This window comes from Pseudomonas sp. Irchel 3F3, from assembly GCF_900187545.1.
Lineage (GTDB): Bacteria > Pseudomonadota > Gammaproteobacteria > Pseudomonadales > Pseudomonadaceae > Aquipseudomonas > Aquipseudomonas fortuita.
On record NZ_FYDS01000007.1, the window covers coordinates 57,672 to 286,583 of the forward strand.

The following is a 228,912-nucleotide window of genomic DNA, read 5'->3' on the forward strand; positions in this document are numbered from 1 at the left end:
GCGCCTGCGTACCACTCTCTACCAGCCCCTGGCCCTTGAGGCTGGCCAACAGCGCCGCCAACGTGCGCTTGAGGGCATTAATCAGGCTGCGCATGCCGCGTGCCAGCTTTGGTAGGCGGCCAGTGAGGTTGGAGAGGTCCTGAAACAGGAAGCGGTACTGCGACATGTGCTCGACAATCAGGTGCAGGAACAGCCAGTAGTCCTCGGCGTCCAGGCGCACTTCCAGGGGTGGGTCAAGCAAGGGCATCAGCGCGTCCTCGAAGCGCTCGAACAGGCCCAGCACCAAGGGTTCCTTGCCGTGGAAGTGGTAATACAGGTTGCCCGGGCTGATGCCCAGTTCGTTGGCAATCTCCAAGGTGGATACGTTCGGTTCGCCCTGCTGGTTGAACAGCTGCAGGGCGCATTCCAGGATACGGTCGCGGGTCTTCATCCGGTCGTCGGGCTCATCGGGTCAGGACATAGGTGCCTGGCGCCGGGCCGAGCGGTGGGTAGGTGCTGTTGCCCAGCTCGGTACGGGGAGCCTTGAGCGGACCAGAGCGCGGAGTGATCCATTCCAGCCACAACGGCCACCAACTGCCGTCGCTGCGTTTGGCCTCGTAGAACCAGGCGCGCGGATCGCTCGCAAGCTTGGGGTTTTCCAGGTAGTAGGCCTTGGGGTTGCCCGGTGGGTTGATGATGCTTTGAATGTGCCCGCTGTTGGCCAGCACGAAACGCCGGTCGCCACCGAGCAGCAGGGCAGAGCGATACACGGCGTCCCACGGGGTGATGTGATCGTTGCTGCCGGCCACGGTAAAACTGTCCAGGTCGACCTGCTTGAGGTCGATGGGCGTGCCGCATACTTCAAGGCCGGCCGGGTGGGTGAGCGGGTTGTGCTTGAAAAAGTCCAGCAAGTCGCCGTGCAGTGCCGCCGGCAGCCGTGTGTTGTCGGCGTTCCAGTAGAGGATGTCGAACGCGGGTGGGGCTTTGCCAAGCAGGTAGTTGTTGACCCAGTAGTTCCAGATCAGGTCGTTGGGGCGCATCCAGGCGAAAATCCTCGCCACCTCGCCGCCGTCCAGTACACCCCGTTGATAGGAACGGCGCTTGGCCGCCTCGACGGTCTGCTCGTCGGCGAACAGGCTGGCCGGGCTGTCGAACTTGCTGTCGAGCAGGCTGACCAGGTAAGTGGCGCTGCGGATCTTGCGCAGCTGATGTCTGGCCTGCAGGTGGCCCTGCAGTGCAGCCATGGTCAGGCCGCCGGCACAGGCACCCATCAGGTTGGGGTCGCGGTTGCCGCTGATGCTGCGGCAGGCGTTCAGTGCTTCTTCCAACGCCTGAACGTACGAGGACAAGCCCCATTCGCGGTGGCGCGGGTCGGGGTTGCGCCAGCTGATCATGAACACCTGCAGGCCGTTCTTGAGCATGTACTGGACGAAGCTATTGTGCGCCTGCATGTCGAAGATATAGAACTTGTTGATTTGCGGTGGTACCACCAGCAGGGGCCTGGCGTGCTGTTTTTCACTCATCGGCTTGTACTGGATCAGCTCCAGCAGCTCGTTGCGAAACACCACCGCACCGGGTGTCGCCGCCAGGCTGCCACCCACCTCGAAAGCGCGTTCGTCCACTTGGCGCGGCAGGCCGTCATTGTGACGCAGGTCGTCCAGCAAGTGGGCCAGGCCACGCACCAGGCTTTGCCCGCCGGTGTTCAGCAGCTCTTTGACGGCCAGCGGGTTGAGCAGCGAATTGCTCGGCGCCAGGGCGTCGTTGATCATGCCGAACAGGAAGTGGGCGCGTGCCCGATCATCGTCATCCAGGTGGCTTTCGTCGATCCACTGGCGCGTCTGCTTCTGCCAGGCCAGATAGGCCTGCAGGCCCCGGCGGTAAAACGGGTTCTGGCTCCAGGTAGGGTCGTTGAAGCGGCTGTCGCGAGGGTTGGGCTGATAGGGCGTGTCGCCCAGCATCACGCGGCCCAGTTGGCCGCCGAGCGCCAACAGGTGCCGCGCAGTGTGCAGCGGGTTGGTCAAGCCGTGGCGGCCAACCCTGCGCAGGGTCGACACCAGGTCGCGCCCACGCAGGCCAAGCATGGCGTTATGCACGTTCATGCTGGTGGCGGGCAGCGGTTTCGTTCCTTTGGCCGGTTTGTCTGTCATGGCAACACTCCCTCGTCTTCCCGATGCTTGGGCAGCGACAATCAACCGCCAGAGGCGGGGCGCGGGTGCATGACCGCGCGCTGACGTTCTTCCTGGAGAAACTTCATGATGATCGGTGCGACGGCCTCGGCCCGGGTAATCAGGAACAGGTGGCCATCGTCGATTATGTGTAGCTGGGCATTGGGAATCCGCCAGGCCAGCAGGCGCATGTTGACCAGCGGGATCAGCGGGTCGTCGTCACCGGCCAGTACCAGCGTCGGCTGATGGATCTTGTGCAGCCAGTGGATGCTGGTCCAGCCCAGGCCGGCGAATAATTGCCAGTAGTAGCCCAGCTTGCCGCCCGAGCGCACCTTGGATGCATGATGCATGGCCAGGTCCGGGTCGCGGCGGAAGGCACCGCCGTAGATCAGCGGTGCAATACGGATCACATGGGAGGGCTGCACGTAGCGCCGTGGACTGGCCATCATCCACAACACCTTGGGTTTGCCCGGCACCATTACCGCGCCGGCGGCAGTGGCGGCCAGCACCAGTTTTTTGCAGCGTTCCGGATAGTCGTGGGCGAACTGCTGGGCCAGGGCGCCGCCCCAGGACACACCGATGGCGTTGACTTGGCCGTAGTCCAGGTAATCGAGCATGCGCGCTGTGAGCTTGGCCAGGCCAGGAAAACGATAAGGGTGGCGCGGTGTGGATGATCCACCCACGCCGGGTACATCGAAGGCAATGACCTCCAGGTCCGGGTCCAGCGCCTCGATGAAGGGGAACACCAGCTCCAGGTTGGCGCCGATGCCGTTGAAGATCAGCAACGGGGTCAGGTGCGGCTTGCCTGGGCGGACGGCGGTGCGAATGGACTGGTCGTCCAGCTCGACGGTCCTGAAGATATAGGGTTCCGGCATGCGTTCGACTCTTTCGTGAAAAAAGTGCCGTGGCGCGCTCATGGCTGCCACGGCAATGCAACTCAACGCTCGTGAACGTAGGTGCCTGGGGCGGCTTCGCCAGCTGCATAGGCACGGTTGCCCAGGCGGGTTGGCGCTTTTTTCAGCTCCCCGGCCCGCTCGCTCAGCCAGCTTTGCCAGTGCAGCCACCAGGAGTCGGCGTGCTTGGTGGCGTTTTCCTGCCAGGCCACCGGGTCACCCGGGCGATCAGCCCCGGTCATGAAGCGTGCCTTGGGGTTGCCCGGCGGGTTGAGGATGCTCTGTATGTGGCCGCTGTTGGACAGCACGAACTCGATCTTGCCGCCGAACAAGTGCGCCGAGCGGTAGCACGATTGCCACGGGGTGATGTGGTCGGCGGTGCCGGCAACGCTGAAGATGTCGCAGTGCACATTCTTCAGGTCGATCGGGGTGCCGCACACTTCCAGTGCGTTCGGGCGGATCAAAGGGTTGCTTTTGAACATCTCGATCAAATCGCCGTGGAAGGCGGCCGGCAGACGCGTGGTGTCGTTGTTCCAGAACAGGATGTCGAACACCGGCGGCTCGTTGCCGAGCAGGTAGTTGTTGACCCAGTAGTTCCAGATCAGGTCGTTGGGGCGCATCCAGGCGAACACCTTGGCCATTTCGCTGCCTTCCAGCACGCCAGCCTGGTACGAGTGGCGCTTGGCGGCTTCCAGGGTTTGTTCGTCGACGAACAATGCGACCTGGTTGTCCATGGTGGTGTCCAGCACGCTGACCAGCAGGGTCAGGGCATTGACCTTGTTTTCGCCAATGGCGGCGTAGTGGCCCACCAGCGCAGTACAGGTGATGCCGCCAGAGCAGGCGCCGAGCATGTTCAAGTCTTTGCTGCCGGTAATCGCCAGTACGGCGTCGACGGCTTCCTTGAGTGCATCAATGTAGGTGGACAGGCCCCATTCCCGCTGGGCCTTGGTCGGGTTGCGCCAGCTGATGATGAAGGTTTGCTGCTGCGAGCGCAGGCAGTAGCGGGCCAGGCTCTTTTCCGGGCTCAGGTCGAACACGTAGAACTTGTTGATCTGCGGTGGCACCACCAGCAGCGGGCGAGCATGCACCTGTTCGGTGATGGGGCTGTACTGGATCAGCTCCAGCACATCGTTGCGGTACACCACCGCGCCTTCACTGGTGCCCAGGTTCTTGCCCACTTCAAAGGCGTCCATGTTCACCTGGCTGGGCATGCCGCCATTGTTGACCATGTCCTTGGCCAGGTTGGACAGGCCATCGAGCAGGCTCTTGCCGCCGGTTTCGAAGAAGCGCTTGACCGCTGCCGGGTTGGACAAGGTATTGGTCGGCGCCATGGCTTCGGTCATCAGGTTGATGACGAACTGGCCGCGGCTGATGTCCTGGGGTGGCAGGTCGCTGTTGCCGATCCAGTCCTGCAACTCGTTGCGCCAGGCCAGATAGGTTTGCAGGTAGCGGCGGTACAGCGGGTTGTTGCTCCAGGCCGGGTCGTTGAAACGGCGGTCGTCGCTTTCCGGGGCCAGGCTGGACTTGCCCAGCAGCACGTTTTTCAGTTCCAGGCCAAAGTGGGCCACATGCTTGGCGCTGTGCAGCGGTTGGCGCACGGCCTGGCGCAGCACGGTGCGTGCCGAGCTCAACAGGTCCTTGCGGCGAATGCCGATGACCGGGTTCAGCCCCAAGGTGTTTTCCGAGGCCTGCCGCTGCAGCTCATCGTTGTTCTTGTTACTCATCTACGACGCTCCGTTGTCCTGAGACGAGTACCGGTTGCTGTGGCGGGGGCACAGCCCTGAGCCCGGTACTGCTACTCGGGTGACCAGTGATAAGGAACAGCGGTGCTGCGGGGGTTCTGACTGCCTGCAAAGTGATGCAGGGAACTTGCCACACCCATTGGTTACCCGACTTTCATGTAATGCGCAAGACAGCCCTTCACTGGCCTGTCTGTAAGTCATTCAAACAGATGAATTTAGAAAATGCGCTCTAAACCCTGAAGACCTTGCGCTAGAGCATGAGTTTGACCACCGATTCGGCCGGGTCGCGGGATTTTCCGGCCTTGTGCAGCTCGTCGAGGTATTCGGCCCACAGCTGTTCCTGGCGCAGACACAGCTGTTCCAGGTATTCCCAGGTGAACAGGCCGCTGTCATGGCCGTCGTCGAAGGTCAGTTTCAGTGCATATTGGCCGGCAGGCTCCAGGCCGACCAAGCCGACGTTGATCTTGCCGAACTGCAGGATGGGGTTGCCGTGGCCCTGGACCTCGGCGGAGGGGGAGTGCACGCGCAGGAGTTCGGCGGGCAGGTGGTAGACCTCGCCGGGGGCGTAGGTGAGGGTGAGGGTTTTCGAGGCTTTGTGCAGGTTGATGGCAGTGGGCAGGCGGGCCATGGGCAGAATCTCTCGGGAGCTGATGATGCACAGCTTCGGGACATTCTGGGGATTGTGCAAGGGGGCTGCTTTGCAGCCCAGTCGCCGGCAAGCCAGCGCCCACAGGTACTCCACAGCATTCAGGATTGTGATAATCCTGTGGGGGCTGGCTTGCTGGCGATTGGGCCGCACAGCGGCCCCCTGCGGTCTTACAGAATGTAACGCGACAGGTCTTCGTTCTGCGCCAGTTCACCCAGGTGGCTGTTCACATACGCAGCGTCGATCTGGATCGGCGTTTCGTCATGTGCGCTGGCCAGGTCGCCGGCGCTGAACGACACTTCTTCGAGCAAACGCTCAAGCAGTGTGTGCAGGCGACGGGCACCGATGTTTTCGGTCTTTTCGTTGACCTGGTAGGCAATCTCGGCCAGGCGCTTGATGCCGTCGGCGATGAACTCGATGTTCAGGCCTTCGGTTTTCAACAGGGCCTGGTACTGCTCGGTCAGCGAAGCGTGCGGCTCTTGCAGGATGCGCTCGAAGTCTTCCGGGGTCAGTGCCTTGAGTTCGACACGGATCGGCAGGCGGCCTTGCAGCTCGGGCACCAGGTCGCTCGGCTTGCTCAGGTGGAACGCACCCGAGGCAATGAACAGGATATGGTCGGTCTTGACCATGCCCAGCTTGGTGTTGACGGTGCAGCCTTCGATCAGCGGCAGCAGGTCGCGCTGTACGCCTTCACGGGACACATCGGCGCCGCCAACATTGCCGCGTTTGGCAACCTTGTCGATTTCGTCGATGAACACGATACCGTGCTGCTCGACTGCTTCCAGGGCCTTGGCCTTGAGCTCTTCCTCATTGACCAGGCGGCTCGCTTCTTCATCGCGAACCATCTTCAGCGCCTCTTTCACCTTCAGCTTGCGCGCCTTGCGCTTGCCTTTGCCCATGTTGGCAAACAGGCTCTGCAGCTGATTGGTCATTTCTTCCATGCCGGGCGGCGCGGCAATTTCGACGCCCACGGCATCGGCCACTTCGATTTCGATTTCCTTGTCGTCCAGCTGGCCTTCACGCAGGCGTTTGCGGAACAGCTGGCGGGTGTTGGAATCGCTGCTGGTCTGCGCGGCTTCCTCGCTGAAGCTGGTCACCCGCGCCTGCGGCAGCAGGGCATCGAGGATACGGTCTTCGGCGGCGTCTTCGGCGCGGTGGCGCACGCGGATGATTTCCTGCTCGCGCAGCATCTTCAGCGCGGCGTCGGCCAAGTCACGGATGATCGACTCGACGTCGCGGCCCACGTAGCCCACTTCAGTGAACTTGGTGGCTTCGACCTTGAGGAATGGTGCGTTGGCCAGCTTGGCCAGACGACGGGCGATTTCGGTCTTGCCGACACCGGTAGGGCCGATCATCAGGATGTTCTTGGGGGTCACTTCGGCACGCAGCTCGACAGGCAGCTGCATTCGGCGCCAGCGGTTGCGCAGGGCAATGGCCACGGCGCGCTTGGCGTCGTCCTGGCCGATGATGTGGCGGTTGAGTTCGTGGACGATCTCGCGGGGGGTCATGGACATGATCAATAGGGTCCTTGGGCAGATGAGTCAGCGTGGAAAAGCCCCTTCACCGGGAAGAGGCGCCAGAGCAGCTGAATCAGTCGGCCAGGTCCTGCTCCTCGATGGTCAGGTTGTGGTTGGTGAACACGCAGATGTCGCCGGCGATGTTCAGGGCGGTTTCAGCGATTTCACGGGCCGAGAGGTCGGTCTTGTTCAGCAGGGCGCGGGCTGCGGCCTGGGCATAGGCGCCGCCGGAACCCATGGCGATCAGGCCATCTTCGGGTTCGACCACGTCACCGTTACCGGTGATGATCAGGGAGGCATCCTTGTTGGCCACGGCCAGCATGGCTTCCAGGCGGCTCAGGGAGCGGTCGGTACGCCATTCCTTGGCCAGTTCGACGGCAGCGCGGACCAGGTGGCCCTGGTGTTTCTCCAGCTGGCCTTCGAAGCGCTCGAACAGGGTGAACGCATCGGCAGTGGCACCGGCGAAGCCGGCGATGACCTGGCCGTGGTACAGGCGGCGCACTTTCTTGGCGTTGCCTTTCATCACGGTATTGCCGAGGGAAACCTGGCCGTCGCCGCCCATGACGACTTTGCCGTTACGGCGGACAGAAACGATGGTGGTCAAGGGGAGAGTCTCCACGCAGCGGGGCGAAAGTGCCTGATGCAGACTCATATGGGGGTGGGGTGAAAGATTTCAACCGGGGGGGATGAATGGTTAATGCTCTCCAGCACAGGCCTCATCGCCGGCAAGCCAGCTCCCACAGGTCATCACAGGGCTTGAGGGCAGTGATTTCCTTTGGGAGCTGGCTTGCCGGCGATGGGGCCTGTGAGGGTTACTCAGGCCTCGTGGCAGATGTGGCCATCGACCAAGGTATAACGCACCGCACCCGGCAGGCAGTGGCCGATGAACGGGCAGTTCTCGCCCCGCGACAACCACTGCTCGCCAGCCACTGTCGAGGCTTGTGGGTCGAACAGCACCAGGTCAGCTGCGCCACCCACCTTCAGCTCGCCCGCCGGCAGGCGCAGGGCGGCTGCCGGGCCGCTGCTTAGGCGGGCCAGCAAAGTTGGCAGGTCGAGCAGGCCGTCCTGCACCAGGGTCATGGCCAGTGGCAGCAACAGCTCGACGCTGCTGATACCCGGCTCGGTGGCACCGAACGGTGCCAGCTTGGCGTCGCGCTCGTGCGGCTGGTGATGGCTGGAAATCGCCTGGATCACGCCCGATTTGACTGCGGCGCGCAGGCCATCCCGGTCTTTGGCAGTGCGCAGCGGTGGCTGCACGTGGTACAGGCTGGAAAACTCGCGCAGCGACTCATCGGTGAGTATCAGCTGGTACAGCGCCACATCGGCGGTCACCGGCAGGCCGAGCTCCTGCGCCTGGGCAATCAGCTGTGCACCACGGGCGCTGGTGATCTGGCTGAAGTGCGCACGCACACCGGTCTGTTCCACCAGCAGCAGGTTGCGCGCCAGGGCCACGGTTTCTGCGGTTTCCGGGATGCCCGGCAGGCCGAGGAAACTGGCCATGGCACCTTCATGGGCCAGGCCGCCTTGGGCCAGGTCACGGTCCTGGGAGTGGAACACCACGGTCAGGTCGAAGGTGGCGGCGTACTCCAGGGCGCGGGCCAGGGTCCGGTTGTTGGGGATTTGTTTCAGGCCGTTGCCGAAGGCCACGCAACCGGTATCGCGCAGGGCCACCAGCTCGGCCAGTTGCTCGCCTTCAAGACCTTTGGTCAGGGCGCCAATCGGGTACACCTTGCTGTTGGCGGCCTCACGGGCACGGTCCAGGATCAGTTCGGCCACCGCCGAGGTGTCCAGCACCGGCTTGGTCTGCGGCGGGCAGCACAGGCTGGTGACACCGCCGGCAACGGCGGCGCGGGTTTCGCTGGCGATGTTGCCTTTGCGGCTGTAACCCGGCTCACGCAGGGACACGCCCAGGTCAACCAGGCCCGGTGCGGCGACCAGGCCATCGGCCTGTATCGTACGGCTGGCGCTGAAACCGGCCGGTGCGGCGCCAATGGCGGCAATGCGGCCACCGTCCAGGTGCAGGTCGGTCACCTGATCCAGGCCGGTCGTGGGATCGATGACCCGGGCGCCAAGAATGCTGATGGTCACTGGGCGTTCTCCTGGTCGAATTGACGTTGTGCGTTCTGCCCGCTCATGGCCATGGACAGCACGGCCATGCGCACGGCGATGCCGTAGGTGACCTGGTTGAGGATCACCGAGTGTTTGCCGTCGGCCACCGCTGATTCGATTTCCACGCCCCGGTTGATCGGGCCCGGGTGCATGACGATGGCATCAGGCTTGGCCCCGGCCAGGCGCGCGGTGGTCAGGCCGAACAGGCGGTAGAACTCGCCTTCGCTGGGCAGCAGGCCGCCGGCCATGCGCTCACGCTGCAGGCGCAGCATGATCACCACGTCGACATCCTTCAGGCCTTCGGCCAAGTCGGTGTAGACCTTCACGCCGTACTGTTCGATGCCGATCGGGATCAGGGTTTTCGGGCCGATCACGCGGATGTCCGGGCAACCCAGCGCTTTGAGCGCCAGCATGTCGGAGCGCGCCACGCGCGAGTGCAGAATGTCGCCGACGATGGCCACCGAGAGGTTCTCGAAGCTGCCCTTGTGGCGGCGAATGGTCAGCATGTCGAGCATGCCCTGGGTCGGGTGCGCGTGGCGGCCATCACCGCCATTGATCACGGCGACATCCGGGCACACGTGCTCGGCGATGAAGTGCGCGGCGCCGGAGTCGGAATGGCGCACCACGAACATGTCGGCCGCCATGGCCTCGAGGTTGCGCAGGGTGTCGAACAGTGTCTCGCCCTTGCTGGTCGAGGAGGTCGACACGTTCAGGCTGATCACGTCGGCCGACAGGCGCTGGGCTGCCAGTTCGAAGGTGGTGCGGGTGCGGGTCGAGTTCTCGAAGAACACGTTGCAAACGGTCTTGCCGCGCAGCAACGGGACTTTCTTCACGGCCCGGGCACCGACTTCCAGGAAGGAGTCGGCGGTGTCGAGGATCTCGGTGAGCAGTTCGCGGGGCAAACCGTCAAGCGAGAGGAAGTGGCGCAGCTGGCCCTGATCATTGAGCTGCAGCGGGCGCTTGGCGTCGATTGGCGTCATCGCGGGGGACTCTTAAAGGGCGGAAGCGGAGGCGAGGTCCTGGCGCTCGAGGGCGAGCGGTGCGGGTCCGGTCAATTTTACCCGTTCATGGGCGGCCAGCGACAGGGTGGCACCGAGCACATTCGGACGGATCGGCAATTCGCCGGCGTCCAGGTCCAGCAGGCAGACCAGGGTGACGCTGGCCGGGCGGCCGTAATCGAACAGTTCGTTGAGCGCCGCGCGGATGGTGCGACCGCTCATCAGTACATCATCCACCAGCACCAGGTGCTGGCCCTCGACCTCGAACGGCAGCTCGGACGGGCGCACTTGTGGGTGCAGGCCGTTCTGGCTGAAGTCGTCGCGGTAGAACGAGACGTCCAGGGTGCCCATGGGGCTGCTGTCGCCCATGGCTTCCTGCAGGGCCTGGGCAACCCAGACACCGCCGGTGCGGATACCGATATAACGGGGCTCGGTGATTGCCCGGCGCGCCAGGTGGGCACGAAGGTCGACAGCCATCTGCCGAATCAGGTCGGCGGGATTGGGTAGGCTCATTGCGGGCTCCTCGGAAGGGTGCGCCGGGCGGGCCCGGCGGCAAAGATGATCAGGTATTGGCCTCCAGCCAGCCTTGCAGCAACAGGGCGGCGGCGATTGCATCGACCGGGTTGTCGCGGTAGCTGCCGCGCTGGCCGCCACGGGCCATGCGTTCGCCTTTGGCTTCGAAGGTGGTCAGGCGTTCGTCGTGGGTATGAACAGGCAGGTTGAAACGGCCGTTAAGGCGGCGGGCGAACTTCTCGGCGCGGGCGCTCATTTCGCTGGGTGTGCCGTCCATGTTCAACGGCAGGCCGACGACAATGGCATCGGGTTTCCACTCATTGATGAGCTTTTCCACCTGAGCCCAGTCCGGCACGCCGTTCTGCGCCTTCAGGGTGCACAGCTCGCGTGCCTGCCCGGTGATCACCTGGCCGACGGCCACGCCAATCTGTTTGCTGCCGTAGTCGAAACCCAGCAAGAGGCGTAGTTCGGCCATCAGGCGTGGCCCGCCTGGCTGGTCAGCAAGTGCAGGTTGATCCCCAGGCTGGCGGCCGCTGCTTCAAGGCGCAGGTCGCTGGCCCGGTCAAAGATGATTTGCGCGTCGAACGGGCAGTTGAGCCAGGCGTTATCGGCCAGTTCCGCTTCCAGCTGGCCCGCCTCCCAGCCGGCATAACCCAGTGTGATCAGGCTCTGTTTCGGGCCTACCCCTGCGGCAATCGCAAGCAACACATCCTGCGATGTGCTCAGTGACAGCCCTTCCAGGGCCACGGTGGCCTGGAAGCTGCATTCGCTGCTGTGCAGCACGAAGCCGCGATCGGTCTGCACCGGGCCGCCCTGGTAGATCGGCACCTGCAGGGTGCTGGCCGGCGGCGTTTCGTCCGGGCGCAGCTGCTCGAGGATGTCGGCCAGGCTCAGTTCCTGCGGCCGGTTGACCACCAGGCCCATGGCGCCATGTTCATTGTGCTCGACAATGTACGTGAGGGTCTGGGCGAAGTTCGGATCGGCCATGTGCGGCATGGCGATCAGGAACTGGTGCTTGAGATAGCTCGGGGCGAGGGTTTTCATGGGGATAGTGTGGCGCCAGGCGGCGAGGCTGACAAGGTGCGGATTTGTGTCGCTTGGTTGGCGGCTGTCTTGAGGTTTTTGGCGCTTATGAGATCGAGCGCCACCGCATATAGCAAGCCCTACACCGAGGCCCTGAGTCAGTTGCTGGACAAACGGTCCCCCCGGGCAAAGCGCCAGGTGCGGATGATCTCCAGCCGGTCAAACTCGGCCAAATCCCCGGTGAACGGTGCAAACGGCGCTGCCAGCCGCACGATGCGTTGCGCTGCCTGGTCCAGCACCTGCTGCCCGGACGATTCCAGTACCAGCACTTCGTACAGCGATCCATCGCGGTTGATCGACACCATCATGCGCAAGTTGCCGTAGATCTGTTGCCGACGTGCTTCGTCGGGGTAGTTCAGGTTGCCCACCCGTTCGACCTTCTTGCGCCACTCTTCCTTGTACCAGGCGCCCTTGTCGCGCATGGTCGAGGCGGCGTTCAGGCGGTGGATGCGCGGGCGCTTGGCGTACATCTGCTGTTCGTTGGACAGCTCCGCCTCCAGGCTGGCGATCTGGCTGGACAGCTGGGAGCTGTCGAAGTCTGGCGCGGGCGCCGCCGGCTTGGGCTGTGCCTTGCTTTCCTTGGGCTTGGGTTCGACCTTCTGCGGCTTGGGCGCAGTCGTTACTACCGCCGACTTTTGTGGGGTAGGGGGGGGTACCACCTCGGGCCTGGCGGCGGGTGGCGGGGTGATCTTGTTGATCTTGCTGTCCTGGAACGGCGCCAGTTCGGTGGTGGTGGGCACCGCTTTCTTGTCCAGCGTGCCGCTGCCCTGCTGGTTTTCCTGAGCCTGGAAATCGGCCTTCTCGGGCGCTTTCTCGCTCTTGAAGGTGGCCAGGGTGATGTCCATGGTGTGGCGGATTTCGGCAGGTTTGACCACGGTGAAGCCGACGCCAAGAATCAGCGCCAGGTGCACCAGGGCAGCCAGGAACAGGGTAAAGCCGAGCCGGTCCACCGGGCGAACACGGGGCGGCAGCAGGTCGGAGGGGATGTCAGCGGGCAGCGTCATCAGGTATCCAGCAACTGCAGGGCGGGGCAGCAGCTCAGTCGATTAGGACCGGCATCATACCCCACTCTGCGGTTTAGCTTCGCGTTGGCTGTCAGCGCGCCTTGAGCTTGCGATCAATGGCATCCATCAATTTGCCACCGATATCGGTGTTGTAGGCAGCATCGATCTCGCGGATGCAGGTGGGGCTGGTGACGTTGATTTCGGTGAGGTAGTCGCCGATCACGTCCAGGCCCACGAACAACAGGCCCTTCTCGCGCAGGGTCGGGCCGACCTGGGCGGCAATCCAGCGGTCGCGCTCGGTCAGCGGGCGCGCTTCGCCACGCCCGCCAGCGGCCAGGTTGCCACGGGTTTCGCCGCTGGCCGGAATACGCGCCAGGCAGTAGTCCACCGGCTCGCCATCAATCATCAGGATGCGTTTGTCGCCGTCCTTGATCGCCGGCAGGTAGGCCTGGGCCATGATCTGCTGGGTGCCCAGCGCGGTCAGGGTTTCCAGGATCACCGACAGGTTGGGGTCGCCAGCCCGGTGGCGGAAGATCGACGTGCCGCCCATGCCATCCAGTGGCTTGAGGATCACGTCAACATGCTTGGCCGCGAATTCGCGAATGATGTCCGGGCGGCGGCTGACCAGGGTTGGGGTGGTGCACTGCGGGAACAGCGTGGCGAACATTTTTTCGTTGCAGTCGCGCAGGCTCTGCGGGCGGTTGACCACCAGCACCCCTTCATTCTCGGCCTGCTCCAGCAGGTAGGTGCTGTAGACGAACTCCATGTCGAAGGGCGGGTCCTTGCGCATCAGGATCACGTCCAGCTCGGCCAGCGGGCTGTCCTGCTCCTCGCCCAGCTCGAACCAGTGCGCCGGGTCGGCAAACACCTTCAGCGGGCGCATGCGGGCGCGGGCCTTGCTTTCGCCCTGGTACAGGTCTTGCTGTTCCATGTAGAACAGGCTCCAGCCGCGTGCCTGGGCGGCCAGCAGCATGGCCAGCGAACTGTCCTTCTTGTAGGAGATGGACGCGATGGGGTCCATGACAATGCCGAGGCGAACGCTCATGGGGTGGTTCCTCTTGGCGGCAGGTGGCCGCGATGGCGAAAGAAAAGTGGCTCAGGGTGGCGCCGCGAACGCCGCCGGTCAAGGGGCGGCGCAGATGGAATGGCCACCCGGAGTATGCTAAAAGTGCAGCTAATTTCCATTGGTAGGCGTCTATGGAACAACCCCTGAAGGTGATGGTGATCGACGATTCGCGCACGATCCGCCGCACCGCCCAGATGTTGCTCGGTGAAGCGGGCTGCGAGGTGATCACCGCCAGCGATGGCTTCGATGCCCTGGCCAAGATCGTCGACCACCAGCCCAGCATCATCTTCGTTGATGTGCTGATGCCGCGCCTGGACGGCTACCAGACCTGCGCCGTGATCAAGCACAACAGTGCTTTCAAGGACACCCCGGTGATCCTGCTGTCGTCGCGCGATGGCCTGTTCGACAAGGCCCGCGGCCGGGTGGTCGGCTCTGATCAGTTCCTGACCAAACCGTTCAGCAAGGAAGAGCTGCTCGACGCGATCCGCGCCCACGTGCCCGGGTTTACCGCGCCTCCACAACACGCACCCTGACCGCGCCCCGCCATGGCACGGCCTTACTTTCCTGATGGGGAAACAGCATGGCCCGAGTTCTGATTGTCGACGACTCGCCGACAGAGATGTACAAATTGGCCGGATGGCTTGAAAAGCACGGTCATGAGGTGCTCAAAGCCAGCAACGGTGCCGATGGCGTGGCGCTGGCGCGTCAGGCAAAGCCCGATGCAGTGTTGATGGATATCGTCATGCCTGTTCTCAACGGCTTTCAGGCGACCCGGCAATTGAGCAAGGACCCCGAGACCAGCGCCATTCCAGTATTGGTCGTTACCACCAAAGACCAGGAAACCGATCGCATCTGGGCAAAACGCCAGGGTGCGAGGGGTTTCGTGACCAAGCCCGTGGAAGAAGACGACCTGATCGCCAAGCTCAAAGAAGTGCTGGGCGCTTGACCACCCGCCCGCAAGGCGCGTCGCTGACCGCCTTCGAGCTGTTGCTGGACATTGACCGGCGCTGCCGCCTGCTGGTTGCCGACCAACCGCCGCAAGACAACCGCCTGCAACAGTGGAGCGGTATCGGTTTTCGCATTGCCGGGCAGTGGTTTGTCGCGCCCATGGGCGAGGTGGCCGAGGTGCTGCGTGAACCGCGCAGCAGCCGCGTCCCCGGTGTGCAGCCATGGGTGTGCGGGGTAGCCAACCTGCGTGGCCGGTTGTTGCCGGTGATGGACCTGAGCAGCTTCTTCGGCCTGGGCCACGCCGCCCCGGGCAAGCAGCGGCGGGTACTGGTGCTGGACCACGAGGCCCTGTTCGTCGGCCTGCTGGTGGACGAGGTACTGGGCTTGCAGCACTTTGACCTGGACAGCCTGCAGCTGTCGCCGCCGCAGCCACTGCTGCGCGCCGCTGCTCGTTTTGTGCAGGGGCATTTCCCGCGTGAACGCAATTGGGCGATCTTCAGCCCCTTCGCCCTGGCCCAGGCGCCGGGCTTTCTCGATGTGGCGTTATAGGACCTGCGAACGTGAACAAGCCTGCCACCTCCGTTACCGCGACCACCGTGAGCCCGCGTACCCGCAGCATCGCGCAGATCACTGTGCTGTTTTTGATCCTGATCCTGTCGATCATCCTGTTGTTCGCCAACTTCGCGTACCTGAACACCCAATCCAATTACGACAAGCAGTACATCGGCCATGCCGGGGAACTGCGGGTGCTGTCGCAACGCATCGCCAAGAACGCCACTGAAGCCGCCACCGGCAAGGCCCTTGCATTCAAGCTGCTGTCGGATGCGCGCAACGATTTTGAGCGGCGCTGGGGCTACCTGCGCCAGGGTGACAAGTCCACCGGGCTGCCGCCCGCGCCGCCCACGGTGCGTGACGAGATGGAATCGGTACGCCGCGACTGGGAAAACCTGCGCAAGAACACCGACACCATCCTGGCCAGCGAGCAGACCGTGCTGTCGCTGCACCAGGTGGCGGCGACGCTGGCCGAAACCGTGCCGCAGTTGCAGGTGGAATACGAGAAGGTGGTTGAGATCCTGCTGCAAAGCGGCGCCCCGGCCAACCAGGTGGCGGTGGCCCAGCGCCAGTTGTTGCTGGCCGAGCGCATCCTCGGTTCGGTCAACACTGTGCTGGCCGGTGACGATGCCGCAGCCCAGGCGGCCGACGCTTTTGGCCGTGATGCCGGCCGCTTTGGCCAGGTGCTGGAGGGCATGCTCAGCGGCAACGCGGCAATCCAGATAACCCGCGTCGAAGACGCCGACGCCCGCGCGCGGCTGGCGGAAATCGCCGAGCTGTTCCAGTTCGTCGCCGGTTCTGTGGATGAAATCCTCGAAACCTCGCCCGAACTGTTCCGCGTGCGCGAAGCTGCCGGCAACATCTTCAGCCTGTCGCAAACCCTGCTCGACGAAGCGTCGCACCTGGCCAACGGTTTCGAGAACCTGGCCGGCGGGCGCACCCTCGATACTGTGGGCGGCTATGCCCTGGGCGTGCTGGCGCTGGCCTCGATCATTCTCATCGGCCTGGTCATGGTGCGCACCACCAACCGCCAGCTGCGCGAAACGGCGGAAAAGAACGAACGCAACCAGCAGGCGATCATGCGCCTGCTCGACGAAATTGAAGAGCTGGCCGATGGCGACCTGACCGTGACCGTATCGGTAACCGAAGACTTTACCGGCGCCATTGCCGACTCGATCAACTATTCCGTAGACCAGCTGCGCGACCTTGTGGCCACCATCAACCACAGCGCCGTGCAGGTGGCCGCAGCCGTGCAGGACACGCAAAACACCGCTCGCCAGCTGGCCAAGGCCTCCGAGCACCAGGCCGAGCAGATCAGCGAGGCCTCTGAAGCCGTCGGCGACATGGTCGAGTCGATCGACCGGGTATCCGCGCATGCCTACGAATCGGCCAAGGTGGCCGAACGCTCGGTGGCCATCGCCAACAAGGGTAACGAGGTGGTGCACAACACCATCAATGGCATGGACAACATTCGCGAGCAGATCCAGGACACCGCCAAGCGGATCAAGCGCCTGGGTGAGTCTTCTCAGGAAATCGGCGACATTGTCAGCCTGATCGACGATATTGCCGACCAGACCAACATCCTTGCCCTTAACGCGGCGATCCAGGCTTCGCTGGCCGGTGAGGCCGGCCGTGGGTTTGCCGTGGTCGCCGACGAGGTGCAGCGCCTGGCCGAACGCTCGTCATCGGCTACCCGCCAGATAGAGGCGCTGGTGCGCACCATCCAGGCCGACACCAACGAGGCCGTCATCTCCATGGAGCAGACCACCGCCGAAGTGGTGCGCGGCGCCCGCCTGGCCCAGGATGCCGGCGTGGCGCTGGCCGAAATCGAAGGCGTATCGCAGAACCTGGCCGACCTGATTCACAGCATCTCCGACGCTGCCCAGTTGCAGACCTCGTCGGCCGGGCAGATCTCACACACCATGGCGGTCATCCAGCAGATTACCGCGCAGACCTCCGCCGGCTCCGGGGCCACTGCCGACAGCATCCGCCACCTGGCCCGCATGGCCAGCGAGATGCGCCGTTCGGTGTCCGGCTTCACCCTGCCGCCACCTGCCGAGCCCAAGTGAAGCGCCGCGTTGAGGAAGTGACAATGGCATCTGTTGCTGTAAGCCCCGAGCGCCACGACACGGTGGCGCTGGCCTGGACCAAGGCTGCCATCCTCGACTGCCTGGGCCAGGCGCGTCAGGCGCTGGAGCGTTTCGCCGGCGAGCCAGGCGACCTGTCGATACTCGCCTTTGTGGTCGACAACCTGCACCAAGTGCATGGCTGCCTGCGCATGCTCGAGCTGCGAGGTGCGACGCGTCTGGCCGAAGAACTGGAGCTGTTCGCCAAGGCCATGGCCGACGGCCAGGTGAGCCCACGGGGTGATTGCCTGGGTGCGCTGTTCCGGGGCCTGGAGCAGTTGCCCTCATACCTTGAGCGCTTGCGCGGTGCCCGCCACGACCTGCCATTGGTGATGCTGCCGCTGCTCAACCAGTTGCGCGCCTGCCGTGGCATCGAGCCGCTGGCCCAGGCCAGCCTGATCAGCGGTGCTGCGCAGCGCTTTGCCGGCTCTGACGACCTGGCCAACCTTGACCTCTCGCTGGGCAACTGGCGCGAACAGTTGCAGGCCGGGCCGGGCCGCGATGCCCTGCGCTCGGTGGTGACCGCACTGTGCGACGACCTTATGCGCATCAAGGAGCGCCTGGACCAGTTCGTGCGCAGCGACCGCCAGCACAGCGAGCAGCTTGATGCCCTGCTGGCGCCGCTGCGCCATGTGGCTGATACGCTGGCTGTACTGGGCTTCCAGCAACCACGGCGGGTGATCATCGACCAGGTGTTGGCGCTGCAGGCCCTGGCTCAGGGCGAACGAGCCGTGGACGACGCGGTGTTGATGGATGTAGCGGGCGCCTTATTGTATGTGGAAGCCTCCCTGAATGGCATGGTCGGCCCACTGGAGGAAAACGGCCAGGCCGGCCTGCCAGGCTCGGACCTGGCCGAGATACGCCAGCTGGTGCTGAACGAATCGCTGAACGTGTTGCAGCAGGCCAAGGACCTGATCGGTGACTATGTGGAGTCCGACTGGCCCCGGCAGCGCCTGCAGCCCTTGCCAGGGCTGTTGCAGCAGGTTCGCGGGGCCTTGGCCATGTTGATGCTGCCCGCCGTGGCCGAGCTGCTTGCCGGCTGTGCAAGCTATGTGCAGCGTTGGTTGCAGCACCTGGAGGAGGAGCCGCCTGCCGACGAGCTGACCCACCTGGCCGAGGCCCTCAGCGCCGCTGAATGCTACCTGCAGTGGCGGGTGGCCGACCCGCTGGCGGATGGCCAGCCGTTCATCGACATGGCGTGTGCCAGCCTGGCGGCGTTGGGTGTGCACTGTGCGCAGGCGGATGCCCGAGCGGGCCTGGATGCCAATGGCGATGGCATCGATGACGAACTGCGCGAGGTGTTTCTCGAGGAAGCGGGCGAGTTGCTGCCGGAAATCGAGCGCCACTGGCTGCGCTGGCGTGCCGATAACCAGCAGCGCGGGGCGCTGGGGGAAGTGCGCCGTGCGCTGCATACCCTCAAAGGCAGTGGCCGCATGGTGCATGCCGAGGCGGTGGCCGAACTTGCCTGGGGCGCCGAGCACCTGCTGAACCGGGTGCTGGAGGGCCGCAGCGCGCTCAGCCCGGAAGGCGTGGTGGCCCTGCAACAGGTGTTCGTCCATTTGCCCGATCTGCTGGCGGACTTTGCCACCGGCCAGCTGCCGCAATTGACCGAAATCGAACAACTGGCCGGGCACCTGCATGCCCTGGCTGAAAACGATGCACCGGCGGCCAGTATCGATGGCCTTGAGCCGCAGTTGCTGGATATCTTCCGCAGTGAGGCGCAGGGCCACCTGGCCAGCCTTGATGATTTCCTGCAGGGCGCCGACGGCCACGACACGCCGGTCAGCGATGGCCTGCAACGTGCCCTGCACACGCTCAAGGGCAGTGCTGCCATGGCCGGGGTGATGCCGATCGCTGAGCTGGCCACCGCCTTCGACCGCCTGGCCCGTGAATACAAGGGCCATCAGTTGCCACTGCAAATGGCCGAGATCGAATGGCTGGAAGCCGCGCGCTCGCTGTTCCATCTGGGCCTGGCGCAACTCGACAGTACACCACTGGCCGCCATCCCTGGCGCCGCGGAGCTGATCGAAGCGGTTGGCCAGGCAGTCGATAGCCGCCTGGCCAGCGGGCATGACGACCCGCAGCATGCCCGGCGTAGCAAGCGCGACCCGCAGCTGGTTGCCAGTTTTCTGGCCCAGGCCATGGACATTCTGCTTGATGCCGAGTCGTTGTTGTCGCGCTGGCAGCAACAGCCCGGCCAGCGCGACGCGCTGGATACCCTGCTCGACCAGATGACCAGCCTGGGCCATGCCGCGCACCTGGCCGACTTGTGGCAGATGGATGACGTGTGCGAGGCCTTGCTCGATCTGTATGGCGCCGTGGAAGAGGGCAGCCTGCCAGCCGATGCACGTTTTTTCGCCCACACGCAGCGGGCCCATGAGGCACTGCTGGACATGCTCGACGAAGTAGCGGCGGGGCAGGACATCGTGTCACGCCCGGAACTGGTCGATGGCCTGCGCACGCTGCTGGACCAGGCATTGGCACCGGATGCCACCGGCCTGGTGGGCATCGACAAGGTGACACCGCTGCACCCGGACATGGACCTGAGCGGTACTTTGGGGCTGTCGCATGACCCTTCGCTGCCAGAGGTGGGTGAGCCACTGCCAGACGAGCCGGAAAGCCCAGGCGAAGAGTTGCTGGAAGTGTTCCTCGAAGAAAGCTCGGACATTGTCGAGAGCGCCGCTGCCGCCCTGGCGCGCTGGCAGGCCGACCCGCGTAGCAGCGTCGAGGTGGACAACCTGATGCGCGACCTGCACACCCTGAAGGGTGTGGCGCGCATGGTTGAAATTGCCCCCATCGGTGACCTGGCACACGAACTGGAATTTCTGTACGAGCTGCTGGCTGCCGGGCGTTTGCCGCCGAGCCCGCCACTGTTCGCGCTGTTGCAGAATTGCCATGATCGCCTGGCGCACATGCTGGATGCCGTACGCCTGGGGCAGCCGTTGCATGCGGCCACGGCACTGATCGACTATATCCGTAACTTCAGCAGCGCGGCCCTGACCGACAGTGCGGCCGGCCAAGGGCCTGTCGAGGCAGCCGCCAGCGAGTTGCCGGCGGCAGCGCCAGAGCGGGCCGCAGGCGACATGGTCAAGGTTGATGCCGAGTTGCTCGATGACCTGGGCAACCTGGCTGGCGAGCACTCGATCATTCGTGGGCGCATCGAGCAGCAGGTCAACGATGCGCAGTTCGCCCTCAACGAGATGGAAACCACCCTGGAGCGCATGCGCGACCAGTTGCTGCGCCTGGATAACGAGACCCAGGGGCGGATCTCCAGCCGGCAGCCGTTCGAAGGCGATGCCTACGACGACTTCGATCCCCTGGAAATGGACCGCCATTCGCAGTTGCAGCAATTGTCGCGGGCCTTGTTCGAGTCTGCCTCGGACTTGCTCGACCTGAAGGAAACCCTGGCCCAACGCGCCCAGGAGGCCTACAGCCTTCTGCAGCAGCAGGCCAGGGTGAACAGCCAGTTGCAGGAAGGCCTGACCGCCACTTTGATGGTGCCCTTCGAACGCTTGGTGCCACGCCTGCAGCGTGTGGTGCGGCAGGTGGCCAGCGAACTGGGCAAGCAGGTGGAACTGGTGGTCGGCAACGCCGAGGGCGAACTGGACCGCAGTGTGCTCGAGCGCATGGTCGCACCGCTGGAGCACATGCTGCGCAACGCTGTCGACCATGGCCTGGAAAGCCGCGAAGCACGGCTGGCCGCTGGCAAACCGGAGCAGGGCACCATCCACCTGAATTTGCTGCACGAAGGTGCCGATATCGTTATCGAAATGACTGACGACGGTGCCGGTGTGCCACTCGACGCGGTACGGCGCAAGGCCATCAAGCGCGGCCTGCTGGATCCGCACGCAGACTTGAGCGATCACGAGATCCTGCAGTTCATCCTGCGCCCGGGGTTTTCCACCGCCGAGAAGATCACCCAGATTTCCGGGCGCGGTCTGGGCATGGACGTGGTGCACGAGGAGGTCAAGCAGCTCGGTGGCTCGATGAGCATCGAGTCGGCCCAGGGCAAGGGTGCACGCTTCTTGATCCGGCTGCCGTTCACCGTATCGATCAACCGTGCGCTGATGGTGCACCTGGGCGAAGAGCAGTACGCCATCCCGCTCAATACCATCGAGGGCATTGTCCGCGTGCCGCCGGCAGAGCTCGCAGCGTGCTATCAGCTGGACACGCCGCGCTATGTCTACGGCGGCCACGAATACGAGCTGCGTTACCTGGGCGAGTTGCTGCAAGGTGTGCCGCGCCCCGCGCTGCTGGGGCAGAGCGTGCCGTTGCCAGTGCTGCTGGTGCATTCCAAGGAGCAGTCGTTCGCCATCCAGGCCGACAGCCTGTCGCCCAGCCGCGAGATCGTGGTGAAGAGCCTGGGGCCACAGTTCGCTGCGGTGGCCGGGTTATCGGGGGCGACATTGCTGGGTGACGGGCGGGTCGTGCTGATTCTCGACCTGCTCGGCCAGCTGCGCGGCCAGCAGCGGCGCCTGGCACGTTTGCCCGGCGGCGAAGCCCAGCGCCAACTGCTCGGCCCGGCGCCGCGGCGTGCGTTGCTGGTGATGGTGGTGGATGACTCGGTGACCGTGCGCAAAGTCACCAGCCGCCTGCTGGAACGCCACGGCATGAGCGTGCTGACGGCCAAGGACGGGGTTGATGCCATGGCCCTGCTGGAAGACCACCGCCCCGACGTGTTGCTGCTGGACATCGAAATGCCGCGCATGGACGGCTTCGAGGTGGCCACACGCATTCGCCGTGACGAGCGGCTGAAAGACCTGCCCATCATCATGATCACCTCGCGCACCGGGCAGAAGCACCGCGACCGTGCCATGGCCATCGGCGTCAACGAATACCTGGGCAAACCGTACCAGGAGTCGCTGCTGTTGCAGAGTATCGCCCATTGGAGCCAGCCCCATGCTTGAACTGATTTCCGGCCAGCGCAGCAGCCTGACCGGGCTGTTGCTGCCTTTGGGTGATCGCACCCTGGTGCTGCCCAACGTAGCGGTGGCTGAGTTGAGCGGGCAGCGCAACCTGGTGTGCCAGCCTGGCGACCCCGCCTGGCACCTGGGCTGGATCGACTGGCGGCAGCAGCGCCTGCCGCTGATCGGCTTCGAGGCGGCGTGTGGGGGTGAAACCCCGTGCGGTGAGCGGGCCCGGGTAGTCGTGCTCAACGCACTGGGTGATACCGGCCTGCGCTACCTGGCGCTGTTGCTGCAAGACATCCCGCGCTCGTGCAAGCTCGACAGCCAGCTGAACTACGTGGACGTGGCGCTGGGCAGGCTGGAGCTGGCGGCGGTGCAGGTGGGCGAGCAGGTGGCTCGGGTGCCGGACCTGGTTGCACTGGAAAGGCTGGTGCGTGACGCGGATCTGCAACCTGACCTTGGCTAGGATGATGCTTGTGCGGGCCTCTTCGCGGGCAAGCCCGCTCCCACAGGTACACCACTGACCTTGAGTCCTGTGCATTACCTGTGGGAGCGGGCATGCCCGCGAAGAGGCCATCAGCATCACATCAGGAACCCAGCCCACCTGAAGAGGTCTGTGTTTGCATGTATTACGGTGAACGCTTCAATGCCTGGACCCACCTGGTCGGTGCTGTCCTGGCCTGTATCGGTGCCATCTGGCTGATCGTGGTCGCGGGCCTGCAAGGGGACCCGTGGAAGATCGTCAGTTTCTCCATCTACGGCAGCACCCTGCTGTTGCTGTACAGCATTTCCACCCTGTACCACAGCACCCGCGGGCGGGCCAAGGTAATCATGCGCAAGCTCGATCACCTTTCTATCTACCTGCTGATCGCCGGCAGTTACACGCCATTCTGCCTGGTCAGCCTGCGCGGCCCCTGGGGCTGGAGCCTGTTCGGCGTGGTCTGGGGGCTGGCGGTGATCGGTATGCTGCAAGAGATCAAGCCGCGTTCCGAGGCGCGGATCCTGTCGATCATCATTTATGCCGTGATGGGCTGGATCGTGCTGGTGGCAGTGAAACCGTTGCTGCAATCGCTGGGCAGCGCCGGCTTTGCCTGGTTGGCCGCCGGCGGGGTGTTCTACACCGTGGGCATCATCTTCTTCGCGCTCGACAGCCGCTTGCGCCACGCTCACGGCATCTGGCACCTGTTCGTGATTACCGGCAGCCTGCTGCATTTCGTGGCGGTGTCGTTCTACGTGCTCTAGTCAAAAGTCGCCCCACAGTTGCTGTGCCACCGACAGCGCCACAACGGGCGCAGTTTCAGTGCGCAGCACGCGCGGGCCGAGGCGGGCGGCGTGGAAGCCGGACGCTTTGGCCTGCTCGACTTCGGCCTCGCTCAGGCCGCCTTCGGGGCCGATCAGAAACGCCAGGGTCGCAGGTTTTTCGTGGCTGGTAAGCGGCTCGGCCACCGGGTGCAGGACCAGTTTCAGGTCCGCCTTGGTGCTGCCCAGCCATTCGGCCAGGGTCACGGGTGGGTGGATGACCGGCAAGGTAGAACGACCGCATTGTTCACAGGCGCTGATTGCCACTTGCCGCCAATGGGCCAGGCGCTTGTCGGCGCGCTCGTCTTTCAGGCGCACTTCGCAGCGCTCGCTGACGATCGGGGTGATTGCATTGGCGCCCAGCTCGGTGGCCTTCTGGATCGCCCAATCCATACGCTCGCCGCGGGACAGGCCTTGGCCGAGGTGCACGTGCAGCGGTGAATCGGCCTGGCCGGCAATGGCCCGGTCAAGGTTGACGCGTACGGTTTTCTTGCCCACTTCAAGCAGCTGACCGAGGTATTCCTGGCCGCTGCCGTCGAATAGCTGCACGGCGTCGCCGGGGGCCATGCGCAGTACGCGGCCGATGTAGTGGGCCTGGGCTTCAGGCAGGTCGTGCTCGCCAAGGCTCAGGGGGGCGTCGATGAAGAAGCGGGACAGTCTCATGGGTTTGCTCGGTAAATAGAGAGACACAGATCCCCTGTGGGAGCGGGCGTGCCCGCGAATCAGGCGCTGCGGTGCCTGGCAAGGGCTTCGCCCTTGTTCGCGAGCACGCTCGCACCCACAGGAAAAGTGGTGTGGCGAATTGCCGGGCTAGCCCGGGTCGCGGAAATCGGGGTGGAAGTTGGCCGGCACGGCAACACTGACGCTGTCGCGGGTGGCGATGTCGATGCCTTCGCTGGCGACCTCGGCAAGGAAATCGATCTGCTCAGGGGTGATCACGTACGGTGGCAGGAAGTACACCACGCTGCCCAGCGGCCGCAGCAAGGCGCCGCGGGTCAGGGCATGCTCGAACACCTTCAGGCCGCGACGCTCCTGCCAGGGGTAGGCCACCTTGCCAGCCTTGTCCTGAACCATTTCGATAGCCAGGGCCATGCCGGTCTGGCGGATTTCGGCAACGTGAGCATGCTCGGCCAGGTGCGCAGTGGCGGTGGCCATGCGCGTGGCCAGGGCCTTGTTGGCTTCGATCACGTTGTCCTGCTCGAAGATATCCAGGGTCGCCAGCGCCGCAGCACAAGCCAGCGGGTTGCCGGTGTAGCTGTGCGAGTGCAGGAACGCGCGCAGGGTCGGGTAGTCGTCATAGAACGCCTGGTAGACCTTGTCGGTGGTCAGGCAGGCGGCCAGCGGCAGGTAGCCACCGGTCAGGGCCTTGGACAGGCACAGGAAGTCCGGGCGGATACCGGCCTGTTCGCAGGCGAACATCGTGCCGGTGCGGCCAAAGCCCACGGCGATTTCGTCGTGGATCAGGTGCACGTCATAGCGGTCGCAGGCCTCGCGCAGCAGCTTGAGGTACACCGGGTGGTACATGCGCATGCCGCCGGCACCCTGGATCAGCGGCTCGACGATCACGGCGCTGATCGAGGCGTGGTGTTCGGCCAGGGTCTGCTCCATGGCGGCGAACATGTTGCGCGAATGCTCCTCCCAGCTCATGCCCTCGGGGCGCAGGTAGCAGTCGGGGCTAGGCACCTTGATCGTGTCCAGCAGCAACGCCTTGTAGGTTTCGGTGAACAGCGGCACATCACCTACCGACATGGCGGCGATGGTTTCGCCGTGGTAGCTGTTGGTCAGAGTGACGAAGCGCTTCTTGCCCGGCTTGCCGACGTTCTGCCAGTAGTGGAAGCTCATCTTCAGCGCCACTTCGATACACGACGAGCCGTTGTCGGCGTAGAACACCCGGTCAAGGCCGGCCGGGGTCATGGCCACCAGGCGCTCGGACAGCTCGATTACCGGCTGATGGCTGAAACCGGCCAGGATCACGTGCTCCAGTTGGTCGACCTGGTCCTTGATGCGCTGGTTGATGCGCGGGTTGGCGTGGCCGAACACATTGACCCACCAGCTGCTCACCGCGTCCAGGTAGCGCTTGCCTTCGAAGTCCTCAAGCCACACGCCTTCGCCGCGCTTGATCGGGATCAGCGGCAGCTGCTCGTGGTCTTTCATCTGGGTACAGGGGTGCCACAAGACCTTGAGGTCACGTTGCATCCACTGATCGTTGAGGCCCATGGGCACTTCTCCTGGCTTTGCGGCGTGGTTCGACCGCGTAAGCCTAAGCAATGCCGCAGGGCAGGACAACCGCTGCCTTTCAATGACGTTGGGTGCCGGTCCATTCCAGCCGGCGGATGTGCACGGTTCCGGCCTGCGAAGTGGAGATGGTCAGGCGGCGGAAGGGGCCGTCGATCACCTGGTGGTAGGGGTACGTGGCAATGGGGCCGGGGCGCAGGTCGCTAAACCCGCTGCCTTCCACTGTGAGCCAGTAAAAGGTGCGCGGGACCGGGGCGACCAGGTCGTAATCAACCCTTTCAGCATCGAACAACATGTGCAGGTCGTCGCAGAGAAAGTCGCTGACTACGTAGTATTCCAGGCGCAGGCACTCGACTTCCTGGGCGAAGACGATTTCTACGTCGCTGTGTTCACCGATGACCAGTTCGGTACCGTCTTCACCCTTGAACGCTTCATGAAAGCCGGTCCAAGAGGTGCTGTTGGAGCGGATACTTAGGCCGGAGGCTGTATGAAGCGTTTTTTTGTGCCATAGAAACTGCCGTTCGACGTGTTGGAAGTGCTCCTCGAAGATCATGCGCATGCCCTCCTGGCGGGGCTTCTGGCCAGTTTCGCCAGCTTCGCCTGCCGCCGTGTGACATGGCTACTGGCAAAAATGTCAGTTGCCAAAAGGACTTGATGTCACTGCGCTGGCAGGGCCGGCGGAGCTGACGTATTCTTAACGCATCTCTCTCGGGGCATTCCTGCCTCTCCCTGTTTCTGTAACCTCTGACTCGGAGTTCGCCGACATGGCTGCTGCTTGGGTGCGCCTGTGCGCGTTGGTATTGATTGGTGTCACCAGCGGCGCCGCGCTGGCAAAGGACAAGACGCCCACGGCGATTGTCGTGGGTGGCGGCCTGGCTGGCCTGACGGCAGCCTATGAGCTGCAGGAAAAAGGCTGGCAGGTGACCCTGCTGGAGGCCAAATCGGGCATGGGTGGGCGTTCGGGCCTGGCCACCAGCGAGTGGATCGGCAATGCCAAGGCGCAGCCGGTGCTCAACCATTACCTGGACCGTTTCAAGCTTGAAACACTGGCGGCACCGGAGTTCGTGCGTACCCCTGGTTACCTCATCGACGGTGAGTACTTCAGCGCCACCGACCTGGCCACCAAGCAACCGGCTACCGCCGAAGCGCTCAAGCGCTACGAGAAAACCCTCGATGACTTGGCCCGTTCGATCGATGACCCGCTGAACCCGCAGGCAACCAGCACGCTGTTCGCACTCGACCAGATCAACGTCTCCACCTGGCTGGACAAACTGCAACTGCCGGCCACTGCCCGTCAGCTGATCAACCAGCAGATCCGTACCCGTTACGATGAGCCGTCGCGTCTGTCGCTGCTGTATTTCGCCCAGCAGAACCGAGTGTACCGTGGTGTCAGCGACCGCGACCTGCGTGCCGCGCGCCTGCCCGGTGGCAGCCCGGTGCTGGCCCAGGCCTTCGTCAAGCAGCTGAAGACCATCAAGACCAGCTCACCTGTCACTGCCATCGTCCAGGACAAGGATGGTGTGACGGTCAAAGTTGGCAGTGTCGGCTACCAGGCGGATTACCTGGTCATGGCCGTACCACTGCGCGCCCTGGCCAAGATCCAGATGACTCCAGGCCTGGACAACCAGCATCTGGCGGCGCTTAAAGGCACCAATTATGGCTGGCGCGACCAGCTGATGCTCAAGTTCAAGAAGCCCGTGTGGGAAAGCCGCGCGCGCATGTCGGGCGAAATCTTCAGTAATACCGGCCTCGGCATGCTGTGGATCGAGCCCGCGCTCAAGGGCGGCGCCAACGTGGTGATCAACCTTTCCGGCGACAATGCCCGCCTGCTGCAGGCGTTTGGCGACAAGCAGATGGTCGACCAGGTGCTGATCCGCCTGCATGCGTTCTACCCGCAAGCCCGCGGTGCCTTTACCGGTTACGAGGTGAAGCGCTACAGCACCGATGCTGGTACTGGCGGCGCGTACCTGGCCTATGGCCCAGGGCAGATCAGCAAGTACTGGCGCCTGTGGGAGCGCCCAGTGCAGCGCATCACCTTTGCCGGTGAGCACACCGACGCCCTGTACCCAGGCACCCTGGAAGGCGCCCTGCGCAGTGGCCAGCGTGCGGCCAGCCAGGCGCAGGACCTGCTGGCCGGCAAGTCGTTCGACCCCGCCAAGGCGGTGCCGGTTGCGGCGGCAGCGGCAGCCGGTGCAGCGGCCACCAAGGACAGCAAGGGCGGGTTCTTCTCCAATATGTTTGGTGGTTCGTCCGATAAGGGCGACAAGGCTGACAAGGCGCCGGTCAAAGCTGAGCCTAAGCAGCCCGAAGAGGCCAAGCAGGACAAGCCAGGCTTCTTCAAACGCCTGTTCGGTGGGGCGCAAGCGCCAGAGGTGAAGGCTGAGCCAATCGCCAAAGCTGAGGAAGTGGCGCCGGCACCTGCGCCTGCTCCACAGGCCGCGCCGGCCCCGGCAGCGCCTGCGCCTGTAGCCAAGGAACCGGCTGCCAAGCCTGCGGCAACCAAGGCCGCCCCGGCCAAGCATGCCCCGGCGCACAAGCCAGCTCCCAAGCCTGCCGAAACCAAGAAGGCGACAGCCAAATCCGAGCCGACCAAGAAACCTGTGGCCAATAACCAGGCCAAGGCTGGCTGATTGATCGAAGGTGCTGGCTGCTCCCTCAGAGTCACGCTAACTCCCTGAGTTAGCGGGGACTCTGTGGGAGCGGGCTTGCCCCGCGAACACCGGCAAAGCCGGTGCCAGACACCGCATGCCCTCCTTCGCGGAACAAGCCCGCTTCCACAGCAGCTTGCTTGTTGCCGGTGTTCTCCCCGACTATCGTTAATGTTTCCTTAATGGGAAGCTTACACAATACATATCTGATTTCTCGATAATCCGAAGCAATTTTTTCCGCTTTTATTCGATACGTTACGCGGTAGTCTGTGCACAGCTTCCACGGAGAAACACGCCAACATGCAACTGCGCAATTCACCTTCTCGCTACGGCGTGGTCAGCATCATCCTGCACTGGGGCGTGGCGCTGGCAGTTTTCGGCCTGTTCGGCCTCGGCCTGTGGATGGTCGGCCTCGACTACTACAGCCCTTGGCGCAAGGCCGGCCCGGACCTGCACAAGAGCATCGGCCTGGTGCTGCTGGCGGTGATGCTGTTGCGGGTAGTCTGGCGTTTCATCAGCCCGCCACCACCGGCACCTGCCAACCACGGCGCGGCCACACGGCTAGCGGCCAAGCTGGGCCATCTGGCGCTGTACCTTGGCCTGTTTGCGGTGATGGCTGCCGGTTACCTGATTTCTACCGCTGACGGCGTCGGCATATCGGTGTTTGGCCTGTTCGAAGTACCGGCACTGGTCAGCGACCTGCCTGATCAGGCAGATGTGGCTGGCGTGATTCATCTGTGGCTTGCCTGGGGCCTGGTGATTTTTGCCGTGCTGCATGGCCTGGCAGCGCTCAAGCACCATTTCATCGACCGTGACGCGACCCTGACCCGCATGTTGGGCCGCAAAGCTTGACTCTCAACCTCAATTGCATAGGAAGGAAATAAGGATGTTGAAAAAGACTTTTGCCGCTCTGGCGCTCGGTACCGCTCTGCTTTGCGCCGGCCAGGTCATGGCTGCCGAGTACAAGATCGACAAGGAAGGCCAGCACGCGTTTGTCGACTGGAAGATCAGCCACCTGGGTTACAGCTTTATTCACGGTACCTTCAAGGATTTCGACGGCAACTTCACCTGGGATAGCGCCAAGCCTGAAGCCAGCAAGATCAGCGTCGACCTGAAAACCGCCAGCCTGTGGTCGAACCATGCCGAGCGTGACAAGCACATCGCCAGCGCCGACTTCCTCGACGTGAAGAAGTATCCTGAAGCCAAGTTCGTCTCCACCGCCGTCAAGTCGACTGGCGACAAGACTGCTGACGTGACCGGCGACCTGACCCTGCACGGCGTGACCAAGCCGGTCACCTTCAAGGCCACCTTCAACGGTGAAGGCAAGGACCCATGGGGTGGTGAGCGTGCTGGTTTCAACGCCACCACCACCCTTAACCTGAACGACTTCGGTATCAAAGGCCCAGGCCCGACTTCGCAGACCCTCGACCTGGATATCAGTGTCGAAGGTGTGAAGCAGAAGTAAGCATTGCCTTGGCAATAGAAAACGCCGCCCATTGGGCGGCGTTTTCATTTCCCGTTCAGGGCCCTGACAGGGCCGCTACAGGCTGCCTCTGGCTTAACCTTTTCGGGTCAACAGGGCGGGACGCTCACCGCGCGGGCGGCTCGGCAGATCATCCAGTTGCTCAGGCGTCGGGAAACGGTCGAGCTTGGACTCCTTGCGGATGATCACCGGCTGTTTTTCCGGCTGGCGCGTGTTGCGCACGGCCGGCTCTTGCCGGGCAGCATCGTCACGGGCCGGGCGGCCACGGCCACCGCCATCACGGCGAGCACCACCGTTGTTATTGCGCGGCGGGCGCTTCTCACCGTTTGCAGTGCGTGGCTGGCCGCCATTGCGAGCCTGACCACCGCCACCGTTGCTACGCGGGGCAGCACCTCCTTGGCTCTGGCCTGCACCAGTACCGCCGCCAGGACGACGGTTACGTCCCTGGTTCTTGCCTTGGTACGGGCTGACGTAATCGGCGCGGTTACCGAAGTTGTCGACTTCGTCATCCAGGAACTCATCCGGGGCACGGTCGGCTGGCGGCTTGGGCACGCTGTTCTGGCTGGCCTGCTGCTGGCGCGGCTTGTTGTCACGCGGCTTGCGTTGCTGCGGCTTGTCGCCGGACTTTTCCTTGTCTGCAGGCTTGCCGGCCGCTGGCTGCTTGGCCTTGCCTTTATCCTTGCCTTTGTCCTTGCGGCCACCGTTGGCGTCTTTGCCACCTTCGCCGCGGGGCTGGTTGCGACCGCCACGGCCGTTGTTCTGCGGGCGTTCGCGTACTTCCGGTTTTTCGGCTTCTACCTGGCTGGCGTCGAAGCCCATCAGGTCGCCGTCCGCGATCTTCTGCCGGGTAACCCGCTCAATGCTCTTGAGCAACTTCTCTTCATCTGGCGCGACCAGCGAAATGGCCTCGCCCGAGCGACCGGCGCGGCCAGTACGGCCGATGCGGTGCACGTAATCTTCCTCAACATTCGGCAGCTCAAAGTTGACCACGTGGGGCAACTGGTCGATGTCCAGGCCGCGGGCAGCGATGTCGGTGGCGACCAGTACGCGGACGCTGTTGGCCTTGAAGTCGGCCAGGGCCTTGGTGCGGGCGTTCTGGCTCTTGTTACCGTGAATCGCGGCAGCGGTCAGGCCTTGCTTTTCCAGGTACTCGGCCAGACGGTTGGCGCCGTGCTTGGTACGGGTAAACACCAGTACCTGTTCCCAGGCACCCAGGGTGATCAGGTGTGCCAGCAGCGCACGCTTGTGGCTGGCAGGCAGGCGGTAGACACGCTGCTCGATACGTTCGACAGTGGTGTTCGGCGGCGTGACCTCGATACGCTCCGGGTTATGCAGGAGCTTGTCGGCGAGGTCGGTGATGTCCTTGGAGAAGGTGGCCGAAAACAGCAGGTTCTGGCGCTTGGATGGCAGGCGCGCCAGTACCTTCTTGACGTCGTGGATGAAGCCCATGTCGAGCATGCGGTCGGCTTCGTCGAGCACCAGGATTTCCACATGGGCCAGGTCGACCTTGCCTTGGCCGGCCAGGTCGAGCAGGCGGCCCGGGCAGGCAACCAGCACGTCAACGCCCTTGGCAATCGCCTGGACTTGCGGGTTCATGCCAACGCCGCCGAAGACGCAGGCGCTGACCAGTGGCAGGTCACGGGCATAGACCTTGAAGCTGTCGTGCACCTGGGCTGCCAGCTCCCGGGTTGGGGTCAGGACCAGCACGCGAGGCTGGCGAGGGCCGTGGCGCTGCGACTTGTCGGGGTGACCGGCGGGGAACAGGCGCTCGAGAATCGGCAGGGCGAAGCCGCCGGTTTTACCAGTACCTGTCTGAGCGGCAACCATCAGGTCGCGGCCTTGCAACACGGCGGGAATCGCCCGCTGTTGCACGGGGGTCGGCTGGGTATAGCCCGCAGCCTCGATAGCGCGGACAAGAGCCTCGGAGAGACCGAGGGAAGCAAAGGACATGGGCGATCCTGTTCTCGTGTGGGCTGGGCCCGTTGGGATGTTCTGCCTGGCGCGACGGGCATCGGTGGGATGCGATCGCGTCCGGTCCAGCTGGGCTTTCACTGCACATCCGGGAAACGGAGGGTGACGCGAAGGTGCGTCGGTGCCGATCGGGATGCCTGTTACGAGGCCGAGCGTCCGGGCGTGAGCCGGGCGGGAAGGCCCGAGTATAACAGAGCTATCGCGCTGTGCTGCTTTCCTGCTGCTCAACGGCGTTGAGAATGTTTCCGATGTCGCCTGTGTAACGGTGGCTGATGGCGGCAAAGGCCGGCTCGTGCTTGAACCGCTGCAGTTCTTCGGCAAAGGCCAGGGCCAGTGTTTCGCGCCCTGGCTTGCGCACCAAGCCCAGGTACTGGGCTTGGCGGCTGATTGCCAGCGGGAGTTCCTCGACTTGTTGTTCAAGGCCCAGACGGCGAATCAGGTAATGCCCGACCACGCGGTCGGTGATTGCCAGGTCGATACGGCCCAGCAGCAGTTTGCCGAAGTTGGCTTCCTGCGTTGGCGCGGCTTCACGCCGAAAATGGGTCGCCTGGTTGAACGCGTCGCCATAGGCGTAGCCGGGCGAGGTGCCGACGGTGAGGCCCGCCAGGTCCTTGAACCCGGCCACGGCATGGCGGCGTGCGCGGGCCTGAAACAGCACGAACTCGACCTCCGACATGGGCTCGGGGGCGTACACCAGATAGGGCCGCCGCGTCTCGCTCTGGAAGATGTCCAGAATACCGTCGGCCAAGCCTTTCTCGATCATTGCCAGGCAGCGCTTCCATGGCAGGAACTGCCATTCCACCTCAACCCCAAGGCGTTTGAATACCTCGGTGGTGACTTCGTAGTCGATACCGAGGGGCTGGCCCTCGTGCTGATAAATGTAGGGCGCCCAGTCATCGGATACCAGGCGCAGGCGCTCGCCCAGAGCCAACGGGCTCAGGCAGGCGAGCAGCAGGATCCAGAACAGGCGGGCGACGAGTGGCATGGCCGCAGATTACGCGCTCGGCCGATTCAAGGCCAGCACAGGGCTGCTCAAGCCTGGGAAGACCTCAGCAAATATGCCTCGACATCTTTGCGCCGTTCGCCCAGCGACAACCGCAGCCCCGGGTGACGCAGGTATTGACGTAGCCGCTCGGGTGCCATACGGCCATGGCGTGCATGGAGGTTTTCCAGGGCTTTGTCCCACCAGGCCGGCGCGCAGGCGCGGTCGAATTCATTGGGATAGGGGTAGCAGCCATAGAGCAATTCGCGCGCAAACTGGCGCTCGTGGCTGGGCAGGGTCAGGCTCAGTGCCTTGTAACCCAAGCGGTGCAGGGTAGGGGGGCGCGGCAGTTGGTCGTTGACCAACGCAACGTCAGCCAGCGCTTCGCCGCCCAATGGGTCGTGGCCGTGCTTGCGCAGCCAGGCTTGGATCTTGGCACGGAACTGGGCTTTGCGGCTCCAGTAGTGGTGGATGACGTCGGTACACTCGGCCACCTCCAGTTTGCGGTATGCCGCCACTGCCAGGCAGAACTCCTCAAGGGTATAGGCCTCGCGAGCCAAGGGGTAGAACTCGTCCATCATGTCGATGGAGCGGTCCAGGGTGCCGGCGTCCTCGGCTGTGAGGCCAATTACCCCAGAGTTGACCAGTGGCATCTGGCAGTCGGCCAGGCCCCGGGTTTGCAGGATGGACAGCAGGTTCCGGTACAGCAGGCACTTCTGGTTTGCGCCATAGCGCGGGCCGATGGCATTGCACAGCAGCTTGCCTGGGGCCACTCGGGCGAACAGGTGCAGCGGCGATGTGCGGAAGAAGGTATCGGTGTCGATCAGCACTGCCAGCGGGTGTTGTTGTAGCACCTGGCGAAGCAGCACATGCTTGCTGCGAAAATGATAACCGTGAGGAGCGTTCCATGCCTGGCGCGTGGCTTCGTCCAGCAAGTGGACAGTGACGGGCAGCTTGGCGTAGGGCTGTGGGTTGTCGGTGTACACCTGGATGCCAATGGCATCGGCTGCTGTCGTCCCCAAGTGGGCGAGGGCGCTGACAATGCTGAAGCAGGCTTCCTGATGATAGGTTGCCGGGCCAAAAGCCAGGTAGACAAGCTGTGGGCGCGATGGCTGGGGATGCTGCATGGCTGGCAAGACCTGTATACCCGAAAATGATTAAGGCTTTAGTCTATGACCAAAGCCTTAATCATTTCTTAAGCAGACTTTGCCAAAAAGTTTCAGCGCGGCAGCTTCAGGTTGTTCCAGATCGCCAGGCTTGGGTCGGCCTGGTTCAACGTGTAGAAGTGCAGGCCCGGTGCGCCGCCTTGCAGCAGCTGTTCGCACATGCGGGTAATCACTTCTTCGCCGAATGCCTGGATGCTGGCGGTGTCGTCGGCATAGGCTTCCAGCTGCTTGCGGATCCAGCGCGGGATTTCGGCGCCACAGGCGTCGGAGAAGCGCGCCAGCTTGCTGTAGTTGGTGATCGGCATGATGCCGGGTACCACCGGGATGTCCACGCCCAGCTTCTGTGCGCGCTCGACGAAGTAGAAGTAGCTGTCGGCGTTGAAGAAGTACTGGGTGATGGCGCTGTCGGCGCCCGCCTTGACCTTGTGCACGAAGTTGGCCAGGTCGGTTTCAAAATTACGAGCCTGCGGGTGCATTTCGGGGTAGGCGGCCACTTCCAGGTGAAAGTGGTCAGCGGTTTCCTGGCGAATGAACTCGACCAGGTCGCTGGCGTAGCGCAGTTCACCACTGGCCATGCCCATGCCGGAGGGCAGGTCGCCACGCAGGGCGACGATGCGCTTGATGCCGGCAGCCTTGTATTCCGCCAGCAAGGCGCGCAGGTCGTCCTTGGAGTCGCCCACGCACGACAGGTGCGGTGCGGCCGGTACCTTCACTTCGCTCTCCAGCTGCAGCACGGTGTTCAGCGTGCGGTCGCGGGTCGAGCCACCGGCACCGTAGGTGCAGGAGAAGAAGTCCGGGTTGTAGGTGGCCAGCTGGCGAGCGACGCCCATCAGCTTTTCGTGACCGGCGTCGGTCTTGGTCGGGAAGAACTCGAAACTGTAGCGGCGTTCTTGTGACATCACTCGTTCCTCAAGCAGCCTGCTTCAAGCGGCAGGCTGCAAGTAAAAGCCAGGGCGGTGTGGGCCGGCCTGGCTTGGGCATCGTTGCGAAGCGTTGCCTGCGACTACTTAGTAGCGGTAGGCGTGCGGCTTGAACGGGCCTTCGACGGTCACGCCGATGTAGTCGGCTTGCTGCTTGGTCAGCTTGGTGACCACGCCGCCGAAGCCGCGGACCATTTCCAGGGCCACTTCTTCGTCGAGTTTCTTCGGCAGTACTTCAACGGTCAGGCGCTCGGCTTTCTGCTCGGCCGACAGGTCGGCGTACTTCTGCTCGAACAGGAAGATTTGTGCCAGCACCTGGTTGGCGAACGAACCGTCCATGATGCGGCTTGGGTGGCCAGTGGCATTACCCAGGTTGACCAGGCGGCCTTCTGCCAGCAGGATCAGGTAGTCGTCGTTCTGCGGGTCGAAGCTGCCAGCGCCGGTGCGGTGGATCTTGTGCACCTGCGGCTTGACCTCTTCCCAGGCCCAGTTCTTGCGCATGAAGGCGGTATCGATCTCATTGTCGAAGTGGCCGATGTTGCAGACCACGGCACGCTTCTTCAGGGCCTTGAGCATGTTGGCATCGCAGACGTTGACGTTACCGGTGGTGGTGACGATCAGGTCGATCTTGCCCAGCAGGGCCTTGTCGATGCTGGCTTCGGTGCCGTCGTTGATACCGTCGATGAACGGCGAGACCAGCTCGAAGCCGTCCATGCAGGCCTGCATGGCGCAGATCGGGTCAACTTCGGTGACCTTGACGATCATGCCTTCCTGACGCAGGGACTGGGCCGAGCCCTTGCCCACGTCACCGTAGCCGATCACCAGCGCTTGCTTGCCCGACAGCAGGTGGTCGGTACCACGCTTGATGGCGTCGTTCAGGCTGTGACGGCAGCCATACTTGTTGTCGTTCTTGCTCTTGGTGACCGAGTCGTTGACGTTGATCGCCGGGACTTTCAGCTCGCCCTTGGCCAGCATGTCCAGCAGGCGATGCACGCCAGTGGTGGTCTCTTCGGTTACACCGTGCACGCGGTCCAGCACTTGCGGGTATTTCTTGTGCAGCAGCTCGGTCAGGTCACCACCGTCGTCGAGGATCATGTTGGCGTCCCATGGCTGGCCATCCTTGAGGATGGTCTGCTCCAGGCACCACTCGTACTCTTCTTCGGTTTCACCTTTCCAGGCGAATACCGGGATACCGGCGGCGGCGATCGAAGCGGCGGCCTGGTCTTGAGTAGAGAAGATGTTGCAGGACGACCAGCGCACTTCGGCACCCAGGGCAACCAGGGTTTCGATCAGCACGGCAGTCTGGATGGTCATGTGGATGCAGCCCAGGATCTTCGCACCCTTGAGCGGTTGCTCGGCCAGGTACTTGCGACGCAGGCCCATCAGCGCAGGCATTTCCGATTCGGCAATGATGGTTTCGCGACGGCCCCAGGCGGCCAGGGAGATGTCAGCGACTTTGTAATCGGTAAAACCAGCAGGCATGTTTGCAGCGCTCATGAGAGCCTCCATTCGTAGTGTGCGAATGGGCGCCGTTGTGCGTTAAGCGCCCGCGAGAGCGAGCAACGCCCCATCCGAGCCTGACAGGCCTAGCCTGCTGCAGCGCCCCTCGGACAGGTGGCGGGCATGGCACCGCTGTGGGCAACCATGTGAAGCGGCGCAGATTATAGCCGCCCCCGGCAGCTTGCCCAAGGTTTTCCGTCGATTAATCGCGACGATAGTCGATGTTCAATGGAGCGAAGGCAGCCGCTCTGCCATCATTGCTACACGTTAGCCAAGCAGGTCAGGAGCAAAGATGAACTTTCACACCCGTAAGTGGGTTAAACCCGAAGACCTCAACCCTAATGGCACCCTGTTCGGTGGCAGCCTGTTGCGCTGGATCGACGAAGAGGCGGCCATCTACGCCATCGTCCAGTTGGGCAACCAGCGTGTAGTGACCAAGTACATTTCCGAAATCAACTTCGTCAGTGCTTCGCGTCAGGGTGACATCATCGAACTGGGCATTACTGCCACCGAATTCGGCCGCACCTCGATCACCCTCAAGTGCGAAGTGCGCAACAAGATCACCCGCAAGAGCATTCTTACCGTCGACAAGATGGTGTTCGTCAACCTCGGTGACGACGGCTTGCCGGCAGCGCACGGGCGCACCGAGATCAAGTATGTCCAGGACCAGTTCCCGGATTCGGCAGTCGAGTGATTTTCTGGGGCTGCTCCGCAGCCCATCGCGACACAAGGCCGCGCCCACAGGAAGTCGCATTCTCGCTGTGGGAGCGGCCTTGTGCCGTGAGTGGCCGCAAAGCGGCCCCGGCAATCTCAAGGCTGGGCGCTGACCTTGCGCACCACTCGCCCGATGCTCAAGCCCTGCACCAGGATCGACGACAACACCACGATGTAGGTGATCGACAGCAGCAAGTCACGCTCCTCGCCCAGTGGCAGCGACAGCGCCAGGGCCACCGACACCCCGCCACGCAGGCCACCCCAGGTCAGCACCCGCACCGTGCCTTTGGGCACCGGGCGCCAGCGGCGCAGCAGGACGATGGCCGGGGCCACGGTCAGCAGCCTCGACAGCAGCACCGCCAGCGCCAGCACGCTGCCGGCCGCCAGGTGCATCCAGTTGAACGGCAGCAGCAACAGCTCCAGGCCGATCAGTGCGAACAGCAGGGCATTGAGCATGTCATCGATCAGCTCCCAGAAACCGTCCATGTAGCGACGGGTCATGTCGTTCATCGCCAGGTTGCGTCCCAGGTTGCCGATGATCAGGCCGGCCACCACCATGGCGATCGGCGCCGAAACGTGCAGCTCGTAGCACATGGCCGAGCCACCGATGACCAGCGCCAGGGTCAGCATGACTTCCACCTGGTACTGCTCGATGCTCTTGATCATGCGGTAGGTGGCGTAGCCGATCAGGCCACCAAACACCACGCCACCGATGGCCTCGCGGGCGAACAGGATCGCCGTGTCGGTCATGCTCGGCGTTTCACCCAGCTGGATGATGCCCAGCAACACGGTGAACACCACTACCGCAGTGCCGTCGTTGAACAGCGACTCGCCGACGATGGTGGTTTTGAGCGGTTTGGAGGCGTTGGCGGTACGCAGCGCGCCCAGCACGGCAATCGGGTCGGTGGGCGAGATGAGCGCACCGAACAGCAGGCAGTAGATCAGCGGCACTTGCCAGCCAAACATCGCGAATACCCAGTGCGACAGGTAGCCGATGACCACGGTGGCGATCAGCACCCCAATTGTTGCGAGCAACCCTATCGGCCAGCGGTAACTGCGCAAATCGCTAAGGTTCACGTGCAAGGCGCCGGCAAACAGCAGGAACGCCAGCATCCAGTGCATCAACAGGTCGTTGAAATCGATCTGGTTCATCAGCCCTTCGACGCGCTCTTCCAGGCCAGGGAAGCCGATCAGGCTAAGGCCCTGCAGTATCAGGGAGAACAGCAGTGCCGTGACCATCACACCGATGGCGGGCGGCAGGCCGATGAAACGGTAATTTACATAGGTGAGGAGGGTGGTGAGGCAGATAAACGCGGCAACTAATTCAAGCATCCCGAATCCTGTGACAGTGGCTTCCAAGTCGTTACCCGAATGGCTCGGGCAGTTCTTTGATGACCTGGCACGGGGTTCGGGACACAAGCTTTGACCGGATTCGTTCCAATCGTTCCCATGTAAGGGGGCCGCACAGCGGCCCCTGAACGCTATATATTCACAGCAATAAAAAAGCCATTAAGGATAAGAAGGCGTGTTGGCAACATCCCTGGTGCTGGTCGCCGCCCTGCTGCATGCGACCTGGAATACCCTGATCAAATTCAGCGGCGAGCGCTTGCTGGTGATCGCCAGCATGGACACGGTGGCCTTGGTGTTCGCGGTGCTGGCGGTCGCCTTCGTCGATGTGCCGCCGGCGGAAATATGGCCCTGGTTGGTTGCCTCGGCGCTGGCCGAGCAGCTGTACCGCTATCTGCTGATCAAGGCCTACCGCGTGGGCGACCTGGGGCTGGTCTATCCTCTGATGCGCGGGCTGTCGCCGCTGGTGGTGCTGGGGCTGACCCTGGCCTTTGCCGGGGAGTCGCTGAGCCAGCAGCAGATCATCGGCATCTTGCTGATCCCTTGTGGCATGGCTTGCCTGTTATGGCAGGGCGGTGGCGGTGACCGGCTGCCCTGGTCGATGCTGCCGGTGGTCGCCCTGATCGGTCTGTGCATCGGCTGTTACACCTGGTTCGACGGCCAGGCGGTGCGCTTATGGGGCAAACCGTGGGATTACCTGGTGTGGCTGACTCTGCTCAGTGCCTGGCAATTCCCGCTGCTGGCCGGGGTGGCGCGGCGGGCTCCGTTCGCCCTGTTCTGGCGAACGCAATGGCGCCTGGGCCTGGCGGTAGGGCTCTGCGTGTTGTTCAGTTATGCGCTGGTGTTGTGGGCCATGCACCTGGGGTCGGTGGCCGAGGCGGCTGCGTTGCGGGAGTTGAGCGTGATCCTGGTGGTGTTGCTGGGTATGCGTTACCTCAAAGAACCTTTTGGCGGGCCAAGACTCCTAGCTTGCGGGCTGGTCCTTGCAGGCATGCTGGTGATGAAGCTCTAACCTATTTTCGAACAAGGAGTCCTGAGCATGACCGTTGCCCTGTGGTGCATCCTGATCGCGCTGATGCTGAACCCGCTGTGTGCCTTGATCGCCAAAGTGGCCAGCGGCCGGTTTGGCCTCAAGGACAATCACGACCCGCGCGCTTTCCTTGATACCTTGTCGGGCTTGCCGCGGCGGGCCCATGCAGCGCAGCAGAATGGCTACGAGGCGTTCCCGGCGTTTGCTGCTGCGGTACTGGTGGCGGATATCGTCGGCAATGCCGAGCAGGTGACGCAGGATGTGCTGGGGGTGATGTACATCACCAGCCGCTTGCTTTACATCATCTGCTACCTGGCCGATTGGGCGGCCTTGCGCTCGCTGGTGTGGTTTGCCGGGTTGGCAATTATCGTGTCGTTCTTCGTGGTTTCCATCTGAAGCCGCGTTGCCTGCTTCGCGGGCGAGCCCGCGAAGAATTCACCGCCGATCAAAGTACCTTAGGTACCTCAGGTAGTGGCTGGCCTTTAGGCCAGAGCATCCAGATCTGCCCCTGCTGCTTCATGTTCCCCGCCAGCTCGCCGGCTTCCGGCCCGGTGCCCCAGAACAGGTCGGCGCGCACTTCACCCGCAATCGCCCCTCCCGTGTCCTGCGCACCCACCGGGCGCACCACTGGCGAGCCGTCCGGGCGCGTGGTGGAAAGCCACAACAGGCTGCCCAGCGGAATCACCTTGCGGTCGATGGCCACGCTGTAGCCCGCTGTCAGCGGTACGTTCAACGAACCGCGCGGGCCTTCGTTACTGTCCGGGCGGGTGCTGAAGAACACATAGCTGGGGTTGCTGGCCAGCAGTTCCGGTACCCGCTGCGGATTGGCCTGGGCCCAGGCATGAATGGCACCCATGCTCACGTCTTCTTTTTTCAACTGACCCTGCTCCACCAGCCAGCGGCCGATCGGCCGGTAGGGGTGGCCGTTCTGATCGGCGTAGCCCAGGCGCAGCTGACGGCCGTCTTCCAGTTGTACCCGCCCAGAACCCTGGATCTGCAGGAATTGCAGGTCCATCGGGTCGGTCAGCCAGGCCAGCACCGGTGCCTTGACGCCGTTACGGTTGATCACTTCGGCAGTGTCGTATGGCTTGAGCACCCGGCCATCAAGCCGGCCGCGCAGGCGTTTACCCTTGAGTTCGGGGTACACGCTGGCAAGGTCGACCACGATCATGTCATCAGGAATGCCGTAGACCGCCACATGGTTGGTCGCTGACTGGCTCAGGCTGCCGGGGTAGACCGGCTCGTAGTAGCCGGTAATCAGGCCGTTGGCCTTGTTCTCGGCAGAGCGCAGGCCGTATACCTGCAGGTTCTGTTCAAGGAATGTACGTACCTGGGCGGCGCTCGCCGTGGCGTTGCCGGCCGATTCGCAGGTGGCGGCCCACACTGGGTCGCGCTTGAGTTTCTCACAGCCGTTGCGCCAGGCGTAGAAACCGGCCAGCAGGTCTTCGTCGCTGACTGCAGGCAGGTCTTTGAATGTGGCCGGAGCATAAGTGGCGATGGCGTGGGGCTCGGGCTTGGCGGTCTCGCCGCCGTTGCAGCCGGCCAGCAACGCCAGCACCGGAAGTGTCCAGGCCAGGTGGCGCAAGGCAGATGTCATGTGTGCATTCCTGTCATGGGCGAACATGAAGATTCGCCCCTGTTTTTTATGTGGCTATTGGTGTTTGGCCCTTGGACGGCGATACTGGCCGCCCATTTGCGTAGGCCGAAGTGAGCGTGATGTTGAAGCGATTGACCGTTGTTCTGCTGGCAGCCCTGGCCCTGAGCGGTTGCGACCGGGTTGACCCGAACTCGCCGCTGGGCAAGCGCAAGGTAATCTTCAAGGACATGCTCAAGACCAGCGAAGACCTGGGCGGTATGCTGCGTGGCCGGCTGCCGTTCGACGGGCTGAAGTTTGCCGATGGCGCGCTGAAGCTGGACAGCCTTTCGCACCAGCCCTGGCAGCACTTCCCCGAGGTACGCGATGGCGGTGATAGCGCCGCGCGCGCAGCGGTATGGGAGCGCCAGGCGCGCTTTCATGAACTGGCCCGGCAGCTGGAAAGCGTTACGGGCGAGCTGGTCGATGTCAGCCGCAGCCAGCCGCTGGACGCTGCACAGCTGAAAGCGCCGATGGACAAGGTCGAAGCGGCGTGCAAGGCGTGCCATACCGAGTTTCGTAATCATTGATGACCTGCTGTGGCCTCATCGCCGGCAAGCCAGCCCCCACAGGTACTGCGCAGTAATTGAGGGCAGTGTGATACCTGTGGGAGCTGGCTTGCCGGCGATGAGGCCAGTAAGGGCAACGCAAATCGCTGTCAGTGATCCAGATCGTCTACCGCTTTCTGCAATTCTTTACGCGATTCGGCAAGCTTGTCCTTGCGCTTGTTGATCTTCTCCGCGTCGCCTTTTTTCTCGGCTTTCTTCAGGTCTTTTTCCCGCTGCACCACTTCGTGACGTGCATCCAGCACCTTCTGCTCACGCTCTTTGCGCAGGCTCGCGTCGGTGCAGTTGTCCACGCCACGCAGTGCTTCCTCCAGCCCTGCGACCTGGTCGCTGTTGCCGTGGTCGCGGGCGATTTTCAACTGGTTCTCGATGGCGCTGCGCTTGGCGGCGCAACCGGTCAGGCCTGGGTCCGGCTGGGCCGCTTGTACAGCTCCCGCAGCCAAACCCAGTGATGCGAGCAGGAAAAGAGTCGAAATGCGTTTCATGAAAAGCCTCCTGAACGGGGCGGGGCAGCAAAAGTTGGTGGAAATCCTGCCTTGGTTTTGCCCATTTAGGAACCCTTGGTGAGGTTTTCGGCTTGAATCTCGGGTTTTTCCTACGAGCTAAATGGTAAAAAATCATTGCTCAATGCGCTGGGGGCTAGCGGGGAACCCCTCTATGCCGGTTTTCGCCAACCGTGCAGCAATGGCCTGCACCTCAGGGGCCGCGAAGAAATCCACAAGTTGGCGCGAGCGTTTTGCGCCAATGCCGGGCACGGTTTGCCATTGCCCGGCACTGCGTGAAGCCAGCTCTGCCCAGTCGCCCGTCAGTTGCAGATGCTTGCTGACGGGCGCGCCAATGCCGCGCAGCCACAGATCGAATGGCCGTGAGCGTGCTTGGTCGAAACTGCCCAGCAGCTGTGCGGCCGTCAGGCTACTTATGCCGGGTACCTGCTGCAGGCGCTCGGCATCAAGATGCAGCCAATCGGTCATTGATGTTACCAAGCCCGCTTCGACCAGCCGGCGCCACGTGCCGGGCCCGGTACGCGGCAAGGCCAGGCCTTGTTTTCCGCCAAGCCAGGTAAGCCGGGCAATGAATTGCTCTTCACAGCCTTCGCTGGCCTGCCAGCAGCTGTGGGCATGATGCTGGTCGGGTGCAGGCGCGGCCAGTGGCTGGCGCTCGACAGCGCGGTGCACGACGTGGTCCAAGCGTGGAATGGTCAGCCCGGCAAGACTGATGGCCACCTGGTCGCCGGGGCGGATGTCCAAGGCTTGCCAGCGCGCCAGCGAGCCAAGGCTTACCTGGGAAATGCGCCGGTCATCGAGGGTTACCGGCTGTACCTGCACAATGGGCGTGACCCTGCCGGTGCGGCCAACCCGAAAGCGCACGTCGCGCACTTCGGCCAAGGCTTGTACATAGGGGTATTTCCAGGCCGCGATCCAGTACGGTGCCTTGGCCTGCCAGCGCTTGGCGGGCGGCCGGCGGCCCTGGCGCAGGATCACGCCGTCGGTGGCGAAGGGCAGGGGGGAGTTGTACCAGTGCCCACGCCAGTGCGTTGCATCTTCCAACGTGTCGATGGCGATGCTGTAACGCTGGCTATCCGGGAAACCCAGGTGTGCGAGTTGTGCGAGGCGTTCGGCTTGTTGGTCGGGGCCCTGCGGCCAGCCCCATACGAACAGGCCGATAGTGTCCCCTTGCTCGGCGGTCAGTTGCTTGCGTGCGAGCAGCCCGGCCACAGTGCCGCGGGCGTTGGTGCTGCCTGCCTTGGCTTGTATATGTTCGTTCAGGCGCAGATACAGCTCACCTTGCAAGTGCAGGTCAATCGGCATGGGCAACTGTCGGGTGACTGCGCCCAGTTGTGGAATGTGGTGGCTCCAGTCATGGCCATGTACACCGTCACCCCGGCTGGTGAGCTGCACCAATCGACCCTGCTGGTAAGTGAGGGAAACTGCAACACCGTCGACCTTGGGCTGTACCCACACGCCGGTCTTGCCGGCCATCCATCGCGCTACGGCCTGGCGGTCTGCCAGCTTGTCGACGCCGGTATGCGGCACGGGGTGGGTGACCGGGCCACGAGCGCTGGCCAAAGGGGAGGGGCTGCTGCCAACCGCGAAGCACTGCTGCAGGTGATTCAGGCGCTCGCGGCTTTGGTCGTACAGTTCATCGGCGACCAGGGCAACACCCTGGCGATGGTAGTGCTCGTCCCATCGGGTGAGCGTGGCGCGCAGCTGCGCAACTTCGGCCTCGGCCTGTTGCGGGTTCCAGTCAGGGCATGAGGTAGCCCTGGCCAATGGGGCGTTCAGCGTAAATAGCAGGGTGAACAACAGCAGATACGGCATGGCCAGCATCCTTGCATGGCGGGTGGGCCCTCCAGCCTAGGCAGGTTCGCGGGCGCTTGCCGCCGCGCGATTGTCAGCCGATATGTCACAAAAAAGCCCCTGCCGATTGCTCGGCAGGGGCTTTCGCCTGGTGCTGTAGGAAGCTTACAGGCCGGCAGCGTCACGCAACGACTGGGCGCGGTCGGTGCGCTCCCAGGTGAAGGTGGTGAAGGTGTCGTCGCCGACAGTCTTCTGCTGCGGCTCGCGGCCGAAGTGGCCGTAGGCAGCGGTTTCCTGGTACATCGGGTGCAGCAGGTCGAGCATGGTGGTGATGGCGTACGGACGCAGGTCGAAGCACTCGCGCACCAGCTGGATGATCTTGTCGTCGGAGACCTTGCCGGTACCGAAGGTGTTGATCGAGATGGAGGTCGGCTGGGCCACGCCAATGGCGTACGACACCTGGATCTCGCAACGCTCGGCCAGGCCGGCGGCAACGATGTTCTTGGCTACGTAGCGGCCGGCATAGGCGGCGGAACGGTCGACCTTGGACGGGTCCTTGCCGGAGAACGCACCACCACCATGGCGGGCCATGCCGCCGTAGGAGTCGACGATGATCTTGCGGCCGGTCAGGCCACAGTCACCCACCGGGCCACCGATGATGAAGTTGCCGGTCGGGTTGATGTGGTACTGGGTGCCCTTGTGCAGCAGCTCGGCAGGCAGGGTGTGCTTGACGATCAGCTCCATCACGGCTTCTTGCAGGTCTTTCTGCGAGACTTCAGGGTTGTGCTGGGTCGACAGCACCACGGCGTCGATACCGACCACCTTGCCGTTTTCGTAGCGGCAGGTGACCTGCGACTTCGCATCCGGGCGCAGCCACGGCAGCAGGCCGGACTTGCGCGCTTCGGCCTGGCGCTCAACCAGACGGTGCGAGAAGCAGATCGGTGCCGGCATCAGTACTTCGGTTTCGTTGCTGGCATAACCGAACATCAGGCCCTGGTCACCGGCGCCCTGGTCTTCAGGTTTGGAGCGGTCCACGCCCTGGGCGATGTCCACAGACTGCTTGCCGATGATGTTCATCACGGCGCAGGTGGCGCCGTCGAAGCCGACGTCGGAGCTGTTGTAGCCGATGTCGATGATGACCTTGCGCACCAGGTCTTCCAGGTCGACCCAGGCCGAGGTGGTGACTTCGCCGGCAATGATGGCGACACCGGTCTTGACCAGGGTTTCGCACGCTACGCGGGCATATTTGTCCTGGGCGATGATGGCATCAAGGACGGCGTCCGAAATCTGGTCGGCGATCTTGTCCGGATGCCCTTCGGACACGGACTCGGAGGTGAAAAGGGAGTATTCGCTCATCTCGAAGGTTCCTGAAATTTACCGATGGTGTATGTCGCCAGCCGTCCGCTGGAAATGGCGGACCTGGATCTGGAAACCGTTACGCAAGCCCACGTACAGGCTGTCCCCATGGGCCAGCCCGGCAGCGTTGGCCCAGCGGGCCAGGTCGTCCTGTTCAAAGCCAAGCCAAAGGTCGCCGCAGGCGTCCCGCGCCCACCCTTGGTCATGGCTGCACAACTCGGTGACCAGCAGGCTGCCGCCTGCCTTCACCCGCTTGGCCAGCTGGCGCAAGGCCAGGGCCGGATCGCTGAAATGGTGCAGCACCATGTTCAGCACAACGCAGTCGGCGGCCACATCCGTTGCACCCAGTGCATCGGCCAACTGCAGGTTCACGTTGTCGAGCCCCTCGCGCTGGCAGACCTGGCGCGCCAGTTCGAGCATGGTCGGGCTGTTGTCCAGCGCGGTGACCCGGGCGAAGCGCCGGGCCAGGTCGGGGAGGAAGCCACCGTCCCCGGGGCCGACCTCCAGGGCACTGGCGGCCGGGTCGAAATGCAGTTTGTCGAGCAGCGCCAGCAGGCTTTCGCGGTACTGCGGCAGCCCGGCGATCAAATCTTGCTGTGCGCGAAACTTCTCTTCCACGCGCAGGAAGAAATCCTGGCTGGTAACCGCGCGGCGTTGTTGCACCTGGGCTATTCGCGCCTGCACGGCCGGCGGCAGGGCCAGCTCGTCGACTTCTTCGAGCAGCGCCGCATGCAGCCGACCGCCCAGGCGCAGGCTGTCGGGCAGTGCGCGGCGATAGAAGATGGCGTTGCCTTCGCGGCGCGTTGCCACCAGCTCGGCCTGGGCCAGCACCTTCAGGTGGTGGCTCATGCCCGACTGGCCGATGTCGAAGATCTGCGCCAGCTCCAGCACGCCGAACGAGTCGTTGGCCAGGGCGCGCAATACATTCAGGCGCAGCGCGTCCCCACTGGCTTTGCACAAGGCGGCCAATGTTTCGTGTTGCTCGGGGTTTGATTGCGCACGCAGGTTCATGGGGCGGCAGTCTAGACAGGCATCGATGCCCTAGCAAGGCCAATATCAAAAAGTTTTGATATTGGGTGATGGGCGGGGCGGTTAACCCGGTTTTGCCCCGAATTGAATGCCAATCACAGGAAAATCCCCCGACTGCGACCATACGTCATTGCCCCAAGCCCCCCCAGTGGGCGAAAATGGCCGCCTTTTTCGTAACACTACCTATTCAAGCCCCCAGGAGATCAGCGATGCCCAGCCGTCGTGAACGTGCCAACGCCATTCGTGCCCTCAGCATGGATGCCGTGCAAAAGGCCAACAGCGGCCATCCAGGTGCCCCCATGGGCATGGCGGATATCGCCGAAGTGCTTTGGCGCGACTATCTGAAGCACAACCCGAGCAACCCGAGTTTCGCCGACCGTGACCGCTTTGTGCTGTCCAACGGCCACGGCTCGATGCTGATCTACTCGCTGCTGCACCTGACCGGCTACGACGTCACCCTCGATGACCTCAAGTCGTTCCGCCAGCTGCACAGCCGTACCCCGGGCCACCCGGAGTTCGGCTACACCCCGGGTGTCGAGACCACCACCGGCCCGCTGGGCCAGGGCCTGGCCAACGCCGTGGGCTTTGCCCTGGCCGAGAAAGTACTGGGCGCCCAGTTCAACCGTGAAGGCCACAACGTCGTCGACCACCACACCTATGTGTTCCTGGGCGATGGCTGCATGATGGAAGGTATTTCCCATGAAGTCGCCTCGCTGGCCGGCACCCTGGGCCTGAACAAGCTGGTCGCCTTCTACGACGACAACGGCATTTCCATCGACGGTGAAGTGGAAGGCTGGTTCACTGACGACACGCCGAAGCGTTTCGAGTCCTACAACTGGCTGGTGATCCGCAACGTCAACGGCCACGACGCCGACGAGATCCGTACCGCCATCGAGACCGCCCGCAAGAGCGACCGTCCGACCCTGATCTGCTGCAAGACCATCATCGGTTTCGGTTCGCCGAACAAGCAGGGCAAGGAAGACTGCCACGGTGCTCCGCTGGGCAACGACGAAATCGCCCTGGCGCGCAAGGAACTGAACTGGAACCACGGTCCGTTCGAAGTCCCTGCCGACATCTACGCCGAGTGGGACGCCAAGCAAGCCGGTGCCAAGGCCGAAGCCGAATGGAGCCAGCGTTTCGATGCCTATGCCGCTGCCTTCCCGGAACTGGCCAGCGAACTCAAGCGCCGCCTGAGCGGTGAGCTGCCGGCCGACTTCGCAGAAAAAGCCGCTGCCTATATTGCTGAAGTCGCGGCCAAGGGCGAGACCATTGCCAGCCGCAAGGCCAGCCAGAACACCCTGAACGCCTTTGGCCCGCTGCTGCCGGAATTGCTGGGCGGCTCGGCCGACCTGGCCGGCTCCAACCTGACCTTGTGGAAAGGTTGCAAGGGCGTCAGCCATGAAGATGCCAATGGCAACTACATGTACTACGGCGTGCGCGAGTTCGGCATGACCGCGATCATGAACGGCGTTGCCCTGCACGGTGGCCTGGTGCCTTACGGCGCGACCTTCCTGATGTTCATGGAATACGCCCGCAACGCCGTGCGCATGTCTGCCCTGATGAAGCAGCGCGTGATCCACGTCTACACCCACGATTCCATCGGCCTGGGCGAAGACGGCCCGACCCACCAGCCGATCGAGCAACTGGCCAGCCTGCGCAGCACGCCAAACCTGGACACCTGGCGCCCGGCCGATGCGGTGGAATCCGCCGTGTCCTGGAAGCACGCTCTGGAGCGCAAGGACGGCCCGTCGGCGCTGATCTTCTCGCGTCAGAACCTGCAGCATCAGGTGCGCAGCGATGCGCAGATCGCCGACATCGCCCGTGGCGGTTACGTGCTCAAGGATTGCGCTGGCGAGCCTGAGCTGATCCTGATCGCCACCGGTTCGGAAGTGGGCCTGGCTGTTCAGGCGTTCGACAAACTGACCGAGCAAGGCCGCAAGGTGCGTGTCGTGTCGATGCCGAGCACCAGCGTGTTCGACGCTCAGGATGCAGCCTACAAGCAGTCCGTGCTGCCGCTGGAAGTGGGTGCGCGCATCGCCATCGAAGCTGCCCACGCCGACTTCTGGTACAAGTACGTCGGCCTGGAAGGCCGTATCATTGGCATGACCACTTACGGTGAGTCGGCGCCAGCTTCGGCACTGTTCGAAGAGTTCGGCTTCACCCTGGAAAACATCCTCGGTACTGCCGAAGAGCTGCTGGAAGACTGATACAAGGAAGGCGAGGGCCGTTGGCCCTCGTTCGCGGCACAAGGCCGCTCCCACAGGGTATTGCGCATGCCGTTCTCTGTGGGAGCGGCCTTGTGTCGCGAATGGGCCGCATGGCGGCCCCGTTCAACTGCCGGAGTTCAAGAGCTACCTATGCCCCACCTGCGTCCCTACAAAGTTGCACTCAACGGTTATGGCCGCATCGGCCGCTGTGTCCTGCGCGCGCTGGTCGAGCGGGGGGCAAAGGCCGGGTTCGAGATCGTCGCGCTGAACGACCTGGCCGACCAGGCCAGCCTTGAGTACCTGACACGCTTCGACTCCACCCACGGGCGTTTCCCCGGCGAGGTGAAAGTCGACGGTGACTGTCTGCATATCAATGGCGACTGCGTGAAGGTTATGCGCAGTGCCACCCCCGAAGGCATCGACTGGGCTGCGCTGGACATCGACCTGGTGCTGGAGTGCACCGGTGCCTACAACACCCGTGCTGATGGCCAGCGCTTTCTCGACGCCGGCGCGCCGCGCGTGCTGTTCTCGCAACCGATGGCCAGTGAAGCCGACGTCGATGCCACGGTGGTCTACGGCATCAACCAGGCGTGCCTGACCGGCAGCGAGCGCCTTGTGTCCAATGCCTCGTGCACCACCAACTGCGGCGTGCCACTGCTGCGTGTGCTGGACCAGGCGTTCGGCATCGAATACGTGCAGATCACCACCATCCACTCGGCGATGAACGACCAGCCGGTGATCGACGCCTACCACCACGAAGACCTGCGCCGCACGCGTTCGGCCTTCCAGTCGGTGATCCCGGTGTCCACTGGTCTGGCCCGTGGCATCGAGCGCCTGCTCCCGGAACTTGCCGGGCGAATCCAGGCCAAAGCGGTACGTGTACCGACCGTCAACGTCTCGTGCCTGGACATCACCCTGCAGACCGCCCGGGACACCAGCGCGGCCGAGGTCAACCGGGTGTTGCGCGAGGCCGCGCTGGAAGGCCCGCTGAAAGGCTTGTTGGCCTACACCGAGTTGCCGCACGCCAGCTGTGATTTCAACCATGACCCGCATTCGGCGATTGTCGATGCCAGCCAGACCCGTGTTTCCGGCCCCCGCCTGGTGAACTTGCTGGCCTGGTTCGACAACGAATGGGGTTTTGCCAACCGTATGCTCGACGTTGCCGAACACTTTCTGCACGTCGTTCACCCAACCCGCAACAAACAGCCCTGAAGGACTGCATTCATGACCGTGTTGAAGATGACCGACCTCGACCTGCAAGGTAAGCGCGTACTGATCCGCGAAGACCTCAACGTGCCTGTGAAGGACGGTGTGGTAACCAGCGACGCGCGTATCCTGGCAGCGCTGCCGACCATCAAGCTGGCGCTGGAGAAGGGCGCGGCGGTAATGGTCTGCTCGCACCTGGGCCGCCCGACCGAAGGCGAATTCTCTGCCGAGAACAGCCTCAAGCCGGTTGCCGACTACCTGAGCAAGGCCCTGGGCCGTGATGTGCCGCTGGTGGCCGACTACCTGGACGGTGTCGCGGTACAAGCCGGTGAGCTGGTGCTGTTCGAGAACGTGCGCTTCAACAAGGGCGAGAAAAAGAACGCCGACGAGCTGGCGCAGAAGTACGCTGCCCTGTGCGATGTGTTCGTCATGGACGCTTTCGGCACCGCTCACCGCGCCGAAGGTTCGACCCACGGTGTGGCCAAGTTCGCCAAGGTTGCCGCTGCCGGTCCGCTGCTGGCGGCCGAGCTGGATGCCCTGGGCAAAGCTCTGAAAGCCCCGGCCAAGCCGATGGCGGCCATTGTTGCCGGCTCCAAGGTGTCTACCAAGCTGGACGTGCTGAACAGCCTGAGCAGTGTGTGCGACCAGCTGATCGTCGGTGGCGGTATTGCCAACACCTTCCTGGCTGCGGCCGGCCACCCGGTGGGCAAGTCGCTGTACGAGCCGGACCTGGTAGACACCGCCAAGGCCATCGCCGCCAAGGTCAGTGTACCGCTGCCAGTCGACGTGGTGGTTGCCAAGGCGTTTGCCGAGAGCGCCGAAGCTACCGTCAAGGCTATTGCCGACGTTGCTGCCGATGACATGATCCTGGATATCGGCCCGCAAACCGCGGCCAACTTCGCTGAGCTGCTGAAGTCGTCGAAGACCATCCTGTGGAACGGCCCGGTCGGCGTGTTCGAGTTCGACCAGTTCGGCAACGGCACCAAGGTGCTGGCCAAAGCCATTGCCGAGAGCGCAGCGTTTTCTATCGCCGGTGGCGGTGACACCCTGGCCGCCATCGACAAATATGGCGTTAGCGAGCAAATCTCCTACATTTCTACCGGTGGTGGTGCTTTCCTCGAGTTCGTCGAGGGCAAGGTCCTGCCAGCGGTAGCAATCCTGGAAGAGCGGGCCAAAGCCTGATGACGTCGGCGCTTGGCAAAGGGAGTGGCCTGATGGTCAAGCAATTGCCTGTGATGATGCTGGCTGGCCTGCTGAGCGCCTGCTCCGGCAGCCCGGCCTCGGATGGCGACCCGGCGCATCCGCCCAAGGGTGGTTGCTACCAGTCCGAGTGGCAGGCCGAAACCGTGCCGGTCATCAGCAAGCGCGTAGGCCCGGAAGGCCTGGAAAAGTACGACGAAGACCACCAGCGCAAGGCGCCGGGTTGCCCATGACCCCGCGTTTCGTCGGGCCAGGCAACCAAGCGGCTGCTCTGTGGTCATCTAGAGGAAATGTAATGAAAGCGCTTTTGGCCGTAACGGCCCTGGCGACACTGGCAGGATGCTCACTGCTGCAGCCGGCGCCACCCGCCCCGGCAGACAACTGGACCCGTTGGGTCTGTGACACTCAGGTCGAAGTGCTGTGGCGCTTCGCCGATGCACAACGCGACCAGGTCGACGTGCGCCTTGGCGGCGGTGACCAGGTCTACCGGCTCAAGTCCGAGCCGGGTGCTTCGGGTGCGTTGTACAGCGATGGCATGCTGGCCTTCCACACCAAGGGCGAAGAAGGCCTGGTGTACTGGGTGGCAACCAACGATCTGATTGGGCGGGGCTGCAAGGCACCGTGACTGGCCGGGCTGCGTGAATGGCCCACACTACTTGAACAGCAACCGCCCCTGCGGCAGGCTTGCACGAAACAAACGACGCTTGTCGGGAGAGAGATACACAATGGCACTCATTAGCATGCGCCAGATGCTGGACCACGCCGCCGAGTTCGGTTACGGCGTACCAGCTTTCAACGTCAACAACCTCGAGCAGATGCGCGCCATCATGGAAGCGGCTGACAAGACCGACTCCCCGGTGATCGTCCAGGCCTCGGCCGGCGCCCGCAAATACGCCGGTGCCCCGTTCCTGCGTCACCTGATCCTGGCCGCCATCGAAGAATTCCCGCACATCCCGGTGTGCATGCACCAGGACCACGGCACCAGCCCTGACGTTTGCCAGCGCTCCATCCAGCTGGGCTTCAGCTCGGTGATGATGGACGGCTCGCTGGGTGAAGACGGCAAGACCCCGACCGACTACGAGTACAACGTCCGCGTTACTCAGCAAACCGTTGCCATGGCGCACGCTTGCGGCGTTTCGGTTGAGGGCGAGCTGGGCTGCCTGGGTTCGCTGGAAACCGGCATGGCCGGTGAAGAAGACGGCATCGGTGCCGAAGGCGTGCTGGACCACAGCCAGATGCTGACCGACCCGGAAGAAGCGGCCGATTTCGTCAAGAAGACCCAGGTGGACGCCTTGGCGATCGCCATCGGTACCAGCCACGGTGCTTACAAGTTCACCAAGCCACCTACCGGTGACGTGCTGGCCATTGACCGCATCAAGGAAATCCACAAGCGCATCCCCAACACCCACCTGGTGATGCACGGTTCTTCCTCGGTCCCGCAAGAGTGGCTGGCGATCATCAACCAGTACGGCGGCGACATCAAGGAAACCTACGGCGTACCGGTCGAAGAGATCGTCGAAGGCATCAAGCACGGCGTGCGCAAGGTCAACATCGACACCGACCTGCGCCTGGCGTCCACCGGTGCAATGCGTCGCCTGATGGCGCAAAACCCGAGCGAATTCGACCCACGCAAGTTCTTCGGTGAAACCGTCAAGGCCATGCGTGACGTGTGCATCGCCCGTTACGAAGCCTTCGGCACTGCCGGTAATGCCTCGAAGATCAAGCCGATCTCCCTGGAAGGCATGTACCAGCGCTACCTGAAAGGTGAGCTGGCCGCCAAGGTCAACTGATCGACTGGCAGCAGTAAAAAAACCCGCAGCGATGCGGGTTTTTTTATGGGCAACAAAAAGGCGGAACATAATTCCGGCAAACCGACCGTTAGTCGGCTACCGTACAGTTGAACCACTGATAGCGTTCTGATTCCATTGCGTGTTGACACCTCAGGGCTAGAGTACTCATGGATCCAACCGTATTTTGAAGTCGGTCACATAACAGAGAAGCAGCATGGATGGCGCTCAAGCTCAAGTTCAACCACAGCCACTGGATGGCAGCTCGGTCCTTCTGGTGGTAGATGACTACCCCGAGAACCTCATCAGCATGCGGGCGTTGCTGGCCCGGCAGGATTGGCAGGTGTTGACGGCAAGCTCGGGGACGGAAGCCTTGAGTGCGTTGCTCGAACACGATGTCGACCTGGTGTTGCTGGATGTACAGATGCCGGAGATGGATGGTTTCGAAGTCGCCCGGCTTATGCGTGGCAGCCAGCGCACCCGGCTGACACCGATCATATTCCTCACCGCCAACGAACAGTCCGAAGCGGCCGTACTCAAAGGGTACGCCAGCGGCGCTGTGGACTACATGTTCAAACCGTTCGACCCGCAAATTCTCAAGCCCAAGGTCCAGGCCTTGCTCGACCAGCAGCGCAACCGGCGCATGCTGCAGCGCCTGACCCGCGAGCTGGAGGCAGCCAGGGCGTTCAATGCGTCGGTCCTGGAGAACGCTGCCGAGGGCATTCTGGTGGTGGATGCCCAGGGCGTGATCAGTTTTGCCAACCCGGCCATTTCGCGCTTGCTGGCGGCCCCGGTGCAGCATTTTCAGGGGGTACACCTGCTCGACCTCGTGCAACTGGCCAGTGCCAGCCTGTGGGCGGAGTCTGACTTCTACCAGGCCTACCTGGGGCGGCGTATTTTCCGCGTGCATGATGCTCAGTTGCGTACCCTCGATGGCGAACTGGTGCCGGTGGCGTTGTCCTGCGCACCGTTGCCGGCGGACCAGAAGGCCATGGTTGTCACCGTGCTAGACATGTCGGTGGTGCGCAACCTGCACCAGCAGCTGGAATATCAGGCCGTCACCGACCCGCTGACCGGCCTGCTCAACCGCCGTGGTTTCTACCAGGCTGCCGAAGGTGCGTTGCTGCGCAACGAGCGCTCGGACAAGGCGCAGGCATTGATGTACATGGACCTGGATGGCTTCAAGCGCATCAACGACTCGTTGGGCCACGACACCGGTGACCGTGTGCTGCGTTGGGTGGGCGAGCAACTGAAGGATTGCCTGGGCAGCCAGGCCCTGCTGGCACGAATGGGAGGGGATGAATTCACCGCGCTTTTCGACAGCCTGCCCTATCCCGAACAGGCCGGGCGCTATGCCGAGCAATTGCTTGAGCGTATTTCGATCAGCCACCAGATCGAAGGGCTTGATGTGTGCCTTGGGGTCAGCATCGGCATTGCCACCTACCCGGACTGCGGAGCCAATGTCGAAGGCCTGCTGCGCGCAGCCGATGCGGCGATGTACGCCGCCAAGCAGGCTGGGCGCCAGCAGTACCGTTTCTACGACCAGGAGCTCAACGGCCGGGCGCGCTCGCGGCTGATGCTGGAAGACGGTGTGCGCACCGCCATCGAACAGCAGGATTTCACCTTGGTGTATCAGCCGCAGGTGTCTTTCATTGATGGCCGTCTGCGTGGCTTCGAGGCCTTGTTGCGCTGGCAGCATCCCAGCGTGGGCGACGTACCGCCGGGGCTGTTCATTCCGTTGCTGGAAGAAGCACGCCTGATCAACCGCCTGGCCAGCTGGATCTACCGCCAGGGGGCGGCCCAGCGCCAGGCCTGGTACGAACGCTTCCCGGCAGACCTTGTGCTCGGCATCAGCCTGAGCCGCGCGCAGTTTGTCATGCCCGGCCTGGTCGAAGAGTTGCAGCGGGTGATCCAGCTTTACCAGCTTGACCCGGCGCAGCTGGAGGTGGAAGTCGCGGAAACCTCGCTGATGTACAACATTGATGCAGCTATCAAGCAGATACACCGCTTGCGTGAGCTGGGGGTACGTGTGGCCCTGGACGATTTTGGCGCAGGCGACTGTTCGTTGCGCATGCTGCGTGACTTGCCGATCGACACCTTGAAGCTCGACCGCCACCTGGTGGCGCGCTTGCCTGATTCGGCGGTGGATGCTGCCTTGGTCCGCAGTGTGATCGGCCTGTGCGCCGACTACGGCATCACGGTGATCGCCGAGGGTGTTGAAACCCTGGCCCAGGCGGCCTGGCTGAAGGCCAATGGTTGCGAGTATGTGCAGGGTTTTCTGGTGGCTCACCCGATGACCGCGGCGGATGCCAGCGGCTTTCCGGCAATTTTCTCCTGGCCTGGGCCATGATTGGCTAGAATCGGCATTCGTTACGCCGAATGCAGCGCCATGACCGTATTACGTTATCTGCAAGCCTACCCTCCGCACCTGCAAGAGCAGGTGCGGCAGATGATCGACAGCGACCGCCTGGGTGACTACCTGCAGCGCCGCTACCCCGACCGCCATGATGTGCAAAGCGACAAGGCGCTGTATGGCTATGCCCAGGATCTGCGCCAGCAGTACCTGCGCAGTGCGCCGAACCTCGACAAGGTGCTGTTCGACAACCGTCTCGACCTGACCCACCGGGCCTTGGGCCTGAACACGGCAGTGTCGCGGGTGCAGGGCGGCAAGCTCAAGGCGAAGAAGGAAATCCGCATTGCCTCGCTATTCAAGGAGGCTGCGCCGCAGTTCTTGCGCATGATCGTGGTGCACGAACTGGCGCACCTGCGCGAGCGCGATCACAACAAGGCGTTCTACCAGCTCTGCCAGCACATGGAGCCGGACTACCACCAACTGGAATTCGACCTGCGCGTCTACCTGACCTATCGGGAGCTGCCGGGCAACTGCTAAGGACCACGCAGCATGGAAGTGAGCAAGACCAAGAGCAGCTTCTACCGTCGCCTGTACGTCGCCTGGCTGATTGACAGCCAGACCGCGACCAGCGTGCCCGCCCTGATGGAGGCTACCGGCATGCCACGGCGCACGGCCCAGGACACCATCGCCGCGCTGGCCGACCTGGACATCGTCTGCGAGTTCGAACAGCTGGAAGGTGCACGCAACCACGCCGGGCATTACCGCATTCATGACTGGGGGGCGATCGACAAGCAGTGGATCATCCGCCACTTGCGCCAGATCCGCGAAGTGCTGGGTTACCCCTGAGATTTCTGGCGTCTGTACTGGCCTCATCGCCGGCAAGCCAGCTCCCAAAGATAAGGCGTGTCTCTGAGGCCTGCGCGGAACCTGTGGGAGCTGGCTTGCCGACGAAAGGGGTGCAAAGCACCCCTGGCAATGTCAGCCTTTGCGCATCCCGATGTGCGGGATGTCATCTTCAAGATGTTCCTCGCCCACCACCGCAAACCCATGGCTGGCATAAAACGCCTGCAAATGCGTCTGCGCCGACAGGTAGACCGGCACCCCCGGCCAGCAATGCTCCGCTGCCTCTAGCCCTTTGAGCAGCAGCTGTTCTTCAAGACCTGACTCGCGTGCCGCAGGTGAAGTCACCACTCGCCCGATCACCACATCCCCGCCTTGGGACTGCGGATCGAGCAGGCGCACGTACGCCACCAGCTTGTCATCCTGCCAGGCCATGAGGTGCAGGGTATCGTCCGTAAGGTCCTGGCCATCGACTTCCTGATAGGCGCAGCGCTGCTCCACCACGAGCACTTCCGTGCGCAATTGCAGAATGGCGTACAGCTGGTCTTTGCCGAGGTCGGTGTGGTGCTTGCAGAGCCAGTCGACGGACATTGGCGCGAACTCCTTGAGTGGGCCTTCGATCATCGCATGGTCTATGCCCTTCGGCCAAAATAGAGGCTAAATGACACTATTGGCGGCTGCCCTCGGCGGCAGCTTTGTGTAATCTCGTCGGCAGTGTGTGCCCTCCATAACGAAAGGACGTGAGCATGCGGCCACTGCTTTGTGTTCTGGGGTTACTGGCAATGATGCTGGCAACCCCCGCACCGGGTCACGGCAAGCTGCGCCTGGTGGCTGATAGCTGGCCACCGTTTACTGATGCCAATATGCCGGGCGGCGGCCTGGCGACCAGCATCGTCACCACGGCGCTGGCCCGTGCCGGCTACACCAGCGGCTATGAAGAGGCGCCCTGGGCGCGGGCGCTGCTGGGGGTAGGTGAGGGGCGCTACGACGTACTGATCAATGCCTGGTACAACGACTCACGCGCCAACATCGGGCAGTTTTCCAACGCTTACCTGACTAACCGTATTCATCTGTTGCAACGCAAGGGTGAGACATTCCACTACAAGCGCCAGTCGGATTTGTACGCCTACAGCATCGCCGTGGTGCGTGATTACGCCTACTCGCCGGAATTTGACGGCGATACCCGTCTGCACAAGGTGCCGGTGCGCAACTTTTCATCGGCGGTGCGAATGCTGGCGGCAGGGCGGGTGAACCTGGCGGTGGAAGACGAGTATGTGGCCCGCTACAACCTGCAGCGTGAGCCGCAGGAAGTGCGTGATGGGGTGATGCTGGTCGAGCCGCCGCTAGGGGAGAACACCCTGCATATTCTGGTGAGCCTGAAGCACCCGGAACATAAGCGCATCGTCGAGCGCTTCGAGCAGGCGATTGCGGCGATGAAGGCCGATGGCAGCTATGCCCGGCTAATGCGCCAGCATGGCTTCTGATCTGTATCGCCTGTGCCGGCCTCTTCGCGGGCACTCCATATGTCTCAAGCCCTGTGAAGTCCCTGTGGGAGCGGGTTTACCCGCGAAGAGGCAATCACAGGCACCCAAAAATCAGGCCGGAGCACCTTCCTTGATCAGGTGTGCCGCCAAGGTCCGCAACGGCCCCAACTGCCGGCAAATCAACGCCAACTGTGTTTGCACCAACCGCTGATGTTCATCCAGCTCTTCCGGCATCTGCTCCAGTGCATTGGCCAGCGCCTCTTCAGCATCGCTGTGAATGGCCACCGGTAACCGCGCGGCCAGGCCGTTGGCAATCTCGTCCAGGCTGCTGGCCAGGCTTTGCCCGGCGCCTTCGATCAACTGCTCCTGCACCTCTGCCGGCAAGGCCGTGTCGCGGTGCGCGCCCAACCCCGAGAGGTAGCTGAGCAAGGTGTGCGACAACACCAGGAAGCGGAAGCCAACGTCGGCCTCCTTTCGGAAATGCCCTGGCTCCATCAGCATGTTGGCCAGGGTAGTGGACAGCGCCGCGTCGGCGTTATGGGCATTGCGCCGGGCCAGGCGGTAGGCCAGGTCGTCCCGCTTGCCATGGGCATACTGCTGCATGATCTGGCGCAGGTACACGCTGGCGCAGGCCAGGGTATTGGCCAGTGCCTTGTTCAACCGTCGTCCTTGCCAGTCAGGCAGGAACAGGAACACCGCCAGAATGGCGATCAGGCTGCCCACCAGGGTATCGAACAAGCGTGGCAGGAACAGCCCATAGCCATCGCCGATCTGATTGAAGCAGAACAGCACCATCAAGGTGATCGCGGCCGTGGCCAAGGTGTAGCGGGTGGTGCGGTTGACGAAGAACACCACCCCGGCGACCACGGCGAACAAAGACTGGATGACCGGGTTGGGGAACAGGTCGAACAAGGCCCAGCCCACTGTCAGGCCGACGGCGGTGCCGAAAATTCGCTGCACCAGTTTGCGCCGGGTTGCCCCGTAGTTGGGCTGGCACACGAACAGCGTGGTCAGGATGATCCAGTAGCCCTGGGTCGGGTGAATCAGGTGCACCATGCCGTAGCCGATCGACAGCGCCAGCGGCAGGCGCAGGGCATGGCGGAACAACAGCGAGGTCGGCGTGAGCTGGGTGCGCAGGCGTGTCCATACGTCTTTCAGCGAGCGAGGCGAGCGGTCGAGCAGGCTGCTGTCGCTGGCATCGGCCAGGCTGTCCGGGTTGCTGGCGGCGCTCAGCAGGCGGTCCAGTGTTGCCAGGTTGGCGGCCAGCGCCCGCAGCGAGCGCAAAAGGCTGCGCCAGGCCGGGTTGTTCTGGAGGCGCAGGTGCTCCAGCGAAGCGTTGAGGTCTTCGAGGGCTTCTGGGTAACCACTGGCCAGCACAAACGGCTGGCGCAGGCGGATCGAGCGGGCCAGCTCCTGGCAGGACGAGCCTTGTTTACGCAGCAGGCGCTGGCAGCGGAACATCACGTCGCTGTGGAAAAACGCCTCGGTCAGGCCGTTGTAGGGGTAGTGCGAGGCACTGACCCGCTCGTGAATGTCCTGGGCCAGGAAGTACAGCTTCAGGTAGCGGCTGACCTTGGAGTTCGGCTGGCTGTTGCCCACCCGGTGCAGGATGATCTCCTTGGCTGCGTTGAGCGCTGCCACCACCTTGCCGTTCTGCTGGGCCAGCTCCAGGCGCCTGGCCTCGACGTCGAGGGTGCGGATGGGCTCGAACAGGCTGGCCTTGAGCTTGAGGTAACTGCCCAGTTCGAAGAACAGCTTGGCCAGGCTCTGCTGCACAGGCTGGTTGGAAAACAGTGCCTGCCACAGTACCGAAAGCAGCCCGTACCAGGCCGCCCCAGCCACCAGCAGCAGCGGTTCGTGCCAGAAGTCCGTGACTTGGCCACCGCGCTGGTCCACCCCGATCATGGTGTAAACCGCCGTGATCAGTGTCGCCGAGGCAATCGCACCATAGCGCTCGCCCAAGGCGCCGAGCATGGTCAGGCCAAACGCCGCCAAGGCCAGGGCGACGGCAAAGATCCAGGGGTAGGGGAACAGCAACTCGACCGCCAGTGCAGCGATGGCGAAACACACCAATGTAACGGCCAGGGCGCTGAGGCGGCCCTGCCAGCTATCGTCGGTTTCGGCCAGGGCGCTGGCGATAATGCCGAGGAACAGCGGAATCAGCAGGGCCATCTCGTTCTGGTACCAGCACAGGGCCAGGCTGCCGGTGAGGGCGATGGTGACCCGGATGCTGTAGCTGAACTTGTCTTGGCCCCACAGGCGACGCAGTGACTGACGGAACGAGCTCGATGACATGATGGCCTGCTAGGCAGTGATCAGAAGAATACCTTTCAGGGCCGGTTATTGGGGCGCGCGGCGGCCCCAGTAACGGCTCCAAGCACGGGCCAGCAAGAAGCGTTCCGTGCTGCTGAATGGATTCTACTCTACACGAACTGCGCTGCGGCGTTGGCCGACGCCCACGCCCACTGGAAGTTGAAGCCACCCAGGTGGCCAGTGACATCCAGCACTTCCCCGATGAAATACAGCCCGGGGCTTTTCAGCGATTCCATGGTCTTGGACGACACCTCGCGGGTATCCACGCCGCCCAGGGTCACTTCGGCGGTGCGGTAGCCTTCGGTGCCGGCCGGCACCACTTGCCAGTTCGCCAGTTTTTCGGCGATCTGTGCCAGTTCCGCAGGGGTGTACTGCTTCATCGGCCTGGACTCGAACCATTGCTCGGCCAGCAGGTTGGCCAGCTTGCGGGTGAATACCTCGCCCAGCACGGTCTTCAGCTCGGCATTGGCACGTTCGGCCTGCATTTGTTGCAGCCAGGTCAGCGCATCGCGGTCCGGCAGCAGGTTGATCTCGACCGTGTCACCGGCTTCCCAGAACGACGAAATCTGCAAGATCGCCGGGCCGCTCAGCCCGCGGTGGGTGAACAGCAGGTTCTCGCGGAAGCTGGTGCCGTTGCAGCTGGCGGTGCAGTCCAGCGAGGTGCCGGACAACTCGGTGCACAGTGCCTTGAGTTGGGGCTCGGTGATGGTGAACGGCACCAGCCCGGCGCGGGTTGGCAGCAGGGTGTGGCCAAACTGGCGCGCCACCTGGTAGCCGAAGCCGGTGGCGCCCAGGGTCGGGATCGACAGGCCGCCGGTGGCGATTACCAGTGACTGGCAGGCGAACTGGCCGCCGCTGGTCTGCAGCAGGTAGCCGCTTTCGGTCTTCTCGATGTGTTCGATGCTGGTGTGCATGCGGATCTCGGCGCCGGCCTCGTCGCATTCGGCCAGCAGCATGTCGAGGATGTCGCTGGCCTTGTTGTCGCAGAACAGCTGGCCGAGTTTCTTCTCGTGATACGCAACGCCATGCTTGCACACCAGTTCGATGAAGTCCCACTGGGTGTAGCGGGCCAGGGCCGACTTGCAGAAGTGCGCGTTGTGCGACAGAAAGTTGGCTGGCTCGGTGTACATGTTGGTGAAATTGCAGCGGCCGCCGCCGGACATGAGAATTTTTTTGCCGGGCTTGTTGGCGTGGTCGAGCAGCAGCACCCGGCGGCCACGGCGGGCGCTGAGCTGGGCGCACATCAGGCCTGCGGCGCCGGCGCCGAGGATGATCACGTCGGTGGAGTGCACGGTATGAACCTTCAGATTTGAAATGCTGAACCCTGTGGAAGCGGGTTAATCGGAGCGCCCACAGGGACCTTGCCGAATTTTAGAGAATACGGACTTTCAGGGCGCGGCCCTTGATCTTGCCGCTGTTCAGCCGCTGCATGGCCTGCTTGGCCAGGGCGCGCTCGACGGCAACAAACGCCTGGAAGTCGAAGATGGCAATCTTGCCCACCTGCTTGCCCGGGATGCCGGCATCACCGGTCAGCGCACCAAGAATATCCCCAGGGCGCAGTTTGTCCTTGCGGCCTGCGGCAATGCACAGCGTAGTCATCACGGGCAGCAGCGGTTCGCCGCCCTTGTTCTTCAAGCTGTCCAGCGAGTCCCAGCGCAGCGGGCTTTTCTGCAGGTCTTCGATGGCCTGGGCACGGTGGCCTTCGGCTGGCGCCACCAGGCTGACCGCAACACCTTTCTCGCCGGCACGGCCTGTACGGCCCACGCGGTGCACGTGGATTTCTGCATCACGCGCCAGTTCCACGTTAATGACCATGTCCAGGCCATCGATGTCCAGGCCGCGTGCGGCCACGTCGGTGGCCACCAGCACCGAGCTGCTGCGGTTGGCGAACATGGCCAGTACCTGGTCACGGTCGCGCTGCTCCAGGTCACCGTGCAAGGCTTGGGCGACGATGCCCTTGGCCGTCAGGTGGGCAACCACGTCCTCGCACTGCTGCTTGGTGAAGCAGAACGCCACGCAGGATTGCGGGCGGTAGTGGCCGAGCACACGGGTGACGGCTTCAAGGCGGTGCTGTGGGTCGATCTCGATGAAGCTCTGTTCGATCTGGTTGTCGGTGTGCAGGCTCTCGACCTTGACCTGTTGCGGGTTGCGCATGAAGTCGGCGGCCAGCTGCTTGATGCCGGACGGGTAGGTGGCCGAGAACAGCAGGGTCTGGCGGCGCGATGGGGTCTTGCCGATGATGCTGGCGATGGCGTCGAAGAAACCCATGTCGAGCATGCGGTCGGCTTCGTCCAGCACCAGCGTGTTCAGGCCGTCGAGCACCAGGGTGCCTTTGTCCAGGTGCTGCTGGATGCGCCCCGGGGTGCCGACGATGATGTGCGCACCGTGCTCCAGCGAAGCGATCTGCGGGCCCAGCGAAACGCCACCGCACAGGGTCAGGATCTTGATGTTGTCCTCGGCGCGGGCCAGGCGGCGCAGCTCTTTGGCCACCTGGTCGGCGAGCTCGCGGGTAGGGCACAGCACCAGCGCCTGGCAGCCGAAGTAGCGCGGGTTGATCGGGTTGAGCAGGCCGATGCCGAAGGCGGCGGTCTTGCCGCTGCCGGTCTTGGCCTGGGCGATCAGGTCCTGACCCTTGAGGATGACGGGCAGGCTTTGGGCCTGGATCGGCGTCATCGAGGCATAGCCGAGGGCGTCCAGGTTCGCCAGCATGGCGGCGGACAACGGCAAAGTGGCAAAGGCGGTGGATTCGGTGGTCACGAGGCGGGCCTGCGTTGCGAAGCGAAAAAATGCCGCACAGTCTACCAGCCTCGTGGCCATTCGCCCTACGGTTCCATGTGTTGTTCCGGACGACGGGCACGCCTTCCGTCCGTCGGCGCCAGTTGCAGGAAGATCGCTGCCGCCAGCATCGCCATTATGCCAATGGTGACAAACGTCAGCTGGAAGGCGCCGAGGGTGGTCTCCACGCCTTCGGCACTGCCCGCTGCGGTAAAGCCGCCCAGCAGGGCGCCGGCACAGGCTACGCCCAAGCTCAGCGCCAACTGTGCGACTACTGACAGCAGGCTGTTGCCACTGCTGGCGCTGGCGTCGTCGAGGTCGATCAGGGTAACCGTGTTCATCGCGGTGAACTGCATGGAGTTCACCGCGCCCAGAAGGCCAAGTTGGACCAGCAGCAGCCAATAGGGCGTCTGCTCGTCCACCAGCCCCAGGCTTGCCAGCAGCACCCCCAGCAGCAACGTGTTGCCAGTGAGAATGATGCGATAACCGAACCGTTCGATCAGCGGCCGGGCAATCGACTTGGCCAGCATGGCCGCCGCTGCCAGCGGGATCATGCTCATGCCGGCCTGCGCCGGCGAGTAGCCCAGCGCCACCTGCAGCAGCAACGGCACGAGGAACGGCAGGGCGCCGCTACCCAGGCGAGCGAACAGGTTGCCGAGGATCCCGATGGCGAAGGTGCGCACGCGGAACAGGCTGGGCGAGAACAGCGGCTCGGGGTCGCGCCCTGCACGCAGCCAGTAGGCGGCCAGGCAGGCCATGCCGGCGAACAGCAGCAACATCACCCGCAGGTGCGGCAGGTGCAATTCGCCCAGGCCTTCCATGGCGATGGTGATGAGTACCATGGCTGCGCCAAACAGCAGGAATCCAGGGCCGTCGAACGAGGTTCGTTCCGCGCCGCGCAGGTCCGGGATGAACTTCCACACGGCAATGCAGCCGATCAGCCCTACTGGCAGGTTGAGCAGGAAGATCCAGTGCCAGCTGAGGATTTCCACCAGCCAGCCGCCGACGGTTGGCCCTAGCAATGGCCCGAGCAGGCCTGGAATGGTGATGAAGCTCATGATCCGCACCAGCTCGCTGCGCGGGTAGGCGCGCAGCACCACCAGCCGCCCCACCGGCAGCATCAGCGCACCGCCCAGGCCCTGCACGACGCGGGCGAAGATCAGAAAACCGAGGCTGTTGGCGGCGGCGCACAGCAGCGAGCCGAAGCTGAACAGCAAGATGGCGCTGAAGAAGATGCGCTTGGTGCCAAAGCGGTCTGCAATCCAGCCCGAGGCGGGGATCAGCAGGGCCACCGTGAGCATGTAGGCGATGATCACACCCTGCATGCGCAGCGGGTCTTCAGCGAGTGAACGGGCCATGGCCGGCAGCGCAGTGTTGAGGATGGTGCCGTCCAGGGATTGCATGAAGAAAGCGATGGCTACCACCCAGGGGATCCAGCGGGCGGTGACGGGGTCCAGCGGGGTGCGCTCAGGCATGACGTCCTCTTTTGTCTGTGCCGGCCTCTTCGCGGGGCAAGCCCGCTCCCACAAGATCTCCACTGCCCTCTGATGTGGTGAGATCTCTGTGGAAGCGGGCTTGCCCCGCGAAAGGGTCGGTAATGCCAATCACAATGTCAGGGTCAGGCCTTTGACCAGTGCCCCGGGTAAATGACTCGACCCGGTGCTGCGCTGCCCATAGGTGCTGGTCGACAAGATCATCTCGCGCTCCCGGGTCAGGTCCTCCAGCTGGCTACCCAGCAGGCTGTACAGGCTGTCATCGAAGCGCATGGTGCTCACCGGCCCCTGGATCTGCCCGTTTTCCACCCAGAAGGTCGCGAAGCGGGTCAGCCCGGTCATCCGCGCTGCCGGCAGGTCAGAGTAGTTCAGGTACCACAGGTTGCTGATGTACAGCCCGGTGCCTAGCCGCTCAAGGATCTGTTCGCTGGCCAGGTTGCCAGGCGCCAGGCTGAGCGCGCAGGGCGACTCGTAGCTGTCGGCACCGTTGGCCTGCAGTTCGAACTCGGCCGCACTGCGCGCACTGACCAAGCGTTGCAGCGCTGCGCCTTGCTGGATCAACGGCACATCCAGGCGTGGCGCTCCTTCATCGGAAAACGCCGGGCTCAGCGAGCCGCTGACCTGTTCGGTGAAGCTCACCAGCGGGCTTAACCGTGCATCGCCGTTGTACAGGCGCTGCAAGGCGCTGTTGCCGGTGGCGAGGGCCTGGGCGGAAAACCCGCCCCAGCACAACATGCCGGCAATTTCGTCCATGGCCGCAGGCGCCAGGTAGGCGCGGTAGCTGCCGGGCTTGAGGGTGACCGCCGGGCGACCTAGGAAGCCCAGTTGTTCACGTGCCTGGCGCAAGCGTGCGATGAAGTCGTCGGCGCTCCACAGCTGGCCGGCACAGTTGGCCTTCACCGCCTGGCCGTTTTCGTGGAACAGGCTCCAGTCAAAGTTGAAGCTGTTGGCCTGGTGCCAGCCGAAGGCCCCGAAGGAACTGGCAAAGCCCCGGCAGATCGGGCCGGCGGCGTAGATGCCGACCAGGTCCAGGTCGCCAGCTTCACGGTCGAGCAGGGCCAGTACTTCGTCCAGTGCGGGCAGGGGGTGTTCCTGCTGGCTGTGGCTGTGCCAGGCGCTTTCGTCCAGGCGCAGGTAAGGGTCGAGGGCCAGCAGCGGCAAGGTCTGGCGCAGCTGCTCAAGCGCATCGCTCAGGCGCTGGCGATCCAGTTGCACGTCGCCACTCAAGGTCACCTGCTGTTCCGCCTGGCGCCCATCGCGCACCAGCCGCAGCTGCGCGCTGGCCTGGCTCACTTCACCGGCCTGGCGAACCTTGGCGTGATTGAAGCGCACGAATTGCGACTGCTCTGCGCTGTAGCCGAGGGTGAACTGCTCGCCTGCTTGCAGGGCGGCGCGCACATCCGCAACCAGGGTTTCGAAAGCGTGCTTCATCAGGCGTCTCCTCCGAATACATCGATCTGGCGGAACACACAGGCCGGCGATGCGTGGCCGACCCGCACCACCTGGTTGGGTTCGCCCTTGCCGCAGTTGGGCGTGCCCAGCACCTGGAAGGTACTGCGGTCGCCGACCGCCGACAGGTTGCGCCAGAACTGCGCGGAGATGCCACGGTAGTTGGGGTTTTTGACGATGCCTTTGAGCTCGCCGTTTTCAATCAACTGGCCCCATTCACAGCCAAACTGGAACTTGTTGCGCGCATCGTCGATGGACCAGGAGCGGTTGGTACGCATCAGGATGCCGTGCTCGATGCCCTGGATCAGCTGGTGCAGGCTCTGGTCACCCGGCTCGATGTTGAGGTTGGCCATACGGTCGATCGGCGCACGGTTCCAGCCACAGGCGCGGCTGTTGGCCACGCCGTCCAGGCCTGAGCGGAACTGCGACAGCGCGCCGCCCAGTGGGCGCAGCAGCAAGCCGTCGCGGATCAGGAACTGCTTGCTGGCCGGGGTGCCGTCATCATCAAAGCTGTAGCTGGCCAGTTCTTCGCCGATGGTCGGGTCGAAGGTCACGTTCAACAGACGGGAGCCGTACTGCAGGTGGCCGAAGTCGCTGGCTTTGACGAAGCTGGTGCCCGCGTAGTTGCGCTCGTCGCCAAGGATGCGGTCCATTTCCAGCGGGTGGCCGATGGACTCGTGGATCTGCAGCATCATCTGGTCGGGCATCAGCAGCAGGTCGCGCGGGCCGCTGGGGGTGTTGGGGGCCAGCAGCAGTTGCAGTGCCTCGTCGGCCACCCGCCGGGCGGCGCCGACCAGCCCGCAGCGCTCGATGATTTCGAAACCGCCCTGCTGGCCGAAGTTGTCGCGGCCCAGGCTGCGGCTCTGGCTGTCCTGGCCATCGCTGGCGGTTACGCCCAGCCCCGGGAACAGGAAACGCTGTGCGTGGCGCAGTTCGGCGCCCGCGGAGTTCAGGTAGGTTTGCTCCACCAGGCTCAGGCCCAGACTGGCCTGCCAGTCCACAAGACGGCTGTCTTTGGGCACGCTGGCCGATTCGGCGGCGAGCAGGCCAAGGCAGTCGGCGAGGGAGGGGACGGGCTGGTCGAAGTTGGGCGAGATATGGTCGTGGCGTGCGCTGGTCACCGGCTGGTTGCGCAGGTCCAGCAGGCTGTGTCGGGCAATCTGCCGGGCCAGCGCCTCGGCTTGTTCCAATGCGCGTTGCAGGCCAGCCTGGGAGAGGTCGGCGGTGGCCGCATAGGCCTCCACGCCATTGACCCGCGCGGTGAGCATGGCGCCTTCGTCCTGGCTGAAGAGCGGCGGTTCGGCAACATTGCGGCGAACCGACAGCGCCTGGTGCGACTGTTTCACATGGCGCAGGGAAAACAACTCGGCCGTACTGCGCAGCGCGGCAAAGCGCTGGCGCAGCAGGGCGCTGGAATCGAACATGCAAAAGCCTCCGTGTACACGGTGGCTCCCCCTTAGAACCACTCGTCCTGCATGGTGAGGCAAGTGTTGTCGCGCGCCTCTAGCAATGCCAGCTCATTATGGCAGCCCGGTACTTCCCAGGTCAGGAAATAACGCGCGGCCTGCAGCTTGCCCTGATAGAAGTCGCGATCGGCAGGGTGACCTTTCTGCAGGCCAAGCTCGGCGTGAATGGCCTGTTCCAGCCAGCGCCAGCCGATCACGCAATGGCCGAAGGCCTTGAGGTACAAGGCCGAATTTGCCAAGGCACCAGCGACTTCGCCTTGGGCCATGTCGCCGAGCAGGGCCAGTGTCACGCCCTGCAGGCGGTTGACCAGTTGCTCCAGTGGCTGGCGCAGTGGGTCGAGTTTGGGGTGGTGGCTTGCACGTTCGCCGGTGGTGGCGATCAGGCGGATCAGTTGCTTGAGGCCGGCACCATGGTTCTGTGCCAGCTTGCGGCCGAGCAAGTCGAGCGACTGGATGCCTTCGGTGCCCTCGTGGATCGGGTTCAGGCGATTGTCGCGGTAGTACTGTTCCACCGGGTATTCGCGGGTATAGCCGTGGCCACCGAGAATCTGGATCGCCAGTTCGTTGGCCTTGAGGCAGAACGTCGAGGGCCACGACTTGACGATCGGGGTCAGCAGGTCGAGCAGCGCCTGCGCTTGTGTGCGGGACGTTTCGTCATCGGCGGTGTGGGTATCGTCGAACAGGCGCGCGGCGTAAAGGCCCAGGTCGAAGGCGCCTTCCACGTACGCCTTCTGTGCCAGCAGCATACGTTTCACATCGGTGTGCGCGATGATCGGCACCGCCGGGCTGAGCGGGTCTTTGTTGTCCGGCAGCCGGCCTTGCGGCCGTTGGCGGGCATATTCCAGCGAATACAGGTAGCCGGCGTATCCGAGCATCACCGCGCCCATGCCAACGCCGATACGCGCCTCGTTCATCATCTGGAACATGCAGGCCAGGCCCTGGTGCGGCTGGCCGACCAGGTAGCCGACGCACTGGTCGTTGTCGCCGAAGTTCAGCGCGGTGGAGGTGGTACCGCGCCAGCCCATCTTGTGGAACAGCCCGGCCAGCAGCACATCGTTGCGCGGGCCACGGCTGCCGTCGGGGTTGACGTTGTACTTGGGCACGATGAACAGCGAGATGCCTTTCACCCCGGGCGGTGCGTCCGGCAGCTTGGCCAGCACCATGTGCACGATGTTTTCCGACAGTTCGTGGTCGCCACCGGAGATGAAGATCTTGTTGCCCTTGAGCCGGTAGCTGCCGTCGCCCGCAGGTTCGGCACGGGTGCGGATGTCGGCCAGAGACGAGCCAGCGTGGGGCTCGGTCAGCGCCATGGTGCCGAAGTAGCGGCCCTCGATCATTGGCTGCAGGAACAGACGCTTCTGTTCCTCTGTGCCGAAACTTTCGATCAGGTTGGCTGCGCCCATGGTCAGGAACGGGTAGGCCGTGGTGCCGGCGTTGGCAGCCTGGAAGTGAGCGAAGCAGGCCTGCGAGACCAGGCTGGGCAGTTGCATGCCGCCGACCTCGAAGTCGCGATTGGCGTTGAGGAAGCCGGCCTTGAGGAAGGCATCGACGGCAAGCTTGACCTCGGGGATCAGTTCCGCGCGGCCGTCCACGTAGCGCGGTTCGTTCTCGTCGGCCTTGCGGTTGTGCGGGGCGAAGTACTTTTCGGCGATGGTGCGGGCGGTGGTCAGCGCCGCGTCGAAGGTTTCGCGGCTGTGCTCGGCAAAGCGCGGGCGCTGGGTGAGGGCTTGGGCGTCGAGCACTTCGTAGAGCTCAAAGGCCAGGTTGCGGGGGCTGAGCAGGGTCTCGGGCATGGGGGCGGTCCTGAGGCGGGATGCTGCGAGTGTAGGGAATCGGGTGGGGTGGGGGGAGGTTAATAGGTTTGGGTGATATGGGTTTAGAACGGGTGGGGCATACAGGTGCTTGCCTTGATTTTTTCTGCGCCTGCAAGACCGAGCGCCGCCCGCGCGGCGCATCGCGACGCAAGGCCGCTCCCACATTTGTTTCGGGCCAATCCATCCTGTAAGGCCACCGCTGTCCGCCTTGGTTGTTCCATGCGGTATTGAAGGGGGTGCAGTCGCTCTTTATCGATCTCCAGCCATGCACCCAGGGTGCGCGCGCCATAGGCACAGGAGAGACTGGCCCGAAACAGATGTGGGAGCGGCCTTGCGTCGCGATGCGCCGCGCGGGCGGCGCGCGATTTCACAGGCGCTGCAAAAGGTGAGGCGAACACCTTCCAGCCTCACCGCATTCCGGCCAGTTTCGGCAGATCATTTTAGGTTTTCACCTATTCCATGTAGTCCATTTCCCAAACATACTCCCAACCCCCTTCAAGCCATTGCGGTGCTCTGGATCGGGCCCTAGTCTCGGGTGGTCGCTGCCAAATCAGTGACCGGCTTTGACAGGCCGCTTAGGTCAAACCGCATCGCTTTGCCTTTATGGCAGCTGTGCATGGGGCACTTCGTGTGCGCCGGGTTTTGGTTTGCCTACCGGTCTGTCAACCCATGTACAGCTGCCACCCTCTTGTTTGACAGCAGGTGTGTAGTGGTCTTTATCACTAGGTGAACCATGATGCTGAAGATAGTCCCCGATCCACCCCTTAACGCCCATTCCCTTGAAGACACCCTGATCCAGGCCACGGATCACGCGCTGTGTGCCGCAACCGTGGTGCACCACGCCATACAGCTGCAGCCCAGGTCGCCGGCTTCGATCCTGATGATGACCACGATGCATGAACTGGAGGCGCTGCGGGCATTGCTTGAGTCTGCATTGGTTCAGGTGCAGATGCCCGCTGAGGCCAGGCCAGGCAGTCGAGAATTATCAGGGGATTGAACAATGACAACAGAAGACACCCAGTTCACCGTCGGCAAGACAACTTTCTACCAGGGCGAAAACGGCACGCATCCATTGTTCCGCATCGAGCCCGGTATCCCGTGCAGGGATGCCCGCGAGCAGTCGTCGGAATTGATGGGCTATGTGCGCGAACTGACCATTACCGGGCTGATGGATGAGAAGCCAATGATGATATGGGCTGCCCATTACCTGAGTGCCATGGCAAAGGCACTGATGGATGATGCCGAGTTGGGCATGAAGCAGTGAGGGCTTGCCTTCCGGTTGCGTGAAGGCGGCCAGGTGTTAGTCACAACATTTTCTGCGCCTGCAAGACCGAGCGCCGCCCGCGCGGCGCATCGCGACGCAAGGCCGCTCCCACATTTGTTCCGGGCCAGTCCATTCTGTGAGGCCACCGCTGTCCGCCTTGTTTGTTCCATGCGGTATTGAAGTGGGCGCAGTCGCTCTTTATCGATCTCCACCCATGCACCCAGGGTGCGCGCGCCATAGGCACAGGAGAGACTGGCCCGAAACAGATGTGGGAGCGGCCTTGCGTCGCGATGCGCCGCGCGGGCGGCGCTCGGTCTTGCAGGCGCAGATAATGTCGTGGCGAGCACCTGTCAGCCCACCCCAATCTCACGACAAACCCCCATAAAAAAGGGAGAGCCGAAGCTCTCCCTTTTTTCAACAACCCTCAGCCTCAGCCAATGGTCATCAAGCTGGCATTACCGCCGGCAGCAGCAGTGTTCACACTCACCGCCCGCTCAATCACCAACCGCTCCAGCGCAATCTGGTGATCCCCGCTGGACAGCCCGTGCACACCGACGATGGCACCAGCACGCTTGGCCACCTGCTGGCAGACGCTGCGCAGCTGGTCCGAATCGCCATGGTGAATCACGGCGTCGAACGCCACTTCATCCTTGTTCCAGTCTGCCACCAGCTTCACCTTGGCCTGCAGCTCACGCGGCAGGCGGGCACGCAGGGCTTTGCCAGGCTCGCTGTCTGCCCACACCGCCGAGCTGCCGACGGCCAGTACGGCGGCCAACTGCGCCAGCAGGTCAGCCTCGTTGTCGGCCAGGCACAGCACGTGCTCACGCGGCAGGATGGTGTAGCTGTTGCGCTCGCCGGTCGGGCCTGGCAGCAGGCGGGCGATGCCGCTCTGCGACTGGCTGGCGAACTGGTCACAGAGCGCAGCCAGGTCGGCCAGTTGGTTGCTCTGGGCCCAGGCCTTCAGGCCGTGCAGCGGCTTGACCAGCTGTTCGTGCAGGGTGCGGTCTGGCTTGCCTTCGCCGTCCTGCTGCTGGAAGTGGCGGCCAATGGCATCGGCCGGGCGGGTCGACAACAGGCGGTACAGGTACAGTGGGCCGCCGGCTTTCGGGCCGGTGCCAGACAGGCCTTCACCACCGAACGGCTGCACGCCCACCACTGCACCCACAATGTTGCGGTTGACGTACATGTTGCCGGCGTTGGCGGTTTCCACCACCTTGGCGATGGTCTCGTCGATGCGGGTATGCACGCCGAGGGTCAGGCCGTAGCCGGAGTTGTTGATCTGCTCGATCAGTTGGTCCAGGTTGCGGCGGTTGTAACGCACCACGTGCAGCACCGGGCCGAAGATTTCACGCTTCAGTTCGTCGAAGCTTTCCAGCTCGATCAGGGTCGGCATCACGAAGGTGCCACGTTTGACCTCGGTCGCGTCGGCAATGGCCACCTGATAGACCGCGCGGCCTTTCTCGCGCATGCTCTGGATGTGCTTCTCGATGCCGGCCTTGGCTTCGGCGTCGATCACCGGGCCAATGTCCACGGCCAGGCGGTCAGGGCAGCCCAGACGGCTTTCGGCCATGGCGCCCTTGAGCATTTCGATTACGCGGTCGGCGGAGTCTTCCTGCAGGCACAGCACGCGCAGGGCCGAGCAACGCTGGCCGGCACTGTCGAAGGCCGAGGACACCACGTCGATCACCACCTGCTCGGTCAGCGCCGAGGAGTCGACGATCATCGCGTTCTGGCCGCCGGTTTCGGCAATCAGCGGGATCGGGCGGCCCTGGTTGTCCAGGCGGCCGGCGACGTTGCGCTGCAGCAGGCGGGCAACCTCGGTGGAACCGGTGAACATCACGCCTTTAACGCGCTCGTCACCCACCAGGCCGGCGCCGACGGTTTCGCCGCGGCCCGGCAGCAGTTGCAGCACGCCCTCGGGGATGCCGGCTTCCAGCAGCAGGCGCACGGCCTGGGCGGCGATCAGCGGGGTTTGCTCGGCGGGCTTCGCCAGCACCGGGTTGCCGGCAGCCAGGGCCGCAGCTACCTGGCCGGTAAAGATCGCCAGCGGGAAGTTCCATGGGCTGATGCACACCACTGGGCCCAGGGGGCGGTGGGCGTCGTTGCTGAAATCGTTGCGTGCCTGCACGGCGTAGTAGCGCAGGAAGTCCACGGCTTCACGCACTTCAGCGATGGCGTTGGCGAAGGTCTTGCCGGCTTCGCGGATGAGCAGACCCATCAGCGGCTGGATTTCGGCCTCCATCAGGTCGGCGGTGCGTTCCAGAATGGCAGCGCGCTCGGCGGGTGGGGTGGCCTGCCAGATCGGCGCGGCGTTCAAAGCGCACTGGATGGCGTTGTCCACGTCGGCAACGGTGGCTTCCTGTACATGGCCGACCACGTCGCGGTGATCCGCTGGGTTCAGTACCGGCGCGGCAGCGCTTTCACTGGCGGCGCAGGCCAGCATCGGGGCGGCCTTCCAGTCGTTGTGAGCGGTGGCCAGCATGGCGCAGGACAGTGACGCCAGGCGGTGCTCGTTGGCCATGTCGATGCCGGCCGAGTTGGCCCGCTCAGTGCCATACAGGTCGCGCGGCAACGGGATACGCGGGTGTGGCAGGCCGATGTTGCCTTCCTGGGTGCCCATGCGCTCGATGCTGGCGACCGGGTCGGCGACCAGTTCCTGAATGGAGATCGAGTGGTCGGCGATGCGGTTGACGAACGAGGTGTTGGCGCCGTTTTCCAGCAGACGGCGTACCAGGTAGGCCAGCAGCGTCTCGTGGGTACCAACCGGCGCATAGACCCGGCACGGGCGATTCAGCTTGCCATCGGCAATCTTGCCGACCACTTGCTCGTACAGCGGCTCGCCCATGCCGTGCAGGCATTGGAACTCGTATTGGCCCGGGTAGTAGTTCTGCCCGGCAATGTGGTAAATGGCCGACAGGGTGTGGGCGTTGTGGGTGGCGAACTGCGGGTAGATGGCTTCTGGTACGGCCAGTAGCTTGCGGGCGCAGGCGACGTAGGAAACGTCGGTGTACACCTTGCGGGTATAGACCGGGTAGCCTTCCAGGCCTTCGACCTGGGCGCGCTTGATCTCGCTGTCCCAGTAGGCGCCTTTTACCAGGCGGATCATCAGGCGGTGGCGGCTGCGCTTGGCCAGGTCGATGACGTAGTCGATCACGTACGGGCAGCGCTTCTGGTAGGCCTGGATAACGAAACCGATACCGTTCCAGCCCGCCAACGACGGCTCGAAGCACAGGCGCTCGAGCAGGTCGAGCGACAGCTCCAGGCGGTCGGCTTCTTCGGCGTCGATGTTCAGGCCGATGTCGTACTGCTTGGCCAGCAGGGTCAGCGACAGCAGGCGCGGGTACAGCTCTTCCATCACGCGCTCGTACTGGGCGCGGCTGTAGCGCGGATGCAGCGCCGACAGCTTGATGGAGATGCCCGGGCCTTCATAGATGCCGCGGCCATGGGAGGCCTTGCCGATCGAGTGGATGGCCTGCTCGTAGGAGGCCAGGTACTTTTGCGCGTCGTGCTCGGTCAGTGCGGCTTCGCCGAGCATGTCGTAGGAATAGCGGAAACCCTTGGCCTCGAAGCGGCTGGCGTTGGCCAGGGCTTCGGCAATGGTCTCACCGGTGACGAACTGCTCGCCCATCAGGCGCATGGCCATGTCGACGCCCTTGCGGATCATCGGCTCGCCGCTCTTGCCGATGATGCGGGTGAGCGAGGAGGTGAGGCCGGATTCGTTGTGGGTGCTGACCAGCTTGCCGGTCAGCAGCAGGCCCCAGGTGGCGGCGTTGACGAACAGCGACGGGCTGTTGCCCAGGTGCGGCTGCCAGTTGCCGGTGCTTATCTTGTCGCGGATCAGCGCATCGCGGGTGCCCTTGTCGGGGATGCGCAGCAGGGCTTCGGCCAGGCACATCAGCGCCACGCCCTCCTGGGACGACAGCGAGAACTCCTGCAGCAGGCCCTGGACGATGCCGGCGCGACCGCCAGCACTCTTCTGATTACGCAGTTTTTCGGCAATGCCGGCGGCCAGCTTGTTGGTGGCTTCGGCCAGCGGTGCGCTCAGGCGCGCCTGTTCCAGCAGCATCGGCACCACCTCTTGCTCGGGGCGGCGGTAGGCGGCGGTGATTGCCGCGCGAAGTACCGACTGCGGCAGGATGCTCTCGGCAAATTCGAGGAAGCACTGGTGGCTGTGGTCGGCCGGGATCTCACCGGCATCGTCGACAAGGTTGCCGACATGGCCGTTAAGTTCGGTCAGGGTGGCACCACCCTCAAGCTTCTCCAGATAATTGAAGATCGCTTGCTTGATCAACCAGTGCGGCGTGCGGTCAATGGACTGCGCAGCTGCTTTGAGTCGCTCACGGGTCGGGTCGTCGAGTTTGACCCCAAGGGTGGTAGTCGCCATTTCTTATCCTCGTTATTGCCACGGCTGTGGCCTAAGCTGGCGCCAAGAGTAGCTGTAGGACAATTCGGGTGCAACCAGGTGCAACCGCATTTTTTTGCGCTATAGGTGCAACTCGTCTGACAGACATTTCCATGCCCTTCAATAAGGGCTTTAAGGGTGAGTTTTCTTATGAAAAACCCCTGTGATGCTCCAAAAAGGAGCAAAAAAGTGCCTCCTACGGAATATTGACGAGCGGGTGCAACTTCCAAATGAAAAATGGTTGCACCTGCTTTGCGTTGTTGCATAGGATTCGCCGCCTGGGTGCAACCGTCACGACTATGGTTGTGCATGAGATAAAAACAAACGCCAGGGCACACGCATGGGCAATCCACTTACGATCACTTTCGTGGTCTACATCGCAGCAATGGTACTGATCGGCTTCGCCGCCTATCGCGCCACCAACAACCTTTCCGATTACATTCTGGGTGGTCGCAGCCTGGGTAGCGTTGTTACAGCGCTGTCTGCCGGGGCATCCGACATGAGCGGCTGGCTGCTGATGGGCCTGCCGGGCGCCATCTACTTTTCGGGCCTGTCCGAGGCCTGGATCGCCATCGGTTTGACCGTTGGTGCTTACCTGAACTGGCTGTTCGTCGCTGGCCGGTTGCGTGTCCAGACCGAGCACAACGGCGATGCGCTGACTCTGCCGGACTACTTCTCCAGCCGATTCGAAGACAATAGCGGCCTGCTGCGGATTATTTCGGCGATCGTCATCCTGGTGTTCTTCACCATCTACTGCGCTTCTGGCATCGTTGCCGGTGCCCGCCTGTTCGAAAGCACCTTTGGCATGTCTTACGAGACTGCCCTGTGGGCTGGCGCCGCAGCGACCATCGCCTACACCTTCGTCGGTGGTTTCCTGGCGGTGAGCTGGACCGATACGGTTCAGGCTTCGCTGATGATCTTCGCGCTCATCCTGACCCCGGTGATCGTGCTGATTTCCACGGGCGGTTTCGACACCACCTTTGCTGCCATCGAGGCGGTGAACCCAGCCAATTTCGACATGTTCAAAGGTGCTACCTTCATCGGCATCATCTCGCTGATGGGCTGGGGCCTGGGCTACTTTGGCCAGCCGCACATCCTGGCGCGCTTCATGGCCGCCGATTCGGTGAAATCGATCGCCAAGGCTCGCCGCATCTCCATGACCTGGATGATCCTGTGCCTGGCCGGTACCTGCGCCGTGGGCTTCTTCGGCATCGCCTACTTCTCGGCCAACCCTGACCTGGCGGGCCCGGTCACCGAGAACCATGAGCGTGTGTTCATAGAGCTGGCCAAGATCCTGTTCAACCCATGGGTCGCTGGCGTACTGCTGTCGGCCATTCTTGCGGCGGTAATGAGCACCCTGAGCTGCCAGTTGCTGGTGTGCTCCAGTGCATTGACCGAAGACTTCTACAAGGCCTTCCTGCGCAAGAACGCTTCGCAGCTCGAGCTGGTGTGGGTCGGTCGCCTGATGGTGCTGGCCGTGGCCCTGATTGCCATCGCCATGGCTGCCAACCCGGAAAACCGCGTGCTGGGCCTTGTGGCCTACGCCTGGGCTGGCTTCGGTGCCGCCTTCGGTCCGGTGGTGCTGATTTCGGTGCTGTGGAAAGGCATGACCCGAAACGGCGCGCTGGCCGGTATCGTGGTGGGTGCACTGACCGTTATCCTGTGGAAGCAGATCGATACCTGGGGCCTGTACGAAATTATCCCGGGCTTCCTGCTGGCGAGCATCGCCATCGTTTTGGTGAGCAAGCTGGGCAGCCCCTCCAAGGCAATGGTGCAGCGCTTCGAGACGGCTGACGCGGCGTATCACGCTGACAAGTGATGAGTGCTGGGTAGGCAACGAGTACGGCCCGAACAACAGCGTTGTTCGGGCCGTACTCGTTTGTAGCGGATGATTGCTTACAGGGTGAACTCGCACCGCGTTGGTTCGAACGCACCGGCCACACGTGGCACGATCAGGGCTTCATACTTGCCAGGGCCATGCCGGTCCAGGCCAACCTCCCATTCGTCGGATTTCGAGCTTGGCACTACCAGTGTCTCAGTAACGCCTTCAGGGTTCTTGAGTTTGAGCTGGGCGGTATAAGGCACATTGTCCAGGCCCAGTTTGCCGTGCAGGCGGTTTTGAGTTTTATCGTATTGGATGGAAGCTTTCATTTCATTTGCTCCTGGTTGGTGGAGACTCGATTCTTGGGATTTGCAGGGGCGCAGCGAATCAGGAATTCATTCCGGACGATGAGGGTTTTCATGGCTTCTCAACGGCGCGAGGGCGCTTGCGGTTGATTGCTGCACCTGACTCCGCCTGCAAGGCAAGGTAAACTTGCCACCCCCGCAGGAGTTGCCATGAACTATCGTCACGCCTTCCACGCCGGCAACCACGCCGACGTCCTCAAGCACATCGTGCTGACCCGCCTCATCGCCTTGATGTCGCGCAAGGAGCAGCCATTTGCCTACATCGATACCCACGCTGGGCTTGGTCTGTACGACCTGCAAGGCGACCAGGCAACCCGGACCGGCGAGTACCTGGAAGGCGTCGCCCGCTTGTGGGGCCGCGATGATGTGCCCGCCATGGCTGCCGACTACCTGCGCGTCATCAAGCGCCTGAACGCGGACGGCGAGCTGCGTTACTACCCCGGTTCGCCCGAGCTGGCTCGCCGCCTGATGCGCCAGCAAGACCGCGCCCTGCTCAACGAAAAGCATCCTGAAGACGGGCCGCTGCTCAAAGAGAACATGAAAAAAGACCCGCGTGTGGTCGTGCACCTGGGCGAAGGCTGGCATGTGCCCAGGGCCCTGCTACCGGTGCAGGAAAAGCGCGCGATCATGCTGATCGACCCGCCGTTCGAGCAGGCCGATGAGCTCAAGCGCTGCACCCATTCCATGAAAGAGGCCATCAGCCGCATGCGCCAGACCGTCGCGGCTATCTGGTACCCCATCAAGGACCAGCGCTCGCTGACGCGTTACTACCAGGACCTGACCAGCACTGGCGCGCCAAAATTGCTGCGGGTCGAGCTGTATGTGCACCACCAGGACAGCCCGCAGGGCCTTAATGGCTCGGGCCTGGCCATCGCCAACCCGCCATGGGGCCTGGAAGAAGAGCTCAAGGAGCTGCTGCCGTGGCTGGCCAAGGAGCTGGCGCAGACGGACGGTAGCTATCGCATGGACTGGCTCATCGCCGAATAGTATTGCCTGCCTGTACTGGCCTCATCGCCGGCAAGCCAGCTCCTGCAAGTACTGCATCTCCCTTGAGGGCAGCGGTGTTCCTGTGGGAGCTGGCTTGCCGGCGATGAGGCCAGTACGGGTTGCCGCGTTGCGCGCATGTTTGCGTTATAATCCCGCCCTTTAGCCGCCACCCGCCCATGAGGCCGCTGGCGCATTTTTACCGAATGAAGAGGCTAATCCCTTGGCATTGACGATTCTTGGCCTGTCCGGCGCCCTTAGCCATGACCCTTCCGCGGCCCTGTACATTGACGGCAAGCTGATTGCCGCCGCCGAAGAAGAGCGCTTCGTGCGTGACAAGCATGCGAAGAACCGCATGCCCTACGAGTCGGCGAAGTTCTGCCTGGAGCAGGCAGGCATCAAGCCGTCCGACGTCGACGTGGTAGCCATCCCGTTCGCCCCGATCAGCCTGTTCGGCAAGGCGCGCTGGCACTATGCCAAGCGCTATTGGTACGCCCCGGATCGCGCCCTCGATGCGATCCTGATGGGCAACCGTCGCTACAAGCGCTATCGCAAGAAAATCGTCTGGTGCCTGGAGCAGCTGGGCTTCGACCCGAAAAAGGTCAAGATCGAGCCGGTCGAGCATCACCTGGCCCACGCCTCCAGTGCCTACCACTGCTCTGGCTTCAAGGAAAAAACCGCGATCCTCGGCATTGATGGTAAAGGCGAATACGCCACCACCTTCTTTGGCTACGGCGAAAACGGCAAGATCCACAAGATCAAGGAATTCTTCGACCCGGACTCCCTGGGTGGGCTGTACGGTGCGATCACCGAGTTCCTCGGCTTCGAAATGCTCGACGGCGAGTTCAAGGTCATGGGCATGGCGCCGTACGGCGACGCCAGCAAGTACGACTTCTCGCGGCTGGCCAGCTTTGAAAACGGCGAACTGGTGATCAACACCGATTACGCCAACGTCATTGGCCTGCGCCGCTATAAAGAGAAGGGCAAGGGTTTCTACTTCTCGCCGAAGCTGATCGAATGGCTGGGCCCCAAGCGCGAAGGCGACATCGCAGACGAGCCGTACATCCATTACGCCGCCAGCATGCAGGCGCTGTTCGAGAAGCTGGCGCTGCAGATGATCGACCACTACCTGGGCGACACCCTGCGTGAAACCGGCAAGCTGGCCTTCGCCGGCGGCTGCGCGCTGAACGTCAAGCTCAACCAGAAGATCATCGCCCGCCCGGACGTGAAAGAGCTGTTCGTCCAGCCGGCCTCCGGCGACGCCGGTACTGCTGTCGGCGCCGCAGCCTATGTTTCCCACGCCCGCGGCGTACCGGTGGAGAAGATGGAGCATGTGTATCTCGGCCCTTCGTACTCCAACGAAGACGTGATCGCCGCCTGCGCCCGTCACCCGAACCAGCCCAAGTGGCGCAAGCTCGACAACATGCCGCAGCAAATCGCCCAGATCATGGTCGACGGCAACCCGGTGGCCTGGTTCCAGGGCCGCATGGAGTTCGGCCCGCGCGCCCTGGGTGGCCGTTCGATCATCGGCTGCCCGAGCGTCGAAGGCGTGGCTGACCGCATCAACCACCAGATCAAGTTCCGCGAGCGCTGGAGACCTTTCTGCCCGTCGATGCTCGACACCGTCGCCCCGCAGATGATCAAGGTCGACCACCCGGCACCGTTCATGACCTTCACCTTCGAAGTGGCTGAAGAGTGGAAGACCCGCGTACCGGAAGTGGTGCACGAGGACGGTACTTCGCGTGCCCAGGTGCTCAAGCGCGAGTACAACCCGCGCTACTACGACATGATGAAGGCGCTGGAAGACCTGACCGGCAATGGCGTGTCGCTGAACACCTCGCTCAACCGTCGCGGTGAACCTATGATCTGCTCGCCGACCGATGCCCTGAACATGTTCTTCGGCTCGGACCTGCAGTACCTGATCATGGAAGACATCCTGGTGGTGAAGGACGGCGCGGCCGCCTATGACCAGCCGCTCTGAACCGCGCATCCTGCAGTTCTGCCATGGCTATGACGGGCCGTTCCTCGACTGTGCCCGTCAGTACGCCAGCCTGTTCCAGGGGCGTGGCTACCAGGTCACCACGGTGTTCCTCACCGGTGCCGCCGACCCGCAGGTGGCGGCCGGTTGCGCGTCTGACGAGGTGCTGTTCCTTGAGTTCAGCTCCAAGGCCGTGCGTGGCCTCAAGCTCGGTGCCATCCGTGCCTTGCGGCGCATTGCGGCCGAGCGCAACTTCGCCTTCTGCATTGCCCACCGCTTCAAGCCCATCTACGTGGCCCTGCTGGGCACCGGCCTGCCGGTGATCGGCGTGCACCATGCCTTTGGCGACTATGAGCGCAAAGGCCGCCGGCTGTTCGCCAACCTGTTCAGCAAGCGCCTGAGCCTGCTGGGCGTGTCAGACGCGGTGCGTGACGACATGCGCCGCTGCCTGCCACAGTGGCCAGCCGAACGCATCCAGACTTTGTATAACCGCATCGACATCGACGCCCTGCAAACGGCCCTGGTGCCGCGCGCCGAGGCTCGCCGGGCTCTGGGCCTGGACACGCAGGCGTGGGTCGTCGGCAATGTCGGTCGCCTGCACCCGGACAAGGACCAGGCCACTTTGTTGCGTGGTTTTGCCCAGGCGCTGCCCAAGCTGCCGGCCGGCGCGCGCCTGGCGATCCTCGGCAAGGGCCGGCTAGAGGCCGAGCTCAAGGCCTTGGCCGCCGAGCTGGGGATTGCCGGCCAGGTGAGCTTCCTGGGCCAGGTGCCGGATGCACGCCGCTACTTCGAGGCATTCGATGTGTTCGCCCTGAGCTCCGACCACGAGCCGTTCGGCATGGTCCTGCTCGAAGCCATGGTCGCTGGCGTACCGGTGCTGGCCACGGCTTGCGGCGGGGCTCGTGAAGTGGTCGAGGGTGTGGGTGTGCTGTTCCCGTTGGGCGATGCTGCCCAGTTGGCTCAGGGCCTGGAGCATATGGCCACGCTGAGCGCCGAACAGCGCCAGGCCTGTGCTGAGCACATGCTGCAACGCCTGCGTGAACGCTTCTCCGACCAGGCGGTACGCGAGACCTTCTGGCAGTTGCCGCAGGTACGTGCACTGGTGGGGCAGGCTTGATGCTCAATCGTATCCAGGCCTTCCGCGAGCGCGGGTGGCAAACGATCGACGCCAAGGCCTACGCCGAGGCATGGGCGCGTTTTGGTGGCAGTGTCGCCACCCATCCGCTGGTGGTAGAGCAACTGGCTGACCTGGCGCAGATCCCGGTACGTTACCTGGGCTGGTATCAGGCCGGCGAGCTGAAAGCCGCCATCCCGACCTGGGGGCGCCACCTGGCGCTGGCCAAGGACGTGCTCAAGCGTGCCGGCAAAAAAGCCCTGTTCGACTTGGGCAATGCCGAAATCATCCTGCCAGCTGCGGCCGATGCCGCTGCACCGTTGCGCCATACAGCACGCTACCTGTCCGAACTGAGCCAGGGCCGTTTCACGGGCCTCAAGGAGCAGAAGGAACAGCTGGCGATGGCGCGGGCGCACGAAGACCTGTCGAAGAAATTCCGCTACAACCAGCGCCGCGAACTGCGCCTGCTGGAAGAGGCGGGTGGCGTGGTGCGCCCGATCAGCGACTTCAGTGCCCAGCAAATCGCCAGCATGTACTGCGACCTGTTCCAGCGCCGCTGGGGCTTCCCTGCCACCGGTGCCGAGCGCATGGCCGAGGTGCTGGAGCGTCTGCGCGAGTTGCTGATCGGCTCTGTGCTGATGCTGGACGGCAAGCCGATTGCCATCCAGCTGGTGTACCGCGTCGAAGCGCCGGACTGGGTCAGCGTCGAGTACATCAATGGCGGTGTAGACCCTGAAACCAAGGCCTTCAGCCCAGGCAGCGTGCTGAGTTTCCTCAATACCCAGGCCGCCTGGGAAGACGCCCGGGCGCGCAACAAGCCATTGCGGTTCTCGTTCGGCCGTGCCGACCGCGAATACAAGGACCGTTGGTGCAACCCTGTGCCGGTGTATCAGGCGTGAGCCGTAAGCAGCAGTTGCTCAAGCGCCACCGGCGCAACAAGCGTCTGGCCTTGCTGGCAGGCCTGGTTGCGCTGGTCGCCCTCGGTGTACTGGCCTGGTGGTGGCTGCCGCTGTTGCTGTTGCCGCTGCTCTGGGCCGCCCACGAGGCCTGGTTTGCCGACCACCTGTTCTACGCACCCGGCGAGGACTACGCCTACGACTTCGGTGAGCAGGCGCGGCAAGTACCTGCCAGCCTGCACGCGGGCCTGCTCAAGGCCGACTGCGTGCTACAGGGCGATGAAACCCTTGTGCTTGAGCTGCGGGTAAAAGGCAGCTGGCTCGGTCGGTTCCTGGACCCGCAGGTCGCGCTGCTGGCGGGTGAGCAGGCCGATCGGCAAACCTTCGAGCGTGGCGTCGATGGCGTGCGCTTCCTCAACCTGACCGGCCTGGCTGCGCCGCTCCAGGCCGGCGCATTGCGCCTGCGTGGTCGCCATTGCCGGCTGCTGGGCGAGCCGCGTCTGTGGATAACGCCGGCGGTCGAACTGCAACGGCGCCGGGTGATGGTGATTGCGCCGCATGCCGACGACGCCGAGCTTGCTGCGTATGGCCTTTACAGCCAGGCAGATGAAACCTGGGTAGTGACGCTGACCGCCGGTGAAATCGAGGCCGAGCACTATCAGCAGATGGGCCTGGGCAAGGCCGAGGCCGCGCGCCTGAAGGGCCGCCTGCGCGCCTGGGACAGCATCGCCGTGCCGCGTTGGGCCGGTGTGCCGGAGTCGCGTTGCGTACAGCTGGGCTACTTCTGCCTGCAGTTGCCTGCCATGCAGGCCGCGCCAGAGCAGCCTGTTGCGTCACGCGAGGCCGAGCTGGCCGATATCCGCGTATTTCGCCAGTTCAACCCGTTCCCGCTGCCGGCCGACAGCGATGGTGCGCCAACCTGGAACAACCTGCTGGCCGACCTGCGTACCTTGCTGGAAATGGCCAGGCCGCAAGTCCTGGTAATGCCGCACCCGCAACTCGACCCGCACCCCGATCACATCTGCGCTCAGGCAGCGGTGCTGGAGGCCTTGCAAGGCCTGGCCTGGCAGCCACAAACCCTGCTGTGCTACGCCAACCACCTGCATGACAACGACCGCTGGCCCATGGGCGACAGCGGCGATGGTGTGGCCTTGCCTCCGCAGTTGAGTGGTGTGCAGGCCTGGGCACCTTGCAGCCTGGTCCTGGACGTGGCTACCCAGCACGACAAGGCCATGGCCCTGGGCATGATGCACGACCTGCAGCCGGCCCCGCCATTCAAGCGCCGCCTGCGCCGCTTGCTGCAACGCTGGCTGGCCGGACGGCGGCCGTCGCCTTATGGGGAGAACGAGTTCTTCCGCAAGGCCGTGCGCCGACACGAACTGTTCTGGCGGCGCGAGCTGTAAGTACGCCCCATGGTTGACCGCGATGGCGCAGAGCGCCCAAGGAAAGCAATGAAAGTCCTATTTCTGGTGCAGAAGGAACAGCGGGCGATTCTCGACCGCCTGTACGATGGCGTCGCGGCCAACTGCGAGTGCGACCTGCGTTGGCTGACCAGCGAAGACCAGCGCAACCTGCGTCGCTACTTCAAGCGTGAAGTGCAGGTCGAGCGTTATGACCGCATCGTGTTCTTTCTGCGCTTCAAGCAGGAAATCCGTCAGGTGGCCTTCATCCGTACCGTACCGAACCTGGTCATCCTCGAGCACGACGCCTACCAGAACTACATCCCGTGCAAGTACACCGGCAAGTTCAGCGCCCATTACCGCCAGTTGCCATGGGCGCGGGTGATCAGCTCTGGCTACATGGTCAGCGAGCGCCTGCGCCAGGAAGGTTTCGATGCGGTGTTCGTGCCCAAGGGCTATGACGAGCAGTTGCTGGCCGACCAAGGGCGTGAGCGCGACATCGAACTGGCCTTCGTCGGCAGTGTCAACAGCGTGGCCTACAGCGGTCGCAAGGCGCTGCTGGATGAGTTGGGGCAGGTCGAGAACCTGCTGGTCACCCGCACCAAGTCGGGTGAAGACTACTGCAACACGCTCAACCGTATTCGTTTCTTCGTCAGTGCCGACGTCGGCATGGGCGAATACATGATCAAGAACTTCGAAGCCATGGCCTGCGGCTGTGTACTGCTGGCGTACGACCAGGGCGAGGAGGAAAACCGCGCGCTGGGCCTGGAAGACATGCACAACGTGGTGTTCTATGACAACATCCCGACCCTTCAGGAAAAGCTCCGCCGTTTGCGTGCAGACCCAGAACTTGCCCGGCAGATTGCTGAAAATGGCCGCCATCTGGCGGTTTCCCGTTTCAGTTTCGCCGCCGTTGGACGTAGCATCGTCGACCACATGCGCCCGGCGCTCAGGCCCCACCCGCCGTTGTCTGCGTGGCAGCGGCTACGCCTGACGCTGGGCATCTAAACAAGAGCTTTCGCGCCCAGGAGCGGGTGTTGAAAGCCGATAGTCGCAATGCGGAGGGAGTCCGGTGCGCTTTTCAGAAGAAAGTGATGTCACGCTCGTCGTGACCAGTTGTGGGCGGTTCGATCTGCTCAAAGACACCCTTGAGAGTTTCGATCGCTACAACACAGCGCCCATTCGCGAAGTGTTCATCACCGAAGATTCCGGTGACGATGCCGTGCATGCTGCGGTGCCTGAGCACTGGAGACCGTACTGCAAGGTGTTCGTCAACCGGCCCAAACTCGGCCAGTTGCCCTCGATCGACCTGGCCTACAGTCACGTCACGACGCCTTACATCTTCCACTGCGAAGACGACTGGCACTTCTACCGCCAGAGCTTTGTCGAAGACTCGCGGGCTATCCTGGATGCCAGGCCTGACCTGCTGCAAGTGTGGCTGCGCAGCCATGCCCATGACCTGGCTATCCACAGCCCTTACATTCACCTGGGCGATCGCCAGGTCATTGCCGGCGTGCCGTGTTATCCGCTGCTGTCCGACAAGGCCGAATGGCAAGCGTTTTCGCTCAATCCCGGCCTGCGTCGATTGAGTGATTATCAGCGCTGTGCGCCATTCGCCGCCTATGCTGGAGAGAAGGCGCTTTCCCGACGCTACGCTGAGTTTAATTTGACAGCGGTCACCTTGGAAGGTGATGCAGTGTTGCACACTGGCTTTGGCAATCACGTGACCTTGCCCATCGAAGTGGCGCGCAAGGCCAAACGTCGTCAACGTGATCGTATCAAGCTGGCATTGACGCTGGTGACAGGTGCTTTGATCGGCATGGGTATCACCCTTTTTGTTCAATGAAGTCGCTGTCCCACCTGACATGAGCGGGAGAGGGCCCATGAACATCGTCAATATGATGTGGGCGGGTGGAACGCCGTACATGTCCATCCACAAGGTGCATCGGCAAGTGCTGTCGCACGCCGGCACCGATGCCCGGATCAGTAACTGGTTGCTGCTGGGTAGCGGGCTGTGCTGTGGGCTCGGTTCGACACGGGAGTGGCACATGCCGCCACGAGCTCTGAAAGGGCGGCACCTGTGGCGCCTGCTGCGGCCGTGGTTGCGCATGCGCTTGCGCAAGGGGCTGACAGAGGCCAAGGCCGAAATCGTGCTGCTCGATGGTATTGGGGTTGCGCGGCTGGTATTGCCGCTACTGCGGAACATTCCCCATGTTCGGGCCAAGGTGCTGTTCCATGGCAAAACGCGCCTGAACAACAGTGACATTCGCCTGTTGCGCATGTTTCCGGGCGAGCGGCTGAGCATCGCGGCCGTGTCGCATACGCTGGCCAAATCGCTGGAACATGACCTGGGCAGGCCAGTGCAGACCCTGCGCATGGCGCTCGACCCGCTGGCGTTCGTCGAACCGTTGCTGAGCCGGAACCAGGCCAGGCAGGCGTTGCAGCTGCCTCAGGCCGACGGGGTGATGCTGGGCGCGGTAGGGCGGTTGGTTGAAAGCAAAGGATTTGAAATGCTGATCGAGGCCTTCGCCAAGGCCAGTGCGCGGCAACCAGGCCTGCAGCTGGCGATTATCGGCGAGGGGCCACAGCATGCCTTGCTGCAGCAGCGTATCAATGCGCTGGGCCTGGCTGGGCGCGTGCATCTGCGCGGTCACCGCGAAGACCTGCAGCTGCTGTATCGAGCGTTCGACTGGCTGTTGGTGCCCTCGCGTTCCGAGGGCTTGGGGCTGGTGGTGCAAGAGGCTGTGATGGCCGATGTACCGGTCGTGTGCAGTGACCTGCAGGTGTTCCGCGAACAGTTGTGCGACACCGGGGTCTACCTGCCCATCGCCGACGAAAGCGCCTGGGCTGATGCGATCGAGCGTTGCACAGCCCTCAGCGCCCCGGCGGTTGCCGCGCGGCAGCGTCAGGCACTGGCGCCGGAGCAGGCCTGGCAGGCGTTCTGTACCGGCTCACAGAGCCTGTTGCGCAACTGACGCTCAGCGCGCCAGCAGGGCTGCCTCGAAGGCGGCGAGGGGGAACTGGTCGCCCAGGTTCTCCCGCTCGATATAACGCACCATGTGCTGCACATTGCGACGAATCATGCGTGCCGAGAGCGGCGGGCGCAGGAAGCGCATGTCGGCCACATCGATCAGGCCCAGGTGCTGGTCGGGGGTAACCACCACATTGCCCAAGTGCAACGAACGGAAGTACACGCCACTGCGGTGCAGCTGGCGAACCAGCTGGATCAGTTGCGGCAGGTAAGTATCCCAGCTGAAGCCGTCATCACGCGACATTTGCAGCAAGGTGCGGCCGGGTAACGGGCGGTACAGCACGGCAGTGCGGCCTGGCACGTCGAGCTTGTGCTGGCTGATCACTTCGAGCGTGGGGATACCCAGTTCCGCCAGCCGCGCGGCGTTATCGACGAATCGCTGGGAGTATGGGCGCAGCAGTGCAGATGAAATCAGCCGCTTCCTACGAAAAACCTTTAGGAAATTACCATCCGCGAGCAGGTAGACTTTGGCGCCATGGCTGTCTGCCTCAAGCACCTGTGCGCCTTGTGTCAGCTGATCGAAGTCGACCTGGGTGAGCCGGGAGCATTGCATGAATAGAGCCTTGTCGTCTGGCGAGCAAAATGACCGGCAATAATGCCGAAAATAATGTTCTAGCACCATGGATGGTGTTTTTGATTCATCGGGGGAAATGGATGCTGTATCAAAAAAACTGGGCGCAGGCCTGGCTGGGATTGGGTCTGGTCTGGTTTCTGGCAGCGATTGCCCTGGCGCCGAGCAACAAGATTTATCAGCAAGGCCTGGTGCTGTTCCTGTGGCTACCGACATTGGTGCTGGCATGGTCCGCCCGCGAGGTGCTGGTGCAAGGCTGGAAGCGTCAGCCGGCGCTATGGATGAGTGTGATGGTGCTGTTGGCCTGGAGTGGCTTGAGCCTGGCCTGGTCGCCCGCAGAGGACACGGGGCGTGAAATCAAGCGGCTGCTCTACATTCTGGTATTCCTGCTCGCGTTCCCCTTGTTGGCTCAGCTTGGCCTTGCGAGGATTCGCCAGCTGTTGCTGCTAGGGAGCGGCCTGCTGGCCCTCGCTGCGCTGGTGTCGATCATCAATTTCTACTGGCTGCAGGGTGAGCCGTTGCTGGTCCGCCTGGCCGGGATTGGCGAGATATCACACCCCATTCTGGGCGCTTATGTCGTTGGCTCGGCCGTTCTTTTCCTGCTGTATGAGCCGCCGCAGCAGCGTGGCCCGCAGCTGTTGTGGGTGCTCGCACTGGCTTGTCTTGGCGCGTTTGCCGTGCTCAGTCAAAGCCGTGGCGCGCTGTTGGCCCTGGTGCTCACCGTCATGATCGCACCGCTGTGGTTCCGTGACCGCCACAGCCGGGTGTTCGCCATCCTGGCAGTCATTGCAACCGGCTTTGCCTTGTATGCGGCGTATGACCTGATCGCCGAGCGCGGTTCATCCTACCGGCCAGAAATTTTCCATGCCGTGGTCAACATGATTGCCGCGCACCCCTGGACAGGCCTGGGCCTGGGGGCTGACTACGATGTCAGTGCGGTGGGCAGGCACTTCGACCACACCCACAACATGTTCACCCACGTTGCCGTGGAGATGGGCCTGCCTGGCATGCTGCTCTGGGTCATGGTGTGGTTGTTCACCTTGGGTGAAATCATCCGCGCGCGCGGTACCCTGTTCGGCAAGCTCCTGCTGGGCTTATGGGTGTACTCGACACTGGCCATGCAGTTCGATGCCGCCAGCCTTACCGGTACGCCACGTGCAGAATGGTTCATCAGCTGGCTGCCTGTTGGCCTTGCCATGATGCTGCCATGGGGGCGTGCCGAAAATGACGCCTGTGGTAAAATTTCCGGTTCAACCTGAACAGCGAGCTCGATAATGGCCGAAACACCGCGACCGGCGGAGCACACCTCCAGCCTGAAGATCTATTTCCGGCTGTTGGGCTATGTGAAACCCTATGTCGGCATTTTCCTGCTGAGCATTGTCGGTTTCGTGATCTTTGCCTCGACCCAGCCGATGCTGGCCGGCATTCTCAAGTACTTTGTCGATGGGCTGAGCAACCCTGAAGCGGTGTTGTTCCCCAACGTCCCCTACCTGCGCGACCTGCAATTGCTGCAGGCGGTGCCGTTGCTGATCATCCTGATCGCTGCGTGGCAGGGCCTGGGGTCTTTCCTTGGCAACTATTTCCTGGCCAAGGTTTCCCTGTGCCTGGTGCACGACCTGCGCGTGGAGTTGTTCAACAAGCTGCTGGTACTGCCCAACCGCTACTTCGACAACCACAACTCCGGGCACCTGATTTCGCGTATCACCTTCAACGTGACCATGGTCACCGGTGCTGCCACCGATGCAATCAAGGTGGTCATCCGTGAAGGCCTGACCGTGGTGTTCCTGTTCGCCTACCTGTTGTGGATGAACTGGCACCTCACCTTGGTCATGGTCGCCATCCTGCCGGTGATCGCGGTAATGGTCAGCATCGCCAGCAAGAAATTCCGCAAGCAGAGCAAGAAGATCCAGGTGGCGATGGGTGACGTCACCCACGTCGCGTCGGAAACCATCCAGGGTTATCGCGTTGTCCGTAGCTTCGGCGGCGAGGCTTACGAAGAGCAGCGGTTCAGCAAGGCCAGCCAGAGCAACACCGACAAGCAGCTGCGCATGACCAAGACCGGCTCCCTGTACACGCCAATGCTGCAGCTGGTGATCTACAGCGCCATGGCGGCGCTGATGTTCCTGGTGCTGTTCCTGCGTGGTGAGTCCACCGCCGGTGACCTGGTGGCCTATATCACTGCTGCCGGCCTGCTGCCCAAGCCGATTCGTCAGTTGTCGGAAGTCAGCTCGACCATCCAGAAGGGCCTGGCAGGTGCAGAAAGCATCTTCGAGCAACTGGACGAAGAGCCTGAACTGGACACCGGTACGGTCGAGAAGGACCGTGTGGAAGGCCGCCTGGAAGTGCGCAACCTGAGCTTCACCTACCCAGGTACCGAGCGTGAAGTGCTGAGCGACATCAGCTTTGTCGCCGAGCCAGGGCAGATGATCGCCCTGGTTGGCCGCTCTGGCAGCGGCAAATCGACCCTTGCGGCGCTGATCCCGCGCTTCTATCACCATGACCAGGGGCAGATCCTGCTCGATGGTGTGGAGATCGAGAACTACCGCCTGCGCAACCTGCGCCGCCACGTTTCGCAGGTGACCCAGCACGTTACCCTGTTCAACGACACCGTGGCCAACAACATCGCCTATGGCGATCTGGCAGGTGCCCCACGCGCAGACATCGAAGCCGCTGCGGCCGATGCCTACGCCAAGGAGTTCGTCGACCGCTTGCCGAAGGGCTTCGATACCGACGTGGGTGAAAACGGCGTGCTGCTCTCTGGCGGCCAGCGCCAGCGCCTGGCCATTGCCAGGGCACTGCTGAAGAACGCGCCGCTGCTGATTCTGGATGAGGCCACCTCGGCCCTGGATACCGAATCCGAGCGGCACATCCAGGCTGCCCTGGACCATGTGATGCAAGGCCGTACCACGCTGGTGATCGCCCACCGTCTGTCGACCATCGAGAAGGCCGACCAGATCCTGGTCATGGACCAGGGCCGTCTGGTAGAGCGCGGCACCCATGCCGAACTGCTCGCGGCTAATGGCCATTATGCCCGCCTGCACGCCATGGGCCTGGATGAGCCGGTCAAGGCCGATATCACCTGAGTCCTCCCTCATCGGGGCCGTAACGGCCCCGATTGTCACGGGAATTTTCCGGGGGCGATCTGGCCATAAAGCCGTCGACTACCCTGTGCTAATATCCTGCCCCTGTTCATTATTTCCATATGGGTTGCCCATGAAGTTGTCCATGCCGCGTTTCGATCAAGCCCCGGTTCTGGTGGTCGGCGATGTCATGCTCGACCGCTACTGGCATGGCGGTACTTCGCGTATCTCGCCTGAAGCGCCAGTGCCGGTGGTCAAGGTCGATCAGATCGAGGATCGCCCCGGCGGCGCGGCCAACGTTGCCTTGAACATCGCTGCGCTGGGCGCACCGGCGTCGCTGATCGGCGTTACCGGCCAGGACGAGGCCGCCGACAGCCTGGCCAACAGCCTGCAGGCTGCGGGGGTGCGGTCTGTGTTCCAGCGCATCGCGCACCAGCCGACCATCGTCAAGCTGCGGGTCATGAGCCGTCACCAGCAACTGCTGCGTATCGATTTCGAAGAGCCGTTTGCCACCGACCCGCTATCGCTGGGTGCCGAAGTCGACAGCCTGCTCGAAGGTGTCAAAGTGCTGGTCTTGTCGGACTACGGCAAGGGTGCTCTGAAGAACCACCAAAGCCTGATCCAGGCGGCACGGGCCAAGGGCATTCCGGTGCTGGCCGACCCCAAGGGCAAGGACTTTTCCATCTACCGTGGCGCTAGCCTGATTACCCCGAACCTCAGCGAGTTCGAAACCATCGTCGGCCGTTGCGCCGATGAGGCCGAACTGGTTGCCAAAGGCTTGCAGCTGCTGCAGGACCTGGACCTGGGTGCCGTGCTGGTAACCCGTGGCGAGCATGGCATGACCCTGCTGCGCGTTGGCCAGCCTGCGCTGCACCTGCCGGCGCGGGCGCGCGAGGTGTTCGATGTGACCGGTGCCGGCGATACCGTCATCTCCACCCTCGCCGCAGCCATTGCCGCGGGTGAGGACCTGCCCCATGCGGTGGCCCTGGCCAATCTGGCGGCAGGCATTGTGGTCGGCAAGCTGGGTACCGCTGCGATCAGCGCCCCCGAGCTGCGCCGCGCAATCCAGCGTGAGGAAGGCTCCGAGCGCGGCGTGCTGGGCCTGGAGCAATTGTTGTTGGCCATCGATGATGCGCGGGCGCACAACGAGAAGATCGTCTTCACCAATGGCTGCTTCGATATCCTGCATGCCGGGCATGTCACCTATCTGGAGCAGGCGCGCGCCCAGGGCGATCGCCTGATCGTCGCGGTCAACGACGACGCCTCGGTCAGCCGCTTGAAAGGGCCGGGCCGGCCGATCAACAGCGTCGACCGGCGTATGGCCGTACTGGCCGGGCTGGGCGCGGTGGACTGGGTAATCAGCTTCCCGGAAGGCACCCCGGAAAACCTGCTGAGCCAGGTCAAGCCGGATGTGCTGGTCAAGGGGGGCGACTATGGCATCGACCAAGTGGTAGGCGCTGATATCGTCAAGGCCTATGGCGGCACCGTGAAGGTGCTGGGCCTGGTCGAGAACAGCTCGACTACCGCGATTGTCGAGAAGATTCGCAAGAACTGATACAGCCAGGGCCTCTTTGCGGCCCAATCGCCGGCAAGCCAGCTCCCACACGCACAGCGCAGGCCTTGAGTCCTGCACAGGCCTTGTGGGAGCTGGCGTGCCGGCGATTGGCTGCGCAGCAGCCCCAGGGACTCACTTGTGAAGTGAGGTGCGGGCGCGCTCCAGCAGCGCCCGGGCCTTGTCGCCAAACCGCTGCAGGTGCGACGCCCGCGCCGGCTTGCTCTCCACCAACCCCTGCTGTTTGACCCAGTCCTTCCAGCGCACCCGCTCCTCCGTCACCACCCAGCCTTCCTGCCGGGCAAAACTCTCGGCCAGATACAGCCCGCGTGTGCTCGCCGGCACCAGCTCATCTTTTTTCAGCGTATACAACTCCGCCACTGGCTGGCCGTCCTTCAACGGCATCAGATACAGGTCTGGCCGCTTGCGGTTGAGGCGGGCTTCCAGTTGGTCACCCTCCAGTCGCTCGTCGACATGGAACAAGCTGAGCTTCTTGGCTTCCCGAGGCACCTGCAGACGCATGTCGTAGATCAGCTGGAGCGACGCGGTGGGCAAGTGCACGTAGGCCCGTGGCCGCTCCATTAGCATCAGCTTGCTGCAGTGCACGGGGCGGGCGGCACCGGACTGTGGGGTAAGCACGAAATGTGGCGTTTCGCGGTAGTGCAGGGCGGCGGCGTAGGGCACGGGCAGCCAGGTGTCGTTGAAACGCCCGCCCAGCCAGCCTTCCGGGGTTTCCAGCAGGCATTCCTCGGCCACTTCCTGAACCGCCGTGTGCAGCGGGAGGTTCAGTTCTTGCGCCGGCACATAGCCAGAAATCAGTTTCAACACCACATCGCCCCGGTCTTGCCGACGCTGACGTACCAACACCCAGTAATCACGGTTTTGCCAATGCAGGGTAAGCCGCACCGACACACCCAGATTGGCGAGTTCGACCACGAAGTGCTGTGTGTCGGGCAGCTGAATGGCCTTGCGCCGCTGCTGGGTCTGGGCAAAGTTCAGCGGCATGCCGATGCTCTGATAGGTCAGGCCTTCGGGCGTTGCCTCGACATGCAGTGGTAGTGTCTTGAAGTTGCTCGGGTTTTTGCGGATCAACGTTCGCGCCACGAGGCTCCTCCTTGCGTCGGGTCGTACCTCTGGCCCTTGGGCCAGGGGTAACTCAGTGCTGGCCCAGGATACGGGCGACGGTGGCCACGTTGTGGGCCAGGTGCAGCGGATTGATGGTGCCGACGATAGCACTGCTGACACCCGGGTGGGCGAACAGCAGCTCGAAGCTTGCCTGCACCGGGTCAACGCCCGGGGCCAGGCAGATATGCCCGCTGGCCAGGGCCTTCTTTACCAGGATGGCCTTGCCGTGTTCGGCAGCGTAGTCCAGCACCGGGCGTTCTGCCTGTTCGTTGAGGTTATAGGTGACCATGGCACAGTCGCCTTGCTCCAGCGCTTTCAGGCCGCCTGCCACGGTCTTGCCGGACAGGCCAAAGCCGAGGATCTTGCCCTCTTGCTTGAGCTCCGCCAGGGTCTGGTAGACCTCCTGCTGTTCGAGGATGGCCAGGTCGTTGCCGTCGGAATGCACCAGCACCAGTTCGATGCGGTCGGTTTCCAGGCGGCGCAGGCTGCGCTCCACCGAACGGCGGGTGTGGGCCGCACTGAAGTCGAAGTGCGACAGGCCGTTGTCGAATTCTTCGCCGACTTTGCTGACGATTACCCATTCATCGCGCTGGCCGCGCAGCAGCGGGCCCAGGCGTTCTTCGCTGCGGCCATAGGCGGGGGCGGTGTCGATCAGGTTGATGCCCAATTCGCGGGCCTGTGCCAGCAGCATGCGGGCTTCGTCATCGCCGGGGATGGTGAAGCCGGTGGGGTATTTCACGCCCTGATCTCGGCCAAGCTTGACTGTGCCCAGGCCTAAGGGGGACACCTTGAAGCCGGTGCTGCCCAGGGGGCGGTGGAAATCGTGCAACGTAGGCAGGGTCATGGCAGCAGTTGCTCCCAGGCGGGTACACCCAGCGGTGGACGTGGCAGGCCGGCCAGGTCGGCTTGTGCCTGTGGGCGGATGCCGTCGCGCTCCAGGTTGGCGATTACCCGGTCGCTGAAGTCGGGTGCTAGAGCCAGCTTGGTCGGCCAGCCCACCATCAAGCGTTGCTGGTCGGCGAGGAATGCGTTGTCCGGGCGTACCAGGCCCGATTGTGCGGGTTCTGCACGGTCGACTCGCAGGGTGGCCCAGCGCACCTGGCTCTGGTCGACCCAGGGCAGCAGGTTGGCGATTTCCTTCTGCGCCGCAGCAATCTGAGCGGCAGGTTCGCGCGCCACGCCTTCGGCTTCGGCCAGGTCACCACCGAGGTACCACACCCACTGGCCATCTGCCGCCGGGTGGGTGGTCACCGTCACGCGCGGCTTGGGCCCGCCACCGAGGCAGTGGGCGTACAAGGGTTTGAGGTTCGGTCCCTTGGCCATGACCATGTGCAGCGGGCGGGTTTGCATGGCTGGTTGGTGCAGGCCCAGCGCCTGCAGCAAACCTTCGGTGCCGGCACCGGCGCTTGATACGATGCGTTGGGCACGGATTTCCCGGTCGTCCACGCGCAGGCCGACCAGCGCATCACCTTCACGCAACGGTTCGATGTGTTCACCTGCCAGCAGGGAGTCGCCGGCCAGCTCGGCCAGGTTGGCCAGCAGGCTCGGGACATCGATTACCAGTTCCGCCAGGCGATAGACCTTGCCTTTGAACGCGCGGTCCTGCAATGCGGGCGGCAGATGCTCACCTTTGACCTGGTCGACCCGGCCGCGCACGGCCTTGCTGGCGAAGAAGCTGGTGAGGTTCCCGGCCAAGGTCCCCGGCGACCACAGGTAGTGGGCATCGGATAGCAGACGGGTACGCCCCAGGTCGAGTTCGCCGTCGCCAGCCAGGGCCTCGCGCCAGCGCCGTGGCATGTCGGCGATGGCTTCCGAAGCGCCGGTCAGGGCGCCGTGCAGGGCGTACTTGGTGCCGCCGTGAATAATGCCTTGAGACTTGATGGTCTGCTCGCCGCCGAGGCTGGCGCGTTCCACCAGCACGGTCGAGTAGCCCAGGCGGCGCAGCCGGGCATTGAGCCACAAGCCAGCGACCCCGGCGCCGACGATCAGCACGTCAGTGGAAATGGCGGTTGGCATGGATTACCTCCAAGGTTGGACAGCTGGGCAGTATACAAGCTAAGGCCGTGCCTCTGTGTGCCCAGCCTTCTGATAGTAGCGCGCTGCAGCAGGGGGATGATTCGAACTACATGTGGGTTTGCTCAGTACTTCCTTCAAGTCGGCATGGCAACTGTCATATTTGCTAGTTTCGAGTTCGCGAGGGGGGGGTTACGCTGGATTCTCGGTTGTCTATCGCTTTGAATGGCGTTGAAAATACTGAGGGTAAAAATATGAATAGTCTTATTCATCTGACTGATTTCTCGCTTCAGGCAGGCGTTGATTACAAAGAAAAAGATATTCTTAAATATGGTTTGAATGGGTGGCGGCTTTATAACCAGTCTGCGCTCGTGAAAATTCAGGAGGATCCTGAAAAACCAGAACAAGGTTCTGTCCTGCGGTTTGGCAGTAGCGGCAGCGAGGGGCCTCTGCGCCCAGGAATCATAATGTATAAAGTGATTTCGGGTTTTCCGCCTGGCTATAAACTGAAATTCGCTATGACCGCCAGGCGCCAGGGTGCTTATAATCAACCTAGATTGTCATTTCATTATAACGGCACCATTCTCAAGACAGGTTTTCACTTAAAAGATGATTACGATCATTATTTTGGAGAATTTACTGTCCGTGATGACGTAACCATACTCGCGATAGAGAACTCGATTACCGAAACTTCTGGGAATGATTTTTTCATTTCGAAATTGGAAATTCGGCCGCAGGGGGTTGGTGAGATATCCGACGAGGGGTGATTCCAATTTCCGAGTGTTTTTTATGTTGCCGGCGCGGCCATTTACTAGCGTGCCGGCAATTTTTTAGAGCGTTCAATGTCCAGCTGATTTCGAGTAGAGCTGAATTATCACCACGCCTGCAACAATCATCGCCATTCCCACCATTGCCGGTAGATCCAGCTTCTGCCCGTATATCACCAGCGCCGCCACGCTGATCAGCACAATCCCCAGCCCCGACCAGATCGCATAGGCGATGCCCACCGGAATGCTGCGTACCACCAGCGTCAGCATCCAGAACGCGATGCCGTAACCCACCACCATCAAAAGCAAAGGCAACGGCGTGCTCAGGCCTTTGACCGCTTTCATGGAGGCAGTGGCGACGACTTCGGCGCAGATGGCGATAGCGAGATAGGTATAGGCGTTCATGATGCGTTTCTCCGGTGACTGGTCGAGCATTCTAGACGCGCCCTGGATGCGGTAAAGTCATTACCTATCAGAAATGGAGATAGGTTAATGGCAGAGCGCTGGGATCTGGAACAACTGCGCCTGTTTGCACGGGTTGCCGAGCTGCGTTCGTTCTCCGCCGTTGCGCGCGAGCAGCGTAAGGCGCAATCGGCCGTAAGCAATGCCATCGCGCTGCTGGAAACCGACCTTGGCGTCACCTTGTTCGAGCGCAGCAGCGGCCGCCAGCCCAGGCTGACCGAAAACGGTACGGCCTTGCTGGAAGATGCCCGTGAACTGTTGCGTCAGTGCGAACGCCTGGATGGCCGGGCGCTCGCGCTGATGCGTGGCCAGGAAGCCCTGCTGCGGGTTGCCCAGGACGAAGCCATGCCGTATCAGCCGGTGATCGACAGCCTCGACGAACTGGCCAGCCGCTACCCGTTTCTGGAGGTGCAACTGGCCAGCGGTGCCCAGGGCGATGTAGCGCGTAAGCTGGTGGAGCGGCGCGCCGATCTGGGCCTGTTCTTCCTCCACGAGAGCATCCCGGCATCGCTGGAGCGGCGGGCGCTGGGCAGTGTGGAGATGGTTACGGTGTGCGCGGTCGGCCACCCGCTGGCGGGCGAAGGCCGGGTCACCCGGCAACAACTCGCACGCCACCGGCAGTTACTGATCACCCCACAGCAAAGCGGTTATCCCGGCGGCGAGGCGATCAGCCCTCAGGTATGGCGCGCCGACAGCTTCTACGCCATGGCCGAACTCCTGATGCGCGGCCTGGGCTGGGCATGGTTACCCCGGCATGTGGTGCAGTATCCGACCTACCAAGCGCATATGGTTGAACTGGACAGCGATTGGCGGCCTCCGGCCTTGGTGGCCGAGCTGGCCTGGCGCCGCGATGAACCCTTGGGCCCGGCCGCGCAGTGGCTGGCAGAGCGCTTTGCAGTGCACCTGCGCGCGATCGGGTAAACTTCGCCGCCATGAACAGAACACTCTATACCTTGCTGTTTCACCTGGGCCTGCCGCTGGTTGCGCTGCGCCTGTACCTGCGCGCGCGCAAGGCGCCAGCCTATGGGCAGCGTATCGGCGAGCGTTTTGCGCTCAACCTGCCCCTTATGCACCAGGGCGGGATCTGGGTGCACGCGGTGTCGGTAGGCGAGAGCATTGCTGCAGCGCCCATGGTTCGCGCCTTGCTCAAGGCTTATCCCGAACTACCGATCACGCTGACCTGCATGACGCCGACCGGTTCCGAGCGTATTCGCGCCATGTTCGCCGACGAACCGCGCGTGCAGCATTGCTACCTGCCCTACGACCTGCCGTGGGCTGCGGGGCGTTTTCTCGACCATGTCCAGCCGAAGCTGGGCATCATCATGGAAACCGAACTGTGGCCCAACCACATTCACCAGTGTGCCAAACGCGGGATTCCGGTGGCGCTGGCCAATGCACGATTGTCCGAGCGCTCGGCACGCGGCTACGGGCGCTTTGCCAGGCTGACCCGGCCGATGCTGGCCGAGATGAGTCTGATTGCCGTGCAGACTGAAACCGAGGCTCAGCGCTTCCGTGATCTGGGCGCACGCCCTGAATGCGTAAAAGTCACCGGCTCGATCAAGTTCGACCTGAAGATCGATGAGCAACTGCTACCGCGTGCCAAGGCATTGCGTGAGCAGTGGGGGGCCGAGCAGCGCCCGGTGTGGATTGCCGCCAGTACCCATGACGGTGAAGATGCGCTGATTCTGCAGGCTCATCGGCAGTTGTTGCAGGTGCATGGCGATGCCTTGCTGATCCTCGTGCCGCGTCACCCTGAGCGGTTTGCTGCGGTGCATGCGCTGTGCAGCGAGCAATTCGCCACCGTGCGCCGTTCTTCTGCAGCGCCGGTCGATGCCCAAACCCGCGTGTTGCTGGGCGATACCATGGGGGAGTTGCTGTTCCTCTATGCGTTGGCCGATATCGCCTTTGTCGGCGGTAGCCTGGTGCCGACGGGAGGGCACAACCCGCTGGAGCCTGCGGCGCTGGCCTTGCCGGTGCTCATGGGGCCACATGTGTTCAACTTCCTCGAAATCAGCGCGATGTTGCGTGAAGCGGGGGCGTTGCAGCAGGTGGACGATGCCGACGGGCTGGCCGGTGCGGTGCGGCGGCTGGTCGAGTTGCCGCAGGATGCGCAGCGCATGGGCGAGGCGGGCAGGGCGGTGATGCGGGCCAATCAGGGCGCGTTGCAGCGCTTGCTCGATGGCCTGGATGCGCTTGTCCGCTGACGTTTGCTTTGGTTGTCCTGGCCTCATCGCCGGCAAGCCAGCCCCCACAGGTACTGCACAGGGTTTGAGGCCAGTGAGGAACCTGTGGGAGCTGGCTTGCCGGCGATGAGGCCATCAAAAGCAACCCGGTCTGTGAGAAATACGCCCCTATTTCAAGGGCGACGCTCAAAGTTCTTGGCCGCTGCCGCAGCCAGGTCTGGCGGCAGGAAGTCCTTGTCCGGGTTGTAGTCCGGTTTCAGGTAGCGCTTGAGGTCTTGCAGGTCTTGCGGGCTCAGGGTGCCGGCCGCCTGCTTCAGGCTCAGGTTGTCGAGGATGTAGTCATAGCGGCTGTTGTTGTAATCCCTCACCGAGGTGTACAGCTGGCGTTGGGCATCGAGCACATCGACGATGTTGCGGGTACCTACCTGGTAGCCGATTTCAGTGGCTTCCAGCGCGCTCTGGTTGGAGATGATCGACTGCTTGCGCGCCTGTACCTGTTCTACATCGGTGTTCACCGCGCGGTGCAGGTTGCGGGTGTTTTCCACCACCTGGCGGCGCAGGCTTTCACGCTGCTGTTCGCTCTGGCTCAGGCGTTGGTATGCCTCGCGTACCTGCGAGCTGGTCAGGCCTCCGCTGTAGATCGGGATGTTCAGTTGCAGGCCAACGCTGGTCTGTTCGACATCGCCGCTGTAGCGCACGCCCAGTTGCGAAGGGTTGGTAAAGCCGAGGCTGTCGTTGTCACCTTTCTGGTACTTGGCCACGGCATCCAGGGTCGGCGCATGGCCGGCCTTGCGCTGGCGCAGGGTCTCTTCAGCAGCAGAAACCGCATAGTTGGTGGCCAGCAGGTTGAGGTTCTGGCGGCCGGCGGTTTCGACCCAAGCCTTGGCGTCGTTTGGCGTGGGGACCTGCACGGGCAGGGTATGCACCACGCCTTGAATCGAGGTGTATTCACGGTTGGTCAGAGTGACCAGCGCTTCAAAGGCATCCTGCACCTGGCGCTCGGCGATGATCCGGTTGGCCCGCGCCGTGTCGTAGCTGGCCTGGGATTGCAGCACGTCGGTCTTGTCCGACAGGCCCACATCGAAGCGTTCGTTGGACTGGTCCAGCTGGCGCTTGAACGCGGCTTCCTCAGCCTTGGTCGCGGCCAGGTTGTCCTGCGCGCGCAGCACGGCGAAGTAGTTTTGCGCGGTTTGCAGGATCAGGTTCTGTTCAGTGGCCGACAGCTCCAGCGCTGCCTGTTCGTTGACCGCTTCGGCGGCCTGCAGCTGGAACCAGCGATCAGCGCGGAAGATTGGCTGGGCCAGGGTTGCGCTCCATGAATTGCCGCTGCGGTTGGAGGTGATGGAGGGCTCGTCCAGCTTGGTGCGGGTGTTCATCATTTCGGCATCGGCCGACAGGTTCGGCAGCAACCCGGCGCGGGCCTGCGGTACCACTTCGCGGCGGGCGCCATAATCGGCGCGTGCTGCTGCCAGGTCGGCGTTGTTGTCTACCGCTTCCTGATAAACGCTGACCAGGTCGGTTTTAACTGTCGGGAGCATATCCGCTGCCCAGACCATTCCGTTGGACGCACAAGACACGGCTATCGCCAGTGAGAGTTTGCGCAGCATAGAGGCAATCCTTGTACGAAATTTAATTACTGAACTGTTGAGTATCGAGCGATGGGCCAGTGTAGTGCCATGCGCACCCGGCAACAATCGCTCGGTGTGCCTTTCATCATCCGCGCATTTACCCGCTTGGCTTTGCCGACCACTCCAGTCTAGACTGCGCATGTTCTTGTCGGGGTGCCTTGAAGCAAAGGCTGAGATCGCAGAGGTGCGGATCCCGTTGAACCTGATCAGGTTAGCGCCTGCGTAGGGAACAAGATTGCTCGCCTTCCCGGGGAGCCTCTTGTGCCAGGTCCGGGAATGTCGCAGCTGCATGCAGCTTCAGGCACCCCCTATCCGGCACTGCACGCCTTCATGGGTGCGTCCGCGTTTTTCAGGTTCTCCCCGACATTCCACTGCTAGGAAGCCGTCTGGAGAGCCTGTGATGACCAAACAAGAAAAAGCGATCAACCTCAGCGAATCGGCACAAGTCGATCAGCAGTCCGTGCAACCGTTCCCGCGCTCGCGCAAAATCTATGTCGAAGGCTCGCGGCCGGACATTCGCGTGCCCATGCGTGAAATCAGCCTGGACGATACCCCGACCGATTTCGGTGGCGAGACCAACGCGCCGGTACTGGTCTACGACACGTCGGGCCCGTACACCGACCCCAACGTCATCATCGACGTGCGCAAGGGCCTGGCCGACGTGCGTTCGGCGTGGATCGAGGCCCGCGGCGACACCGAGCGCCTGGGCGGGCTCAGCTCCGACTTTGGCCAGCAGCGCCTGAACGACGCCGAACTGGCCAAGCTGCGTTTCGCCCACGTGCGTAACCCGCGCCGTGCCAAGGCCGGCGCCAACGTCTCGCAGATGCACTATGCCCGCCAGGGCATCATCACCGCCGAGATGGAATATGTAGCCATCCGCGAAAACATGAAGCTGCAAGAAGCCCGCGCCGCTGGCCTGCTGAACGAGCAGCACGCCGGCCACAGCTTCGGTGCCAACATCCCGAAAGAAATCACCCCCGAATTCGTCCGCCAGGAAATCGCCCGCGGGCGCGCGATCATCCCGGCCAACATCAACCACCCGGAGGTGGAGCCGATGATCATCGGCCGCAACTTCCTGGTGAAGATCAACGGCAACATCGGCAACAGTGCCCTCGGGTCCTCGATCGAGGAAGAAGTGGCCAAGCTGACCTGGGGCATTCGCTGGGGTTCGGACACGGTCATGGACCTGTCCACCGGCAAGCACATTCACGAAACCCGTGAGTGGATCATTCGCAACTCGCCGGTGCCAATCGGTACCGTGCCGATCTACCAAGCCCTGGAGAAGGTCAATGGCGTGGCCGAGGACCTGACTTGGGAACTGTTCCGCGACACCCTGATCGAGCAGGCCGAGCAGGGCGTGGACTACTTCACCATCCACGCGGGGGTGCTGCTGCGCTATGTGCCGCTGACCGCCAAGCGCGTCACCGGTATCGTCAGCCGCGGTGGCTCGATCATGGCCAAGTGGTGCCTGGCGCACCACAAGGAAAACTTCCTCTACACGCACTTCGACGAAATCTGCGAAATCATGAAGGCCTACGACGTCAGCTTCTCGCTGGGTGATGGCCTGCGCCCTGGCTCGATCGCCGACGCCAACGACGCCGCGCAGTTCGGTGAACTGGAAACCCTCGGCGAGCTGACCAAAATCGCCTGGAAGCACGACGTGCAGTGCATGATCGAAGGCCCTGGCCACGTACCGATGCAGCTGATCAAGGAGAACATGGACAAGCAGCTGGAGTGCTGCGACGAGGCGCCGTTCTACACCCTCGGCCCACTGACCACCGACATTGCCCCGGGCTACGACCACATCACCTCGGGCATCGGTGCGGCGATGATCGGCTGGTTCGGTTGCGCCATGCTCTGCTACGTCACGCCCAAGGAACACCTGGGCCTGCCGAACAAGGATGACGTCAAGACCGGCATCATCACCTACAAGATCGCCGCGCACGCCGCCGACCTTGCCAAGGGTCACCCCGGCGCGCAGATTCGCGACAACGCCCTGTCCAAGGCGCGTTTCGAGTTCCGTTGGGAGGACCAGTTCAACCTGGGTCTGGACCCGGACACTGCCCGTGCCTTCCACGACGAGACCCTGCCGAAGGAATCGGCCAAGGTGGCGCACTTTTGCTCGATGTGCGGGCCAAAGTTCTGCTCGATGAAAATCACCCAGGAAGTGCGTGAATACGCCGCCAAGATCGAGGCCGTGGATGTAACGGTCGAGCAAGGTATGCGCGAGCAGGCCGAGCGTTTCCGCCAGGAAGGCAGCCAGCTGTACCACAAAGTGTAAGAACGTCATTTCCCTTTGTGGGAGCGGGCCTGCCCCGCGAAAGCGTCAGCTGCGCCAACGCGTTCGGCAGGCCAGACGCCTTCGCGGGGCAAGCCCGCTCCCACAATGGCTCGGCGAAGCCCCATCCATTCCTCTGGCGAACATGACAATGACCACCCCCAGCCAATTCTCCCCCGACCACCCGGTCCCCACCCACCAGCGCATCTTCGGCGCCCGCGACCTGTTCTCGCTGTGGTTCTCCCTCGGCATCGGCCTGATGGTGCTGCAAGTCGGCGCCATGCTCGCCCCAGGTCTTGGCCTTGCCAGCGCGGTGCTGGCCATCGCCCTGGGCACCGGCGTGGGTGTGCTGTTGCTGGGCGCCGCCGGTGTCATCGGCAGCGACACCGGCCTTTCTGCCATGGGCACCCTGAAACTCAGCCTGGGCAGCCATGGCGCGCGCTTGCCGGCCGTGCTCAACCTGCTGCAACTGGTAGGTTGGGGTGCATTTGAGATCATTGTCATGCGCGATGCCGCCAGCCTGCTGGGCGCGCGGGCGTTCGGCGAAGGCAGTGCCTGGAACAGCCCGATGCTCTGGACCCTGTGTTTCGGCGCTCTGGCCACCCTGCTGGCCGTCAGCGGGCCGCTGGCCTTCGTGCGCAAGGTGCTGCGCGCCTGGGGTATCTGGGTGTTGCTGGGCGCCTGCCTGTGGCTGACCTGGAACCTGTTCGCCAAGGCCGACCTGGCTGAACTGTGGGGCCGCGCCGGTGACGGTTCGATGTCGCTGGCCGTGGGCTTTGACATCGTCATCGCCATGCCGCTGTCCTGGTTGCCGCTGATCGCCGACTACTCGCGCTTCGCCCGCAACGGCAAGCACGTGTTCGGCGGCACGGTACTTGGCTATTTCATCGGCAACACCTGGCTGATGAGCCTGGGCGTGGCCTACACCCTGGCCTTTGCCGCCAGTGGCGAAGTCAATGCCTTGCTGCTGGCCCTGGCGGGCGCAGGCATGGGTATTCCGCTGCTGCTCATTCTGCTGGACGAGTCGGAAAAGGCCTTTGCCGACATCCACTCGGCGGCTGTTTCCACCGGCGTGCTCGTACCTGTGAAGGTTGAGCACCTGGCGCTGGGCATTGGCGTACTGTGCACCCTGATCGCCCTGCTGGCCCCGCTGGCCCAGTACGAAAACTTCCTGCTGCTGATTGGTTCGGTGTTCGCGCCGCTGTTTGGCGTGGTGCTGATGGACCACTACGTGATCCGTCGTCGTCGCCTGCCGGCGCAGGTGGGTGGCTTGCACTGGCAGGCACTGGTGGCCTGGTTTGCGGGGGTGGCGGCCTATCACCTGATTGCCGCCAACGCTCCAGAGCTGGGGGCTACCCTGCCAGCACTGTTACTGGCAGGTGTGCTGCACGGGCTGCTGAGCTTCAGCCGCGGCCGGGAAACAGTTCAGGCTTGAGTACGCCATTCAGGCGCGGGTAGGGGATCTTCAGTTCCACGTGGCCCATGGAATAGGGCGCGATGGCGTAGACCTCGTACTTGACCACTACCGCGCCGTACGTCAGGGCGATGTGCGGCGACTTCTTGAACGGCCAGGTCTTGACGAACTCGGCGTCCTTGTCCATGCCCACGCTCATCAGCCAGGCCCGGTGCGACTCCTCGACGGTTTTCCAGAAGGTCTCCTCCTGGCCTGGCACCAGCATGTCCTGCAGGGTCAGCACCTTGTCCAGCTTGCGCGAGTAGTTGATGAAGCCGCGCCCGGGCATGCCATGCGCGCCACCACTGTCCAGGTAGCTGGACAATTCGATGATCACCAGCCCGTCATGCTGCTCGCGTACCTTGGCTTGCAAATAACTGCTGTTACGTTTGTCGGCACTGGCCAGGTATTGCTGTTCGTAGGCCTGCAAGGTGCTGGGCGCGGTGCCATGCTGATTGTCTTCGGTCAGTTGCAGCAGGCGCTTTTCGACGATGCCGTCGAGCGCGGGCAGGGCGGGGAAGTGGACCGTGTCGATGTTCACCAGCGGGCAGTCGCTTTCGCTGCAGCCGGGTTTGACATGCTCCCAGGCGTCGCGCTTGACCTCGAGCGGGGCCCGGTAGTTGGGCGTGAACAGGCTCTGGCAGGCGCCTAGAGCCAGTGCCAGCACAGCCACGGAAGTCAGTTTGACAAGTGTCATGGTGATCCTTGCAGAACAGGGAAAGTCGGCCTTTGACCGTCTGCGCGGCCTTCAGTTCGCCACTAAGCTAACAGAGTGAAGACGCGCTGTCCCGAGTGTGCGAACGGTTGCCGGAAAGGGGTGAAACGGGCAAGCGTGCAGAGTAGGATGGCGCGATGCGGTAATTGAGGTAACGAGGATTTCCATGTCAGACACGTTGAATTCGGTGCCCAAGGCGGTCGAGATCGTCAAGCGGGACAATTGCTTCCAGGGCTTCTACAAGCTCGACAAGGTGCACCTGCGCCACGAGCTGTTTGCCGGTGGCATGGGCCGCGAGATCAGCCGCGAACTGTTTGTGCGCCACGATGCAGTGTGTGTGCTGCCTTACGACCCGTTGCGTGATGAAGTGGTGCTGATCGAGCAGTTCCGCGTCGGCGCACTGGACAAGGTCGGTAACCCCTGGCTGATCGAGATGGTTGCTGGGCTGATCGACAAGGATGAAGAACCCGAGGAAGTCGCCCATCGCGAAGCCGAGGAAGAGGCCGGCCTGACGTTCAGTGCCTTGTGGCCGATGACCCGCTACTTCCCGTCGCCCGGCGGCAGTGACGAATACGTTCACCTGTTCCTTGGCCGTTGCAGCAGCGAAGGCGCGGGAGGGCTGCATGGTCTGGAAGAAGAGGGCGAAGACATCCGCGTGCGCGTGTGGTCGTTCGAGGATGCCTTGCAGGCGGTACGCGATGGGCGCATCTGCAACGCGGCGACTATTATCGGCTTGCAATGGCTGGCGCTGAACCGTGACGAAGTACGAGGTATGTGGAAGTGAACCTGCTGCGCGAGCGCTATCGAGTCGACCTGGTCGGGCTGCAGGCCGCCTGCGAGGCCAACTACGCCCGGCTGATGCGCCTGTTGCCCGACATGCGCACCACCCAGAGCTCGCGCCGCATCGGCATGACCCAGGGCGACCAGATGCTCGGTGTGCTGGTGCTGGACGTGGTGCTGGCCTGCCCGTACACCACCACCTTGCATGTGCGTCAGGAGCACAGCCTGCCGTGGCTGCCGGTGCCGCACCTGGAAGTGCAGGTGTACCACGATGCACGCATGGCCGAAGTGGTCAGCGCCGAACACACCCGGCGCCTGCGCAGTATCTACCCGTATCCGAACGAGGCCATGCACCAGCCGGACGAAAAGGCCCAGCTCAACCTGTTCCTGGGTGAATGGCTGAGCCACTGCCTGGCCTGCGGCCACGAACTGGCAAGCGTTCGCTGACATGCATCCAGACCAGACGCGCCCTGTACATGTGCTGCAACTGACCGACGCCCATCTTTTCGCCGATCCGGCCGGCAGCATGCTGGGGCTCAATACCCGTGACAGCCTGCGCCATGTGGTGGCCCAGGTGCGGCGCGAGCAACCGCTTGTCGACCTGCTGTTGTGTACAGGTGATCTGTCCCAGGACGCTAGCGTTGCCTCTTATGAGGCGTTCCGGGAGCTGACGGCGCCGTTAGCCGTGCCCACCCGCTGGTTGCCGGGTAACCACGACGAGGCCCGGATAATGGCTGAAGTGGCCCCGGAGCTGGTGCAAGCGGTAACTGATGTTGGGGCCTGGCGTATTGTCATGCTCAACACTGCGGTGCAGGGGGCGACACACGGTCTGCTGGAGAGCGACCAGCTGGCGGTGCTGGAGGCCGCCTTGAACGAGGCGGGCGAGCGGCATTGCCTGGTGTGCTTCCACCATCAGCCGGTTGACATCGGCTGCGCCTGGATCGCGCCGATCGGCTTGCGCAATGCCCAGGCCCTGTTCGATATCGTCGAGGCTTATCCACAGGTGCGGGCGTTGCTGTGGGGGCATGTGCATCAGGAATGGGATGAGGTGCGTGACGGGCGGCGCCTGCTGGCCACGCCTTCAACCTGTATTCAGTTCGCGGCGCGCAGCGAAGACTTCAAGGTGAGCGAGGAGCAGCCCGGGTACCGCTGGTTGCGCCTGCACACCGACGGGCGGTTGGAAACCGGAGTGGAGCGGGCCACGGACTTTGCGGTGAAACTCGACTTCGATAGCCCGGGGTATTGAGGATCTTGGGGCGCTCTGCGCCCATTCGCGGCACAAGGCCGCTCCCACAGGAGACCGGGAATCCCTGTGGGAGCGGCCTTGTGCCGCGAATGGGCGCAGAGCGCCCCCGGTACTTTCAAGTCTGTTGAAGAATTTGTTGCTAAAACCACGGTGCGGCGCCAAAACCCGGCGAACGCGCTACACTGCGCGTCCCTGCGCCCACATCATCAGGCGCGAAGCCACAGATTTCGGGGGCAGCATGTCGGGTTCCATCCTCTATATCCATGGCTTCAACAGCTCGCCGCTGTCGACCAAGGCGCGCCAGCTCGACGCCGTGATGCAGCAACTGGGCCTGTCGGCCCAGCTACGTGTGCCCGCCTTGCATCACCACCCGCGGCAGGCCATCGCCCAGCTTGAAGCGGCCATCGCCGAACTGGGTGCGCCACTGCTGGTGGGCAGTTCGCTCGGCGGCTACTATGCCACCCATCTGGCCGAGCGCCATGGCCTCAAGGCCCTGCTGGTCAACCCTGCGGTAACGCCGCACAAGCATTTCGACGGGTACCTGGGCACTCAGCGCAATCACTACAGCGGTGAAACCTGGGAGCTGACCCACGATCACGTACAGGCCCTGGCCGAGCTGGAAGTGCCGGCCCCGGTGGATGCCGGCCGCTATCAAGTGTGGCTGCAGACCGCCGATGAAACCCTGGACTATCGCCATGCCGAGCGTTATTACCGTGCATGCGCCCTGCGTATCCAGGCCGGTGGCGATCACAGCTTCCAGGGCTTTGCCGAGCGCCTGCCGGCTCTGCTGGCGTTTGCCGGCATTGCTCGCGGGCACTACGCGGCGCTCGATTTTTCTGTATTTTGACCTTTTTGCATTCACCAGACTGACGACGAGACCCTATGGCCAATCCCAGCGCTAGCGCCTATAACGCAGACGCCATCGAAGTCCTCTCGGGCCTTGACCCGGTCCGCAAGCGGCCGGGCATGTACACCGATACCAGCCGCCCCAACCACCTGGCCCAGGAAGTCATCGACAACAGTGTTGACGAAGCCCTGGCTGGCCACGCCCGTTCTGTGCAGGTCATCCTGCATGCCGACCATTCGCTGGAGGTCAGCGACGATGGCCGCGGCATGCCGGTGGACATCCACCCGGAAGAGGGCGTGTCCGGTGTCGAGCTGATCCTTACCAAGCTGCATGCCGGCGGCAAGTTCTCCAACAAGAACTACCAGTTCTCCGGGGGGTTGCACGGTGTGGGTATCTCGGTGGTCAACGCCCTGTCGACCCAGGTACGTGTGCGCGTCAAGCGCGACGGCAACGAATACCAGATGACCTTCGCCGATGGCTTCAAGGCCAGCGAGCTGGAAGTGGTCGGCTCGGTCGGCAAGCGCAACACCGGTACCAGCGTCTACTTCAGTCCAGACCCGAAGTACTTCGACTCACCCAAGTTCTCCATCAGCCGCCTCAAGCATGTGCTCAAGGCCAAGGCCGTGCTGTGCCCGGGGCTGCTGGTAAGCTTTGAAGACAAAGCCAGCGGCGAGAAGGTCGAGTGGCACTATGAAGACGGCCTGCGTTCTTACCTGGTCGATGCGGTCAGCGAGTTCCAGCGCCTGCCTGACGAGCCGTTTTGCGGCAGCCTGGCGGGCAACAAGGAAGCCGCAGACTGGGCGTTGCTGTGGTTGCCAGAAGGCGGCGGCAGCGTCCAGGAAAGCTACGTCAACCTGATCCCCACTGCGCAGGGCGGCACCCATGTCAACGGCCTGCGTCAGGGCCTGCTGGATGCCATGCGCGAGTTCTGCGAGTTCCGCAATCTGCTGCCGCGTGGGGTGAAGCTGGCGCCGGAGGACGTGTGGGAGCGCATCTCTTTCGTGCTCTCGATGAAAATGCAGGAGCCGCAGTTCTCCGGGCAGACCAAAGAGCGCCTGTCGTCGCGCGAGGCGGCTGCCTTTGTCTCCGGCGTGGTCAAGGACGCCTTCAGCCTGTGGCTCAACGCCCACCCCGAGCTGGGCATGCAACTGGCAGAACTGGCCATCAGCAACGCCGGGCGCCGCCTGAAGGCCAGCAAGAAGGTCGAGCGCAAGCGCATCACCCAGGGCCCGGCTTTGCCGGGCAAGCTGGCCGATTGCGCCGGCCAGGACCCGATGCGTGCCGAACTGTTCCTGGTCGAGGGTGACTCGGCGGGTGGCTCGGCCAAGCAGGCACGGGACAAGGAATACCAGGCGATCCTGCCGCTGCGCGGCAAGATCCTCAACACCTGGGAAGTGGACGGTGGCGAAGTTCTGGCCAGCCAGGAAGTGCACAACATCGCCGTGGCCATCGGTGTTGACCCGGGTGCCACAGACCTGGCGCAACTGCGTTACGGCAAAGTCTGCATCCTCGCCGACGCCGACTCTGACGGCCTGCACATCGCCACGCTGCTGTGTGCGCTGTTCGTCCAGCACTTCCGTGCGCTGGTGGAGGCGGGGCATGTGTACGTGGCCATGCCACCGCTGTATCGCATCGACCTGGGCAAGGAAATCTACTACGCCCTCGACGAAGCCGAGCGTGACGGCATCCTCGACCGCCTGGTGGCCGAGAAGAAGCGCGGTAAACCGCAGGTTACCCGCTTCAAGGGCCTGGGTGAGATGAACCCGCCGCAACTGCGTGAAACCACCATGGACCCGAACACCCGGCGCCTGGTGCAGCTGACCCTGGATGACGTCGAGGCCACCTGCGAGCTGATGGACAAGCTGCTGGCCAAGAAGCGCGCAGGTGACCGCAAGAGCTGGCTGGAAACCAAAGGCAACCTGGCCGAGGTCATGGTTTGATTCGGCACGTTCTTGCCGTTTGCGTTGCGTTGGTTGCCCTGCCTGCCCTGGCGGGTAACTGGCCCGAGCTGAAGCTCACTGCCGAGCACCCGATTGACGGCATGCGCGGTGGCAACTTGTCCGGCCTGGCGCAATGCCGGGGCGGGCTGTGGGGCGTGTCCGACCGCGACGACGACCGCATCTACCGCTTCGACCAGCAGAACCCGACGTGGCGCGCGCAACCGCTAACCTTTACCCCGCCATCGCCTCCGGAAAGCGGCCTGCCATGGGGCCTGAAATCGCGTAATTGGGCGGCCTCGTACATTCGCGGGGGCGAGCTGGATTTCGAAGGTATCACCTGTGACCAGGCGGGTAACCTGTACCTGGCCAGTGAAGCCCATGCCGCCGTATTGCAGTTACCGGTACAAGGCGAGCCGGACTGGTTGAAGATCGACCCGGCCATGGTGCGCCAGGCCCGCGCCAGCGGCATGCTGCTGAACTTCAATGCCTTGTTCGAAGGCCTGGCGATCAACCCGGCGGGCGACCGCCTGTGGCTGGCCGCCGAACGCGAGCGCCGTGGCCTGGTGGCCATCGAGCGCCAGCAATCGGTGTGGACCTGCGGACGCAGCTGTGTGCTGCTGAGCGAGGCCGGAGTCGAGATGCAGCCTGCACAAATGCCCAATACCAGGGCGCTGTCGCGCGATTTTGCCGACCTGGCCTGGTTCGAGGGCAAGCTCTTCACCCTCGAACGCAATGCTTACCGGGTCTGCCGGCGTGATACCGACAGCGGTCAGGTCGAGCGCTGCTGGTCGTTTGCGGCCGACGCCCTGGCCGAGGCGCGCCGATACCCGCAACCATTCGGCCTGGCCGAAGCCCTTGTGATTGATGCCAAGGGCGCATGGATCGGCCTGGACAACAACAACGGCGCCCGGGCCGATGGCGAGACGCGCCCGATTGTCTGGCGCTTCGCTGCACCGGAAGGTGGCTGGAGCGCCAAACCATGAGCCAGGCGCCGGGCAAGCGGGCGGGCAGGGTACTGATGATCGTCGCCTGGGCGGCGGCACTGTTCCTCGCCACGCGCTTTTTCGGCCAGTGGGAAGACAGCCAGCGCAACCCTAATGCCCAGGTGCAGTCCGAGCACGGCGAAGGCTTTGTCGAAGTGCGCCTGCTGGGCAACGGCCAGGGCCACTTCATGGTGGATGGCGCGATCAACGGCCAGGCGGTGCATTTCATGCTCGACACCGGTGCCACCGATGTGGCGATCCCCGAGGCGCTGGCCCGTGACCTGAACCTTGAGCGCGGCAGCCCGGTGTTGCTCAGCACCGCCAATGGCCGCACCGAAGGCTACCGCACACGCCTGGTCAGCCTGCAACTGGGCGATATCCGCCTGCAGGATGTGCGCGCCATCGTGGTGCCGGGGCTGGACGGGCAAACCGTACTGCTGGGCATGAGTGCCCTGAAACAACTTGAATTTACCCAGCGCGGCGGCACCATGCTGCTACGCCAGAACCTGAAATGACGAGGCCCGCATGAGCGACTCACTGGAACTCAGCCTGGACGGTGTCGAACGCCGCTCGCTGGCTGACTTCACCGAACAGGCCTACCTCAACTATTCCATGTACGTGATCATGGACCGCGCCTTGCCGCACATCGGCGATGGCCTGAAGCCGGTGCAGCGACGCATCGTCTATGCCATGAGCGAGTTGGGGCTCGATGCCGATGCCAAGCACAAGAAGTCGGCGCGCACCGTCGGTGACGTGCTCGGCAAGTTCCACCCCCACGGCGACTCGGCCTGCTACGAGGCCATGGTGCTGATGGCGCAACCGTTCAGCTACCGCTACACCCTGGTCGACGGCCAGGGAAACTGGGGGGCGCCGGACGATCCGAAGTCGTTCGCCGCCATGCGTTATACCGAGGCGCGGTTGTCACGCTACGCCGAAGTGCTGCTCAGCGAAGTTGGCCAAGGCACCGTGGATTGGGTACCGAACTTTGACGGCACCCTGCAGGAGCCGGCCGTGCTGCCGGCGCGCCTGCCCAACATCCTGCTCAACGGTACCACCGGTATCGCCGTGGGCATGGCCACCGACGTGCCGCCGCACAACCTGCGTGAGGTGGCCAGCGCCTGCGTGCGCCTGCTCGACGAGCCCAGGGCCACCATCGAGCAGCTGTGCGAGCACATTCAGGGGCCGGACTACCCCACCGAGGCGGAAATCATCACGCCGCGGGCAGAAATCCTCAAGATGTACGAAAGCGGCCGCGGCTCGATCCGCATGCGTGCCGTTTACCGCGTCGAGGATGGCGATATCGTTGTGACTGCACTGCCACACCAGGTCTCCGGGGCCAAGGTGCTGGAGCAGATCGCCGCACAGATGCAGGCCAAGAAACTGCCGATGGTGGCGGACCTGCGTGACGAATCCGACCACGAGAACCCGTGCCGCATCGTCATCATCCCGCGCTCCAACCGTGTGGATGCCGACGAACTGATGCAGCACCTGTTCGCCACCACCGACCTGGAGAGCAGCTACCGGGTCAACGTCAATATCATTGGCCTGGACGGCCGCCCGCAGTTGAAGAACCTGCGTGCAATATTGGTGGAATGGCTGGAGTTCCGCACCAACACTGTTCGCCGGCGGCTGCAGCATCGCCTGGACAAGGTGGAAAGGCGCCTGCACCTGTTGGACGGTTTGCTCACCGCATTCCTCAACCTGGATGAAGTGATTCACATCATTCGTACCGAGGAGCACCCCAAGCAGGCGCTGATTGCCCGTTTCGAGCTGAGCGAAATCCAGGCTGAGTACATCCTCGAGACCCGCCTGCGTCAGCTGGCGCGCCTGGAAGAGATGAAAATCCGCGGCGAGCAGGACGAACTGCTCAAGGAACAGGCCAAGCTGCAGGCGCTGCTGGGCAGCGAGGCCAAGCTGCGCAAGCTGGTGCGCAGCGAACTGATCAAGGATGCCGAAACCTACGGCGACGCGCGCCGTTCGCCCATCGTCGAGCGCGTCGAAGCCAAGGCCCTTTCGGAAAACGAACTGATGCCGACCGAGCCGGTCACCGTGGTGCTGTCGGAGAAGGGCTGGGTGCGTTGCGCCAAAGGCCACGACATCGACGCCACCGGCTTGTCGTACAAGGCCGGCGATGGCTTCAAGGCCGCTGCGGCCGGGCGTTCCAACCAGTTTGCCGTGCTCATCGACTCTACGGGCCGCAGCTACTCTGTGGCTGCTCACAGCTTGCCGTCGGCACGTGGTCAGGGCGAGCCGCTGACCGGCCGCCTGACGCCACCGCCAGGGGCCACCTTCGAGTGCGTGCTGTTGCCGGACGACGACGCGCTGTACGTGGTGGCCTCGGATGCGGGCTACGGCTTTGTGGTCAAGGGTGAAGACTTGCAGGCCAAGAACAAGGCCGGCAAGGGTTTACTCAGCTTGCCCAACGGTGCCAAGGTCATGACCCCGCGCCCGGTGGCCAATCGCGAGCAGGACTGGCTGGCAGCCGTGACCACCGAAGGTCGCTTGCTGGTGTTCAAGGTCAGCGACTTGCCGCAGCTGGGCAAGGGCAAGGGCAACAAGATCATTGGCGTGCCGGGCGACCGGGTGGCCAGTCGTGAAGAATATGTCACCGATCTGGCCGTTATTGCCGAAGGTGCGACCCTTGTATTGCAAGCCGGCAAGCGTACCCTTTCTCTGAAAGCGGACGACCTGGAGCATTACAAGGGCGAGCGCGGACGGCGAGGCAGCAAGCTGCCACGCGGCTTCCAGCGCGTCGATGGGTTGCAGGTGGAAGTGCCGGCGTAACGTGCAGAAATGTCTGGAACGGCAATTTCAGCGCCGTTCCGGGCAGAAATGCTGGAGTCGGACGGTTATTTCGCGGATGATATGGCCCTTGCGGTGCCGACGTAGTCGTGTGCCCGTTTGAATCTATATGTATCACTGCGGTGGCCTATAGGCGACCGCCTGGATGGGATGATGAAACTTCTGCGCCTTCCATTTGCGCTGTTGATGACTGGCCTGCTGGGCCTTGGCGGGTGCACCATGCATCAGCCGGTTGCCTTGTACCAGCTCGACAGTGGTGATCCTGGCCAGCCTTCGCAGAGTGCAGGCATGGCCGTGGTGCTCGGCCCGGTATCGGTAGCCGATTACCTGCAGCGTGAGACGTTCCTGCAGCGTCAAGCCGATGGCAGCCTGAGCGCGGCGACTGACGGCCGTTGGGCGGGTAGCCTTTCGTCGGATATCGACCAGTTGCTGGTGCGTCAACTGGCCTGGCGCCTGGACAGCCAGCGCGTTGTGCTGGCGCCGGCGACCGCTGGCTTCAGCCCGGACGTGCAGGTACTGTTGTCGATCACGCGCCTGGACTCGGGCAAAAACCAGCCGGCCATCCTGGATGCCCAGTGGCGTCTGCTGGACCGCCGGGGCCATGTGCGTGACAACCGTATCGTTCACCTCGAGCAGCAGCATGAGGGTAGCGAGTCGTCGCAGGTACAGGCTCAGGGCCAACTGCTGCAGAAGCTGGCTGAACAGCTGAGCACCGCAGTCAAGCCGCTGGCCAACCAGCCGGCGATTGCCGAAGAAGCCCCGAAAAAGCCCGCTGCACCGGTGCAGGTGAAGAAGGGACCGGAGAAGTCCAAGATTCCGATGGCCTCGCCGATTCGCACCGACATGGAAGTTTATCGGTTCTGATTCAACAGCCATCCACAAAAAAGCCCGCATAGGTTGCGGGCTTTTTTGTATCTAAAGGATAGATGCGGACTTTGTGGGAGCGGGCGTGCCCGCTCCCACAGGGGAAACTGTCAGGCGCGGCGTTCGTGCATGCGGGCCAGCTGGCGCTCCAGCATCGACGGGTAAGGCTCCATCAAGCGCTCCACACAGCAGGCGCCTTCTGGGCTGGCAATCGGGCGAATGCGGGCGCGCTGGCGAATCAGCGCGTCATCGCTGATCTGCCGCTCCACCAGCAACAGGTTGCGGCTGTGCTGTGACAGCGCCAGGGCATCCTGGGCCTTTTCGGTCATCAGCAGGTCCACCAGCTCCAGCCCTTGCAGGTCGTTGCCCAGGACCAGGCCCAGCTGCAGCTGAAGGGTGATGCCGCTGTCAGCCACTTCGATCTGCAGGGCATGACCCAAGGCGCGCAACAGCTCACCGCAGCAGATGGCGTTGGTCAGGTAGTCCTCGCCACAGTCGCGGCTGTGGAACAGCACCAAGGTGCTGCCGTCGTTGAGCGTGTGGGTTTCACCGTCATAGAGCGAGGCTGCATGCTCCAGGCAATCGCGGTAGCGTTCGGTCAGCTCGGTCAGGCGTGTGCGGGGCAAACGGCGCAGTTGTTCCTGCGAGCCCAGTTGCACGGCAAGTACGGCGCTGTACTGCGGCTCGTCAGACTCGACCGGGGCGGCTTTGGGCGCACTGTCGTCGTCCAGCAGGCCGGCAAAGGCGTCGTCATCTTCCTCAGCCAATGCGGCAACCCTGGGACGCGACGCAGCCGTGGAGGCCGGTGCTGTGTCGTGGAAGTCGTCGAAATGCTCGTCGTCCTCCTCCTCAAGCTCTGGCTCCGGCGGTGGCGGCGGGGCCAGGCGCGCATGCAGCTGGCGCGCGATGTCGCCGATCTCGTCCTGGCGGTCTGTGGCCGGGGTATAGGGTTGCGGGTCACGCAGCCACACCCGCAACTGCAGCAGCGGCAGGGTGATGAAACGGCCCTGTCGCAGGCTCAGGCTGAGGGCCAGGGCCAACAGGATGGCCGCCATGATCCCCATGCTCTGCAGGCTGATCAGCATCGGTTGCTGGAACTGGCTCATGTCCAGGCTGATGCGCAGTTGCCCGGCTGTCACGTCCTGGAAGGTGATCTTGGTCTGGTACAGGCCCTCCGCCTCGCCCAGCAGGCTATTGCGCGGGCGCTGGCCGGCTTCGGCGAGGATACGGTTGTCCACGCTATAGATAGCCGCGTGGGCCACCAGCGGGTTTTTCACCAGGTTGCCCAGCAGCACATTGAGACTGAGGATGTCGTTGGACACCAGCAGCTCGGTCGCCGAGGTGGCGGTCTGGGTGGTCAGGCTCTGGCCAAGGGCATCGGCCTGCTCGTGCATGGCCTGCTTGAACTGCAGGCCCATCACGCAGGCATAGATCACCAACGCCAGCGCGACCAGGAAGATGTTGGTGCAGGCGATGCGCAATGCCAGCGGCACGCGGCGTTGACTCAGGGCACGATAGATCATCAGGAAGAAATTGTCTGGTTTGACGGGCGTGGGCCGGTTCACTGAGCTCGGCTCTTAATGGCAGAAAGTGTGGGGCAGTATAGCGACCCCGGTTTTGTCGGCAAAGTATCGTTGGCGCCCGATGGTCACGGAAAATCGGTAGAATGCGCATTTTTCATCGAAGTCGGAGCCAGGTTGTGCGCGAAATCGTCCTGATCAACATCACCGGTGAGGACCGTCCCGGTCTCACTGCGGCAATCACCGGCGTCCTGCTGCAGGGCGGTGTGAGCATCCTCGACATAGGCCTGGCAGTCATGCACGGCACTTTGTCGTTCGGTATCCTGGTCGACATCCCCGACAACGAAGTGGCTACCGCCCTGCTGCAAAGCGTACAGGCCAAGGCCCACGAACTGAACCTGCAGGCCCGCTACACGCCTATTTCCGAGGCTGACTACCAGCACTGGGCTGACGGCCAAGGTGAAGCGCGCCACATCGTCACCCTGCTCAGCCGCAAGATCACCCCCGAGCAACTGCAGCGGGTGAGTGCGGTGATCAGCCAGTACGGGCTCACCATCGAGCGCATCGAGCGTTTGTCTGCGCGCGTGGCGCTGGATGCCGAAACCGAAAAAGGCAAGGCGGCCATCGAGATCTCCGTGCGTGGCGCACCGAGCGATGCCCAGGCCCTGCGTGCCGACTTCTTTGCCCTGGCCGAAGCGCTGAGCGTCGATATCGCCTTCCAGAAGGACGACCTGTTCCGCCGTAACCGCCGCCTGGCGGTGTTCGACATGGACTCGACGCTGATCGAAGCCGAAGTCATCGACGAACTGGCCAAGGCGGCCGGCGTGGGTGAGCAGGTGGCGGCCATCACTGAGCGGGCCATGCGCGGTGAGCTGGACTTCCGCGCCAGCTTCAAGGAGCGCATGGCGCTGCTCAAGGGCCTGGATGTGGGTGTGCTGGACGAAATCGGTGCCTCGCTGCGCCTGACCGAGGGTGCCGAAAACCTGTTCGCCGAGCTCAAGCGCCTGGGTTACAAGACCGCGATCCTGTCCGGTGGCTTTACCTACTTCGCTCGCCAGGTGCAGGCGCGCCTGGGCATCGACTATGTGTTTGCCAACGAGCTGGAAGTGGTCGACGGTAAAGTGACCGGCGTAGCTGTCGAGCCGATCGTCGATGCCCAGCGCAAGGCCGAGCTGCTGCAAAAGCTGGCCCACGAAGAAGGCTTGCAGCTGGAGCAGACCATTGCCGTGGGAGATGGCGCTAATGACCTGCCGATGCTGTCGCTGGCCGGCCTGGGCGTAGCGTTCCGCGCCAAGCCGCTGGTGCGCCAGTCTGCCAAGCAGGCGATTTCCACCCTGGGGCTGGATGGCGTGCTGTACCTGCTGGGCCTGCGCGACCGCGACGCGCGCGGTTAGTTTGCCGTTTAATCTTCAGCGCCTGTGAGATCGAGCGCCGCCCGCGCGGCGCTCGATCTCACAGGCGCTGAAGAACCCGCGCCGATCACCTCGAAGCAAAAACCACGGTCAAGCCTGTGCAGGCGCCGCCAACAGCTGCCCCATGCGCACTGCAGAACCAGCGCCCAGGTTCTCGGCCCACTTCACCTGCTCCGGCCCGAACAGCACAATGGCGGTCGAGCCCAGCTTGAAGCGGCCCAGCTCGGCACCTTTCTCTAGGTGGATCGGCGCACGGCTGGCTTCGTCGTAACGGAAGGTCTTCAGCTCACGCTTGGGCGGCGTCACCAATCCAGCCCACACGGTTTCGATCGAGGCGACGATCATCGCACCCACCAGCACCACGGCCATCGGCCCGCGCTCGGTGTCGAACAGGCAGACCACGCGTTCGTTGCGGGCAAACAGCTCGGGAACGTTCTCTGCGGTGGTCTGGTTGACCGAGAACAGACGACCCGGCACATAGACCATTTCGCGCAGGGTGCCGGCCAGCGGCATGTGCACGCGGTGGTAGTCCTTGGGCGAGAGGTAGATCGTGGCAAACTCGCCGCCCATGAACGGCGCTGCCATGGCCGGGTCGCCGCCCAGCAGCTCTTGCGCGCTGAAACCGTGGCCCTTGGCCTGGAAGATGCGACCGTGCTCGATCGGGCCGAGCTGGCTGACGGCACCGTCGGCCGGGCACAGGATGGCGCCTGGGGTTTCGTCCAGCGGGCGGGCGCCCGGCTTCAGGGCGCGGGTGAAGAACGCATTGAAGTGCTCATAAGCGCTCAAGTCCTCGACCAGGGCTTCAGACATGTTGACCTGATAGCGTTTGGCGAACCAGGCGGTAAAGGCATTCTTGAACCAGCGCACGCGGCACTCGGCAATGCAGCCGGCCAGCCGCGACAGCAGGTGGTGCGGCAGCAGGTACTGGCTGATGATGAACAAACGGGATTTCATGCAGGTTCCTTAAACTTCTACAGGCGTGTCCGGGTGGTTGCCCCATTCGCTCCACGAGCCGGCGTAGGCCTTGACGCGTGGGTAGCCCAGGGCCTTGGCCACCAGATAAGTGAAGCCGGAGCGGCGGTGGGTCTGGCAGTGGGTGATCACTTCCTTGTCAGGAGTGATGCCCAGTTGCGCGAGGACTTGTTTGATGTCCTGGCGAATGCGCAGGTTGTCGTTGAGGTCCATGCCGGCTGTCCACTCGAAGTTGATAGCGCCGGGGATGTGACCGCCCTTGGCTGCCAGTACCTTCTCGCCGTTGAATTCCTGCGGGCCGCGAGCGTCCCAGATGACCAGGTCATCGGCGCCCAGGCGGCTTTGCAGGTACTCGCGGGTGGCGGTGGGCGCGTTGTCGATACGCAGATGCACCGGGCTGTTGCTGCTGGCGGGCACTTCGGTGGACAGCGTGTCTGCCGGCCAGGCCTGGATACCGCCATTGAGGTAGTGATACGCCTTGTGGCCAATCACGTCGAGCAGCCAGATGAAGCGCCCGGCCCAGCCACCGCCTTCATCGTCGTACACCACATAGACGGCGTCGTCGCGGTGGCCGAGTTCGCTGAACAGTTTTTCCAGCTCGCCCTGCGGCGGCAGCAGGCCGGGGGCAGGAGGCTGGCCAAGCTGGGTACGCTTGCCTTCGACAAAGCGTGCGCCGGGGATGTGCCCGCTGACATAGCGGTTGGCACTGCTCAGGTCGACCAGGATCAGCTGTGGCGAACCCAGGCGTGGCAGCAGGTCAGCCGCTTCGATCACCAGGGGCAGGCCGGAAAAGTCAGTCATCCACGGTCTCCAGTGTGGAAAGAGGGGCGATTGTAGCGCAAGGCTCAGCCCTTGCGGTTGGCAAACACCGACAGTGCCCGCTCGGTGCATTGCGCGGTCTTGCCGAAGGCCTGCACGCTGATGTCGGCCAAAGGCCGGCAGCCTTGGTCGGCCACCATCAGCATAAGAACCTGGTCATTCACCGCCAGCGAGCGCAGCAGCACGTGCTCGCTGCGGAACAGGGCACGCAGCGGGGCTGGCAGCAAGGCCGAGAACTGGCTGTGGTTTTCCGGAGTGATGCGCAGTTGCCCGGCCTGGGCCATCAGCTTTTGCAGCAGTTTGTTTTGTGACACCGGCAAGGCCAAGGCACCTGCCTCGTTGGGTAGCCCCGCAATCTGCTGCACGCGCAGGCTGTCGCTGGCCTTGTCCAGGCTCAGCAGCATGATGCGTTGCATGCCGCAGGCCAGCAGGGCTTCGCGGGCCTGGGTAGCCAGGTGCACGGTGTTGGTGAACGGGCTGGGCTGTGCCAACAAGTCCTGGCACAGCTTGCGCCAGCGCGCCAGGTCGTCGCTGCTGGGCGGTGGCGGCGCCAGCATGTCCGGGTGCGGGCGGCGCTGGTGCCAGGGCCAGATCAGCGCCTCAGCCGGGTGGAACAGGGCATGCCTGGCGTGGCGGCGGGCGCTGGCGGCAGCCTGCTGGTGTACTTGCTGCTGCACGTCTTCCAGCGAAGTTTGCAGGTACAGCGCAGTCAGCAGCTGCCAGCGCAGCAGGTGCGGGTTGTCCCAGCCCACTTGCGCCGCCAGCGCAAGGTTGTTGGCCAGCAGCACGGTGTTGGCCGGCTGGTTGAACCAGCGGCGCAGGCCAGGCTCGGCGTCCAGGCGGTGTTGCTGGCTGAGCAGGTCTTCGTCGCGGGCGATGTTGAGCACCAGGGCCAGTTGATCGCGTTCTTCCAGCAGCAGGCGGTAACCTTGTGTCACCCACTGCGGCAGGCGCCAGTACTCCGCCATGGTCTGGCACAGCGCCATGATGCGCACGCCAAACAGCTCATCCTCTACCAGGGCGGCGTCCTCGCCCTTGTGGATAACCCGAAGCTCCCAGGTGTCAAGCAGCTTGGGGTAGGCCAGTGCCAGCGGCCACAGTGGAGACAGGAAAAGCAGGCTTCCCCAGTTAATTTCCTGCCACAGGCGTGCCAGGCGGCTGGCAAACAGGCCGCTGGCCTGCTGCGAAGCGTGCTGGCTGATCAGCTGGAACTGGCTCAGTACGGGCGGTATTTCTTCGACGGGCAGCGCGGGCAGGCGCTTGAGCAGTTGCTCGCTGCGCTCCAGCCCCAGGCGATTCAGGGCCACCTCCAGGCTTTCGGCGGGCTCGGCCTGGCTGGCGTTGGTGGGATGGTTTGCTTCGCGCATCACCGAAAGCACCAGCGCCGGGCTATCTTGCATCAGTTCGGCGATATCGCGCAGCGAGCGGCGGCTGTCGTGAATGGCAGCCATGACCCGGTCGTAGCTGTGCTTCGGCACGGGGATGCGAACACTCTCTAGCAGCTTTACCCAGGCCTCTAGCGTACGCGGGGCCTGAGCGGGCACCTTGGTTTCGATTGGCATTTTGACATCAGTCCGAACTGGCTTTTCGCATTGAGTGGCTATAGTCTGGCGCAGTTCTGCCGATAAGTAGAAGAAGAGTTTTAAAGCTCCCGTCTCTTCCCCTGACCACGACAGCAAGTGCTTTGAACCTATGGCTAAAATTATCGGCATCATCGTCGTATTCGCGAGCGTGCTCGGCGGCTACGTGCTCTCCCACGGCAAGATCGCGGCGCTGATCCAGCCGTTCGAAGTTCTGATCATCGGCGGTGCCGCCTTTGGTGCATTCCTGCAGGCCAACCCTGGCCACATGACCATGCACGTCATCAAGAAGTCGATGAAGATGTTCGGCTCGCGCTTCACCCACGCCTACTACCTGGAGGTACTGGGCCTGGTGTACGAGATCCTCAACAAGAGCCGTCGCGAAGGCATGATGGCCATCGAGGCCGACATCGAGGACGCCGCCGCCAGCCCGATCTTCGCCAAGTACCCGACAGTACTGGCCGATGAGCGCATGACCGCGTTTGTCTGCGACTACCTGCGCATCATGTCCACCGGCAACATGGCCCCGCACGAACTCGAGGGCCTGTTCGACATGGAGCTGCTGAGCATGAAGGAAGAGCTGGAGCACCCGTCCCATGCGGTGACCGGCATCGCTGACGGCATGCCCGGTTTCGGTATTGTCGCGGCGGTACTGGGTATCGTGGTGACCATGGCCTCGCTGGGCGAGGGCGACCAGGCGGCCATCGGCATGCACGTGGGTGCGGCGCTGGTCGGTACCTTCTTCGGTATCCTGGCTGCCTATGGCTTCTTCGGCCCGTTGGCCAAGTGCCTGGAGCACGATGCCAAGGAGGAGCTGAACCTCTACGAATCGATCAAGGCTTCGCTGGTCGCCTCGGCCTCGGGCATGCCGCCTTCGCTGGCCGTCGAGTTCGGGCGCAAGGTGCTGTACCCCATGCACCGCCCAAGTTTCGCCGAGCTGGAACAAGCGGTTCGCGGTCGCTGAGTCATGGAAAACAACCAGCCCATCATCGTCAAGCGCGTCAAACGCTTTGGCGGCGGCCACCACGGCGGCGCCTGGAAAATCGCCTTTGCCGACTTTGCTACGGCAATGATGGCGTTCTTCCTGGTGCTGTGGTTGATGTCCACAGCCACCCCGGAGCAGAAAATCGCCATTGCCGGCTACTTCAAGGACCCGATCGGCTTCTCGGAAAGCGGCACGCCCTATGTCATCGACCTGGGTGGCTCACCTGAACTGGCACCGGAAAAAACCATCAACCCGGAAGTCAAATCCGAGCCGATGCCCGAGTCCACGACCCAGCTGAGCAAGGACCAGGTCGAGACCATGGCCGAGCAGGTCGAGCGCGAGCGCCTGGAGTTGCTGCTGCAGGAGCTGCAGAACAAGGTAGAAGAGAACCCGCAGCTGCAGAAGTTCAAGGACCAGATCCTGTTCGAGATCACCCAGGACGGCCTGCGCATCCAGATCATGGATGCCGAGAACCGGCCGATGTTCGACATCGGTAGCGCCCGCTTGCAGCCGTACTTTGAAGACATCCTGCTGGCCATGGCCGACACCATCAAGGCGGTGCCGAACAAGATCAGCATCAGCGGCCACACCGATGCCAAGCCGTATGCCGGCAGTGGCGAGTTCGGCAACTGGGAGTTGTCGGCCAACCGTGCCAACGCTGCGCGCCGTGCACTGGTAGCCGGTGGTTACCCGGATGGTCAGGTGGCGCGGGTGGTGGGTTATGCCTCGTCGTCGCTGTTTGACCGCAAGGACCCGTTCAACCCGGTCAACCGCCGTATCGATATCATCGTGCTGACCAAGAAGGCCCAGCGCAATATCGAGGGTGAGCAGGGTGCGCCCGAAGCGCCGGCCGCCGACCCTGCTGCACCGCCAGCCACTGGCGCTGCGCCAGGGGCTGGCGTGCCGGATGCCCCAGGGGCAGCGGAACAAGCGCCGATGCAGCCGCGTGAGCTGCGCCAGAAGCTGAACATCTTTGAAGATGGCACGCTGAAGATGGATGAGGCCAAGGAGCAGTAAACGGCTTTTTTTGTGCGGGCGACTGCTCTACACAAAACCTGAACGCTGGCGCGATCAGTGTGGGAGCGGGTTTACCCGCGAAGCATCCAGCGCGGTGGATGGCACCGGCGTTGCCGGTGTTCGCGGCTAAAGCCGCTCCCACAGGGGATCGCGGCAGCTTTCATTTCAAGCGTTTCAGTAGCTGTCTTCTGTCAGGCTGGCGATGATCGAGCGGTAGCTGTTCATGCGTTGCGGCGTGATGCGCCCCTCGTCCAGTGCCTTGAGCAGCGCGCAGCCCGGTTCGCGGTCATGCTTGCAGTCGCGGAAGCGGCAGGTGCCGAACAGGTCGCGGAACTCGATGAAGCCATCTTCCACGTCGTCGCGGCTGACATGGCCAAGGCCAAACTCACGGATGCCCGGCGAGTCGATCAGGTCGCCGCCATTAGGGAAGTGGTACAGCCGTGCCGTGGTGGTGGTGTGGGTGCCCTGGCCAGACCATTCCGACAGGTCGCCGACACGGGTGCCCGCGTCCGGCAGCAGGCTGTTGACCAGCGACGACTTGCCCACCCCGGACTGGCCGACGAACACACTGATGTGGCCGTCAAGTAGTTGCTGCAGGCGCTGCATGCCGTCGCCCTGGTGTGCCGATACTTCCAGCAGCGGGTAGCCCAGTTCGCGGTAAACCTCCAGCAGCGCATGCAGGCCGGGGCCGTTCTCGTCGTTGATCAGGTCGGCCTTGTTCAGCAGCAGCAGCGGCCGCAGGCCGGCGTGCTCGGCCGCTACCAGGTAGCGGTCGATCAGGTTCGGGTGCGGCTCCGGTGCCGGGGCGAACACGATCACGATCAGGTCGACGTTGGCTGCCACCGGCTTGAGTTGCCCGTGGTTGTTCGGCCGGCACAGCTCGGTGCTGCGTGGCATCTGCGCCACGATCACGCCAATACCCTGGTTGCCCGCACGCCACACGACACGGTCGCCGGTGACCAGCGCCGGCAGGTTGGCCCGCAAATGGCAGCGGAACACCTGGCCTGCGGTTTCGCCATCCTGGGCTTCAACTTCTACCTGCACGCCGAAGTGCGCGATCACCAGGCCCAGTTGCTCGGGCCCCAGGTCGCCGCCCTCCAGTTCCTGCAGCGCATGCTGCTCGCGTTTGGCGGCGCGAGCGGCGCGCTCGCCCTGGATTTTTTCGATCCGCCAGTTTTGGCGGCGATTGAGCTGGCGTTTGGCCATGAAGGTACCGTGAGAAAGGCCCGGGTAGGGCATTGAAAACGGCTGGCAGTTTAGCACGCCAGGCGCTGGACCATTCCGCTTACCTTTGATGCAGTGAATGGGTTTGCTTTGACCACTAGGCTAATATGACGGCCTATATGAGGAGCCCCTGCATGCAAAACCCACAGAACCTGATCTGGATCGACCTGGAAATGACCGGCCTGGATCCGGACAGTGATGTCATCATCGAGATGGCCACCATCGTTACCGACAGCGAGCTGAACACCCTGGCTGAAGGGCCGGTGATCGCCATCCATCACAGTGACGAAGTGCTGGCGCGCATGGACGAATGGAACACCCGTACCCACGGTGCTTCGGGCCTGACCCAGCGCGTGCGCGAGAGCAAGCTCAGCATGGCAGAAGCCGAAGCGCAGACCATCGCCTTCCTCGAGCAGTGGGTGCCCAAAGGCAAGTCGCCGATCTGCGGCAACAGCATCTGCCAGGACCGCCGCTTCCTCTATCGCCACATGCGCAACCTGGAAAACTACTTCCACTACCGCAACCTGGATGTCTCCACCCTGAAGGAACTGGCCGCGCGCTGGGCGCCGGGCGTGCGTGACAGCTTCAAGAAGGGCAACACCCATTTGGCGCTGGACGATATCCGCGAATCGATCGCCGAACTGCGTCACTACCGCGAGCACTTCATCAAACTGTGAGCCCACAAGGCGCGGATATTGTATCTGCGCCCCCTTTTGGTGCCTTGGGCAACTGGTTAGACTGCGCGCCTTTCCTGCACGGACCCGCGCCATGTTGTTGATGCTCTACCTCATCGCTATCACCGCCGAAGCCATGACCGGCGCGCTGTCTGCCGGGCGCCGCGGCATGGACTGGTTCGGCGTGGTGCTGATCGCCTGCGTCACCGCCCTGGGTGGCGGCTCGGTGCGCGACGTGCTGCTCGGGCATTACCCGCTGACCTGGGTGAAGCACCCGGAATACCTGGTGCTGACCAGCTTTGCGGCGTTGCTGACCATCTTCATTGCGCCAATGATGCGCCGCCTGCGCTCGCTGTTTCTGGTGCTCGATGCCCTGGGGTTGGTGGCCTTTACCTTGATTGGCTGCATGACTGCACTCGAGATGGGGCAGGGCATGCTGGTGGCGTCGATCAGCGGGGTGATTACCGGGGTGTTTGGTGGGATCTTGCGCGATATCTTCTGCAACGACATTCCACTGGTGTTCCGCCGTGAGCTGTATGCCAGCGTGTCGTTTGCGGCGGCCTGGTTCTACCTGGGGTGCGTGTATTTCAAGGTGCCGGCAGAGCAGGCGATGCTGCTGACCTTGTTTGGCGGGTTTCTGGTGCGGTTGCTGGCTATCCGCTTCCACTGGGAAATGCCCAAGTTCCACTACAACGACCAGCAGTAGGTCATTTTCAGCCCTGATGCAGTCTTTGTGGGGCGGGTGGTTACTGGATGTTGTGCCGGGCCAAAGCCCACTCCACATGCTCGCGCACCAGTTCTGATTCATCCTCGCGGCGGGCCTTCAGGGCCTCGATCACAGGAATGGTGGAAGGCGCATTGCCCAACCCCACCGCCAGGTTGCGCAAGAACCGCTCATACCCCGCCCGCCGCAACGGCCCGCCCTCGGTCTTGCGCAGGAAGGTACGTTCATCCCACAGGAACATCTGCGCCAACTCGGCATTCTCCAGCCCATGCCGTGGCTGGAAGTCCTGTTCCTGGCTGTGCTTGGCAAAACGGTTCCAGGGGCAGACGATCTGGCAGTCATCGCAACCGAACACCCGGTTGCCCATCATTGCCCGCAACTCGACAGGGATCGCGCCCTTCAGTTCGATGGTGAGGTATGAGATGCAACGCCGGGCGTCCAGCACATAAGGCCCGACAAATGCCTGGGTCGGGCAAATGTCCAGGCAGGCCTGGCAGCGCCCGCAATGCTCGCTGGTGGTCGCTTCGTCCACCGGCAACGGCAGGTCCACAAACAGCTCGGCAAGAAAGAAGTAACTGCCCGCCTTGCGGTTGAGCAGCAAGGTGTTCTTGCCGATCCAGCCCAGCCCGGCCTGTTCGGCCAGGGCCTTCTCCAGCACCGGGGCGCTATCGACGAATGCGCGGTAACCGAACGGGCCGATAGCCTCCTGAATGCGGTCGGCCAGGAACTGTACGCGCTTGCGCACCAGCTTGTGGTAGTCCCGGCCCAGCGCATAGCGCGATATGTAGGCCTTTTCCGGCTGCGCCAGGCGCTGCGCCATCTGTGTGTCGCCGGGCAGGTAGTCCATGCGCAGCGAGACCACCCGCACCGTGCCGGGAATCAGTTGGTCGGGGTGCGAGCGCTTGCTGCCGTGCGCGCCCAGGTACTCCATTTCGCCCTGGTAGCCGGCATCGAGCCAGCGCTGCAGGTGGTGTTCGTGTTCGCCAAGGTCGACCCCGGCGATGCCGACATGGGCAAAACCGAGTTCCTGGCCCCAAATCTTGATCGATTGGGCCAGTTGGGCGAGGTCAGGTGTGCAGCTGGACATGGATGGGTAAGGCAATACGGGCTCAGGTGCGTATAATTCTGCCAGACAATGGAGCCTTTGACCCCATGCCGCAGACCAAACACCCCAGCCATGCCCCGCAACTGCTCAGCAGCGTGACCGTCGCGCACCTGCCGACACGGCATGCGCATGCCCATAAAGGCGACTTCGGTCATGTACTGGTGGTCGGTGGCGACCTTGGCACAGGCGGCGCTGTGCTGTTAAGCGCTGAAGCCGCCCTGCGCTGTGGCGCCGGGCTGGTCAGCGTGGCGACGCGCCCTGAGCATGTCGGCGCGAGCCTGGCCCGTCTGCCCGAAACCATGTGCCTGGGTGTCAGCTCGGCCAACCAGCTGATGGGCGTGCTGGAGCGCGCCTCGGTACTGGTGGTTGGCCCGGGGCTGGGGCAAGCGGCGTGGGGGCGTAGCCTGCTGTCGGCAGTGGCCAACGCCGAGCAGCCGCAGGTATGGGACGCCGATGCCCTGAATTTGCTGGCGCGTACCCCCCTGGCCCTGCCCAGTGGCAGTATCCTCACCCCGCACCCGGGGGAGGCGGCGCGGCTGCTGGGCATTTCCACCGAGGCGGTGCAGGCCGACCGCCAGGGCGCTGCGCGCAAGCTGGCGCGCCGTTACAACAGCGTCTGCGTGCTCAAGGGGGCCGGTACCCTGGTCGCCGACCCCGCCGGGCAACTGATGCTGTGCGAGCGAGGCCACCCGGCGATGGCCGGGGCCGGCTTTGGCGATGTGCTGACCGGTGTGCTGGCGGCCTTGCTGGCCCAAGGGCTGGACGCCTGGCAGGCCGCTGGGCTGGGTGTGTGGTTGCATGCCTGTGCGGGGGAGCGGTTGGGTGTACAAGGTAGAGGCCTGGCGGCCAGTGATCTGGCGCCGGTCATTCGTGAGTTTCTGGAGGAGCATTCTGCGTGTCTGGCATAACCCTGTTTCTGGCCGATGAAGATGCCACGGTCAAGTTTGGCGCAGCCCTGGCCGAGGTGACCGGCGGTCGCGGCGTGATCTTTCTTGAAGGCGACCTGGGTGCGGGCAAGACTACGCTTTCCCGAGGGCTGATCCGTGGCCTGGGCCATACGGGTGCAGTGAAAAGCCCGACCTTCACCGTGGTCGAACCCTACGAAATCGGTGAGGTGCGGGCCTTCCACTTCGACCTGTATCGCCTGGTCGATCCGGAGGAACTGGAGTTCATGGGAATCCGTGACTATTTCGAAGGCGACCCGCTGTGCCTGTTCGAGTGGCCACAAAAGGGTGCGGGCGTTTTGCCAAAGCCTGACCTGACCATTACCATGACCCCCCAAGCGGGCGGACGCTCGCTGATCCTTTCGCCGCAGGGGGCTCGCGGCGAGGCCTGGTGCGTGGCACTGGCCAAACACTATAAACAGTAAGTGGGGTAGGTATGCGCATACGCGCACTGGTTGCCATCGTTGGGCTGCTGCTGACAACGGTGACCGTTGACGCTCTGGCCGTCACTCAAGTCAAGAGCGTGCGCCTGTGGCGCGCGCCAGACAACACGCGGCTGGTCTTCGACCTGTCTGGCCCCGTGCAGCACAGCGTCTTCACCTTGAGCGCGCCTGATCGTCTGGTTATCGACATCAATGGCGCCACGCTGGCCGCGCCATTGAACGTGGCCACCTCCAACACGCCGATCAGTAGCGTGCGTTCAGCCCAGCGCACCCCCACCGATCTACGGGTGGTGGTAGACCTGAAAAAGTCGGTCACCCCGAAAAGCTTTACGCTGGCGCCGAATGCCCAATACGGCAATCGGCTGGTGGTCGACCTGTACGATCAGGAAGCCGACGCTATTGCGGCCAGCGCGCCACCTCCGGCGCCCGTGCCGGTGCAGACGCCGGCGACCACGCCAGCGGTGCCGGTATCCCCGGCCCAGCCCGCCATCAAGTTGCCGCCGGTGCCTAGCGGCAAGCGTGAAATCGTGGTTGCCATCGACGCCGGCCACGGTGGCGAAGACCCGGGTGCGTCCGGTTCGCGTGGCCAGCATGAAAAAGACATCGTGCTGCAGATTGCCAAAGAGCTCCAGCGCCAGATCAACAGCGAAAGAGGCTTTCGTGCCGAGCTGACCCGTACGGGCGATTACTTCATTCCGCTGCGCAAACGCACGGAAATCGCCCGCAAGAAGGGGGCCGACCTGTTCATCTCGATTCACGCCGACGCCGCGCCGTCGCGTGCTGCATTTGGTGCCTCGGTGTTCGCCCTGTCTGACCGCGGCGCCACCTCCGAGACCGCGCGCTGGCTGGCCGACACGGAAAACCGTTCTGACCTGATCGGCGGTGCTGGCAACGTCAGCCTCGATGACAAGGACCGGATGCTGGCCGGCGTGCTGCTGGACCTGTCGATGACTGCCACGCTCAGCTCCAGCCTCAATGTGGGGCAGAAGGTGCTGGGCAACATGGGCCGTGTCACCTCGCTGCACAAGCAGCGTGTGGAACAGGCCGGCTTCATGGTGCTGAAGTCGCCAGATATTCCGTCGATCCTCGTTGAAACCGGGTTCATCTCGAACAACAACGAAGCCGCCAAGCTGGCCACCGCCAGCCATCAGCAGGCCTTGGCCCGTTCGATCCATACCGGTGTGCGCCAGTACTTCCAGCAGAACCCGCCGCCGGGTACCTATATTGCCTGGCTGCGTGATACCGGCAAGCTTGCCGCCGGCCCACGTGAGCACACAGTGCGCCCTGGCGAGACCCTGGCGATGCTCGCCGTGCGTTACCAGGTCAGCGTGGCCAGCCTGCGCAACACCAACAGCCTCAAGACGGATGAGCTGAAGGTCGGCCAGCGCCTCGACATCCCTGCTACCACATTGGCCGCGCAATGAGTGGCGGTTCGCGCATCCAGCTGCTCAGCCCGCGGCTGGCCAACCAGATCGCCGCCGGCGAGGTAGTCGAGCGGCCGGCCTCGGTTGCCAAGGAGCTGTTGGAAAACAGCCTGGACTCCGGTGCCCGACGTATCGACGTGGACGTGGAGCAGGGCGGCGTCAAGTTGCTCAAGGTGCGGGACGATGGCAGTGGTATTTCTGCTGACGACCTGCCGCTGGCCCTGGCCCGTCACGCCACCAGCAAGATTCGCGAGCTGGAAGACCTTGAAGGGGTATTGAGCCTGGGTTTCCGTGGCGAGGCCCTGGCGTCGATCAGTTCGGTGGCGCGCCTGACCCTGACTTCGCGTACCGCCAATGCCAGCGAGGCCTGGCAGGTCGAAACCGAAGGCCGTGACATGACCCCGCGCGTGCAGCCGGCGGCGCACCCGGTGGGTACCTCGGTAGAAGTTCGCGATCTGTTCTTCAATACCCCGGCGCGGCGCAAATTCCTCAAGGCTGAAAAAACCGAGTTCGATCACCTGCAGGAAGTGATCCGCCGGCTGGCGCTGGCGCGTTTCGACGTCGGCTTTCATCTGCGCCACAACGGCAAGAGCATCCTCAGCCTGCACGAGGCCCATGACGAAACGGCCCGGGCGCGGCGGGTAGGCGCCATTTGCGGCCCCGGTTTCATGGAGCAGGCGCTGCCGATCGACGTCGAGCGCAACGGCCTGCGCCTGTGGGGCTGGGTTGGCCTGCCGACCTTCTCGCGCAGCCAGGCAGACCTGCAGTACTTCTTCGTCAATGGCCGTGCGGTGCGCGACAAGCTTGTTGCCCACGCTGTGCGCCAGGCCTACCGTGACGTGCTGTTCAATGGTCGGCACCCCACATTCGTGCTGTTCCTGGAGCTGGAACCCAACGGCGTCGACGTCAATGTGCACCCGACCAAGCACGAAGTGCGCTTCCGCGAGGGGCGCTCGGTGCACGACTTCCTGTATGGCACCCTGCACCGCGCATTGGCCGATGTGCGTCCGGAAGACCAGTTGGCCGCGCCTGCCGCCGTACCTGAGCTGATCCGCCCCACCGGTCAGCAGGCCGGTGAGTTCGGCCCACAGGGCGAAATGCGCCTGGCTTCGCCAGTGCTTGAACGGCCTCAGGCGCCGCAGCATGCGATCTCCAACGGCGGCAGTGGCGCCGGTTACCAGTATCAATACACCCCACGCCCTTCGCAGCCGCTGCCGGCCGCCGAGGCACAGGCGGTGTATCGCGAGTTCTACAAACCGCTGGAAGGCGGTGCGGCACCGGTCACGACGTTGCCCGAAAGCCAGGGTGATATTCCCCCGCTGGGCTACGCACTGGCGCAGCTCAAGGGCATCTATATCCTGGCCGAGAACGCGGTTGGCCTGGTGCTGGTGGACATGCACGCTGCTCACGAGCGCATCATGTACGAGCGCCTCAAGGTGGCCATGGCCAGCGAAGGCCTTAGCGGCCAGCCGCTGCTGGTGCCCGAAACCCTGGCCCTGAGCCAGCGTGAAGCTGATTGCGCCGAAGAGCATGCGCAGTGGTTCCAGCGCCTGGGCTTCGAACTGCAGCGCCTGGGCCCCGAGACGTTGGCGATACGCCAGATTCCGGCCTTGCTCAAGCAGGCCGAGGCCAACCGCCTGGTTCAGGATGTGCTCGCCGACCTGATGGAGTACGGCACCAGCGACCGTATTCAGGCGCACCTCAATGAATTGCTTGGCACCATGGCCTGCCACGGCGCCGTGCGCGCCAATCGGCGCCTGGCCATTCCTGAAATGAATGCCCTGCTGCGCGACATGGAAAATACCGAGCGCAGTGGCCAGTGCAATCATGGCCGTCCCACCTGGACCCAGATGGGCCTGGACGATCTGGACAAACTCTTCCTGCGCGGTCGATGAAATGAGCGGCAAGCCTCCTGCAATATTCCTGATGGGCCCGACGGCGGCCGGCAAGACCGACCTGGCTATCGAACTGACCAAAGTGCTGCCGTGCGAGCTGATCAGCGTCGACTCGGCGCTGGTCTATCGCGGCATGGACATCGGTTCGGCCAAGCCGTCCAAAGAAATCCTGGCTGCCCACCCGCACCGGCTGATCGACATCCGCGACCCGGCCGAGAGCTATTCGGCCGCGCAATTTCGCGCCGATGCCCTGGAGGCCATGGCCGACATCACCGCGCGGGGCAAGATCCCGCTGCTGGTAGGCGGCACCATGCTCTATTACAAGGCGTTGATCGACGGCCTGGCCGACATGCCGGCAGCTGACGCTGCGGTGCGGGCCGACCTGGAAGCCCAAGCCGAGGCGCTGGGGCTGGCCGAACTGCACCGCCAATTGGCCGAGGTCGACCCGGAATCGGCGGCGCGCATCCACCCCAACGACCCGCAGCGGCTAATCCGCGCGCTGGAAGTGTATCGGGTGAGCGGTGAGAGCATGACAGCCCATCGCCAGCGTCAATTCGCGGAAAGTCGCGCCGCAGACGCAGGCGCTGGCGGACATTTGCCCTATACTGTCGCGAGTTTGGCGATTGCTCCTACAGATCGTCACATTTTGCATCAGCGAATTGCGTTACGATTTTCGCAGATGTTGGAACAGGGCTTCGTTGACGAGGTCCGATCGCTGCGAGCCAGAAGTGACTTGCACGCCGGGCTGCCGTCTATACGGGCTGTGGGGTATCGGCAGGTCTGGGATTACCTGGACGGCACGCTGACTGAGAATGAGATGCGAGAACGCGGTATCATTGCTACCCGGCAGCTGGCCAAGCGGCAGTTCACCTGGTTGCGTGGCTGGCCTGATGTGCACTGGCTTGACAGCATGGCCTGCGACAATCTGTCCCGCACCTTGAAATACCTTGGGGCCATCTCCATATTGAGCTGAGTCCCTGCTGATTGCCGTCTATTCTTGCGAAGGGGCGGCCTAATTTATCGATTTTCTTGATTTTCTATTATTTATCCTTACAGGAGTGCGGCATATGTCAAAAGGGCATTCGCTACAAGACCCTTACTTGAACACCTTGAGAAAAGAAAAGGTTCCGGTATCCATCTACCTGGTCAACGGCATCAAATTGCAGGGCTCGATCGAATCGTTCGACCAGTTCGTGGTACTGCTGAAGAACACCGTCAGCCAAATGGTCTACAAACACGCCATTTCGACTGTAGTGCCTGCCCGTCCGGTTCGCCTGCCAAGCCCGTCCGATTCCGACCTCGGCGACAGCGAGCCAGGCAACGCCTGATAGGAGCCTGCATTGTTCTTTGAGCGCCACGGTGGTGGTGAGCGGGCGTTGCTCGTTCACTTGGAAGGTCAGAACCCTGAGGCGCGCGAAGATCCGCAGGAGTTTCGGGAGCTGGCATTGTCGGCCGGGGCGGACATCGTCTCGCTGGTGACAGTGACAAGGCATCAGCCCACGGCCAAATACCTGATTGGCAGCGGCAAGGTCGAGGAATTGCACGACCTGGTCCATGCCGAACAGGTAGACCTGGTGATTTTCAATCACACCCTTACGCCCAGTCAGGAGCGCAACCTTGAACGTGTGTTCGAGTGCCGTGTGCTCGATCGTACCGGGCTGATCCTCGATATTTTCGCCCAACGGGCGCGTACCCATGAAGGCAAGCTGCAGGTCGAACTGGCCCAGCTTGATCACATGAGCACGCGGCTGGTGCGTGGCTGGACCCACCTTGAGCGACAAAAAGGTGGTATTGGCCTGCGTGGCCCGGGTGAAACCCAGCTGGAAACCGACCGCCGCCTGTTGCGGGTGCGCATTCGCCAGATCAAGTCACGCCTGGAGAAGGTACGCAGCCAGCGTGAGCAGGCGCGTCGCGGGCGCAAGCGCGCGGATATCCCTTCAGTATCGCTGGTGGGTTACACCAACGCCGGCAAGTCCACGCTGTTCAACGCTCTGACCGAATCCGAGGTGTACGCCGCGGACCAGCTGTTCGCCACCCTCGACCCGACGCTGCGCCGGCTCGAGCTCGACGACCTGGGGCCGATCGTGCTTGCCGACACCGTGGGCTTCATTCGCCACCTGCCGCACAAGCTGGTCGAGGCTTTTCGGGCTACGCTCGAAGAGTCGAGCAACTCCGACCTGCTGCTGCACGTGATCGACGCCCATGAGCCAGAGCGCATGGAGCAGATCGAGCAGGTGCTGGCCGTGTTGGGTGAGATTGGCGCTGAAGGCTTGCCGATCCTTGAGGTGTATAACAAACTCGACCTGCTCGAAGATGTCGAGCCACAGATCCAGCGCAATGCCGACGGCAAGCCGGAACGGGTCTGGGTATCGGCACGTGATGGGCGTGGTCTGGAGCTGGTTGGCCAGGCGATTGCCGAGTTGCTGGGGGATGATCTGTTTGTCGGTACCCTGTGCCTGGAGCAGCGTTTTGCCCGCTTGCGCGCGCAATTCTTTGCTCTGGGTGCCGTGCAGAGTGAAGAGCATGATGAAGAAGGGCGCAGCCTGCTGAGCGTGCGACTGCCCAGGGTCGAATTGAATCGCCTGGTCAGCCGCGAAGGCATGGAGCCGCAAGTGTTTGTCGAGCAACACACTTTGCAATAAATGCTCGTCGAGGTCGCCGGGCAGCAGTGACAGGCATTCTGTAGCATTGGACGGCGCGCCGTGGGCGCGTCTTTGCTTTATCAGATGGAGAGCGCTATGGCTTGGAACGAGCCGGGTGGCAACTCGAACAATCAGGATCCCTGGGGCGGCCGCCGTGGTGGCGGTGGCGGTGGTGGTGACAAGAAAGGTCCGCCGGATCTGGACGAGGCCTTCCGCAAACTGCAGGACAGCCTGAATGGCATGTTCGGCGGTAACAAGAAACGTGGCGGCGGTGACCGCAATGTCGGCAAGGGCGGTGGCCTTGGCCTGCTGGGCATAGGCCTGGCGGTGCTGGCTGCCATCTGGCTGTACAGTGCCGTGTACGTGGTCGACGAGCAGGAGCAGGCCGTGGTGCTGCGCTTCGGCAAGTACCACGAGACGGTCGGTCCCGGCCTGAACATCTACTTCCCGCCGATTGATCGCAAGTACATGGAAAACGTCACGCGTGAGCGTGCCTATACCAAGCAGGGCCAGATGCTGACCGAAGACGAGAACATCGTCGAGGTACCGCTGACCGTCCAGTACAAGATCAGCAACCTGCAGGACTTCGTGCTTAACGTCGACCAGCCTGAGGTGAGCCTGCAGCACGCGACCGACAGTGCCCTGCGCCACGTGGTGGGTTCCACCTCGATGGACCAGGTGCTCACCGAAGGCCGTGAACAGATGGCCGTGGATATCCGCGAACGTCTGCAGCGCTTCCTCGACAACTACCGTACCGGTATCACCGTTACCCAGGTCAACGTACAGAGCGCGGCAGCCCCGCGTGAAGTGCAGGAAGCCTTCGACGACGTGATCCGTGCCCGCGAAGATGAGCAGCGTGCCCGCAACCAGGCCGAGTCCTACGCCAATGGCGTGGTGCCGGAAGCCCGTGGTCAGGCCCAGCGCATCATCGAGGACGCCAACGGTTACCGCGACGAAGTCATCGCCCGGGCCAAGGGTGAGGCCGACCGCTTCACCAAGCTGGTCACCGAGTACCACAAGGCACCTGACGTGACCCGTCAGCGTCTGTACCTGGAGACCATGCAAGAGGTCTACAGCAATTCGAGCAAGGTCATGGTGGCGACCAAGGACGGGCAGAACAACCTGCTTTACCTGCCACTGGACAAGATGGTCGAAGGCAGCCGCAACCCGTCCACGCCAACCACCAGCGTGTCGCCATCGGCCAACGATGCGGCCGCCCGTGCGGCGCAGGACCTGCAACAGCAACAGCAGCCGCTGCGTACTAGGGAGAGCCGCTGATGAGCAATAGATCGCTGATCGCCCTGATCGCCGCCGTCGTTCTGGCCATTGTGGCCTGGAACAGCTTCTACATCGTGTCCCAGACAGAACGTGCGGTACTGCTGCGCTTCGGTAAGGTGGTCCAGGCAGATGTTCAGCCCGGCCTGCACGTGAAGATTCCGTACGTGAACCAGGTGCGCAAGTTCGACGCCCGCCTCATGACCCTCGACGCCCCGACCCAGCGGTTCCTGACCCTGGAGAAAAAAGCGGTGATGGTCGACGCCTACGCCAAGTGGCGCGTCAAGGATGCCGAGCGCTTCTACACCGCCACGTCCGGCATGAAGCAGATCGCCGACGAGCGTCTGTCGCGTCGTCTGGAAAGCGGCCTGCGCGACCAGTTCGGTAAACGTACCCTGCACGAGGTGGTTTCCGGTGAGCGTGACGCACTGATGGCCGACATCACTGCATCGCTGAACCGCATGGCCAACAAAGAGCTGGGCATCGAGGTGGTCGACGTGCGCGTCAAGGCCATCGACCTGCCGAAGGAAGTCAACCGCAGCGTGTTCGACCGCATGAGCACCGAGCGTGAGCGTGAAGCTCGCGAGCACCGTGCCAAGGGTAACGAGCTGGCTGAAGGTATTCGTGCCGATGCCGACCGCCAGCGCCGTGTGCTGCTGGCCGAGGCCTACCGCGAAGCAGAAGAAACCCGTGGTGACGGCGACGCCCAAGCGGCTGCCATCTATGCCAAGGCCTACAGCCAGGACGCTGATTTCTATGCGTTCCACCGTAGCCTGCAGGCATACCGCGAGAGCTTCTCGAGCAAGAGCGACGTGCTGGTCCTGGACCCGAAGAACGAGTTCTTCCGTTACCTGGACAAGAGCAAGCCGTGATGCTCAGGCCCTGATTTCCATGCAGCGGTGCCCCGCCTGGCAGCTAAAACACCAGGCGGGGTGCATCCTGAATGAAAAGGGGTGTATGATGAGGCAGCCGGGAAATTTCCCGGCTTTTTTGCGTCTGAAAGGTTGATTGGCACAGCGCCAGTTGACGGTTTGGTCAGCTCGCAAGGCAATTCGAGGGTATCGGGTACGGTGGCTGCGCTGGGATCAGTGCTGCCCGCTGCTGTGCGCGATACCGGCTTTACTGACGGCTCGCCAGCTGGCAAGCCGCCCGGACCAGAGGGGAAAAGGCGTAATGGCAACGGTAGACCGCTGGCTGCTGCCAGATGGCATCGAGGAAGTACTGCCACCTGAAGCCGCGCGCATCGAGATCGCGCGCCGCCAGGTGTTGGACCTGTTCCAGAGTTGGGGCTACGAGCTGGTCGTCACCCCGCATATCGAGTACCTGGAGTCGCTGCTAACCGGCGCCGGCCAGGACCTGGATCAGCGCACCTTCAAGGTAGTGGACCCGCAGTCCGGTCGCCTGATGGGCTTCCGCGCCGACTTCACCCCGCAGGTGGCGCGCATCGACGCGCACACCCTGCGCCGTGAAGGCCCGAGCCGCCTGTGCTACGCCGGCAGCGTGCTGCACGCCCAGCCGCGTGCACTGTCCACCTCGCGCAGCCCGATCCAGCTAGGCGCCGAGCTGTATGGCGATGCCAGCCCGACCAGCGACGTGGAAGTCATCAGCCTGATGCTGGCCACGCTGCAACTGGCCGATGTGCCGGACGTACACATGGACCTGGGCCACGTCGGTATCTACCGCGGCCTGGCCCGTGCTGCCGGCTTGTCCGGTGCGGTCGAGCAGCAGCTGTTCGACGCCCTGCAGCGCAAGGCCGTCGATGAAGTGCAGGCATTGACCGCCGACCTGCCGAAGGACCTGGGCAACATGCTGCGTGCATTGGTCGAGCTGTGCGGTGGCCGTGAAGTGCTGGCCGAAGCCCGCGTGCGCCTGGGCCGTGCCCCGGCCAGCGTGCTGGCGGCGCTGGACGACCTGCTGGCGATCGCCGATCGCCTGACGTCGCGCTATCCGGACCTGCCGTTGTACTTCGACCTCGGCGAGCTGCGCGGCTACAACTATCACACCGGCGTGGTGTTTGCCGTGTTCGTGCCGGGCGAGGGTCAATCGATCGCCCAGGGCGGGCGCTACGACGACATCGGCGCCGACTTTGGCCGGGCCCGCCCGGCCACCGGTTTTTCCACGGATTTGAAGACCCTGGTCACACTGGGGCGAGCGGAGGTCGTATTGCCAACTGGCGGCATCTGGATGCCGGACAGTGGCGACGCGGCCCTCTGGCAGCAAGTCTGCCAGTTGCGCAACGAGGGCCAGCGTGTGGTCCAGGCCCTGCCTGGCCAGCCGTTGAGTGCTGCTCTCGAGGCGGATTGTGATCGGCAATTGATTCAGCAAGACGGGCGCTGGCAGGTTCTGCCGCTGGCCCAGTGAGTTTCTGCGTCGGCAACAGGCCGGCAACCAAGTTTGCGTGAATGAGGACCAATGTAATGGGTAAGAATGTCGTCGTCCTGGGCACCCAGTGGGGTGATGAGGGCAAAGGCAAGATCGTCGATCTGCTGACCGAACATGCTGCCGCCGTAGTGCGCTACCAGGGGGGCCACAACGCGGGTCACACCTTGGTGATCAACGGTGAAAAGACCGTTCTGCACCTGATTCCGTCCGGCATCCTGCGTGAAGGCGTACAGTGCCTGATCGGCAACGGCGTGGTCGTTGCCCCGGACGCCCTGATGCGCGAAATCACCAAGCTGGAAGAAAAAGGCGTACCGGTGCGCGAGCGCCTGCGCATCTCCCCGGCTGCACCGCTGATCCTGTCGTACCACGTGGCCCTGGACCAGGCCCGCGAAAAAGCCCGTGGCGAAGCCAAGATCGGCACCACCGGCCGTGGTATCGGCCCAGCCTACGAAGACAAGGTCGCGCGCCGCGGCCTGCGCGTGGGTGACCTGTTCCACCGCGAGCGTTTCGCTGCCAAGCTGGGTGAGTTGCTGGACTACCACAACTTCCAGCTGGTGAACTACTACAAAGAGCCGGCCATCGATTTCCAGCAAACCCTGGACGAGTGCATGGCCTACGCTGAGCAGCTCAAGCCGATGATGCTCGACGTCACCGCCGAGCTGCACAACCTGCGTCGCGCCGGCAAGGACATCATGTTCGAAGGTGCCCAAGGCTCGCTGCTGGACATCGACCACGGTACCTACCCGTACGTCACCAGCTCCAACACCACCGCTGGTGGTATTTCCACCGGTTCCGGCGTTGGCCCGATGTACCTGGACTACATCCTGGGTATCACCAAGGCGTACACCACTCGCGTAGGCTCCGGTCCGTTCCCGACCGAACTGTTCGACGAGACCGGCGCTACCCTGGCCAAGCGTGGCCACGAGTTCGGTTCCACCACCGGCCGCGCTCGCCGTTGCGGTTGGTTCGACGCTGTGATCCTGCGTCGCGCCATCGACGTCAACAGCATCTCGGGCATCTGCCTGACCAAGCTGGACGTGCTGGACGGCCTGGAAACCATCAACATCTGCGTTGGCTACAAGAACGAGAACGGTGCTGTCATCGACGCGCCTTCCGATGCCGACAGCTACATCGGCCTGGAGCCGGTGTACGAAGAGATGCCAGGCTGGAGTGAGTCGACCCTGGGTGCAAAAACCCTGGAAGAGCTGCCGCAAGCTGCGCGTGACTACATCAAGCGCATCGAAGAGCTGGTTGGCGCGCCGATCGACATCATTTCGACCGGCCCGGACCGCAACGAGACCATCGTGCTGCGTCACCCGTTCGCCTGATCTGCCCTCCAGGCTGATCTGACGCCGTGGCCCTGAAAGGGGCTGCGGCGTTTTCATTTGTGGGGTATGCCTGCACTGGCCCTATCGCCGCCAAGCCAGCTCCCACAGCATCTCCACAGATCTCGGGATAGGCCGGTACAGGCAACCCTCTTCCTGAAACTTGGCGTTTATCCCTGCTGCCTTCGGCACAACCCTTGCTGTAAGAAGTTTCTGTAGATGCCATCAAAATAGTGGCGCCAGTAAACACGAGGGTTACACCGTGTCTGCCATCCTCTCACTGTTACGAAGCCGCCTTTTGCGGCCTGTGTTTGTTGCCCTTGGTATCGCTCTTTTGGTGCAGGTGCTGGTTGCCGTTGCGCTCACCCGAAGCACGGTCACCGCCCTGGAAGCCGACCTTGGCGAACGCCTGGGCAACGACAGCCGCCAGCTGGCCAACGACCTGGAGCGAGCCGGGCAAGACGTGCGCTCGGGCCTGGACAGCCTGTCCAGCAGCACCCGCCAGCGCCTGAGCGCCGGGTTGTCGGAGCGCCTGCAAAGCGAACAGCAGCAACTGCGCAGCACCCTGGAAAAGAACCTGAAGGACTCTGCCAACGACATGGCCGAGCTGCTGGCTTCGGTGGCCCCGCGGGCGATCTGGGACAACGACGTGCCAGTGCTCTCTGACTTTGCCCGGCGTGCCCAGCGTAACCCCAACGTGCTGTTCGTGGTGTACGACGATGCCCAAGGCCAGCACCTGACCCGCTACCTGAACCGGCAAAACCCGATCAACCAGGCGTTGATGGACAAGGGCCAGGGCGAGCGTGCGCTGGACAAGGTGATCGATGCCGCCCGGCGCGACCCGGCGGTGTACTTTGTCGAAGCCTCGATCAACCCTAATGGGGCGGAAATCGGCAAGGTGGTGATGGGTGTTTCTACGGCCGGTATCGACCAGGAGCTCAAGGCCCTGGATCAGCGTTTCACGGCGCTGATTGCCAGCGGTGAGCAACTGGTTGCAGACAGCCTGGTGGGCGCTGCCGCCGACAGCGGCAAGACCCTGCGCGAGCGCCTGGAAAAGGCGCAAGGCAGTGCTGCAGCAATGCAGGCCAATACCGCGCAGACCGTGCGTGATGCCGCCGCCGAGCTGCGCTGGCGCATTGGCCTGGGTTTGGTGCTCGTTGGTCTCGGCGTGCTGCTGGTGGTGGCCGTGGTGCTTGGCCGCCGAGTACTGAGCAAGCTGCGCCTGTTGATTGCTGCCCTGGACGACCTGGCGGCGGGCGAAGGCGACCTGACCAAGCGCGTGCCGCTCGACAGCCGCGACGAAATTGGCGACATGGCTTCGGCGGTGAACCGCTTTGTCGACAAGTTGCAACCGATCGTGCGTGAGGCGGGCGAGGTGGCCCAGCGTACCGGTGTCGAGATTGGCGCGATGGCCCAGCGCAACGCCGGCGCGGATGCTGCCGCCACATTGCAACGCGATGAAGTGGCAGCCAGCCTGCGCGACCTTTCGAGCATGGCCGATGAAGCCCAGGCCGAAAGCCATGCGATGCAGGCGGCCTTGAAACAGGTGGTGGATATCCGCCAGGCCACCGACGAAAACAGCCGCACCTCGACCCAGCTCGCGGGATTGATCGAGAACCTGGCAGGCCAGGTAGAGACCGGCTCCCAGGTGATCGAGCGCCTGGCCAAGCAAAGCGAGCAGATTGAAGTGGTGCTGACGGTGATCCACGGCATTGCCGAGCAGACCAACCTGCTGGCGCTGAACGCGGCCATTGAGGCCGCCCGGGCAGGTGAGACCGGGCGCGGGTTTGCCGTGGTGGCCGATGAGGTGCGGGCGCTGGCGAGCAAGACGCAGAGCTCCACAGGGGATATCCAGTCGCACATCGCGGCGCTGCAGAAGGGCGCCAAGGAAGCCGTGGCGACCATCAGCCAGGCCGGGCTCAAGGCCAGCGAAGGGCTGCTGGTACTGCGTGATAACGAGCGCCGGCAGCAGTCGGTGCAGGCGGCGGTGGAGCAGGTGCATGCGGCCATTGGCCTGGCCACCCGCGCAGCTGAGCAGCAGGCGAGCGGGGCGCAGGCCGTGCGGGGGCGGGTGGAGACTATCCATGCCCAGGCTGAGCGCTCGGCCGAAGTGGTGATGCAGACAACAGCCAGCAGCAAGGTGCTGGATGACCTGGCCGCGCAGCTACGGGCAAGCCTGGGGCAGTTCAGAGCTTGAGATGGAGGCGGTCGTGAGGTTTTCGGCGCCTGTGAGATCGAGCGCCGCGCGGGCGGCGCTCGATATACGCAACGGCACAGCAATCGAGGTGGACCATTCAAGCCTTGTTCAGGTACATCCGCGTAGTCAGCAAATACACCGGCAGCCCCGAAACCACGATCAGCAGTGCCGCATAAGGCGCCGCTGCCGCGAACTCGACGTTGGCCGTATGCGCCCACACCTCGGTAGCCAATGTGGTCATGCCCGTGGGGCTGAGCAGCAGCGTGGCCGTCAGCTCCTTCATGGCATCCAGGAATACCAGCGCGAAAGCCGCCGCCATGGCCGGGAAGATGATCGGCAGGGTCACCCGGCAGAACGCAGTAAAGCTGCTCGCACCCAGGGTGCGTGCAGCTTCCTCAAGCGTTGGCGAGGCCTTGTTCAGCGCGGTGCGCACTGGCGACTGCGCCAGTGGCAAAAACAGCAGCGCATAGGCCAGCAGCAGCAGTGCCGTGGTCTGGTATAGCGCCGGCACGTAGTGCAGGGCGAAGAACACCAGGGTCAGGGCAATCACCAGGCCGGGCAGGGCGTGCAGCAGGTAAGGCAGGCGCTCGGCCCAGATCGCCAGGCGACCCTTGTAGCGCACCACCAGGAAGCTGATCGGCAGGGCCAGCAGCACGCAGAAGCCAGCACCGCCAAGCGACACCGACAGCGAAGTAAACAGAGCCTTGGAGATAGCCGCCACCGGGAACGCTGCCGACGAACCCACGCTGAGCCAGTAGCCGAGCATGGCCAGTGGAATACCGCTGCCCAGCACCGCCAGGCCCACGCAGAACAGCTGCGCCAGCACCGCCCAGCCGCGCAGCCGCACCGGTTGCGCCCGCCGCGCTACGCCCTGGCCGATGCGTACATGGCGGGCTTTGCCGCGTACGCGCAGTTCCAGCCACAGCATCACCAGGCACATCGCCAGCAGCACGGCAGACAGCATGGCCGCGTTGGCATTGCTGAACTCCAGTTCGAACTGTTGGTAGATGGCGGTGGTGAACGTCTGCAGGCCGAGGATCGACAGCGCGCCGAACTCCACCAGCATGTGCAGGGCAATCAGCAGCGCGCCACCGAGCATCGACGGCCACAGCAGTGGCAGGGTGACCTTGCTGAACACGCCCCAGCGGCTGCAACCCAGGGTGCGCGCCGACTCTTCCAGCGAGGTATCGAGGTTACGCAGGGTTGCGGCCACCGGCAGAAACACCAGCGGGTACTTGGACAGGGCCATGACCATGATCGCCCCGCCGAGGCCTTCGAAGTCCGAACTCAGCGACACCCAGGTGAAGCTGCTGACGAACGACGGCACGGCGAACGGCAGGCACAACACCACGCCCCACAGTCGACGACCTGCCAGGTTGCTGCGCTCCAGCAGCCAGGCCAGCGCCAGGCCGACCACCATGCAGGTCAGTGTCACCCCGACCATCAGCAACAGGGTGTTGCGCATCAGCCCCCAGACAAAGGGGCGCCACAGCAGGTGCAAGGCTTCGCGCCAGCCGGCTTCCCAGGCTTTGATGGCGACATAAGCCAGGGGCAGCAGGCTCATCGCGACCAGGAACAGCACAGGCAGCACGACCCAGATGGAGGGGCGCTTGCGGCGCGGTACAAAGCGCACCGGCGCCGGTGCAGACAGGGCGGCAGTCATCAGAGCAGGCCGACCTCGCGCTCAAGCTCGATGGCTTCCTCGGCGTTACCCAGGTCGGCCGGCGAGATCTTCGGCGGGCGCAGCTCGTCGAACGGTTTCAGGCCGCGGTCAGAAACCATGCCCTTGTGCAGCGGGTACTCGGCGGTGGTCTGGGTGATGACGCGCTGGCCTTCTTCGCTGGCCATCCAGTTGAGCAGGGCCTGGGTCTCTTTCGGGTGCTTGCTGGCCTTCACCACGGCTGCGCCGGAGATGGTGACCAGGTTGCCGGCGTCACCGTCGGCCAGGTAGTAGAGTTTGGTGTCCAGTTTGCCGCGTTCGCGTTCAAGCGCGTACCAGTAGTAGTTGTTTACCAGTACCGCAGCCACTTCGCCTTTTTCCACGGCTTTGAGGGCGACCATGTTGTTGGTGTAGGTCTTGCCGAAGGCTTTAAGGCCGGTCAGCCATTCCTCGGTAGCTTCACGACCGTGCATTTTCAGGATGGCCACAGCCTGCTCCTGGAACGCACCACTGGTAGGCACATAGCCGACGCGGCCTTCCCACTCAGGGTTGGCAAAGTCCATCACTGTGGTAGGCAGGTCTTTTTCGTCGACCTTCTTCGGGTTGTACACCACGATGCGCGTACGGGCCGTGATGCCCATCCACGTACCGTTGGCGCCAACGTATTCCTTGGGCACCATGTTTGCGGTGGCGTCGTCGATCTTCGCCAGCAAGCCCAGCTCGCCCAGGTTGTTCAGCGGCGGCGACTCTTCGGTATAGATGATGTCGGCTGGCGAGCGGTCGCCTTCCTCGATTATCTGGCTGGCCAGCTGGTTGCTGCTGCCTTTGCGGATATTGATGTGAATGCCTGTCTTGGCCTCGTAGGCCTTGGCGATGGCTTCGCCGATTTCCTTATGCTGACCGTTGTACATGGTCAGGGTGACCGGTGCGTCTGCCATGGCGGCCGGAGCGCCGATGACCAGGCTCAGCACGGCGGCGGCCAGAGTACGCATCAGCAGTTGCGGGCGGATCGTCATGCGGGTACTTCCTCGCTTACGGCTACATATTTGGAAACAATGGTAAACGAAATTGTTTCTCAAGTGGCCGGGTGACGAGAAATTCATGGGCAGACCATGGTGCAGGACCGGGAGTGCGCGGGGAGGGTGGGGCAAAAAACGCAGGCAAGAAAAAACCCACTAGCAAGCTAGTGGGTTTTTGTATGGTGCCCAGGAGAAGACTCGAACTTCCACGACCTTGCGGTCACTGATACCTGAAACCAGCGCGTCTACCAATTCCGCCACCTGGGCAAAGCTTTGCATCATCTGTAGAAGGCGACTATCGTTCGCTTCACACAGTAGTAACAGATCCTTGGTCATCTGTTACTTGAAAATATTTGGTGCCCAGGAGAAGACTCGAACTTCCACGACCTTGCGGTCACTGATACCTGAAACCAGCGCGTCTACCAATTCCGCCACCTGGGCACACATTCGAGATTAAAAGATGCTTTACAGCGCCGTTCATCTCTACTACAACGTTGGGGTTGTCCGTCGTTGTGGTGCGCACTATACGGACGCTCCCCAAGGCTGTAAACCCCCCAATCAAAAAAAATTTCAAAAAATTCAACTTGTTGATTCCACAGGCCTATTACTGCTCTGGATGCACAGCAGTGGGGGCTGTCCAAGGCAGACATTTCCGGTTTCAATAGGCCTATGCCAGAATTCATATCTATATACCCCAAGGTGAACCCCTTCTGATGGCCGATTGGCAATCCCTCGATCCCGAGGCCGCTCGCGAAGCGGAAAAATATGACAACCCCATTCCCAGCCGTGAGCTGATCCTGCAACGCCTTGCCGACCGTGGCGAGCCCGCTGCGCGCGAGGAACTGGCGAAAGAGTTTGGTCTGTATGAAGAAGACCAGATCGAAGCCCTCCGTCGCCGTCTGCGTGCCATGGAGCGCGACGGCCAGCTTATCTATACCCGGCGCGGCACTTATGCCCCGGTGGATAAGCTCGACCTGATCTGCGGCCGTATCTCCGGCCACCGCGATGGGTTTGGTTTCCTCATCCCCGATGATGGCAGCGATGACCTGTTCCTCAGCCCGTCGCAAATGCGCCTGGCCTTCGATGGCGACCGCGCACTGGCGCGCGTGTCGGGTACCGACCGCCGTGGGCGCCGTGAAGGCGTGATCGTCGAGGTCATTTCCCGTGCCCACGAAAGCGTGGTCGGCCGTTACTTTGAAGAAGGCGGCATCGGCTACGTAACCCCGGACAACCCGAAGATCCAGCAAGAAGTGCTGGTGACCGCCGGGCGTAACGGTGGTGCCAAGATCGGCCAGTTCGTCGAGATCAAGATCACCCACTGGCCAACGCCGCGCTTCCAGCCGCAAGGCGATGTGGTAGAAGTCATCGGCAACTACATGGCGCCGGGCATGGAAATCGACGTTGCCTTGCGTAGCTACGACATCCCGCATGTCTGGCCCGATGATGTGGTCAAGGAAGCGCGCAAGTTCCGCTCTGAAGTCGAAGAGAAAGACAAAGAGAAGCGTGTCGACCTGCGTCATTTGCCATTCGTCACCATCGACGGTGAGGACGCCCGCGACTTCGATGACGCTGTCTATTGCGAGCCGCTGGGCAAACTGCGCCTGTTCTCCGGTGGCTGGCGCCTGTATGTGGCCATCGCCGACGTGTCCAGCTACGTGCGCCTGGGCTCGGCCCTGGACGTCGAGGCCCAGCAGCGCGGCAACTCGGTGTACTTCCCCGAGCGTGTGGTGCCGATGCTCCCCGAAGAGCTGTCCAACGGCCTGTGCTCGCTGAACCCGCACGTCGACCGCTTGGCCATGGTCTGTGAAATGACCATGAACAAAGCCGGCCAGATGGTCGACTACCAGTTCTACGAAGGTGTCATCCACTCCCACGCCCGCCTGACCTACAACAAGGTCAGCAGCATGCTCGAGCACGCCCGCACCCGTGAGGGCAAGGCGCTGCGCGAGGAGTACAAGGCGGTCGTGCCTGACCTGAAGAACCTGTACAACCTGTACAAGGTGCTGTTGGATGCCCGTCACACCCGGGGTGCGATCGACTTCGAAACCCAGGAAACCCGCATTATCTTCGGCGATGAGCGCAAAATTGCGGAAATTCGCCCGACCGTGCGTAACGAAGCCCACAAGCTGATCGAGGAATGCATGCTGGCGGCCAACGTGGCCACCGCCGAGTTCCTGCAAAAGCACGGCGTGCCTGCACTGTACCGCGTGCACGACGGCCCGCCGCCGGAGCGCCTGGAAAAACTGCGTGCCTTCCTTGGCGAGCTGGGCCTGAGCCTGCACAAGGGCAAGGACCCGTCGCCAAAGGATTACCAGGCCCTGCTGGCGAGCATCGCCGGGCGCCCGGATTTCCACCTGATCCAGACAGTCATGCTGCGCTCGCTGAGCCAGGCGGTGTACAGCACCGAGAACAACGGCCACTTCGGGCTGAATTACGAGGCGTACACCCACTTCACCTCGCCGATCCGCCGTTACCCTGACCTGCTGGTGCACCGCGCCATCCGCAGCATCATCCGTTCCAAGGTCGATACCCCGCACGTCAAGCGTGCCGGCGCCATGAGCATTCCAAAGGCGCGCATCTACCCATACGACGAGAACACCCTCGAGCAGCTTGGCGAGCAGTGCTCGATGACCGAGCGCCGTGCTGATGAAGCCACCCGTGACGTGGTCAACTGGCTCAAGTGCGAGTACATGAAGGATCGCGTGGGCGAAACCTTCCCCGGTGTGATTACTGCGGTGACCGGTTTCGGCCTGTTCGTCGAACTGACCGACATCTATGTGGAAGGCCTGGTGCACGTCAGTGCGCTGCCGGGCGACTACTACCACTTCGATCCGGTCCATCACCGCCTGTCCGGTGAGCGCACCGGGCGCAGCTTCCGCCTGGGCGACTCGATTGAAGTCAAGGTCATGCGTGTTGACCTGGACGAGCGCAAGATCGACTTCGAGGTGGCTGACAAGACGCTGGCTGCGCCAATCGGCCGCAAGCAGCGCGGCGCCGCGTCGGCTGCCGACAAAGCCGACAAGCCCGAGCCAGCACCGGTCGAGGCCAGGGCCACGCCGAAGCCGCGCAGCCGCAAGAGCGAAACCTCCGAGGCGTATTTCCCGAAAGACGCCGTGCAGCGTAACGCCGAAGTGCGCAAAAGCCGTGAAATGAAAAAGGCGCTGATGAGCGATGCCCGCACCGGCAGCTCGTCCAGCAGCAAGTCGGACAAAGGCGGCAAGCCCGCCGGCAAGCCGACCAAGCACCGTAAAGGCCCGCCGAAGTCCGGTGCACCACGCAAGAGCAAGAGCAAGTCATGAGTCAGCTGGAAAAGATCTACGGCGTGCACGCCGTGCAGGCGTTGCTGCAGCACCATCCGAAGCGGGTCAAGCAGATCTGGCTGTCGGAAGGGCGCAGCGAGCCACGCCTGCAGACCCTGCTGGCGCTGGCTGCAGAAAACCGTGTGCAGGTTGGCCAGGCCGAGCGCCGTGAGATGGATGCCTGGGTCGAAGGCGTTCACCAGGGTGTTGTCGCCGAGGTGAGCCCAAGCCAGGTGTGGGGCGAATTGATGCTCGAGGAGTTGCTTGAGCGCACCGAAACGCCACCGCTGATCCTGGTGCTGGACGGTGTCACCGACCCGCACAACCTTGGCGCGTGCCTGCGCACCGCCGATGCGGCCGGTGCCACGGCGGTGCTCGTGCCCAAGGACAAGTCTGCAACCCTTACGCCTGTTGTGCGCAAGGTAGCGTGCGGCGCGGCAGAGGTGATTCCGCTGGTGGCCGTGACCAACCTCGCGCGCACGCTGGAAAAGCTGCAGCAGCGTGGCTTGTGGGTGGTGGGTACCGCCGGCGAGGCTGAGCAGGAGATCTACCAGCAAGATCTGACCGGGCCTCTGGTGATGATCATGGGCGCAGAAGGCAAAGGCATGCGCCGGCTGACCCGCGAGCATTGCGACTTCCTGGTGAAGTTGCCGATGGGCGGTAGCGTCAGCAGCCTGAACGTTTCGGTGGCCACCGGGGTTTGCCTGTTCGAGGCTGTGCGTCAGCGTCAGGCCAAGCGCTGATCTTCCCCTGTTGCGGGCCATTCGCGGGCGCGCCCGCTCCCACAGGATTTTCACTGGCTTACAAGCAGTGGGGGCCCTGTGGGAGCGGGTTTACCCGCGAAAGGGCCGGTAGCCTGTGAATATGTTTCAGGCTGTTCAAATATTCGCCAATTACCTTGCTTGTGCGCCACGCCTTCTCTACAATTGCGCCCCTTGCCGAGCTGGCAGGCGCACATGTGCCTCCCCTCCGTGCAAGACATACAGTGTCATTCACTCCTTGTCTGACCAGATTCGCTGGCAGACTACTAACCCGTAAGGAGCATTCATGCGTCATTACGAAATCATCTTCCTGGTTCACCCGGACCAGAGCGAGCAAGTCGGCGGCATGGTTGAGCGTTACACCAAGCTGATCGAAGAAGACGGTGGCAAAATCCACCGCCTGGAAGACTGGGGCCGTCGTCAACTGGCCTACGCAATCAACAATGTTCACAAGGCTCACTACGTGATGCTGAACGTTGAGTGCACCGGCAAGGCCCTGGCCGAGCTGGAAGACAACTTCCGCTACAACGATGCCGTTATCCGTAACCTGGTCATCCGTCGCGACGAAGCCGTTACCGGCCAGTCCGAGATGCTGAAGGCTGAAGAAAACCGCAGCGAGCGCCGTGAGCGTCGTGAGCGTCCTGAGCATGCTGACTCCGCCGAAGGCGACGACAGCAATGACAGCGACTCCAGCGATAACGCTGACGAGTAATCCACGGACCTTTAGAGGAGCCTATTAAATGGCACGTTTCTTCCGTCGTCGTAAATTCTGCCGCTTCACTGCTGAAGACGTGAAAGAGATCGACTTCAAAGATCTCAACACCCTGAAAGCTTACGTATCCGAAACCGGCAAGATCGTTCCAAGCCGCATCACCGGTACCAAAGCTCGTTATCAGCGTCAGCTGGCTACCGCTATCAAGCGCGCCCGCTTCCTGGCCCTGCTGCCCTACACCGACAGCCACGGCCGCTGAGACCGGGTCGTCGACAAGCAGTAAGGGATTAGCATGCGAGCGTTAGCAAGTTTCATCATGCGCGGTCGTGTGCAGGCCACCCTCGTGGTGGTCATCAGCGCGGTACTGCCGCTGCTGTTCTGGTTGAGTGCCGCTGCCTGCAGCCTTGTGCTGCTGCGGCGTGGGTTCAAGGATGCTACAACGGTCATCGCCGGCGGCCTGCTGGCGGGTCTGGCCGTGTGGGTCATGGGTGATCCCATCACCTTTCTGGTGATTGCGGGTGCCTTGGCCCTGGCCGCCATGTTGCGTGCCGAGCATCCCTGGAGCCGGGTGTTGCTGGTCAGTGCCGTGTTCGCCGTGGCTTTCAGCCTCGTGCTCGATCTGGCGCTGGCCCAAACCTTCGATGTGCTGGCCAAGGCGTTTGCCGAAGCCATGCCGAAAATCGAGGGGCAGCCGGTACTCTCCGGTGAGCTGATCCGCCCTGTGCTGGTCGCCTCCACAGCAGTGACGGTGCAATTGTTCAGTGTGCTGGCCTTGGTGCTGGCGCGCTACTGGCAGGCAGCGTTGTACAACCCTGGAGGCTTCGGTCGCGAGTTTCGCGCGCTGAAGCTGCCAAAACAGACCATGGCGGTCTTGGTGGCAGTGATGGTGGTGGCTCCGTTTATCGGGCCGCAGTTCATCATCCTGGCATCGGCTTCGAGCCTGGTACTGGTACTGGCCGGCATCGCTTTGATGCATGGGCTGGTGGCACAGGGCCGACTGGCCGGTTTCTGGCTGGTGGGCATGTACGTGACGTTGCCGCTGATCATGCAGCTGATTTATCCGTTGCTGGTGGTTTTGGCCATTGTCGACAGCCTGATTGATTTTCGCGGTCGCAAGTCCCCCAAGGGGAATGACTCCGCGAACGGTGAAGGTTAAAAGTTAAGAGGTTTTACCAAATGGAACTGATCCTGCTGGAAAAAGTCGCTAACCTGGGCAACCTGGGCGACAAAGTAAAAGTTAAGGCTGGTTACGGCCGTAACTTCCTGCTGCCATTCGGCAAGGCCACCGTTGCCAACGCCGCCAACCTGGCTGCGTTCGAAGAGCGTCGCGCCGAGCTGGAAAAAGCAGCTGCTGACCGTAAATCGTCGGCTGAAAGCCGCGCTGCCCAACTGGCCGAGCTGGAAGTGACCATCACTGCCACCGCTGGCGACGAAGGCAAGCTGTTCGGTTCGATCGGCACCCACGACATCGCTGACGCCCTGACCGCCTCCGGCGTTGAAGTGGCCAAGGCTGAAGTTCGTCTGCCGAACGGCACCATCCGTCAGGTTGGCGAATACGACGTAGCCGTGCACCTGCACAGCGACGTTGAAGCCACCGTACGTGTGGTTGTCGTAGCTGCCTAAGCTGCGCTAACTGGCTGGCTCCTTGCGAGTCAGGCGGTTAACATCGGGCACGGTCCTGTTTTATACAGGCCGTGCCCTTTGTCTTTTTCATCCTCCAGAATTCTTTCGTGGCCATGAACGAGATCACAACCTCCGAACAGCTTGACCTGCAAACCGCCGCCCTGAAGGTGCCGCCGCATTCCATCGAGGCCGAACAGGCCGTGCTCGGTGGCCTGATGCTGGACAATGAGGCCTGGGAGCGGGTGCTGGACCAGGTGTCGGACGGCGATTTCTACCGGCATGACCACCGGCTGATCTTCCGCGCCGTGCACAAGTTGGCCGATGCCAACCAGCCATTTGACGTGGTGACCCTGCACGAGCAGTTGGACAAGGAAGGCCTGTCCTCGCAGGTAGGAGGCCTGGCTTACTTGGCAGAGCTGGCCAAGAACACCCCGTCGGTGGCCAACATCAAGGCCTACGCCGCGATCATTCGCGAACGGGCCACACTGCGCCAGCTGATCAGCATCAGTTCCGACATCGCCGACAACGCGTTCAACCCGCAGGGGCGCAACGCTGCAGAGATTCTCGACGATGCCGAGCGGCAGATCTTCCAGATCGCCGAAGCACGGCCAAAGACCGGCGGCCCGGTAGGCGTCAACGAGCTGTTGACCATGGCCATCGACCGCATCGATACGCTGTTCAACTCCGACAGTGATATCACCGGTATTTCTACTGGCTACACCGACCTGGACGAGAAAACCAGCGGCCTGCAGGCAGCCGATTTGATCATTGTCGCCGGTCGTCCGTCGATGGGTAAAACCACCTTCGCCATGAACCTGGTGGAAAACGCCGTTCTGCGCAGCGAAAAGGCGGTGCTGGTGTTCTCCCTCGAGATGCCAGGTGAATCGCTGATCATGCGTATGCTGTCGTCGTTGGGCCGTATCGACCAGACCAAGGTGCGTTCAGGCCAACTGGACGACGACGACTGGCCGCGGCTTACCTCCGCAGTCAACCTGCTCAACGACCGCAAGCTGTTCATCGACGATACTGCCGGCATCAGCCCGTCGGAAATGCGTGCGCGCACGCGTCGTCTGGCGCGTGAGCATGGCGAAATCGGCATGATCATGGTCGACTACCTGCAGCTGATGCAGATTCCGGGCTCTTCCGGTGACAACCGCACCAACGAAATTTCCGAAATCTCCCGCTCGCTCAAGGCCCTGGCCAAGGAGTTCAACTGCCCGGTCATCGCCCTGTCGCAGCTGAACCGCTCCCTGGAACAGCGCCCCAACAAACGCCCGGTGAACTCCGACTTGCGTGAATCGGGTGCAATCGAGCAGGACGCCGACGTGATCATGTTCGTGTACCGGGACGAGGTTTATCACCCCGAGACCGAGCACAAGGGGATTGCGGAAATCATCATCGGTAAACAGCGTAACGGCCCTATCGGTTTCGTACGCCTGGCATTTATCGGCAAGTACACCCGCTTCGAGAACCTTGCGCCGGGTATGTACAACTTCGACGATGACGAATAACGCCAGTAAGTCATAAGTGGTTCAAGACTTTTGGTGCTGCTGCGCCGCCCATCGCCGGCAAGCCAGGCTCCCACAGGTACGGCGTAAATCTCAAGCTTTGCACCGTACCCATGGGAGTCTGGCTTGCCGGCGATGGGCCGCAAAGCGGCCCCGATTAAAGAAACGTGGCTTTTAGCACTGACTGACAATCCGCCCTTCGCTCATCGTGATTACCCGATCAAATCGCGACAGGGCACTTTGATCATGAGTAACGCAGATCAGCCCCTTCCCGTGGAGTGTTTCGAACAGCAGATCCCAGGTCTGCTCTGCCGATCCGGCATCTAGGCCGCTTGTAGGCTCGTCAAAGAAATTGAAATCGCCAGGCTGGTTAAGTACCCGCAGCAACGTCAGCCTGCGCGCCTCGCCACCCGAAATGGATTCTGCGCGTGCATCCAGATCAAGTTCGTACCAGTCTTTGCTCAAGCCCAGTCGCTCAAGCCATTGTTCGATCTGAGCGCGATCATGAGCATGTTCGAACAGCACTGCGCGGGACAGGGGGCCGGGTATGAAATGCGCATCCTGAGGGCAGAGTCGTAAACGACTGAACTGCTCACACCCCTCGAGCGCAGCCAGGCTTCTGCCATACAAGTGAACGTGCTTGCGCAACTGGAATACCGTTCCTGCGAGCGCATGCAGAAGTGTCGATTTACCACACCCGCTGGGCCCAACCAGCGCGACTCGTTCTCCTGCCCGTATTACCAAGGGCTCATTGATCAGCAGTTGCAGCGCATTTCGAGCGCTGAGTTGGCAGGGGGTGATGCGAAGCCCTGCGTTTTCATCCAAGGGCTCTGCCTCCATGGAGTCTGTCGGGCCGAACACTGGGAGTTGGAGCCAGTGTTCGAGCTTGCGTTTGTCGAGCCGGAACTGGTCGAGTACCCGCCAGGCTTCCGCCAGTTGTGCAACGCTTGCGAGCAACCCAGTCACCAGCGTAATGAGGGCAACAAGCTCGCCCAGGCTCAGATGCGGCGTTGCCTGGGATTGATCATGGATGCCCCACAACAGCACACCACCACTGCCCAGGCCAATGAACAGGGTACGCAAGCCCTGAAGCCAACCCCCGCTGCGGGCTACCCGCACTGCTGAATCGGCATAGTCCGAGAGTGTCTGGTTGACCGGGAGCATTGCCGCATCCTCAGCCCTTTCCAGTTTGACCGTTGCCGCGCTGGCGAAGGTATCCACCCATTGTTCCGCCAGTTCATCCTCTCGCGAGTTTACGGCCTCGATATGAGGCCTACGCCAGCGTATCAGGCGATCGTTGGCCCATAGATATGCCAAGCTCAAGGGGATGAGGCCGATTAATACCGAAGTAGCCCCGAGGTATGCGAACAGTGTGACCAGCACCACCGCTTCGGCCAGTACCGGCCATGCTGAGCCAATCAGAAAGCCTAGCCATCGTTCCTGGGCCGTTATTCCTCTATCCAGTACCTTTACCAAGGTCCCGCCATGGAGTTGTCCATAAGCCTCGAAGCGTTTGTCCAGCAACCCTCGGCACCAGCGCATCGAAAGCTGCTTCACGCGCTCTTGGCAGAGCCGCGCCAGGCACCAGGCTTGCAAAGGGGTCAACGAGGCTTGTAGCGCGACAAGGCATATGAAGGCACCGAGCAGAATGAATGAAGACGAGGCCGATGTGGACAGGTTGTCGATAATGTCAGCCAGGATCAGGGCTGGTACGACGGTCGCGACTTTCAACACTAGTGTTGCGCTCAGAGCTGCGATGATTCCTCGATAGATATGCATATGCCTTGCGTGCGTTCTGCAGGAGGTGGATGCCGGGCCTGATTGGCTAGAGAGGCTGTGGAATGGTGTGTTGCTGGAAGGGCGTATCTTTCAACAAGTCCGGCTGGTTGTCTGCCTGCCAAGAGTTTGGAAATGTATCCGGCTGGCGCTGTTTGGCAGGACATGATCAGATTTTTCCCGTTGCGCGTAGGCCATTTCTGAAATAGCTTCCTACGGCCTTTACACCATTGCGGTGGTTTTCTGGGCGGCCTAGTCTGGCCCTGTCGTTGTAAAAACAGCGACCGGGCCTACAAGCCCGATCAGGAACGAATGTTGTTCACCGCAAGCCAATGGCACGCGCCATCGGGCTCGCTTGATGGTGGCTGCGTGCGGGAGGTTTTCGTTCTCTGTCCGGTCTTGCAGACCCGTACGTGACCGCCACCCATCACACTGCAAGTCATGAGTGCGGCTCTGTGTGAATCTACAGAGAGCTGTAGCATGCTGAAAATTATCCCCGATCCACCCCTCGATCCCCACTCCTTGAACACAGCTCTATTCAGGCCGAATGCCCACCGTAAGGCTTGATTGATAGTGCGTCTGGCCGGGCCCTTTCGCGGGTGAACCCGCTCCCACAAGACACCACAGCTTTCAGGCTTGCACAGTACCTGTGGGAGCGGGCGTGCCCGCGACGCATGAGGGCTGACAGGTGTTCGCCACAGCAGTTTCAGCGCCTATGAGATCGAGCGCCGCCCGCGCGGCGCTTCGCGGGGCAAGCCCGCTCCCACATCTTTTTCGGGCCAGCCCCTTCTGTGAGTCCACCGCTGGCCGCCTCGTTTGTTTCCTTCGATATTGAAGGTTGCATCGCTGCTCTTAATCACTCTTCAGCCATGCACCCGGGGTGCGCGCGGCTATTGCTCAGGCATAACTGGCCCGAAACAAATGTGGGAGCGGGCTTGCCCCGCGAAGCGCCGCCCGCGCGGCGCTCGATCTCACAGGCGCTGAAACTGCTGCGGCGAACACTTGGCGACCTCATCACAAGCCCCAAGCCCAGCACCTGGCAGCCTACACCCAACCGTCGCCCAACCCACCAATCCCCACGAAGACAGTCGGATTTGGTCAAAATTTGTGCTATATTCCGCGCCCGCGATTTCCCTGCACACCAGAACCGGTCACTGACATGCAAGCAGCCAAACCACTCTACGACTATCCCAAGTACTGGGCCGAATGCTTCGGGCCAGCACCTTTCCTGCCGATGAGCAGGGAGGAGATGGATCTGCTCGGCTGGGATTCCTGCGACATCATCATCGTGACCGGGGACGCCTACGTCGACCATCCGTCGTTCGGCATGGCCATCATCGGCCGTCTGCTGGAAGCCCAGGGCTTTCGCGTGGGCATCATTGCCCAGCCAAACTGGCAGTCGAAAGACGACTTCATGAAGCTTGGCGAGCCGAACCTGTTCTTCGGCGTGGCCGCAGGCAACATGGACTCCATGATCAACCGCTACACCGCCGACAAGAAGATCCGTTCCGACGACGCCTACACCCCTGGTGGCCTGGCCGGCAGCCGACCGGACCGCGCCAGCCTGGTGTACAGCCAGCGCTGCAAGGAAGCCTACAAGCATGTGCCGATCGTACTCGGCGGCATCGAGGCTTCGCTGCGCCGCATCGCCCACTACGACTACTGGCAGGACAAGGTCCGCCATTCGATCCTGATCGACGCCAGCGCCGACATCCTGCTCTTCGGCAACGCCGAGCGTGCGGTGGTGGAAGTGGCTCAGCGCCTGGCCAGTGGCGAGACGATCGAGAGCATCACTGACATCCGCGGCACCGCGTTCGTGCGCCGTGATACCCCGCAGGGCTGGTACGAGATCGACTCCACCCGCATCGACCGCCCAGGCCGCGTCGACAAGATCATCAACCCGTACGTCAACACCCAGGACACCCAGGCCTGCGCCATCGAGCAGGCCAAGGGCGACCAGGAAGACCCGAACGAAGCCAAGGTGGTACAGATTCTCGACAGCCCGGCCGTGACCCGGGAAAAGTCGGTGATCCGCCTGCCATCGTTCGAAAAGGTACGTAACGACCCGGTGCTCTATGCTCACGCCAACCGCGTGCTGCACCTGGAGACCAACCCGGGCAACGCCCGCGCCCTGGTGCAGAAGCATGGCGAAGTGGATGTGTGGTTCAACCCGCCACCCATCCCCATGACCACCGAAGAAATGGACTACGTGTTCGGCATGCCTTACGCCCGTGTCCCGCACCCGGCCTATGGCAAGGAGCGCATCCCGGCCTACGAGATGATCCGTTTCTCGGTGAACATCATGCGTGGCTGCTTCGGTGGCTGCACCTTCTGCTCGATCACCGAGCACGAAGGCCGCATCATCCAGAACCGCTCGCACGAGTCGATCCTGCACGAGATCGAAGAAATGCGCGACAAGGTGCCGGGCTTCACCGGCGTGGTCTCCGACCTTGGCGGGCCGACCGCCAACATGTACCGCATCGCCTGCAAGAGTCATGAAATCGAGAAGCACTGCCGCAAGCCGTCGTGCGTGTTCCCGGGTATCTGCGAAAACCTCAACACCGACCACAGCTCGCTGATCGAGCTGTACCGCAAGGCCCGTGCCTTGCCAGGTGTGAAGAAGATCCTGATCGCCTCGGGCCTGCGCTATGACCTGGCCGTGGAGTCGCCAGAGTACGTCAAGGAACTGGTTACCCACCACGTTGGCGGCTACCTGAAGATTGCCCCGGAGCACACCGAGCGTGGCCCGCTGGACAAGATGATGAAGCCGGGCATCGGCTCGTACGACCGCTTCAAGCGTATGTTCGAGAAATACTCGAAAGAGGCGGGCAAGGAGCAGTACCTGATCCCGTACTTCATCGCCGCGCACCCGGGCACCACCGACGAAGACATGATGAACCTGGCCCTGTGGCTGAAGGGCAACGGCTTCCGCGCCGACCAGGTGCAGGCGTTCTACCCGTCGCCGATGGCCTCGGCCACGGCCATGTACCACTCGGGCAAGAACCCGCTGCGCAAGGTGACCTACAAGAGTGAAGGGGTGGAGATCGTCAAGAGCGACGAGCAACGCCGCCTGCACAAGGCGTTCTTGCGCTACCACGACCCGAAGGGCTGGCCGATGCTGCGTGAAGCGCTGGAGCGTATGGGCCGCGCCGACCTGATCGGGCCGGGCAAGCACCAGCTGATCCCGCTGCACCAGCCGCAATCCGACACGTACCAGAGCGCGCGCCGCAAGAACTCGACGCCTGCGGGCAGCCACAAGGTGGGCAAGGAGCAGAAGATCCTGACCCAGCACACCGGCCTGCCACCGCGTGGCAGCGATGGCAGCAAGCCGTGGGACAAGCGTGAGAAGGCCAAGGCCGAGGCGTTTGCGCGTAACCAGCAGGCGGCCAAGGAACGCAAGGAAGCAGCCAAGGGCGGCAAGGGTAACAAGAAGCCGCGTCAGCCCGTTATTCCGCGCTGATTGATCTAGTTGGGGCTGCTTTGCAGCCCTTTCGCGGCACAAGGCCGCTCCTACAAGAAACCGCGATTCCCTGTAGGAGCGGCCTTGTGCCGCGAAAGGACCGCAAAGCGGTCCCAAAAATCTCAGCTTTAATCAGGCTGCTTGTCGACCCACTTCGGCACCACCGGCGCCACAAAGCTGTCCATCCCGTCCAGCAGCGCGTCTGGCTGCTGCCCCAGCAGCAACATCGCCCGATGTTGCGGCCGCACAAAGCCTTCTTCGACGATATGGTCGAGGAACCCGCCCAGCTTCGCATAGAAGCCGTTCACATCCAGCAGCCCCAGCGGCTTGGCGTGATAGCCCAGTTGCCCCCAGGTCCATACCTCGAACAATTCTTCCAGCGTACCCAGCCCACCCGGCAGGGCGATGAAGGCATCGCTAAGCTCGGCCATGCGTGCCTTGCGGGCATGCATGCCGTCGACCACTTCCAGGCGGCTGAGGCCCTTGTGGCCGATTTCGGCGTTCATCAGGCTTTCGGGAATGATCCCGATCACTTCGCCACCGGCCGCCATGGCCGCGTCGGCAACAGTGCCCATCAGGCCGACAGCGCCGCCGCCATACACCAGGGTCAGACCGCGGCGCGCAATGGCCTGGCCAAGTGCGATGGCTGCTTCACGGTAGGCAGGGGTGGCGCCGATGCTGGCGCCGCAGAACACACAAACGGAACGTACGGGCATTGCTCATCTCCTGTCACTCAGGTGGACAGGGTACGGCGCATGCCCGTCGCTTCCAAGGCCACGTTCATTCCGGGCGGGAGAATTCGCAGATGGCGCCCGTTGCCCCGTGGGCATAGGCGGCGAGCAGGCTGTTGATAAATGCAGAGATGGGCATTTGGTATTGCTCCTAAATGAGAGGTTGTCCCATCGTCTATTAAAAGGGCATGATGTGCTCTTAGATTGGTTGTATACAATCCATTGAACAATTCTACTGGCTGGCCTGTTGACACCCCCTTGACCCATATCAGCAAGGGGCTGAACGGTTTCAGGCAGTCTCGCAATTGATAAAACCCTGCCAAGGAGATTCATGATGTTTGCGAAAGCTGTAGCGGTATCCCTGCTGACCCTCGCCAGCGCCTCTGTCTTTGCAGCCGAATGCTCGGTGACTGTTGAATCGACGGACCAGATGTCCTACACCAGCAAAGAATTCACCGTCGACAAGAGCTGCAAGGAATTCACCGTCAAACTGACCCACTCCGGCAACCTGCCTAAGAACGTCATGGGCCACAACCTGGTGATCAGCAAGACTGCCGACATGCAGGGCATTGCCACTGAAGGCATGACTCAGGGCATCGAAAAAGGCTACCTGAAGGAAGATAACGCCAACATCATCGCCCACACTGCGATGATCGGCGCACCGGAAAAAGAGACCGAAGTGAAGTTCGACACTTCCAAGCTGGAGGCCGGTGGTGACTACAGCTTCTTCTGCACCTTCCCAGGCCACATCTCGATGATGAAAGGCAAGGTTGTAGTCAAGTAATGACAGCTGTGTAGGCCTCTCGGGCCTATTCGCGGGCACGCCCGCTCCCACAGGGTAAGCACTGTTTTCAAGGGCAGTGAAAATCCTGTGGGAGCGGGCGTGCCCGCGAAGCTTTTATGGGGCGAACGGCAGTTCGCGCTTGTGCTGGGTCTTGCGGTAGGTAGCGACGATGATGTCGAATGCCGCCTGATCAACCGGCAACCCATGCAGGAAGGCGTCGATCTGCTGGTAGGTCACGCCATGGGATGCTTCGTCCGGCTTGCCCGGCTCCAGGTCTTCAAGGTCCGCCGTCGGCACCTTCTCCACCAGTGACTCCGGTGCGCCAAAGCTGCGCGCAATCGCCCGTACCTGGTTCTTCACCAGCCCGCTCAGGGGCGCCAGGTCGCAGGCACCATCACCAAACTTGGTAAAGAAGCCCATCACCGCTTCAGCGGCGTGGTCGGTACCGATCACCAGGCCTGCGCGAGCGCCGGCGATGGTGTACTGGGCGACCATACGCGTCCGTGCCTTGACGTTGCCGACCACGAAGTCCACCAGCGTCGGCGAGCCGTTCTTCAATTCCACCACTTCAGCGGCCAATGCCCGCACCGCCGGGGCGATATCCACCGTGTGCACTTCATCGGCCTTGATCACGTCCAGGCATGCCTGGGCGTCATGCTCGTCATGCTGCACCTGGTAGGGCAGGCGCACGGCAATGAAGGTGTATGCCTTGTCGCCGGTTTCTGCGCGCAATTCATTCACGGCGCGCTGGGCGAGCAAGGCGGCAGTCAGCGAGTCGACACCACCGCTGATGCCCAGCACCAGGGTCTTGAGCCGGGCATTGGCCAGGCAGTCCTTGATGAAGGCCACGCGGCGGGCGACTTCGGCCTCGAGCGCGGCGGTGTCGGCGAACGGCGGCTGTACCTTCAGTGCCTGGGCAATCTCTTGCTGAACCGCTTGCATGGGTTACTCCTTGCTGGGGACTTTGAATACGTGACGCATGTAGGCGACGAAGTTTTCGTCACGGCACTGGGTCTTGGCTGATTCATCCGAGATCTTGGCCACTGGCGCGCCGTTGCAGTCGGTCATTTTAAGCACGATGCTCATTGGGGCCACACCCGGTATGTCGCATGTCAGGTTGGTGCCAATGCCAAAGCTGACGTTGATGCGACCGCGCAGGGCACGGAAAATCTCCAGCGAGCGGGTCAGGTTGAGGCCGTCGGAAAACACCAGGGTCTTGGTCATCGGGTCGATCCCCAGTTTCTGGTAATGGGCTATGGCCTTTTCTGCCCAGGCGATTGGCTCGCCCGAATCGTGGCGCAGGCCATCGAACAGCTTGGCGAAGTACAGGTCGAAATCGCCGAGGAAGGCATCCATGGTGATGCAGTCGGTCAGGGCGATGCCAAGCAGGCCGCGGTACTCGCGTACCCAGCAGTCCAGTGCGGCGATCTGGCTGTCGATCAGCCGTGGGCCGAGCTGCTGGTGGGCCATGAACCATTCATGGGCCATGGTGCCCAGCGGCTTGACATCCAGTTTCCATGCCAGGTCGACGTTGCTGGTGCCGACGAAGCGGGCGGGGAAGTCATCGCGCAGCACGCGAACCACTTCTTCCTGCACGCGGCTGGAAAAGCGCCGACGGGTGCCGAAGTCGGCGACCTGCAGTTCGGCCAGTTCGTCATCACTGGCATGCGCACGCAGCCAGTCGAACTTGCGGTACAGCTGGTCGCGCGCTTCGGCCAGGCGCATATGCGGGTGCAGATGGCGGTTGCGCACTTCGCTGATGATGGCCAGCAGCGGCACTTCGAACAGGATCACATGCAGCCATGGGCCTTTCAGGCGCAGGAACAGCTGGTCGTTTTCAACGCCGACGCGCACGTAACGCAGGTTGAAGCGGAACAGGCGCAGAAAACGCAGGAAGTCGGGCTTGAGGAAACTGATGCGTTCAAGAAAGGCCAGTTGGCCATCATCCAGGGTGAGGTCGCTGAGCAGTTCGAGCTGGTTGCGGATCTCGCCCAGGTAAGGGCGCAGGTCCTCGCCGTTGCGGCAGCGGAATTCCCATTCGACGTCGGCGTCCGGGTAATTGTGCAGCACGCCCTGCATCATGGTGAGTTTGTAGAAGTCGGTGTCGAGCAGGTTGTACACGATGCGCTCGGCGAATGCGCTTTCGCTCATCAAGGGGGCTCCGGAAGCGGCGAATGGCCGACATTGTGCCAGCCTTTTGGGCCTTGATGTGTCTGGGCTGGCCTCTTCGCGGGTGAACCGGCTCCCAAAGGGCTGCGTATCTGCCAAAACAGAGGTGTTTTTCCGTGCACCGGCTAGCCTTGAAACGGTGCCGCCTGTAGCAGTCGCGCACCAGCGGTGTGCACTTCGGTGACGTCCGCTGTTACAGGGCGGTTGCACGTAAACACTTGCCAGGGTTGCAATGATGGCACATGGCGGTTGCTCCTTGTCTGTACGTGTGGTGGCGCCTGCCGCGCAGCAGACGGTTGCACGCTCAATAAAGAAAAGGCCGTCGGTCGCCTGCAGTGCACCTGCGCGGTGTGTTTTCCCGGAAGACAAAACCGATGGCACGGCCCTTGCTCTGAGCACAGGGTTGAGAAGTTGTAGTGCCAACCAAAAAAAACTCTAGGAGCACCACCTCATGTCGCAGACGTTTTACAAGAAAGGTTTCCTGGCACTGGCCGTAGCTACGGCCCTGGGTGTTTCTTCGTATGTTCAGGCCGACGTCAAGATCGGTGTAGCGGGTCCGATGACCGGGGCTAACGCGGCGTTTGGCGAGCAGTACATGAAAGGTGCGCAGGCAGCGGCCGACAAGATCAACGCAGCCGGTGGCGTCAACGGCGAGAAAATCGTACTGGTGGCGGGCGATGACGCCTGCGAACCAAAGCAGGCCGTGGCTGTGGCCAACCGCCTGGCCGATCAGGACAAGGTGATCGGCGTAGTGGGCCACTTCTGTTCTTCCAACACCATTCCGGCGTCTGAGGTGTATGACGAAGCGGGCATCATCGCCATTACCCCGGGCTCGACCAACCCACAGGTGACCGAACGCGGCCTCAGCGCCATGTTCCGCATGTGCGGCCGGGACGACCAGCAGGGCATTGTCGCCGGCGACTACATCGTCGATGTGCTCAAGGGCAAGAAAGTCGCGGTGCTGCACGACAAGGACACTTACGGCCAGGGCCTGGCCGACGCGACCAAGGCGCAGCTGGAGAAACGCGGCGTGAAGCCTGTGCTGTACGAAGGCCTTACCCGTGGCGAAAAAGACTTCAGCGCCGTGGTTACCAAGATCCGCTCCACCGGTGCCGATGTGGTCTACTTCGGCGGCCTGCACCCAGAGGCTGGCCCGCTGGTACGCCAGTTGCGCGAGCAGGGCCTGAAGGACGTCAAGTTCATGTCCGATGATGGCATCGTCACCGACGAACTGGTGTCCACCGCTGGCGGCGCGCAATACGTCGATGGCGTGTACATGACCTTTGGTGCCGACCCGCGCCTGCTGCCAGACAGCAAAGCGGTGGTGGAGGAGTTCCGCAAGGCCGGTACCGAACCTGAAGGCTACACCCTCTACGCCTACGCCTCGCTGGAAGCCTTGGCCGCTGCGTTCAACGGCGCCAAGTCGAACAAGGGCGAAGACGCGGCCAAGTGGCTGAAAGCCAACTCCGTCAAGACCGTCATGGGCGAGAAGAAGTGGGACAGAAAGGGTGACCTGACCGTGTCCGACTACGTGGTCTACCAATGGGACAAAGACGGTAAATACCACCAGCTGGAAAAACAAAAATAATAACGGCCCATGGCCCGGGCTGATGCTCGGGCCCAAGCCCCGCGGTACCTGTCTTTATTCGTAGATCTGCACAGTTCTGCGCTGCGAGGGCCCCGCACCGGTGGCCCGCGCCGTGGTCGGCGCTCGTGCAATCTCAATCAGGTGAGATTGCGTTATGGATGGTATTTTCCTGCAGCAACTGGTCAACGGCCTGACCCTCGGGTCGGTCTATGGCCTGATCGCCATCGGCTACACAATGGTCTATGGCATCATCGGCATGATCAACTTCGCGCACGGCGAGGTGTATATGATTTCCGCGTACCTCGCGGCAATCAGCCTGGCATTGCTGGCCTATTTCGGCGTCGAGTCGTTCCCGCTACTGATGTTGGGCACGCTCTTGTTCACCGTCGTCGTCACGGGCGTTTATGGGTTCACCATCGAACGCATCGCCTACAAGCCCCTGCGTAACTCCACCCGCCTGGCGCCGTTGATCAGTGCCATCGGCATCTCGCTGATCCTGCAGAACTACGCACAGATCAGCCAGGGTGCCCGCCAGCAAGGCGTGCCGACCTTGCTTGAAGGGGCCTTGCGTGTCGAAGTCGGCACCGGCTTCGTGCAACTGACCTACACCAAGATATTCATCCTGATCGCTGCCTTCGTGGGCATGGGCCTGCTCACTTACGTGATCAAGTACACCAAGCTCGGCCGCATGTGCCGTGCCACCCAGCAAGACCGCAAGATGGCTTCGATCCTGGGCATCAACACCGACCGGGTGATTTCCTACGTGTTTGTCATCGGTGCAGTCATGGCCGCTCTGGCGGGCGTGCTGATCACCATGAACTACGGCACCTTCGACTTCTACGCTGGCTTCATCATCGGCATCAAGGCGTTCACCGCCGCAGTGCTCGGTGGTATCGGCTCGCTGCCTGGCGCCATGCTCGGCGGCATCATCCTGGGGATTTCCGAGTCGCTGTTCTCTGGCCTGATCAACTCCGACTACAAGGACGTGTTCAGCTTCTCGCTGCTGGTGATGATCCTTATCTTCCGCCCACAAGGCCTGCTGGGTCGCCCGCTCGTGGCTAAGGTGTGAACATGTCCGTTGCCAAAACTGCCTCTGTTAGCGAAACCAAAGGTTTCGACCTTAAACGCAGCCTGCTGGAGACCCTTGTCGCCGGCCTGCTGGCTCTCATTGTGTTTGGCCCGGTCGTGGGCGTAGTGCTCGACGGCTACACCTTCAATGCCGAACCGCGCCGCGTAGCCTGGCTGGTTGGCGGGGTGATGGTGGGGCGCTTCCTGCTCAGCCTGTTCCTGCAGAGCGCCGCTGGCGTGCGCATGCTCCAGGGCTTCGACAGCGGTGGCTCGGGCGTGCATGTGAACGCGCCGGACTACAAGTCGCGCCTGCGCTACATCATCCCGGCGCTGGTGGTGATTGCCATCGTCTTCCCGATCTTTGCCAACAAGTACCTGCTGACCGTGGTCATCCTCGGCCTGATCTACGTGTTGCTGGGGCTTGGCCTGAACATCGTGGTCGGCCTTGCCGGCCTGCTCGACCTGGGCTACGTGGCGTTCTATGCCATTGGCGCCTACGGCCTTGCTTTGGGTTACCAGTACCTCGGCCTTGGCTTCTGGAGCGTGCTGCCCTTGGCGGCCATCGCCGCAGCGCTGGCGGGGTGCATACTTGGCTTCCCGGTGCTACGAATGCACGGTGACTACCTGGCAATCGTGACCCTGGGTTTTGGCGAGATCATCCGTCTGGTGCTGAACAACTGGTTGTCGTTCACCGGTGGCCCCAACGGCATGCCGGCGCCTTCGCCAACCTTCTTCGGCCTGGAATTCGGCCGCCGGGCCAAGGATGGCGGGGCGCCGATCCACGAGTTCTTCGGCTTCGATTACAACGCCAACCTCAAGTTCGTGTTCATCTACGCGGTGCTGTTCCTGGTGGTGCTGGCCGTGCTGTACATCAAGCACCGCCTGACCCGCATGCCGGTAGGCCGGGCGTGGGAAGCGCTGCGCGAAGACGAGATCGCCTGCCGTTCGATGGGCCTGAACCACGTACTGGTCAAGCTTTCGGCGTTTACCCTGGGGGCGTCCACTGCGGGCCTGGCCGGTGTGTTTTTTGCCACCTACCAGGGCTTCGTCAACCCGTCGTCTTTCACGTTCTTCGAGTCGGCGCTGATCCTCGCCATTGTGGTACTGGGTGGCATGGGCTCGACCGTGGGCGTGGTGATTGCGGCGTTCGTGCTGACTGTGGCGCCCGAACTGCTGCGCAGCTTCTCCGAATACCGGGTGCTGCTGTTCGGGGTGCTGATGGTGCTGATGATGATCTGGCGACCGCGTGGGCTGATCCGCATCAGCCGTACCGGTGTGACCCCGCGTAAAGGAGTGGCGCCATGAGCGACGATATCATTCTCTCGGTCGACAACCTGATGATGCAGTTCGGTGGCATCAAGGCGCTGAGTGATGTCAGCCTGAAGGTACGGCGCAACCAGATCTTCGCCCTGATCGGCCCCAACGGCGCCGGCAAGACCACGGTGTTCAACTGCCTGACAGGCTTCTACAAGGCCAGTGGCGGGCGCATCGAGCTGAACGTGCGCGGCAGCCACACCAACGTCATCCAGTTGCTTGGCGAGCGCTTCCAGGCGGCGGACTTCGTGTCGCCGGCGCGCTTTGCCAACCGCCTGTACTACAAGATGTTCGGCGGTACCCACCTGGTCAACCGCGCAGGCCTGGCGCGCACCTTCCAGAACATTCGCCTGTTCAAGGAAATGTCGGTGGTGGAGAACCTGCTGGTGGCCCAGCACATGTGGGTCAACCGCAACCTGCTGGCCGGGGTGCTCAACACCAAGGCCTACCGCAAAGCCGAGAGCGATGCGCTGGACCACGCGTTCTACTGGCTGGAAGTGGTCGACCTGGTCGATTGTGCCAACCGCCTGGCCGGCGAGCTGTCGTACGGCCAGCAGCGCCGCCTGGAAATTGCCCGGGCCATGTGCACGCGGCCAAAGATCATCTGCCTGGACGAACCGGCGGCCGGCCTGAACCCGCAGGAAACCGAAGCCCTCAGCCGCATGATTCGAGTGCTGCGTGACGAGCATGACATCACTGTGGTGCTGATCGAGCACGACATGGGCATGGTCATGAGCATTTCCGACCATATCGTGGTGCTGGACCACGGCAACGTGATTGCCGAAGGCGCACCGCAGGAAATCCGCCACAACCCGACGGTGATCGCCGCCTACCTGGGTGCAGATGAAGAGGAACTGGTATGAGTGCACCCATTCTCGAACTGAAGGACCTGGACGTGTTCTACGGGCCAATCCAGGCGCTGAAAAAGGTTTCGATGCACATCAACGAGGGCGAGACGGTGAGCCTGATCGGTGCCAACGGTGCTGGCAAGTCGACCCTGCTGATGTCGATCTTCGGGCAGCCGCGGGCAGCGTCCGGGCATATCGTCTATCGCGGCACCGACATTACCCGCAAATCGTCGCACTACATTGCTTCCAACGGCATTGCACAGTCGCCGGAAGGGCGCCGGGTGTTCCCCGACATGACCGTCGAGGAGAACCTGATGATGGGTACCATCCCCATCGGTGACAAGCATGCTGATGAAGACATGCAGCGCATGTACGAGCTGTTCCCGCGGTTGAAGGAGCGGCGTAACCAGCGAGCCATGACCATGTCCGGGGGGGAGCAGCAGATGCTGGCGATTGCCCGGGCGCTGATGAGCCGACCCAAGTTGCTGTTGCTGGATGAGCCTTCGTTGGGGCTGGCACCGATCGTGGTCAAGCAGATCTTCTCGACCCTGCGTGAGCTGGCAAAGACCGGGATGACCATTTTTTTGGTGGAGCAGAACGCCAACCATGCGCTGAAGCTCTCCGACCGGGCCTATGTGATGGTCAACGGGGAGATCCGCATGACCGGCACCGGGCAGGAGCTGCTGGTCAACGAGGAAGTGCGCAACGCCTATCTGGGCGGGCACTGAGTTACATTCGGGGCTGCAAAGCAGTCCCATTTCCAATGTGGACAACTTACCCCGCGATACTCTCGATCCACACTGATAGTCTCTCGCAACCCCTTGTTTCCACAGGCTTGATCTTGTCCACGGATAATGTGGAACTGCCTGTGGAAAACATGGTGGCATCTCGCTCCAGCCCTTTGATATCAGGCCCTGCATTGATGCGATCATTTTTTGATCACATCCTTCCTGTGGATGATTTTTCAAGGTTTTTCACAGATCCGAAAGCACCTCGAAACCAGCATCAAGGCTGTGGATAACTCTGTGGGAAAACCTTGGACAGACTGCTGCAGGCAGCATGTTTGAAAGGTTTGCAACATCACCAAAAAACTATCCACCGACCCTGCATCGCTGAAAGGGTTCCGCACAGTAGACAAGTTGCCCCCAATCCGTGGGGAAAGCCTTGTGGATAACATGCGCATAGCTGGCGCCGAGCCTTCTGCCGCAAGGGTTTGCCGGATATGAACAAAAAATGTACAGCGCCCCGAACGGCTTGCTGCCAGCGCGCGGCGCGGGCATGCTGCAAAGCTGCCGATGACAACCTACCGTGAGGAACAGAGCATGACGTCCACCGTATTCATCACTGGCGCCACTTCCGGTTTCGGCGAGGCCACCGCCCGCCGTTTTGCCGACGCTGGCTGGAAGCTGGTGCTCACCGGCCGCCGCAAGGAGCGCCTGGACGCCCTGTGCGCTGAGCTGTCGGCCAAGACCGAGGTGCACGGCCTGGTGCTTGACGTGCGTGATCGCAAGGCCATGGAGCAGGCGATCGCCGGCTTGCCGACCGGGTTCGAGAAGCTTCGCGGCCTGGTCAACAACGCCGGCCTGGCACTGGGGGTGGATGCGGCGCAGAACTGCAGCCTGGACGACTGGGAGACCATGGTCGACACCAACATCAAGGGCCTGATGTACACCACCCGCCTGCTGTTGCCACGGCTGATCGCCCACGGTCGTGGCGCGTCGATTCTCAACGTAGGTTCTGTGGCGGGCAACTACCCGTACCCGGGCAGCAACGTGTATGGCGGCACCAAGGCTTTCGTCGGCCAGTTCTCGCTGAGCCTGCGCTGCGACTTGCGCGGGACCGGCGTGCGCGTGAGCAACATTGAGCCGGGGCTGTGCGAGAGCGAGTTTTCGCTGGTGCGCTTCGGCGGCGACCAGGCCAAGTACGACGCCACTTACGCGGGTGCCGAGCCGATCCAGCCGCAGGACATTGCCGAGACCATCTTCTGGATCCTCAACCAGCCGGCGCATATCAACATCAACAGCCTGGAGCTGATGCCGGTGAGCCAGGATTGGGCAGGGTTCTCCATCGACCGTTCGGTCAAGGGCTGAAAATAGTCACCGGGGCCGCTGTGCGGCCCATTCGCGGGGCAAGCCCGCTCCCACAAGGTAATTCACTAGCCTAAGGACGGTGCAGTACCTGTGGGAGCGGGCTTGCCCCGCGAATGCGTCAGCTCAGGCGCTGCAACCCTTCCAGGCAGGTCGCCAAATGATAGGGCGTAGTAGAAGGCATATCATGCCGGCTGACGTTGCCCGCACCATCCCGGCACTCATACCAGCCCGCTTCCCGCAAGAACTGCGCTTCCAGCAGCTGCAACTGCTCCCGCAACTTCGCCTCGCCGCCAGCACGCAGCACCAGCGCTCGCAGGTACTCCGCCTGTGCCCAAACCCGTTGTGTGGCATCCAGCACCTGGCCATCCACATCCAGCATCGCCAGCACTGCCCCGTTCTTCACCCCGAACTGCTCGGCAAAGCCGAACGCCCGGTCAATGGACGCATGCAGCGGCGTGTCACGCAGCAGCGGTGAGGTGTGCAGCAGGTAGAACCACTCGAACTGGTGCCCCGGCTCGAACCAGTTATCCACAGCCCCGCATGGCTTTTCCAGCATCAGGCCATGGGCTGGTTCAATGAAGTGAACCTGCAGCGCTTCACACAACTGCAGCAGCGACTGCTGGGTATGGCTATCGTCACGCACTGCCAACACCTGCAGGAACGCCTCGGCCAGGTGCATCTGCGGGTTCTGCAGCGGGCCGCTGGCGAGGTCTGCCCAGTCTTCGCCCAGGCTGGCTTCGTACAGGCCGTCGTCACGGGCGAACTGCTGGTCGATGATGTCCAGCGCGGCATTCAAGGTGGACTCCACCAGGCTTTCGCGCACCTTGCCCCAATAGTGCGCGCAGGCAAAGACGATGAACGCGTGGGTGTACAGGTCCTTGCGGCGGTCCAGCGGTTTGCCTTGGGCGTCGATGCTGTAGAACCAGCCACCGTGCTCGGCGTCGTGGAAGTGCTTTTGCAGCGAGCGGAACAACGCTGCTGCGCGCTCGGCCGCGCCCGGTTGCCCGATACGGCTGCTGAACAGGTACAGCTGGCGTGCGCAGGCCATTGCCCGATAGCGCTGCACAGGCAAGGGCTGGTGGTGGGCGTCCAGGGCCTCGTAGGGCAGGGCCATGTCGGCATTCCAGCCCGGGCCTTGCCACAACGGCACGATGCATTCGGCGAAGTGCTGGTTGAAGCGGGCCAGTTCAGGCAGGGTGGGGCGGGGGTCAGACATTTCGGCGCTCGTCGCTGTCGGGCAGGGCGCAATGGTAGCAGAACTACGGTTGTGGGTTGCCCAGCCCTTGCCAGTGCCGGGCGCCAACAAAGATGAAGCGCAATTGCTGAGTGATCTTTTCCTGCGCCGTCAGTGCTTGTGGATAACTTGAGTCGGGGCTGTCGATAAGCTCGGGCAGGGTAGCGAACACGGTCTTCACCACAAGGTCGGCCATTACCGCCAACGCGGCGCTGTCCAGGTGCTGCCAGCGCTTCATGCGCGCCAGGTCGGTGGCAAGGTCGTCGCTTATGTCCTGGCGCAGCCGGGCAATGGCCTGGCGGACGGCTTGTGAGCCCCCGTACTGTTCGCGGGCCAGAAACAGGAACTGCGCGCGGTGAGCGGCGACCACGTCGAGGAAGATGCGCACCGAAGCATCGGTGATGCCGCCCAGTTCGAATTCGTTGTGGCGCACCAGGCGGATGGTCTGGCGGAAGGTGGTATCGATTTCGGCCACAAGCGCCAGGCCTAGGGCGTCCATGTCGGAAAAATGCCGGTAGAAGCCGGTCGGCACGATGCCTGCGGTCTTCGCCACTTCGCGCAGGCTGACACTGCCGAAACCACGGCCACTCTCCATGAGCAGGCAGGCGGCATCGAGCAGGGCCTGGCGGGTCTGTAGCTTCTGTTCGGCGCGCGGCAGCATGATGCGGGCTTCTGTGACGGTAAGGCTGGGCACTCTAGATAAAAAAACAAAGCCCGGTCAATGGACCGGGCCTGGAGGGGAGCAAGCGATGTGACAGAGGTTGTTCTTTTCGGCCATGGTGATCAGCTCACACGGCTGAGTTCAACCAGGCGATCCGAGCCACCTTCAGCAACGCGGCCACTGCGTTCGATCAGGCGATCAGAACCACCTTCAGCTACACGGCCAGAGCGTTCGATCAGGCGATCAGAGCCACCTTCGGCTACGCGGCCAGAGCGTTCGATCAGGCGATCAGAACCACCTTCGGCTACGCGGCCAGCGCGTTCGATCAGGCGGTCAGAACCCCCTTCGGCAACGGTTTTCAGCGGCTGGGCGATTTCGGCAGCGCTGGAGCGGGATTCGGCGGTCAGGTGCTGTTCGTCGGCTGGCAGGGCGAAAGCGTTGGCAGCCAGGATGGACAGGGTCAGGGTCAGCAGGTGGCGTTTCATGATTTCGGTGCTCCTCTCGGGGGCTGGAAAGTGGGTACGGAGCCAATGCTACGCTCGGTAACGCCAGAGAGAAGTTCATACGGGTAATGGTAACAATCGACCGCATTGATAGAGGTCGGCAACCGCTCTGGAAAGCGCTTTACAGGTCTGCGCAGGATGACGTGAAGGTCCTGATGCCGGGTAGCGGGCAGCGGCTGACGCGACGTATTGCTGAGCAAAAGGCCAGGAAAACTTCGCTATGATGCCGCTCTCGATAAAACCCCACGGGTTTTCCACAGTCCGACATATTGACTGCCATCGCTGCACCCGTTTTGTGCCATACCGCAAGGAGAATCACGCAATGACGCGTCCCGCCAGAATCCTCCTCTGGGCCCTCGCCACCCTCCTTACCCTGCTGGCGATTCTGGTGGTGTTGATCGCCACCTTCGACTGGAACCGCGTAAAGCCCCTGCTCAACGAAAAGGTGTCCGAGGCCCTGCACCGGCCCTTCGCTATCAACGGCAACCTTGCCGTTCACTGGCGCACCGAGCCTGAAGAGGGTGGCTGGCGTGCCTGGGTGCCATGGCCGCATTTCATTGCCGAGGACCTGACCCTGGGCAACCCGGAGTGGCTCAAGGAGCCGAAGATGGTCGGCCTGGAGCGCGTGGAGTTCCGCCTGGCGCCGCTGCCGCTGGTGTTCCAGCAGATCAGCATCCCGCGCATCGACCTGACCAAACCCACTGCCAGCCTTACCCGTCTGGCCGATGGCCGTGCCAACTGGACGTTCGACTTCGGCCCCAAGGATGAAAACGCCGAACCTTCCAAATGGCAGCTGGATATTGGTGCGATCGGTTTCGACCAGGGCAATGTCAGCTTCGACGATCAAACCCTGAAAACCAGCATGAAGGTGCAGATTGACCCGCTGGGCAAGCCGATCCCGTTCAGCGAGATTGTCGGCAAGGCCAGCGCCGAGAAGGCGGGTGGTGCACAGGACTACGCCTTCGGGCTCAAGGCACAAGGCCGCTACAAGGATCAGCCGGTGTCCGGCACCGGCAAGATCGGCGGCCTGCTGGCGCTGCAGGACGCCCGCCAGCCGTTTCCGCTGCAAGCCGACGTGCGCATCGCCGACACCCATGTGGTGCTCGCCGGCACCCTGACCGACCCGCGCAACCTCGGCGCCCTGGACCTGCGCTTGCGCCTGTCCGGTGCCAGCCTGGGCAACCTCTACCCATTGACCGGGGTGACCCTGCCGGACACCCCGGCCTACTCGACCGACGGCCGCCTCAGCGCCAACCTGCATGCGCCACAAGGCGCGACGTTCAACTACCAGGGCTTCAATGGCAAGATCGGTGACAGCGACATCCACGGTGACCTGGCCTTCGTCGCCAGCCAGCCACGGCCCAAGCTGTCCGGCAACCTGGTGTCCAACCAGTTGCTGTTCAAGGACCTGGCGCCGCTGATCGGCGCCGATTCCAACGCCGAGCAGAAGGCCCGTGGTGGTGCCAGCAAGCAGCCAACGGGCAAGGTGCTGCCGGTGGAAGAGTTCCGCACCGAGCGCTGGCGCGCGATGGACGCCGACGTCACCTTTGCCGGCAAGCGCATCGTGCACAGCACGCAACTGCCGTTCAATGACCTTTCGGCCCACGTGATTCTCGAAGACGGTCTGTTGCGCCTGGAGCCCCTGCGTTTCGGCGTGGCCGGCGGCAACCTGGCCTCCAGAATTCGCCTGGACGGTCGCAGCGTGCCTTTGCAGGGCCGCGCCCAACTGACTGCCAGGGGCTTCAAGCTCAAGCAACTGTTCCCGACTTTCGCGCCGATGCAGACCAGCTTTGGTGAGTTGAACGGCGATGCCGACATCAGCGGCCGTGGTAATTCAGTGGCGGCGCTGTTGGGTACGGCCAATGGCGACCTGCGCATGCTCGTCAACGATGGCGCGATCAGCCGCAGCCTGATGGAGATTGCCGGCTTGAACGTGGGCAACTATGTCATCGGCAAGCTGTTCGGTGATGAGGATGTGAAGATCAATTGCGCGGCGGCGGATGTGGGTATCAAGGAGGGGTTGGCAACGACCCGTCTGTTCATCTTCGATACCGAGAACGCGATCATCTACATCAACGGTACGGCCAACTTCAGCAGTGAGCAGCTGGACTTGAAAATCACCCCCGAATCGAAAGGCCTGCGGCTGTTCTCGCTGCGTTCGCCACTGTATGTGCGTGGGCCGTTTGCCAAGCCGAGTGCTGGGGTGCAGGCGGTCCCATTGGCACTGCGTGGTGCGGGGATGGTGGCGCTGGGTGTGGTGGCCGGGCCGGCGGCGGGGTTGCTGGCGCTGATTGCGCCCAGCAGCGGGGATGACCCCAACCAGTGCACGCCACTGTTGCAGCAGATGAAGGCGGGCAAGGCGCCGGCAGTGGTGAAAGGTCGGAAATAGCAGGGGGCCGCTCTGCGGCCCATCGCGGCACAAGGCCGCTCCTACAAGGGATCGCTTTCCCCTGTAGGAGCGGCCTTGTGCCGCGATGGGCTGCAAAGCAGCCCCTTGCGATTACAGCCCTTGCAGCAGGTCGGACATGTCGTCCGCGTGCTCTTCTTCCTGGGCCAGGATGTCTTCGAAGATGCGTCGGGTGGTCGGGTCTTTATCACCGATGTACTGGATGATCTCGCGGTAGCTATCAATGGCAATCCGCTCAGCCACCAGGTCTTCCAGCACCATTTCCTTCAGCGAATTACCCGCCACGTACTGGGCATGGGAGTTCTTGGTCAGGTTGTCGGGGTTGAAGTCCGGCTCGCCGCCAAGCTGCACGATGCGCTCGGCCAGCTTGTCGGCATGTTCGGCTTCCTGGTTCGCATGCTCCAGAAATTCCTGGGCAGCCACACTGGCTTTGATGCCGCTTGCCATGAAGTAGTGGCGCTTGTAGCGCAGTACGCAGACCAGCTCGGTGGCCAGCGACTCGTTCAGCAGGCGCAGGATTTCCTGACGGTCGGCGTGGTAGCCCTCGGTCACCGCGCCTTGCTCCACATGCTGGCGGGCACGTTCGCGCAGGGTTTTCACATCGGTCAGTTCAACGTTGCTCATGGTTATCTCCAGGCATATCAGGGTCAGGGTGGGGACGCAGGCTCACGCGCCGGGGACGGCGTCGCTGTCCTCTTGGCGTTGTTTACAAGTCTTGAACCCTTTGGCATCGACGTGGCCAGTGGCGTCGAAGCGCACGTAGTAGGGCTGTTGTTTGCCGTCGCGGTTGAGAATGTAGTCGTTGCAGGTGCCCCCGTGCGGCAGGTCGATCACATTCGATGGGCTGCCACCGATGGCGATGACCTTCTGCATGGTCATGCCGTGCTCCACCTGCTTGACCAGCGGCTCGTCGCGGTAGGTGACATAGTCCGCCGGGTTTTCCGGGCGGCTGCCACAGGCGGCCAGGGTGGCGCTTGCCAGAAGGATTGCCAGGGTCTGCTTGTACATGGTCCCGCTCCTTGCAAAGGGTCTGTGTGGTTTGGAACCACAGCGCGGGCCGGGAGTTCGATTGCGATGGTCATGATTGGCGCTGTAGTGTTGACCGGTCGTCCACGGAAAGGGGCTGGTGCAATGCAACAGGAATTGGCCACGCGATACCCGTTGGTGCTGGTGCCGGGCATGCTCGGTTTTGTCCGGCTAATGCTCTACCCCTACTGGTTCGGTATCGTGCCAGCCTTGCGCAAGGGGGGGGCGCAGGTGTTCCCGGTGCAGGTTTCGCCGCTGCATTCCAGCGAGGTGCGCGGCGAGCAGTTGCTGCTGATCATCGAGGATATCTGCACGCGTACCGGTGCCGAAAAGGTCAACCTCATCGGCCACAGCCAAGGTGCCCTGAGCGCGCGCTACGCAGCGGCCAGGCGGCCAGAGCGCGTGGCTTCGGTCACCTCGGTGGCCGGCCCCAACCACGGCTCGGAACTGGCTGACCACCTGGACCGCACGGCGCCTGGCGATTCACCCCAGGGGCGCATCCTCAAGGCTGTGTTGCAGGGTCTTGCCGTGTTGCTGGTGTGGCTGGAAACCGGCTGGCGCCGCGACCCGCTGCCGGTTGACCTGCACGCCTCGCACCAGTCGATGACCACTGCCGGGGTGGCGCTGTTCAACCAGGCATATCCCCAAGGGCTGCCGCAGACCTGGGGCGGGGAAGGGGCCTATGAAGTCGATGGTGTGCGTTATTACTCGTGGTCTGGCACCTTGCAGCCCGGCCTTACCGACCAGGGTCGCAACCGCTTTGACGGCAGCAATCGCTTCTGCCGCCTGTTTGCCCGCAGCTTCGTCAAAGAAAAGGGGCATTGCGACGGCATGGTCGGGCGTTTCAGTTCGCACCTGGGGCAGGTGATCGGCGACGACTACCCGCTCGATCACCTGGATATCGTCAACCAGTCTCTCGGCGCCGTGGGCAAAGGCGCCGAGCCGGTGCGGTTGTTCACCGAACATGCCGCCCGGCTGAAGGCTGCCGGGCTTTAGCGGCGTATCGGGGTGGTCCAGCGCTCGGCCAGCACTACCCCGGCCAGGGTCAGCAGGCCGCCGACCAGGTGATAGCGCGCCAGTTGCTCATCGAGCACCACGGCGGCGATCAGTGCGGTGACCAAGGGCAGCAGGTTGAAGAATAGCGTGGTGCGGCTTGGCCCCAGGCGATGCACGGCCTGCATCCACACCCGCGGCGCGATCATCGAGGCCAGCACGCAGGCATACAGCACCAGGCCGATATTACGGCTGTTCAGGCCCGTCTTGTCCGACAGCAGGAACAGCGGCAGCAGCACCACGATTGCCACCAGCACCTGCAAATACAGCAACTGCAGGGGTGGCAGGCGCAGTTGCCATTTCTTCAACAGGAAGCTGTACAGCGCATAGGCCAGGGTGGCGACCAGCATCAGCAAGTCGCCGCTGTTCAGGCCCTGCTGCAACAGGCTCGCGGGGTGACCGGCACTGACCACCTCCAGCACGCCGAAGAATGACACCACCGCACCCAGCAGGGCACCGTAGCTCAGGCGCTGGCCCAGCCAGGCGATGGACAGCGCCAGAGACATCAGTGGCATCAGCGAGAGGATGATCCCCATGTTGGTGGCGCTGGTGATGCCGGCGGCAAAGTAGGCCAGGCTCTGGTACATCGCCATGCCCAGCACGCCCAGCACGAACACCTTGCCCAGGTGTGGGCGGATGGCTGCGCGGTTGCGCCACACGGCGGGCAGCAGGAACGGCGTGAACAGCAAGCCGGCCAGCAGCCAGCGGTAGAAGCCGATTTCGGCAGGGTGGATGGCGCCGGCGGACATCTTGGTGACCACGGTGTTGCCGGCCCAGATGAGGATGGCGGTGAGGGGGAACAGGTAATTCATGTAGCGGGTTACTCATTGGGGCCTGGATTGGGGCTGCCTTGCAGGCCTTCGCGGGCTTGCCCGCTCCCACAGGGATATCACAGGCCTTGAGGCTGGCGCAGTTCCTGTGGGAGCGGGCAAGCCCGCGAAGGCCTGCAAGGCAGGCCTTCGATAGGCCTGTATTATCGAGTGTCTGTCCACAAGCCTATACTCTTATCCAGACAACCCACCCCGCAAAGCAGACAGCATGCCGCGCAAATACCTCGATATACCCCAATTCACCCAACTGCCGGCGCCGGTGTACTTCCGACACGATGAGTTCGTTGCCGATACCCACAGCGCCGTGCATAAACACGCCTGGGGCCAGCTGAACTACACCGCCCACGGCGTGATGCAACTGGAGGTCGCCGGCCAGCGTTTCCTGTCTCCGCCGCACTACGCCGTCTGGGTACCGCCCGATACCGCGCATGGCTGTTACAACCCCCAGGCCATCGTCTACCGCTCTATCTATCTACACCGCAGCCTGTGCGCAGCCCTGCCACCGCAACCGTGCAGCCTGATGATCAGCGATATCCTCAAGGCCATCCTCGGCGACTTCGCCCGGCGTGACCTCAAGGTGGCCGAGGACGAGCGCGACCAGCGCCTGGTGCAGGTACTGCTCGACCAGTTGCTGCTGGCGCCCGCCCAGGCCTGCTACCTGCCGTTTGCCCAAAGCGATGGCCTGCGCCAGGTACTGGACGCCCTCAGTGCCGAGCCGGGTGACAACCGCCCGCTGGCCGACTGGGCCGCCCGTGTGCATGTTAGCGAACGCACCCTGGCCCGCCAGTTTCTGCGCGAACTGGGCATCAGTTTTGGCGAGTGGCGCCTGCGCCTGCGTTTTCTGCGTGCCATCGAAGCGCTGGAGGCCGGCCTGCCCATTCAGGCCATTGCCTTCGACCTTGGCTACAGCAGCGCTTCGGCGTTCATCGCCATGTTCCAGCGCCAGGCCGAGTGCACGCCCGAGCAGTACCGCCGGCAGGCGCGGGCGGGGCGCTGAAAAATCTTGGCTACACTCAGCTCGACCCCCGTGCGTCGGGCACGGAGCCAAGGAGACTACTCCATGAAAGTGCTGCACATCCCATTACTGGCGCTGGCAGTGTTGTTCAGTGCCCAAGGCTTCGCGGCCAATACCGCGCAGCAGGAAAAAATGAAAACCTGCAATGCCGACGCTACTACCAAAGCCCTCAAGGGCGATGAGCGCAAAGCGTTCATGAGCACCTGCCTGAAGAAGGACGTGCCACACACCCAGCAAGAGAAGATGAAGACCTGCAACGCCGACGCCACGACCAAAGCCCTGAAGGGTGACGAGCGCAAGGCGTACATGAGCGACTGCCTGAAGAAGAAATGACCTGCGCCTATGCCTGCGCCGCCAAGGCTGGCAGACTGCGGGCATTCCCGCTGTCTGCCGTCGAGGCTGTATGACCTTTACCCCCCGTCAGATCACCCTGGCCAGCCTGTTCATCGTCATGGCCGGCCTGCTGCTGGCTTTGCCCCTTAAGTTGTTGCCCAGCCTGCTGGCTGGCCTGCTGGTGTTCGAACTGGTCAACATGCTGACCCCGCGCCTTCAGCCGCTGCTGGCCGGCCAGCGTGCGCGCTGGCTGGCCGTGGCGCTGCTTGGCACGCTGGTGGTCATTACCTTGACGCTGCTCATTGCCGGTGCCTTCAGCTTTTTGCTGCACGAGGCGGAAAACCCCGGCGCCTCGCTGGACAAGTTCATGGCCCTTGTCGAGCGTGCCCGCGGTCAGCTGCCGCCCTTCATCGAGGGCTACCTGCCCGCCAGTGCCGCAGAGTTCAAGGTCGCCATCGGCGACTGGATAAAAAGCCACCTGAGCGATTTGCAGCTGGTGGGCAAAGGCATGGCGCACATGTTCGTGACGCTGCTGATCGGCATGATTCTCGGCGCCATCATCGCCCTGCAGCGTATTCCCGATGTTTCCCGGCGCAAGCCCCTGGCGGCAGCGCTGTTTGAGCGCCTGAACCTGCTGGTGAAGGCGTTTCGCAACATCGTGTTCGCGCAGATCAAGATCTCGCTGCTCAACACGGCCTTTACCGGCATCTTCCTGGCGGTGGTGATGCCGCTGTTCGGCGTGCACCTGCCGCTAACCAAGACGCTGATCGTGCTGACCTTCCTGCTGGGCTTGCTGCCGGTGATCGGCAACCTGATGTCCAATACCCTGATCACCATCGTCGGCTTGTCGTTGTCGATCTGGGTGGCGGCGGCGGCGCTGGGTTACCTGATCGTTATCCACAAGGTCGAGTACTTCCTCAACGCGCGGATTGTTGGCGGGCAGATCAGCGCCAAGGCATGGGAACTGCTGCTGGCGATGCTGGTGTTCGAGGCGGCGTTCGGGCTGCCGGGGGTGGTGGCGGGGCCGATCTACTATGCCTACCTCAAGAGTGAGCTTAAGCGCGAAGAGCTGGTCTAACAGATTGTCGGGGCCGCGTTGCGGCCCCAAAATAGCTCAGGCTGCGCCGTAACGCTTGCGGGCCTCGATGGCCAGCCCGCTACCAATGCTGCCAAAGATGTTGCCTTCCACATGCCGCGCATTCGGCAGCATCGCCGACACACTGTTGCGCAGCGCCGGAATGCCGCTGGAGCCGCCCGTGAAGAACACCGTGTCTACCTGACTCTCGCTCACGCCAGCCTTGGCCAGCAGTTCGGTCACGCTGCCGCGTACGCGCTCAAGCAGGCCTTCGATGGCGTCTTCGAACAACGCTCGGGTCAGCTGCGCAGTCAGCTCGGGCTCGACACGGCGCAGGTCGATGTGGCGGCTGTCCTGTTCGGTCAGCTCGATCTTGCTGGCTTCCACTTCCATCGCCAGCCAGTGCCCGGCGCGCTGCTCGATCAGTTTGAACAGGCGGTCGATGCCGAAACTGTCCTCGATGTCATAGCGCATGCTGCCCAGCGCCAACTGCGACTTCTGCGAGTACAGGGCGTTGATGGTGTGCCAGGTGGCCAGGTTGAGGTGGTAGCTGGTGGGCATCAGTGCGCCGCTCTTCATGCGGCTACCGTAGCCGAACAGCGGCATCACGCCCTGCAGGCTTAGCTGCTTGTCGAAATCGGTACCGCCGATGTGCACGCCGCCGGTGGCGAGAATATCGCTTTGGCGCTCTGCGACCAGGTGGCGCTCGGGCGACAGGCGGATCAGGGTGAAGTCCGAAGTACCGCCGCCGATGTCGACGATCAGTACCAGTTCTTCACGGCTGATGCCCGACTCGTAGTCGAAGGCCGCGGCAATCGGCTCGTACTGGAACGACACATCCTTGAAGCCGATCTTGCGCGCCACGTCGGCCAGGGTGTCCTCGGCTTCCTGGTCGGCAGCCGGGTCTTCGTCGACGAAGAACACCGGGCGGCCCAGAACCACCTGGTCGAACTCGCGGCCAGCGGCGGTTTCGGCGCGCTTTTTCAGCTCGCCGATGAACATGCCCAGCAGGTCCTTGAACGGCAGGGCGCTGCCCAGCACGCTGGTGTCGTGCTTGATCAGCTTGGAGCCCAGCAGGCTCTTCAGCGAGCGCATCAGGCGGCCTTCGTAGCCTTCCAGGTATTCGTGCAGTGCCAGGCGGCCATACACCGGGCGCCGCTCTTCGATATTGAAGAACACCACCGAGGGCAAGGTGATCTTGCCGTCTTCCAGGGCAATCAGCGACTCCACGCCAGGGCGGTGCCAGCCGACCGTGGAGTTGGAGGTGCCAAAGTCGATGCCCAGGGCGCGGGCCGGGGATACGTCAGACATGGGAAATGGGCTTCCGGAGGCAAAACGGCCGCGCAGTGTATGCCAGTTGGCTACAGAATCAAGACCAGTCGTCTGCCTTGAGGCAAACCCAAGTCGGTCTTGAAAGGCTATGCTTGACCCCTATCTTCTGTTGCAACACGCACATTCACATTGGTGATCCACAAATGGACTTCAAAGACTATTACAAGATACTCGGCGTAGAGCCCACGGCGGACGAAAAGGCGATCAAGGCCGCGTACCGCAAGCTGGCGCGCAAGTATCACCCCGATGTCAGCAAGGAGCGCGACGCCGAGGACAAGTTCAAAGAGGCCAACGAGGCCTATGAAGTGCTGGGCGACGCGCAGAAACGTGCCGAGTTCGACGAAATTCGCAAGTATGGCGGCCAACATGGCCGACCGTTCCAGGCACCCCCGGGCTGGGAGAGCCGCGGCGGTGGCGGCGGCTTCGAGGGCGGCGACTTCTCCGACTTCTTCAGCTCGGTCTTCGGTGGGCGGGGTGGCAACCCCTTTGGTGGCGCCCGGCAGCAGCAACGCAGTGCCGGCAGGCGAGGGCAGGATGTGGAGCTGGAACTGGCAGTATTTCTTGAAGAGACCCTGAGCAAGGAGTCCAAGCAGATCAGCTTCCAGGTGCCGCAAACCAATGCCATGGGCCAACGCACCGGCTTCACTACCAAGACCCTGAACGTGAAGATTCCGGCCGGTGTTACCGACGGCGAGCGTATCCGCCTCAAGGGCCAGGGCGCGCCGGGCAGCGGTGGTGCGGCCAATGGCGACCTGTTCCTGACCATCCGCATGGCACCGCACCCGCTGTTCGATGTCGAAGGCCATGACCTGATCATTACCGTGCCGCTGGCACCGTGGGAGGCGGCCCTGGGCACCAAGGTGGCGGTGCCGACCCTGGAAGGCAAGATCAACCTCACCATCCGCCCCGACAGCCAGAGCGGTCAGCGCCTGCGCGTGCCGGGCAAAGGCCTGGCGAACAAGCGCGGTGAGCGCGGCAACCTATACGCGCAACTGAAAGTGGTCATGCCGCCGACCTCCGATGAGGCTGCCCGCGAACTGTGGACGAAGCTTTCCGAGAAAGCGGCGTTCAACCCGAGGACACAATGGAGTAAGTGATCATGAGCAGCACCCTGATCGTTCAACTGGACATGCGTACCCTGTGTCAGGAAGCCGATGTCACGGCTGACTGCGTGATCGAAATCGTCGAACACGGCATTGTCGAACCCTCCGGGCGAACGCCTGAGGACTGGTTGTTCGACGATCAGGCGCCGTTGTTGGCCAAACGCGCGGTGAAGTTGCACCAGGAGCTGGAGCTTGAGTGGGAAGGGGTGGCGTTGGCGCTGGAGCTGTTGCAGGAAGTGCAGCAGTTGCGCAGCGAAAACAGCATGCTGCGCCAGCGGCTGGGCAGGTTCACCCAGATATGAGTGTGTTTGCCTGCACCAGCCTCTTCGCGGGACAAGCCCGCTCCCACAGGTACTCCGCTGAATCTCAAGCGAGTGGGGTATCTGTGGGAGCGGGCTTGCCCCGCGAAGAGGCTGGTTCAGCCGGCATCAATTTCAGGTCGGTTCGGTTCCGGGGTTCAGCACCAGTTGCATGAAGGTCAGGTCCAGCCAGCGGCCAAATTTCACCCCCACCTGCGGCATCTGCCCGGTCACCACGAAGCCCAGCCGCTCATGCAGGCGCACCGACGCCGCGTTGCCACTCTCGATGGCTGCCACCATCACATGCTTGCCGCACCCGCGCGCACGCTCGACCAGCGCTGCCATCAATACCGGCCCCAGCCCTTTGCCACGCTGGTCGCCGCGGATATACACCGAGTGCTCCACGGTGTTGCGAAAGCCCTCGAACGGCCGCCAGTCGCCAAACGAGGCATAACCGAGCACGCCACTGTCGTCCACCGCCACCAGTATCGGATACCCCTGCTGCGCCCGTGCTTCAAACCAGGCCTGGCGGTTGCCGAGGTCCACCGGGGTTTCGTTCCAGATCGCCGTGGTATTGCGCACTGCGTCGTTATAGATGTCGAGGATGCCCGGCACGTCGGTGGGCAGGGCGTCGCGGATTTGGTAACTCATGACAGGGTCTCGCAGGGTCGTTGCTTGCAGATTAAATGGTTACCAAGCCACGCACACCTTCGGCTTGCATGTTTTCGCCACGGCCGTGCTGCACGATCTCGCCACGGGCCATGACCAGGTACTGGTCGGCCAGTTCCTCGGCAAAGTCGTAGAACTGCTCCACCAGCAGGATCGCCATGTCGCCGCGCTCGGCCAGGCGGCGGATGACGGCACCGATTTCCTTGATTACCGAGGGCTGGATGCCCTCGGTCGGCTCGTCGAGAATCAGCAGCCGTGGGCGGCTGGCCAGGGCGCGGCCGATTGCCAGCTGTTGCTGCTGGCCGCCAGACAGGTCGCCGCCACGGCGCTGTTTCATTTGTTCCAGCACCGGGAACAGCTCGTAGATGAACGCGGGGACTTCGCGCGCCTCACGGGCCGGGAAGCGTGACAGCCCCATCAGCAGGTTCTCCTCGACGGTGAGACGCGGGAAAATTTCGCGGCCTTGGGGCACGTAGGCGATGCCGGCCTGCACCCGTTGCTGGGGCTTGAGGCGGGTAATGGGCTTGCCCTCCCATTCGATGCTGCCGTCACGGGCGGGTACCAGGCCCATCAGGCAGCGCAGCAGGGTGGTCTTGCCCACGCCGTTGCGGCCCAGCAGGCAGGTGACTTCGCCGACCTTGGCTTCGAACGACAGGCCACGCAGGATGTGGCTGCCGCCGTAGTATTGGTGCAGGGTGTCGATTTTCAGCATGTCATGTCCTTGGTGTTTTTGTTGTGGCTGCACCGGCCCTTTCGCGGGACAAGCCCGCTCCCACAGGTTCACCACAGTTTTGGAATGAGTGATTTCCCTGTGGGAGCGGGCTTGTCCCGCGAAAGGGCCGGTGCAGGCTGCTTGAATCATCGGCCCAGATACACCTCGACCACCCGCTCATCCGCCTGCACCTGCTCCAGCGACCCTTCTGCCAGCACGCTGCCCTGGTGCAGCACGGTCACATGATCGGCAATGCTCCCCACAAAGCCCATGTCATGCTCCACCACCATCAGCGAATGCTTGCCAGCCAGGCCTTTGAACAGCTCGGCGGTAAATTCGGTCTCGGCATCGGTCATGCCGGCCACCGGCTCATCCAGCAGCAGCAATTGCGGCTCCTGCACCAGCAGCATGCCAATCTCCAGAAACTGCTTTTGCCCGTGTGACAGCAAGCCGGCCTGGCGCTGGGCCAGGGGCAGCAGGCGCAAGGTGGTCAGCACTTCTTCGATGCGCTGGCGCTGCTCACTGCCCAGGCGCGCCGCCAGGCTGGCCCATACCGACTTGTCGGTCTTCAGCGCCAGCTCCAGGTTCTGGTATACCGTCAACGCCTCGAACACCGTGGGCTTCTGGAACTTGCGACCAATACCTGCCTGGGCGATCTGGTACTCGCTCATGCGCGCCAGGTCGAGGGTGTCGCCAAAGAAGGCGCTACCGGTGTCCGGGCGGGTCTTGCCGGTGATCACGTCCATCATCGTGGTCTTGCCGGCACCGTTGGGGCCGATGATGCAGCGCAGCTCGCCCACGCCGATGTACAGGTTCAGCCCGTTGAGCGCCTTGAAACCATCGAAGCTGACGCTGATGTCCTCCAGGCTCAGCACCGTGCCGTGGCGGGTGTCCAGGCCCGCCTCGCGGCGGCTGCCCAGGCCAATGGCATCGCGGCCGGCCCCGAGGTTGTCGAAGATCGGTTCAAGCATGAATTCGGGGTGAGCAGGGGGCACGCCTCTCATGGCTGACTCCTTTTTTTCAACAAGCCGACCACGCCCTTGGGCAGGTACAGGGTGACGAGGATGAACAGCGCGCCCAGGAAGAACAGCCAGAACTCCGGGAAGGCCACGGTGAACCAGCTCTTCATGCCATTGACCAGGCCGGCGCCGAGCAGCGGGCCGATCAGCGTGCCGCGCCCGCCCAAGGCCACCCACACGGCGGCTTCGATGGAGTTGGTCGGCGACATTTCGCTGGGGTTGATGATGCCCACCTGCGGCACATACAACGCGCCCGCCAGGCCGCAGAGTACGGCGCTTAGCACCCACACCAGCAACTTGAAGCCGCGCGGGTCGTAACCGCAGAACATCAGGCGGTTCTCGGCGTCGCGCACGGCGGTGAGCAGGCGGCCGAACTTGCTGCGGGTCAGGCGCCAGCACAGGTACAGGCTGGCCAGCAGCAGGCCGACGGTGAGCAGGAACAGCACCGCGCGGGTCCCTTGGGCGGCAATGTCGAAGCCCAGGATGGTGCGGAAGCTGGTGAAACCGTTGTTGCCGCCAAAGCCGGTTTCGTTGCGGAAGAACAGCAACATGCCGGCGAAGGTCAGGGCCTGGGTCATGATCGAGAAGTACACGCCCTTGATCCGCGAGCGGAAGGCGAACCAGCCGAACACCAGTGCCAGCAGCCCAGGCGCCAGCACCACCAGGCACAGCGCCCAGGCGAAATGCTGGGTACCGGCCCAGTACCACGGCAGCTCGGTCCATGACAGGAAGGTCATGAACCCCGGCAGGCCATCACCGGCCGCCTGGCGCATCAGGTACATGCCCATGGCGTAGCCGCCCAAGGCGAAGAACAGGCCGTGACCCAGCGACAGCAGGCCGGCATAGCCCCAGACCAGGTCCAGGGCCAGGGCGACGATGGCGTAGCAGAGGATCTTGCCGACCAGGGTCAGGGTGTAGGCCGATACCTGTAGCACGTGATCCGCCGGCAGCAGGGACAGCAGCGGCAGGGCCAGCAACAACAGGACGACGATGGCGCCGATGGCCAGGGTCAGGCGTGGCCCGGCCTTTTGCGTAGCGGTGACAAGCAGTGGCTGGTTCATCAGTCGATTACCCGTCCCTTGAGGGCGAACAGGCCTTGCGGGCGCTTCTGGATGAACAGAATGATCAACGCAAGGATGAGTATCTTGCCGAGCACGGCACCGATCTGCGGCTCCAGCAATTTGTTGGCGATGCCAAGGCCGAATGCGGCCCAGAGGCTGCCTGCCAGTTGCCCGACGCCACCCAGCACCACCACCAGGAACGAGTCGATGATGTAGCTCTGGCCCAGGTCCGGGCCGACGTTGCCGACCTGGCTCAGTGCCACGCCGCCGAGCCCGGCGATGCCAGAGCCCAAGCCGAAGGCGAGCATGTCGACGCGCCCGGTGGACACGCCGCAGCAGGCGGCCATGTTGCGGTTCTGGGTGACCGCGCGCACGTTCAGGCCCAGCCGCGTACGGTTGAGCAGCAGCCAGGTGAGCAGCACCACGGCGAGGGCGAAGCCGATGATGACCAGGCGGTTGTAGGGCAGTACCAGGTTAGGCAGCAGCTGGATACCGCCCGACAGCCACGCCGGGTTGCTGACCTCGACGTTTTGCGCGCCGAACAGCAGGCGGATGGCCTGAATCAGGATCAGGCTGATGCCCCAGGTGGCCAGCAGGGTTTCCAATGGGCGGCCGTAAAGGTGGCGAATGACCGTGCGCTCCAGCGCCATGCCCACGCCGGCACTGACCGCGAAGGCTACCGGCAGGGCAATCAGCGGGTAGAACTCGATAGCGCCCGGGGCGTAGCGCTGCACCAGCACCTGGACCATGTAGGTGCTGTAGGCGCCGAGCATCAGCATCTCGCCGTGGGCCATGTTGATCACCCCGAGCAGGCCGAAGGTGATCGCAAGGCCCAGTGCCGCCAGCAGCAGGATCGAGCCCAGCGACAGGCCACTGAACGCCTGGCCGAGCAGTTCGCCGACCAGCAGCTTGCGCTTGACCTGGGCCAGGCTGGTCTCGGCAGCAGTACGCACGCCCGGGTCGGCTTCTGCGTCGGGTTGCAGCAGCGCTTCAAGGCGGGTGCGGGCCACCGGGTCACCGGTTTCGCCCAACAGGCGCACGGCGGCCAGGCGTACTGCCGGTTCGCTGGCGCCCAGTTGCAGGTTGGCCAGGGCCAGGCCGATGGCGGCGTGTACGGCGGCATCCGGCTCGCTGGCGAAGCGCCGGTCGAGGAAGGCCATTTGCGCGGGTTGTGCGCTTTTTTGCAGTTGTTGGGCGGCGGCCAGGCGCGTTTCGCTGTTGTCGCTGAGCAACTGGTGGCTGGCCAGGGCGTTGTCGATCAGGCCGCGCAGGCGGTTGTTCAGGCGTACCTTGCGGGTGTCGTCAGTGCCAATGCGGCCCTGGCGCAGGTTGTCCAGCAGCGGCACGCGCGCGGCATCGGGTTGCGCCGCCCAGCTTTCGAGCAGGCGAGCCTGCTCGGCGGGCTTGGCAGTGAGGAAGAATTCGCCCTCGCTGGCCTGGGTGGCCATGGGGAGTAGCAGAAGCAGGGTGAGCAGCATTCTGAGCATGCGGGCAATCCTGGAATACAGTGGTGGATTCTTCGCGGGCTTGCCCGCTCCCACAGGTATTTCACTGGTCCAGAGGGCAGTGGGGACCTGTGGGAGCGGGCAAGCCCGCGAATGGGCCGCATAGCGGCCCCAGTGCACTCAGTTACCTTTCACTGCGTAGTCAGGTCGCTTGTCATTGCCTGGAATGAACGGGCTCCAAGGCTGCGCGCGCAGCGGCTGCTCGGTTTCCCACACCACACTGAACTGCCCGTCATCCTGGATCTCGCCGATCATTACCGGTTTGTGCAGGTGGTGGTTGGTCTTGTCCATGGTCAGGGTAAAGCCCGACGGCGCCTTGAAGCTCTGCCCGGCCAGTGCTTCACGCACTTTGTCGACATCGGTGGACTTGGCCTTCTCGGCGGCCTGCGCCCACATGTGGATGCCCACGTAGGTGGCTTCCATCGGGTCGTTGGTCACCGCCTTGTCAGCGCCTGGCAGGCCCTTGGCCTTGGCGTAGGCCTTCCAGTCGGCGACGAATTTCTGGTTCACCGGGTTATCCACCGACTCGAAGTAGTTCCAGGCAGCCAGGTGGCCCACCAGCGGTTTGGTGTCGATACCGCGCAGTTCTTCTTCGCCCACCGAGAACGCCACCACCGGTACGTCGGTGGCCTTCAGGCCCTGGTTGGCCAGTTCCTTGTAGAACGGCACGTTGGAGTCGCCGTTGACCGTGGAGATGACCGCGGTCTTGCCGCCGGCGGAGAACCTCTTGATGTTGGCAACGATGGTCTGGTAATCGGCGTGGCCGAACGGGGTGTACACCTCTTCGATGTCCTTGTCGGCCACGCCTTTGCTGTGCAGGAAGGCCCGCAGGATCTTGTTGGTGGTGCGCGGGTAGACGTAGTCGGTGCCCAGCAGGAAGAAGCGCTTGGCGCTGCCGCCATCTTCGCTCATCAGGTATTCAACGGCTGGAATAGCCTGCTGGTTGGGGGCGGCGCCGGTGTAGAACACATTCGGCGACATCTCCTCGCCCTCGTACTGCACCGGGTAGAACAGCAGGCCGTTGAGTTCTTCGAACACCGGCAGCACCGACTTGCGCGACACCGAGGTCCAGCAGCCGAACACCACGGCGACCTTGTCCTGGGTCAGCAGCTGGCGGCTCTTTTCGGCGAACAGCGGCCAGTTGGAGGCCGGGTCGACCACCACCGGTTCGAGCATCTTGCCGTTGACCCCGCCTTTGGCGTTGATCTCGTCGATGGTCATCAGCGCCATGTCCTTGAGCGAGGTCTCGGAAATGGCCATGGTCCCCGACAGCGAATGCAGGATGCCAACCTTGATGGTCTCGGCGGCCTGGATACTCCAGCTCAGGCCCATCGCCGCAATCGATGCGCTGAGGGTAAAGGCCTTGATCAGACTGCGACGCTTCATGTGCTCTCTCCGCTGAGTTTTTTTGGTTTTGGCCAAGCGGGGAGGGCGTTGCAAGGGGTGTGCCTAGTGGCGCAAGGGGCGTGATAGAGGGGTTGTGCGAGGTGTTGGGGCGTTTGCGAGGCCCAGGTTGGTGCCTGGGACATCGATGTGCACAGGATTGGGGCCGCTGTGCGGCCCATCGCGACACAAGGCCGCTCCCACATCTGACGGCGTGTGGGAGCTGCCTTGTGTCGCGATGGGCTGCAAAGCAGCCCCTGGGCCATCAGCCGTTACGCATAGCCGAACGCGGATGGCGCCTGCTGCGTACAAACTGATAGGTCACCGCCAGCAATACGAACCAGATCGGCGTTACCACCAACGCCGAGCGGGTATCTGCTTCCAGGCTCAGCAACACCAGAATGAAGGCGAAGAACGCCAAACACACGAAGCACATGAAGCGCCCGCCCGGCATCTTGTACTTCGACGCCTGGTGCAGCGCCGCGCGGTTCTTGCGGTACTTCAGGTACGACAGCAGGATCAGCGTCCAGACGAACATGAACAGCACCGCCGAAACCGTGGTCACCAGGGTGAACGCCTCGACCACGTTTGGCACCAGATAGATCAGCACCGCGCCCAGCAGCAGGCAGGTGCACGAGAAATACAGGCCGTTGGCCGGCACCGAACGGCTCGACAGTTTTTCGAATGCCTTGGGCGCGTCACCTTCTTGCGACAGGCCGTAGAGCATGCGGCTGGTGGAGAACACGCCACTGTTGGCCGACGAGGCCGCCGAGGTCAGCACCACGAAGTTGATGATGCTGGCCGCCGCAGGCAGGCCAGCCAGCACGAACAGCTCCACGAACGGGCTCTTGCCCGGTACCACGTCGCGCCATGGGGTCACGGCCATGATCGCGATCAGCGCCAGCACGTAGAACACGATGATGCGGATCGGGATCGAGTTGATCGCCCGCGGCAGGGTGCGTTCCGGGTTCTTGGCTTCGGCGGCGGTGGTACCCACCAGCTCGATGCCGACGAAGGCGAACACGGCAATCTGGAACCCGGCGAAGAAGCCCATCAGGCCATGGGGGAACATGCCGCCGTCATTCCACAGGTTGGCCAGCTGTGCAGTGCGCCCGCTGGGCGAGGTGAAGCCGGTGATGACCATGTACAGGCCGGTAGCGACCAGGCCGAGGATGGCGATGATCTTGACCAGGGCGAACCAGAATTCCATCTCGCCGAACATTTTTACCGTCACCAGGTTCAGCGACAGCAGCAGCCCTACGCAGGTCAGCGCCGGTATCCACTGCGGCAGGTCGGGGAACCAGAATTGTGTATAGGCTGCGATGGCGACCACGTCGGCGATACCGGTGACCACCCAGCAGAACCAGTAAGTCCAGCCGGTGAAGTAACCCGCCCAGGGGCCGAGCAGGTCGGCCGAGAAGTCGATGAACGATTTGTAGTTCAGGTTCGACAGCAGCAGTTCGCCCATGGCGCGCATGACGAAGAACAGCATGAAGCCGATGATCATGTAGACGAAGATGATCGACGGGCCCGCCAGGCTGATGGTTTTGCCCGAGCCCATGAACAGGCCGGTCCCGATTGCGCCGCCGATGGCGATCAGCTGGATATGGCGGTTGGTCAGGTTGCGTTGCAGGTGCTGCTCTTCTTGTGGTTTGGGTGAAATTGCGGTCATAAGCTGCATTCCCTTGAAAGTCGCCGGCTAGGCTAACACGGGCGTTCCAATTCGAGATCGCGACAGATCGACACGATCTTCAGATGGCAGCCGTGCTTTCGCAGGAAAAGTTCGAGACCTTCACCGGCCTCTTCGCGGGCATGCCCGCTCCCACAGGTATCGCGCCACGCCTGAGGGCGGCAGAGATCCTGTGGGAGCGGGCAAGCCCGCGAAGAGGCCAGTGCAGGTTATGCAGGGCTCAGGCGCGGGCCAGCTCCCGGCGGCGGCGCACTACCAGGCTGTCCACCACCCACATCACCACCATCGACACCCCCACCAACGGGAACATCACCCCCAGCACCAGCATCACGCCCACCGCCGCCTTCCAGCGCGGCAGGTCATGGCGCAGCGGTGGCACGCCCAGCCCGCCTTCAGGCCGGCGCTTCCACCACATCACCAGCCCGCTCACCGAACCGAGCAGAATCATCAGGCACACCCCCAGGATGATGATCTGGTTGAACGCCCCGAACATCTTGCCCTCGTGCAGCATTACGCCCATCTCGGTGGCGCGGGCGACCGGGCTGTAGTCTTGCCAGCGCACATCGGCCAGGACCTTGCCGGTGTACTGGTCGACATGCAGGGTAGCGTCGTTGCGCGGGTCGTCGGCGAACACGGCAATGGTGAACACACCGTCTGCCGTAGTCGGCAGGGTAATGCTGTAGCCAGGCTCGACCTGGCGGGAGGTGGCGATGTCTTCGACCTGCTGCACGCTCACCTGGGGTGCTGCGGGCTTGTCCGACATCATGTGGTGCCCAGCGTGCGCGGCGTGTGCGCCGGACTGCGGCATCGGTGTGTTTTCCATCGCCCAGGGCACGGTCTGGCGGTGCGCGTTGTTCAGCTCACCTGCCTGCTGGTCAGACTTGGGCACGTCGTTCCACATGGCTGCCGGGAAACGGTTCCACAAATCGGCGTACTGCTTGCCCCATAGGCCGGTCCAGGTCATGCCGCTGACCAGCATCAGCAACAGCAGGGCCGAACCCCAAAAGCCTGTTACCGCGTGCAGGTCGCGCCAGAACAGCCGGCCGCGTGCCGACAGCCGTGGCCACAACACGCCAGCGCCATTGCGCCCGCGTGGCCACCACAAGTACAGGCCCGACACCACCAGCACGATGCCCCAGCCTGCGGCCAGTTCCACCAGGCGGTCACCGACCGTGCCGACCATCAGCTCGCCATGCAGGGCGCGGGCGATGGCCTGCAGGTTCTGCTTGCCGTCCTGCTCGCCGAGGATCTTGCCACTGTACGGGTCAACGAACACGTTCAGTTCGCGCCCCCCGTCATGCACCACGAACTGCGCACTGCGCTCGGCGTTCAGCGGGGGCAGGTACTGGCCGACGTGGCCTTCGGGGTAGGCCTGGCGCACTTCGGCCAGCATCGCATCGGCGCCCTGCCGATGGTGGCCGGCTTCGACCACCATCAGGTCGCGGTACAGCAGCGGGTCGAGCTGCGGCTTGAACAGGTAGATGATCCCGGTAATCGCCAACAGGATCATGAACGGGGCCACGAACAGCCCCGCATAAAAGTGCCAACGCCAGGCCAGGTTATAGAAATTGGTGCGTGTTCCTCTCATGGGAACCTCCTGTTTGACCAGCAGAGGGGCGCAACCGAAGCTGCGCCCGTGGTTGTTGTCAGAAGCTGAAATCGACCTTGGTCCAGAAGGTCGTGCCTGGCTCGTTGACCGGCTGTGGGTCTGTAGCCGGGTAGCCGAACCCGGCGTTCCCGGCCAGGTTCAAGTGCTCGGCGTAGGTTTTGTCGAACAGGTTGTCGACCCCTGCGCTGAGCTTGAGGTTGTTGTTCACCTTGTAGGCGCCGTTCAGGGAGAACACGCCAAAGCCGGCGCTCTTGTCATAGTCCTTGCCGACCACGTTGCCCTGGTTCTCGGCGATGCGGTTCTGCGCAGCCACCAGCCGCCACAGTGCGCCGACGCTCCACACATCGCGGCTGTAGGTCAGGCCCAGGCGGCTTTCCAGGGGCGGCATTTGCGGTAACGCTTTGCCGTCACTGCTGTTCTTGCCCCACGCATAGGCCAGCGTGCCGTCGGCCTTCCAGTTTTCCGTCAGTTGGTAGGCCGCACCCAGTTCGCCACCCATGATGCGGGCATCGATGTTCTGTGCCTGGGAAGTGCTCATGCCCATCATGCCGGTGCGGTAGTCGAACAGGATGTAGTCGCGGATCTGCCCCACATAACCCGAAGCCCAGGCTTCAAGGCGTTCGGTGCGGTACTGGATGCCGAAGTCGAGCTGGGTGGTTTTCTCTGGCTTGATGCCGTCGAAGGCATTGGCCGAACCGGGTGGCGCCAGCTTTGGCGAGAACAGCTCCCAGTAGTCGGGGAAGCGCTGGGCATGGCCGAGGCCGATGTAGGTGGTGGCCGGGATGGCTGCCAGATCGTGCTCGTAGCGGATAAAACCGCTGGGCAGGGTGTCGGCGCGGGTATCGCCTTCGGTGGCGCTGCCTTGGCGGAAGTCGCGGGCCGAGGCGCGGTCCAGGCGGGCACCGGTGATCAAACGGTCCTCACCGCTGACGTACCAGGTCAGTTCGCTGAAGGCGCCGTAGTTGTGGAAGTCGGCGTCCTTGGTCCAGGCCTGGCCCTTGTGTGCGTCCACACCCATGCCGCCACGTTGGCGGTGTTCGTTGGTTTGCGCGTCGATGCCGCTGATCAGCTGCACTTCGGCCCAGCGCCAGGTGGCCTTTATGCGTGCACCCAGGGTGCGGCGATCGACGTTGCTGACCATCGGCATGCCCATCATGCCGCTGCCGGACGGGGTACGCAGGCTGTAGTTGTCCATCACATGATCGGCGTAGTTGTAGTAAACCTGCGCCTCGACCTTGTCGAGCACCTCGCCGAGGTTGGACTTTTCAAACCGCAGGCCCAGGCTTTCACGCTTGAACTGCGAGCCGTCCATGCCGCGCCCGGCATAGCGGGCCTCGCCATCGCCCTTGCCGGCGGTGAGCTCCAGCAGGGTGTCCTGGTCGGGCGTCCAGCCGAGGGCAACATCGCCGTTCCATTTTTCCCAGCGTGACGGCACGGTGTCGTCGTTGCCGTCGTGGTAGTCATCCGACCGTGACTGGTTGCCGACGAAGCGGGCGTAGGCCTGGCTGTTGCCGGCGGCGGCGTCCAGCACCTTGTCGAAGCGGCCATTGGAACCTGCCAGCAGGCTGGCGTTTACGCGGCTGCCGAGGGGGCCGAACTTTTCCGGTTCACGTTCGAAGAGGATGGTGCCTGCCGAGCCGCCCGGCCCCCAGATCACGCTTTGCGGGCCCTTGATCACGGTCAGGCGGTCGTAGGTTTCCGGTGAAATGTAGGAGGTGGGGGCGTCCATGCGGTTGGGGCAAGCGCCCAGCATCAGGCCGCCGTTGGTGAGGATGTTCAGGCGCGAGCCAAACATGCCGCGCAACACCGGGTCGCCGTTGGTGCCGCCTGCACGGATCGCCGAGAAGCCGGGGATGGTCTTCAGGTAGTCGGCGCCGTCGCTGGCCGGCACTGGCTGGCGCGGGTCTTTCGGGTTGGTGACCACGGTCAGTGGCGAACTTGGGGCCACGGCAGTTATCACCGTGGGGCTCAGCTCGGGAGCATCGTGCCCATGGCCTTCATGGCCAGGGTCGGCGGCCAGGGCCACGGGCGCGAGCAACGAGCCGCACACGACGGCGAGGGTCCCACGCAGGGACAAGGCAAAAACAGGGGTGCAGCCGGACATAATGATTCCAGTCGATCAGTCATGAATTAGCGCGAAGCCTCCTGGCTTCGTGCACAAAAATGTGGGTTCAGACGCTGATCGAGGAAGGCGGGGCGCGGCTGCGCGCACCGGGGAATACAGCCTGCCGGGCATGGCCCTGGTGCGTTGGTGCAAGCAGGTGGGTGGTGGGGGCGACGCTGCCGGCGCTGAGCGGGCTGAGGGCCTGGGGCAGGGCCGGGCAGTTGAACAAGAGGCTGCAATAACCGCACTTTTCCCACATCACATGCAGCTGGCCATCGCCGCCGTGGCCGTGATGGGCGTCGCCGCCATGCTCATGGGCAGCCGCCATCGGCATGTCCATCGGCATGCTCATACCGGCGTGGTGGTCCATCGGCATCGACTGGGAAATCAGCGGGCCGATGAAAATCATCCACATGGCGAACAGGCTCAGCCATCCGCCACCGGCGCGCCTGCGGTCAGGGCGGGTGGTACGGCTGATGCTGTTGCGCGGCAGGCTCATGGCGAGTGCCTGTCAGCAGGTGTCAGTGCGCGTGTTCGTGGGCTTGCGGCTGGTCCGCCGGCGCCTGCTTCTGCACGGCCACTTCGACGGTGATGTCGCCGGCCTTTTCGAAATGCAGGGTCAACGGGAAGCGCTTGCCGTCGCTGAGCAGGCTGCGGTCTTTTGGCTGCATCAGCATCACGTGGTAGGCGCTGGGGGCGAAGGTCAGGTCCTTGCCGGCAGGCACCACCACGCTGGGCACTTGCTGCATTTTCATGGCGCCGCTGGCGCTCATGGCATGCTCGTGCAGTTGCGCGTCATCGCTGATGGGGCTGTCGACGCTCAGCAGGCGGTCATCGGCCTGGCCATTGTTGTGCACCACGAAATACGCGGCGACATTGGGGGCGTTGGGGGGCAACTGCAGCGACCAGGGGTGGGCGATGTGCAGGTCGCCCACGCTGTATTCGTGGGCATTGGCAAAGGCGCCGGGCAGCAGCAGGGCGGCCATGACGAGGGCGTGCTTGAGCATGGTGAATCTCCGTTGTGTTCAGGTTCAGGCAGACAGCGTGATGAACTCAGGCCAGCGGAGAGGCACGGGGGTTTAGCGCGGGCCAGAGCTGGCGCGGCGTGGGTTGGTAGTCGGCGGGGGGCGGCAGCAGGCCGGCAAACAGTGTTGGCGGGTTGTGCAGTTGCGGCGGGTAGCCGGGCAGGGCCAGCAGCGGCGCTGCGCCGGAGCAGCACCAGCAATTCATCATGCTGGCGCTGTCGTCGCTTTGCGGGCCGAGGTCGATCTTGGCCAGGGCCTGGACATCGACCTTGGCTTTGTTGGCCATGCTGGAACAGAAAGCCCCCCACAGCAGCTGCTCTGCCGGGCCCTTGGGCACGGCAGAGGCCAGCGGCATGGCCAGCAGGTTGAACAGCACTGCAAGGCAGGCTATCCAGGCGATGGGCCGACGTGGGGGCATGGAGAGATCCGGTCAGGAATCGTGGTGGCTATTGTAAGGCGCAGTATAGGTAAAAAAGGCAGGGTGCGGTGAAGTGACGCAGGTGGTCGGGTATGGGGGCTGCTGCGCAGCCCATCGCGGCACAAGGCCGCTCCTGCAGAAGTGCCGCAGCCTCGAATACTGCGCTGTCATGTGGGAGCGGCCTAGTGCCGCGAATGGCCGCAGAGCGGCCCCGGCAATCTCAAGCCTTGTTGCGGCCCATCAGGCCACGGACGGTTTCCTGCAGATCCGCCGGCAACACCACCACCTTGGCGTTGTTGCTGCTCGCCAGGTTCTCCATGGCCCCGACATAGCGCTCACCCAGCAAATACATCGCCGGCACGGTTTCGTTGCCCACGGCCTCCTTGACCAGCGAAATCGCCCGCGCCGAAGCCTCGGCCAGGCTGATCTGCGCTTCGGCATCCAGCCTGGCGGCCTGCAGGCGAGCTTCCGCTTCAAGGATCGCGGCCTGCTTGGCGCCTTCGGCGCGGGTCACATCGGCTTTGCGCTCACGCTCGGCCGCCGCCTGGCGCTCCATGGCCAGTTGCATGTTTTCCGAAGGCTTGATGTCCTGGATTTCCACCGAGCGCACGGTCACGCCCCAGTCTTCGGTCTGCTCCGACATTGCCTCGCGCAGGCGTGCCTTGATCTGCTCGCGGCTGGACAGCGCTTCGTCCAGGTCCATGGCGCCGACGATGGCGCGTAGCGACGTCATGGTCAGGCTGGTGACGGCGAACGAGAAGTTCTGCACGCCATAGGAGGCCTTCTGCGGGTCGACCACCTTGGCGAAGCACAGGGCGTTGGCAACGATGACGGCATTGTCCCGGGTGATGATTTCCTGCTGCTGTACATCGAGGATGATGTCTTTGGTCGGCAGGCGATAGGCGACCACATCCATGTACGGGATTAGGATGTTCAGGCCGGGCTTGAGGGTGCTGTGGTAGCGGCCCAGGCGCTCGACGATCCACTCCTCGCCCTGGGGCACGATGCGTACCCCCTTGAACACGGTGATCAGGACGAACAGGGCGATGGCGCCGACGACGATGAGGCTGGTCATAATGCGAAATTCCTTTTAGTGCGGATTCAGGCCCGGATGACGCGGGCGATGTTCCCCTCGATGGCGGTCAGGCGCACCCGTTCGCCGGCGGCGATCTGGCTATCGGCGATGCAGGTCCATTCTTCGCTGCCAAGGATCGGCTTCTGGAAACGCACGCGGCCTTTCTGGAACTCCGAAACGCCAGCGGTCAGCAAGCCCACCTCGCCGATCACGCTGTCGGCGGTCCAGCGCACGTCTGGCTGCTTGCGCCGGAACACGTTGAACCACAGCGCGGTGGTGGCCGATGACAGCACGACCCACAGCAGGCCCTGCATGTCCAGTTGCAGGCTGGGGGCGGCAAGCGAGATGAGAGAGACCAGCACGGCACCGATGCCGAACCAGAGGATGAAGAACGTTGGCAAGACCAGTTCGAGCAGGATCAGCGCGATGCCGAAGACCAGCCAGATCCACCATTGCATTTCCATATGGGTGAAACCTTCCGGGGGAGGGGCGTTGAGTTTACGGCAGCAGTACGACCCAGAGCCACGTGCGGGGTTGAAAGAAATATCCGAAAGGGCTGTAGGGCAACGGTCATATACAGGTTTCAAGACGGGTACGGTCTTTTGTGGGAGCGGGCGTGCCCGCGCAGAAGACGACTCGATGTATGGCACCGGCTTCGCCGGTGTTCGCGGGCTTGCCCGCTCCCACAGGGATCTCTAGCGTGCTTGCGAGATGTGTTGATGCAGGTCGAGTGCTGCTGCCATGTCAGCCTGCGATTCGAATGCGCGGTCAATATCCGGCAACCCCGGGCGCTTGAGGATCAGCACCGGCAGACCAAGTTCCCGCGCTACCTCGAGCTTCGGCTCGGTCGCCACACTGCCGCTGTTCTTGCTGATCAGCACATCGATACTGCGGCGTTGGAACAGTGCCCGTTCATCTTCAATGTTGAATGGCCCACGCGCGCCAATCACTTCGCAGCGCGCGTTTCCAGGGCACGCTTCCAGCGCCCGCAAGGTCCAGAACTGCTCCGGCGGAATCTCGTCCAGATGCTGTAGTGGCTCACGCCCCAACGTGAACAGCGGTCTGCGAAACGGCTTGAGTGCTTCGATCAGCCCTGCCCAGTCCTCGACTTCGCGCCAATCATCCCCCGCTTGCGCCTGCCAGGCCGGGCGGCGCAAGGCCCAGCACGGGATGCCGGCGCTACGTGCAGCACTGGCAGCATTGCGGCTGATCTGCGCGGCATAGGGATGGGTGGCATCGATCAGCAGGGTGATGCCTGCCTCGCGCAGGTAGTTGGCCAAGCCCTCGGCACCGCCAAAGCCCCCGACCCGTACCTGGCATTGCAGGTCCTGCGGCACACGACCGATACCGGCCAGGCTATAGACATGCTGAGGGCCGAGCCGGCGGGCGATGGCGAGGGCTTCGGTGACACCGCCCAGTAGCAGGATGCGCGCAGTCATTGCACACCTGCCCGGCCGACGATGCCGCCTTGGCGGTCGATGGCGAACACTTCCACTTGCACCAGCGCCGGCACGACGCTGCGGGCGAAGGCCAGGGCGTGGGCGCACACCGCGTCACCCAAGGCAATGCCGGCCGCATGAGCCAGTGCAAGCGCTTGCTGGCTGGTGTTGGCGCCGATGATGGCTGCCTGCAGTGTTTCGTCAGCGCCAATGTCGGCAGCCCAGCCGGCCAGTTGCGGCAAGTCGATGCTGGAGTGGCGGCTGTGCAGGTCCATGTGCCCGGCGGCCAGTTTGCTGATCTTGCCGAAACCGCCACACAGGGTCAGGCGTGGCACCGGCACCTTGCGCAGGTGCTTGAGCACTGCACCGACAAAATCGCCCATCTCGATCAGGGCGATTTCCGGCAGCCCGTAGACCCGGCGCATGGTGTCTTCGCTGGCGTTGCCGGTGCACGCGGCGATGTGCGTGTAGCCGTTGGTGTGGGCTACATCGATACCCTGGTGGATCGAGGCGATATAGGCCGCACAGGAGAACGGCCGCACGATGCCGCTGGTGCCAAGGATCGACAGCCCGCCGAGGATGCCCAGGCGCGGGTTCATGGTCTTGAGCGCGAGTTGGTCGCCGCCCTGCACATTGACCGTGACCTCGAAACCACCGAGGTAGCCGCACGCGTCGGCCAGGCGTTGCAGGTGTTCAGTGATCATGCGCCGTGGCACCGGATTGATGGCCGGCTCACCCACCGCCAGCACCAGCCCCGGGCGGGTCACGGTGCCGACGCCGGTGCCGGCGACAAAGCGGATGCCCGGCTCGCCCAGCAAGCGCACCTGGCTGTAGAGCAGGGCACCGTGGGTCACGTCCGGGTCGTCGCCAGCATCCTTGAGGGTGCCGGCTTCGGCACGCTCGCCAATCAGGCGGCAGAATTCCAGGCGCATCTGCACCACCTTGCCCTTGGGCAGGGTAATGCTGACGGCGTCGCTGCTTTCGCCGATCAGCAGCAAGCGAGCGGCTGCCAGGCTGGTGGCGGTGGCGCAGCTGCCGGTGGTCAGGCCGCTGCGCAGGGGCGCGGGCTGTTCGCGGGTTTCTTCACGCATCGACGGGTTTCACCACTTCCAGCAGGGTGATCGGCAGCGCCTGGCGCCAGGTGTCGAACGCGCCCAAGGGCTGGGCATGGGCGACATGGATGCGGGTCAGCTCACCACCGTGCTGTTCGCGAAAATGCGCCAGGGCCAGTTCGCTCTGCAAGGTCACCGCGTTGGCTACCAGCCGCCCGCCGGGGCGCAGGTTTGCCCAGCACAGGTCCAGCACGCCTTCGCGGGTGACGCCGCCACCAATGAAGATTGCATCAGGCTGCTCCAGGCCTTGCAGTGCTGCAGGCGCCTTGCCGCAGATCAGCTGCAGGCCGGGTACACCCAGCGCGTCACGGTTGTGTTCGATGAAGCCTTGCCGGCCTTCATCGGCCTCGATGGCCAAGGCGCGGCAGGCCGGGTGGGCGCGCATCCATTCGATGCCGATCGACCCGCAGCCCGCGCCCACGTCCCACAGCAGTTCGCCGGGCTGAGGCGCCAGGCGCGCCAGCGTGATGGCGCGGACATCGCGTTTGGTCAGCTGGCCGTCGTGCCGGAAGGCGCTGTCCGGCAGCCCGGCCAGGCGGTGCAGGCGTGGGGCATCGGGCGTGGCCAGGCACTCGATGGCCACCAGGTTGAGCGCAGCGATCTCGGCGTGCGGCCAGTCCTGGGCGGTGCCGGCCAGTTCGCGTTCTTGCTGGCCTCCCAGGTGCTCCAGCACCCGCAGGCGGCTTGGCCCGAAGCCACGCTCGCGCAGCAGCGCGGCAATGGCCGCCGGGCTGTCGCCATCGTTGCTCAGCACCAACAGGCGCACACCGCTGTGCAGGTGGGCATTGAGCGCCGACAGTGGCCGGGCCACCAGCGACACCACCTGCATCTCCTGCAGCGGCCAGCCCAGGCGGGCGGCGGCCAGGGCGCAGGAGGAGGGCATCGACAGCACACGCATCTCACTGGCAGGCACCTGCCGCGCCAGGCTGGCGCCGACACCGAAGAACATCGGGTCGCCGCTGGCCAGCACGCACACTGGCTCGCCGCGCAGGGCCAGCACCGGGCCCAGGGAAAACGGGCTTGGCCAGCCCAGCCGTTCGCCGGGCACGCAGCGCGGCAGCAAGTCCAGCTGGCGCGGGCTGCCGAAGATCCGCGCAGCGCCCAGCAGCGCGCGCCGGGCCTGCTTGCCCAGGCCACTGAAGCCGTCTTCGCCGATGCCTACTACTGTCAGCCAGGGTGCCATGTATTTCATTCCGCCATTTTTTGGGGCCGCTTCGCGCCCTTTCGCGGGCACGCCCGCTCCCACAGGTACAGCGCAGCCATTGAGGGAAGCGATGATCCTGTGGGAGCGGGCGTGCCCGCGAAGAGGGCGACACAGCCCTGAATTTCTCCTCAATCGCTGAGGATGCTCGACCACCGGCTTTTCATGCCGCCGGACAAAGCAGGCATAATACCGCGCCTTCTACACTCAAGCGCATTTTCACAGATTGCCGGACGCCCCTTTGACGCAGGCCCATGCCCCCAACGTTTCGCCCCGCCCCTCGGCCTGCCCGGGGTTGTGGCGTATTGTCAGTGCCCGTGATGGCGGCATCTGCCGCATCAAACTGCCAGGCGGCTTGCTGCTGGCCGACCAGGCCGACGCGGTGGCGACGGCAGCCGAGCGCTTTGCCAGCGGCGTGATCGAGGCCACCAACCGTGGCAACCTGCAGATCCGCGGCATTGGCAACGCACATCGCGCCCTGGTCGAGGCACTGCTCGCAGCCGGCCTGGGGCCGCGCGATGTGGCCGGTGACGATGTGCGCAACCTCATGCTCAGCCCGCTGGCCGGGCATGATCCGGCAATGCTGCTGGATGCACGGCCGTTGGCAGGGCAGATCCTCGACCTGCTGGAAGGCACCCCGCGCTTTCACCAATTGTCGGCCAAGTTTGCCGTGCAGCTGGATGCCGGCGAGCGCCTCGCCATGCTCGAGCACCCCCACGATTTGTGGCTATCGGCCCTGCGTCTGGAGCAGCAGACCTGGCTGGCGTTTGGCCTGGCGGGCTGCCCGGCGGACGGCCAGGTGCTCGGCGCCGTGCCGCTGGCGCAGGGCCTGGCGTTGGTGCGTGCGGTGCTGGAGCGCTTTCTCGACCTGGCCACCCTGACGCAGTCGCGCATGCGCCAGTTGCTCGAGGTGTGCCCGGCAAGCGATTTCGTCGATGGGCTCGGCCTGGACATCCGCCGTGATACCGCCGTGCTCGCCTGGCGCCGTGAACAGCACCGCGCCTCCTGGCTGGGCACGCTGCCGCAGGCAGAAGGCGTTGCCCTTGGCGTAGCCCCGCCGCAAGGCCGCCTGACCCCGGCCATGCTGCGCGGGGCTGCGCGGGTGGCCCGGGAACGGGGCGATGGCAGCTTGCGGCTCAGCCCTTGGCAAAGCCTGGTGCTGACCAACCTGCAAGCACACCACATCGACACCGCCCAGTCCGAACTGTCCGCCCTGGGCCTGCTGTGCCACGACCATGAGCCGCTGGCGCGCATCAGTGCCTGCACCGGTGCCAGCGGCTGCGCCAAGGCGCTTGGCGAGACCAAGGCCGACGCCGTTGCCCTGGCCGCGCTGCTGGGCCCTGGCTTGCCCGCCAGCGTGCACTTGTCTGGCTGCGCCCGTTCCTGCGCCGTGGCCCATGTTGCCCCGGCCACGCTGCTGGCCCGATCACCGGGCCGTTACGACCTGTACCTGCGTGACGCGCGCCAGCCGGGCTTCGGCGCCCTGCGCGCCACCGACCTTACCTTGAACGAAGCAGGCGCCATGCTCGACCTGCCGACGGAGCACCTTGATGATTGACTACATCCGCGATGGTCAGGAGATCTATCGCAATTCCTTCCGGATCATCCGTGAGGAAGCCCGACTCGAGCGGATCCCCGCAGACCTCGAAAAGCTCGCCGTGCGCGTGATCCACGCCTGCGGCATGGTCGATGCCATCGATGGCCTGCAGTTCTCCGAAGGCGCCGGCCGGGCCGGGCGCGAGGCGCTGCTTAACGGCGCGCCGATCCTGTGCGATGCGCACATGGTCGCCGAAGGCATCACCCGTGCCCGCCTGCCAGCCGACAACAAAGTCATCTGCACGCTGCGCGACCCAAGCGTACCGGGCCTGGCCAAGGACGCAGGCAACACCCGTTCTGCCGTAGCCCTTGAGCTGTGGCGCCCGTACCTGGAAGGCAGCGTGGTGGTGATCGGCAATGCGCCCACCGCCCTGTTCTACCTGCTGGAGATGATTGACGCCGGCGCGCCCAAGCCAGCGCTGATCCTCGGCTTCCCAGTCGGTTTCGTCGGTGCTGCCGAGTCCAAGGCGATGCTCGCCGCCGACAGCCGTGGCGTGCCGTTCGTGATCATGCAAGGCCGCCTTGGCGGTAGCGCGATGGCCGCCGCTGCGGTCAACGCCCTGGCCACGGAGGTGGAGTGATGGCGCCGCGTGGACGTCTGCTGGGCCTGGGCGTGGGCCCGGGCGACCCTGAACTGATCACCCTCAAGGCCCTGCGCCTGCTGCGCGAAGCGCCAGTGGTCGGTTACTTCGTGGCCAAGGGCAAGCGTGGCAATGCCTTCGGCATCATCGAGGCGCACCTGCAAGCGCAGCAGACGCTGTTGCCGCTGGTGTACCCGGTCACCACCGAAGCCCTGCCTGCGCCGCTTTCCTATGAGCAGGTGATCAGCGACTTCTACGACGAAGCCAGCGTGCAGGTGGCCGAGCACCTGGATGCCGGTCGCGACGTGGCGGTGATCTGCGAAGGTGACCCATTCTTTTACGGGTCCTACATGTACCTGCACGACCGCCTGGCGCAGCGCTATGAAGCCGAAGTGATCCCCGGCGTGTGCTCGATGCTCGGGGGCGCCTCGGTGCTGGGTGCGCCGCTGGTGTACCGCAACCAGAGCCTCTCGGTCTTGTCTGGCGTGTTGCCCGCCGAGGAACTCAAGCGCCGCCTGGCCGACGCCGATGCAGCGGTGATCATGAAGCTTGGGCGCAACTTCCCGAAAGTACGCGAAGTACTGACCGAACTGGGCCTGGACGGGCGCGCGCTGTATGTGGAGCGGGCCACCATGGCCAACCAGAAGATCGTGCCGCTGGACCAGGTCGACCCGCAGTCGTCGCCGTACTTCTCGCTGATCATCGTGCCGGGGGAAAAATGGCAGGGCTGAACATCCACAAGGCGCCGGCAATCGTCATTCTCGGCCCAGGCAGCCTGGCGACGGCGCAGCGTATCCAGCAATGTTATCCACAGGCCACGATCCATGGCCTGGAAGGGCGCGTCGAGGGTGCAGACCAATCGTACAGCTCGTTCGGCGATACCCTGCGCGGGTTATACCAGCAGGACACGCCGATCATCGCCCTGTGCGCTGCGGGCATTGTCATCCGCAGCCTGGCCAGCCTGCTCAGCGAGAAGGGCAGCGAGCCGCCAGTTCTGGCCGTGGCCGAGGATGGCAGTGCAGTGGTGCCGCTGCTCGGTGGCCTGGGTGGCGTGAACGTGATGGCACGCGAAATCGCAGAGGCACTGGGCGTTGCTGCTGCGATCACCACCAGCGGCGAGCTGCGGTTCGGCACTTGCCTGCTGAACCCGCCGCAGGGTTATGCACTGGCGGACATCGAGCAAGGCAAGCGCTTTGTCTCTGATTTGCTGGCTGGCGAGGCGGTGCGCATCGAAGGTGATGCGCCGTGGCTGCAACAGGTGCAGTTGCCTGCCAGCGATGCAGCACGGCGAACCATTCATGTGGGGCATCAGGCGCGCCCGGCCAACCGAGACGAATTGCTGATCCACCCCCGCTCGGTGGTAGTGGGGGTTGCAGGTGGCAACCTGAACGGTATTCGAGCTGCATTGCAGCAGGCCGGCATCGCTGAGCGATCCGTAGCCTGCGTGCTGGCGGACGAGCAAACCATGGCCGACAGTGCCTTGCACGAGGCCGCGCAGGCTTTGGGTGTAGCCTTGCGCTTCGCTGCCAGGCCAGGCGATGTGGCCAGCATGGTGGCTGCAGCGTTGCCAGGCGCAGAGTTGATAGAACAGGCCGAAGTGGTCATCGCAGTGGCGCCGGCGCCGGTGGATGCCGCGCAGGTCGGCCGCCGTCGTGGCCGGCTGGCGGTGATCGGCCTCGGCCCTGGCGCTGCCGAGCTTATGGTGCCGGCGGTCAAGGCCGAGCTGGCACGCGCCGAGGATATCCTCGGCTACGAAACCTACGTGCGCATGGCCGGGCCGTTCCGTGACGACCAGGTGATGCACTGCACCGACAACCGTGAAGAGATGCAGCGCGCCCGGCATGCCTTCGAGCTGGCGGCACAAGGCCGTTCGGTGGTGGTGGTCTCGTCGGGCGACCCAGGCGTGTTCGCCATGGCCGCTGCAGTGCTTGAAGCGCTGCACGAGTCCAGTGACCCCGCCTGGCATCGCGTCGACCTCGAGATCCTGCCTGGGGTGTCGGCCTCGCTCGCTACCGCTGCGCAGGCGGGTGCACCGCTGGGGCATGACTTCTGTGTGATGTCGCTGTCGGACAACCTCAAGCCCTGGTCGATCATTGAAAAGCGCCTGGACCTGGCGGCCCAGGCGGACCTGGTGCTGGCCTTCTACAACCCGATTTCCAAGTCCAGGCCGCACCAGCTCGGGGTGGCACTTGAGGTTGTGCGTCGCCACCGCGAGGGGAACACGCCTGTAGTCCTTGGCCGCGACATCGGTAGGCCGGGGCAGACGCTGAAGGTAGTCACCTTGGCCGAGCTGCTGCCGGAAATGGTCGATATGCGCACCATGGTTTTGGTCGGGTCCTCTACAACCTGTGTATTCCCTCGCCTGTCGGGTGGGGTGTGGGCGTACACGCCGCGTTGGTACCCCACCGCCAACTAGTTGCGTCGGAAACCCTTCAGCGCGCTTCGTGGCCAACGCGCTGGCTAAGGTGGTTGCCCCTGACTCAAGGGGCAACCATCAAGGAGTTTCCAATGTCCGATGCAACACAAGTCACCACCACCAACGCTGCCATCCTGGTAGAAGGCAACCTGCTTGCCTGCGGCGCGGGCATGTCTGCGCAAAGCCGTCACGATGTGAAGAATGCCTTCCACTTCGCCACGCTGGTCGCCGACAAAGCCTTTAACGCCGAAAAGCAGAGCCGGGAGTGGTACGACAAATTTATCGACGTCATGCGTGACCTTGGCTTCACCATCCCACGCCGTACCTTCGAACTTGAAACTTCGGCGGAACTGTCTGTCACCGTCGGCGCCGTGGCGATCCGCGCGATCGGTGTGGTGGGCAATGCGATGCTGGGCGGCACGAAGTTGGGCGAAGTGGCAAAGCTGGCCTTCGACAAACTGACCACTGTCGAAAACGATGCCAAGGTGCTTGATCACAAGCGCAAGAACAAGGCCAGGGGCATGGTCGGCATGGCGGCCTGCATTGAAACCGAAAATAACGATGTGGTCATGGTGGTGAGCTGCATCCAGGCCTCTGCCCCGCAACTGGACGACGACGTGCTGGGTATCCAGTGGAAGCTGGACAAAACCTCGTACTACGCCGGTACGGCAGTGCTCACGCTCAACAACTTCGTCTACGACAAAGTGCGCGAAACCGTAGAAAACAAACTTGGCGTGCGCAGCGTCGAGAACGTTCTCGAGTACGACATCTGATTGCTCGGCGGCGTCGTCGCAACGCCGCCTTGTTCGGTTCTTTGTGATGAGGTAACACGATGGATAGAGCAGCTGAGCAATTGATGTTGATTGGCGGAACAGCATTGCTGTATTCGCCGGGCACGGTCGAGGCACAACGCCAGGCCGCTTTTGATTCAATCCTTTACGCACAGTTGGTGGCCAACAAGCACGCCGGTTCACGCATCGACAATTATGAACGCTGGTATGCCGCGTATCGCGAGGCTTACCGCCAATTGGGCTGGATCAAGCTGGCCAGCACACATGACCTCAAGCAGTTGGGGCGACCCGTGCGCAACGCGCATATACAGCCACTTGAAGCCTGGCTGAAAATTCGCTCGTTACGCCATGAGGCCGTGCTGGCGGGAATCAAGTCGGGCCTCGCTCGATCTGCTGAGGGCTTGCGGCACCTGATGAAGTTCAGCGCACACGACCAGGCCCAGTCCTCCACGCTGGTCATCGAACTCGGCGTACTCAAGCCGGGACCGACACTGGACCTGTGCAGCATCTCGATGCAAATCGACCAGCCACTCTCGCTGGTCTCGATGGCGACATTTACGAGCGAACACGTGCTTGATGGCGAAGCCGAGTTCAATGGCGTCTCTCTGGCGTTGGATGAAGGGCGCTTCCAGCACCAGCGTGGTGAATTGCAAGCCTTGATGCAAAGCAAAGACGCACAAGCTGCTTACCGCTTTGACCCTTACGCGCAACCTACAGGAGCAGCATCATGAGTGAAGCCACGTCTGCCGTGATCGGCGCCGGGATCGTTTCCTTTTTGCCAGGCATTGATGCCGCGCAGAAAGACAAGGTGAAGCTGGCCCTGGCGATGGCCGAACGAGCCACCGATACCGCTTACAAGGAGGGGCTGATAAAAGACTGGTTCGCTTATTACCGTAACCAGCTCAAATTCATGGGGTGGGATGCCGTAACGGCCGAGCAGATCCATTGGCCGGACAAGACGCGTACGCAGCAGACGGATCAACTGCTGCAGACGCTGTCCAAAACGGCCGGAGACAGCTTTGCTACATCGGTGAAAGTGTTTATTCAAACATTGCTGAAGAAGCCATCGGTGCTGAAGGAACTTGAGACAAAGGCATTCGAGAGGCAACACTTTCAAGTGTTGGCCTGCGCGCCGGCTGGCAACAACCGGGTTGATATGGTGGTTTACCACGAAGCGGACAAACAGTCTGTTTTCAGTGCAGGGTTCATCAGCCGCAAGCGCAGTCACAAGAATGTGCGTGCGGAACTGGTACGGTTCAATATTCTGGCCTTTGAGAACAGCGTATTGCCAAAAGTCCAGGAAAGCGTCGTCAAGGTGTCCCAGGCGCGCATTCATGACTATGCCATCTAAGGCACCAGATACCCTTTGATCCCGGTAAAAATGATCTGCGCCGCCAGGGCACAGACGAACAGCCCCATCAGACGGCTGACGATCTGCAGGCCCTGGTCGCCAAGGATCCGCTCGATACCGTGCGACAGGTAAAGCACCAGGCCGACGGTAAAGCTGGCCAGCGCGATACTGACGATGGCCAGCAGTTTGTCGTCCCAGTGCGGTTGGCTCACACCCATCACCAAGAGGGCACCGATGGTACCGGGGCCAACCGTCAGCGGAATGGTCAGCGGCACGATCGTCACGTCCTGCTGCACGTTGTCGGCCTGTACCGCCGGCTTGCCCTGCGCCATCCCCAAAGCCGAAATGAACAGCACGCTGCCGGCCCCGATGCGGAAGGCGTCGGCGGTAATGCCGAAAATACCGAAGATCACCCGACCGAACAGGTAGAGCAGCACGCTGGCGACCAGGGCTGCGAAAGCGACCTTCCAGGCCAGTTGCTTGCGCTCCTTGCTGGAGTGGCCGCGGGTCAGGCTGATGAAGCACGACAGCACGAAGAACGGGCTGTAGAGCACGAGCATTTTCAGGTAGACGCTGAACAACTCATGGAGCATGAGCGCTGGTCCTCGGAAACTCAAAAAGGTTGCGCAATTATTGTGGGTGCGGGCCGTATTGATCTGGTGATCAGTGTTCACTGCACGACAGCGTAGTCTAGGAAGTAGGCGCCGGGTCCACCTTGGCTTCCCGGTGATTGGCCCAGTACTGGATCAGTTCGCGCAATTGCGACAGCTCGACCGGCTTGGCCATGTGCCCGTCCATGCCCGCCAGCCGGGCGCGTTCCTTGTGTTCTGTAAGAATGTGCGCGGTCAGTGCCACTACCGGGGTGCGCTGGCGCTGGTTGGCGGTTTCCCACGCACGCAGCTGCTGGGTGGCCGAGAAACCGTCCAGAATGGGCATCTCGCAGTCCATCAGCACCAGGTCATAGCGCTGGTTTTTCATTGCCTGCAGGGCCTCCTCGCCATTGCAGGCGGTGTCGGGCTCAAGGTTGAGCTTGCCGAGCATGCCGCGTATTACCTTGGTCGAAATGCTGTTGTCCTCGGCGACCAGCACGCGGAAGTCGCCTGGCAGGTCCAGTGCCTGCGGGATACCGGGCAGGCTGGCCGGCACCGCCTGATCGCGGCCGCGCTGAGCCAGTTCTTCGGCCAGGGTGGTTTTGAGTGTGTAGCCGGCCACCGGCTTGGCAAGTATCCGTTTGACCCCGGCGTTGCGTGCGATGACCTTGCTCGGTGCATTGCTGATACCGGTGAGCATTACCACCAGAATGTCGTGGTTCAGGCTCGGGTCTTCCTTGATCTTGGCGGCCAGTTGCATGCCGGTCATGCCCGGCATGTTCTGGTCCAGCAGCACGGCGTCGAAGTAGTCACGCAGGTGCGCCTTGGTGCGTAACAGGGCCAGCGCTTCCTTGCCCGAAGGCACCGCGCTGACGTTCATGCCCCAGGCGCTGCATTGTTGCACCAGCACCTTGCGGCAGGTGTCATTGTCGTCCACCACCAGCACGCGGGCATCGCGCAGCGGGCTGTCGAGATCGGTTGGTGGCTGCTCCAGGCGAGAGGGGTCCAGCGGCAGGGTCAGCCACAGGGTGTTGCCCATGCCGGTGCTGCTCTTGATGCCGAACTCGCCCTGCATCAGGCCGATCAGCTGTTTGGCAATGACCAGCCCAAGGTGGCCGCCCAGCTTGTTGCTGGACAGGAAGTGGTGGCTGTGCAGCTCGGCTTGCAACAACGCTTCACGGTCTGCGGCGGCCAACGGTTCGCCGCTGTCCTGCACAGCGATGCGCAGGCGCGGTAGCTCACCCCGTTGGTCCAGTGCCACTACCAGCAGGATTTCGCCCTGATCGGTGTTTTTCAGGGCGTTTTCCAATAGGCTCGACAAGGCCTGGCGCAGGCGTGTCGGGTCGCCACTGATCACTCGCGGTACCTGCGGCTGTGTGAAGCTGATCAGCTCGATGTTCTGCTGCTCGGCCTTGGCGCGGAAGATGGTCAGACAATCCTCGATCAGTGCATTGAGGTCGAACTGCACGTCATCCAGCTCGATCTGCCGGGACTCCAGTTTGGAAATGTCGAGAATTTCGTTGATCAGTGTCAGCAGCTCGTTGCCGGCACTGTGGATGGTCTGCACATAGTCGCGTTGCTTGACTGACAGCGGTGTGCCCAGCAGCAACTCCGTCATGCCCAGCACGCCGTTCATGGGGGTGCGGATTTCGTGGCTGATCTTGGCCAGGAACTCGGCCTTGGCGTTCATTTCGGCATCGCTGGCGGCCAAGGCGCGGCTGGCGCTGAAGCGCTCTTCGCTCATGCGGCGCAGGCGTTCGCTGACTGCCAGGTTGAGCAGCAGGCCGCTGGCCACGGCCAGCCCCAGCAGAATGCACAATAGCCAAGGCGTAGCGGTACGGGTCAGGCCCAGCAGTGCCGGCAGCAGCACCAGGCCACCCAGGTTGAACACCACCATGGCCAGGCTGAACAGCCGGCCGGGTGCATAGCCCCGGTACCAGTGGTAGCTGCTGACCAGCAGCATGCTCACGCTGCCCAGCGCCAGCAAGGCGTAGGTCATCAGGTTGAGGGGCAGGGTGTCGACGAACAGCAGCACCAGCCCGCTGACCCCGACCACCAGCATTTCGCCCTGCAGCAGGCGGTTGATCCGCGGCGAGTTGCACGGGTTGAAGAAGTGCTGGGTGAAATACAGCCCCGCCAGGCCGGCCAGTACCAGTGTCAGGTAGGCGGCCGGGGTTTGCGCGTTGTGCCACACGTGCCACCAAGGGCCGCTGAGGTTCAGCAGGATCAGGCCGCTGAGCAGCATCAGGCTGTGGTAGAGCGCGAGGATCAGGGTGGTGGTGGAGTGGCTGTAGAGGAAGCGGATCAGGTTATGCAGGATCAGCATGACCAAGCCGCCGAACAGCATGCCGAACAGCAGTGGCTGGCTATGGTCCGAGGCGGCTACGGCCGCAGGTTCAAGGCTGATGGCCGGGCGCAACTGGTGCTCGGAGACCAGGCGCAGGTAGATGTCCAGTGGTTGCCTGCTGTTGGGCAGGGGCAGTACATGGTCGCTGCCACGCAGGGTCGGGCTGGCATTGCCGGCCTGGCGCCCGTGGTGCAACTGACGCAGAAGTTGGTCGCCCTGGAGGGCGTATAGGTCAAGCCCAGACAGGTCGGGGGCGAATACCCGAAGCAGTTGCTCCTGGTCGCCTGGTTCCAGGCGGTAGTGCAGCCACAAGGCCTGCTCCGGCGGAGCGGCATCCAGTTCGGCAAGTACCAGCGGGCTGAACTGGTTGCGATAGCGCTCGGAGCGTACATCGCTAAGTTGCAGGTTGGCCTGTTCGTCGAGCAGAACGGTCCAGTCTCCGTCATGCTCGGCTGCAGCCGGTAACATGAAGAGCAAGGTCAGCAAGGTGACGATCAGAGCTGAGGCAATCCGAAGCCGACGCACTACGAAATCCCTTCTTAGCCGATGTGCCGGGTACTAACTATGCGCGGCGCGCCAAGTCGAAGGCAAGGCCCGTGCCGGGCCTTGTCGACGAGCCGGATGCCGTGCGCCGGGCGGTTGACAGCCCCGGGCGGCACGGCGTTCCGGTAGTGCTTACTGCTGGTGTTCACCGCGCTCGCGGGCGATGGCCCGGTAGCCGATGTCAGTGCGGTAGAAACTGCCGTTCCAGCTTACTTCCCTGGCCAGGCGGTAAGCCTGCTGCTGCGCATCGGCAACCGTGCTGCCCATTGCCGTGGCGCACAGCACGCGCCCGCCGTTGGTGACCACTTGGCCGTCCTTGAGCGAAGTACCGGCATGGAACACCTTGCCTTCGATCTTGGCTGCTGCGTCCAGGCCGCTGATCACGTCGCCCTTGGCGTAGTCGCCCGGGTAACCGCCAGCCGCCAGCACAACGCCCAGGCTCGGGCGTGGGTCCCACTGGGCTTCGACCTTGTCCAGCGCCTTGGCGAAGGCGGCTTCGATCAGCAGCACCAGGCTCGACTCCAGGCGCAGCATGACCGGCTGGGTCTCTGGGTCGCCGAAGCGGCAGTTGAACTCGATGACCTTGGGGTTGCCCGCCTTGTCGATCATCAGGCCAGCATAGAGGAAGCCGGTGTAGACGTTGCCTTCCTCGGCCATGCCGCGCACAGTTGGCCAGATCACCTGGTCCATCACCCGCTGGTGCACGTCGGCGGTAACGACCGGGGCAGGGGAGTAGGCACCCATGCCGCCCGTGTTCGGGCCGGTGTCCTGGTCGCCGACGCGCTTGTGGTCCTGGCTGGTGGCCATGGGCAGCACGTTGTGGCCGTCGACCATGACGATGAAGCTGGCTTCTTCGCCGTCGAGGAACTCTTCGATCACCACGCGCGAACCGGCTTCACCGAAGGCATTGCCGGCCAGCATGTCACGCACGGCGGCTTCGGCTTCTTCGAGGGTCATGGCGACGATGACGCCTTTGCCCGCAGCCAGGCCGTCGGCCTTGATCACGATCGGCGCGCCTTTTTCTTGCAGGTAGGCCAGGGCCGGCTCGATTTCGGTGAAATTCTGGTAGTCGGCGGTCGGGATCTTGTGACGCGCCAGGAAGTCCTTGGTGAAGGCCTTGGAGCCTTCCAGCTGCGCTGCACCCTTGGTTGGGCCGAAGCAGTCCAGGCCACGGCTGCGGAACAGGTCGACCACCCCGATGACCAGTGGTGCTTCCGGGCCGACGATGGTCAGGTCGACGTTTTTCTCGGCAAAGTCGGCCAGTTGTTCCAGGGCGCATACGTCGATGGCGACGTTCTCGCACTTGGCTTCAATGGCGGTGCCGGCGTTGCCTGGGGCAACGAAGACTTTCTCCACGCGTGGGTCCTGGGCAACTTTCCAGGCCAGGGCGTGCTCACGGCCGCCGCTGCCGATGATCAAAACTTTCATGTCAAAACCTCGAATTCTTTCGGGCGCAAGGCGAAGCCTCACGCTGTACGAGGTCGCAATGAAGCAGGTAGATGCAAGGCGGGGCCGGTTCCGATGAGCGGAGTTGCCTTCTGGCAATGAGCATCAGCGGAACCGGCCCCAACGCAGCAGATGCCTGCTTCAGTGCGGCCGATTGCCGTAAATCAGTGGCGGAAGTGGCGCATACCGGTGAATACCATCGCGATACCGGCTTCGTCAGCAGCAGCGATGACTTCGGCATCACGCATTGAGCCACCCGGCTGGATCACGGCGCTGATACCCACTTTAGCGGCATTGTCGATGCCATCACGGAACGGGAAGAACGCATCCGATGCCATGACTGCGCCCTGCACCTGCAGGCCAGCATGCTCGGCCTTGATTGCAGCAATACGCGCGGAGTTGACGCGGCTCATCTGGCCTGCACCCACGCCGATGGTCTGGCGCTGCTTGGCGTAGACAATGGCGTTGGACTTGACGAACTTGGCCACTTTCCAGGCAAATACCAGGTCGTGGATTTCTTGCTCGGTCGGGGCCCGTTTGGTGACGATCTTCAAGTCATCGGCGGTGATCATGCCGATGTCGCGGCTTTGTACCAACAGGCCGCCATTGACGCGCTTGAAGTCCCAGCCGGCAGCGCGTTCGGCTGGCCACTCGCCGCATTCCAGCAGGCGTACGTTTTGCTTGGCAGCCACCACGTCGCGGGCAGCCTGGGAAATTTTCGGCGCGATGATCACTTCGACGAACTGGCGCTCGACGATGGCCTTGGCAGTTTCGCCGTCCAGTTCGCGGTTGAAGGCAATGATGCCGCCGAAGGCCGATTCGGTGTCGGTGGCGTAGGCCAGGTCGTAGGCCTTGCGGATGCCGCCTTCGTCTTCAGGCACAACAGCCACGCCGCACGGGTTGGCATGCTTGACGATGACACAGGCCGGCTTGACGAAACTCTTCACGCACTCCAGCGCGGCGTCGGTGTCGGCCACGTTGTTGAACGACAGCTCCTTGCCTTGCAGCTGGATGGCAGTGGAAATGCTCGCTTCGCCTTTTTTGGCTTCTACGTAGAACGCCGCGCTCTGGTGCGGGTTCTCGCCGTAGCGCATTTCCTGGGCCTTGACGAACTGGCTGTTGAAGGTACGCGGGAATTCGCTGCGTGCGGAAGTCGAAAGGGTGTCCTTGGCCTGGTCGATGGTGCCCATGTAGTTGGCGATCATGCCGTCGTAGGCGGCAGTGTGCTCGAACGCCTTGAGCATCAGGTCGAAGCGCTGGGCGTAGGTCAGGCCGCCGGCCTTCAGGCCTTCGACAATGCCGGCGTAGTCGCTGGCGTTGACCACGATGGCGACATCTTTGTGGTTCTTGGCTGCCGAACGGACCATGGTCGGGCCGCCGATGTCGATGTTCTCGATGGCGGTTGGCAAGTCACAGCCAGGCTTGGAAATGGTGGCTTCGAACGGGTACAGGTTGACCGCAACCAGGTCAATCGGCTTGATACCGTGCTCGCTCATGATGGCGTCGTCGGTGCCGCGACGGCCCAGGATGCCACCGTGGATTTTCGGGTGCAGGGTCTTGACCCGGCCATCCATCATTTCGGCGAAGCCGGTGTAGTCGGCCACTTCCACCGCGTTCACGCCGTTGTCCTTGAGCAGCTTGTAGGTGCCGCCGGTGGACAGGATCTCGACACCGAGCTGCTGCAGCTCACGGGCGAATTCGAGGATACCGGTCTTGTCGGAGACGCTGATCAGGGCGCGGCGGACTGGCAGGCGGGTAGTCTGGTCGGTCATTTCGGGTTCCAATAACGCGGTGGAGTCTGCAAAAAAGGCGCCTCTGTTCAGGGAGCCGCCTTTTCTGGTTGGGATTCTGGCTTACAGCAAGTCGTACTGCTTGAGCTTCTTGCGCAGGGTGCCTCGGTTCAGCCCGAGCATCTCGCTGGCCTTGGTCTGGTTGCCCTTCACGTAATTCATCACGCTTTCGAGCAGGGGCGCCTCCACTTCGGAGAGCACCAGGTTGTACACGTCCGTGACGGTCGCGCCTTCCAGGTGGGCGAAGTAGTTGTGCAGCGCCTTCTCGACGCTGTCGCGAAGGGTCTGGCCCTCTTCGCTCGGCGTGTTGAGGTGCTGTTTCAGGTTGGCGTTGTCGCTCACGGGCGTTGTTCCACTCACAAATGTCTCTGTCATCATCGTCATGCGGCCACCCCTTGTCCGTCCTCTGTCCCAAGGCTCTGTCGACGTTCACTGAAAAACGCGCGAACGTTGGCGCACTGCGCTTGTGTGTCTTCCAAAGCGTTGAACCGGGAGCGAAACTCCTTGCCGCCGGGTCGTGTTGCCAGGTACCAGCCAACGTGCTTGCGGGCGATACGTACGCCCATCACATCGCCATAAAAGGCATGCAACGCGGCCAGATGCTCCAGCAGGATGCGTTCCACTTCGTCCAGTTGCGGCGCTGGCAGGTGTTCGCCAGTGCGCAGGTAATGCTCGATCTCGCGAAAGATCCATGGCCGCCCTTGGGCTGCCCGGCCAATCAACAAGCCATCGACCCCGGTGGCATCCAGCACCGCCCGGGCCTTTTCTGGCGAGGTGATATCGCCATTGGCAAAGACCGGGATCGACACCGCTTGCTTGATGGCTGCGATGGTGTCGTATTCGGCTTCGCCGGTGTAAAGATCGGCACGTGTACGGCCATGCACCGCCAGCGCCTGGATGCCGGCCTGTTCGGCAATTTTCGCCACGTTCAGGCCGTTCTTGTTCGCCCGGTCCCAACCGGTGCGGATCTTCAGGGTCACCGGGACGTCCACAGCGCCGACCACGGCGTGGAGGATCTCGCTGACCAAAGCTTCATCTCTCAATAAAGCAGAGCCTGCAGCTTTGTTGCAGACTTTTTTTGCCGGGCAGCCCATGTTGATGTCGATGATCTGGGCGCCCGCTTCGACGTTGGCCTTTGCTGCTGCAGCCATCATCTGCGCGTCACCACCGGCGATCTGCACCGAGCGTGGCTCGGGATCGCCTTCATGGATGCGGCGCAGGCTCGACTTGCGGCTGTTCCACAGGCTCATGTCGCTGGAGACCATCTCCGATACCACCATGCCTGCGCCCAGGCGCTTGCAAAGCGTACGGAAAGGTTGGTCCGTGACCCCGGCCATGGGCGCGAGGATCAGGTTGTTACGTAGTGTGTATGGGCCGATGCGTACCGCCGACATAGGTGATCCCTGTTGTGGGGCCGAATCTTGGAGTTCGAAAAAGGGTGGGCATGATACCCGCTCTCGGTGACCGGATAAAGATGGATTTGGATAAAATCTGAACAGTTGTCGGCTTATGACTTTTGGTATGAGCCAAGATCCGGGTACCGCGCGTACCCTCTGGGAGCGGGCATCCCCGCCTCCACAGGGTTGCTGGCTATTCCGGCGAACGGAAGCTGAGGCTGTAGTTCACGGCCTTCGGCCCCGGGTCGAGGATGTCCAGGGCGATATGGATCGGCGTCTGGCTTGGCATGTCGCCACGCCCGGCCAATTCACCGGACAGGTACTCGCTGGGTTTGAAGCGCCGGCTGGCGATCAGTTGGCCATTGAGGTCGGCAAAACGCAGTTCCAGCAGCGGGAAGGGTTGGGCGAACGGTGCACGGTTGTAAATGATCGCATCGACGATCAGTGCGCCTTTGAAATCCGGGTGGCTGCGCACCACCAGGTTGCTGCTCTTGATTCTTGAGATATCGACGCGGGTCGGTACCTGGCACCCGACCATCGGGCAAATTTGCTGGAAGATCGGCCGGTACTGGTCCTGGCGGGCCATCTCGTCGAAGTGGAACCACACATACTGGAATGCCAGCAGGCCAGCGGCCAGCAGGGTCAGGAAGCCCCACAGCAGGCGTTTGCCCCAGTTGGGTGCGGGTTTTTCCCAGCCCAGTTGCAGTGGGTCGTCGACCACATCGACCAGCGGCTCCTTGCGCAGCGGGCGCTCGGGCTTGCTGGCAAGGCCCGGCTCCAGGCGTTCACCCGGCAGCGGCTCATCAGGGTCATCGTCGCGCGCCGACAGGTGCAGGGCCAGCGGTTCATCATCGCGGGCGCTCAGGCCTTTTTCCGGGATTTCGTCATCGCTGGCGCGCAGCGGTTCGCTGAATGCGGCCTGGTCATCGATTTCGGCTGCGCGGTGTACGGGCGGCTCGTCATCGTTGTCCAGGTCAAGGTTACTGCCCAGTGTCGGCTCGGTGCGTTCGCCGGGTACAGGCTCCAGGTCCAGGTCCAGTTCCAGGGGCTGCGGCTCCAGCACAGGGGCGGGCTCTGCGGGCGTTTTTGGCTCGAAGGGCTCACCGGTGGCGTTGCCGAACAAGTCGTCCGCGTGCTCGTCCGGGCCCGGTTCGTCACGCCGCGCCTGCAGCCCGTCATCCATGTTGGCGGGGCGTGCCTGGGTCGGTTGGCCGCGCCGCTCCAGGCGTGCGAGCTCCTGGTCGAGGTCAAGTGCGTCCAGCGCCTGGGCGGTCAGGGCCCAGTCCTCGTCAGGGGTAATGCTGCGCTCGCGGGGGACAGGCTCGGGCGTGATTGCCGGCGCGGGCACGGGCTCGGCAGGCGCCGCTGGCACAGGCACAGGTGCAGGTACTGGCACCGGCAGCTCAGGTGCGCTGGCACGGTTCTGCTCCAGCAGTTGCTTGGCGGCATTGAACACCTGTAGGCAATGGCCGCAGCGGACTACGCCGCGGGCCACGCTCAACTGGTGGTGGGTGACGCGAAAGCTGGTCTGGCAATGCGGGCACTGGGTGACGAAACTGTCGGTCATGCGGCAATCCGGGAGCTGTGCAGAAGGATATTCTAGGCCCGCTTAGCGGCGGCGACCACTGATGCGCACCCAGCCATCGCGAACGACGATCGGGTCCAGCTCGAAGTCGGCGGCGTAGGCCGCAGCCACGTCCTCACCCTGTTCGGCCAGAATGCCGGACAGCGCCAGCAGGCCACCTGGGCGCACCAGGCCCGACAGCTGCGGAGCCAGCGACACCAGTGGGCCAGCGAGGATATTGGCGACCAGCACGTCGGCCTGCATGGCCGGCATGTGCTCGGGCAGGTACAGCGCCAGCTTCTCATCGGCAATGCCGTTGCGCTGGGCGTTATCGCGCGAAGCTTCGATGGCCTGCACGTCGATGTCGGTACCGACCGCTTCACGCGCGCCCAGCAGTAGCGAAGCGATGGCCAGAATGCCCGAGCCGCAGCCGAAGTCCAGCACCTGGGTGCCTTCAAGTTGCTGGCCGTCGAGCCATTCCAGGCACAGGGCAGTGGTGGGGTGGGTGCCAGTGCCAAAGGCAAGGCCTGGGTCCAGCAGCAGGTTCACTGCGTCCTTTTCCGGGGCGTCGTGCCAGCTGGGCACAATCCACAGGCGGCGGCCGAAACGCATAGGCTGGAAGTTGTCCATCCAGCTGCGCTCCCAGTCCTGGTCCTCGATTACCTCGGCCTGGTGCTGTGGCAGCTCGGCGCCGGTCAGCAGGCGCAGGTGGGCAAACACCTGCTCGGGCTCGGCATCGGCCTCGAACAGCGCCAGCAGGTGGGTGTGCGACCACAGCGGGGTGGTGTTGAGGTCTGGCTCGAAGATCGGTTGATCTTCGGCATCCATGAACGTGACCGAGACGGCGCCTACTTCGAGCAGGGCATCTTCGTAGGTTTCGGCTTGTTCCGGGCTGATGGCCAGGCGTACTTGCAGCCAGGGCATGGCGGGCACCTTTGGTAAATCGACGGGGGCAGCCCTAGGCTGCGCGAAGGCTCGCAGTCTACGCGAGTGCGGAAGATTTGTGGATCGGGGCCGCTGTGCAGCCCATTCGCAGCACAAGGCTGCTCAGGAGCTCGCATACCCCTGCGGGAGCAGCCTTGTGCTGCGAATGGGGCGCATTGCGCCCCCGGGGGTTACATCAGACGAAACAGAGCGAGAGCGACTCAGCTATATAAGCAGGCTTCTCTTCACCCTCGATTTCCAGCGTAGCAATTGCCTTGAGCAGCCATTGCCCCGGCTTCTTCTGCACCACTTCGGCCAGGTCCACCTTCAGCCGCACCTGGCTGTTGACCTTGACCGGCTGGATGAACCGTACGCTGTCCAGCCCATAGTTCACCACCATCTTCAGCCCTTGCGGCAGGACCAGGATGTCCTCGATCAGCTTGGGGATCAGTGACAATGTCAGAAAACCATGGGCGATGGTGCCGCCAAACGGGGTTTCGGCCGCCTTTTCAGGGTCGACATGGATGAACTGAAAATCGCCTGTCGCCTCGGCGAACAGGTTGATGCGCTGCTGATCGATCTTCAGCCAGGCGGAGTGGCCCAGCGCTTTACCAACATACTGCGAAAGCTCTGTAACCGGCACATAGGGCATCGCGGACTCTCCAGGTTGTCAGTTGGTACGAAAGTGCAAGATCAGCACGGCGAACCGTTTCAGTCAAGTTGTCTGTTTTTCGACGAATATCGGTATATCGCTGTGCGTGCTTATAATGGCGGCCGTGCCCGAGGGAGATGCTTATGCTGTTGCGTGGTTTGACCTGGCTGGTGCTGTTCCAGCTGCTGGGGACGGCGATCAACCACTTGTTGGTGCCGTTTCTGCCGGGGCCGATCATCGGCCTGGTGCTGCTGTTGGGCTTCCTCATGGCCCGCGGTGAGGTGGGCAAGCCATTGAACGAGGCGGCCAGCAGCCTGCTGCGCTACCTGCCGCTGTTGCTGGTACCGCCGGCAGTGGGGGTGATGGTGTATGCCAAAGACATCGCCGCCGACTTCTGGGCGATTGCCGGAGCCCTGCTGATCTCCTGCCTGGTGACGCTGGTTTTTGTGGGTGTGCTGATGCAAACGCTCATTCACCGCCAGGGCAAGCGCGAGGAGCGGCCATGATGCCCGATTGGCAAGGCGCGCTGGATGCAGTGGTGCACCATCCTTTGTTTGGTATCGGTATCACGCTCGGTGCCTACCAGGTGGTGCTGGCGGCCTACGAGAAAACCCGCTGGATCTTCCTGCAGCCGGTACTGGTATCGATGTTGCTGGTAATCGGCGTGCTGCTGCTGTGCGGCATTGAATACAGCGAGTATCGCAAGAGCACCGAAATCATGAACATCCTGCTGGGCCCCGCCACTGTGGCGTTGGCCGTGCCGCTCTACCTCAACCTGCGGCGTATCCGGCAGCTGTTCTGGCCCACATTTACTACGCTGGTAATCGGGGGCCTGTTCGCCACGCTCTGCTGCCTGTTGCTAGGCTGGTGGTTCGGTGCAGAACACATGATCCTGATGACCATGGCACCCAAGTCGGTGACCTCGCCAATTGCCATGCTGGTGGCAGAGCAGATTGGCGGTGTGGCGGCGCTGGCGGCAGTGTTCGTACTGATCACCGGGGTGATTGGCGCCATCTTCGGCCCGGCGCTGCTGAGCCGCTTCGGCGTGCATAGCCCTGAGGCGCGCGGCATGTCGCTGGGCGTCACGGCGCATGCGGTGGGGACCTCGGTCGCCCTGCAGGAAGGTGACGAATGCGGCGCTTTTGCCGCGTTGGCGATGAGCTTGATGGGGGTAGCCACGGCAGTGTTCCTGCCGCTGGCGGTCAGCCTGGTAGCTTGAGGAATTGTGATGACACTACCGCTGTTTCCGCTCAATACCGTGCTGTTCCCGGGCTGCTTTCTCGATTTGCAGATTTTCGAGGCGCGCTACCTGGACATGATCGGGCGCTGCATGAAGCAGGGCGAAGGCTTTGGGGTGGTCTGCATCCTGGAAGGTGAACAGGTTGGCAAGGCGCCACCGATGGTCGCTTCGATCGGCTGTGAAGCGGTGATCCGCGACTTTGCGCAGCAGGATAATGGCTTGCTGGGTATTCGCGTTGAAGGGGTGCGGCGCTTCAGTCTGGCAAGCACCGAGGTGCAGAAGGACCAGTTGCTGGTGGGGCAGGTGCAATGGCTGCCGGAGCACGCGGACAGCCCGTTGCTCGATTCCGATGATGACCTGCTGGCGCTGCTGGTGGCGCTGGGTGAGCACCCGATGGTCGAGGCGCTGGACATGCCGCGCCCGGTGGATGGGCGCCAGGCGCTGGCCAACCAGCTGGCGTACCTGCTGCCGTTCATGGAAGAAGACAAGCTGGACCTGCTGACCCTCGACTCGCCGCAGCAGCGATTGGGGGAGATTCAGAAATTGCTGGAGCGGATTCAGGGTGAGCTTTTCGCCTGATCTCTTTGTGCTGCTTGGGCTGGCCTCTTCGCGGGCTTGCCCGCTCCCACAGGTATGTCACTTGCTTCGAGGCAGGTGCAGTACCTGTGGGAGCGGGCAGCCCGCGAAGAGGCCATTAAGGGCGACATCAATATTGGTATCTGAGCAAAGCCTGCGGCAACGCATGCATTGCAAAGAACGCCAGCAGCGCGATACATGCCGGCAACACCAGCCACCACACCCGCAGCGGCAGGGCCGGCAGTGTCTGCTGGCGCTGCGCCACAGTCAGGCTAAGCGCGCATACGCAGCAGGCCAGCAGGGCGCCGGCCAGGATGTCGGTTGGCCAGTGCGCCCCCAGGTACACCCGTGACAGGGCAATCGCCAGCGCCGGAATGCAACCCAGCATCACCCAGGTCAGGCGCATGCGCGGCGGCTGTCCGCGCCCTGCCAGCACTGCCATGACCAGAAAGAACGCAAACGACGCCGAGCTGTGCCCGCTGGGCATGCTGTAGCTGGTCAGTGGGTCGGTCAGCACCTCCGGCCGCGCCCGGGCAAACAGCCATTTCAGTGTACCGTTGGCGATCGCTGTGCCCATCAGCGCGCCAGCGGCAAAAAACGCGTGCCGCCACTGGCGGGCAAGCAGCAGCAGGCCGGTCAGCAGGGCGCCGAGAAACAGTTGCGTGCGGAAATCGCCCAGCCGGGTCACCAGTACCACGGCGCCGTCGATGGCCTGGCTGCGATGCTCCTGCACCAGTGTCATCACGCCCTGGTCGAACTCGTGCAGGTAAGGCCAGCCGAGGAATAGCCCGGCCAAGGCAGCGAAGCTCATGCCGGCGATCAGTCGTGTCCCATGGCGCTGGTCGCGAATGCTGGTGGTCAGGCTAAGGCCGATGATGACCGCCAGGGTGCCGGCGATGATGCCGGCGTCCAGCCAGAAACCTTCCGGCAGCGGCAGGCGCATGGCCGCGCCGGTAGCCCAGCCTGGCAGCAGGTAGGCGACCGACCAGCCGGCGCCGGCCACCAGGCTGACTGCGATGAAGCGCGGCAACGGCATGTCGAACATGCCCGCGACCATTGGCAGCATGGGCCGCAGCGGCCCGATGAACCGCCCTACCAGCAGGCTGGCAATGCCGTAGCGCTGAAAATAGGTCTCTGCACTGCCAATCCATTCCGGGTGGTGGCGCAGTAGCGGCAGGCGGCGAATGTTCTGGTGGAAGTACTTGCCCAGTGTGTACGACACGGCGTCGCCCAAAAGGCCGCCAAGAAAGCCCAGCAGCAACGTTTCGCCCAGGCTGAAGGCGCCACTGCCGGCCAGTACCGCGACAGCAAACAGCAGCACAGTGCCAGGCACGATGATGCCGGCAATAGCCAGGCACTCAATGCAGGCCACCAGGAAAATCGCCAGGCCAAGCCACTGCGGGTTGGCGCTTAGCCAGCCGGTCAGGCTGTCGAGCCATTGGCCCATGTTCAGCTTCCTTGTTCGAGAATGAAGAAGTCACGGCCTTCGACTTGGCCGCGACGTAACGGGTTCCGCGTGCAGAACCGGGCGTACTCGGCGTCGACGAAGCGGTAGGGCAGGTGCTCGTCGCGCCCGTGCGGGATGCCCAGCCTTGCAGTCTGGATAACCCTTGGTACGGCGTTGCCGCAATCGTCCACATACAGCCGCTCGGCATCGAAGCGCTGGGCGTCCCACACTGGCACTTTCAGGCCCAGGGCTCGGCACAGCAGGGTCTGGCCGGCGCACAGGCGTTCATCCGGGCGGAGCTTGCTGCTGGCGTCGGGGTTGTTCAGTTGCATCTGCGCCAGGCTGTCGGGGCCCGAGAGGTCGTCCTGCCAAGGATAGGCAGACTTGATCAGCACCGCGTTGCCCGGCCCGTGGGCGCTGAAGTTCAGCGAGTCGCCGCCGCGGGCGTAGTACATGTAGATGTGCCCGCCATCGAGGAACAGCGCCTTGCGCTTTTCGGTGTAGCCGAGCGAGGCGTGGCTGCCTTTGTCGGTGAGGTAATAGGCCTCGGTCTCGATGATGCGTGCGGCCAGCCACAGGTCGCCGTGGCGGTGGCGGATTACCTTGCCCAGCAGGGCCTTGGCCACGGTCTGGGCGTCACGGTCGAAAAAGCTGTCGGGCAGGGCTGGCATGCGGGCAGTTCGTGGCGGGGGACGCGGGGATGATAGCAATGAATGGCTTAATCTTGGCTGAACCTGTGGGGCGATTGATTGGTATCCATATGTTTCATTGGTAGCGGCTGTCAGGGGTTCGCCTTGATGTGTTTGGTGCCTGTGAAATCGAGCGCCGCGCGGGCGGCGCTCGATTTCACAGGCGCAGACAATCGTGAGACGAACACCCATTTTCTACCATCCGCCACCCGCCGCTGGGCGTACACCTGCGCGGCAGTTATAATCAGCCGATTTCCCCTTCGCCAAGACACCGAACCCATGACTGAGTCCGTTCTTGACTACATGACCCGTTTGGGTCGCGCTGCCCGTGAGGCTTCCCGGGTAATCGGCCGTGCCAGCACCGCGCAGAAAAACCGCGCCTTGCAAGCCGCTGCCGATGCGCTGGATGCTGCCCGTGCGGAACTGACTGCCGCCAACGAGCTGGACCTGGCCGCCGGCCGCGCCAATGGCCTGGAGCCGGCACTGCTCGACCGCCTCGCGCTGACCCCTGCACGTATCGATGGCATGATCACCGGCCTGCGCCAGGTCGCCAGCCTGCCGGACCCGGTTGGTGCCATCCGCGACATGAGCTACCGCCCATCGGGTATTCAGGTTGGCAAGATGCGCGCACCGCTGGGCGTGATCGGGATCATCTACGAGTCGCGCCCGAACGTGACCATCGATGCTGCCAGCCTGTGCCTGAAGTCAGGTAACGCAACCATCCTGCGTGGCGGCTCTGAAGCCATCCATTCCAACCGTGCTATCGCCACCTGCATCCAGCGTGGCCTGGCCGCCGCGGGCCTGCCGGCTGCCGTGGTGCAGGTGGTCGAGACCACCGACCGCGAAGCCGTGGGCGCGCTCATCAGCATGCCGCAATTTGTAGACGTCATCGTGCCGCGCGGCGGCCGTGGCCTGATCGAGCGCATCAGCCGCGATGCCCGCGTTCCGGTCATCAAGCACCTGGACGGCATCTGCCACATCTACGTCAGCCAGCATGCCGACCTGGACAAGGCCTGGAACGTGGCCTTCAACGCCAAGACCTACCGTTATGGCATCTGCGGCGCCATGGAAACCCTGCTGGTCGACCAGCAAGTGGCCGAGCGTTTCCTGCCGGAAATGGCCCGCCGCTTCCAGGAGAAGGGCGTGGAACTGCGTGGCTGCGAGCGTACCCGCGCGCTCATCGAGGCCAAGCCGGCCACTGAAGACGACTGGCACACCGAGTACCTGGACGCGATCCTGTCGATCCGCGTCGTCGATGGCCTGGACCAGGCCATCGAGCACATCAACCACTATGGCTCACACCACACCGACTCGATCATCAGCGAACACCAGGGTGAAGCCCGCCAGTTCATGGCTGAGGTGGACTCGGCGTCGGTCATGCTCAACACTCCGACCTGCTTTGCCGACGGTTTCGAGTACGGGTTGGGTGCGGAAATCGGTATTTCCACCGACAAGCTGCATGCCCGTGGCCCGGTCGGCCTGGAAGGCCTGACCTGCGAGAAGTACGTAGTGATCGGCGACGGCCAGCTGCGCGGTCAGGAGTCCTGCTGAGTTGAGCACGGCCCAGGCAGTCCGGCGCATCGGCATTCTAGGTGGCACCTTCGACCCCGTGCATATAGGCCACCTGCGCAGCGCGCTGGAAGTGGCCGAGTTCATGGGGCTGGACGAACTGCGCCTGTTGCCCAACGCTCGGCCGCCGCACCGCGACACCCCGCGGGTGGCCGCGCAGGATCGCCTGGCCATGGTCCGCGAAGCGGTGCAGGGCGTAGCTTGCCTGAGCGTCGATGCGCGCGAGCTTGAGCGGGACAAACCGTCCTACACCATCGATACGCTGGAATCGATCCGCGCCGAACTGGCCGGCCACGACCAGCTGTTCCTGGTGCTGGGCTGGGATGCCTTCTGTGGTCTGCCGGGCTGGCACCGCTGGGAAGAATTGCTGCAACACTGTCACATCCTGGTGCTGCAACGCCCGGATGCCGACGTAGAACCCCCTGACGAGCTGCGCAACCTGCTGGCTGCGCGCTCGGAGAGCGATCCCGCCGCCATGTCCGGCCCGGCGGGAAATATTTCGTTCGTCTGGCAGACGCCGCTTGCGGTGTCGGCTACACAGATCCGACAGCTGCTGGCCAGCGGCAAATCGGTGAGGTTCCTGGTGCCGGACGCCGTACTGGCCTACATCGAGGCGCACGAACTGTATCGTGCGCCTAACTGACGGTGCCTCTGGCGCCTCATCCAACGAGTTGAACGAGTTTTATATGAGCAAGCAGAAAACCAATGGCATCAGTGGCGAAGAACTGGTCAAACTGACCATTAGCGCTCTGGAAGACGTCAAAGCCCAGGACATCCAGGTCATCGACGTGCGCGAAAAGCACAGCCTGACCGACTACATGATCATTGCCACCGGTACCTCCAACCGCCAGATCAACGCGATGCTGGAAAAGGTCCGTGAAGCGGTCAAGAAACAAGGCGCACAGCCGCTGGGCGAAGAAGGCAAGGGTGACAGCGACTGGGTGCTGCTGGACCTGAACGACGTCATCGTGCACATGATGACCGCCGCTGCCCGCCAGTTCTACGACCTGGAGCGTCTGTGGGCGGGTGCCGAGCAGAGCCGTGCTGCTGATGCCAAGCATCACAGCCCGGAAAACGCCAGCGCCTACTTCGATGACAAGATCAAAGACCGGGAATAAGGAAGCGTCGTGCGTCTGCGCCTGATCGCGGTCGGCTCGCGCATGCCGAAGTGGGTCGAGGAAGGTTGGCATGAATATGCCAAGCGCCTGCCCGCCGAGCTGTCGCTGGAGCTGGTGGAAATCCCGCTGAACACCCGTGGCAAGAATGCCGATGTCGCCCGCCTGATCCGTCAGGAGGGCGAAGCCATGCTGAGCAAGGTTCAGCCTGGGGAACGCATTGTCACCCTCGAGGTCCATGGCAAGCCCTGGAGCACCGAGCAGCTGGCGACCGAGCTGGACCGCTGGCGCCTGGATGCGCGAACGGTGAATTTGATGGTGGGCGGCCCGGAAGGCCTGGCGCCTGAGGTTTGCGCGCGCGCCGAGCAACGCTGGTCGCTGTCGCCGCTGACCCTGCCACACCCGTTGGTAAGGATACTGATCGGCGAGCAGATCTACCGCGCCTGGACCGTGTTGTCCGGGCACCCATACCACAAATGAGCCTGTAAGCAGTCAGATGTCGCAGCCGATCCGCCTCAAGGACCACGAGAAAGACGCCCGCCTGGTGCGCAACCGCGTCGTGGTCGGCGCGGTGGCGATCATGCTGCTTATTTGCGTGCTGATCGCGCGGCTGTACTACCTGCAGATCATCCAGTACGACTATCACTCGACGCTGTCAGAGAACAACCGGGTGCATGTGCAGCCGATCCCGCCGACCCGCGGGCTGATCTTCGACCGCAACGGGGTAATCGTTGCCGACAACCGGCCCAGCTTCAGCCTGTCGATGACCCGCGAACGTGCGGGTAACTGGCAGGAAGTGCTGGATACCATCGTCGAAGTACTGGACCTGACGGCCGACGACCGGGCGCTGTTCGAGAAGCGCATGCGCCAGGGCCGTCGGCCGTTCGAGCCGGTGCCGATCTTGTTCGAACTCAACGAAGAGCAGATCGCCCGGGTGGCGGTGAACCAGTTCCGCCTGCCAGGCGTGGAAGTGGTGGCCCAACTGGTGCGGCATTACCCGCAGGGTGCGCATTTCGCCCATTCGGTGGGTTATGTGGGGCGCATCAACGAGAAAGAGCTGAAAACGCTCGACCCGGTGAACTACAGCGGCACCCACCATATCGGCAAGACCGGCATCGAGCGCTTCTACGAAGACGACCTGCACGGCCAGGTCGGCTACGAAGAAGTCGAGACCAACGCCCGAGGCCGCGTGCTGCGGGTGCTCAAGCGCACCGACCCGAAACCGGGCAAGGACATTGTGCTGAGCCTGGACATCAAGCTGCAGGAAGCCGCCGAGGCCGCCCTGGGTGGCCGGCGTGGCGCAGTGGTAGCACTCGACCCACGCACTGGCGAGGTGCTGGCGATGGTCAGTCAGCCTAGCTTCGACCCCAACCTGTTCGTCACGGGCATCAGCTTCAAGGCCTATGCCGAACTGCGCGATTCGATCGACCGGCCGTTGTTCAACCGCGTGCTGCGTGGCCTGTACCCGCCCGGTTCGACCATCAAGCCGGCGGTGGCCATCGCCGGCCTGGACAGTGGCGTGGTCAATGCCAGCAGCCGGGTGTTCGACCCGGGCTATTACCAACTGCCCAACTATGACCACAAATACCGTAACTGGAACCGCTCCGGCGATGGCTGGGTCGACCTGGACACCGCGATCATGCGTTCCAACGACACCTACTTCTACGACCTTGCGCACAAGATGGGCATCGATCGGCTGTCCAGCTATATGAACAAGTTCGGCATCGGCCAGCGGGTTTCCCTCGACATGTTCGAGGAGTCCGCCGGGTTGATGCCGTCGCGCGAATGGAAGCGTGCCACCCGCCGTCAGGCCTGGTTCCCCGGTGAAACACTGATTCTCGGCATTGGCCAGGGCTATATGCAGGCCACGCCGCTGCAACTGGCCCAGGCCACTGCGCTGATCGCCAACAAGGGGGTGTGGAACCGCCCGCACCTGGCCAAGACCATCGAAGGCCAGCAGCCTGTGGACGACAACCCTATGGAAAACATCGTGCTGCGTGACAAGTCCGACTGGGCCAAGGTCACCCATGGCATGGAGCAGGTAATGCACGGCGCCCGCGGCACTGCGCGCAAGGCTGCCGCCGGTGCCCAGTACCGCATTGCCGGCAAGAGCGGTACCGCCCAGGTGGTGGCGATCAAGCAAGGCGAGAAGTACGACCGCAACAAGCTTCAGGAGCGCCACCGCGACCACGCCCTGTTCGTCGCCTTTGCGCCGGCCGAAGCCCCGAAAATCGTGGTATCGGTGATGGTCGAGAACGGTGAGTCCGGCTCGGGTGTCGCTGCGCCCGTGGTACGCCAGATCATGGACGCCTGGCTGCTCGACGAAAATGGCCGGCTCAAGCCCGAGTTCGCGCCTGCCACCGTTACCCAGGAATCGGCCCTGTGATGAACAATTTCGATCGCATGCTCTCCAGTGAGGATGTGATGCGTCGGCGCGCCAGCTTTCTGCAGCGTATCCATGTCGACGGCCCCTTGCTGATCATTCTGCTGACCCTTGCGGCCGGCAGCCTGTTCGTCCTGTATTCGGCCAGTGGCAAGAACTGGGACCTGCTGCTCAAGCAGGCCACCTCGTTCGGCATAGGCCTGGTGTCGATGTTCGTCATCGCCCAGCTGGAGCCGCGCTTCATGGCCCGCTGGGTGCCGCTGGCGTACTTGACCGGGGTGCTGTTGCTGGTGGTGGTGGACGTGATGGGCCACAACGCCATGGGCGCCACGCGCTGGATCAACATCCCCGGGGTGATCCGCTTCCAGCCCTCGGAATTCATGAAGATCATCATGCCTGCGACCATCGCCTGGTACCTCTCCAAGCGCACCTTGCCGCCCCACCTGAAGCACGTGGCGATCAGCCTGGTGCTGATTGGCGTGCCGTTCATCCTGATCGTGCGCCAGCCCGACCTGGGCACGGCGCTGCTGATTCTCGCCTCCGGCGCCTTTGTGCTGTTCATGGGGGGCCTGCGCTGGCGCTGGATCCTCAGTGTGCTGACGGCGGCGGTGCCAGTGGCGGTGGCGATGTGGTTTTTCGTCATGCACGACTACCAGAAGCAACGGGTACTGACCTTCCTCGACCCGGAAAGCGACCCGCTGGGCACGGGCTGGAACATCATCCAGTCGAAGGCGGCGATCGGCTCGGGCGGGGTGTTCGGCAAGGGCTGGCTGCTCGGCACCCAGTCGCACCTGGATTTTCTGCCGGAAAGCCACACTGACTTCATCATCGCCGTACTGGGCGAGGAGTTCGGCCTGGTCGGCATCTGCCTGTTGCTGATCGTCTACCTGTTGCTGATCGGCCGTGGCCTGATGATCACCGCCCAGGCGCAGACCCTGTTCGGCAAGCTGCTCGCGGGCAGCCTGACCATGACTTTCTTTGTGTACGTGTTCGTCAATATCGGGATGGTCAGCGGCCTTCTGCCTGTGGTGGGCGTGCCGCTACCCTTCATCAGCTATGGCGGAACATCGTTGGTGACGCTGCTGTCAGCGTTTGGCGTTTTGATGTCGATCCACACGCACCGCAAATGGATCGCGCAGGTTTGAATAAGGTGAAGAATTTCATGCAAGCAGTGCGTAACTGGGCTGCCCGTTGTGCGCCGTGGATTGGCGCGGTGGGCCTGTTCGGCGCTGTACAGCTGGCCCATGCCGGCGATTATCAAGGCTCACCGCAGGTGGCCGAGTTCGTTGGCGAAATGAGCCGCGACTATGGTTTTGCCCCGGAGCAGTTGATGAGCGTGTTCCGTGAAGTGCAGCGCAAGCAGTCGATCCTCGACGCCATCTCGCGCCCGGCCGAAAAGGTCAAGCCGTGGAAGGACTACCGGCCGATGTTCCTCACCGACGCGCGCATTGCCCGTGGTGTGGACTTCTGGCGCCAGCACGAAGCCGTGCTGGCCCGTGCCGAGCAGGAATACGGCGTGCCGGCGCAGTACATTGTTTCGATCATCGGTGTGGAAACGTTCTTTGGTCGCAACACCGGCAACTACCGGGTGATCGATGCGCTGTCGACGCTGGGCTTCGACTACCCGCCGCGGGCCGAGTTTTTCCGCAAGGAACTGCGCGAGTTCCTGCTGCTGGCCCGTGATGAACAGCTCGACCCGCTGACGCTCAAAGGCTCCTATGCCGGCGCCATGGGCCTGCCGCAGTTCATGCCGAGCAGTTTTCGCAACTACGCGGTGGACTTCGACGGCGATGGCCACATCAATATCTGGAATAACCCGGACGATGCCATCGGCAGCGTCGCCAGCTACTTCAAGCGCCATGGCTGGGTGGCGGGCGGGGGCGTGGTCAGTCGCGCCTGGGTGGACGGTGCAGGTGCCGAGCAAGGCCTGACCACCGGTATCGAGCCGGTGAAAACGGTAGGGGAGTTGCGCGCGCTTGGCTGGTCGGTTCATGATTCGCTGCGCGATGATCTGCCGGTTACTGCCTTCCGCCTTGAGGGCGACAATGGTCCCGAGTACTGGGTTGGCCTGAAGAACTTCTACGCGATCACTCGCTACAACCGCAGCGTGATGTATGCCATGGCGGTGCATCAGCTTGCGCAACAGCTGGTTCAAGCACGGGGCGTCAAGTAATGCGCGCAATCATCTCTGCCAACTCCTTCAAACTGCTGACCTGCCTCGCCGTTGGCGTGGTGCTGGCCAGCTGTTCATCCAGCCGCCCGACCCCGCAAAGCAGTGGCAACGTGGTGCGTACCCAGCCGGGGCTGGACATCAACCGGGCCCACAAGGACGGCGCGCCCTGGTGGGACGTGGATGTGAACAAGATCCCCGATGCCACGCCGACCGTGCACACTGGCAACTACAAGGCCAACCCCTACACGGTGCTGGGCAAGACGTATTACCCGATGCAGGACTCGCGCAATTACCGCGCCGAGGGCACCGCATCGTGGTACGGCACCAAGTTCCACGGCCAGAACACTGCCAACGGCGAGCTGTACGACCTGTATGGCATGAGCGCGGCGCACAAGACCCTGCCGCTGCCGGCCTACGTGCGGGTGACCAACCTGGCCAACGGCCGTAGCGTGATCCTGCGGGTGAATGACCGTGGCCCGTTCTATTCCGACCGTATTATCGACCTGTCCTACGCGGCGGCGAAAAAGCTCGGCTATGCCGAGACCGGCACCGCGCATGTGCGCGTCGAGGGGATCGACCCGCAGCAGTGGTGGGCCCAGCGTGGGCAGACGCCGCCGATGGTGCTGAAAGAGCCGCAGGTGGCCCAGACCCAGGCGATCCCGGCCAGTACCGGGCGTGTCGAGCAATGGACTCCGCCGGCACAGCAGCATGCGGCGCCGGTGGTGCCGGTGCAGGTGGGTGGCAACAATGTGCCTGGCGGTGCGGGTGGCAGCTTCCTTCAGGTCGGCGCCTTCGCCAACCCGGATGCCGCCGAGCTACTGCGCTCCAAACTCAGCACCATGGTCAATGCACCGGTGTTCATCAGCTCGATCGTGCGTAACCAGCAGACCCTGCACCGCGTGCGCCTGGGGCCGATCGGCAGCCAGGGCGAGATCCAGCAAGCACAAGACAGCATCCGCCTGGCGAACTTGGGGCAGGCCAAGCTGGTCACAGCAGACTGACCGCGTCGTCTTCTTCGCGGGCACACCCGCGCCCACAGGGGTATGCGACACCCTGTGGGCGCGGGCGTGCCCGCGAAGAAGGCAACACCAAACTGTCGGTTTTGTCATGAATTGCCGGGCGCGGCCATGTACAATGACGGCTTTTGCCCGCAGCGACATAAAGCCGCACGTTCGCGGGCCAGGCCAACGGCCATAAAACTAGACTGACTGGCGCTGGGCACATGATCTTGCCCAGGGAACATCTCAGACCATTAGCGATTTTCGAGAGACGGATGAACATCACCAACCTTGCCAAACGACTTTGCCTGCCTGTACTGCTGATGATCACGCCTGCCGCCTTCGCGGCAGAGCAGATGACGCCGGCGCCACCGCAACTGGCAGCCAAGTCCTACGTACTCATGGACGCGTCCAGCGGCAACGTGCTGGTCGAGAACAACGGTGACGAGCGCCTGCCGCCAGCCAGCCTGACCAAGCTGATGACCGCCTACATCGCCACCCTGGACATCCGCCGCGGCCAGATCGGTGAGAACGACCCGGTTACCGTCAGCGAAAACGCCTGGCGTACTGGCGGTTCGCGCATGTTCATCAAAGTCGGTAGCCAGGTGACTGTCAGCGACCTGCTGCATGGCATCATCATCCAGTCCGGCAACGACGCCTCGGTCGCTTTGGCCGAGCACATCGCAGGCAGTGAAGATGCCTTCGCCGACATGATGAACAAAACGGCTGCCGACCTGGGCATGAGCAACAGCCACTTCATGAACCCCACCGGCCTGCCGAACCCGGAGCATTACTCGTCGGCGCATGACATGGCGACCCTGGCCCGTGCGATCATCACCGTCGATCCGGCCCACTACGCCATCTACTCGCAGAAAGAGTTCTTCTGGAACAACATCAAGCAGCCTAACCGCAACCTGCTGCTGTGGCGTGACAAGACCGTCGATGGCCTGAAGACCGGCCACACCGACGAAGCGGGCTACTGCATGGTGGCTTCGGCTGTTCGCGATGGCCAGCGCCTGATCGCCGTGGTGTTTGGCACCAACAGCGAGCAGTCCCGTGCTGCCGAGACCCAGAAGCTGCTGACCTACGGCTTCCGCTTCTTCGAAACCCAGACCTTCTACCAGAAAGGCACCGAGCTGACCCAGGCCCCGGTCTGGAAAGGCGCCACCAGCCAGATCAAGGCTGGCCTGGCTGACGACCTGACCATGACTATGCCTAAAGGCCAATTGAAGCGTCTGCAAGCTTCGATGACCATGAACCCGCAGCTCACCGCGCCAATCGCCAAAGGTGACGTGATCGGCAAAGTGGAAGTCAAACTGGACGAGAAAGTGGTTCACAGCGCCGACCTGATCGCCCTTGATGGCGTCGAGGAAGGTGGTTTCTTCCGCCGTATGTGGGATAGCATCCGTCTATTCTTCTTCGGGTTGTTCAACTGATACGTGACCTGCATGCCCCCGCGTATCTAGCGGGGGCGTTGTTGTTGCCACGGCTTACGAGGCCGTTTCCGCCATGAGCG

At 63.1% G+C, this 228,912-nt stretch carries 203 protein-coding genes, 2 tRNA genes, 1 pseudogene and 2 riboswitches (2 of these 208 running past the window's edge); of the genes and pseudogenes, 112 read left to right on the forward strand and 94 right to left on the reverse strand.

What is annotated here, in order from left to right; translation table 11 throughout:
• From CKW35_RS16375 to gshB, 14 genes are all read right to left on the reverse strand, one after another.
• Positions 1–430, reverse strand: the 5' portion of a protein-coding gene (locus CKW35_RS16375; protein ID WP_016489554.1) for a TetR/AcrR family transcriptional regulator. 185 nt of this gene lie to the left of the window's left edge; only the first 430 of its 615 coding nucleotides appear in the window; it begins with the start codon at positions 428–430; its stop codon lies off the left edge, out of view.
• 13 nt (positions 431–443) lie between these two features.
• On the reverse strand, positions 444–2,126 hold the full coding sequence (gene phaC / locus CKW35_RS16380; protein WP_016489553.1) for a class II poly(R)-hydroxyalkanoic acid synthase: 1,683 nt from the start codon (positions 2,124–2,126) through the stop codon (positions 444–446).
• A gap of 41 nt (positions 2,127–2,167) precedes the next feature.
• Positions 2,168–3,019 (reverse strand): poly(3-hydroxyalkanoate) depolymerase, encoded by an 852-nt coding sequence (gene phaZ, locus CKW35_RS16385; RefSeq protein WP_016489552.1) that lies wholly within the window; start codon positions 3,017–3,019, stop codon positions 2,168–2,170.
• Between the two features lie 62 nt (positions 3,020–3,081).
• On the reverse strand, positions 3,082–4,761 hold the full coding sequence (gene phaC, locus CKW35_RS16390) for a class II poly(R)-hydroxyalkanoic acid synthase (protein ID WP_016489551.1): 1,680 nt from the start codon (positions 4,759–4,761) through the stop codon (positions 3,082–3,084).
• A gap of 268 nt (positions 4,762–5,029) precedes the next feature.
• A complete protein-coding gene (locus tag CKW35_RS16395) occupies positions 5,030–5,407 on the reverse strand; it encodes a gamma-butyrobetaine hydroxylase-like domain-containing protein (RefSeq protein WP_016489550.1) in 378 nt (125 codons plus the stop codon).
• Positions 5,408–5,595: 188 nt separating this feature from the next.
• Positions 5,596–6,939 (reverse strand): ATP-dependent protease ATPase subunit HslU, encoded by a 1,344-nt coding sequence (gene hslU / locus CKW35_RS16400; protein WP_016489549.1) that lies wholly within the window; start codon positions 6,937–6,939, stop codon positions 5,596–5,598.
• 76 nt (positions 6,940–7,015) lie between these two features.
• Positions 7,016–7,546, reverse strand: coding sequence for an ATP-dependent protease subunit HslV (hslV, locus tag CKW35_RS16405; RefSeq protein ID WP_003249309.1), 531 nt, complete (start codon positions 7,544–7,546; stop codon positions 7,016–7,018).
• Between the two features lie 212 nt (positions 7,547–7,758).
• Positions 7,759–9,030: a dihydroorotase gene (locus CKW35_RS16410; protein ID WP_016489548.1), complete on the reverse strand. Its 1,272-nt coding sequence runs from the start codon at positions 9,028–9,030 to the stop codon at positions 7,759–7,761.
• On the reverse strand, positions 9,027–10,031 hold the full coding sequence (locus CKW35_RS16415; RefSeq protein ID WP_008099987.1) for an aspartate carbamoyltransferase catalytic subunit: 1,005 nt from the start codon (positions 10,029–10,031) through the stop codon (positions 9,027–9,029). Before CKW35_RS16415 ends, CKW35_RS16410 begins: the two co-directional genes overlap by 4 nt.
• A 12-nt stretch (positions 10,032–10,043) precedes the next feature.
• Positions 10,044–10,562 (reverse strand): bifunctional pyr operon transcriptional regulator/uracil phosphoribosyltransferase PyrR, encoded by a 519-nt coding sequence (gene pyrR, locus CKW35_RS16420; protein ID WP_016489547.1) that lies wholly within the window; start codon positions 10,560–10,562, stop codon positions 10,044–10,046.
• 49 nt (positions 10,563–10,611) lie between these two features.
• Entirely contained in the window at positions 10,612–11,037 is a 426-nt protein-coding gene (gene ruvX, locus CKW35_RS16425) for a Holliday junction resolvase RuvX (RefSeq protein ID WP_016489546.1), read from the reverse strand.
• Entirely contained in the window at positions 11,037–11,606 is a 570-nt protein-coding gene (locus CKW35_RS16430; protein ID WP_016489545.1) for a YqgE/AlgH family protein, read from the reverse strand. Before CKW35_RS16430 ends, ruvX begins: the two co-directional genes overlap by 1 nt.
• Positions 11,607–11,743: 137 nt before the next feature.
• A complete protein-coding gene (locus CKW35_RS16435; protein WP_016489544.1) occupies positions 11,744–12,649 on the reverse strand; it encodes an energy transducer TonB in 906 nt (301 codons plus the stop codon).
• A 91-nt stretch (positions 12,650–12,740) separates the two neighbouring features.
• Positions 12,741–13,694, reverse strand: coding sequence for a glutathione synthase (gene gshB, locus CKW35_RS16440; protein WP_060516883.1), 954 nt, complete (start codon positions 13,692–13,694; stop codon positions 12,741–12,743).
• A 152-nt stretch (positions 13,695–13,846) separates the two neighbouring features.
• Here gshB and CKW35_RS16445 point away from each other — a divergent pair, with 152 nt between their 5' ends.
• The 7 genes from CKW35_RS16445 (at position 13,847) to CKW35_RS16475 (ending at position 23,490) form a co-directional block, all read left to right on the forward strand.
• On the forward strand, positions 13,847–14,248 hold the full coding sequence (locus CKW35_RS16445) for a PleD family two-component system response regulator (RefSeq protein ID WP_016501972.1): 402 nt from the start codon (positions 13,847–13,849) through the stop codon (positions 14,246–14,248).
• 47 nt (positions 14,249–14,295) lie between these two features.
• Positions 14,296–14,661 (forward strand): twitching motility response regulator PilH, encoded by a 366-nt coding sequence (gene pilH, locus CKW35_RS16450; RefSeq protein WP_016489541.1) that lies wholly within the window; start codon positions 14,296–14,298, stop codon positions 14,659–14,661.
• Positions 14,658–15,212 (forward strand): chemotaxis protein CheW, encoded by a 555-nt coding sequence (locus tag CKW35_RS16455; protein ID WP_016489540.1) that lies wholly within the window; start codon positions 14,658–14,660, stop codon positions 15,210–15,212. Before pilH ends, CKW35_RS16455 begins: the two co-directional genes overlap by 4 nt.
• Positions 15,213–15,259: 47 nt before the next feature.
• Positions 15,260–17,284, forward strand: a complete 2,025-nt coding sequence (locus tag CKW35_RS16460) for a methyl-accepting chemotaxis protein (protein ID WP_224372594.1) — start codon at positions 15,260–15,262, stop codon at positions 17,282–17,284.
• A 23-nt stretch (positions 17,285–17,307) separates the two neighbouring features.
• On the forward strand, positions 17,308–22,248 hold the full coding sequence (locus CKW35_RS16465; RefSeq protein ID WP_070086475.1) for an Hpt domain-containing protein: 4,941 nt from the start codon (positions 17,308–17,310) through the stop codon (positions 22,246–22,248).
• A complete protein-coding gene (locus tag CKW35_RS16470) occupies positions 22,241–22,714 on the forward strand; it encodes a chemotaxis protein CheW (protein WP_016489537.1) in 474 nt (157 codons plus the stop codon). Before CKW35_RS16465 ends, CKW35_RS16470 begins: the two co-directional genes overlap by 8 nt.
• A gap of 158 nt (positions 22,715–22,872) precedes the next feature.
• Positions 22,873–23,490: a hemolysin III family protein gene (locus tag CKW35_RS16475; protein WP_070086476.1), complete on the forward strand. Its 618-nt coding sequence runs from the start codon at positions 22,873–22,875 to the stop codon at positions 23,488–23,490.
• On the opposite strand, the gene CKW35_RS16480 is transcribed toward CKW35_RS16475, so the two are convergent.
• The 3 genes from CKW35_RS16480 to CKW35_RS16490 form a co-directional block, all read right to left on the reverse strand.
• On the reverse strand, positions 23,491–24,210 hold the full coding sequence (locus CKW35_RS16480; protein ID WP_023048334.1) for a 16S rRNA (uracil(1498)-N(3))-methyltransferase: 720 nt from the start codon (positions 24,208–24,210) through the stop codon (positions 23,491–23,493).
• Between the two features lie 147 nt (positions 24,211–24,357).
• Complete coding sequence (locus CKW35_RS16485; protein WP_095116407.1) at positions 24,358–25,764, reverse strand: adenosylmethionine--8-amino-7-oxononanoate transaminase; 1,407 nt, start codon at positions 25,762–25,764, stop codon at positions 24,358–24,360.
• Positions 25,765–25,843: 79 nt separating this feature from the next.
• On the reverse strand, positions 25,844–26,335 hold the full coding sequence (locus CKW35_RS16490; protein WP_016489533.1) for a hypothetical protein: 492 nt from the start codon (positions 26,333–26,335) through the stop codon (positions 25,844–25,846).
• Between the two features lie 211 nt (positions 26,336–26,546).
• Between CKW35_RS16490 and CKW35_RS16495 the strand changes: the two genes are divergently transcribed.
• The 3 genes from CKW35_RS16495 (at position 26,547) to CKW35_RS16505 (ending at position 29,895) form a co-directional block, all read left to right on the forward strand.
• Positions 26,547–28,412: a flavin monoamine oxidase family protein gene (locus tag CKW35_RS16495; RefSeq protein ID WP_095116409.1), complete on the forward strand. Its 1,866-nt coding sequence runs from the start codon at positions 26,547–26,549 to the stop codon at positions 28,410–28,412.
• Between the two features lie 318 nt (positions 28,413–28,730).
• Positions 28,731–29,282, forward strand: coding sequence for a cytochrome b (locus CKW35_RS16500; RefSeq protein ID WP_095116411.1), 552 nt, complete (start codon positions 28,731–28,733; stop codon positions 29,280–29,282).
• 34 nt (positions 29,283–29,316) lie between these two features.
• On the forward strand, positions 29,317–29,895 hold the full coding sequence (locus CKW35_RS16505; RefSeq protein WP_095116413.1) for a YceI family protein: 579 nt from the start codon (positions 29,317–29,319) through the stop codon (positions 29,893–29,895).
• A 93-nt stretch (positions 29,896–29,988) separates the two neighbouring features.
• On the opposite strand, the gene CKW35_RS16510 is transcribed toward CKW35_RS16505, so the two are convergent.
• The 5 genes from CKW35_RS16510 to ahcY form a co-directional block, all read right to left on the reverse strand.
• Positions 29,989–31,863 (reverse strand): DEAD/DEAH box helicase, encoded by a 1,875-nt coding sequence (locus tag CKW35_RS16510; protein ID WP_095116415.1) that lies wholly within the window; start codon positions 31,861–31,863, stop codon positions 29,989–29,991.
• A gap of 217 nt (positions 31,864–32,080) precedes the next feature.
• Complete coding sequence (locus CKW35_RS16515; RefSeq protein ID WP_016489528.1) at positions 32,081–32,869, reverse strand: ABC transporter substrate-binding protein; 789 nt, start codon at positions 32,867–32,869, stop codon at positions 32,081–32,083.
• 47 nt (positions 32,870–32,916) lie between these two features.
• The gene (locus tag CKW35_RS16520; protein ID WP_095116417.1) at positions 32,917–33,993 is read right to left on the reverse strand and encodes a hypothetical protein; all 1,077 of its coding nucleotides are present in this window, start codon (positions 33,991–33,993) and stop codon (positions 32,917–32,919) included.
• 92 nt (positions 33,994–34,085) lie between these two features.
• The gene (gene metF, locus CKW35_RS16525) at positions 34,086–34,931 is read right to left on the reverse strand and encodes a methylenetetrahydrofolate reductase [NAD(P)H] (RefSeq protein WP_023046975.1); all 846 of its coding nucleotides are present in this window, start codon (positions 34,929–34,931) and stop codon (positions 34,086–34,088) included.
• Positions 34,932–35,039: 108 nt separating this feature from the next.
• The gene (gene ahcY / locus CKW35_RS16530; protein ID WP_016489525.1) at positions 35,040–36,449 is read right to left on the reverse strand and encodes an adenosylhomocysteinase; all 1,410 of its coding nucleotides are present in this window, start codon (positions 36,447–36,449) and stop codon (positions 35,040–35,042) included.
• A 20-nt stretch (positions 36,450–36,469) separates the two neighbouring features.
• Positions 36,470–36,566, reverse strand: a riboswitch (S-adenosyl-L-homocysteine riboswitch).
• A gap of 178 nt (positions 36,567–36,744) precedes the next feature.
• Here ahcY and CKW35_RS16535 point away from each other — a divergent pair.
• Entirely contained in the window at positions 36,745–37,146 is a 402-nt protein-coding gene (locus CKW35_RS16535; RefSeq protein ID WP_016489524.1) for an acyl-CoA thioesterase, read from the forward strand.
• A gap of 116 nt (positions 37,147–37,262) precedes the next feature.
• On the opposite strand, the gene CKW35_RS16540 is transcribed toward CKW35_RS16535, so the two are convergent.
• A complete protein-coding gene (locus CKW35_RS16540; RefSeq protein WP_023046976.1) occupies positions 37,263–38,498 on the reverse strand; it encodes a sodium:proton antiporter in 1,236 nt (411 codons plus the stop codon).
• A 193-nt stretch (positions 38,499–38,691) separates the two neighbouring features.
• Here CKW35_RS16540 and CKW35_RS16545 point away from each other — a divergent pair, with 193 nt between their 5' ends.
• Together CKW35_RS16545 and CKW35_RS16550 are read left to right on the forward strand one after the other, a co-directional pair.
• Positions 38,692–39,525, forward strand: coding sequence for a DMT family transporter (locus tag CKW35_RS16545; protein WP_016489522.1), 834 nt, complete (start codon positions 38,692–38,694; stop codon positions 39,523–39,525).
• A 27-nt stretch (positions 39,526–39,552) separates the two neighbouring features.
• Positions 39,553–39,939: an MAPEG family protein gene (locus CKW35_RS16550; RefSeq protein ID WP_016489521.1), complete on the forward strand. Its 387-nt coding sequence runs from the start codon at positions 39,553–39,555 to the stop codon at positions 39,937–39,939.
• A gap of 49 nt (positions 39,940–39,988) precedes the next feature.
• On the opposite strand, the gene CKW35_RS16555 is transcribed toward CKW35_RS16550, so the two are convergent.
• Complete coding sequence (locus tag CKW35_RS16555; protein WP_095116419.1) at positions 39,989–41,140, reverse strand: murein transglycosylase A; 1,152 nt, start codon at positions 41,138–41,140, stop codon at positions 39,989–39,991.
• Positions 41,141–41,259: 119 nt separating this feature from the next.
• On the opposite strand from CKW35_RS16555, the gene CKW35_RS16560 reads away from it, so the two are divergent.
• A complete protein-coding gene (locus tag CKW35_RS16560; RefSeq protein ID WP_016489519.1) occupies positions 41,260–41,706 on the forward strand; it encodes a cytochrome c in 447 nt (148 codons plus the stop codon).
• A gap of 128 nt (positions 41,707–41,834) precedes the next feature.
• Here the strand turns inward: CKW35_RS16560 and CKW35_RS16565 are convergent, their stop codons facing one another.
• The 4 genes from CKW35_RS16565 to CKW35_RS16580 all read right to left on the reverse strand — a co-directional run bounded on the left by CKW35_RS16565 (position 41,835) and on the right by CKW35_RS16580 (position 46,406).
• Positions 41,835–42,227, reverse strand: coding sequence for a DUF1090 domain-containing protein (locus CKW35_RS16565; RefSeq protein WP_023046978.1), 393 nt, complete (start codon positions 42,225–42,227; stop codon positions 41,835–41,837).
• Between the two features lie 132 nt (positions 42,228–42,359).
• Positions 42,360–44,060: an NAD-dependent DNA ligase LigB gene (gene ligB, locus CKW35_RS16570; RefSeq protein WP_095116554.1), complete on the reverse strand. Its 1,701-nt coding sequence runs from the start codon at positions 44,058–44,060 to the stop codon at positions 42,360–42,362.
• Between the two features lie 144 nt (positions 44,061–44,204).
• The gene (gene metK, locus CKW35_RS16575; protein ID WP_016489516.1) at positions 44,205–45,395 is read right to left on the reverse strand and encodes a methionine adenosyltransferase; all 1,191 of its coding nucleotides are present in this window, start codon (positions 45,393–45,395) and stop codon (positions 44,205–44,207) included.
• Positions 45,396–45,413: 18 nt separating this feature from the next.
• Positions 45,414–46,406 carry a metalloregulator ArsR/SmtB family transcription factor gene (locus CKW35_RS16580; RefSeq protein ID WP_016489515.1) on the reverse strand — a complete coding sequence of 331 codons (993 nt, stop codon included), beginning with the start codon at positions 46,404–46,406 and terminating at the stop codon, positions 45,414–45,416.
• 227 nt (positions 46,407–46,633) lie between these two features.
• On the opposite strand from CKW35_RS16580, the gene tkt reads away from it, so the two are divergent.
• The 9 genes from tkt to CKW35_RS16625 all read left to right on the forward strand — a co-directional run bounded on the left by tkt (position 46,634) and on the right by CKW35_RS16625 (position 56,023).
• Complete coding sequence (tkt, locus tag CKW35_RS16585; protein WP_095116421.1) at positions 46,634–48,631, forward strand: transketolase; 1,998 nt, start codon at positions 46,634–46,636, stop codon at positions 48,629–48,631.
• Positions 48,632–48,781: 150 nt separating this feature from the next.
• On the forward strand, positions 48,782–49,843 hold the full coding sequence (epd, locus tag CKW35_RS16590; protein ID WP_023046981.1) for an erythrose-4-phosphate dehydrogenase: 1,062 nt from the start codon (positions 48,782–48,784) through the stop codon (positions 49,841–49,843).
• 12 nt (positions 49,844–49,855) lie between these two features.
• A complete protein-coding gene (locus CKW35_RS16595; RefSeq protein ID WP_016489512.1) occupies positions 49,856–51,019 on the forward strand; it encodes a phosphoglycerate kinase in 1,164 nt (387 codons plus the stop codon).
• Positions 51,019–51,270, forward strand: coding sequence for a hypothetical protein (locus CKW35_RS16600; protein ID WP_016489511.1), 252 nt, complete (start codon positions 51,019–51,021; stop codon positions 51,268–51,270). Before CKW35_RS16595 ends, CKW35_RS16600 begins: the two co-directional genes overlap by 1 nt.
• A gap of 62 nt (positions 51,271–51,332) precedes the next feature.
• Positions 51,333–51,662, forward strand: a complete 330-nt coding sequence (locus CKW35_RS16605; RefSeq protein WP_016489510.1) for an MliC family protein — start codon at positions 51,333–51,335, stop codon at positions 51,660–51,662.
• Between the two features lie 100 nt (positions 51,663–51,762).
• Positions 51,763–52,827, forward strand: coding sequence for a class II fructose-bisphosphate aldolase (gene fba, locus CKW35_RS16610; RefSeq protein ID WP_016501943.1), 1,065 nt, complete (start codon positions 51,763–51,765; stop codon positions 52,825–52,827).
• A 214-nt stretch (positions 52,828–53,041) separates the two neighbouring features.
• Positions 53,042–55,174 carry a bifunctional diguanylate cyclase/phosphodiesterase gene (locus CKW35_RS16615; protein ID WP_095116423.1) on the forward strand — a complete coding sequence of 711 codons (2,133 nt, stop codon included), beginning with the start codon at positions 53,042–53,044 and terminating at the stop codon, positions 55,172–55,174.
• Positions 55,175–55,213: 39 nt separating this feature from the next.
• Complete coding sequence (locus CKW35_RS16620; protein WP_031311603.1) at positions 55,214–55,714, forward strand: M48 family metallopeptidase; 501 nt, start codon at positions 55,214–55,216, stop codon at positions 55,712–55,714.
• A 12-nt stretch (positions 55,715–55,726) separates the two neighbouring features.
• A complete protein-coding gene (locus tag CKW35_RS16625; protein ID WP_016489506.1) occupies positions 55,727–56,023 on the forward strand; it encodes a helix-turn-helix domain-containing protein in 297 nt (98 codons plus the stop codon).
• Between the two features lie 132 nt (positions 56,024–56,155).
• Here the strand turns inward: CKW35_RS16625 and CKW35_RS16630 are convergent, their stop codons facing one another.
• On the reverse strand, positions 56,156–56,608 hold the full coding sequence (locus CKW35_RS16630; RefSeq protein ID WP_095116556.1) for a GNAT family N-acetyltransferase: 453 nt from the start codon (positions 56,606–56,608) through the stop codon (positions 56,156–56,158).
• Positions 56,609–56,763: 155 nt separating this feature from the next.
• Here CKW35_RS16630 and CKW35_RS16635 point away from each other — a divergent pair, with 155 nt between their 5' ends.
• Entirely contained in the window at positions 56,764–57,501 is a 738-nt protein-coding gene (locus CKW35_RS16635) for an ABC transporter substrate-binding protein (protein ID WP_016489504.1), read from the forward strand.
• Positions 57,502–57,612: 111 nt separating this feature from the next.
• Here CKW35_RS16635 and yccS read toward each other — a convergent pair whose 3' ends face one another.
• From yccS to CKW35_RS16670, 7 genes are all read right to left on the reverse strand, one after another.
• Complete coding sequence (yccS, locus tag CKW35_RS16640; RefSeq protein WP_016489503.1) at positions 57,613–59,796, reverse strand: YccS family putative transporter; 2,184 nt, start codon at positions 59,794–59,796, stop codon at positions 57,613–57,615.
• A 128-nt stretch (positions 59,797–59,924) separates the two neighbouring features.
• Complete coding sequence (locus CKW35_RS16645) at positions 59,925–61,106, reverse strand: NAD(P)/FAD-dependent oxidoreductase (protein WP_016489502.1); 1,182 nt, start codon at positions 61,104–61,106, stop codon at positions 59,925–59,927.
• A gap of 79 nt (positions 61,107–61,185) precedes the next feature.
• Complete coding sequence (gene dbpA, locus CKW35_RS16650; protein WP_231995348.1) at positions 61,186–62,523, reverse strand: ATP-dependent RNA helicase DbpA; 1,338 nt, start codon at positions 62,521–62,523, stop codon at positions 61,186–61,188.
• A 113-nt stretch (positions 62,524–62,636) separates the two neighbouring features.
• Positions 62,637–64,064 carry a multidrug transporter subunit MdtD gene (gene mdtD, locus CKW35_RS16655; RefSeq protein WP_016489500.1) on the reverse strand — a complete coding sequence of 476 codons (1,428 nt, stop codon included), beginning with the start codon at positions 64,062–64,064 and terminating at the stop codon, positions 62,637–62,639.
• Positions 64,065–64,193: 129 nt separating this feature from the next.
• Positions 64,194–65,513, reverse strand: a complete 1,320-nt coding sequence (locus tag CKW35_RS16660; protein WP_095116425.1) for a TldD/PmbA family protein — start codon at positions 65,511–65,513, stop codon at positions 64,194–64,196.
• Positions 65,513–66,955 (reverse strand): TldD/PmbA family protein, encoded by a 1,443-nt coding sequence (locus CKW35_RS16665; RefSeq protein WP_023046984.1) that lies wholly within the window; start codon positions 66,953–66,955, stop codon positions 65,513–65,515. The genes CKW35_RS16660 and CKW35_RS16665 overlap by 1 nt, the downstream gene beginning before the upstream one ends.
• A gap of 32 nt (positions 66,956–66,987) precedes the next feature.
• Positions 66,988–68,790: an acyl-CoA dehydrogenase gene (locus CKW35_RS16670; protein WP_095116427.1), complete on the reverse strand. Its 1,803-nt coding sequence runs from the start codon at positions 68,788–68,790 to the stop codon at positions 66,988–66,990.
• A gap of 757 nt (positions 68,791–69,547) precedes the next feature.
• Between CKW35_RS16670 and CKW35_RS16675 the strand changes: the two genes are divergently transcribed.
• Together CKW35_RS16675 and CKW35_RS16680 are read left to right on the forward strand one after the other, a co-directional pair.
• Positions 69,548–69,808: a hypothetical protein gene (locus CKW35_RS16675; protein WP_024717357.1), complete on the forward strand. Its 261-nt coding sequence runs from the start codon at positions 69,548–69,550 to the stop codon at positions 69,806–69,808.
• Positions 69,809–69,811: 3 nt separating this feature from the next.
• Positions 69,812–70,075, forward strand: coding sequence for a DUF3077 domain-containing protein (locus CKW35_RS16680; protein WP_019473937.1), 264 nt, complete (start codon positions 69,812–69,814; stop codon positions 70,073–70,075).
• 430 nt (positions 70,076–70,505) lie between these two features.
• On the opposite strand, the gene putA is transcribed toward CKW35_RS16680, so the two are convergent.
• Positions 70,506–74,459, reverse strand: coding sequence for a trifunctional transcriptional regulator/proline dehydrogenase/L-glutamate gamma-semialdehyde dehydrogenase (gene putA, locus CKW35_RS16685; RefSeq protein WP_095116429.1), 3,954 nt, complete (start codon positions 74,457–74,459; stop codon positions 70,506–70,508).
• Between the two features lie 358 nt (positions 74,460–74,817).
• On the opposite strand from putA, the gene putP reads away from it, so the two are divergent.
• Positions 74,818–76,296: a sodium/proline symporter PutP gene (putP, locus tag CKW35_RS16690; protein WP_023046986.1), complete on the forward strand. Its 1,479-nt coding sequence runs from the start codon at positions 74,818–74,820 to the stop codon at positions 76,294–76,296.
• 77 nt (positions 76,297–76,373) lie between these two features.
• Here the strand turns inward: putP and CKW35_RS16695 are convergent, their stop codons facing one another.
• On the reverse strand, positions 76,374–76,628 hold the full coding sequence (locus tag CKW35_RS16695; protein ID WP_016489492.1) for a hypothetical protein: 255 nt from the start codon (positions 76,626–76,628) through the stop codon (positions 76,374–76,376).
• Between the two features lie 186 nt (positions 76,629–76,814).
• Between CKW35_RS16695 and CKW35_RS16700 the strand changes: the two genes are divergently transcribed.
• The 8 genes from CKW35_RS16700 to CKW35_RS16735 all read left to right on the forward strand — a co-directional run bounded on the left by CKW35_RS16700 (position 76,815) and on the right by CKW35_RS16735 (position 86,011).
• A complete protein-coding gene (locus tag CKW35_RS16700) occupies positions 76,815–77,651 on the forward strand; it encodes a 23S rRNA (adenine(2030)-N(6))-methyltransferase RlmJ (RefSeq protein WP_016489491.1) in 837 nt (278 codons plus the stop codon).
• 220 nt (positions 77,652–77,871) lie between these two features.
• Positions 77,872–79,629 carry a carbamoyltransferase gene (locus CKW35_RS16705; RefSeq protein ID WP_016489490.1) on the forward strand — a complete coding sequence of 586 codons (1,758 nt, stop codon included), beginning with the start codon at positions 77,872–77,874 and terminating at the stop codon, positions 79,627–79,629.
• Positions 79,613–80,743, forward strand: coding sequence for a glycosyltransferase (locus CKW35_RS16710; RefSeq protein ID WP_016489489.1), 1,131 nt, complete (start codon positions 79,613–79,615; stop codon positions 80,741–80,743). Before CKW35_RS16705 ends, CKW35_RS16710 begins: the two co-directional genes overlap by 17 nt.
• Positions 80,743–81,639, forward strand: coding sequence for an antimicrobial resistance protein Mig-14 (locus CKW35_RS16715; RefSeq protein WP_016489488.1), 897 nt, complete (start codon positions 80,743–80,745; stop codon positions 81,637–81,639). Before CKW35_RS16710 ends, CKW35_RS16715 begins: the two co-directional genes overlap by 1 nt.
• Complete coding sequence (locus CKW35_RS16720; protein ID WP_016489487.1) at positions 81,636–83,039, forward strand: PIG-L deacetylase family protein; 1,404 nt, start codon at positions 81,636–81,638, stop codon at positions 83,037–83,039. Before CKW35_RS16715 ends, CKW35_RS16720 begins: the two co-directional genes overlap by 4 nt.
• 48 nt (positions 83,040–83,087) lie before the next feature.
• Positions 83,088–84,044 carry a glycosyltransferase gene (locus tag CKW35_RS16725; RefSeq protein WP_060516862.1) on the forward strand — a complete coding sequence of 319 codons (957 nt, stop codon included), beginning with the start codon at positions 83,088–83,090 and terminating at the stop codon, positions 84,042–84,044.
• A gap of 64 nt (positions 84,045–84,108) precedes the next feature.
• Positions 84,109–84,882 carry a glycosyltransferase family 2 protein gene (locus tag CKW35_RS16730; RefSeq protein ID WP_016489485.1) on the forward strand — a complete coding sequence of 258 codons (774 nt, stop codon included), beginning with the start codon at positions 84,109–84,111 and terminating at the stop codon, positions 84,880–84,882.
• A 37-nt stretch (positions 84,883–84,919) separates the two neighbouring features.
• On the forward strand, positions 84,920–86,011 hold the full coding sequence (locus CKW35_RS16735) for a glycosyltransferase (RefSeq protein WP_095116431.1): 1,092 nt from the start codon (positions 84,920–84,922) through the stop codon (positions 86,009–86,011).
• A gap of 3 nt (positions 86,012–86,014) precedes the next feature.
• Here CKW35_RS16735 and CKW35_RS16740 read toward each other — a convergent pair whose 3' ends face one another.
• The gene (locus CKW35_RS16740; protein WP_016489483.1) at positions 86,015–86,620 is read right to left on the reverse strand and encodes a hypothetical protein; all 606 of its coding nucleotides are present in this window, start codon (positions 86,618–86,620) and stop codon (positions 86,015–86,017) included.
• A 101-nt stretch (positions 86,621–86,721) separates the two neighbouring features.
• Here CKW35_RS16740 and CKW35_RS16745 point away from each other — a divergent pair, with 101 nt between their 5' ends.
• The 3 genes from CKW35_RS16745 (at position 86,722) to hldE (ending at position 91,273) form a co-directional block, all read left to right on the forward strand.
• Positions 86,722–87,897 carry an O-antigen ligase gene (locus CKW35_RS16745; RefSeq protein ID WP_095116433.1) on the forward strand — a complete coding sequence of 392 codons (1,176 nt, stop codon included), beginning with the start codon at positions 86,722–86,724 and terminating at the stop codon, positions 87,895–87,897.
• A gap of 15 nt (positions 87,898–87,912) precedes the next feature.
• Complete coding sequence (gene msbA, locus CKW35_RS16750; protein ID WP_016489481.1) at positions 87,913–89,721, forward strand: lipid A export permease/ATP-binding protein MsbA; 1,809 nt, start codon at positions 87,913–87,915, stop codon at positions 89,719–89,721.
• A gap of 130 nt (positions 89,722–89,851) precedes the next feature.
• A complete protein-coding gene (gene hldE / locus CKW35_RS16755; protein WP_016489480.1) occupies positions 89,852–91,273 on the forward strand; it encodes a bifunctional D-glycero-beta-D-manno-heptose-7-phosphate kinase/D-glycero-beta-D-manno-heptose 1-phosphate adenylyltransferase HldE in 1,422 nt (473 codons plus the stop codon).
• A gap of 132 nt (positions 91,274–91,405) precedes the next feature.
• Here the strand turns inward: hldE and CKW35_RS16760 are convergent, their stop codons facing one another.
• Genes CKW35_RS16760 through CKW35_RS16770 form a run of 3 tightly spaced genes read right to left on the reverse strand, consistent with a single transcriptional unit; the run spans position 91,406 to position 94,411 of the window.
• Positions 91,406–92,374 (reverse strand): hypothetical protein, encoded by a 969-nt coding sequence (locus CKW35_RS16760; protein ID WP_023048668.1) that lies wholly within the window; start codon positions 92,372–92,374, stop codon positions 91,406–91,408.
• Positions 92,375–92,426: 52 nt separating this feature from the next.
• Entirely contained in the window at positions 92,427–93,239 is an 813-nt protein-coding gene (locus CKW35_RS16765) for an aldo/keto reductase (protein ID WP_016489478.1), read from the reverse strand.
• On the reverse strand, positions 93,236–94,411 hold the full coding sequence (locus tag CKW35_RS16770; RefSeq protein ID WP_095116435.1) for an FAD-binding oxidoreductase: 1,176 nt from the start codon (positions 94,409–94,411) through the stop codon (positions 93,236–93,238). The genes CKW35_RS16765 and CKW35_RS16770 overlap by 4 nt, the downstream gene beginning before the upstream one ends.
• A 206-nt stretch (positions 94,412–94,617) precedes the next feature.
• Here CKW35_RS16770 and CKW35_RS27995 point away from each other — a divergent pair, with 206 nt between their 5' ends.
• Positions 94,618–95,175, forward strand: coding sequence for a hypothetical protein (locus tag CKW35_RS27995; RefSeq protein ID WP_054833304.1), 558 nt, complete (start codon positions 94,618–94,620; stop codon positions 95,173–95,175).
• A 72-nt stretch (positions 95,176–95,247) separates the two neighbouring features.
• Here the strand turns inward: CKW35_RS27995 and CKW35_RS16785 are convergent, their stop codons facing one another.
• Positions 95,248–95,580 (reverse strand): multidrug efflux SMR transporter, encoded by a 333-nt coding sequence (locus CKW35_RS16785; RefSeq protein ID WP_024717360.1) that lies wholly within the window; start codon positions 95,578–95,580, stop codon positions 95,248–95,250.
• 87 nt (positions 95,581–95,667) lie between these two features.
• On the opposite strand from CKW35_RS16785, the gene CKW35_RS16790 reads away from it, so the two are divergent.
• Both CKW35_RS16790 and waaA read left to right on the forward strand, forming a co-directional pair.
• Positions 95,668–96,558, forward strand: a complete 891-nt coding sequence (locus tag CKW35_RS16790; protein ID WP_016489474.1) for a LysR family transcriptional regulator — start codon at positions 95,668–95,670, stop codon at positions 96,556–96,558.
• A gap of 11 nt (positions 96,559–96,569) precedes the next feature.
• Entirely contained in the window at positions 96,570–97,841 is a 1,272-nt protein-coding gene (gene waaA / locus CKW35_RS16795; protein ID WP_016489473.1) for a lipid IV(A) 3-deoxy-D-manno-octulosonic acid transferase, read from the forward strand.
• Between the two features lie 152 nt (positions 97,842–97,993).
• On the opposite strand, the gene CKW35_RS16800 is transcribed toward waaA, so the two are convergent.
• Positions 97,994–99,427 carry a TolC family outer membrane protein gene (locus tag CKW35_RS16800; RefSeq protein ID WP_016489472.1) on the reverse strand — a complete coding sequence of 478 codons (1,434 nt, stop codon included), beginning with the start codon at positions 99,425–99,427 and terminating at the stop codon, positions 97,994–97,996.
• Positions 99,428–99,587: 160 nt separating this feature from the next.
• Positions 99,588–99,694, forward strand: a riboswitch (TPP riboswitch).
• 154 nt (positions 99,695–99,848) lie between these two features.
• Here CKW35_RS16800 and thiC point away from each other — a divergent pair.
• Both thiC and cytX read left to right on the forward strand, forming a co-directional pair.
• Positions 99,849–101,729 carry a phosphomethylpyrimidine synthase ThiC gene (thiC, locus tag CKW35_RS16805; protein WP_016489471.1) on the forward strand — a complete coding sequence of 627 codons (1,881 nt, stop codon included), beginning with the start codon at positions 99,849–99,851 and terminating at the stop codon, positions 101,727–101,729.
• Between the two features lie 148 nt (positions 101,730–101,877).
• The gene (gene cytX / locus CKW35_RS16810) at positions 101,878–103,161 is read left to right on the forward strand and encodes a putative hydroxymethylpyrimidine transporter CytX (protein WP_016489470.1); all 1,284 of its coding nucleotides are present in this window, start codon (positions 101,878–101,880) and stop codon (positions 103,159–103,161) included.
• Here cytX and CKW35_RS16815 read toward each other — a convergent pair.
• Complete coding sequence (locus tag CKW35_RS16815) at positions 103,130–103,876, reverse strand: RsiV family protein (protein WP_016489469.1); 747 nt, start codon at positions 103,874–103,876, stop codon at positions 103,130–103,132. The two genes, cytX and CKW35_RS16815, sit on opposite strands and share 32 nt — an antisense overlap.
• Positions 103,877–104,060: 184 nt before the next feature.
• Between CKW35_RS16815 and CKW35_RS16820 the strand changes: the two genes are divergently transcribed.
• From CKW35_RS16820 to CKW35_RS16860, 9 genes are all read left to right on the forward strand, one after another.
• On the forward strand, positions 104,061–104,678 hold the full coding sequence (locus tag CKW35_RS16820) for an NUDIX domain-containing protein (protein ID WP_016489468.1): 618 nt from the start codon (positions 104,061–104,063) through the stop codon (positions 104,676–104,678).
• Complete coding sequence (locus tag CKW35_RS16825; RefSeq protein ID WP_016501905.1) at positions 104,669–105,121, forward strand: DUF1249 domain-containing protein; 453 nt, start codon at positions 104,669–104,671, stop codon at positions 105,119–105,121. Before CKW35_RS16820 ends, CKW35_RS16825 begins: the two co-directional genes overlap by 10 nt.
• A 1-nt stretch (position 105,122) precedes the next feature.
• Positions 105,123–105,920 (forward strand): 3',5'-cyclic-AMP phosphodiesterase, encoded by a 798-nt coding sequence (gene cpdA / locus CKW35_RS16830; RefSeq protein WP_095116437.1) that lies wholly within the window; start codon positions 105,123–105,125, stop codon positions 105,918–105,920.
• A 238-nt stretch (positions 105,921–106,158) separates the two neighbouring features.
• Positions 106,159–106,767, forward strand: coding sequence for a YqiA/YcfP family alpha/beta fold hydrolase (locus CKW35_RS16835; RefSeq protein WP_016489466.1), 609 nt, complete (start codon positions 106,159–106,161; stop codon positions 106,765–106,767).
• A 35-nt stretch (positions 106,768–106,802) separates the two neighbouring features.
• Positions 106,803–108,707, forward strand: a complete 1,905-nt coding sequence (gene parE, locus CKW35_RS16840; RefSeq protein ID WP_095116439.1) for a DNA topoisomerase IV subunit B — start codon at positions 106,803–106,805, stop codon at positions 108,705–108,707.
• Positions 108,704–109,690, forward strand: a complete 987-nt coding sequence (locus CKW35_RS16845) for an esterase-like activity of phytase family protein (protein ID WP_095116441.1) — start codon at positions 108,704–108,706, stop codon at positions 109,688–109,690. The genes parE and CKW35_RS16845 overlap by 4 nt, the downstream gene beginning before the upstream one ends.
• On the forward strand, positions 109,687–110,205 hold the full coding sequence (locus tag CKW35_RS16850) for a TIGR02281 family clan AA aspartic protease (RefSeq protein ID WP_060516852.1): 519 nt from the start codon (positions 109,687–109,689) through the stop codon (positions 110,203–110,205). The genes CKW35_RS16845 and CKW35_RS16850 overlap by 4 nt, the downstream gene beginning before the upstream one ends.
• A 10-nt stretch (positions 110,206–110,215) precedes the next feature.
• Entirely contained in the window at positions 110,216–112,474 is a 2,259-nt protein-coding gene (parC, locus tag CKW35_RS16855) for a DNA topoisomerase IV subunit A (protein ID WP_095116443.1), read from the forward strand.
• Positions 112,475–112,645: 171 nt separating this feature from the next.
• Complete coding sequence (locus tag CKW35_RS16860) at positions 112,646–113,356, forward strand: membrane integrity-associated transporter subunit PqiC (protein WP_016489461.1); 711 nt, start codon at positions 112,646–112,648, stop codon at positions 113,354–113,356.
• Positions 113,357–113,466: 110 nt separating this feature from the next.
• Here the strand turns inward: CKW35_RS16860 and CKW35_RS16865 are convergent, their stop codons facing one another.
• On the reverse strand, positions 113,467–114,921 hold the full coding sequence (locus tag CKW35_RS16865; RefSeq protein ID WP_016489460.1) for an AhpA/YtjB family protein: 1,455 nt from the start codon (positions 114,919–114,921) through the stop codon (positions 113,467–113,469).
• 134 nt (positions 114,922–115,055) lie between these two features.
• Between CKW35_RS16865 and serB the strand changes: the two genes are divergently transcribed.
• Entirely contained in the window at positions 115,056–116,270 is a 1,215-nt protein-coding gene (gene serB / locus CKW35_RS16870; protein WP_060516846.1) for a phosphoserine phosphatase SerB, read from the forward strand.
• A gap of 108 nt (positions 116,271–116,378) precedes the next feature.
• On the opposite strand, the gene asd is transcribed toward serB, so the two are convergent.
• Genes asd through CKW35_RS16880 form a run of 3 tightly spaced genes read right to left on the reverse strand, consistent with a single transcriptional unit; the run spans position 116,379 to position 119,641 of the window.
• The gene (asd, locus tag CKW35_RS28610; protein WP_024717361.1) at positions 116,379–117,242 is read right to left on the reverse strand and encodes an archaetidylserine decarboxylase; all 864 of its coding nucleotides are present in this window, start codon (positions 117,240–117,242) and stop codon (positions 116,379–116,381) included.
• Positions 117,243–117,251: 9 nt separating this feature from the next.
• A complete protein-coding gene (locus CKW35_RS28615) occupies positions 117,252–118,061 on the reverse strand; it encodes a rhodanese-like domain-containing protein (RefSeq protein ID WP_016489457.1) in 810 nt (269 codons plus the stop codon).
• 44 nt (positions 118,062–118,105) lie between these two features.
• A complete protein-coding gene (locus CKW35_RS16880; RefSeq protein ID WP_095116447.1) occupies positions 118,106–119,641 on the reverse strand; it encodes an HDOD domain-containing protein in 1,536 nt (511 codons plus the stop codon).
• 130 nt (positions 119,642–119,771) lie between these two features.
• On the opposite strand from CKW35_RS16880, the gene motA reads away from it, so the two are divergent.
• Both motA and motB read left to right on the forward strand, forming a co-directional pair.
• On the forward strand, positions 119,772–120,623 hold the full coding sequence (motA, locus tag CKW35_RS16885; RefSeq protein ID WP_016489455.1) for a flagellar motor stator protein MotA: 852 nt from the start codon (positions 119,772–119,774) through the stop codon (positions 120,621–120,623).
• A 3-nt stretch (positions 120,624–120,626) separates the two neighbouring features.
• On the forward strand, positions 120,627–121,661 hold the full coding sequence (gene motB, locus CKW35_RS16890) for a flagellar motor protein MotB (RefSeq protein ID WP_016489454.1): 1,035 nt from the start codon (positions 120,627–120,629) through the stop codon (positions 121,659–121,661).
• A gap of 174 nt (positions 121,662–121,835) precedes the next feature.
• Here motB and rsgA read toward each other — a convergent pair whose 3' ends face one another.
• Positions 121,836–122,867 (reverse strand): small ribosomal subunit biogenesis GTPase RsgA, encoded by a 1,032-nt coding sequence (gene rsgA, locus CKW35_RS16895; protein ID WP_016489453.1) that lies wholly within the window; start codon positions 122,865–122,867, stop codon positions 121,836–121,838.
• A 152-nt stretch (positions 122,868–123,019) separates the two neighbouring features.
• Between rsgA and orn the strand changes: the two genes are divergently transcribed.
• Positions 123,020–123,562 (forward strand): oligoribonuclease, encoded by a 543-nt coding sequence (gene orn / locus CKW35_RS16900; RefSeq protein WP_016489452.1) that lies wholly within the window; start codon positions 123,020–123,022, stop codon positions 123,560–123,562.
• Between the two features lie 91 nt (positions 123,563–123,653).
• Positions 123,654–124,265: a trimeric intracellular cation channel family protein gene (locus CKW35_RS16905; RefSeq protein WP_003249516.1), complete on the forward strand. Its 612-nt coding sequence runs from the start codon at positions 123,654–123,656 to the stop codon at positions 124,263–124,265.
• Positions 124,266–124,305: 40 nt separating this feature from the next.
• On the opposite strand, the gene queG is transcribed toward CKW35_RS16905, so the two are convergent.
• Positions 124,306–125,370, reverse strand: a complete 1,065-nt coding sequence (gene queG / locus CKW35_RS16910) for a tRNA epoxyqueuosine(34) reductase QueG (protein WP_016489451.1) — start codon at positions 125,368–125,370, stop codon at positions 124,306–124,308.
• 65 nt (positions 125,371–125,435) lie between these two features.
• On the opposite strand from queG, the gene CKW35_RS16915 reads away from it, so the two are divergent.
• The 13 genes and pseudogenes from CKW35_RS16915 to CKW35_RS28905 all read left to right on the forward strand — a co-directional run bounded on the left by CKW35_RS16915 (position 125,436) and on the right by CKW35_RS28905 (position 139,915).
• A complete protein-coding gene (locus tag CKW35_RS16915) occupies positions 125,436–126,296 on the forward strand; it encodes an NAD(P)H-hydrate dehydratase (protein ID WP_024717362.1) in 861 nt (286 codons plus the stop codon).
• Positions 126,284–126,757, forward strand: a complete 474-nt coding sequence (gene tsaE, locus CKW35_RS16920; protein WP_016489449.1) for a tRNA (adenosine(37)-N6)-threonylcarbamoyltransferase complex ATPase subunit type 1 TsaE — start codon at positions 126,284–126,286, stop codon at positions 126,755–126,757. Before CKW35_RS16915 ends, tsaE begins: the two co-directional genes overlap by 13 nt.
• An 11-nt stretch (positions 126,758–126,768) precedes the next feature.
• Positions 126,769–128,199, forward strand: coding sequence for an N-acetylmuramoyl-L-alanine amidase (locus tag CKW35_RS16925; RefSeq protein ID WP_016489448.1), 1,431 nt, complete (start codon positions 126,769–126,771; stop codon positions 128,197–128,199).
• Positions 128,196–130,094 carry a DNA mismatch repair endonuclease MutL gene (gene mutL / locus CKW35_RS16930; RefSeq protein WP_060516842.1) on the forward strand — a complete coding sequence of 633 codons (1,899 nt, stop codon included), beginning with the start codon at positions 128,196–128,198 and terminating at the stop codon, positions 130,092–130,094. Before CKW35_RS16925 ends, mutL begins: the two co-directional genes overlap by 4 nt.
• A 1-nt stretch (position 130,095) precedes the next feature.
• Positions 130,096–131,067 (forward strand): tRNA (adenosine(37)-N6)-dimethylallyltransferase MiaA, encoded by a 972-nt coding sequence (gene miaA / locus CKW35_RS16935; RefSeq protein ID WP_023048022.1) that lies wholly within the window; start codon positions 130,096–130,098, stop codon positions 131,065–131,067.
• 94 nt (positions 131,068–131,161) lie between these two features.
• Positions 131,162–131,422, forward strand: coding sequence for an RNA chaperone Hfq (hfq, locus tag CKW35_RS16940; protein ID WP_016489445.1), 261 nt, complete (start codon positions 131,162–131,164; stop codon positions 131,420–131,422).
• A gap of 12 nt (positions 131,423–131,434) precedes the next feature.
• Positions 131,435–132,736 (forward strand): ribosome rescue GTPase HflX, encoded by a 1,302-nt coding sequence (gene hflX, locus CKW35_RS16945; RefSeq protein WP_016489444.1) that lies wholly within the window; start codon positions 131,435–131,437, stop codon positions 132,734–132,736.
• Positions 132,737–132,832: 96 nt separating this feature from the next.
• Positions 132,833–134,014: an FtsH protease activity modulator HflK gene (hflK, locus tag CKW35_RS16950; RefSeq protein ID WP_016489443.1), complete on the forward strand. Its 1,182-nt coding sequence runs from the start codon at positions 132,833–132,835 to the stop codon at positions 134,012–134,014.
• Positions 134,014–134,883 (forward strand): protease modulator HflC, encoded by an 870-nt coding sequence (gene hflC, locus CKW35_RS16955; protein WP_012274454.1) that lies wholly within the window; start codon positions 134,014–134,016, stop codon positions 134,881–134,883. The genes hflK and hflC overlap by 1 nt, the downstream gene beginning before the upstream one ends.
• A gap of 301 nt (positions 134,884–135,184) precedes the next feature.
• Entirely contained in the window at positions 135,185–136,372 is a 1,188-nt protein-coding gene (locus CKW35_RS16960; RefSeq protein WP_016489442.1) for an ATP phosphoribosyltransferase regulatory subunit, read from the forward strand.
• A gap of 56 nt (positions 136,373–136,428) precedes the next feature.
• Entirely contained in the window at positions 136,429–137,721 is a 1,293-nt protein-coding gene (locus CKW35_RS16965) for an adenylosuccinate synthase (protein ID WP_016489441.1), read from the forward strand.
• 1,075 nt (positions 137,722–138,796) lie between these two features.
• Positions 138,797–139,057: pseudogene (locus CKW35_RS28900) on the forward strand (HAMP domain-containing protein); the annotation flags it as partial.
• A 69-nt stretch (positions 139,058–139,126) separates the two neighbouring features.
• Positions 139,127–139,915, forward strand: a complete 789-nt coding sequence (locus CKW35_RS28905; protein ID WP_371855229.1) for a methyl-accepting chemotaxis protein — start codon at positions 139,127–139,129, stop codon at positions 139,913–139,915.
• Positions 139,916–140,012: 97 nt separating this feature from the next.
• On the opposite strand, the gene CKW35_RS16975 is transcribed toward CKW35_RS28905, so the two are convergent.
• The 4 genes from CKW35_RS16975 to CKW35_RS16990 all read right to left on the reverse strand — a co-directional run bounded on the left by CKW35_RS16975 (position 140,013) and on the right by CKW35_RS16990 (position 143,035).
• The gene (locus CKW35_RS16975) at positions 140,013–141,578 is read right to left on the reverse strand and encodes an iron ABC transporter permease (RefSeq protein ID WP_016489439.1); all 1,566 of its coding nucleotides are present in this window, start codon (positions 141,576–141,578) and stop codon (positions 140,013–140,015) included.
• Complete coding sequence (locus tag CKW35_RS16980) at positions 141,578–142,591, reverse strand: extracellular solute-binding protein (protein ID WP_016489438.1); 1,014 nt, start codon at positions 142,589–142,591, stop codon at positions 141,578–141,580. The genes CKW35_RS16975 and CKW35_RS16980 overlap by 1 nt, the downstream gene beginning before the upstream one ends.
• 183 nt (positions 142,592–142,774) lie before the next feature.
• A tRNA-Leu gene (locus CKW35_RS16985) sits at positions 142,775–142,861 on the reverse strand.
• Between the two features lie 87 nt (positions 142,862–142,948).
• A tRNA-Leu gene (locus CKW35_RS16990) sits at positions 142,949–143,035 on the reverse strand.
• Positions 143,036–143,307: 272 nt separating this feature from the next.
• Here CKW35_RS16990 and rnr point away from each other — a divergent pair.
• The 7 genes from rnr (at position 143,308) to dnaB (ending at position 150,500) form a co-directional block, all read left to right on the forward strand.
• Entirely contained in the window at positions 143,308–145,893 is a 2,586-nt protein-coding gene (rnr, locus tag CKW35_RS16995) for a ribonuclease R (protein ID WP_070086515.1), read from the forward strand.
• Complete coding sequence (gene rlmB, locus CKW35_RS17000) at positions 145,890–146,636, forward strand: 23S rRNA (guanosine(2251)-2'-O)-methyltransferase RlmB (protein ID WP_016489436.1); 747 nt, start codon at positions 145,890–145,892, stop codon at positions 146,634–146,636. Before rnr ends, rlmB begins: the two co-directional genes overlap by 4 nt.
• Before the next feature lie 304 nt (positions 146,637–146,940).
• The gene (gene rpsF / locus CKW35_RS17005) at positions 146,941–147,366 is read left to right on the forward strand and encodes a 30S ribosomal protein S6 (protein WP_003249557.1); all 426 of its coding nucleotides are present in this window, start codon (positions 146,941–146,943) and stop codon (positions 147,364–147,366) included.
• Between the two features lie 28 nt (positions 147,367–147,394).
• Entirely contained in the window at positions 147,395–147,625 is a 231-nt protein-coding gene (gene rpsR, locus CKW35_RS17010) for a 30S ribosomal protein S18 (protein ID WP_003249563.1), read from the forward strand.
• 33 nt (positions 147,626–147,658) lie between these two features.
• Positions 147,659–148,522: a hypothetical protein gene (locus CKW35_RS17015; protein WP_016489435.1), complete on the forward strand. Its 864-nt coding sequence runs from the start codon at positions 147,659–147,661 to the stop codon at positions 148,520–148,522.
• Between the two features lie 20 nt (positions 148,523–148,542).
• Positions 148,543–148,989 (forward strand): 50S ribosomal protein L9, encoded by a 447-nt coding sequence (rplI, locus tag CKW35_RS17020; RefSeq protein WP_012316464.1) that lies wholly within the window; start codon positions 148,543–148,545, stop codon positions 148,987–148,989.
• 113 nt (positions 148,990–149,102) lie between these two features.
• Complete coding sequence (dnaB, locus tag CKW35_RS17025; protein ID WP_023046912.1) at positions 149,103–150,500, forward strand: replicative DNA helicase; 1,398 nt, start codon at positions 149,103–149,105, stop codon at positions 150,498–150,500.
• 171 nt (positions 150,501–150,671) lie between these two features.
• On the opposite strand, the gene CKW35_RS17030 is transcribed toward dnaB, so the two are convergent.
• Positions 150,672–152,276 carry an ATP-binding cassette domain-containing protein gene (locus tag CKW35_RS17030; protein ID WP_023046913.1) on the reverse strand — a complete coding sequence of 535 codons (1,605 nt, stop codon included), beginning with the start codon at positions 152,274–152,276 and terminating at the stop codon, positions 150,672–150,674.
• Positions 152,277–153,432: 1,156 nt separating this feature from the next.
• Here CKW35_RS17030 and CKW35_RS17035 point away from each other — a divergent pair.
• Complete coding sequence (locus tag CKW35_RS17035) at positions 153,433–155,733, forward strand: YgiQ family radical SAM protein (protein ID WP_095116451.1); 2,301 nt, start codon at positions 153,433–153,435, stop codon at positions 155,731–155,733.
• 128 nt (positions 155,734–155,861) lie between these two features.
• Here CKW35_RS17035 and CKW35_RS17040 read toward each other — a convergent pair whose 3' ends face one another.
• A complete protein-coding gene (locus CKW35_RS17040; protein ID WP_060516804.1) occupies positions 155,862–156,449 on the reverse strand; it encodes a TIGR00730 family Rossman fold protein in 588 nt (195 codons plus the stop codon).
• A 349-nt stretch (positions 156,450–156,798) separates the two neighbouring features.
• Between CKW35_RS17040 and azu the strand changes: the two genes are divergently transcribed.
• A complete protein-coding gene (gene azu, locus CKW35_RS17045) occupies positions 156,799–157,248 on the forward strand; it encodes an azurin (RefSeq protein WP_024717363.1) in 450 nt (149 codons plus the stop codon).
• A 114-nt stretch (positions 157,249–157,362) separates the two neighbouring features.
• Here azu and nadE read toward each other — a convergent pair whose 3' ends face one another.
• Together nadE and pncB are read right to left on the reverse strand one after the other, a co-directional pair.
• A complete protein-coding gene (gene nadE / locus CKW35_RS17050) occupies positions 157,363–158,190 on the reverse strand; it encodes an ammonia-dependent NAD(+) synthetase (protein WP_016489425.1) in 828 nt (275 codons plus the stop codon).
• 3 nt (positions 158,191–158,193) lie between these two features.
• On the reverse strand, positions 158,194–159,399 hold the full coding sequence (pncB, locus tag CKW35_RS17055; RefSeq protein ID WP_095116453.1) for a nicotinate phosphoribosyltransferase: 1,206 nt from the start codon (positions 159,397–159,399) through the stop codon (positions 158,194–158,196).
• Positions 159,400–159,868: 469 nt separating this feature from the next.
• Here pncB and CKW35_RS17060 point away from each other — a divergent pair, with 469 nt between their 5' ends.
• The 6 genes from CKW35_RS17060 to CKW35_RS17085 all read left to right on the forward strand — a co-directional run bounded on the left by CKW35_RS17060 (position 159,869) and on the right by CKW35_RS17085 (position 166,325).
• On the forward strand, positions 159,869–161,005 hold the full coding sequence (locus CKW35_RS17060; protein WP_095116455.1) for a branched-chain amino acid ABC transporter substrate-binding protein: 1,137 nt from the start codon (positions 159,869–159,871) through the stop codon (positions 161,003–161,005).
• Between the two features lie 154 nt (positions 161,006–161,159).
• On the forward strand, positions 161,160–162,074 hold the full coding sequence (locus tag CKW35_RS17065; protein WP_016489422.1) for a branched-chain amino acid ABC transporter permease: 915 nt from the start codon (positions 161,160–161,162) through the stop codon (positions 162,072–162,074).
• 2 nt (positions 162,075–162,076) lie between these two features.
• The gene (livM, locus tag CKW35_RS17070) at positions 162,077–163,378 is read left to right on the forward strand and encodes a high-affinity branched-chain amino acid ABC transporter permease LivM (protein WP_095116457.1); all 1,302 of its coding nucleotides are present in this window, start codon (positions 162,077–162,079) and stop codon (positions 163,376–163,378) included.
• Positions 163,375–164,250 carry an ATP-binding cassette domain-containing protein gene (locus CKW35_RS17075; protein ID WP_016489420.1) on the forward strand — a complete coding sequence of 292 codons (876 nt, stop codon included), beginning with the start codon at positions 163,375–163,377 and terminating at the stop codon, positions 164,248–164,250. Before livM ends, CKW35_RS17075 begins: the two co-directional genes overlap by 4 nt.
• Positions 164,247–164,963: an ABC transporter ATP-binding protein gene (locus CKW35_RS17080; RefSeq protein WP_016489419.1), complete on the forward strand. Its 717-nt coding sequence runs from the start codon at positions 164,247–164,249 to the stop codon at positions 164,961–164,963. The genes CKW35_RS17075 and CKW35_RS17080 overlap by 4 nt, the downstream gene beginning before the upstream one ends.
• Positions 164,964–165,557: 594 nt before the next feature.
• Positions 165,558–166,325, forward strand: coding sequence for an SDR family oxidoreductase (locus tag CKW35_RS17085; RefSeq protein WP_016489418.1), 768 nt, complete (start codon positions 165,558–165,560; stop codon positions 166,323–166,325).
• A gap of 118 nt (positions 166,326–166,443) precedes the next feature.
• On the opposite strand, the gene CKW35_RS17090 is transcribed toward CKW35_RS17085, so the two are convergent.
• The 3 genes from CKW35_RS17090 to CKW35_RS17100 all read right to left on the reverse strand — a co-directional run bounded on the left by CKW35_RS17090 (position 166,444) and on the right by CKW35_RS17100 (position 168,705).
• Positions 166,444–167,541: an AGE family epimerase/isomerase gene (locus CKW35_RS17090; protein WP_095116459.1), complete on the reverse strand. Its 1,098-nt coding sequence runs from the start codon at positions 167,539–167,541 to the stop codon at positions 166,444–166,446.
• Positions 167,542–167,584: 43 nt separating this feature from the next.
• Complete coding sequence (locus CKW35_RS17095) at positions 167,585–168,220, reverse strand: TetR family transcriptional regulator (protein WP_095116461.1); 636 nt, start codon at positions 168,218–168,220, stop codon at positions 167,585–167,587.
• Positions 168,221–168,342: 122 nt separating this feature from the next.
• Complete coding sequence (locus CKW35_RS17100; RefSeq protein ID WP_016489415.1) at positions 168,343–168,705, reverse strand: hypothetical protein; 363 nt, start codon at positions 168,703–168,705, stop codon at positions 168,343–168,345.
• A 340-nt stretch (positions 168,706–169,045) separates the two neighbouring features.
• Between CKW35_RS17100 and CKW35_RS17105 the strand changes: the two genes are divergently transcribed.
• The gene (locus tag CKW35_RS17105) at positions 169,046–171,112 is read left to right on the forward strand and encodes an AsmA family protein (protein ID WP_095116463.1); all 2,067 of its coding nucleotides are present in this window, start codon (positions 169,046–169,048) and stop codon (positions 171,110–171,112) included.
• A gap of 111 nt (positions 171,113–171,223) precedes the next feature.
• Here CKW35_RS17105 and CKW35_RS17110 read toward each other — a convergent pair whose 3' ends face one another.
• Together CKW35_RS17110 and osmE are read right to left on the reverse strand one after the other, a co-directional pair.
• Positions 171,224–171,754: a bacterioferritin gene (locus CKW35_RS17110; protein WP_016489413.1), complete on the reverse strand. Its 531-nt coding sequence runs from the start codon at positions 171,752–171,754 to the stop codon at positions 171,224–171,226.
• A 42-nt stretch (positions 171,755–171,796) separates the two neighbouring features.
• Entirely contained in the window at positions 171,797–172,138 is a 342-nt protein-coding gene (osmE, locus tag CKW35_RS17115; protein ID WP_016489412.1) for an osmotically-inducible lipoprotein OsmE, read from the reverse strand.
• Positions 172,139–172,261: 123 nt separating this feature from the next.
• Here osmE and CKW35_RS17120 point away from each other — a divergent pair, with 123 nt between their 5' ends.
• Positions 172,262–173,152, forward strand: coding sequence for a triacylglycerol lipase (locus CKW35_RS17120; protein ID WP_016489411.1), 891 nt, complete (start codon positions 172,262–172,264; stop codon positions 173,150–173,152).
• Here the strand turns inward: CKW35_RS17120 and CKW35_RS17125 are convergent.
• The gene (locus CKW35_RS17125; RefSeq protein WP_016489410.1) at positions 173,149–174,021 is read right to left on the reverse strand and encodes a DMT family transporter; all 873 of its coding nucleotides are present in this window, start codon (positions 174,019–174,021) and stop codon (positions 173,149–173,151) included. The two genes, CKW35_RS17120 and CKW35_RS17125, sit on opposite strands and share 4 nt — an antisense overlap.
• A 226-nt stretch (positions 174,022–174,247) precedes the next feature.
• Here CKW35_RS17125 and CKW35_RS17130 point away from each other — a divergent pair, with 226 nt between their 5' ends.
• From CKW35_RS17130 to CKW35_RS17140, 3 genes are all read left to right on the forward strand, one after another.
• The gene (locus tag CKW35_RS17130) at positions 174,248–175,036 is read left to right on the forward strand and encodes a helix-turn-helix transcriptional regulator (protein WP_095116465.1); all 789 of its coding nucleotides are present in this window, start codon (positions 174,248–174,250) and stop codon (positions 175,034–175,036) included.
• A 63-nt stretch (positions 175,037–175,099) separates the two neighbouring features.
• A complete protein-coding gene (locus tag CKW35_RS17135) occupies positions 175,100–175,387 on the forward strand; it encodes a PsiF family protein (protein ID WP_016489408.1) in 288 nt (95 codons plus the stop codon).
• Positions 175,388–175,457: 70 nt separating this feature from the next.
• Positions 175,458–176,465 carry an AI-2E family transporter gene (locus CKW35_RS17140; RefSeq protein WP_023046919.1) on the forward strand — a complete coding sequence of 336 codons (1,008 nt, stop codon included), beginning with the start codon at positions 175,458–175,460 and terminating at the stop codon, positions 176,463–176,465.
• Between the two features lie 36 nt (positions 176,466–176,501).
• On the opposite strand, the gene CKW35_RS17145 is transcribed toward CKW35_RS17140, so the two are convergent.
• Entirely contained in the window at positions 176,502–177,773 is a 1,272-nt protein-coding gene (locus CKW35_RS17145) for an Hsp70 family protein (protein ID WP_016489406.1), read from the reverse strand.
• 164 nt (positions 177,774–177,937) lie between these two features.
• Here CKW35_RS17145 and cbpA point away from each other — a divergent pair, with 164 nt between their 5' ends.
• Both cbpA and CKW35_RS17155 read left to right on the forward strand, forming a co-directional pair.
• Complete coding sequence (cbpA, locus tag CKW35_RS17150; RefSeq protein ID WP_016489405.1) at positions 177,938–178,891, forward strand: curved DNA-binding protein; 954 nt, start codon at positions 177,938–177,940, stop codon at positions 178,889–178,891.
• A 2-nt stretch (positions 178,892–178,893) separates the two neighbouring features.
• Entirely contained in the window at positions 178,894–179,199 is a 306-nt protein-coding gene (locus CKW35_RS17155) for a chaperone modulator CbpM (RefSeq protein ID WP_016489404.1), read from the forward strand.
• Positions 179,200–179,331: 132 nt separating this feature from the next.
• Here CKW35_RS17155 and CKW35_RS17160 read toward each other — a convergent pair whose 3' ends face one another.
• The 17 genes from CKW35_RS17160 to cbiE form a co-directional block, all read right to left on the reverse strand.
• Positions 179,332–179,847 carry a GNAT family N-acetyltransferase gene (locus tag CKW35_RS17160; RefSeq protein WP_016489403.1) on the reverse strand — a complete coding sequence of 172 codons (516 nt, stop codon included), beginning with the start codon at positions 179,845–179,847 and terminating at the stop codon, positions 179,332–179,334.
• A gap of 31 nt (positions 179,848–179,878) precedes the next feature.
• Positions 179,879–180,577, reverse strand: coding sequence for an urea ABC transporter ATP-binding subunit UrtE (urtE, locus tag CKW35_RS17165; protein ID WP_023046921.1), 699 nt, complete (start codon positions 180,575–180,577; stop codon positions 179,879–179,881).
• Between the two features lie 146 nt (positions 180,578–180,723).
• Positions 180,724–181,581: an urea ABC transporter ATP-binding protein UrtD gene (urtD, locus tag CKW35_RS17170; protein WP_095116467.1), complete on the reverse strand. Its 858-nt coding sequence runs from the start codon at positions 181,579–181,581 to the stop codon at positions 180,724–180,726.
• A complete protein-coding gene (gene urtC / locus CKW35_RS17175; protein ID WP_016489400.1) occupies positions 181,578–182,657 on the reverse strand; it encodes an urea ABC transporter permease subunit UrtC in 1,080 nt (359 codons plus the stop codon). The genes urtD and urtC overlap by 4 nt, the downstream gene beginning before the upstream one ends.
• A complete protein-coding gene (gene urtB, locus CKW35_RS17180; RefSeq protein WP_016489399.1) occupies positions 182,657–184,144 on the reverse strand; it encodes an urea ABC transporter permease subunit UrtB in 1,488 nt (495 codons plus the stop codon). Before urtB ends, urtC begins: the two co-directional genes overlap by 1 nt.
• A gap of 138 nt (positions 184,145–184,282) precedes the next feature.
• On the reverse strand, positions 184,283–185,548 hold the full coding sequence (gene urtA, locus CKW35_RS17185; RefSeq protein WP_095116469.1) for an urea ABC transporter substrate-binding protein: 1,266 nt from the start codon (positions 185,546–185,548) through the stop codon (positions 184,283–184,285).
• A gap of 262 nt (positions 185,549–185,810) precedes the next feature.
• Positions 185,811–187,217, reverse strand: a complete 1,407-nt coding sequence (gene cycA, locus CKW35_RS17190; RefSeq protein ID WP_095116471.1) for a D-serine/D-alanine/glycine transporter — start codon at positions 187,215–187,217, stop codon at positions 185,811–185,813.
• Between the two features lie 238 nt (positions 187,218–187,455).
• A complete protein-coding gene (locus CKW35_RS17195; protein WP_095116473.1) occupies positions 187,456–188,823 on the reverse strand; it encodes a PepSY domain-containing protein in 1,368 nt (455 codons plus the stop codon).
• 58 nt (positions 188,824–188,881) lie between these two features.
• Positions 188,882–190,948: a TonB-dependent copper receptor gene (locus CKW35_RS17200; protein WP_095116475.1), complete on the reverse strand. Its 2,067-nt coding sequence runs from the start codon at positions 190,946–190,948 to the stop codon at positions 188,882–188,884.
• 67 nt (positions 190,949–191,015) lie between these two features.
• Positions 191,016–191,447: a DUF2946 domain-containing protein gene (locus tag CKW35_RS17205; protein ID WP_016489395.1), complete on the reverse strand. Its 432-nt coding sequence runs from the start codon at positions 191,445–191,447 to the stop codon at positions 191,016–191,018.
• Positions 191,448–191,469: 22 nt separating this feature from the next.
• Positions 191,470–191,955, reverse strand: coding sequence for a copper chaperone PCu(A)C (locus tag CKW35_RS17210; protein WP_016489394.1), 486 nt, complete (start codon positions 191,953–191,955; stop codon positions 191,470–191,472).
• A 46-nt stretch (positions 191,956–192,001) separates the two neighbouring features.
• A complete protein-coding gene (locus CKW35_RS17215; RefSeq protein WP_016489393.1) occupies positions 192,002–192,391 on the reverse strand; it encodes a DUF2946 domain-containing protein in 390 nt (129 codons plus the stop codon).
• 220 nt (positions 192,392–192,611) lie between these two features.
• Positions 192,612–193,466, reverse strand: a complete 855-nt coding sequence (locus tag CKW35_RS17220; protein WP_016489392.1) for an SPFH domain-containing protein — start codon at positions 193,464–193,466, stop codon at positions 192,612–192,614.
• A 26-nt stretch (positions 193,467–193,492) separates the two neighbouring features.
• Positions 193,493–193,930 (reverse strand): NfeD family protein, encoded by a 438-nt coding sequence (locus tag CKW35_RS17225; protein ID WP_095116477.1) that lies wholly within the window; start codon positions 193,928–193,930, stop codon positions 193,493–193,495.
• A gap of 231 nt (positions 193,931–194,161) precedes the next feature.
• Positions 194,162–194,905: a cobalt-precorrin-6A reductase gene (locus tag CKW35_RS17230; protein WP_016489390.1), complete on the reverse strand. Its 744-nt coding sequence runs from the start codon at positions 194,903–194,905 to the stop codon at positions 194,162–194,164.
• Positions 194,902–195,996: a cobalt-precorrin-5B (C(1))-methyltransferase gene (locus tag CKW35_RS17235; protein WP_016489389.1), complete on the reverse strand. Its 1,095-nt coding sequence runs from the start codon at positions 195,994–195,996 to the stop codon at positions 194,902–194,904. The genes CKW35_RS17230 and CKW35_RS17235 overlap by 4 nt, the downstream gene beginning before the upstream one ends.
• Positions 195,989–197,200 (reverse strand): precorrin-6y C5,15-methyltransferase (decarboxylating) subunit CbiE, encoded by a 1,212-nt coding sequence (gene cbiE / locus CKW35_RS17240; RefSeq protein ID WP_095116479.1) that lies wholly within the window; start codon positions 197,198–197,200, stop codon positions 195,989–195,991. Before cbiE ends, CKW35_RS17235 begins: the two co-directional genes overlap by 8 nt.
• 244 nt (positions 197,201–197,444) lie before the next feature.
• Between cbiE and cobG the strand changes: the two genes are divergently transcribed.
• The 7 genes from cobG (at position 197,445) to CKW35_RS17275 (ending at position 203,953) form a co-directional block, all read left to right on the forward strand.
• Entirely contained in the window at positions 197,445–198,776 is a 1,332-nt protein-coding gene (cobG, locus tag CKW35_RS17245; protein ID WP_095116481.1) for a precorrin-3B synthase, read from the forward strand.
• The gene (locus CKW35_RS17250) at positions 198,769–199,395 is read left to right on the forward strand and encodes a precorrin-8X methylmutase (protein WP_016489386.1); all 627 of its coding nucleotides are present in this window, start codon (positions 198,769–198,771) and stop codon (positions 199,393–199,395) included. Before cobG ends, CKW35_RS17250 begins: the two co-directional genes overlap by 8 nt.
• The gene (locus CKW35_RS17255) at positions 199,395–200,126 is read left to right on the forward strand and encodes a precorrin-2 C(20)-methyltransferase (RefSeq protein ID WP_016501827.1); all 732 of its coding nucleotides are present in this window, start codon (positions 199,395–199,397) and stop codon (positions 200,124–200,126) included. The genes CKW35_RS17250 and CKW35_RS17255 overlap by 1 nt, the downstream gene beginning before the upstream one ends.
• Entirely contained in the window at positions 200,114–201,811 is a 1,698-nt protein-coding gene (gene cobJ, locus CKW35_RS17260; protein WP_095116483.1) for a precorrin-3B C(17)-methyltransferase, read from the forward strand. Before CKW35_RS17255 ends, cobJ begins: the two co-directional genes overlap by 13 nt.
• A 92-nt stretch (positions 201,812–201,903) precedes the next feature.
• On the forward strand, positions 201,904–202,584 hold the full coding sequence (locus tag CKW35_RS17265) for a hypothetical protein (protein WP_016489383.1): 681 nt from the start codon (positions 201,904–201,906) through the stop codon (positions 202,582–202,584).
• Between the two features lie 59 nt (positions 202,585–202,643).
• A complete protein-coding gene (locus tag CKW35_RS17270; protein ID WP_236058864.1) occupies positions 202,644–203,333 on the forward strand; it encodes a hypothetical protein in 690 nt (229 codons plus the stop codon).
• Entirely contained in the window at positions 203,330–203,953 is a 624-nt protein-coding gene (locus tag CKW35_RS17275; protein ID WP_095116487.1) for a hypothetical protein, read from the forward strand. Before CKW35_RS17270 ends, CKW35_RS17275 begins: the two co-directional genes overlap by 4 nt.
• Here the strand turns inward: CKW35_RS17275 and CKW35_RS17280 are convergent.
• The 9 genes from CKW35_RS17280 to CKW35_RS17320 form a co-directional block, all read right to left on the reverse strand.
• A complete protein-coding gene (locus tag CKW35_RS17280; protein ID WP_016489380.1) occupies positions 203,950–204,546 on the reverse strand; it encodes a MarC family protein in 597 nt (198 codons plus the stop codon). The two genes, CKW35_RS17275 and CKW35_RS17280, sit on opposite strands and share 4 nt — an antisense overlap.
• Before the next feature lie 97 nt (positions 204,547–204,643).
• Complete coding sequence (locus tag CKW35_RS17285) at positions 204,644–207,415, reverse strand: hybrid sensor histidine kinase/response regulator (RefSeq protein WP_095116489.1); 2,772 nt, start codon at positions 207,413–207,415, stop codon at positions 204,644–204,646.
• A gap of 150 nt (positions 207,416–207,565) precedes the next feature.
• On the reverse strand, positions 207,566–208,861 hold the full coding sequence (purD, locus tag CKW35_RS17290; RefSeq protein WP_016489378.1) for a phosphoribosylamine--glycine ligase: 1,296 nt from the start codon (positions 208,859–208,861) through the stop codon (positions 207,566–207,568).
• 182 nt (positions 208,862–209,043) lie between these two features.
• A complete protein-coding gene (gene purH / locus CKW35_RS17295; RefSeq protein WP_016489377.1) occupies positions 209,044–210,651 on the reverse strand; it encodes a bifunctional phosphoribosylaminoimidazolecarboxamide formyltransferase/IMP cyclohydrolase in 1,608 nt (535 codons plus the stop codon).
• Positions 210,652–210,732: 81 nt separating this feature from the next.
• Positions 210,733–211,053 (reverse strand): DNA-binding transcriptional regulator Fis, encoded by a 321-nt coding sequence (gene fis / locus CKW35_RS17300; RefSeq protein WP_012274390.1) that lies wholly within the window; start codon positions 211,051–211,053, stop codon positions 210,733–210,735.
• The gene (gene dusB, locus CKW35_RS17305; RefSeq protein WP_016489376.1) at positions 211,050–212,063 is read right to left on the reverse strand and encodes a tRNA dihydrouridine synthase DusB; all 1,014 of its coding nucleotides are present in this window, start codon (positions 212,061–212,063) and stop codon (positions 211,050–211,052) included. Before dusB ends, fis begins: the two co-directional genes overlap by 4 nt.
• 196 nt (positions 212,064–212,259) lie before the next feature.
• Positions 212,260–213,633: a DUF3426 domain-containing protein gene (locus tag CKW35_RS17310; protein ID WP_095116491.1), complete on the reverse strand. Its 1,374-nt coding sequence runs from the start codon at positions 213,631–213,633 to the stop codon at positions 212,260–212,262.
• A 42-nt stretch (positions 213,634–213,675) separates the two neighbouring features.
• Entirely contained in the window at positions 213,676–214,554 is an 879-nt protein-coding gene (gene prmA / locus CKW35_RS17315; protein ID WP_016489374.1) for a 50S ribosomal protein L11 methyltransferase, read from the reverse strand.
• Positions 214,555–214,750: 196 nt separating this feature from the next.
• The gene (locus CKW35_RS17320) at positions 214,751–215,206 is read right to left on the reverse strand and encodes a MaoC family dehydratase (RefSeq protein ID WP_016489373.1); all 456 of its coding nucleotides are present in this window, start codon (positions 215,204–215,206) and stop codon (positions 214,751–214,753) included.
• Between the two features lie 143 nt (positions 215,207–215,349).
• Between CKW35_RS17320 and CKW35_RS17325 the strand changes: the two genes are divergently transcribed.
• Genes CKW35_RS17325 through CKW35_RS17335 form a run of 3 tightly spaced genes read left to right on the forward strand, consistent with a single transcriptional unit; the run spans position 215,350 to position 217,025 of the window.
• Positions 215,350–215,712 carry a CidA/LrgA family protein gene (locus tag CKW35_RS17325; protein WP_016489372.1) on the forward strand — a complete coding sequence of 121 codons (363 nt, stop codon included), beginning with the start codon at positions 215,350–215,352 and terminating at the stop codon, positions 215,710–215,712.
• Positions 215,709–216,425 carry an LrgB family protein gene (locus CKW35_RS17330; RefSeq protein ID WP_016489371.1) on the forward strand — a complete coding sequence of 239 codons (717 nt, stop codon included), beginning with the start codon at positions 215,709–215,711 and terminating at the stop codon, positions 216,423–216,425. Before CKW35_RS17325 ends, CKW35_RS17330 begins: the two co-directional genes overlap by 4 nt.
• A gap of 9 nt (positions 216,426–216,434) precedes the next feature.
• A complete protein-coding gene (locus CKW35_RS17335; RefSeq protein ID WP_016489370.1) occupies positions 216,435–217,025 on the forward strand; it encodes an LON peptidase substrate-binding domain-containing protein in 591 nt (196 codons plus the stop codon).
• A gap of 127 nt (positions 217,026–217,152) precedes the next feature.
• Here the strand turns inward: CKW35_RS17335 and CKW35_RS17340 are convergent, their stop codons facing one another.
• Together CKW35_RS17340 and CKW35_RS17345 are read right to left on the reverse strand one after the other, a co-directional pair.
• Positions 217,153–218,469: a bifunctional DedA family/phosphatase PAP2 family protein gene (locus CKW35_RS17340; RefSeq protein WP_016489369.1), complete on the reverse strand. Its 1,317-nt coding sequence runs from the start codon at positions 218,467–218,469 to the stop codon at positions 217,153–217,155.
• 2 nt (positions 218,470–218,471) lie between these two features.
• On the reverse strand, positions 218,472–219,140 hold the full coding sequence (locus tag CKW35_RS17345) for a DNA-3-methyladenine glycosylase (RefSeq protein ID WP_023047864.1): 669 nt from the start codon (positions 219,138–219,140) through the stop codon (positions 218,472–218,474).
• Between the two features lie 297 nt (positions 219,141–219,437).
• On the opposite strand from CKW35_RS17345, the gene CKW35_RS17350 reads away from it, so the two are divergent.
• From CKW35_RS17350 to CKW35_RS17395, 10 genes are all read left to right on the forward strand, one after another.
• Complete coding sequence (locus CKW35_RS17350) at positions 219,438–220,709, forward strand: glutamate-5-semialdehyde dehydrogenase (protein WP_016489368.1); 1,272 nt, start codon at positions 219,438–219,440, stop codon at positions 220,707–220,709.
• Position 220,710: 1 nt separating this feature from the next.
• On the forward strand, positions 220,711–221,370 hold the full coding sequence (gene nadD / locus CKW35_RS17355) for a nicotinate-nucleotide adenylyltransferase (protein WP_016489367.1): 660 nt from the start codon (positions 220,711–220,713) through the stop codon (positions 221,368–221,370).
• Positions 221,371–221,413: 43 nt separating this feature from the next.
• Positions 221,414–221,845 carry a ribosome silencing factor gene (gene rsfS / locus CKW35_RS17360; protein WP_016489366.1) on the forward strand — a complete coding sequence of 144 codons (432 nt, stop codon included), beginning with the start codon at positions 221,414–221,416 and terminating at the stop codon, positions 221,843–221,845.
• Between the two features lie 9 nt (positions 221,846–221,854).
• Positions 221,855–222,322 carry a 23S rRNA (pseudouridine(1915)-N(3))-methyltransferase RlmH gene (rlmH, locus tag CKW35_RS17365; RefSeq protein ID WP_003249722.1) on the forward strand — a complete coding sequence of 156 codons (468 nt, stop codon included), beginning with the start codon at positions 221,855–221,857 and terminating at the stop codon, positions 222,320–222,322.
• A 16-nt stretch (positions 222,323–222,338) separates the two neighbouring features.
• Complete coding sequence (mrdA, locus tag CKW35_RS17370) at positions 222,339–224,228, forward strand: penicillin-binding protein 2 (RefSeq protein ID WP_016489365.1); 1,890 nt, start codon at positions 222,339–222,341, stop codon at positions 224,226–224,228.
• A gap of 38 nt (positions 224,229–224,266) precedes the next feature.
• Positions 224,267–225,370 carry a rod shape-determining protein RodA gene (gene rodA, locus CKW35_RS17375; protein ID WP_049275595.1) on the forward strand — a complete coding sequence of 368 codons (1,104 nt, stop codon included), beginning with the start codon at positions 224,267–224,269 and terminating at the stop codon, positions 225,368–225,370.
• 17 nt (positions 225,371–225,387) lie between these two features.
• The gene (mltB, locus tag CKW35_RS17380; protein WP_016489363.1) at positions 225,388–226,398 is read left to right on the forward strand and encodes a lytic murein transglycosylase B; all 1,011 of its coding nucleotides are present in this window, start codon (positions 225,388–225,390) and stop codon (positions 226,396–226,398) included.
• Positions 226,398–227,399, forward strand: coding sequence for a septal ring lytic transglycosylase RlpA family protein (locus CKW35_RS17385; RefSeq protein ID WP_016489362.1), 1,002 nt, complete (start codon positions 226,398–226,400; stop codon positions 227,397–227,399). The genes mltB and CKW35_RS17385 overlap by 1 nt, the downstream gene beginning before the upstream one ends.
• 272 nt (positions 227,400–227,671) lie before the next feature.
• A complete protein-coding gene (locus CKW35_RS17390) occupies positions 227,672–228,832 on the forward strand; it encodes a D-alanyl-D-alanine carboxypeptidase family protein (RefSeq protein WP_016489361.1) in 1,161 nt (386 codons plus the stop codon).
• Between the two features lie 73 nt (positions 228,833–228,905).
• On the forward strand, positions 228,906–228,912 hold the beginning of the coding sequence (locus tag CKW35_RS17395; protein WP_016489360.1) for a DUF493 domain-containing protein. The gene runs 269 nt beyond the window's last position; only the first 7 of its 276 coding nucleotides appear in the window; it begins with the start codon at positions 228,906–228,908; its stop codon lies off the right edge, out of view.

Bases quoted from the DNA above. Each gene is read 5' to 3' on its own strand.
- CKW35_RS16700 (WP_016489491.1), top strand. From the start codon at position 76,815: ATGAACTATCGTCACGCCTTCCACGCCGGCAACCACGCCGACGTCCTC.
- rnr (WP_070086515.1), top strand. From the start codon at position 143,308: ATGGCCGATTGGCAATCCCTCGATCCCGAGGCCGCTCGCGAAGCGGAA.
- pilH (WP_016489541.1), top strand. From the start codon at position 14,296: ATGGCCCGAGTTCTGATTGTCGACGACTCGCCGACAGAGATGTACAAA.
- CKW35_RS17155 (WP_016489404.1), top strand. From the start codon at position 178,894: ATGAGCAGCACCCTGATCGTTCAACTGGACATGCGTACCCTGTGTCAG.
- CKW35_RS16850 (WP_060516852.1), top strand. From the start codon at position 109,687: ATGAGCCAGGCGCCGGGCAAGCGGGCGGGCAGGGTACTGATGATCGTC.
- CKW35_RS17320 (WP_016489373.1), bottom strand. From the start codon at position 215,206: ATGCCCTATGTGCCGGTTACAGAGCTTTCGCAGTATGTTGGTAAAGCG.
- gshB (WP_060516883.1), bottom strand. From the start codon at position 13,694: ATGAGCGTTCGCCTCGGCATTGTCATGGACCCCATCGCGTCCATCTCC.
- CKW35_RS28905 (WP_371855229.1), top strand. From the start codon at position 139,127: ATGGCCCAGCGCAACGCCGGCGCGGATGCTGCCGCCACATTGCAACGC.
- mrdA (WP_016489365.1), top strand. From the start codon at position 222,339: ATGTCGCAGCCGATCCGCCTCAAGGACCACGAGAAAGACGCCCGCCTG.
- CKW35_RS16745 (WP_095116433.1), top strand. From the start codon at position 86,722: ATGCTGTATCAAAAAAACTGGGCGCAGGCCTGGCTGGGATTGGGTCTG.
- CKW35_RS16800 (WP_016489472.1), bottom strand. From the start codon at position 99,427: ATGCTGCGCAAACTCTCACTGGCGATAGCCGTGTCTTGTGCGTCCAAC.
- mutL (WP_060516842.1), top strand. From the start codon at position 128,196: ATGAGTGGCGGTTCGCGCATCCAGCTGCTCAGCCCGCGGCTGGCCAAC.
- CKW35_RS16470 (WP_016489537.1), top strand. From the start codon at position 22,241: ATGCTTGAACTGATTTCCGGCCAGCGCAGCAGCCTGACCGGGCTGTTG.
- CKW35_RS16725 (WP_060516862.1), top strand. From the start codon at position 83,088: ATGAAAGTCCTATTTCTGGTGCAGAAGGAACAGCGGGCGATTCTCGAC.
- CKW35_RS28615 (WP_016489457.1), bottom strand. From the start codon at position 118,061: ATGACTGACTTTTCCGGCCTGCCCCTGGTGATCGAAGCGGCTGACCTG.
- CKW35_RS17230 (WP_016489390.1), bottom strand. From the start codon at position 194,905: ATGACTGCGCGCATCCTGCTACTGGGCGGTGTCACCGAAGCCCTCGCC.
- motA (WP_016489455.1), top strand. From the start codon at position 119,772: ATGGCTAAAATTATCGGCATCATCGTCGTATTCGCGAGCGTGCTCGGC.
- cbpA (WP_016489405.1), top strand. From the start codon at position 177,938: ATGGACTTCAAAGACTATTACAAGATACTCGGCGTAGAGCCCACGGCG.
- putP (WP_023046986.1), top strand. From the start codon at position 74,818: ATGGGCAATCCACTTACGATCACTTTCGTGGTCTACATCGCAGCAATG.
- CKW35_RS17080 (WP_016489419.1), top strand. From the start codon at position 164,247: ATGAGTGCACCCATTCTCGAACTGAAGGACCTGGACGTGTTCTACGGG.
- dbpA (WP_231995348.1), bottom strand. From the start codon at position 62,523: ATGCTGGCGAACCTGGACGCCCTCGGCTATGCCTCGATGACGCCGATC.
- rpsR (WP_003249563.1), top strand. From the start codon at position 147,395: ATGGCACGTTTCTTCCGTCGTCGTAAATTCTGCCGCTTCACTGCTGAA.
- CKW35_RS17275 (WP_095116487.1), top strand. From the start codon at position 203,330: ATGAGTGAAGCCACGTCTGCCGTGATCGGCGCCGGGATCGTTTCCTTT.
- CKW35_RS16965 (WP_016489441.1), top strand. From the start codon at position 136,429: ATGGGTAAGAATGTCGTCGTCCTGGGCACCCAGTGGGGTGATGAGGGC.
- hslU (WP_016489549.1), bottom strand. From the start codon at position 6,939: ATGTCCATGACCCCCCGCGAGATCGTCCACGAACTCAACCGCCACATC.
- CKW35_RS16715 (WP_016489488.1), top strand. From the start codon at position 80,743: ATGCTCAATCGTATCCAGGCCTTCCGCGAGCGCGGGTGGCAAACGATC.
- miaA (WP_023048022.1), top strand. From the start codon at position 130,096: ATGAGCGGCAAGCCTCCTGCAATATTCCTGATGGGCCCGACGGCGGCC.
- CKW35_RS17105 (WP_095116463.1), top strand. From the start codon at position 169,046: ATGACGCGTCCCGCCAGAATCCTCCTCTGGGCCCTCGCCACCCTCCTT.
- CKW35_RS16765 (WP_016489478.1), bottom strand. From the start codon at position 93,239: ATGACCCTGCCTACGTTGCACGATTTCCACCGCCCCCTGGGCAGCACC.
- CKW35_RS17195 (WP_095116473.1), bottom strand. From the start codon at position 188,823: ATGAGAGGAACACGCACCAATTTCTATAACCTGGCCTGGCGTTGGCAC.
- CKW35_RS17210 (WP_016489394.1), bottom strand. From the start codon at position 191,955: ATGCTCAAGCACGCCCTCGTCATGGCCGCCCTGCTGCTGCCCGGCGCC.
- fba (WP_016501943.1), top strand. From the start codon at position 51,763: ATGGCACTCATTAGCATGCGCCAGATGCTGGACCACGCCGCCGAGTTC.
- CKW35_RS17040 (WP_060516804.1), bottom strand. From the start codon at position 156,449: ATGCCCGTACGTTCCGTTTGTGTGTTCTGCGGCGCCAGCATCGGCGCC.
- metF (WP_023046975.1), bottom strand. From the start codon at position 34,931: ATGTCACAAGAACGCCGCTACAGTTTCGAGTTCTTCCCGACCAAGACC.
- cpdA (WP_095116437.1), top strand. From the start codon at position 105,123: ATGCATCCAGACCAGACGCGCCCTGTACATGTGCTGCAACTGACCGAC.
- CKW35_RS17330 (WP_016489371.1), top strand. From the start codon at position 215,709: ATGATGCCCGATTGGCAAGGCGCGCTGGATGCAGTGGTGCACCATCCT.
- CKW35_RS16820 (WP_016489468.1), top strand. From the start codon at position 104,061: ATGTCAGACACGTTGAATTCGGTGCCCAAGGCGGTCGAGATCGTCAAG.
- CKW35_RS16785 (WP_024717360.1), bottom strand. From the start codon at position 95,580: ATGAACGCCTATACCTATCTCGCTATCGCCATCTGCGCCGAAGTCGTC.
- CKW35_RS16445 (WP_016501972.1), top strand. From the start codon at position 13,847: ATGGAACAACCCCTGAAGGTGATGGTGATCGACGATTCGCGCACGATC.
- CKW35_RS16615 (WP_095116423.1), top strand. From the start codon at position 53,042: ATGGATGGCGCTCAAGCTCAAGTTCAACCACAGCCACTGGATGGCAGC.
- CKW35_RS17160 (WP_016489403.1), bottom strand. From the start codon at position 179,847: ATGAGTTACCAAATCCGCGACGCCCTGCCCACCGACGTGCCGGGCATC.
- urtA (WP_095116469.1), bottom strand. From the start codon at position 185,548: ATGAAGCGTCGCAGTCTGATCAAGGCCTTTACCCTCAGCGCATCGATT.
- CKW35_RS17225 (WP_095116477.1), bottom strand. From the start codon at position 193,930: ATGGAAATGCAATGGTGGATCTGGCTGGTCTTCGGCATCGCGCTGATC.
- ruvX (WP_016489546.1), bottom strand. From the start codon at position 11,037: ATGGCCGAACTACGCCTCTTGCTGGGTTTCGACTACGGCAGCAAACAG.
- putA (WP_095116429.1), bottom strand. From the start codon at position 74,459: ATGGCGACTACCACCCTTGGGGTCAAACTCGACGACCCGACCCGTGAG.
- CKW35_RS16680 (WP_019473937.1), top strand. From the start codon at position 69,812: ATGACAACAGAAGACACCCAGTTCACCGTCGGCAAGACAACTTTCTAC.
- CKW35_RS17385 (WP_016489362.1), top strand. From the start codon at position 226,398: ATGCGCGCAATCATCTCTGCCAACTCCTTCAAACTGCTGACCTGCCTC.
- CKW35_RS17325 (WP_016489372.1), top strand. From the start codon at position 215,350: ATGCTGTTGCGTGGTTTGACCTGGCTGGTGCTGTTCCAGCTGCTGGGG.
- hflK (WP_016489443.1), top strand. From the start codon at position 132,833: ATGGCTTGGAACGAGCCGGGTGGCAACTCGAACAATCAGGATCCCTGG.
- CKW35_RS17205 (WP_016489395.1), bottom strand. From the start codon at position 191,447: ATGAGCCTGCCGCGCAACAGCATCAGCCGTACCACCCGCCCTGACCGC.
- CKW35_RS17120 (WP_016489411.1), top strand. From the start codon at position 172,262: ATGCAACAGGAATTGGCCACGCGATACCCGTTGGTGCTGGTGCCGGGC.
- rsgA (WP_016489453.1), bottom strand. From the start codon at position 122,867: ATGGCCAAACGCCAGCTCAATCGCCGCCAAAACTGGCGGATCGAAAAA.
- phaC (WP_016489551.1), bottom strand. From the start codon at position 4,761: ATGAGTAACAAGAACAACGATGAGCTGCAGCGGCAGGCCTCGGAAAAC.
- urtD (WP_095116467.1), bottom strand. From the start codon at position 181,581: ATGAGAGGCGTGCCCCCTGCTCACCCCGAATTCATGCTTGAACCGATC.
- urtC (WP_016489400.1), bottom strand. From the start codon at position 182,657: ATGAACCAGCCACTGCTTGTCACCGCTACGCAAAAGGCCGGGCCACGC.
- CKW35_RS17085 (WP_016489418.1), top strand. From the start codon at position 165,558: ATGACGTCCACCGTATTCATCACTGGCGCCACTTCCGGTTTCGGCGAG.
- CKW35_RS16465 (WP_070086475.1), top strand. From the start codon at position 17,308: ATGGCATCTGTTGCTGTAAGCCCCGAGCGCCACGACACGGTGGCGCTG.
- CKW35_RS16555 (WP_095116419.1), bottom strand. From the start codon at position 41,140: ATGACATCTGCCTTGCGCCACCTGGCCTGGACACTTCCGGTGCTGGCG.
- CKW35_RS17335 (WP_016489370.1), top strand. From the start codon at position 216,435: ATGACACTACCGCTGTTTCCGCTCAATACCGTGCTGTTCCCGGGCTGC.
- CKW35_RS16600 (WP_016489511.1), top strand. From the start codon at position 51,019: ATGACGTCGGCGCTTGGCAAAGGGAGTGGCCTGATGGTCAAGCAATTG.
- CKW35_RS17310 (WP_095116491.1), bottom strand. From the start codon at position 213,633: ATGACCGACAGTTTCGTCACCCAGTGCCCGCATTGCCAGACCAGCTTT.
- CKW35_RS17095 (WP_095116461.1), bottom strand. From the start codon at position 168,220: ATGCTGCCGCGCGCCGAACAGAAGCTACAGACCCGCCAGGCCCTGCTC.
- CKW35_RS16535 (WP_016489524.1), top strand. From the start codon at position 36,745: ATGAACTTTCACACCCGTAAGTGGGTTAAACCCGAAGACCTCAACCCT.
- pyrR (WP_016489547.1), bottom strand. From the start codon at position 10,562: ATGAGCCTACCCAATCCCGCCGACCTGATTCGGCAGATGGCTGTCGAC.
- CKW35_RS17015 (WP_016489435.1), top strand. From the start codon at position 147,659: ATGCGAGCGTTAGCAAGTTTCATCATGCGCGGTCGTGTGCAGGCCACC.
- motB (WP_016489454.1), top strand. From the start codon at position 120,627: ATGGAAAACAACCAGCCCATCATCGTCAAGCGCGTCAAACGCTTTGGC.
- phaC (WP_016489553.1), bottom strand. From the start codon at position 2,126: ATGACAGACAAACCGGCCAAAGGAACGAAACCGCTGCCCGCCACCAGC.
- livM (WP_095116457.1), top strand. From the start codon at position 162,077: ATGTCCGTTGCCAAAACTGCCTCTGTTAGCGAAACCAAAGGTTTCGAC.
- parE (WP_095116439.1), top strand. From the start codon at position 106,803: ATGGCCAATCCCAGCGCTAGCGCCTATAACGCAGACGCCATCGAAGTC.
- CKW35_RS16490 (WP_016489533.1), bottom strand. From the start codon at position 26,335: ATGATCTTCGAGGAGCACTTCCAACACGTCGAACGGCAGTTTCTATGG.
- CKW35_RS17065 (WP_016489422.1), top strand. From the start codon at position 161,160: ATGGATGGTATTTTCCTGCAGCAACTGGTCAACGGCCTGACCCTCGGG.
- CKW35_RS16625 (WP_016489506.1), top strand. From the start codon at position 55,727: ATGGAAGTGAGCAAGACCAAGAGCAGCTTCTACCGTCGCCTGTACGTC.
- CKW35_RS17250 (WP_016489386.1), top strand. From the start codon at position 198,769: ATGATTGACTACATCCGCGATGGTCAGGAGATCTATCGCAATTCCTTC.
- CKW35_RS17100 (WP_016489415.1), bottom strand. From the start codon at position 168,705: ATGAAACGCCACCTGCTGACCCTGACCCTGTCCATCCTGGCTGCCAAC.
- CKW35_RS16770 (WP_095116435.1), bottom strand. From the start codon at position 94,411: ATGCCAACCGCCATTTCCACTGACGTGCTGATCGTCGGCGCCGGGGTC.
- queG (WP_016489451.1), bottom strand. From the start codon at position 125,370: ATGTCCAGCTGCACACCTGACCTCGCCCAACTGGCCCAATCGATCAAG.
- CKW35_RS16735 (WP_095116431.1), top strand. From the start codon at position 84,920: ATGAACATCGTCAATATGATGTGGGCGGGTGGAACGCCGTACATGTCC.
- hflC (WP_012274454.1), top strand. From the start codon at position 134,014: ATGAGCAATAGATCGCTGATCGCCCTGATCGCCGCCGTCGTTCTGGCC.
- CKW35_RS16520 (WP_095116417.1), bottom strand. From the start codon at position 33,993: ATGCAGCATCCCCAGCCATCGCGCCCACAGCTTGTCTACCTGGCTTTT.
- CKW35_RS16565 (WP_023046978.1), bottom strand. From the start codon at position 42,227: ATGAAACGCATTTCGACTCTTTTCCTGCTCGCATCACTGGGTTTGGCT.
- CKW35_RS16710 (WP_016489489.1), top strand. From the start codon at position 79,613: ATGACCAGCCGCTCTGAACCGCGCATCCTGCAGTTCTGCCATGGCTAT.
- tkt (WP_095116421.1), top strand. From the start codon at position 46,634: ATGCCCAGCCGTCGTGAACGTGCCAACGCCATTCGTGCCCTCAGCATG.
- CKW35_RS16500 (WP_095116411.1), top strand. From the start codon at position 28,731: ATGCAACTGCGCAATTCACCTTCTCGCTACGGCGTGGTCAGCATCATC.
- CKW35_RS16675 (WP_024717357.1), top strand. From the start codon at position 69,548: ATGCTGAAGATAGTCCCCGATCCACCCCTTAACGCCCATTCCCTTGAA.
- rlmB (WP_016489436.1), top strand. From the start codon at position 145,890: ATGAGTCAGCTGGAAAAGATCTACGGCGTGCACGCCGTGCAGGCGTTG.
- CKW35_RS16550 (WP_016489521.1), top strand. From the start codon at position 39,553: ATGACCGTTGCCCTGTGGTGCATCCTGATCGCGCTGATGCTGAACCCG.
- waaA (WP_016489473.1), top strand. From the start codon at position 96,570: ATGAACAGAACACTCTATACCTTGCTGTTTCACCTGGGCCTGCCGCTG.
- CKW35_RS16740 (WP_016489483.1), bottom strand. From the start codon at position 86,620: ATGCAATGCTCCCGGCTCACCCAGGTCGACTTCGATCAGCTGACACAA.
- prmA (WP_016489374.1), bottom strand. From the start codon at position 214,554: ATGCCCTGGCTGCAAGTACGCCTGGCCATCAGCCCGGAACAAGCCGAA.
- CKW35_RS16415 (WP_008099987.1), bottom strand. From the start codon at position 10,031: ATGACGCCAATCGACGCCAAGCGCCCGCTGCAGCTCAATGATCAGGGC.
- urtE (WP_023046921.1), bottom strand. From the start codon at position 180,577: ATGCTGAAAATCGACACCCTGCACCAATACTACGGCGGCAGCCACATC.
- pncB (WP_095116453.1), bottom strand. From the start codon at position 159,399: ATGAGCGAAAGCGCATTCGCCGAGCGCATCGTGTACAACCTGCTCGAC.
- CKW35_RS16605 (WP_016489510.1), top strand. From the start codon at position 51,333: ATGAAAGCGCTTTTGGCCGTAACGGCCCTGGCGACACTGGCAGGATGC.
- CKW35_RS17110 (WP_016489413.1), bottom strand. From the start codon at position 171,754: ATGAGCAACGTTGAACTGACCGATGTGAAAACCCTGCGCGAACGTGCC.
- CKW35_RS16560 (WP_016489519.1), top strand. From the start codon at position 41,260: ATGTTGAAGCGATTGACCGTTGTTCTGCTGGCAGCCCTGGCCCTGAGC.
- cbiE (WP_095116479.1), bottom strand. From the start codon at position 197,200: ATGGCACCCTGGCTGACAGTAGTAGGCATCGGCGAAGACGGCTTCAGT.
- osmE (WP_016489412.1), bottom strand. From the start codon at position 172,138: ATGTACAAGCAGACCCTGGCAATCCTTCTGGCAAGCGCCACCCTGGCC.
- CKW35_RS17135 (WP_016489408.1), top strand. From the start codon at position 175,100: ATGAAAGTGCTGCACATCCCATTACTGGCGCTGGCAGTGTTGTTCAGT.
- CKW35_RS16790 (WP_016489474.1), top strand. From the start codon at position 95,668: ATGGCAGAGCGCTGGGATCTGGAACAACTGCGCCTGTTTGCACGGGTT.
- CKW35_RS16905 (WP_003249516.1), top strand. From the start codon at position 123,654: ATGTTGTTGATGCTCTACCTCATCGCTATCACCGCCGAAGCCATGACC.
- purH (WP_016489377.1), bottom strand. From the start codon at position 210,651: ATGACCGACCAGACTACCCGCCTGCCAGTCCGCCGCGCCCTGATCAGC.
- nadE (WP_016489425.1), bottom strand. From the start codon at position 158,190: ATGCAAGCGGTTCAGCAAGAGATTGCCCAGGCACTGAAGGTACAGCCG.
- mltB (WP_016489363.1), top strand. From the start codon at position 225,388: ATGCAAGCAGTGCGTAACTGGGCTGCCCGTTGTGCGCCGTGGATTGGC.
- CKW35_RS16510 (WP_095116415.1), bottom strand. From the start codon at position 31,863: ATGTCCTTTGCTTCCCTCGGTCTCTCCGAGGCTCTTGTCCGCGCTATC.
- orn (WP_016489452.1), top strand. From the start codon at position 123,020: ATGCAAAACCCACAGAACCTGATCTGGATCGACCTGGAAATGACCGGC.
- CKW35_RS17125 (WP_016489410.1), bottom strand. From the start codon at position 174,021: ATGAATTACCTGTTCCCCCTCACCGCCATCCTCATCTGGGCCGGCAAC.
- CKW35_RS16925 (WP_016489448.1), top strand. From the start codon at position 126,769: ATGCGCATACGCGCACTGGTTGCCATCGTTGGGCTGCTGCTGACAACG.
- urtB (WP_016489399.1), bottom strand. From the start codon at position 184,144: ATGCTCAGAATGCTGCTCACCCTGCTTCTGCTACTCCCCATGGCCACC.
- mdtD (WP_016489500.1), bottom strand. From the start codon at position 64,064: ATGCCTGAGCGCACCCCGCTGGACCCCGTCACCGCCCGCTGGATCCCC.
- CKW35_RS16960 (WP_016489442.1), top strand. From the start codon at position 135,185: ATGGCAACGGTAGACCGCTGGCTGCTGCCAGATGGCATCGAGGAAGTA.
- CKW35_RS16505 (WP_095116413.1), top strand. From the start codon at position 29,317: ATGTTGAAAAAGACTTTTGCCGCTCTGGCGCTCGGTACCGCTCTGCTT.
- CKW35_RS17145 (WP_016489406.1), bottom strand. From the start codon at position 177,773: ATGTCTGACGTATCCCCGGCCCGCGCCCTGGGCATCGACTTTGGCACC.
- CKW35_RS16635 (WP_016489504.1), top strand. From the start codon at position 56,764: ATGCGGCCACTGCTTTGTGTTCTGGGGTTACTGGCAATGATGCTGGCA.
- CKW35_RS17035 (WP_095116451.1), top strand. From the start codon at position 153,433: ATGCAAGCAGCCAAACCACTCTACGACTATCCCAAGTACTGGGCCGAA.
- CKW35_RS16630 (WP_095116556.1), bottom strand. From the start codon at position 56,608: ATGTCCGTCGACTGGCTCTGCAAGCACCACACCGACCTCGGCAAAGAC.
- CKW35_RS17075 (WP_016489420.1), top strand. From the start codon at position 163,375: ATGAGCGACGATATCATTCTCTCGGTCGACAACCTGATGATGCAGTTC.
- CKW35_RS16980 (WP_016489438.1), bottom strand. From the start codon at position 142,591: ATGACGATCCGCCCGCAACTGCTGATGCGTACTCTGGCCGCCGCCGTG.
- CKW35_RS16670 (WP_095116427.1), bottom strand. From the start codon at position 68,790: ATGCCCGAGACCCTGCTCAGCCCCCGCAACCTGGCCTTTGAGCTCTAC.
- asd (WP_024717361.1), bottom strand. From the start codon at position 117,242: ATGAAATCCCGTTTGTTCATCATCAGCCAGTACCTGCTGCCGCACCAC.
- CKW35_RS16580 (WP_016489515.1), bottom strand. From the start codon at position 46,406: ATGAACCTGCGTGCGCAATCAAACCCCGAGCAACACGAAACATTGGCC.
- thiC (WP_016489471.1), top strand. From the start codon at position 99,849: ATGACCAAACAAGAAAAAGCGATCAACCTCAGCGAATCGGCACAAGTC.
- CKW35_RS16485 (WP_095116407.1), bottom strand. From the start codon at position 25,764: ATGGGCCTCAACGATCAGTGGATGCAACGTGACCTCAAGGTCTTGTGG.
- purD (WP_016489378.1), bottom strand. From the start codon at position 208,861: ATGAAAGTTTTGATCATCGGCAGCGGCGGCCGTGAGCACGCCCTGGCC.
- CKW35_RS16495 (WP_095116409.1), top strand. From the start codon at position 26,547: ATGGCTGCTGCTTGGGTGCGCCTGTGCGCGTTGGTATTGATTGGTGTC.
- cycA (WP_095116471.1), bottom strand. From the start codon at position 187,217: ATGACCGCAATTTCACCCAAACCACAAGAAGAGCAGCACCTGCAACGC.
- dnaB (WP_023046912.1), top strand. From the start codon at position 149,103: ATGAACGAGATCACAACCTCCGAACAGCTTGACCTGCAAACCGCCGCC.
- CKW35_RS17235 (WP_016489389.1), bottom strand. From the start codon at position 195,996: ATGCGTGAAGAAACCCGCGAACAGCCCGCGCCCCTGCGCAGCGGCCTG.
- CKW35_RS17280 (WP_016489380.1), bottom strand. From the start codon at position 204,546: ATGCTCCATGAGTTGTTCAGCGTCTACCTGAAAATGCTCGTGCTCTAC.
- CKW35_RS17215 (WP_016489393.1), bottom strand. From the start codon at position 192,391: ATGCCCCCACGTCGGCCCATCGCCTGGATAGCCTGCCTTGCAGTGCTG.
- parC (WP_095116443.1), top strand. From the start codon at position 110,216: ATGAGCGACTCACTGGAACTCAGCCTGGACGGTGTCGAACGCCGCTCG.
- CKW35_RS17390 (WP_016489361.1), top strand. From the start codon at position 227,672: ATGAACATCACCAACCTTGCCAAACGACTTTGCCTGCCTGTACTGCTG.
- CKW35_RS16695 (WP_016489492.1), bottom strand. From the start codon at position 76,628: ATGAAAGCTTCCATCCAATACGATAAAACTCAAAACCGCCTGCACGGC.
- CKW35_RS17265 (WP_016489383.1), top strand. From the start codon at position 201,904: ATGTCCGATGCAACACAAGTCACCACCACCAACGCTGCCATCCTGGTA.
- rplI (WP_012316464.1), top strand. From the start codon at position 148,543: ATGGAACTGATCCTGCTGGAAAAAGTCGCTAACCTGGGCAACCTGGGC.
- CKW35_RS17030 (WP_023046913.1), bottom strand. From the start codon at position 152,276: ATGCATATCTATCGAGGAATCATCGCAGCTCTGAGCGCAACACTAGTG.
- CKW35_RS17270 (WP_236058864.1), top strand. From the start codon at position 202,644: ATGGATAGAGCAGCTGAGCAATTGATGTTGATTGGCGGAACAGCATTG.
- ahcY (WP_016489525.1), bottom strand. From the start codon at position 36,449: ATGAGCGCTGCAAACATGCCTGCTGGTTTTACCGATTACAAAGTCGCT.
- CKW35_RS16975 (WP_016489439.1), bottom strand. From the start codon at position 141,578: ATGACTGCCGCCCTGTCTGCACCGGCGCCGGTGCGCTTTGTACCGCGC.
- CKW35_RS16540 (WP_023046976.1), bottom strand. From the start codon at position 38,498: ATGCTTGAATTAGTTGCCGCGTTTATCTGCCTCACCACCCTCCTCACC.
- CKW35_RS16915 (WP_024717362.1), top strand. From the start codon at position 125,436: ATGCCGCAGACCAAACACCCCAGCCATGCCCCGCAACTGCTCAGCAGC.
- CKW35_RS16595 (WP_016489512.1), top strand. From the start codon at position 49,856: ATGACCGTGTTGAAGATGACCGACCTCGACCTGCAAGGTAAGCGCGTA.
- CKW35_RS17220 (WP_016489392.1), bottom strand. From the start codon at position 193,466: ATGACCAGCCTCATCGTCGTCGGCGCCATCGCCCTGTTCGTCCTGATC.
- rodA (WP_049275595.1), top strand. From the start codon at position 224,267: ATGCGTCGGCGCGCCAGCTTTCTGCAGCGTATCCATGTCGACGGCCCC.
- CKW35_RS16620 (WP_031311603.1), top strand. From the start codon at position 55,214: ATGACCGTATTACGTTATCTGCAAGCCTACCCTCCGCACCTGCAAGAG.
- CKW35_RS17345 (WP_023047864.1), bottom strand. From the start codon at position 219,140: ATGCCAGCCCTGCCCGACAGCTTTTTCGACCGTGACGCCCAGACCGTG.
- CKW35_RS17350 (WP_016489368.1), top strand. From the start codon at position 219,438: ATGACTGAGTCCGTTCTTGACTACATGACCCGTTTGGGTCGCGCTGCC.
- CKW35_RS17255 (WP_016501827.1), top strand. From the start codon at position 199,395: ATGGCGCCGCGTGGACGTCTGCTGGGCCTGGGCGTGGGCCCGGGCGAC.
- CKW35_RS16395 (WP_016489550.1), bottom strand. From the start codon at position 5,407: ATGGCCCGCCTGCCCACTGCCATCAACCTGCACAAAGCCTCGAAAACC.
- CKW35_RS16480 (WP_023048334.1), bottom strand. From the start codon at position 24,210: ATGAGACTGTCCCGCTTCTTCATCGACGCCCCCCTGAGCCTTGGCGAG.
- hfq (WP_016489445.1), top strand. From the start codon at position 131,162: ATGTCAAAAGGGCATTCGCTACAAGACCCTTACTTGAACACCTTGAGA.
- metK (WP_016489516.1), bottom strand. From the start codon at position 45,395: ATGAGCGAATACTCCCTTTTCACCTCCGAGTCCGTGTCCGAAGGGCAT.
- rpsF (WP_003249557.1), top strand. From the start codon at position 146,941: ATGCGTCATTACGAAATCATCTTCCTGGTTCACCCGGACCAGAGCGAG.
- CKW35_RS16660 (WP_095116425.1), bottom strand. From the start codon at position 65,513: ATGAAGCACGCTTTCGAAACCCTGGTTGCGGATGTGCGCGCCGCCCTG.
- epd (WP_023046981.1), top strand. From the start codon at position 48,782: ATGCCCCACCTGCGTCCCTACAAAGTTGCACTCAACGGTTATGGCCGC.
- CKW35_RS17140 (WP_023046919.1), top strand. From the start codon at position 175,458: ATGACCTTTACCCCCCGTCAGATCACCCTGGCCAGCCTGTTCATCGTC.
- CKW35_RS17090 (WP_095116459.1), bottom strand. From the start codon at position 167,541: ATGTCTGACCCCCGCCCCACCCTGCCTGAACTGGCCCGCTTCAACCAG.
- fis (WP_012274390.1), bottom strand. From the start codon at position 211,053: ATGACGATGATGACAGAGACATTTGTGAGTGGAACAACGCCCGTGAGC.
- CKW35_RS16665 (WP_023046984.1), bottom strand. From the start codon at position 66,955: ATGTTCGATTCCAGCGCCCTGCTGCGCCAGCGCTTTGCCGCGCTGCGC.
- CKW35_RS17060 (WP_095116455.1), top strand. From the start codon at position 159,869: ATGTCGCAGACGTTTTACAAGAAAGGTTTCCTGGCACTGGCCGTAGCT.
- CKW35_RS17200 (WP_095116475.1), bottom strand. From the start codon at position 190,948: ATGTCCGGCTGCACCCCTGTTTTTGCCTTGTCCCTGCGTGGGACCCTC.
- CKW35_RS17130 (WP_095116465.1), top strand. From the start codon at position 174,248: ATGCCGCGCAAATACCTCGATATACCCCAATTCACCCAACTGCCGGCG.
- CKW35_RS16880 (WP_095116447.1), bottom strand. From the start codon at position 119,641: ATGCCAATCGAAACCAAGGTGCCCGCTCAGGCCCCGCGTACGCTAGAG.
- azu (WP_024717363.1), top strand. From the start codon at position 156,799: ATGTTTGCGAAAGCTGTAGCGGTATCCCTGCTGACCCTCGCCAGCGCC.
- CKW35_RS17340 (WP_016489369.1), bottom strand. From the start codon at position 218,469: ATGGGCCAATGGCTCGACAGCCTGACCGGCTGGCTAAGCGCCAACCCG.
- CKW35_RS16815 (WP_016489469.1), bottom strand. From the start codon at position 103,876: ATGACACTTGTCAAACTGACTTCCGTGGCTGTGCTGGCACTGGCTCTA.
- CKW35_RS16475 (WP_070086476.1), top strand. From the start codon at position 22,873: ATGTATTACGGTGAACGCTTCAATGCCTGGACCCACCTGGTCGGTGCT.
- cobJ (WP_095116483.1), top strand. From the start codon at position 200,114: ATGGCAGGGCTGAACATCCACAAGGCGCCGGCAATCGTCATTCTCGGC.
- phaZ (WP_016489552.1), bottom strand. From the start codon at position 3,019: ATGCCGGAACCCTATATCTTCAGGACCGTCGAGCTGGACGACCAGTCC.
- CKW35_RS16835 (WP_016489466.1), top strand. From the start codon at position 106,159: ATGTCGGGTTCCATCCTCTATATCCATGGCTTCAACAGCTCGCCGCTG.
- yccS (WP_016489503.1), bottom strand. From the start codon at position 59,796: ATGTCATCGAGCTCGTTCCGTCAGTCACTGCGTCGCCTGTGGGGCCAA.
- CKW35_RS16435 (WP_016489544.1), bottom strand. From the start codon at position 12,649: ATGACGCTGCCCGCTGACATCCCCTCCGACCTGCTGCCGCCCCGTGTT.
- rsfS (WP_016489366.1), top strand. From the start codon at position 221,414: ATGAGCAAGCAGAAAACCAATGGCATCAGTGGCGAAGAACTGGTCAAA.
- msbA (WP_016489481.1), top strand. From the start codon at position 87,913: ATGGCCGAAACACCGCGACCGGCGGAGCACACCTCCAGCCTGAAGATC.
- dusB (WP_016489376.1), bottom strand. From the start codon at position 212,063: ATGTCGGCGGTACGCATCGGCCCATACACACTACGTAACAACCTGATC.
- CKW35_RS16860 (WP_016489461.1), top strand. From the start codon at position 112,646: ATGAAACTTCTGCGCCTTCCATTTGCGCTGTTGATGACTGGCCTGCTG.
- CKW35_RS16430 (WP_016489545.1), bottom strand. From the start codon at position 11,606: ATGAAAACCCTCGCCCCGAGCTATCTCAAGCACCAGTTCCTGATCGCC.
- hldE (WP_016489480.1), top strand. From the start codon at position 89,852: ATGAAGTTGTCCATGCCGCGTTTCGATCAAGCCCCGGTTCTGGTGGTC.
- CKW35_RS16515 (WP_016489528.1), bottom strand. From the start codon at position 32,869: ATGCCACTCGTCGCCCGCCTGTTCTGGATCCTGCTGCTCGCCTGCCTG.
- ligB (WP_095116554.1), bottom strand. From the start codon at position 44,060: ATGCCGTATCTGCTGTTGTTCACCCTGCTATTTACGCTGAACGCCCCA.
- cytX (WP_016489470.1), top strand. From the start codon at position 101,878: ATGACCACCCCCAGCCAATTCTCCCCCGACCACCCGGTCCCCACCCAC.